A 230686-nucleotide genomic window follows, 5' to 3' on the forward strand; every position below is an offset into this window, starting at 1 on the left:
CGCTCGCCCCGCGCGGACGCCTCCTGGACGACGTTGCCCAGCACGTAGTTGCCGCCGTGGCCGTTGACCACGACCAGCGCCTCGACGCCCGAGCGGCGCAGCGAGTCGGCGATGTCCCGCACCACCGCGTGCAGGGTCACCGAGGAGATGCTGACGGTCCCCGGCCAGGCAGCGTGCTCGTGCGAGCAGGCGACCGTCACCGGCGGAAGGAGGTGCACCGGGAACGCGGCGGCGATCTCCCGGGCGACGGCACAGGCGACCAGGGTGTCCGTCGCGAGCGGAAGGTAGGGGCCGTGCTGTTCGAAGCTCCCGACGGGAAGGACGGCGACCTGTGTTGAAACGCCCGCCCCCCTGGTCCGTACCTCTTCCGTAGTGTCCGCCGGCAACAGACCGTATGCCGCCGTATGCGCGCCCGAACCACTCATCTTTTCACGGCCTTTCGTCTCTGCTTAGGAATCAGATCATGACAGAAAACATCGGCGTACTCGGCACGAAGTCCCCACGGCGTTCGGGCGTGGAACGCGTCGTCAATGCACCGCTGCCCACCGTGTACGGGAAATTCCAGGCGGTCGGCTACCTGGACCACGACCGCGGTGACGAGCAAGTGGCCCTCGTCTACGGGGACATCGACAGCGACCGGGTGCTGACCCGGCTGCACTCGGAGTGCCTGACCGGGGACGCCTTCGGCTCCCAGCACTGCGAGTGCGGCGACCAACTGGCCGCGGCCCTGCGCGCGGTCGTTGCCGAAGGCAGCGGCATCGTCGTCTACCTGCGCGGGCACGAGGGCCGCGGCATCGGACTGCTCGCCAAGCTGCGCGCGATGGCCCTGCAGGCGGAGGGCCTGGACACCGTCGAGGCGAACCTCGCGCTCGGACTGCCCGTCGACGCCCGCGACTACGGCGTCGCCGCGGGCATCCTGCGCGACCTCGGGGTGAGTTCGGTACGCCTGATGTCCAACAACCCGCGCAAGCGAGAGTCCCTGGTACGGCACGGCATAGAGGTTGCCGAAACGGTCCCGCTGCTGATCGAGCCGTGCGAGAACAACATCACCTACCTGCGCACCAAGCGCGAGCGGCTGGACCACATCCTGCCGCACCTGGACGCGGTGGCGCACTGGTCCTGATTCACCGGGCGGCCTCCCGGAAAGGATCAGGTATCGACCGACAGGAGGCACACAGGTGAATCTCCGAGCCAGTGCCGTGATCATCGGCGGCGGGGTGATGGGCACCAGCATCGCCTACCATCTCGCGAGCGCGGGCGTCCGCGACATCGTCCTCGTCGAACGCGACGAGCTGGCCGCCGGATCCACTTCGAAGGCCGCGGGCGGGGTGCGCGCCCAGTTCTCCGACGAGCTCAACATCCAGCTGGGCGCGCGCAGCTTAGAGGCCTTCGCCCGCTTCGGGCAGGAGATCGGGTACGACATCGGGCTGCGCCGCGTCGGCTACCTCTTCCTCCTCTCCACCCCCGAGGAGGTCGCCTCCTTCGAGGCGGGCGTCCGGCTCCAGAACCACCTCGGCGTGCCCAGCCGGATGCTCACCCCGAAAGAGGCGGCCCGGCTCTCCCCGCTGATCGCCACCGACGGACTGCTGGCCGCCGCGTACTCCCCGGACGACGGCCACTGCACCCCCGAGTCCGTCGTGCACGGCTACGCGGCCGTCGCGCGCGCCCACGGCGCCCGGGTGCTGCGCCGCACCGAGGTCACCGGCATCGAGCGGGACGGCGCCCATGTCACCGCCGTCCACACCACCCTCGGCCGGATCGCGACCGACACGGTGATCTGCGCGGCCGGTCCCTGGTCCCGGGCGGTCGGCGCGATGGCCGGCGTCGACCTGCCGGTGCAGCCGCTGCGCCGCCAGATCGCGGTGACGGAGCCGGTGCCGGGACTGCCGCCGACGCTCCCGATGACGATCGACTTCACCACCAGCCTGTACTTCCACGCCGAGGGCCCCGGTCTGCTGCTCGGCATGTCCGACCCCGACGAGCGGCCCGGGTTCGCCACCGACAGCCACGACCGCTGGATCCCACGGCTGTACGCGGCGATGGAGCGGCGCGCCCCGGCCCTGCTCGACCTGCGCCGCACCGGCGGCTGGGCCGGCCTGTACGAGAACACCCCGGACCACAACGCGCTGATCGGCGAGGCGACCTCGGTCTCCCGGTTCCTGTACGCCACCGGGTTCTCCGGCCACGGCTTCTTACAGGGCCCGGCCGTCGGCGAGGTGATCCGCGACCTGTACCTGGGCCGCGCCCCCTTCCTCGACGTCCGCCCGTTGAGCGCCGACCGGTTCGCGGCCGACGCCCCACGCCCGGAGTCCAACCTGGTCTGAGCCCGGGCGCTCAGTCCTGGATCGACTCGTGGACCAGCCGGCGCAGCTCCGGGAAGACCTTCAGGGTCTTCGGGCGGACCTGGGTGTGGAACTGCACGGTCAGGTCGTGGGTGGGGTCGACCCAGAACGCGGTGGTGGCCGCTCCGGTCCAGCCGTAGACCCCGGGGCTGCTCGGGGAGAGGGTGCGGGCGGGGTCGATCACCACGGAGACGCCCAGGCCGAAGCCGAGGCCGTCGTTGCCGGGCTCCTGGTGGACGGGGGCGCCGAAGGCACGCAGGTCGGTGCCGCCGGGCAGGTTGTTGCTGGAGAGCAGGCCGACCGAGGCGGGGGAGAGGAGCCGGACGCCGTCCAGCTCGCCGCCCCGCCGCAGCATCTCCGTGAACCGGTGGTAGTCGTACGCCGTCGCCGCGAGGCCGCCGCTGCCCGACAGGAAGCGCGGACGGCCGCGCAACGGCAGCCCGGGGACCGGCTCGATGGCGCCGCCCTCCGTCTCGCCGTACAGCTCCGAGAGCCGGTCGGCCTGTTCGGGCACGATGTGCAGGCCCGCGTCCGGCATGCCGAGCGGGCGGAAGATCCGGTCCGCGAAGAACTCGTCGAGGCCCTTTCCGGAGACCACCTCGATGACCCGGCTGAGCACGTTGAAGCCCACCGAGTAGTTCCACCGGGTGCCCGGCTCGAACTGGAGCGGCATCCGGGCGTACACCGCCATCGTCTCCGCGAGGTTCGCGCCCGCCGGTACCGAGAACTCCAGGCCCGCCTCGCGGTAGAGGGCGTCCACGGGGTGCGTGTGGTAGAAGGCGAAGGTCAACCCGGCGGTGTGGGTGAGGAGATGGCGGATCAGGATCGGTCCGTCGGCCGGCCGGGTCACCGTGTCGGCGCCCGAACCCGACACGTACACCCGGGGTTCGGCGAACTCGGGCAGGAAGCGGTCGACCGGATCGTCCAGCGACAGCAGGCCCTCCTCCACCAGCAGCAGTATCGCGACCGCCGTGACCGGCTTGGTCATGGAGTAGACCCGCCAGATGGTGTCCGGTTCGACCGGCAGTCCCGCCGCGCGGTCGCGGTGGCCCTGCGTGGTGAGGTGGGCGACCCGGCCGCCGCGCGCCACGGCCACCAGGTAGCCGGGCAGGCGCCCTTCGTCGACGTAGTGGGCGAAGTGCTGGTCGAGGCGGTCCAGCGCCTTCACGTCCAGCCCGACCTCACTGGGGTCGACTTCCTGTCGCAGCTGTGCCATCGCTCTCCTCCGGTCGTGTCGTCCGCGGTGCGGTCCGACCTCGGACCTCATCGTCGCGCAGGAAGAGGGGAACGGTCCCGCTCAACCGCGTCCGGTGTGACGGACGCTATAGAAGATGTGCCCGGGAGCGGACGTACGAGCGCCACGCCGAACGCGGCCGAGAACGCCAGGACGAGCAGCGGTTGCACGGTTCCCGAGCCCAGCAGCGCGCCCGCCACGGCCACCCCGAGCGTCGGCCCGACGTTGAGCGCGGTCTGCTGCAGCCCGCCCGCCACCCCGGCCGATCCGGGGTCCGCCTGCCGTACGACGACCTGGGTCGCCGCCACCATCACCGTCCCGAATCCGGCGCCCAGCAGCGCGAATCCGCCGTACAGCGCGGGCGCGGCCGAGGGCCGGGTCAGCAGCAGGACGCCGAGTGCGAGGAGCGTCATGGCCGCCGCGGTGGTGCGGCGCGGGCCCAGGCGGCGCAGGAGTACGGGGCATCCGGCGGCGGACGCCACCATCAGTACCGCCAGCGGCAGGCTGCGCAGGGCACTGGCGAACGGGTCGAGGCCGAGGGTGCGCTGGAGGACGTACACGCCGACGAACAAGGTGCCGAACAGGGCCGCCGACGCGGCGACCAGGATGCCCAGGGCCGCCCGGACCGCGGGGGCTCCGATCACCCCGGGCGGCAGCAACGGGCTCGCCGTCCGCCGCTCGTGCCGGACGAACGCGGCCCCGGCGACCACGGCCGCTGCCAGGGTCACCGGAGTACCCGTGACCAGTCCGTGCACCAGTCCGGCCAGGGTCACCGCGAGCAGCACGGCACCCGGCACGTCCAGGGGCGTCCGGACCGCCGGTGTCCGCTCCCGCCCGGTCAGCGCGAGCACCCCGAAGACCGCCGTCGGCAGGACGTGCAGGAAGAACACCGCCCGCCAGCCCAGTCCGGTCACCAGCGCCCCGCCGGTCAACGGTCCCGCGGCGGCCGCCAGCCCGATGGCCGCGGTCCGTGCGGCGAGGGGCCCCGCCAGCCGGTCCGGCGGGTACGCGGTCCGCAGCATGCCGAGCGTGGCCGGTTGCAGCAGCGCCCCGAACACCCCCTGCACCACCCGCAGTCCGATCACCCAGCCGATCCCGGGCGCGAGCCCGATGCCCGCGGCGGCGGCGCCGAAGCCGAGCATCCCGAGCCCGAACATCCGCCGCTGCCCGTACCGGTCGCCGAGCCGCCCGGCGAACACCAGCAGGCTCGCCACCGCGATGAGATAGGCGGTACTGGTCCACTGCACCTCGGCGAAGGAGGCGCCCAACTCCCTTTGCAGGGTGGGCTGCGCGACGGTGAGGACGGTGCCGTCCAGTGCGACGACCACGGCGCCCGCGACACTGCTCGCCAGTGTCAGCCGACGGTTCACCGGCCGGCCTCCGGCCCGAGGTGCGCGTCCAGCGCGGAGCGCAGCAGCGGTCCGAGGTCGTCGGCGCCGGTGGCGAGCCGGAGGCTGCCCCAGGTCCACAGCTGGGCGATGCCGTGCAGGTTCGCCCACAGGGCGCCCGCGACGAGCCGCGCGTCCGCGCCGGGCCGGGCCCGGCCGACCAGGTCGGCGAGCAGCCCGAACAGCGGCAGGCTGGTCTCCCGCAGCCGCAAGCGGCCGCTCTCCAGCAGGTCGTGACGGAACATCAGCTCGTACATGCCCGTGTTGTCCCGGGCGAACTCCAGGTACACCCGGGCCAGTGCGGCGACTTGTGCGCCCGGTGCCGCCGTACCGTCGCCCAGCGCCTCCCGCGAGCGCGCGGCCAGTTCGGTGAAGCCCCGGCGTGCGATGGCCGAGAGCAGTTCGAGATGCGTGGGGAAGTAGCGGCGCGGTGCCCCGTGCGAGACCCCCGCGCGGCGGGCGATCTCCCGCAGGGTCAGCGCCTGGGCACCCTCGGCGGCCACCAGCTCCACGCCGACGTCGACCAGCCGGTTCCGCAGACTCGTGTCGGACTCTGTCATAGACACTGTCTACCAGGGGTGGGTAGACAGTGTCTACTCGCTTGGTCGCCGGGAATGCCCGACGGGCGCGGCGGGGTTGCACCAGGCATGACCCAGGACGCTCTTCTGAAGCTGCTCGCCGAAGGCCACGCCGGGGTGCTGGTCACCCTCAAGAGCGACGGCCGCCCCCAGCTGTCCAATGTCACCCACGCGTACTACCCGGACGAACGGACCGTGCGCGTCTCGGTCACGGACGACCGCGCGAAGACCCGCAACCTGCGCCGCGACCCCCGCGCCTCCTACCACGTCACCAGCGCCGACCGCTGGGCCTACACGGTCGCCGAGGGCACCGCCGACCTGTCGCCGGTCGCCCGGGACCCGTACGACGAGACCGTCGAGGAACTGGTCCGCCTCTACCGCGACGTTCAGGGCGAGCACCCCGACTGGGACGACTACCGCGCCGCGATGGTCCGCGACCGCCGCCTGGTGCTGCGGCTGCGCGTGGAGCGGGCGTACGGCATTCCGCGCGCCTGAGGCGAGGGTGCTTGCCGCCGGACCCTCACGGGGCTAGCCTCCGCGCGTGATCAATGGGGCACATGTGGTGATCTACACGCGCGACGCCGAGGCGGACCGCGCCTTCCTCCGGGACGTGCTGGGCTGGCCGCACGTCGACGTCGGACACGGCTGGCTCATCTTCCGGCTGCCGCAGGCCGAGGTGGCCTGCCACCCGGCCGACGGCGAACCGTCGCACGAACTGATGCTGATGTGCGACGACCTGGACGCAACGGTCGCCGAACTCACCGACAAGGGAGTGCAGTTCAGCCGACCCGTCCAGGTCGCGGCCTGGGGCCGGGTGACGGGCTTCCGGTTGCCGGGCGGAGGCGAGGTCGCCTTGTACGAGCCGCGTCACGAGCGCGCCTAGCCCCGCTCTCCTCCTGCACCCAGGCCTCCAGGCAGTGCGTGAACTCGGCCGCCTTGTCGGGCCAGTTGAAGTGGGCGAGGGCGGCTTCGCGGCCGCGCTGGGCGGCGGTGTGGCGCAGGATCGCGTCGTTGCCCAGCCGCCGTACGGCCTCCGCCGCCGCGCGCGGATCCTCGTACGGGACGACGAGACCGCAGCCGTGCTGCTCGACCATGGCCGCCGCCAGCGGAGTGGGCGTGGTGATGACGGGGACGCCGTGGGCCATGTACTCGACGACCTTGGTGGGCCGCGAATGGCGGTAGTTGGGCTGGTCGTGGAGGAGGGAGAGCCCGGCCAGGGCGCCGGGGAGCAGGGCGAGGGCGCGGTCGTTGGGCAGGAAGCCGTGCCAGCGCAGGACGCCGTCCCGGTCGGCCGCCGCGAGGGCCTCCCGGACGTCGGGGTCGGCCGCGCCGGCCACGTCGACGCGCACGCCGGGCCCCAGGTGCCGGGCCGTCTCGATGAGGTCGAGGGCGCCGCGGGCCCGCGACAGGTGGCCGACGTAGACGACGTGTTCGGTGCCCGGCGGTTCGGGTGCCAGGGCGGGTGCCGTCGTGTAGTTCGGGACCACCGGGTGGGTGCGGCGGAACCGCTCCTGGTAGGCGTCCTCGGCGAGCAGCAGCCGCAGATGGCGTTCCGCCAGCCGCTCGGCCGCCCGTACGCCCAGCCTGAGCGGCGGCCGCAGTGCCCTCGGCACCCAGCGTTTCATGGCGAGGGCCGCCGCGGTGTCCTCGTGGACGTCCCACACCACCACCGGTGCCGTTCCGGACCGCCGCCAGCGGCGCAGGGTGCCGGGCAGGGCCAGGAGCAGTTCCGGGTCGTGCAGGAGGATCACGTCCGCCTCGTGGCCGCGCCGGGCCAGCAGGGCGCGGGCCGCGCCCACCGCGCCGCGGCGGCTGCGGCCGGCCGCCCGGGGCAGGTCGATGCCTTCGAGGTCCGGGCGGGGGCGTACCTCGCGGGCCGAGAACGGCGCCGCGTACACGACCCGGTGCCCGCGGTCCCGGAGCGCACCGATCTGCCGGTGCAGGATGCGCGCGTCCTCGGGGTGGTGGACGACGGTGACGACGAGTATCCGCATCTGAGCGCCTTTCGACTCCGCGGCCCGGAAGCCCTTCGACTCCGGTCCGCGGAAGGGGAGTTGCCGCAGAGGTTGCCTAGAGCACCTCGACACCGGGCCGGAAGATCCGCCCCCGGGTGTCGAAGAGCAGGCGGGCCTCGTCGCCGAGGGCCGGGAGGTCGTAGGCGGAGTGGTCCTGGAGCAGGATCGTGAGGTCGTGCGAGCGCACCGCGGCCATGACGTCGGTGACCCGCGGCACGGCCTGGCCGTCCACGAACCAGGCGGGCACGAACGGGTCGTGGAAGACGAGCTCGGCCTCCCGCTCCCGCAGCAGCCGGGCCACCGGCACCGCCGGCGCCTCCCGCTGGTCGGCGACGTCCGGCTTGTAGGTGACGCCGAGCAGCAGCACCCGGGAGCCGTGCAGGGCGCGGCCCTCGTGGTTGAGCAGGTCCTGGACGCGCCGGACGACGTACTCCGGCATGTGCGCGTTGATCTCCCGGGCGAGTTCCACGAACCGGAACTCGTAGCCGATCGAACGCACCTTGTAGGAAAGGTAGTTGGGGTCGATCGGGATGCAGTGCCCGCCCACCCCGGCGCTCGGCCTGAAGGCCTGGAAGCCGAAGGGTTTCGTCCCGGCGCAGCGGATCGCGTCCCACACGTCGACCCGCAACTCCCGGCACAGGATCGCCAGTTCGTTGACCAGGGCGATGTTGACGTGCCGGTAGGTGTTCTCCAGGAGCTTGGCCATCTCGGCTTCCCGGGTGCCCTTGGCCTGGACGACGGTGTCGACGAGCTTGCCGTAGAAGGCCGCCGCGCGTGCCGCGCACGCCGGGGTGCAGCCGCCGACCACCTTCGGTGTCTCGCGCAGCCCGTGGGTGGTGTTGCCCGGGTCGATGCGCTCGGGTGAGAAGGCCAGCGCGAAGTCCTCGCCGGCCCGCAGCCCCGACTGCTCCAGGAGCGGCTTGACGATTTCCTCGGTGGTGCCCGGGTAGGTCGTCGACTCCAGGACGACGAGCCGTCCGCGGCGCAGCCTGCCCGCCACCGCCGTCGCGGCGGAGGTCACCGCGCGCAGGTCGGGGCCGCCGTCCTCGCTGAGCGGGGTCGGCACACAGATCACGATGGTCTGGGCACGGGCGAGACAGGCGTCGTCCGTGTACGCGGTGAACCCGGCCGCCCGCATCCGCGCGACGTCCTCGTCGGACACGTCGTCGACATGGGAGTGCCCGGCGTTGAGGCCCTCGACGACCCGTGGGTCGAGGTCGAGCCCCGCCACTCGCAGACCGACCGCCGACGCCTCCCGCGCGAGCGGGAGCCCGACGTAACCGAGCCCGATGACGGCCAGTTCGAAGCCGTCGAGCTGTTCCTCATCCCCGAGCGATTCGCTCGATTCCCCGAGCGGTACGGCCTTTTCGACCTGCATAGGGATTCACTCCGCCCTCAACGGCAGCTGCCGTATGGATCCGAAGGGCCCGGACGGTGCCGGCTCCGGGCAAGGGGCCTCAGACACATCCAAGAGCGCGATACGCCTCTCGGGTCGTGGCAGCGGCCCTTTTCCAGGTGCGTTCACGCGCTACCAGCGCGCGGGCGGATGCTCCCCATTCATGCCGCCGTTTTCGACTGTAGAGCAATACTTCGAGAGCTTCTGCCCAAGCCTGCGGGGATTCAGGAGGGATTAGCCGGCCGTTAACCTCGGGTTCCACCAGTTCTCGTAGGGCTGTGAGATCACTGGCCGCCACGGGAAGACCGCTCGCCATCGCTTCGACCGGCTTGAGTGGGGTGACCAGATGGCAGACCCGTTCGTCGGTGCGCGGCACCGCGAAGACGTCCAGAACAGCGTGGTAGGAGCGCACTTGGTGGTGCGGTACCCGCCCCGTGAAGAGCGCGACGCCGTTGCCGAGCCCGAGCCGTTCGGCCAGCGCCTCGAGCGCCGCGCGCTCGGGTCCCTCGCCCACGATCAGCAGCCGCAGCGGAACCCCTCGGCGGCGCAGCTCGGCACCCGCATGGAGCAATGTGCCGATTCCCTCGTGTGGAGTAAGGCTGCTCACGGTGCCCACCACATAGTCGTCCGCCGCGATGCCGAGCCGGGCGCGCAGCTGCGCCCCGTCCGGCGGCGGGGCGAGGAAGGCGTCGTCCACCGCGTTGGGCACGATCAGCACCCGCTCCTCGGGCACCCCGCGGCCCACGATCTCGGCCTTCATCGCCGAACCCAGCGTCAGCACCAGATCGGCCCGGCGCATGCAGTACGTCTCCAGGGCGCGCCGGGCCCGATACGTCCCGTCGTCCGGGCTGCGGCCCGCCGCCTGGGTCAGCCAGGTCTCCTCCAGGAAGCCCCGCACCTCGTAGACCACGGGCAGCCCGTAGGTCTCGCGCAGCGCCAGCGCCACCCGCCCGTTGCCGTGGTCGGTGGCCGCGTGCAGCACCGCCGGCCGCAGCCGCTCCACCAGCCGCCCGGCCAGCTCGGCGTTGCGGGCGAGCACCGCACCCTGCCCGTACGGCAGCACGGCCGGCAGCAGCCGGTGCTGCGGCACCCCGTTCACGATCTGCACCGGGCGGGCGTCGAGCACGCCCTGCGCCACCGGGAACCCGATCCGGGTCACCACGTGCGGATCGAGCCCGGCCGCGCGCTGGGCCTCGGCGAGGGCCTGGGTGCGCACGGTGTAGCCGGCGTGTTTGAACGGCAGCGAGTTGGTGACCAGGTGGAGCACCCGGCCGGGTTCGGGCCGCACCGCCCGCCCGGCGGGTGCCGGGACCGGGGCGGCGGACGGCGTGGCGGCCGGTCCGGCCGCGCGGGCCCGTGCGGCGAGCCGCTTCTCGACGGGCTTCAGCCCGCGCCGCACCCGCCCCGGCAGCAGCCGTGCACCGAGCAGCGCGGCCCGGGCGGGATCGTGCCGCAACTCGCCCCATGCGACGGATGCGGCCAAGCTGATGGCAAGGGGAAGACGGAAAACGCGACCCGGCAGATGCCGGAACGGACGTCGGGCCATGTCGCCACCGTAGGCCGACAGAGCGGAGAACGTACGACATGAACGGCCGCGTACTCCATGTCGTAGGCACCAGGCCGAACTTCGTGAAGGCCGCGCCCGTCGTCGACGCCCTGCGCGCGACCGGGCACGACCAGGTCCTGGTGCACACGGGTCAGCACTACGACGAACGGATGTCGCACGTCTTCTTCCGGGAGCTGGGCCTGCCCGCCCCCGACACCGACCTCGGCGTCGGCTCCGGCAGCCACGCCAGGCAGACCGCCGACCTGCTGGTGGCCCTGGAGGGCGAACTGCTCGCCCGGGCTCCGGCCCTGGTCGTCGTGTACGGCGACGTGAACTCCACCCTGGCCGCGGCCCTGGTCGCCGCCAAGCTCGGTATCCCGGTGGCCCATGTCGAGGCCGGGCTGCGCAGCTTCGACATGGCGATGCCGGAGGAGGTCAACCGGCGGCTGGTCGACCAGCTGGCCGAGCTGCTCTTCGTCACCAGCCCGGAAGCCGTCGGCCACCTCGCCCGCGAGGGCGCCGACCCGGCCCGGGTGCATTTTGTCGGCAACCCCATGATCGACACCCTGCTCACCCATCTGGAGTATTTCGACCCGGACGCCGCCCGCACCGCCCGCGGACTGCCCGAGCGGTACGGCGTGGTCACCCTGCACCGCCCGGCCAACGTCGACGACCCCGAGGCGGCCGCGGCCGCCGCCCACGCCCTCACCGAGGCCGCGACCCACCTCGACCTCGCCGTCCCCCTGCACCCGCGCGGCCGGGACGCGCTGCGCAGGGCGGGCCTCGCCGACGCACCCGGCATCCACCTCCTCGAACCGCTCGGCTACGTCGAGTTCATGGGCCTGGTCCGCGGGGCCGCCGCCGTGATCACCGACTCGGGCGGGGTCCAGGAGGAGACCACCGTGCTCGGCGTCCCCTGCCTGACCCTGCGCACCACGACCGAACGCCCCGTCACCGTCACCCACGGCACCAACCGTCTGGTCCGGCACGGCGAACTCGTGCCCGCCCTGCGCAAGATCCTGGACGGCCAGGCACCCGCCCACCCGGAAGGGCCGCCGCTGTGGGACGGCAAGGCGGGCCCCCGGATCGCCCGTGTACTCACCGAGTGGCTGGAGCGCCATGACTGAGGCCACCCGCACCTACGACGCCCCCCGCACCTACTGGGACACCCGGCACCGCGAACGCGACGACCTCGCCTCCGGCGGCCACATCGGCCTGGACCGGCCCGGCAACGAGATCTTCTACGCCGTCCGGCTCGGCCAGCTCCTCACCCTGATCGGCGACCTGTCCAGCCCGGCGTCCCCGCTGTTCGTGCTCGACGCGGGCTGCGGCAAAGGGCACTTCGCCCGCTCCCTCGCCCGCTGCGGCCACCATGTCGACGCCTTCGACGCCAGCGAGGCGGCCGTCACGCACGCCCGCGCCGAGGGCGGCGGCCCCCGCTACTCCCTCTCCGCCCTCGACGAGTGGCGCAGCCCCTGGCTCTACGACGTCGTGCTCTGCGTGGACGTCCTCTTCCACGTCCTGGACGACGCGGAGTGGGCGGCGGGCCTGCGCAACCTCGCCTCCCTAGTCCGGATCACCGGCCGGCTGATCGTCACCGACGAGAACGCGCGGGAACCCGTCCCGCGCGGCGACTACATCCTGCACCGCCCCACCGCCGCCTACCGCGAGGAACTCGAGCCCCTGGGCCTGAGCCACACCCTCTTCCGGCCCTACGGCTTCCGCGAGAACCGGGTCGGCTTCCATGTCTTTACGAGGACCCGCTGATGCGTCTGACCGATCTGCTCCACCCGCACCTGGACGAGGTCACCTCCGTCGTGGACGCGACGAGCGGCAGCCTCCGTCTGGACCCGTATCTGCACCTCCCGCCGGGCGTCGCCCCCACCCGCCACGAACAGCCGGTCGGCGAAGGGGAGTTGATACTCCTCTGCTACGGTCCCGACCCCGCCCTGCACGGCGACGAGGCGGACTGTCTCGGCGCACTGGAACGCATGCGGCCCGGCGGCCGGGGACTGATCGTCTTCGGCCACCCCGGGACCGACCTGCCCTACCACCGCCTCCTCGACGCCCTGGTGGCCCACCGCTGCCAGGTGCTGCACGCCGCCGCGCTCGGCTACACGCATCTGCACGCCGGCGCGGTGTTCGCGTGCACCGAGGAACTCCTGCCGCCCCACGACTGGTTCGGCCGCCCGCTGCCCGCCGACGGCTTCGCCACCGCCCTCAGGATCGCCGACGAGTACGTCCTCGCGGACTTCGTCTCCCGCTCCCAGCGCGCCCGCCTGATCGACCTGGAGCGCGCCGCCGAGGAGAGTGCCCGCGCCCTGGAGAACGCCCGCGAGGACGGTCTCGCCGAGCGCCTGGCCGCCGCCGTACGCGACAAGGACCAGCTGGCGGCCGCCCTGCGCGGGGCCCGCGACCGGGTCGGCGTCCTCGAATCCCGGGTGGCCATGCTGGAGGGCTCCACCTCGCTGCGGGTGGGCAAGGCCCTGGTGTCGGCGGCCCGGTCGCCCAAGCGCCGCGCGGCGCGACTGCCCGGGGAGCTGTACGGGCTGTGGCGGCAGCGGAAGGACAAGGGCCGGGCGGCCGGCTCCCCGGGCCCCGTCCCGGCAGCGGAGGCACGGGCCGACGACCGCTTCCATCTCTCCCACCGCGCCCTGTCCGTGGCACCCCGGGACCGGCTGGTGATCACCGGCGTGCTGACCGACCGCACCGCCGCGGACTTCGCCGCGGACGCCGTGGTCAGCCGGGTCCTGCCGCACGACGGACGGCTGCTGGTCGAGCGCACCGACCCGGACGTCTTCCTCGTCCAGCTCACCGCGTGCACGGACGAGTACGGCCCCTGGTCGCTCACGGGCACCGCACTCGCCCCCGACCTGGACCGCGGACTCGCCGAACTGATCGGCCAGGCAAGGGCGTCGGGCCGCAAGGCCGTGCTGTGGCGGGACGGCCCGGCGTCGGCCGCCCCCGGGCTGTCCGCACTCCCGTGGGACGCCGTCCTCGACGGCGACACCGGCGTACGGCTCGCCCGCCTCGACCCCGTCACCGACGGCCGGGACCGGATCCGGGACGCCTTCCAGCAGGACAGCACCCGGGTACGGCTGGCCCGCCTCGCCGAACTGGCCGCCGCCCCCGACCCGTTGGACGCCCGCCGGATCGCCGTGCTCGCCGCGCCCCGGGACGCGACCGACGTGGCCCGGCTCGTCGCCCAGGCGCTCGGCCAGCTGCACCGGCCGGCCGAGGTGGTCGTCGCCGACCCCGCCGGGCTCGCCCTCGACGAACTCACCGCCGCCTCGGTCACCGTCCACTCCGGACCGCCCACCGCACCCTGGGTCGCCGACTGGACCGACCTCACCGAGGACCGCCCGGACACCCTGCTGCTCGACCTGCTCTGCGCCCAGGAGTTCTCCGGCGCCGACGCGGTGGGCCACACCCCCGCCGCCGACGACTACGCCTTCGTACCGGCCCTGACACCGCTGCTCGTCCGACGGTCCCTCGTCGGCTCCGGGACCCCGCCGGAGACCTGGTCGCGTGCCGGGCACCGCCTGTTCGCCGTGCGTGGAAAGGAGCCGTCATGACCCGCACCCTCCGGGCGCTCGTCTACGGCGACGTCGACCTCAACCTCATCGACGGCTCCGCCGTCTGGGCCCAGTCGACGGTGCAGGCCCTGTCCCGCGCGGGCTGCCGGACCCGCCTCGTCCTCAAGGCCCCCGTGGCGACGGGCCGGCTGACCGACCCGCTGGCCGGGCTGCCCGGGGTCACGGTGGTGCGCCCGTACGAGGAGCACCTCGTCCCCGGCCAGGGCGCGCACCCGCTCTCGCCCTTCCAGGCCTCGCAGCTGCTCACCCGCCTCGACGAGGAGGAGCCCTGCGACCTGCTGGTGCTGCGCGGCCTCCGGCTGGTCCGGCAGGTCGTCGCCGACGGCGCCTTCGAGGGCCGGATCTGGGCCTACCTCACCGACATCCCGCAGTCCCCGGCCGAGATGACCGAGGAGGCCCGCACCGACCTCGCCCGCATCGCCACCGCGTCACGGCAACTCCTCTGCCAGACCGAGGAGTTGCGCTGCTTCCTGGAGGCCTGGGTGCCGGAGGCCTGCGGCCGGTCCGTGCTCAGCCCGCCCGCGGTGCCCGAACCCGGCTTCCCGGTCCCCGAACGGAACGGCCCGCACGATCCCCTGCGCCTCGTCTACACCGGCAAGTTCGCGCCCCGCTGGAACACCCTGCCCATGACCCGGCTGCCCGCGCTGCTCGCCGAACGCGGGGTCCGGACCGAACTCCACGCCGTCGGCGACAAGATCCACAAGGATGCCGCCCACCCCGGCTTCGAGACCGCCATGGCCGAGGCGCTGCGCACCACCCCCGAGGTCGTCCACCACGGCGGTGTGCCGCGCGAGGAGGCCATGCGCATCGCCGCCGACTGCGACCTCGGCCTCGGCTGGCGCGCCGCCTCCCTCGACGCCAGTCTCGAACTCTCCACCAAGGTCCTGGAGTTCGGCTCCCTCGGCCTGCCCGTCGTACTCAACCGCACCCCGGCGCACGAGGCGCTGCTCGGCAGCGACTACCCGCTGTTCGTGCCGGGCGCCGCGACCCTCTCCGACGCGGCGGACGCCGTCTCCGTGGCCGTACACGACCCCGGGGCCAGGCAGCTCGCCGCCGACCGGTGCGCGGCGGCAGCCCGGCAGTACACCATGGAGGCCGCGGCGACCCGCTGGCGCGCCCACCTCGACCGCGCCTTCCCCTCCGCACCCGCCGCCGTCACCGGCCGCGCCCGTCCCCTGCGGATCGGGGTCGCGGGCCACGACCTGAAGTTCCTCACCCGGCTGCTCGACCACCTCCGCGCGCTGCCCGGCCTGGAGGTCCGGGTCGACGCCTGGCCCGCACTCGCCCGGCACGACCCGGCCGTCGGCCGGGAACTCGCCGGCTGGGCCGATGTGGTGGTCGTCGAGTGGTGCGGCCCGGCGGCCGTCTGGTACAGCCGCCACAAACGGCGCGGCAGCAGGCTCGTCGTGCGCCTGCACCGCTTCGAACTCGACGCCGGCTATCCCCGGCAGGTCGACATCGACGCCGTCGACCGGGTGGTGTGCGTCAGCCCCTACTACGCCCGCAGCACCCACGAGCGCACCGGCTGGCCCGCCTCGAAGATCACCACGATCGGGAACTGGGTCGACGTCGACCAGCTCGACCGCCCCAAGGCGCCCGGCGCCCGGCACCGCCTGGGCATGATCGGCATCGCGCCCAGCCGCAAGCGCCTCGACCTCGGCCTCGACGTCCTGGAAGCGCTGCGCGCCCACGACCGGCGCTGGCACCTCTCGGTCAAGTCCAAGCCGCCGTGGGAGTACTGGTGGATCTGGGACAAGCCCGAGGAGCGCGCGCACTACGAGGAGATCCTGCGCCGGATGCAGACCTCACCGCTGCTCGAAGGGGCCGTCGTCTTCGACCGGTTCGGACCCGACGTGCCCAACTGGCTGCGCCGCATCGGCCATGTCCTGTCCACCAGCGACGACGAGAGCTTCCACCTCGCCCCGGCCGAGGGCATGGCCTCCGGCGCCGTACCCGCGCTGCTGCCGTGGCCGGGCGCGGACGAGATCTACGACCGGCGGTGGATCCACGACACCCCGCAGGCGATGGCCGAGGCGATCGCCGGGCTCGCCGACCAGGAGGACTGGCAGGCCGCCGGCGAAGCCGCCCGCGACCAGGTGCGGGCGGGATTCTCACTGGAGCGGGTCGCGCGGGACTGGACGGAGCTGCTGGTGTCCGGCTGACGTGACCGGGTGAGGTGTCCGGGCGATGTGCCCGGCGGACGCACGGAGCCCCCGGAGCCAACGGACGGCTCCGGGGGATCTGCGTGCAGGGCTCAGGCCGTCACCGTCTCCGGCCGCGTCGCCTCCGACCCCGCCCGCTCGCCGAGCAGCTCGGTCGGTACGGCGTGGGTCTCGCGGGCCGACAGCGCGGCGATCACCGGCGGCACGCACAGCGCCGCCGTGAACAGGGCCACCGCCGACCAGTCGTCGCCGCCCGGACCCGCGATCTGCGCCGCGAAGGTCACCGCGAACCCGGCCACCGCGAAGCCGATCTGGGTGCCGATCGCCATGCCGGACAGCCGGACCCGGGTCGAGAACATCTCGCCGTAGAAGGACGGCCACACCCCGTTCGCCGCGCTGTAGACGACACCGAACGCGACGACGCCGAGGATCATGATCAGCGGGTAGGAGCCGGTGGAGATCGCCCACAGGTAGCCGAACATCGCCACCGCGCTGCCCACCGCGCCGATCAGGTACACCGGGCGCCGGCCGATCCGGTCCGACAGCGTCGCCCACGCGGGGATCGTACCCAGCGCCACCAGGTTCGCCAGCGCGCCCACCCACAGCATCGACGTCTTGGACATGCCGACCGCGTCGCTCGTCGCGTACGCCAGCGCCCACACCGTGAAGATCGTGCTCACCGAGGCGATCAGCGCACCGCCGATCACCCGCAGCACATCCGCCCAGTGGTGCCGCACCAGCGTCACCAGCGGCAGCCGTTCGACACCCTCGCCCGCCGCCTGCCGGGCGAAGGCCGGGGTCTCCTGGAGTTTGCGCCGGATCACCCAGCCGACCACCGCGACCACGACACTCAGCCAGAACGGCACCCGCCAGCCCCAGGACAGCAGCTGGTCCTCGGGCAGCTGGGCGACCGCGAGGAAGACGAGGGTCGCGATCAGCTGACCGCCCTGGGTGCCGCCGAGCGTGAAGCTGGTGAAGAAACCGCGCCGGTCCGGCGGCGCGTGCTCCAGACTCATCGAACTGGCGCTGGCCTGCTCACCGGCCGCCGAGATGCCCTGCAGTACCCGGCACAGCACCAGCAGCACCGGGGCGAGCCCGCCCACCTGGGCACGGGTCGGCAGACAGCCGATCAGGAACGTCGACAGGCCCATCAGCAGCAGCGTGAAGACCATGATCTTCTTACGGCCGACCCGGTCGCCGAAGTGCCCGAGGAACAGCGCGCCGACCGGCCGGGCCGCGTAGGCGACACCGAACGTGGCCAGGGACAGCAGGGTCGCGGTGGCCGGGTCCGAATCGTCGAAGAAGACCTTCGGGAAGATCAGCGCGGCCGCGCTGCCGTAGATGAAGAAGTCGTAGTACTCCAGGGCGCTGCCGATCCAGGCGGCCAGGGCGGCCTTCTTCGGCTGGCCGCCGGGTGGTACCTCGGTGGCGGCGGACTGGGCGGGGACGGACACGGCGGTGCTCCTTCGGGGGACTCCAACGTAAGCGGAGTGAGCGGCGGGGGAGAAGGCCGGAGCCCAGGGATGACGGGTCGGCGGGCCAGTGGGCGGGTGCTAATTAACCCACTGGGTAGTTAGTCGCGATGGGTACGGATGTTGCGCTCGCGTTTCCCCGGTGTCAAGAGGTCGTGCCGGTCCCGTCCGGTGGCGGTGGGTGCTTTCCCCGGTGGCGGTCAGTCCGCCGCGCGCTCCGCGGTGAGGTAGGCGATCACCATGTCGCCGAGCATGGTCCGGTAGTGCTCGCGCTGTGCCGGGGCCACCAGGTCGCGGCCGAAGAGGGCGCCGAAGGTGGCCCGGTTCGCCACCCGGAAGAAGCAGAAACTGCTGATCATCGCGTGCAGGTCGACAGCGTCGACATCGGCCGTGAACAGGCCGGACTCCTGCCCCTGGGTCAGGATCCGGCGGATCACCTCGAGGGCCGGGGAGCCGATCCTGCCGAGCTTCTCGGAGGCCGCGATGTGCTCGGCGCCGTGGATGTTCTCGATGCTGACCAGCCGGATGAAGTCCGGGTGCTGCTCGTGGTGGTCGAAGGTCAGTTCCGCGAGCCGGCGGATCGCCGCGACCGGGTCCAGATGCTCGACGTCCAGCTGCTGCTCGGCCTCGCGGATCACGCCGTACGCGCGCTCCAGGACCGCCGTGAACAGCTGCTCCTTGCCGCCGAAGTAGTAGTAGATCATCCGCTTCGTGGTGCGGGTGCGGGCCGCGATCTCGTCCACGCGCGCGCCGTCGTAGCCGGCCCGCGCGAATTCCTGTGTGGCCACGTCGAGGATCTCGGCCCGGGTGCGGGCGGCGTCACGGATCCGCCCGTTGGTCTGTGCCGGTTCGTCGACGCTGGTCATCGGGTTCCTCACGGGTGCCTGGGCGGGGGTGGCCGGTGCGGTGATTGTAGAAGCCCGGGCCGCAGGCGTTCCCGGAGAGGTCTTCCCTTGCCCTGGCCTCCGGTGTTATAGCTAACGTACTAGTTCGTACATTAGCGCTGCCGCTCAGGAGGGCCACGTGGCCAAGGACTCGTATCTCGTCGGACTGATCGGTTCCGGAATCGGTCCGTCGCTCAGCCCTGCCCTGCACGAGCGCGAGGCCCGCCGGCAGGGGCTGCGGTACCTGTACCGGCTGATCGACATCGACGTGCTCGGCGTGGCGCCGGAGGCCGTGGGCGATCTGGTGCGGTCGGCGCGCGACCTCGGCTTCGACGGGCTGAACATCACGCATCCGTGCAAGCAGCTGGTCATCGAGCACCTGGACGCGCTCGACCCGGGGGCCGAGGCGCTCGGCGCGGTCAACACGGTGGTCTTCGGGGCCGACGGGAGGGCGGTCGGCCACAACACGGACGTCACCGGGTTCGCGGCGTCGTTCGCACGCGGACTGCCGGAGGCCTCGCTGGAGAGGGTGGTGCAGCTGGGCGCCGGGGGCGCGGGGGCCGCGGTGGCGCACGCGACGCTGACGCTGGGCGCCGAGAAGGTCACCGTCGTGGACGCGCTCGCCGACCGGGCCGCGGATCTCGCGGGCTCGCTGAACCGGCACTTCGGCGCGGGGCGCGCGGAGGCCGGGACGCCGGACCGGTTGGCGGAGTTGCTGGCCGGCGCCGATGGGCTGGTGCACGCGACGCCGACCGGGATGGCCGCGCATCCGGGGCTGCCGTTGCCCGCGGAGCTGCTGCATGGCGGGTTGTGGGTGGCCGAGGTGGTGTACCGGCCGCTGGAGACGGAGTTGCTGCGTACCGCTCGGGCGGTCGGCTGCGCCGTGCTGGACGGGGGCGGGATGGCCGTGTTCCAGGCTGCGGATGCGTTTCGGTTGTTCACGGGGCGAGAGCCGGACGCTGCGCGGATGCTGGCCGACATCGGGGAGTTGGCCGAGAGCTCGGCGGGTCAGGTTGTGTGACGGGTGCGGGCCGGTTGTGGCTGGTCGCGCCCACGCGGCGGTAGCCGCAAATCGATACAGCCCCGCGCCCCTGAAGGGGCGCTGTAGTGGACGTCAGGAAAGAGGTCATGCGTACTTCCATTGCCACCGTTTCGCTCAGTGGGTCGCTCACCGAGAAGCTCACCGCTGCCTCTCGTGCCGGGTTCGATGGCGTCGAGATCTTCGAGAACGATCTGCTCGCCAGCCCGCTCTCGCCCCGCGAGATACGGGCCCGCTGTGCCGATCTCGGGCTCAGCGTCGATCTCTATCAGCCCATGCGGGACATCGAAGCCGTTCCCGTCGACGAGTTCGGCCGCAACCTTCGCCGTGCCCGGCACAAGTTCCAGCTGATGAGTGAACTCGGTGCCGACACCGTCCTCGTGTGCTCCTCCGTCTCTCCGCTCGCCCTCGACGACGACGATCTCGCCGCCGGGCAGCTGGCTCAACTGGCCGACCTGGCAGCGGAGTTCGGTGTTCGTGTCGCCTACGAGGCGCTCGCCTGGGGGCGGCACGTCAGTACGTACGACCACGCCTGGCGGATCGTCGAGGCGGCCGGGCATCCCGCGCTCGGGACCTGTCTGGACAGCTTTCACATCCTCTCCCGGGGGTCCGACCCCAAGGGCATCGAGGACATACCCGGCGAGAAGATCTTCTTCCTCCAGCTGGCCGACGCCCCGCTGCTCGCCATGGACGTGCTCCAGTGGAGCCGTCACTACCGGTGCTTCCCGGGGCAGGGCGGGTTCGATGTCGCCGGGCTGGTGCGGCATGTGCTGCGTACGGGGTACGACGGGCCGCTCTCCCTCGAAGTCTTCAACGACGTCTTCCGGCAGGCCGAGGCCGGGCCGACCGCCGTCGACGCGCACCGCTCGCTGCTCGTGCTGCAAGAGGCCGTCGGCGTGGGGGAGTTGCCCGCCCCGGCTGTGCCGACGGGAGTCGCGTTCGCCGAGCTCGTCACCCCGGACGCGGAACCCGTCTCGGCACTGCTCGGCGCCCTCGGCTTCGCCCGGACCGCACGGCACCGGAGCAAGCCCGTCGACCTGTGGGAGCGGGGCGCGGCCCGGATCCTGGTCAACACCGGTCCCGCCGCCCGCCGCGACGGCACCCAGATCGCGGCGATCGGCCTGGAGTCACCGGACCCGGCGGCCGCCGCCCGGCGCGCCGAGGCCCTGCTCGCCCCCGTGCTGCCCCGGCGCCGTACCCCGGACGACGCCCCGCTCGACGCGGTCGCCGCCCCCGACGGCACCGAACTCTTCTTCTGCGCCACCGGCCGAGGACCCGAACTCCCCGACTGGCGGGCCGACTTCACCGACGTGCCGCACGACCCCGCACCGGTCCCGGCCCGTATCGACCACCTCGCCCTCGTCCAGCCCTGGCACCAGTACGACGAGGCGACCCTCTTCCACCGCAGCGTCCTCGGCCTGCACGCCCAGGAGAGCGTCGACGTCGCCGACCCCTACGGGCTGCTGCGCTCCCGTGCCGTCACCAACGCCGACGGCAGCGTCCGGATCGCCCTCGGCGTCGGCGCCGCCCCGACCGACGACACCCTGCACGCCCAGCACATCGCCCTCGCCACCGACGACGTGATCGCCGCGGCCCGTGCCTTCCGCGCGGCCGGCGGCAGCCTGCTGCCCATCCCCGCCAACTACCACGACGACCTCGCCGCCCGGTACGAGTTCGCCGACGGCGAGCTGGAGACGTACCGCGACCTCGGCATCCTCTACGACCGCGACGCGGGCGGGGTCTTCCGGCACTGCTACACCCGGACGGTCGGCCGGGTGTTCTTCGAGCTGGTCGAGCGTGATCCCGGCTATCGCGGATACGGCGCCCAGAACGCGCCGGTGCGCCTCGCCGCCCAGCACGCCGGGCGGCCGGCCCGCTGAGCCGCCGGGTGAGTATGCGGTGAGAGGCCGGTGAGGCACAGCCCAGGTTCAGGATCCTTACAGCTTCCATGACTGGCACTCACGAAAATCCTGAATGTTCCTTGTCATTCCGGATGTGACGTTCGTCGAGTTCCCGCCGTCCTAGAGGCCGTAGAAGTCCAGGGCGTTCTGGAAGTCCTGGGCACCCGGGAGTCCTGGAGGCCGTCTGCGATGCCGAGCCCTGTCAGCGCCGAGCCGCTCGTCCGTGTCGAGGGCCCGCCGCCGCCGACCCCGGCGCGGACCCGCACCGAGCGCTACGAGCGCCCGCTCCTCGCCGGTATCGCCGCCGTCGCCGCGCTGCTCTTCTTCTGGGGCATCTGGCACAGCGCGTACCACGCCTTCTACGCGAGCGCGGTCCGCAGCATGACCGACAGCCCGGTGGCCTTCCTCTACGGCTCCTTCGACCCGGGCAACTCGATCACCCTGGACAAGCTGCCCGGCTTCCTGTGGCCGCAGGCCCTGTCGGCGCTGGTCTTCGGCTTCCACCCGTGGTCCCTGGTGATCCCGCAGGCCCTGGAGGGCGTGGCCTCGGTGGTCCTGCTGCACGTGGTGGTACGGCGCTGGGCCGGCGTCCCGGCCGGACTGCTGGCCGCCGCCTTCCTCACGCTCACCCCGGTGACCGTGGGCCTCGGCCGCTCGGTCACCGAGGACGCGCCGTTCGTGCTGCTGTTGCTGCTGGCCGCCGAGGCGACCCAACGGGCCACCGCCCGGGCCAGGTTGCGCACCCTGGTCCTGGCGGGAGTCTGGATCGGGCTGGCCTTCCAGTGCAAGATGCTGGAGGCCTGGGCGGTGCTGCCCGCGCTGGCCGTCACCTATCTGGTGGCCGCGCCCACCACCCTGCGCCGCAGGATCCGGGACCTCGCCGTGTCCGGGGCGGTCATGCTGACGGTGTCCCTGTCCTGGATGCTGGCCGCCGGTCTCACCCCGGCCTCGGCCCGCCCCTACCTCGACGGTACGACGAACAACTCGCCGTTCGCCCTGGTCGTCGGCTACAACTTCCTCACCCGCTTCCACTCGCTGGGCGTCGACGCGGCCGGCACCGGGAGCATCGTCACCGACCAGGCCGTGAAGCACGGGCACGGGCACGTCAGGGCGCCGGGCATGGGGGACAGCGTCTGGAAGATGTTCAGCCCCGGGCTCGCCACCCAGACGGGCTGGCTGTACCCGCTGGCGGCCCTGGGCCTGGCGGCGGGAGTGCTGATGGTGTGGCGCCGCCGGGTCCCGCGCACCGATCCGGTCCAGGCCGGGTTCCTGCTGTGGGGCGTCTGGCTGGTGACGTTCTTCCTGGTCTTCAGCTTCGGCAGCGTGACCGGGCACACCTACTACATGGGTGTCGTGGCGGTCGCCCTGTCGGCCCTGGCCGCGGTGGCCGTGACCCGGATCCGCCGCCGCGGTGTGCTGTGCGCGGTGCTCGCCGTCAACCTCGGCTGGTGCGCGGCCCTCACCCTGCACTACCCGCGCTTCTTCACCTGGTCGGTCGGCGTCGCCGCGGTCCTGGCCCTGCCCGCGCTGGTCGTGTTCGCCGTCGGCGGGTCGCGTCCGCGCAGGACCGCCCTGGCCGTCGCCCTCGCCGCCGTCCTGGTCGTCCCCACCGTCTGGTCCGCGTCCGCGATGTCCCTGCGCTACAACCAGCCCGGCGGCTTCGGCAAGATCGGGCCGACCAGCACCCCCACCCGCAACGCCGCCTCCGCCCTGGACCCGGCCCAGCGGCGCGTCCTCGCCTACCTCGACGCCCATCGCGACGGCGCCCGCTATCTGGCCGCCGTGCCCCGCTGGCAGATGGCGGCGCCGTACATCCTTGCGGACAACGCGTCGATCCTGCCGCTGGGGGGCTTCACCGCCCATGTGCCCTACCCCGCGGCCACGACGTTCCACCATCTGATCGACACCGGCCGGCTCCGCTACGTCCTGCTGACCTCCGCCGACCTCACCCACCGGGCCCGGGGCGCGAAGACACCGGGCAGGGCCCTGATCCGCTGGGCCATCGGCCACTGCTCGCCGCTCCATGTCGCGCGCTACACGCTGTACCGCTGCGGGACCGCCGCGCACGGCGGGTGAGCGGACCGAAGGCCCCGGACCACGCCTGGTCCGGGGCCTTCGTGCTCGTCAGGTTCAGCCGATGTCCGTGAACACGAAGCTGAACTCGGCCGGTTCGGCGTGGAGTTGGTACTGCGGGAGCACGCCCGGACCGCAGGACTGGGAGCCGATGCCGTGCTGGCCGTGGTCGAGGTTGACCCAGACCGTGTCGCCCGGGGTGAGGTCTGTCCGGTGGTTCGCCGCGTCCAACTGCTCGGTGGTCCAGCGGCGGGCCGTGAACCAGAACTCCGGGTCGCCCTCGATCCGCAGCCCGCCGATCTCCGCCCAACGGACGTCCGCACGGGCGCCGTTCTCCTGCGGACGGACGTACGGCGTCTGGAGGCCGTCGACCGTCGACTCCCAACGGCCGACCAGGGCCGCCGACCTGGTGTCCGGGTAGGCCTCCTCGGGCCCGCCGCCGAACCACCGCACCCGGTCGGCCGCCGGCAGGCCGAAACGGACGCCGAGCCGGGGCAGCGGCACCGTCCAGTCGCCGTCGGGGGTGACGGAGACGGTGAGCTTGAGCCGGTCGCCGTCGGAGGTCCAGCGGTAGACGGTCGCCAGCCCGAACTCCCAGGCGGCAGGGGCCACCCGGGTGCGCACGGTCAGCGCGTCCCCGTCCGGCTCCACCGCGTCCAGGCGGTGCCGCATCCGGTGCAGACCGAACGTGCGCCACAACTGGCCGTACCGGATGTCGCTCTGCCAGGCGGCGCCGTCGTCGTTGTCGGTCGTCGCCCGCCAGACGTCCAGGCGCAGTCCGGTCACATCCACGGAGCCGATGGTCCGCAGCGCGCCGCTGCGGGCGTCGAAGGCGGCCGGGCCGAGGGTGATCCGCCCCTCGCCGGACACCGGCCCGACGGTCGCGGCGAGCGCCGGCACCTGCCGTGCCGAGACCGGGATCTGACCCCAGGCCACGACATGACCCTTCGGCCCCCAGGCGGTGTCGGCCGCCAGCAGCGCCCGTACCGTCCACCGCGTCTCGCCGCCGCCCGTGGTCGCGGGCGGCTCCGGCAGCTTCACCTCCGCCGACTCGCCGGGCGCCAGCGCCGGGACGGCCAGACTGCCCGACTCGACCGCCTCGCCGTCGACCTGGTACGACCACTCGAAGGCCAGCGCGGAAAGGTCGGCGAAGTCCTGCTTGTTGGTGACCCTGACGGTGGCGCCGTCGCCGTCGACGGCGACCGGCTCGATCACCTTCTTGTACTCGACGAGACCGGGGGAGGGCCGCCGGTCGGGGAAGACCAGCCCGTCGCAGACGAAGTTCCCGTCGTGCAGTTCCTCGCCGAAGTCGCCGCCGTACGCGTAGTCGTAGCGGTCGTCCTTGATGCCGTGGTCGATCCACTCCCAGATGAAGCCGCCCTGGAGCCGGTCGTACGACTCGAAGATCCGCTGGTAGTCGGCGAGGCCGCCGGGGCCGTTGCCCATGGCGTGGCCGTACTCGCAGAGGATGAAGGGGAGTTGACGGCGTCTGTGGGTGCCGCCGTCCAGGCCCCGGCCGATCCGCTCGACCTCGGCGTGGTCGGCGTACATCCGTGAGTACACGTCGGTGTCACGGCAGTCGATGTCACCCTCGTAGTGGACCGGGCGGGAGGAGTCCCGGCCGTGGATCCACTCGGCCATCGCGGTCAGGCCCCGGCCGGTGCCGGCCTCGTTGCCCAGCGACCAGATCACCACCGACGGGTGGTTCTTGTCGCGCTCGACCATCCGGGCGGCCCGGTCGAGCAGCGCCGGGGTCCAGCGGTCGTCGTCGACCGGGTTGTCCCGCCAGGCCTGCTCGGTGAAGCCGTGGGTCTCCAGGTCGCACTCGTCGATCACCCACAGGCCGTACTCGTCGCACAGGTCGAGGAAGGCCGGGTGCGGCGGGTAGTGGGAGGTGCGGACGGCGTTGATGTTGTGCCGCTTCATCAGCAGCACGTCCTCGCGCATGGTCTCCAGGTCGAGGGCGCGGCCCTGCTCCGGGTGCCACTCGTGCCGGTTGACGCCCTTGAAGAGGACCGCCTTCCCGTTGACCTTGATCAGGCCGTCGGCCGACTCCACGGTCCGGAAGCCGATCCGCAGGGGCACCCGCTCGCCCTCGGTGGCCAGGACCCCGTCGTACAGCTTCGGGGTCTCGGCCGTCCACGCCTCGACCGGGACGGTCACCGGCTCGCCGGTGGCGACATCGATGTCCAGGGCGGGCACGGACACCCGCCCGTCGACGTCGGAGTCGACGCGCAGGGTGCCCAGGCCGGTGGTGTGGTCGTAGGAGGCGTGCACGAAGAAGTCGAGCGCGCTGCCCCGCGGGCGGTGCAGCAGGGTCACGTCACGGAAGATGCCGGGCAGCCACCACTGGTCCTGGTCCTCCAGATAGGAGCCCGCCGACCACTGGTGGACCCGGACGGCGAGGACGTTCCCGGCCGGCTTCAGCAGATGGCCGACCGCGAACTCGTGCGGCAGCCGGGAGCCCTTGAACTCGCCGATGTCCGTGCCGTTCAGCCAGACCCGGGCGCAGGACTCGACACCGCCGAAGCGGAGGACCGCCCCGCCGTCCGTGCCGTCCCAGCCCTCGGGCAGGTCGAAGGACCGCAGGTGGTCACCGGTGGGGTTCTCGGTCGGGACCCTCGGCGGGTCGACCGGGAACGGGTACAGGTGGTTCGTGTAGATCGGTGCGCCATGGCCCTGGAGCACCCAGTGCCCCGGGACCGACACCTCCGCCCAGCCACCGGCGTCGAACCCCGGCTCGGCGAACGAGTCGTCCTCGGCGTCCGCGGTGGGCGACAGCCGGAAGCGCCAACTGCCGTTCAGGGAGAGCGACCCGGCGTCCGAGGCCGGGTACCAGGCGCGCGGCGGCAGGGCGCCCGAGCCCGGTGAGACGTCCTCGACGTAGTCGGTGGCGGAGGTGCGGAAAGTCATCGGTCTCCAGGTCGTGAGTGTGCGGTGTCAGCCCTTGATGCCGGTCTGCGCGATCCCCTGCACCAGCCAGCGCTGGAGGAAGAGGAAGACGAACACCAGGGGCAGGATGGAGATGGCGGTGGCCATGAAGATCAGATGGAAGTTGACGGTCTGGTTGGTCATGAAGGAGGAGAGCGCGATCTGTACCGTCCAGGAGCTCGGGTCCTGGCCGATGACCAGCGGCCACAGGAAGGAGTTCCAGGCGCTGATGAACGTGATCGTGGCGATCGCTGCGAAGAAGTTCAGCGAGTTGGGGACGACGATCCGCCAGTACGCGCCCCAGTAGCCGAGCCCGTCCACGCGTGCCGCCTCCTCCAGCTCCTTCGGGAATCCGAGGAAGTACTGCCGGAAAAGGAAGCAGGTGAAACCACTGAACAGGCCCGGGATGATCAGACCGCGGTAGGTGTCCACCCAGCCGAGGGACGAGACCAGCACGAAGCTGGGCACGAAGGTGACGGCCGTGGGGACCATCAGGGTCGCCAGGACCGCGTAGAAGACCTTGTTGGCGTGCTTGTACGGGATCCGGGCCAGGCCGTAGCCGGCCAGGGAGCACACCAGGAGGGTGCCGAAGGTGGTCAGGACGGCGACGACCAGCGAGTTCACCATGGACTGGCCGAAGTCGACCGTGGGGTCGCTGAACAGCTCGCTGATGTTGCCCCACTGGAAGGAGGGCAGCACCTTCCAGTTCTCGCCCGTGATCTCCAGGTCCGTGGAGAGCGCGTTGCGGACGATCAGGTAGAAGGGGATGAGGAAGAGCAGGGCGGCGACGCCGACGGCGATGTACAGCCCCGTGTTGCCGAGGACGCCCCGGCCCTTCCTGCGCCGCTTGACGGCCTGAGGTGCGGTGGTGGTCACTTGGACTCCTCCCCCCTTCCGAAGCCCATGAACTTGCCCTGGACCAGGGTGACGAGGCAGATGAGCAGGGAGAGGATGACCGCTCCCGCGCTGCCTGCGCCGTAGTCCTGGCTGGTGCCGAGGGCCGACTTGTAGAGAATCATGAGCGGGGTCTGCGCCCAGGTCGCCTTCTGCCCGATGATGTTGAAGAACTCGTCGAACGCCTGGTAGGCGGCGATGAGCAGCAGCAGGATCACCGCGGTCGAGGTGGCCCGCAGCTGCGGCAGCGTGATGTGCCGGAAGGTCTGCCAGCCCGGCTTGGCGCCGTCGATGGCGGCGGCCTCGTAGAGCTCGGCGGGGATGTTCTGGAGCGCCGCCAGGAACAGGATCATGTAGAAGCCCGACTGGATCCACAGGCGCAGGCTCACGATGACCAGCCAGTACCAGGGCGGAGTGGGGTTGGACACCCAGGCGATGTTGTCGACGCCGAACCAGCCGATGACCGTGTTCGCGAGTCCGAAGCGGACACCGCTGAAGATGGACATCTTCCAGATGAGGGCGGCTGCCACGTACGAGACGGCGGTCGGCAGGAAGAACACCGACCGGAAGAACGCGCGCATGAACCGCAGCCGGTTGACCAGCAGCGCGAGCCCCAGCGACAGCGCCCAGGTGGTCGGCACGATGAACGCGGCGAACACCGAGAAGGTCACCAGCGAGTCGGGGAAATCGCTGTTGGTGAGGATCTGCTTGTAGTTGTCGAAGCCGATGAAATGGCTCGGCGTGACGGTGTAGCGGGCGTCGAAGAAGCTGAGCCAGACGCTCCAGACGATCGGCACGAAGACGAAGACCGCCAGGCCGATGAGGAAGGGCCCGGTGAAGAGCCAGAAGTTGACGGTCGGGTTGCCCCGCAGGCCCCGCCGCGGCCGGGCCTGGGAGGCCTTGGCCGGGGCGGGCTGGGCGACCCCGCGTGTGGTGGTGGTCGACATGTCGTGGTCTTCCCGGCTGCCTATCCGAAGAGCTTCTTGAGCTCGACGTTGACCTTCTTGTCGCAGGTGTCGAGCGCCGCCTCCGGGTCGCCGTTCTTACGGACGGAGGACGCGATCACCTCGGCGAACGCGGTCTGCATGGTCTGGTCGTAGGCGATGTTGTCGAAGTGGCCGTAGTCGGTGAAGAGCTTCACGCCCTCGGCCGCCAGACCCGACTTGAGCTTGGTGGCCGACTGGGCTATCGAGGTGCGCGGCGGGATGTGGAAGCCGTACGAGGTGGCCCAGTCCTCCTGGTACTGCTTCTGGTCGATCCACAGCCACTTGACGTATTCCTTGGCCGCGTCGACGTTCTTGCCCTTGGCGTTGACGAAGATCGACCAGCCGCCGTTGTAGACGGACTGCTTGCCGGCGCTGCCGATCTTCGGGAACGGGAAGATGCCGAGGTCGTCGCCGAGGGCCTGCTGCATCGCGGGCATGGACCACATGCCGCCCCACTGCATGGCGCACAGGCCCTGGTTGAGGGAGGACGGGTCCCAGAAGTCGGTCGGGGCGTCCAGGAGCACGTTGCCGCTGGTGAACAGCTTGCGAAGCTGCTTGAGGCCGCCGACGACGCCGTCCGTGTGGTAGGCGATCTCGTTCTTGTCGCTGATGGTGTCGGCGCCGGCGGACCAGATGATGACGTTCTGGATCGCGCTGAAGTCGTTGCCGAGGAAGATGCCCTTGACCTTGCTGGTGGTCAGCTTGGCGGCGGCCTCGATCAGTTCGTCGAGGGTGGTCGGAACGTCGACCTTCGCCTTCTCCAGCATCGACTTGCGGTAGTAGAAGAACTGCGGGTCGTCGATCATCCGGATCCCGTAGATCTTCCCGTCGACCGTGTGGGAGTTGATGTCGTTCGGGTTGAAGTCGTCCTTGACCGGGTCGATGATGTCGCTCAGGTCGGCCACCTGGCCGGACTTGACCAGCTGCAGCTGCGGGTGGAACTCGAAGACGTCGGGTGCCTTCTTGGTGAGCAGGGCGGCGAAGAGCGCGGACTCGAAGTTGTTGCCCGTGATCCAGTTGGTGCTCACGTCGGCCTTCTTGTACGCCGCCGCGTAGCGCTTGAGGGCCTGCTCGGTCCCCGCCTCGCCGTAGGCGTGGAAGTACTGGGTGAGCTGGGTGCCCGAACCGCTGCCCCCGCCTCTGCCGTTGTTGCCGCCGCACGCGGCCAGCGTGCCGGCGGCGGCCATGCCCGCCGCCGCCCGGAAGAGGGACCGGCGGGACCAGTTGTTGTTGCTCAGTGCCGACATGCTGACGTCCTTGTCTGTCGAGTGCGGCCGCGGCCCTGCGGCCGTGCGAGGCCCTGAAAACCTCGGAAATCCGATGGCTGAAATTGCGCTGCGGAGCGGGACGTTAACCTTCGGCTAATACTTCGGCAAGAGGTTGGACGAAGTCTGCGCGAAACGTTGTACCCGGTTCGGGATGACGAACAGAAGGGAATGCAGGGGAAGTTGAGGGCCGCCGGGTCAGGGAGGGGCCGGCGGCCCTCGGTCGGTGGGGTGCGGGGTTCGTTACTGCCTGGCCCAGGCCTCGTTGGCGCCGCCGTTGCAGCTGTAGAGGATCACCTTGCTGCCGTCGGCGGTGGCCTGGCCGCTCACGTCCAGGCACTTGCCGGACGCCTCGCTGAGGATCTGGCCGTTGGCGTTCAGCAGCCAGCGCTGGCTCGCGTCACCGGTGCGGTCGGCGACGGTCGTCAGGCCTGAACCCGACGCCGTCAGATAGCCGCCTGCGCCCTTCAGGGTGCCCTTCGCGTCGTAGGACCAGGACTGGCCGTCGGCGCCCGTGCAGGTGGCGAGGGCGGCCCCGGAGGCGTCGGCGGTCAGGCACTTGCCGGACTGCTTGCCCGCCAGCGCACCGGTCACGGCCGAACTGCCGTGTCCCTTCTGGTCGAAGACGTACGTCGTGATGGAGCGCGCGGCGAGGGTCGCGGAGACCGTCCCCGAACTCACCGTCGGTTTCGCGACCTTGGCCCAGTCCTCGGTGGCCGAGGTCCGGACCGCCTGGGCGGCCCGCACCGGTGTGCCGCTGTTGAAGTGCAGACTCAGCGGGGTGTCGGTGGTGTTGTGGTTGTTGACCACGACCACCCACTTGCCACCCCGGTCGTACGCCGACACCTCGACCCCGTCCGGCGCCCCGGTCACGTTGTGCGCGACCGAGCCCGGCGTGACGAACTTGCTGTACTGGCCGAGCGCGTAGTACCGCTTGGTGAAGTACAGCGTCTGGTTGCCGTTCGTCGCGTAGTCGGGGTCGTAGTAGATCAGGCCGTCGTTCCAGCCGACGTCGTTCTTGGCGTACGGGTCGGTGCCGTAGCCGCTGGCCAGGGCCACCCACCACTGGAACGCCGAGTCGTGGGCGCTCGCGAAGTCCTTGTAGATGATCCTCGACATCAGCAGGGCGTTGTCGATGGTCGGGTCGTACTCCTGGTTCCAGCCCGTCGAGCCCTTGCCGAAGCAGCAGATCTCCGAGGCCCAGGACTTCTTGCCGACCGACCTCGACGTCTCGTAGACGTTGCCCAGCTGGCCGTCGTTCGGGTTGTTGTACGTGTGGTGGGCGAGCGCGGACACGTACTGCGCGGTGTCGGGCTGCGAGATCCACTGCGGGAGCTCGGAGACGAACTGGGTGGTCTGGCTCGACTCGTCCGCGATGATGGACGTCTTCTGGTGCCGGGCCTGCTGCTCGGCGCCCAACGCCCGCACGATGTCGTCGCGTTGGTCGACCGTGACCTTCATGCCCTCCTGGCCGCACGAACCGAAGTCGTTGTCCGGCTCGTTGAAGGGGCTGATGTAGTCCAGTTTCACGCCCTGGCGGGCGAAGTGGTCGGTGACGTCGGCGACGTACTTCGCGTAGTCGGTCTCGTTCTCCGTCTTCAACTGGCCGCCACAGCTCTGCCCGTTGGTGGTCCACTGGGCGGGCGCGCTGTTGACGAAGCCGATCAGGTCCTGGACGCCGTACTTCGCGGCGTACCTGAGGAACGTCTGCCCGCCCTTGTCCCTGCTCCAGTCGTAGGAGCCGTCGGAGTTCAGGAAGTCCTCGGCGGCCCGGGCCGGGGTGGTGACCGCGACCCCGCCACCGCCGATGTTGTAGCGGTACGAGCTCAGGTTCAGGCCCTGCCTCGAGAACAGCAGCTTCGCCACCCGGGCCTGCACCTCGGGGGTGAAGTGCTGCAGGTCGTTGACCCACCAGGCGCCCGAGGCGCCGATGTCGTCGATGGTCTGCGCGGCATGCGGGGAGACCTCGGCGGCGGTGGCGGTGTCGGCGGCGTTCGCGGGCGGGGAGCTGATCAGGGCCCCGGTCACGGCCAGTGCGGCTGCGGCCGTGGCGAGGACCGATCTCTTGGTGCGCGACAAAACGGCATCCCTTCCGTCGTCATACGGGTCGTGCGGTACTACGGCTCCTTGCGGTGGTGACGGTGCGTCTCACCGTCCGCTGGCCCACCGACTGCAGGGCACCCTCCAGCGCGAACGTGGCCGCGCCCAGGCACACCGGGTCGGTGGGGATGGGGGAGAGGACGATCTCGGTGGCCGCGAACGGCCGTTTGAGCGCGTGCCGCCGGACGGCGTCGCGCACCTCGTCGAGCAGCGGTGCGCCCAGCTTCCTGGCGACCCAGCTGCTGAGCACGACCACCTCGGGGTTGTACAGGTTCACCAGGTCCGAGATGCCCGCGCCCAGGTAACGGGCCGTGTCCCGGACGACCTTGACCGCCACCGGATCGCCCGCCGCGACCCCGTGGGTCAGGGCGTCGATGGTGGCCGTCTGGTCCTCCGGGTGCAACAGCGTGCTGCGCGGGCTGAGTTCGCGCAGGTTGAGCATGATGCCGGGGGCGCCGACGTACGTCTCGACGCAGCCGTGGTTGCCGCAGTGGCACAGCCGCCCGTCCAGGACGAGAGTCGTATGGCCCCACTCCCCGGCGCTGTTGCTCACCCCCCGGTACAGCCCGCCGGCCAGCACCAGCCCGGCCCCCACCCCGGTCCCGAGGTTCACCACCACGGCGTCCTCGTGCCCGCGCGCGGCCCCGAACCACAGCTCGGCCACCGCGCTCGCCCGCAACGGGTTGTCCAGGTAGAGGGGGTAGGCGATGTGCTCGGCGAGCAGGTCCAGCAACGGCACGTCGTGCCAGTCCCAGTTGGGCGCGTACTCGGCGATCCCGGTGTCCCGGTCCACCTGCCCCGGCACGCTCACCCCGACGCCCAGCACCCGCGCACCCTCCACACCGGCCTGGGCGACCACCGAGCCGACGGCCGTGGCGACATGGGCGACCGCCTGCTCGGGGCGGTGCTCGCCGGGGCGCATGTCCTCCTCGGCCCGGGCCAGCACGTTCAGCCCCAGGTCGAACAGCTCCACCCGGACGTAGGTCTCGGCCATGTCGACGCCGATCAGCGCGCCGCCCGCCGTGTGGACGGCCACGAGCCCCCGGGGGCGGCCGCCCGCGGAGTCCTCGAAGCCGACCTCGGTGATCATCCGGAGGTCGAGCAACTCGCCGACCAGGGTGGCGACCGTGGCGACGCTCAGTCCGGTGGCGGCCGCCAGGGTCTGCCGGGAGGTGGGGGACTGGGCGATGATCTGGCGCAGCACCTCGTAGCGGTTCGCGGTGCGGATGTCACGCGATGTGCGCTTCACTCGGCTGCCCCTCCCATCCCGTCACGACCGGGCCGGGGCGTACGACGGCACCGGCGCGGCGCAAGGCTATGGGCTTCACAGGACTTTCGACAAGGGGTTAGGAAAGGGGCCGTAGAAACATCCGGGCAGCAGGCGGGTACCAGGCGGGTGGTACTGCTGTCGTTCGGCCACCTCCCCAAGACGCCGAAACGGCCCGCCAGTTGTCACTGGCGGGCCGTCGCGAGGCCGATCAGGGCATCCGGTTCCACTCGGTGATCACGGGCCAGCCGTGCTCCATGGACAGCCGGCTGACCGTCCCGGTCGCCAGCTGGAACAGCCGGCCCTCGGCGGGCGGCAGCCCCAGCCGGCGGGCGGTCAGGACGCGCAGGAAGTGGGCGTGGGCCACGAGCACCACATCGCCGTCGTCGCGGGCGAGCGCCGCGTCCAGCCCGGCGAGCACCCGGTCGGCCCGGGCCCCGATCCGCTCCGGCGACTCGCCGGGGTGGCCCTCCGGGCCGGGCGGGACGCCGTCGGTCCACAGGTACCAGTCGGGGCGGGAGCGGTGGATCTCCGCCGTGGTGATGCCCTCGTAGCCGCCGTAGTCCCATTCGTGCAGGTCGGGGTCGGTCACGATCCCGGTGAGGCCGGCCAGTTCGGCCGTGCGTATCGCGCGGCCCAGCGGGCTGGCCAGTACCAGTGCGTAGGTCCGGTCGGTGAGGAGCGGGGCGAGGGACTTGGCCTGTTCCTCACCGTGCTGGGTGAGGGGCAGGTCGGTCCAGCTGGTGTGCTGTCCCGACAGGCTCCACTCCGTCTCACCGTGGCGGACCAGGAGGAGGTCCCCCACGGCGCCCTACTCCTTCGACTCGACGGCGTGGCCGCCGAACTGGTTGCGCAGCGCCGCGATCATCTTCATCTGCGGCGAGTCGTCCTGGCGGGACGCGAACCGGGCGAACAGGGAGGCGGTGATCGCCGGGAGCGGCACCGCGTTGTCGATGGCCGCCTCGACGGTCCAGCGGCCCTCGCCGGAGTCCTGTGCGAACCCCTTCAGCTTGTCCAGGTGCTCGTCGTCGTCCAGGGCGTTGACCGCGAGGTCGAGCAGCCAGGAACGGATGACGGTGCCCTCCTGCCAGGAGCGGAAGACCTCGCGGACGTTGTCCACGGACTTGACCTTCTCCAGCAGCTCCCAGCCCTCGGCGTAGGCCTGCATCATGGCGTACTCGATGCCGTTGTGGACCATCTTGGAGAAGTGCCCGGCGCCGACCTTGCCGGCGTGGACATAGCCGTACGGGCCCTCCGGCTTGAGCGCCTCGAAGACCGGCTGGAGCCGCTCCACGTGCTGCTTGTCGCCGCCGACCATCAGGGCGTAGCCGTTCTGCAGGCCCCACACACCGCCGGAGACGCCGGCGTCGACGAAGCCGATGCCCTTGATGGCGAGTTCGGCCGCGTGCTTCTCGTCGTCGGTCCAGCGGGAGTTGCCGCCGTCGACCACGGTGTCGCCCTCGGACAGCAGGTCCTTGAGCTCGTCGACGACGGACTGGGTGGCGTGGCCCGCCGGGACCATCACCCACACCACGCGCGGGGCGTCGAGCTGCTCGACCAGTTCTTCCAGGGACTTGACGTCGGAGACGTCCGGGTTGCGGTCGTAGCCGATGACGGTGTGCCCAGCGCGGCGGATCCGCTCGCGCATGTTGCCGCCCATCTTGCCGAGACCGATCAGTCCGATCTGCATGTCAGTTCACTTCCTAAGCGTGCGGTACGCGGAGACGAGGGCGGTGGTGGACGGGTCGAGGCCGGGCACGTCGGCGCCCTCGGTCAGGGCGGGCTCGATGCGCCTGGCGAGCACCTTGCCCAGTTCCACGCCCCACTGGTCGAAGGAGTCGATGTTCCAGACGGCGCCCTGGACGAACACCTTGTGCTCGTAGAGGGCGATCAGCTGGCCGAGGACGGACGGGGTGAGCTCGCGGGCGAGGATCGTCGTCGTCGGGTGGTTGCCCCTGAAGGTGCGGTGCGCGACCTGCTCCTCCGGGACGCCCTCCGCGCGGACCTCCTCCGCCGTCTTGCCGAAGGCCAGCGCCTGGGTCTGGGCGAAGAAGTTCGCCATCAACAGGTCGTGCTGCGCCTTGAGTTCACCGCTCAGCTCGGCCACCGGCTCGGCGAAGCCGATGAAGTCCGCCGGGATCAGCTTCGTGCCCTGGTGGATCAACTGGTAGTACGCGTGCTGGCCGTTGGTGCCCGGCGTGCCCCACACCACGGGACCCGTCTGCCAGTCCACCGGATGCCCGTCCCGGTCCACCGACTTGCCGTTGGACTCCATGTCCAGCTGCTGGAGATACGCCGTGAACTTGGAGAGGTAGTGCGAGTACGGCAGCACCGCGTGCGACTGGGCGTCGAAGAAGTTGCCGTACCAGACGCCCAACAGGCCGAGCAGCAGAGGCGCGTTGGCCTCGGCCGGGGCGGTGCGGAAGTGGTCGTCGACCAGCCGGAACCCGTCGAGCATCTCGCGGAACCGGTCCGGGCCGATGGCGATCATCAGCGACAGCCCGATCGCGGAGTCGTACGAGTAGCGGCCGCCGACCCAGTCCCAGAACTCGAACATGTTGGCCGTGTCGATGCCGAAGTCCGACACCTTCTCGGAGTTGGTCGACAGCGCCACGAAGTGCTTGGCGACCGCCTTGTCCTCGCCGTCCAGCCCGTCGAGCAGCCACTGGCGCGCGGAGGTGGCGTTGGTGATCGTCTCGATCGTCGTGAACGTCTTCGACGCGACGATGAACAGGGTCTCCGCCGGGTCCAGGTCGCGGGTCGCCTCGTGCAGGTCGGCGCCGTCCACGTTGGACACGAAACGGAACGTCAACTCCCGTGCGGTGTAGGCGCGGAGGGCCTCGTACGCCATCGCGGGACCGAGGTCCGAGCCGCCGATGCCGATGTTGACGACATTCCTGATGCGCTTGCCGGTGTGACCGGTCCACTCGCCCGAGCGGACCCGCTCGGCGAAGTCGCCCATCCTGTCGAGTACGGCGTGCACGGCCGGGACGACATCGACGCCGTCGACCTCGACCACCGTGTCACGCGGGGCGCGCAGCGCGGTGTGCAGGACCGCCCGCCGCTCCGTGATGTTGATCCTCTCGCCCCGGAACATCGCGTCCCGCAGCCCGAACACGTCGGTGGCGGAGGCCAGTTCCTGGAGCAGGGCGAGGGTCTCGTCCGTGATCAGGTGCTTGCTGTAGTCGATGTACAGGTCGCCGACGCGGACGACGTACCGCTCGGCGCGCGCCGGGTCCGTCGCGAACAGCTCACGCAGGACCGGCCGGCCCTCGGCGCGGTGGTCCTCCAGGGCGGTCCACTCGGGCCGCCGGGTGAGCCGGGGAGTGTCAGGCATGGGAAGCGGTCTCCTTGGAGCCGGTGCCCTCGCCCCGCAGGGCGATGGCGTACATCTCGTCGGCGTCGAGGCGGCGGAGTTCCTCGGCGATGAGTTCGGAGGTGCCGCGGACCTTGAGGGCCAGGGTGCGCGACGGCTGGCCCGGCAGGGTCAGGGTGGCCAGCGGGCCCTCGGGGCGGTCGATGACGATCTCGCCGGCGGCGGTGCCCAGCCGTACCTTCGTGACGACCGGGCCGGGGGAGACCACGCGGTCCACCTTGACCTTCAGACGGGCCTCCAGCCAGCGGGCGAGGAGTTCGGCGCTGGGGTTGTCCGCCTCGGCCTCGACGGCCGCCGAGGTCACGTCGACCCGGGCCTGGTCGAGGGCGGCCGCCAGCATGGACCGCCACAGGGTCAGCCGGGTCCAGGCGAGGTCGGTGTCGCCGGGCGCGTAGTTGCGGGCGCGGGTCTCCAGGACCTGCATCGGCCGCTCGACCGCGTACAGGTCGGTGATCCGGCGCTGGGCCAGCGCGCCCAGCGGGTCCTCGGACGGGGTGTCGGGGGCCTCCACCGGCCACCACACGACCACCGGGGCGTCCGGCAGCAGCAGCGGCAGCACCACCGAGTCGGCGTGGTCGGAGACATCGCCGTAGGTCCGCAGCACGACCGTCTCGCCGGTGCCGGCCTCGGAGCCGACCCGGACCTCCGCGTCCAGGCGCGAGGAGGTGCGGTCGCGCAGGGTGCGGGCGTGCCGCTTGATGACGACCAGGGTGCGCGAGGGGTGCTCGTGCGAGGCCTCCTCGGCCGCCTTGATCGAGTCGTAGGCGTTCTCCTCGTCCGTGACGATCACCATCGTCAGGACCATGCCCACGGCAGGGGTGCCGATGGCGCGGCGACCCTGCACCAGCGCCTTGTTGATCTTGCTTGCCGTGGTGTCGGTCAGGTCGATCTTCATGGCCTGCGCCAGCTCCGTCCGTCTCGTGCGAGCATCTCGTCGGCTTCCTTCGGTCCCCAGCTGCCGGACTCGTACTGTGCGGGCTTACCATGCTTTGCCCAGTACGTCTCGATCGGGTCGAGGATCTTCCAGGACTCTTCCACTTCCTGGTGACGAGGGAACAAATTGGCGTCGCCGAGCAGCACGTCCAGGATGAGCCGCTCGTACGCCTCCGGGCTGGACTCCGTGAACGACTCGCCGTACGCGAAGTCCATCGTCACGTCCCGGATCTCCATCGAGGTGCCCGGCACCTTGGAGCCGAACCGGACGGTCATGCCCTCGTCGGGCTGGACCCGGATGACGATCGCGTTGGAGCCGAGCTCCTCGGTGGCCGTCGAGTCGAACGGGGAGTGCGGGGCCCGCTTGAAGACGACCGCGATCTCGGTGACCCGGCGGCCCAGCCGCTTGCCGGTGCGCAGGTAGAACGGGACGCCCGCCCAACGGCGGTTGTCGATGCCCAGCTTGACGGCCGCGTAGGTGTCGGTCTTCGACCTGCGGTCGATGCCGTCCTCTTCGAGGTAGCCGATGACCTTCTCGCCGCCCTGCCAGCCCTCGGCGTACTGCCCGCGCACGGTGTGCCCGCCCAGGTCCTCCGGCAGCCGCACCGACTTCAGCACCTTCAGCTTCTCGGTGAGCAGCGCGTCCGCGTCGAACGCGATCGGCTCCTCCATCGCGGTGAGCGCCATCAGCTGGAGCAGATGGTTCTGGATGACGTCACGGGCCGAGCCGATGCCGTCGTAGTACCCCGCCCGGCCGCCGATGCCGATGTCCTCGGCCATGGTGATCTGCACATGGTCGACGTACGACCGGTTCCAGATCGGCTCGTACATCTGGTTGGCGAAGCGCAGCGCCAGGATGTTCTGGACGGTCTCCTTGCCCAGGTAGTGGTCGATGCGGAACACCTGGTCCGGGTCGAACACGTCGTGCACGACCGCGTTGAGGTCCTGCGCCGACGCCAGGTCGTGGCCGAACGGCTTCTCGATGACCGCCCGTCGCCAGGAGCCCTCGGGCGGGGTTGCCAGACCGACCTTCTTCAGCTGCTGGACGACCTTCGGGAAGAACTTCGGCGGCACGGAGAGGTAGAACGCGAAGTTGCCGCCGGTGCCCCGGGACGAGTCCAGCTCGTCCACGGCCGTCTTGAGCTGCTTGAACGCGGTGTCGTCGTCGAAGTCGCCGGGGATGAACCGCATGCCCTCGGCGAGCTGCTGCCAGACCTCTTCCTGGAACGGGGTCCGGGAGTGCTCGCGCACCGCGTCATGGACGACCTGCGCGAAGTCCTGGTCCGCCCAGTCCCGGCGGGCGAAGCCGACGAGCGAGAAGCCCGGCGGCAGCAGGCCGCGGTTGGCCAGGTCGTAGATCGCCGGCATCAGCTTCTTGCGGGACAGGTCACCGGTCACCCCGAAGATGACCAGCCCCGACGGGCCCGCCACCCTCGGCAGGCGCCGGTCGCGCGCGTCCCGCAACGGGTTGTCCCAGTCGGCGGCGGGCACCACCGGCACCCGCACCTCCTTGGCGGTCTCGCTCATTACGCGTCAACTCCCTTGCTGTCCAGGGACTTCGTGACGGCGTCCAGCAGGTCCTGCCAGGCCACCTCGAACTTGGCGACGCCCTCGTCCTCCAGCTTCGCCACCACCTCGTCGTAGGAGATACCGAGCTTCTCGACGGCCGCCAGGTCGGCGCGGGCCTGCCCGTAGCCGCCGGTCACCGTGTCGCCGTGGATGTCGCCGTGGTCGGCGGTCGCGTTCAGCGTCGCCTCCGGCATGGTGTTGACGGTGCCGGGCGCGACCAGCTCGTCGACGTAGAGGGTGTCCTTGTACGCCGGGTCCTTCACACCGGTGGAGGCCCACAGGGGGCGCTGCGGGTTCGCGCCCGCGGACTCCAGGGACGTCCAGCGGTCGCCGGCGAAGACCTGCTCGTACGCCTCGTACGCGAGCCGCGCGTTCGCCAGCGCCGCCCTGCCCTTGAGCGCGAGGGCCTCGTCCGTGCCGAGGACCGTCAGCCGCTTGTCGATCTCGGCGTCGACGCGGGAGACGAAGAAGGAGGCCACGGAGTGGATGCGGGCGAGGTCCAGGCCCTTGGCGGCGGCCTGCTCCAGGCCGGCCAGGTAGGCGGCCATGACCTCGCGGTAGCGCTCCAGGGAGAAGATCAGCGTGACGTTGACGCTGATGCCCTGGGCGATGACCTCGGTGATCGCCGGGAGACCGGCCTTGGTCGCCGGGATCTTGATCATCACGTTGGGTCGGTCGACCAGCCAGGCCAGCTGCCTGGCCTCGGCGACCGTGGCCGCCGTGTGGTGGGCCAGGCGGGGGTCGACCTCGATGGAGACCCGGCCGTCCCGGCCGTCCGTGGTGTCGTGCACCGGGCGCAGCACGTCGGCGGCGGCCCGTACGTCCTGCGTGGTCATCATCCGCACGGCCTCGTCGACCGTGACGCCCCGCACGGCGAGGTCGGCGAGCTGCTCCTCGTACCCCTCACCCGAGCCGATCGCGGCCTGGAAGATCGACGGGTTGGTGGTGACGCCCACGACGTTCTTCGTCGCGACGAGCCCGGCGAGGTTGCCGGTGCTGATCCGCTTGCGCGACAGGTCGTCCAGCCAGATCGAGACGCCCTCGTCGGAGAGGCGCTTGAGTGCTCCCGCGGTGGCGGTTGCTTCGGTCACAGTGATCATCTTCCCTTACTGAACTGTTTCTGGCTGGTGGATCAGGCGGTGCGGACGGCGGCGAGGGACTCGCGGGCCGCGGCGGCCACGTTCTCGGGGGTGAAGCCGAACTCGGCGAACAGGGTCCCGGCGTCGGCGGAGGCACCGAAGTGCTCCAGGGAGACGATGCGTCCGGCGTCGCCGACGAAGCGGTACCAGGTCAGGCCGATCCCGGCCTCGACGGCGACCCGGGCCTTCACGGCCGGCGGCAGGACGCTGTCGCGGTACTCGCGGGGCTGCTCCTCGAACCACTCCACGGACGGCATCGACACCACCCGGGTGCCGGTCCCCTCGGCCTCCAGGAGGTCACGCGCCGCGACGGCGAGGTGCACCTCGGAACCGGTGGCGATCAGGACCACCTCCGGGGTCTCGGTCGACGACTCGCGCAGCACATAGCCGCCCTTGGCCGCGTCCGGGTTCGGCGCGTACGTCGGCACGCCCTGGCGGGTCAGCGCGAGCCCGTGCGGGGCGGGGTGCGTGGCGTGCCTCTTCAGGATCTCGGCCCAGGCCGCCGCGGTCTCGTTGGCGTCGGCCGGGCGGACGACGTTCAGGCCCGGGATGGCGCGCAGCGCGGCCAGGTGCTCGACCGGCTGGTGGGTGGGGCCGTCCTCACCGAGACCGATGGAGTCGTGCGTCCAGACGTAGGTCACGGGCAGCTGCATCAGGGCCGACATCCGGACGGCGTTGCGCATGTAGTCGGAGAACACCAGGAAGGTGCCGCCGTAGATGCGGGTGTTGCCGTGCAGGGCGATGCCGTTCATCTCGGCGGCCATCGAGAACTCGCGGATGCCGAAGTGGACGGTACGGCCGTACGGGTTCGCCTCGGGGAGCGGGTTGCCCTTCGGCAGGAAGGAGGACGTCTTGTCGATGGTGGTGTTGTTGGAGCCCGCGAGGTCGGCGGAGCCGCCCCACAGCTCCGGCAGCACCGGGCCGAGCGCCTGCAGGACCTTGCCGGAGGCGGCACGGGTGGCGACCGCCTTGCCCTCCTCGAACACGGGAAGCTCGGACTCCCAGCCCTCGGGGAGCTGGCCGGCCACGACCCGGTCGAAGAGCGCGGCGTGCTCGGGCCGCGCGGTGCGCCACTCGGCGATCCGCTTGTCCCAGGCCACGTGGTCCTCGGCACCCCGGTCCAGGGCGCGGCGGGTGTGGGCCAGTACCTCGTCGGCGACCTCGAAGCTCCGCTCCGGGTCGAAGCCGAGGACGCGCTTGGTGGCGGCGATCTCGTCCGCGCCGAGCGCGGAGCCGTGGGAGGCCTCGGTGTTCCGCGCGTTCGGGGCGGGCCAGGCGATGATCGTGCGCATCGCGATGATCGAGGGGCGCCCGGTCTCGGCCTGCGCGGCCTTCAATGCTGTGTACAAGGCGTGAACATCGACATCACCCTCGGCGGTCGGCTCGATGCGCTGGGTGTGCCAGCCGTAGGCCTCGTAGCGCTTCAGCACGTCCTCGGAGAAGGCGGTCGCGGTGTCGCCCTCGATGGAGATGTGGTTGTCGTCGTAGACGAAGACCAGGTTGCCGAGCCTCTGGTGGCCGGCCAGCGAGGAGGCCTCGGCGGAGACGCCCTCCTCCAGGTCGCCGTCGGAGACGATCGCCCAGACCGTGTGGTCGAAGGGGGAGGTGCCCTCGGGGGCCTCGGGGTCGAAGAGGCCGCGCTCGTAGCGGGCGGCCATCGCCATGCCGACGGCGTTGGCGACGCCCTGGCCGAGGGGTCCTGTGGTGGTCTCGACGCCGGCCGTGTGGCCGTACTCCGGGTGGCCCGGGGTCTTCGAGCCGTGCGTCCGGAAGGCCTTGAGGTCGTCCAGCTCCAGCTCGTACCCGGCGAGGAACAGCTGGGTGTAGAGGGTCAGCGAGGTGTGCCCGGGGGAGAGGACGAAACGGTCCCGGCCGGTCCACTCGGGGTCGGCGGGATCGTGCCGCAGCAGCTTCTGGAAGATCGTGTACGCGGCCGGGGCGAGGCTCATCGCCGTGCCGGGGTGCCCGTTGCCGACCCGCTGCACGGCGTCGGCCGCGAGGAGGCGCGCGGTGTCCACGGCACGCCGGTCCAGGTCGGTCCACTCGAAGCTGTCCGATGTCTGCGTGCTCATCTTCAAGAAGTCCTCTTTTGAAGCGTGCCGGCTGGCCTGACGCGTTCAAAAGTAAAAGTCTGACTTTTGAGAGGGAAGGTTGGAGTGTGTCAGCCTGTGGTGAAAGTGGGACACGGATCTTCGACAGGGACGGCACGAGAAGGACATGGCGGACAGAACGCCCGACCGGGCAGGCGACGGTGACGGAATCAGAACCTTCCCCTTCCCGGTGGATCTGAGCGTCGGCGGTGTCGGCATACAGGTCGGCCCGATGGGGACCGGGCGCCGCTGGCACGCCTCCGACGCCCCGCTGGAGCGCGTCCACCGCATCGACTTCCATGTGGTCATGCTCTTCACCGAGGGCCCGGTCCGCCACATGGTCGACTTCGCCGAGTACCAGGCGCAAGCCGGTGACCTGCTGTGGATCCGCCCCGGCCAGGTGCACCGTTTCTCGCCGACGTGCGTGTACCGGGGGACCGTCCTGTCCATGCAGCCCGGATTCCTGCCGCGGGCCATCGTGGAGGCGACCGGCCTCTACCGCTACGACCTGCCGCCCCTGCTCCGCCCCGACCCGGCCCAGCTCGCCGCGCTCCAGGCGTCCCTCGCCCACCTGCAACGCGAGTACGAGGACAACGCGACCCTCCCGCTGAGCCTGCACACCTCGGTCCTGCGGCACTCCCTCACCGCGTTCCTGCTGCGGCTCGCCCATCTCGCGGCCAGCTCGGCGGAGGCGGCCCGGCGCCAGGCCGATACGACATTCACCCTTTTCAGGGACGCGGTGGAGAAGGACTTCGCCACCAACCACAGCGTCAGCGCCTACGCGGACGCCCTCGGCTACTCCCGCCGCACCCTGGTCCGCGCGGTCCGCGCCGCGACCGGGGAGACCCCGAAGGGCTTCATCGACAAGCGGGTCGTCCTGGAGGCGAAGCGCCTGCTGGCCCACACGGACCTGCCGATCGGCCGGGTGGGCGCGGCGGTCGGCTTCCCGGACGCGGCGAACTTCTCGAAGTTCTTCCAGCTGCACACCGGACAGACACCGGTGGGGTTCCGGGCGGAGCTGCGCTAGGGCGGGGGTGCGGGGCTGTGGGGCCGCGGGGGGGAGAGAGAGGGCCGCGGGGGGGTGAGGGAGAGAGGACCGTGGGGATCGTGGGGGTGCGAGGACCGCGGGGGTGCGCCAGGTCGGTCGGCTGTGGCTTCCAGGGGGGTCCACCCCGGCGGACGGCCGGCTCTTGCCGGGGGCGGCGGGCGCGGTGCGTTGTCGCGTCGCCGGGCGGTCGGCGGGTAGGGGGGTGCGGCGGGGTGGGATAAGCCGCGCTGGATACGCCGCGCGGGCGGGCGCGCGGACCTGTGTCCGTGCGCCCGCCCGATGTGCCGGCTCCGGCTTCGCCCCTGTGGGGCGGCGGTGCGCCGGCGGCTGCCCGGAATCCGGGTCAGTACGCGGAGTTGACGTTGTCGATCGAGCCGTAGCGGTGGGCGGCGTAGTTGGCGGCCGCGGTGATGTTGGCCACCGGGTCGGTGACGCTGTGGGCGGTGCCGGTCACGTGGTAGGCGTTGAAGGTGGGGTCGATGACCTGCAGCAGGCCCTTGGAGGGGGTGCCGGCCTTGGCGTTGACGTCCCAGTTGTTCTGGGCGGTCGGGTTGCCGCCGGACTCGCGCATGATGTTGCGCTTGAGGCCCTCGTAGCTGCCCGGAATGCCCTTGGCCTTCATGATCTGCAGGGACTGCTTGATCCAGCCGTCGAGGTTGTTGCCGGAGCCGGACTTCTGCGCGGCGGTGTGGCTGTGGCCGGAGGCGGTGACCGCGGTGGACACGTGCGCCTGCGTCGCTTCGGCGGCCTGTGCGTTCGCCGGCATCAGGGTGAGGGCGGCGGCCGCGGCGCCGGTGGTGGCGAGACCGGTGAGGCCGATGGTGCGCAGGCGGGCGATGCGGGTGCGGGTGTTCGTGGTCATGGAAAAGCAATCCTCCGGTTGGGGGGCATCGTCGGTGTCGGCTGCGGCCGACGATCGCGTGGTGCGAGCCGCGGGCCGCGGTCGAGAGTGGGCGGACCTGGTGGGGGATCCCGTTCGGTCCATCGCCCGTCTCCCGGCGACGACAGCAATGGTTAGCGGCGGGCGGCCCGGGGCGCAATGATGTGACGTACTACCCAACTTAGGAGAGAATGCCCGAAATGCTACTTATATAGTCTTTAGTTCCTGTTCAGGGCGTTTCGCGGCTACGGTCGCGCATAGGATGTGATCTGGCTCCTATGGGTGGCGTCACGCGTTCCAGCCCTCCGGAGGGGCGGAATCCGGGGTGGAAGGCGCCCCGCGAGACCCTGCTCGCGGGGCGCCTGCCCGGCCGGTGTCAGTGGCCGAAGTCGAACCAGTTCACGTTCACGAAGTCCGCCGACTGTCCGCTGGAGAAGGTCAGGTAGACGTCGTGCGTGCCGGTCACCGAGCTGATGTTGGCCGGGACCGTCGTCCAGGTCTGCCAGCCGCCGGTATTGGCCACCGAGAAACTGCCGATGGGGGCGTTGGAGGGGCTGTCGAGCCGGACCTGGACCAGGCCGCTCACCCCGGAGGCCGCGCCGCTCGCCACCCGTGCGTAGAACTGGGTGGCCGCCGTGGATCCGAAGTCCACACCCTTGTAGAGCGCCCAGTCGCCGTTGGCGATGTAGCCGATGTCCTGGCCGCCGCCGGTGTCCGTGGTGGTCTCGGCGGTGACGCCGGACTGGCTGTCGTAGGACTCCGCCTGGATGGCGCTGTAGGCGTCCCGGCTGCCGGTGGGCGGGGTCGTGGTACCGCTCCCACTGGCCGACAGCACCTGGACGTAGTCCACGACCATCGGGTGGCCGGACTCGGTGGCGCTGGTCGGGCCGCCGCCGAAGGCGTCCGGGAAGCCGCCGCCCATCGCCACGTTCAGGATCACGAAGAAGCCGTGGTTCGTCGCGTTCGCCCACGTGGTGGCGTCGACCTGGCTGGAGGTGACCGTCTGGTAGTTGACGCCGTCGACGTAGAAGCGGATCGCCTCGGGGCTCACCGAGCGGTCCCACTCCATCGTGTAGGTGTGGAAGCCGGACTGGCAGGTGGTGTTGGGGCAGGCGGTCGAATTGCCCAGCCCCGTGGTCTCGTTGCAGGGGCCGCCGGGGCTGGTGCCGCAGTGCATGGTCGCCCAGACCTTGTTCAGGCCCTGGACGTTCTCCATGATGTCCAGCTCGCCGACGCCCGGCCAGTTCTGGTAGTTGCCCCGGTAGGGCGCGCCCAGCATCCAGAACGCCGGCCAGTAGCCGTAGGCGGCGGTGCCGGTCACGTTCGGCATCTGGATGCGGGCCTCGACGCGCAGCTTGCCGCCGGCCGGGGGCTGGAAGTCGGTGCGGGTGGTCTCGATCCGGCCCGACGTCCAGTTGCCGGACGAGTCGCGCACCGGGGTGATGTCCAGGTTGCCGTTGCCGTCCAGGGCGACGTTGGAGGTGCTGGAGGTCATCGTCTCGACCTCGCCGGTGCCCCAGTTGGCGGGGCCGCCGGAGTAGGAAGTCCCGGTGTCGTACTGCCAGTTGGAGGTGTTGACGCCGGTGCCGGCGCTGCCGTTGAAGTCGTCGAGGAAGACCTGGCTCCAGCCGGACGGCACGCTGGGCGCCGAGGCGCTGGCGGGGAGGGTCGCGGTGGTGGCGGCCGTGACCGCCAGGCCGACGGTGGCGAACGCGGCGATGAGCGCGCGGCGGACCGGGCGCCGCCGTCTGTGATCCGCAGGGGGTATACCGGAGGTTTCACTCATGGGGTGCCTCTCGGGTACGGAGTGGGGGTGTGCGGGGTGCCCCTGAGAGCGCCGGACCAGATTGAGAGCGCTCTCAAAGTGGGCCCAATGTGCTCTCCGTGCCTCCGGTCGTCAAGAGTTAAAACAAAGAATCTCCTTGCCTCCCCACGGAGTTCACGCACTGAAGGCGCGCCCGGGTGTCAGACCGCGCTGCCGGCCTTCCAGTCCGACCAGGACAGGTTCCAGCCGTTGAGGCCGTTGGAGGCCTCGACGGTCTTCTCCCCGGAGTTCTTGACGATCACCACGTCGCCGATCATCGAGCTCTCGTAGAACTTGTAGCCCGCGACCGAGGAGTCGCTCGCGCCCTTGGCGTCGTGCAGGCCGACACACCCGTGGCTGGTGTTCTCGCTGCCGAAGACCGAGGTGGACGCCCAGTAGTTGCCGTGCACGAAGGTGCCGGAGGTGGTCAGGCGCTGGGCGTGCGGGACGTCGGAGATGTCGTACTCGTCGCCGAGGCCGACCGTGGAGGACTCCATCCGGGTCTGCTTGAACCGCTCGCTGATCACCATGATCCCGGACCAGGTGGTGTGCTGGGCGTTGCCGCCGGAGACCGGGTAGCTGGCGTAGGTGGCGCCGTCCCGCTTCACGACCATCTGCTTGGTGGACAGGTCGACGGTGCTGATCTGCTCGCGGCCGATGTGGAAGGTGACGTCCTTGGACTGCACGCCGTAGACGCCGTCCTGGCCCTCGACGTCCTTCAGCCGGAGACTCAGCGTGATCTTGGTGCCCTTCGCCCAGTACGTCTCCGGACGGAAGTCGAGCCGGGTGTCGCTGAACCAGTGCCCGACGACCTCCACCGCCGGCTCGGCGGTCACGGTGATCGCCTTCTGGACGGCCGCGCGGTCCGTCACGGCATGCGTGAAGTTGATCGACACCGGCATGCCGACACCGGACGTGGAGTCCGCCTCGGGCGTGAAGTAGCCGACGAAGGTCTCGCCGGGGGACTTCGTGGTGAAGGTGGCCACCGTCTCGTCGGTCGCGCCCTGCGCCTTCGCGGTCACCGTGTACTTCGTGCCCGAGTACGGGTTCTTCGCCGACGTCCACTTGGTCTTCGCGTCGTTGAAGGTGCCGGACAGCGTCGAGCCGTCGTTGCCCGCGACCGTCACGGAGGCCAGCGTGCCGTCGGCCACCGTCACCTCGACCGGGCTGGCGAAGTCGGCCTTCCTGGTACCGGAGACGGGCGTGACCGTGATCGTCGCCTTCTTGGTCGCGGACTTCGCGGAGGCCGTCGCGCCCTTCCCGTCCGTCGAGGCCGAGGCGTCGGCGGAGGAACTGCATCCGGCCAGCGCCGCCCCCGCGGGCACCACGCCGAGAGCGGTGAGGATCCCGCGCCGGGACCACTTCCCCGACTGCCGTCCGGACCGGTTCGATATGTGCTGGACGCCCACGACACGCCTTCCTGACTTGTCCACCTGTGTCAGGGCATCCTGCGCCGGTTGTATGGGTGGTTCCTTTGAATCGCGGGGGTGGTCCCTGAGATTCCGATGAAGGAGCCCCGTGATCCCTCTTTCCCGCCCCGGGGCGAGTCGGCCGGAACCCGGGTTGTCCTCGCCTTCCTTCGTGAACAGAGTATGAACGCCCGACCGGCGGCCTGAGTTTCCGGTGAGATCCCCCTCCCGGAAAGGCTTCCCCATCTACCCGATCGGAATAGTAGAGAAGCAGTACGCCGACCCGCCGGAGGTATTCCGTGACCGACGTCCGCAAGCGGCACAGTGTGGCCATCGTGGGAGCAGGAGCGGCGGGTGCCCTCACCGCCGTCCAGCTCTGCGAGACGGCGCACCGCCGCCGGACTCCGCTCGACCTCGTCCTGATCGACCCGGCCCCGGAGGCGGGCCGGGGCGGCGCCTACGCCACCCGCGACCCCCGGCACCGCCTCAACGTGCCCGCGGGCAACATGAGCGCCTACCCGGACGACCCCGGGCACTTCGTCCGCTGGCTCTGCCGGCACGGCGAACCCGCCGTCACCGGCGCCGACTTCGCCACCCGCTACCGCTACGGCGCCTACCTCGCCGACACCCTCGGCCAGGCCCTCGTCCGCGCCCACGGCACGGTCGCCGTGCGCCGGCTGCGCACCCGCGCGGAGAGCTGTACCGGCACCCCCGACGGACGGGTGGAACTCCATCTGGCCGACGGGGGACGCCTGGTGGCGGACAGCGCGGTCCTCGCCACCGGACCGGCGGGCGCCACCGCCGGGTGGGCCCCGCCCGCCCTGCGCACCTCGCCCCGCTTCATCGCCACCCCCTGGTCCCCGGGCGCCCTGGACCCGGTGCGGGACAGCCCCGACGACATCCTCCTGGTCGGCACCGGACTGACCGCCGTGGACCTCGCCCTCACCCTCGACCGCCCCGGCCGCACCGTGCACGCCCTCTCCCGCAGCGGACTGCTGCCCCAGCCGCACGCCCTCGGCCCGTCCGGCGCGATGCCCGCCCCGGACGGCCTCGACGACACCTCGCTGGGCCGGCTGCGCCGCGCGGTCTACCGCCAGGTGAGCCGCTCCGTCCGCACCCACGGCGACTGGCGCCCCGGCCTGGACAGCCTCCGCCCGCACACCGCACGGCTGTGGCGCAGCCTCACCCCCGAGGAGCGCGAGGAGTTCCTGGCCCGCGAGGGCGCCCTGTGGAACAGCCACCGCCACCGGATGGCCCCCGCCACCGCCGAACACGTCTCCCGCGCCCGCACCGCCCGCCGGCTGCGGGTGCACACCGGTACGGTCGTCCGGGTCACCGGCGCCGAACACGGCCCCCTCACGGTCGAGTTGTCCAACGGGCAGGCGCTGCACACCGGTTGGGTGATCGACTGCACCGGACCGGGCCGGCGTCTCGACTCGCCCCTGTGGCAGGCCCTGTTCGGCTCCGGCCTGGCCGTCCCCGGCCCGCTCGGCATGGGCGCGGCCACCCGCGACGGACAGCTCCTCGACGCCCGGGGCCGGACCGCGCGCCCCCTGTTCACGCTCGGCGCGCCGCGCCGGGGCGAGCTGTGGGAGACCACCGCCATCCCCGAAATCCGCGTCCAGGCCGCCGAGTTGGCCCAGCGGCTGCTGCCCGTGCCGGGGCACGGGCGGGCTTCCCGGCGGCCCGTCGACGGCCATGGACTGCCCCTCTCCACCCACGCCGAGGCGGCCGCCGCCTACCGAGGCGGTCTCGACCGGGTGCTCAAGGTGCGCTCCGGCGCCGAGGGTGCCTTCGCCCGCGCGGTCGCCCTCGACCCCGGCTTCGCCCTCGGCCACGCGGCACTCGCCCTGCTGGGCCACGAGTGCGCCGCCGCCGTCGACGTGCCCCGCGCCCTCGCCGACGCCCAGCGCGCGGCCCGCGAGCGCTCCGACGAACGGGAGCGGTCCTTCGTGGCGGTGGTCACCCGCCGGGTGGCCGGCGACGACGGGGACGAGGCCCTCGTACGGCATCTGCGGGAGCACCCGGGGGACGCGCTGGCACTCGCGGCGGCCGTGCCGACCATCGCGTTCTCCGGAGTCGGTGATCTGCACGACGACGACGCCCTGGGGCTGCTCGAACTGACCTCGCCCGCGTACGACGGACACTGGTTCCACACCTCGCTGCTCGCCTTCCTGCGCCAGGAGGAGGGACGGCTGCACGAGGCGGGCGAACTGGCCCACCGCGCGCTCGCCGCCGAGCCCGCCTCCGGGCACGCGGTGCACGCCCTGGCACACGTCCACTACGAGTCCGGCGCGCACGAGGCGGGCCGGGACTGGCTCGACGGATGGGTGTCCGGGCGCGGGCGGGGCGCGGTGCACCGGGCGCACTTCTCCTGGCACATCGCCCTGCACGAACTCGCCCTGGACGACCCGGCCGCCGTACGCCGTCGCTGGTTCACCCAGCTGGCGCCGGGCCGGGTGCGCGGGATGCGGGCGCTGGTGGACTCGGGTTCGCTGCTGTGGCGGGCCCGGCTCAGCGACAGCTGGGACGGGGAGCTGCCGACGGCGGACGTGCTGGACTCGGTGGCCCGGGAGGTACTGGAGCGGCCCGCCACCGCGTTCACCGCGCTGCACGCGGCCGTCGCCCTCACCGCCGCCGGGGATCTGCCGGCGCTGCACCGGCTGCGCGACCACGCGGCCGGCGCCGATCCCGTGCAGCGGGAGGTGATCGCACCGCTGTGCGAGGCCCTCGCGGCGCTGGTCGAGGAGCGCTTCCACGAGGCGGCCCGGGGGCTCGACGCGCTGCTGCCGGTGCTGCGCCGGGTCGGCGGCAGCGCGGCCCAACGCGAGGTCGTGGAGGAGACGTTGCTGTACGCCCTCGTCGCGGCCGGCCGCTGCGACGCGGCCCGGCGGCTCCTGGACACCCGGCTGGACCGCAAACCGGCGCCTCGGGACCGCAGGTTGCGGGCGGCGCTGCCCTCCTGAGCGGTGCGCGGTGGCCGCCGGGGGCATACGGGTCCCCGGCGGCCGTCTGCGATCATTCTCATGTCGTGGAGAGGGAACCTCCGGGCCGGAAACGCCCTCTCCGGAGTCGAGACAGAGCTCGGCTCAGGACCACGCACCGCCGTCACTCCGGGGGACCCGTATGCCCAGCCGCCGCCGTTTCCTCACCGGGGCCGCCGCCGCGCCCGTCGCGCTCGCGGCGGTCACGGCGTGCGAGGACGGGGACCGGGCACAGCCCGCCCGGCAGGCCAAGCACACCGTCGAGCCCGCCGCGGCCGCATCCGCCGCGCCGGGCCCGTCGGACCGGCTCAACTTCGTGGTGATCCTCGCCGACGACCTCGGCTACGGCGAACTCGGCTCCTACGGCCAGCAGCTGATGCACACCCCGCGCCTGGACGCCCTCGCCGCCGAGGGCCTGCGCTTCACCCAGGCCTACGCGCCCGCCCCGGTGTGCGCGCCCTCACGCTGCTCGCTGCTCACCGGCCTGCACAGCGGGCACGCGACCGTGCGGAACAACCCGTTCGGACCGGGCGGCCAGGGCGCCCTCACCGAGAAGGACTTCACCTTCGCGGAGGCGCTCAAGGCGCTCGGCTACCGCACCGGCCTGATCGGCAAGTGGGGCTTCGGCCCCAACGCCCCGGACCAGCCGAGCCATCCCAACGCGCGTGGTTTCGAGGAGTTCTACGGCTACCTCACCCACCACCACGCCCATGACTACTTCCCCGAGTACCTGTGGCACAACGGCAGCCGCGAGGAGATCCCCGCCAACAAGGGCGGCGCGCAGAAGGTCTACGCCCCCGACCTCATGTCCGAACGTGCGCTCGGCTTCCTGCACGCCCACCGCGGCGAGCCGTTCCTGCTCTACCTCGCCCCGACCCTGCCGCACGCCCCGAGCAAGGACCCGCACACCGGCGAGTACGCCGACCGCCCCTGGACCGGCCCCAACGAGCGGCACGCGGCCCAGGTGACCTCCTTCGACACCATGGTCGGCGCCATCACCGACCGGCTCACCGAACTCGGCCTCGCGGACCGCACCATCGTCCTGGTCTCCAGCGACAACGGACCGCACGAGGAGGCCGGCACCGACCCCGATCTCTTCGACGGCAACGGTCCGTTGCGCGGCTACAAGCGGAACCTGTACGAGGGCGGCATCCGCGTCCCCTTCATCGCCTGGTCCCCGAAGCACGTCCCGACCGGCACCACGGACCGGCCCACCCCGCTCACCGACCTGCTGCCCACCCTCGCCGAGCTCGCGGGCGCGCCCGCCCCGACGGACGTCGACGGCCTCTCCATCGCCCCGCTGCTGCGCGGCTCCCCGCACACCGCCCACCACGACAGCCTGTACTTCTACCGCAACCACGCGGGCGTCACCGCACGCCAGAACGCCGTCGACCACGGCCGGGGCGACCGGCTCGCCGAGGCGCTGCGGCGCGGCGACCTCAAGGCGATCCGGTTCGCGCCGGGACGGAGCCTGAGCGCCCCGGACGACCAGTGGAACGTAGAGCTGTACGACCTCGCCCGCGACCCCGGCGAGGAGCACGACCTCGCCGCCGCACGGCCCGCCCAGGCGGACGCCCTGGTGAAGCTGATGCACGAGTCGTGGGCGCCGGTGTACCCGCGCAGACCCTTCGGGGTGACCCTCGAAGTCACCGGCCGGGGAGTGGAGTTCACGGTCACCGCCACGCTCGCGAACGGCTCCGCACGCCCCTGGCAGGCCGCCCGGCTCACCCTCGACGCCCCCAGCGGCTGGCTGGTCCACGCACGGGACGCGGCCACCGCGACCCGCCTGGACCCCGGCGAACACCTCACGGCCCACTGGCGGGTCACCCGCCCCCAGGTCTCCACCGCCACGACGCTCACCTGCCGGGGCACGGCCCACCACGCGGACGACGAGGTGACGTACACCGCCACGGCGGCGGTCGGCTGACGGAACGTCTCCGTCGGGGCCCCGAATCGATCACGTGTCGGAAACGGGTGCCGTCCGCCGTCGGGCCGGCGGGCAGCCTGGGGGCATGGGGGACGACGGACTGCGGGACCATCGGCAGGAGCGGACCGTACGGCGGGGCGAGCCGCGCCCGCTCGTACCGGAGGACCCGACGGCCCGGGGGAGTTCGCTCGGGAAGGGCGGGGCGGTGGGCTGTCTGTGGAACGGCTGCCTGGCCGTGCTGGTGACCGCCCTGCTGATGGTGGTCGGCGCCTGGGCATGGTTCGGTGCCATCGGCCCCGCCCACTACCGGAGCCAGGCCCGCGCCGACCTGCGGGCCTCCGTGGCCGGGTCCGTGTCCCGGCTGCGGAAGTCCGCGGCGGACGGCACCCTGCTCTACACGGAGATCGACCAGGACATGCTCGGCGCCCCGTACCGGCCGCACGCGTGGGTGCGCAGACAGGGCAGCACCGTCATCGTGACCGCCTGGGTCACGGGCGTCGCACCGGCTGTTTTTTTCGGCGACACCGAGGTCAGCGGCTGCTACGAGTTCCGGGTCAGGCCGCCGGCGGTGTCGGTCCGGCAGCTCTCCGACAAGGGCTGCGCCGGCGCGTCCGAGGAGACGTCCCGGCTGTCGGCCGAGGAGGCCGCCGACGTGGTCGCCGCACTGCGCTCCGCCTACGCGCACGGCGGACCGGAGGCGGCGTACGACGACCCGGTGTGGCGCAGCCGGGGCGTCGAACCCACGAGGAAGTACGCGGAGACAGGCCGGCTGGTGGTCGACGCCTGGCTGATGACGAACGAGTGGCCGCTGGGGCGGGACTGCTACGAGTTCCGGGCCCGGGCCGGGTCCGTGACCGCCAGGAAGCTCGCCTCCGGAACCTGTCTGGCACCCGACTGACCCCGGACGCCCGCCGGCACCGCCCACCACTGGTCCGGCCGGTCCACGACCACCGCGTCCGGACCGGTGTCCAGGTACCGGGCCAGACGCAGCAGGTACGCCGCGATGCCCGCCGCGCCCTGCATCCACGACGTGCCCGGCGGCAGCAGCGGGGACTCGATGCGGTACTCCACGAAGCGCCAGCGGGCGCCGGCCCCGTCCCTGACCGCCCGCTCCACCAGTGCGTCCCCCATGCGGAGGGCGGCGCCCACCAAGGTGTCCGCCCTGGGTGTCCCCGCGCCGTCCTGCGCCGCGTCGAGGAGGACGTCCCCGACACCCGCCGTCCCGCAGCAGCGGCCGTCGTTGTCCCAGAAACCGGGGCGCAGCCGCTGCGGAACTCCCGAGGTGAGGATCGAGGTCAGGCAGCGCTGCCGCAGTTCCCCGACGTCGTGCCCGGCCACCTCGGCCACGCCCGCGTGGGCGAGCGCCGCGAACAGGTGCGAGGTGCCCGCCGGACCGTGGCACCAGGTGTACGTGACCGGTTCCACCTCCCGCTTCGACGGCGGGATCGTGTGCGGGACGATGAAGCCGTCCTCCGCCAGCGAGCCCACGGACAGCACATGCCGGGCTCCTTCCACGGCGGCCGTGACGAAGTCCTCGCGGCGCAGCGCCGTGCCCGCCACGGCCAGGGCTGCGGCGACCCCGGCGGCACCGTGCGAGTAGTTCGGGCTCCGCGACTCCGAGTGCGGCGCGATCCCCCAGTCCAGGCCCGCCTCCGTGCGGTCCGCCATCCGCAGCAGCGCCTCGCCGCCGGTCGTCGCGATCTGCTCCGTGTACTCGCCGCCCGCCCAGACGGCCGTCATGACCACGCCCGCGACGCCCATGATGATGTCGGTCAGGGGTGCGTCGGAACCCGGTACGAAGGCTGTGGTGGTCCGCCAGCCGTCGGGGCCGGCCAGCTCGGCCAGCCGCCGCAGCACGGTCGTCTCGCTCCCCGGGGCGAGGAGCCGCAGTGCCGTGGCATGGCCCGCGAGGCCGATGTAGAGCGAGGGTTCCGTGGTGATGTGCGCCTGTGCCGAGAGGCGGTGCCCGATCCCGGTGGCCAGGGCCTGTTCCGGCTCGCTCAGCGGCCGGTACCGCGCGATCTCCGCCAGCACCGGGGCCAGGCCCGCGATCCCCGCGTACAGCGAGTCCCGGTCCTCGTCGGGGGCCGGGTCCGGGCCGTCCTGCGCCACCTCTTCCGGCAGCCAGGGGCCCTCGTCCTCCCGCACCTGGTCCAGCACCCACGACCAGGCGGCCTCGCCCAGCTCCCGGTACACCTCGCTCGTCGTCACCCGGCCACGCTACCCGGTCTGGTCCGTCCGCTCCGGCTGCCAGCCCAGTGCCCGGGAGATCCCCCGCGCGGCCAGCCGCACCGCCGGGACCAGCGTGGGTACCTGGGCGTCGGCCTGGGGTACCACCACCGAGACGGCCGCGGCCACCTGCCCCGTCGCCCCGCGCACCGGTGCCGCCACCGACAGCGCGTCGTCGGTGACCTGACGGCTGCTCACCGCCACGCCCGTGCGCCGCACTTCGGCCAGCGAACGGCGCAACCGGGCCGGATCCGTGATGGTGTACGGCGTGAAGGACGACAACGGCCCGGCACAGTAGTCCTGTTGGAAGACGGGCGTCTCGTGCGCCAGCAGCGCGAGTCCCACCCCCGTCGCATGCAGCGGCCAGCGGGCGCCCACCCGGATGTGCACGCCCACCGCCGAACGCCCCGACAGCCACTCGATGTAGACGACCTCGGATCCGTCGCGCACCGCCAACTGCACGTTTTCGTGCGTCGCTTCGTACAGATCCTCCAGGTACGGCAGCGCGACCTGGCGCAGGGCGAGACCGCGCGGTGCCAGCGCGGCCAGCTCCCAGAGCCGCAGCCCCACGTGGTAGAGGCCGTCCGTGTCCCGCTCCAGCGCGCCCCACGCGGTGAGCGCGCCGACCAGCCGGTGCGCGGTGCTCAGGGAGAGCCCGGCGCGGCGGCTGATGTCGGTGAGGCTCAGCGCCGGATGCCCGTGGTCGAACGCGGCCAGCACCGCGAGCAGCCGGTCGTGGGCGGACCGGGCGGCGGCGGTCATGGCTGGTCGGCGACGCGCAGCAGCAGGGCGTGCAGCGTCTGGCGCTCGGCGGGGTCGAGCGGGCCCAGCAGGTCGTTCGTCACCCGCTGGCCCGCCTCGTCGGTGTCCCGCAGGAACGCCCGGCCGGCCTCGGTCAGCACCACGATCCGGCTGCGGCGGTCGTCGGGGGAGGGGCGCCGCTCGGCGAAGCCCAGCTTCTCCAGGTCGTCGACCAGGCCGACGATCGCGCTCGGGTCGTAGCCGAGCCGGGTGCTCAGCTCCCGCTGGAGCGCGCCCTCCGAGCCGGCGAGGAAACGCAGCACCGCGTAGTGGCGCAGCCGCAGCCCGGACTCCTGCAGGAACGTGTTGAAGAACTGCCCGGAGCGCAGGCCCAGGCGGTACAGCAGGTAACCCGTGTCCGCGTGCAGCCCGCGCATCCACGGCTCGTCCGCGTCGATGGTCTTGGGGGTGGCGTGCTGGCGTGTGATGGCTGACTCCCTGGCTCGATGCGTCCTGGTGATTCCAGCATGACGCACCCATAGGTCACCAACAACTATTGACGTCAACAATTATTGCTCTTAGCTTCGATCTCGAAGCCGCACCCCATGCGAAAGGGACCCACCCGTGCCCAGCATCGATCTCACCGGCAAGGTCGCCGTCGTCACCGGCAGCGGCCGGGGTCTCGGCCTCGCCTATGCCCACGCCCTGGCCGCCCACGGCGCGTCCGTGGTCGTCAACGACGTGGACGAGGCGGTGGCCGAGGCGGCCGTGAAGTCCATCACCGAGGCCGGCGGCACGGCCGTCGCCGAGGTCGTCCCGGTCGGCACGAGCGAGGCCGCCGAGCGGCTCGTGAACCGCGCGGTGGAGGAGTTCGGCCGCCTCGACATCCTGGTCACCAACGCCGGCATCCTGCGCGACAAGGTGCTGTGGAAGATGACCGACGACGACTTCGACGCGGTCGTCACCACCCACCTCAAGGGCACCTTCACCTGCGCCCGCGCCGCCGCCGTACGGATGCGCGAGCAGGGCGAGGGAGGGACGCTCGTCCTGGTCGGCTCCCCGGCCGGCCAGCGCGGCAACTTCGGCCAGACCAACTACGCCGCCGCCAAGGCCGGCATCGCCGCCATGGCCCGCACCTGGTCGATGGAGCTGGGCCGGGCGGGCATCACGGTCAACGCGATCGTCCCGGTGGCCGCCACCGCGATGACCGAGACCATCCCCGCCTTCGCCCCCTACATCGAGGCGATGCGCAACGGCGACCCGCTCCCGGACTTCCTGCGCAAGGGCGAGGGCTTCGGCACCCCCGAGGACTGCGCGGCCGTCGTCCCCTTCCTCGCCTCCGAGGCCGCCCGGGGAATCACCGGCCAGGCCATCGGCATCGGCGGCGACAAGGTGGCACTCTGGTCGCACCCCCAGGAGATCCGGGCGGCCTACGCCGACGGCGGCTGGACCCCGGACACCCTGGCCGACGCCTTCCCCACCTCGGTCGGCGCCGAACTCCAGACCGTGGGCATCCCCGCGCCCAAGCTCCCGGAGGCATGATGGACATCGAGGCACTCACCGCGATCGACGTCCACACGCACGCCGAGGTCTCCTCCCAGGGCCACTCCTCCCTCGACGAGGACCTGCACGACGCGTCCTCCGCCTACTTCAAGATCGAGGGCAAGCGGAAGCCGACCATCGAGGAGACCGCCGCCTACTACCGCGAGCGGAACATGGCCGCCGTGATCTTCACGGTGGACGCCGAGTCCGCGACCGGCACCGCGCCCGTCCCCAACGAGGAGGTCGCCGAGGCCGCGGCCGCCAACTCCGACGTACTGATCCCCTTCGCCTCCATCGACCCCTTCCGCGGCAGGGCCGGTATCAGGCAGGCCCGCCGCCTGGTCGAGGAGTACGGGGTGAAGGGCTTCAAGTTCCACCCCAGCATCCAGGGCTTCTTCCCGAACGACCGCGCGGTGGCGTACGGCCTCTACGAGGTGATCGAGGAGACGGGCGCCATCGCCCTCTTCCACACCGGCCAGACGGGCATCGGCGCCGGGGTCCCGGGCGGGGGCGGTATCCGCCTCAAGTACTCGAACCCGCTGCACGTGGACGACGTGGCCGCCGACTTCCCCCAGCTGAAGATCATCCTGGCGCACCCCTCCTTCCCCTGGCAGGACGAGGCCCTCGCCGTCGCCACCCACAAGCCGGGCGTGCACATCGACCTGTCCGGCTGGTCGCCGAAGTACTTCCCGCCGCAGCTGGTGCAGTACGCCAACACGCTGCTGAAGGACAAGGTCCTGTTCGGCTCCGACTTCCCCGTCCTCACCCCCGACCGGTGGCTCGCCGACTTCGCGAACCTGCCGATCAAGGACGAGGTCCGGCCGAAGATCCTCAAGGAGAACGCCGCCCGTCTGCTCGGGCTGACCAAGCCATAAGGGGCCGCAGATGCGCAACGAGGGACTGGGCTCGTGGCCCGCACGCCGGGCCCGCAAGACCCCGCACCGAACGGCGCTGGTATTCGGTGACCGGTCGACCGACTACCGCACGTTGTACACCCGCACCACGCGCCTGGCCCACGCCCTGCGCGCCCGGGGCATCCGCCGTGGTGACCGCATCGCCTACCTCGGCCCCAACCACCCCGCCTACCTGGAGACCCTGTTCGCGGCCGGCACCCTGGGCGCGGTCTTCGTCCCGCTGAACACCCGCCTGGCGGGCCCCGAGATCGCCTACCAGCTCACCGACTCCGGCGCCAAGGCGCTCCTGTACGCCCCCGCGCACGCCGGTCTGGTCGCCGGGCTCCCCGGCACCAGCGACGTCCGGACCTATGTCGAAGTGGGCGCCGAGTACGAGGAGCTGCTGGCGGCAGCGGCGGACGACCCGATCGACGAACCCGTCGCCCCCGACGACACCTGCATCATCATGTACACCTCGGGGACGACCGGCCGCCCCAAGGGCGCGATGCTCACGCACGGCAACCTGACCTGGAACGCGCTCAACGTCCTCGTCGACACCGATCTGATCGCCGACGAACGCGCCCTGGTCTCCGCCCCGTTGTTCCACACGGCGGGCCTCAACATGCTCACCCTGCCGGTCCTGCTGAAGGGCGGCACCTGCGTCCTGGTGGAGGCCTTCGACCCGGAAGCGACCTTCGACCTGATCGAACGCCACCGGATCACCTTCATGTTCGGCGTACCGACGATGTTCGACCAGGTGGCCCGGCACCCCCGCTGGCCGGCCGCCGACCTCTCCTCCCTCCGCATCCTCACCTGCGGCGGCTCCCCGGTCCCCACCCCGCTGATCGCGGCCTACCAGGAACGGGGACTGACCTTCCTCCAGGGCTACGGCATGACCGAGGCCTCGCCCGGCACCCTCTTCCTCGACGCCGAGCACGCGACCGGCAAGGCGGGCTCGGCGGGCGTACCGCACTTCTTCAGCGACGTACGGGTGGTACGGCCCGACCTCACCCCGGTCGACGTCGGCGAGCCCGGCGAGGTGGTCGTCCGCGGACCCCATGTCATGCCCGGCTACTGGGGACTGCCCGAGGAGACCGCGGCCTCCTTCGCCGACGGCTGGTTCCGCAGCGGGGACGCGGCCCGGGTCGACGAGGACGGCTACGTCTTCATCGTCGACCGCCTCAAGGACATGATCATCTCCGGCGGCGAGAACATCTACCCCGCCGAGATCGAGGACCTGCTCCTCGCCCACCCCGACATCGTCGAGTGCGCGGTCATCGGCGTACCGGACGACAAGTGGGGCGAGGTGCCGCGCGCGGTGGTCGTCCCCCGCGAGGGCGCCGCGCTCGACCCCGACGAGGTGCTGGCCTCGCTGGCCGGGCGGCTCGCCAAGTACAAGCTCCCCAAGTCGGTGGTGCTCGCGGACGAACTCCCGCGCACCGCCTCCGGAAAACTCCTCAAGTCCCGTGTGCGCAAGCGCTACGGCTCCAACTCCTAGGCAGGAAAAGCGACATGAGCGTCACCGTCAACGGCCTCGACGAACTGAAGAAGCTCGCGGGCAGCGACCTGGGCACCAGCGACTGGATCGAGGTCACCCAGGACCGGATCAACACCTTCGCCGACGCGACCGGCGACCACCAGTGGATCCACGTCGATCCGGAGCGCGCGGCCGAGGGTCCCTTCGGCGCCCCGATCGCCCACGGCTACCTCACGCTGTCGCTGTTCATCCCGCTCTTCACCGAACTGCTGGACGTCCAGGGGGTCACCACGAAGGTCAACTACGGCCTGAACAAGGTCCGTTTCCCGTCCCCGGTGAAGGCCGGCTCCCGCATCCGGCTGTCCGGCCGGCTGGCGGAGGTCGAGGAGGTGCCCGGCGGGGTGCAGATCGCCGTCGACGGGACGATCGAGATCGAGGGCGCGACGAAGCCTGCGGCGGTTTTGCAGAGTCTGTCGCGGTTCTACGCCTGACCGGTGCGGTCAGGACGGGTGCGGTCAAGCCGCCGGTGGTCCCTCTTCACCCGCTCGGGCGCAGGCGCCTCACCTTTCACAGGCCGGGTGAGCTGCGAAAAGAAAAATGCGGGGGGCAACCGTCGCGCGGGACAGTCTGGCTGGCTGTACCTTTCTCACAGTGACCTTCGTCAGATTTCCATGTCAGCGAAGGCCAGTGCCCCACGCCCCACTTGATGCCCACTTAGGGAACGCCGTGACCATTCCAGCAAGAACCACTGCAGCAACGACTGTACAGTCGATGGTCGCCGCCGGGTCTCCCAAGGCCACGCTGCGTCTTGACACTCCGTCCGACCCGAAGAGCGTCCGAGGAGTGCGCCGAGCCCTTTCGTCCACCCAGGCAGCCAGAGGGGCAGGGGTGACCTTCCAGTCATCCATCTGAAGCCACATCCGCCGAAGTCGCCCGACACCCCGTGATGACCGGGCCCGTCGTCCCGCTGCGCCAGCTGGTGCTGAAGGTGCACAGCCGGTGCGATCTCGCATGCCGCCATTGCTATGTCTATGAGCATGCCGACCAGAGCTGGACGTCCAGGCCCCGGGTGATCTCCGAGGAGATCGTCTCCCGGACGGCGCTGCGACTGGCGGAGCACGCGAAGGCTCACGGACTCGCCTCCGTACAGGTCATCCTGCACGGAGGCGAGCCCTTGCTGGCTGGTCCGGCGCGCTTACGGTTCGTCTGCGAGCAGCTGCGCGACGCGCTGCACGGCATCGCCGACCTGGATCTGCGCATCCACACCAACGGCCTCCAGCTCACGGAGCGTTACCTCGACCTGTTCGCCGAGTACGACGTCCGGGTCGGGATCTCCCTCGACGGCGACCGCGCGGCCAACGACCGCTACCGCCTCCACCGCGACGGCCGCAGCAGCTACGACCAGGTGCTCGCGGCGATCGCCCGCCTCCAGCAGGACCGCTACCGGCACCTCTTCGCGGGCATCCTCTGCACGGTCGACGTGCGCAACGACCCCGTCGCCGTCTATGACACGCTCGCCGGGCTGCGGCCGCCGCGCATCGACTTCCTCCTCCCGCACGCCACCTGGGACACCCCGCCGCCACGTCCGCAGGGCACGGTCACCCCGTACGCCGACTGGCTGCTGGCGGTCCACGACCGGTGGACCGAGCAGGGCTGCCCGGTCCCGGTACGCCTCTTCGACTCGGTGATCAGCACCCTCGGCGGCGGCCCGGCCCGGACCGAGTCGATGGGCCTGGAGTCGGCCGACGTCGTCGTGGTCGAGACCGACGGCAGCTATGAGCAGGCTGACTCCCTCAAGACCGCGTACGACGGCGCGCCGGTCACCGGCCGGGACGTCTTCCGGCACTCCCTCGACGAGGTCTCCCGGCACCCCGGCATGACCGCACGCCAGCACGGACTCGACGACCTGTCCGCCCAGTGCCGAGGCTGCCCTGTGGTCCGCTCCTGCGGCGGCGGCCTCTTCGCGCACCGCTACCGCGGCGACGGCAGCGGATTCGACAACCCGTCGGTCTACTGTGCCGATCTGAAACGGCTCGTCGAGTCGCTGGGCACGCGCACCGGAGTCGACGCCGGCCGCCCGGTCGACGGCTTCGACGCCCTGGCCGACGGCACCGACGACGGCACCGCGGTACGGGCCCTGGCCGAGGTCCGGCAGCACGTCACCCTGGGCCTGCTGAAAGAGCTCAACACCGAATTCGCGCGTCCCGCGGGGAAGTTGTGGGAGCCGGCCTGGCAGCTCGCCCTCGACCTCCAGCTGCGCGACGAGCGTGTGCTCACCTCCTTCCTGTCGCACCCCTACACCCGCCCCTGGGCCGTGCGCTGTCTCGATGCCGCGGCCTCTCCCGACCACCTGGCCTCGCTGGTGGCCGCCGCGGCCCTGCCCGTCGGCGCGGTCGCCTCGGTCGAGGTACCGGTCGCCGACGGCTTCGCCCAGCTCCCCGGGGTGGGGCGCCTGCGCGTCGAGACCGCCGACCAGAGAGTCGAGTTGACCGCCGACGCCCTGCGGAGCGCCCGCTGGGAGCCGCTGCGCCGGCTGCCGTTCGGGGAGATCGACGTCGTCCTCGACGACATCGACCCGCACCGGGACACCTTCGCCGCCCCCGTCCTGCCGCGGCTGACGGACGACGAGGTCGCGCTCTGGCGTCAAGTGCTCGTACAGGCATGGGAGTTGATTGCCGGTGCGCTGCCGGGAACCGCTGCCGGAATGTCGGCCGGGCTGCGCGCGCTGACCCCGCTCGGCGCCCCGCCCGGACCCGGCACCACCTCCGCCGGAGGCGGCTTCGCCGCCCTCGGCCTGCACCTCGCACCCCGCGACCCCGAGCCCGTCCGCGCCGCCGCCGACCTGGTGCGTGGATTCCGGCTCGGCATCCTGGACGTCCTGCTCGACGAATGCGAACTGTACGACGAGGACGACGCGCCGACCGGAGCACTCCTCGCCGACACCTACGCCCGCGCCGCCACCGACGCCCTGTACGACGACCCCTCCTCGGCCGCCCGCACCCGGGCACAGTGGCGGGAGCTGTCGGACTCCGCCTCGCTGACCGCCCTCGGGCGGCGGTTCGTCGAGGGCATCGGGCGGTCACTGTGAAGGGCGGCGACGCCGGCACACTCGCCGAGGACCTCGCGGAACTCGGCGTCCGCCCCGGAGCGACCCTGCTCGTCCATGCCTCCCTGCGCCACCTGGGCGCCGGCCCCGAGACGGTCCTCGCCGCGCTGCTCGAAGTCCTCGGACCCGACGGTACGGTCGTCGTGCCGACCTTCACCGCCGGCAACTCCGACACCTCACCGTCGTACCTGAGCCGCACTCGCGACATGACGGAACGTCAACTGGCCTCCTACCGCTCGCAGATGCCGCCCTTCGAACGGGACCGGACCCCCTCCGAGGGCATGGGGCGGCTGGCCGAGGCCGTGCGGTGCGCCGCGGGGGCCGTGCGCAGCGCGCATCCGCAGACCTCGTTCGCGGCCCTCGGCGCCCGGGCACGGGACCTGACGGGCGGGCACGACGAGGAGTGCCACCTGGGGGAGCGGTCACCGCTCGCGCGGCTGGAGCGGGCGGGGGCGCAGGTGCTGCTGCTCGGAGTGGGCTACGAGGTGTGCAGCGCCTTCCATCTCGCCGAGTACCGGGTCGCCGAGCCGCCGAGCCGGGAGTACCGGTGCGTGGTGCTGCGGGACGGGAGACGCACCTGGATGTCGTACAAGGACGTCGGCCTCGACGACCGTGACTTCGCCGCCCTGGGAGCGGACTTCGAGCGGGAGGTGCCGGTCGTCGGGCGCGGGCGGGCGGGTGCCGGCGAGGCACGGCTGTTCCCGCTCGCGGCGGCCGTACGGTTCGCCGTCGGCTGGCTGTCCGAAAATCGCTTGTACGGGGTTTTCCGCTAGCCGTCACAAAACGCCGCACGGTTCTTACACTGAGTGTCCGCGCCCCGGACGACGGGGCGGGGGATCGGGGGATCCTGTGGAGCCGTTGGAACCGACGGGGGCGGACGCCACCGTGCCCTATTTCTTTCTCAGTTACGCGCATGTGCCGCGAGACGGCTCCGACGAGACCGACCCGGATCTCTGGGTGCACCGACTCTTCCGTGATCTGTGCGTGCACATCCGGAACATGACCACGGTGCCCGCCGGCTCGGCCGGTTTCATGGACCGGACCATGCGCGCGGGACAGATCTGGAGCCAGGAACTCGCCGATTCGCTCACGTCGTGCCGGGTGTTCGTCCCGCTGTACTCCCCGCGCTATTTCATCAGCCCCTGGTGTGGCAGGGAGTGGACCGTTTTCGGCCAGCGGCAGGCCCGGTACCTGAGACCGGACCAGCTCCGGGACCGCAGCCGGATATCCGACCTGCGCGGCCGGCCCACCGCTGTCGTACCCGCAGTGTGGGCTCCCGTCCCCGAGCACCGGATGCCCGAGTGCGTGCAGGACCTGCAGTACTACGGACCCGAACACACCGAACGCTACAAGCGGTTCGGGCTGTACGGACTGGCCAAGCTGAGCTCGTTCCGCAGCGACTACCAGAAGGCCGTACTGCTGCTGGCCCAGCGGATCGTCGAGGTGGGAGAGAACATCGTCGCCGAACGGGGCGATCCGGAGTCCCTGGACTCCGCGCACGACGCCTTCGCGCCCCGCACGGCGGTGCGTTCGGCGACCGGGCGCGGGCTGCGGATCAGTGTGGCGGCCGGTTCGCACGCGCGGCTGCCCGACGGCGCCGGCCCCGCCCACTACGGCCCCACCCCGCTGGACTGGCGGCCGTTCCACCCGGCCTACCCGTATCCGGTCGGCAAGCTGGCGTCCGAGATCGCGGCCCGCCTCGAATTCCGGCCCGACGTCATGGAGTTCGACCATGAGCGCGCTCCCGCCGAGGGGCCGGAGGTCCTGCTCCTCGACCGCCGGCTGCTGCGCGATCCCGAACACCGCACCAGACTGGGCGAGTTCGACGCCCGCGGCGCGGGGGCGACCGGCGTGGTCGTGCCGTGGAACGGGGCCGACCCCGACGCCGTCGCCGAACACGAGGTGGCCGCCGAGGTGGAGGCCGTCCTGCCGGAGCGCACCCGCCGCCAGCGGCAGGCCCGCCGCCCGGTCGTGATGGGCCCTGACCACCGGGCCCTGGGCGAACACCTGCCGCGCGTCATGCAGTGGGCCGCGACCGAGTACCTGAAGACGGCCACCCCCCGGACACCGCCCGGGGAGAGCCCGCCACGCTTCCGGCTGGGCGCCGGGGGCACGGCCATGACAGCCGACCAGCACACCGACCAGCACGGACACTGCCGGGACGCCGGGGAGGAAGACCGCGATGAGCCTTGAGGAGCAGGACGGCCGCGCAGGCCGCATCGTGACGTTCTACTCGTACAAGGGCGGCACCGGGCGCACGATGGCCCTCGCCAACGCCGCCTGGATCCTCGCCGCCAACGGCAAACGCGTCCTCGCCGTCGACTGGGACCTGGAGGCGCCCGGACTGCACCGCTTCTTCCATCCGTTCCTCGACCCGGCCACGGTCGGCGCCACCACCGGTGTCATCGACCTGCTCACCGAGTACGCCTGGGCGGCCACCGGCGACGACGGCGACGAAGATCGCCCCGAGGACTGGCACCGCGAGTACGCCCGCATCCAGCGCCACGCCGTGTCCGTGGAGTGGCCGTTCCCCGAGCCCGGCACCCTCGACCTGGTCACCGCGGGCCGGCAGAACCGCGACTACTCGGCGATCGTCTCCACCTTCGACTGGGACAACTTCTACGACCGGCTCGGCGGCGGCCTGTTCTTCGACGCGCTGCGCGAGGACATGCGGCGCAACTACGACTACGTCCTCGTCGACAGCCGTACCGGACTCTCCGACATCGCCGACATCTGCACCGCCCATCTGCCCGACCTGCTCGTCGACTGCTTCACCCTCAGCGACCAGAGCATCGACGGCGCCGCCGCGGTCGCCCGCGACATCCACGACCGGTTCCGCAGCCGCCGTATCCGCATCCTGCCCGTGCCGATGCGGATCGACGAGGGAGAGAAGGAGAAGGCCGACGCCGGCCGGTCCCTCGCGCGGGCCAAGTTCGACGGGTTCCCCTCCGGCATGGCCGAGGGCGAACTCGCCTCCTACTGGGGATCGGTGGAAGTGCCGTACCGGCCCTACTACGCCTACGAGGAGACGCTGGCCACCTTCGGCGACGAGGCCGGCAACCCCACCTCCCTGCTGTCCGCCTTCGAACGGCTCACCAGCGTGATCAGCGACCAGGCCGTCACCACGCTGCCGCGCATGGACGAGGACGTACGGCTCGGCATCAAGCGCCGCTTCACCCGCACCCGCTCCTCGCTCCCCGCCGACCTGCACCTGAGCTATGTCGCCGAGGACCGCATGTGGGCCGACTGGATCGGGGTGCTGCTGTCGCGGGCCGGGTTCCGGGTCATTCCCCGGTACGTCGGCTGCGAGGGCGACGGCGCCGAGCGGCCCGCGGACCGCACCGTCGTCGTGATCTCCCCGGCCTACCAGCGGTCCGCGCGCGCCCGCCAGGTGTGGGAGACGGCCACCGGCAACGACCCCACCGGACGCCGCCAGGTCGTGGCGGTCCGGGTCGGCGACTTCCGGCCGACGCCGGCGTTCGGCGAGTGGTCCTCCGTCGACCTGGTGCGCACCAACGAGAAGAACGCCGCCTCCGCCCTGCTGCGGGCCCTCGGCAAACCGCCGCTGCCGGTCGAGCTCTCCGACGACAGCATCACCCCCGACGCCCGCTTCCCGGACACCGTCCCCAGGATCTGGAACGCCTCCCCGCGCAACGCCACCTTCACCGGCCGCAGCGCCCTGCTGGAACACATCCGCGACGACCTCGGCAGCAGCGGCTCCGGCACCTCCTCCACGGCCTACGCGCTCTACGGCCTCGGCGGTGTCGGCAAGACCCAGATCGCGCTGGAGTACGTCCACCGGTTCGCCGCCGACTACGACCTGGTGTGGTGGATCCCCTCAGAACAGAGCGAACTCATCGTCTCCGCGCTGGCCGACCTCGCGCCCAAACTGGGGCTGCGGGTCGGCGACGACGCGGCGCAGGCCGCACAGGAGGTGCGGGACCATCTGCGTCAGTCCAGCCCGACCCTGCGCTGGCTGCTGGTCTTCGACAACGCCGACGAACCGCAGGAGGTCAGCCGGTACTTCCCCGGTGGCAACGGCCACGTCCTGGTGACCTCCCGCAACCAGACCTGGCTGCAGTACGGCGAGGCCCTGGAGATCGACCTGTTCCTGCGCGAGGAGAGCATCGAGCACCTGCTGCGCAGGGCCGCCGACCTCACCCCCGACGCCGCCGACCGGGTCGCCGAGGCCGTGGGCGACCTGCCCCTGGCCCTGGAACAGGCGGGGGCCTGGCTGGCCGAGACCGGCACGCCGGTCGACGAGTACCTGGCGGAACTCGGCGAACAGGCCGAGCGCGTCCTGTCGTTCAGCCAGCCCGCCAACTATCCCGAGCCGGTCGGCGCCACCTGGAACGTCTCCATCGAACGCCTCAAGGAACGCTCTCCGGCCGCCGTACGGCTGCTGCAGCTGTGCGCGTTCTTCGCCGCCGAACCCATCTCCATGAAACTCCTCTACGGCGACGAGATGATCCGCGTCCTGGCCGCCGAGGACCCCTCCCTCCAGGAGAAGATGGTCCTCGGCCGGATCATCCGGGAGATCGGCCGGTTCGCGCTCGCCAAGGTGGACCGCTCCCCGGGCTCGATCCAGGTGCACCGGCTCGTACAGGCCGTGATCCGGTCCCAGCTGACCCCCGTGGAACAGCTGGAGGCCCAGCACGTCGTGCACCGCATCCTCGCCGGCGCCCGGCCCACCGGCGAGGAACCCATCGACGACCCGGAGAACCAGCCCGTCTTCGCCGCCATCTGGCCGCACCTCGACGCCTCCGAGGCCAGCACCTGCGACGAACCCGAGACCCGCCAGCTCCTGCTCGACCGCGTCCGCTACCTGTGGAAGCGCGGCGACCTGAACGCCGCCCTCGCCTTCGCCGGAGGCCTGCGCACGCTCTGGGAAGGGCAGTTGAGGACCAGCCGCGAACGCGTCGCGGAACTCACGGAGGCCGGCGGCACGCAGGTGAGCCGGCCGGTGCCGGACGACGGCCGGCCACCGCGCACCCTTCCCGAGGAACGGCGCTACCTCACCAACCTCCAGATCCAGCTGCTGTACCTGCAGTTCCACATCGCCAACGTGCTGCGCTCCCTCGGCAAGTACGTGGAGGCGGCCGAACTGGGCTCCGACACCCTGGCCAGCCAGCGCTCGCTGCTGACCTCCGGACACCCGCACATCCTCATGACCGCCAGCGGCCTGGCCACGGACCTCGGCAGCATCGGGCGGTTCAACGACGCCCTGGACATGGCCACCGAGGCCTACCAGGGCTTCAACGAGAGCTTCGGCGAGGACCATCCGCGCACCCTCAGCGCCAACAACAACCGGGCCGTCTGCCTGCGCCTGCTCGGCCGCTTCAACGAGGCACGCGACGTCGACCAGGAGATCTACGACCGCCGCCGCAACGACCTGGGCGCCCAGCACCCGCACACCCTGATCAGCATCACCAACCTGGGCCGCGACCTGCGCGAGACCGGCGAGTACGACGCCTCGATCTCCCTGCTGCGCAGCAGCTACGAGTCGTACAAGGAACTCTTCGGCGAGGTGTACCCGGAGACCCTGCGCAACGCGAAGAGCCTCGCCGTCTCGCTGCGCAAGGCCGGGGTCGTGGAGGAGGCGCGGGCGCTGACCCTGCAGACCCGCGAGCACTACCGGCGCCGGGAGACCCCGCCGACCACCCCGGACGTGCTGGACTGCACCCTCAACTACGCGACGGACCTGTATGCGACCGGCGCCCGGGACGAGGCCCTCGCCCTGGCCCAGGACATCGTGCGGCAGTACCGCATAGCACCCGGCGAGCTGCATCCGGCGACGCTGGCGGCGGTGAACAACTGCGGGATCTTCCTGCGGGGTTCCGGCGAGGCGGACCAGGCCCGCATGCTGCTGGAGCGCAACCTCGGCGTGCTGCGCAAGGTGCTGGGCGACGGCCACCCCTACACGCTGGCCTGCGCGGTGAACCTGGCCAACACGCTCGCCGAACTGGACGAGCTGCGCCGGGCGGAGGAGCTGGAGCGGCTCGCCGTCGCCGGGTTCCAGGCGGCCCTCGGGTACAAGCATCCGGACACCGTCGTCTCGCGCGCCAATCTGGCGGTGACCCTGCGCGCCCTGCGCCGGATCCCGGAGGCGGACCAGCTGCAGGAGAGCGCGCAGGCGGACCTGGAGCGGCTGCTGGGGGAGGAGCATCCGCACACCGTGACGGTACGGGAGGGCAAGCGGATCCACCGGGACCTGGAGCCGCCCCTGGTGTGAGGGGCCGTCAGATACGGTCGGCGGCCAGCCGGCCGCGCCCGCCCAGCAGCCAGGTCACGACGTCCGGCAGCACCCGCAGCGACGCGAAGTGCGCAGCCCGCGGGTGCAGTACGGCCCTGCCGCCGGGAATGCGTTCGGCCAGCCATCGGGTGTGGCTGGCCGGTGCGAACACGTCCTGTTCGCCGTGCCAGAGGAGCACGGGCACGGAGATGTCGGCGAGCGAGAAGCCCCAGGGGGTGCAGAAGGACAGCGCGTCGTCGACCCAGCCGTCGGCGGACACGCTCAGCGCCTCACGGTAGTTGCGCAGCAGCATGGCCCGGATACCGGCGTCGGCGACCACCCGCAGGTCCGACTCGGTGAGCTCCCACCGCAGTTGGGTGAGCAGCTTGCGCGGGTCGGTGCGGATGGCGACGGACCGCTTGCGGAGGCTGGCGGCCAGCTGCTCGGGGCCGGCGAGCGCCTGGAGGTACTCGTGGACGTTGGAGGCGGCCATCCCGGCGAACCAGTCCAGCCCGTCGGCGTCGCGCGGAGCGAGGCTCACCAGCACCGCGACCCGGGTCACCCGGTCCGGCAGCAGCGCCGCGCAGGCCAGGGCGTGCGGGCCGCCGCCGGAGCGGCCCACCACGGCGAACCGCTCGATGCCGAGGGCGTCCGCGATGGCGGCGACGTCCGTGGACACATGGGCGACCTGACGGCCCGCCAGCCGGTCGGAACGGCCGTAGCCGGGACGGTCGTAGGTGATCAGGCGGACCCGCTGGTGGTACAGCAGCATCGGCCGGGGCGCGGGGCCGAGCCGGCTGCCGGGCGTGCCGTGCAGCAGGAAGACCGGCGATCCATGCGGATCGCCGGACACCTCCACCTCTAATCGCCGACCGTCACCGCTGTACACCTCGGTACGCATCCGCGGCCTCCTCGAAGCCCCCGTCAACTGCGGTATGCCCTGCCGTCGTGCAACGGCCATTCCCCATGGTGACCCAGATCATCCGGGTGTGCGGAGTTTTGGCGATATCGCAGAGGCCGGGGGCGGAGGAGCGACCCTCGTACGTGATGATCCGTCAGGAACCCACCACATCCACGAAGATCGGGTTGGAGTAGAACCACGTGTCCGCCCACGGGTCGCCGTTGCCCGGCTCGTGCGGGATCGGGCCGTGCGGGTCGATCGACGCGCCCAGGTAGCCCGTGCCGCCCCGGTTGCCGTCGCTGCCGCGCAGACGGACGTAGAAGGACTCGTCGCCCGCGGTGATCGGGACGCGCAGCGTGTAGGTGCCCTTGCGGCCGGACACGTCCGTCGTCCGGACGACCTTCGTGTCGGGCGCCTGCCAGGTGTCGCGGTCGGCGAGCGGGCCGCGCACCGCGCCCCGGATGACGTCGACGTGCGCCAACTGGGGCAGGATTCCCTGGGCGTTGGCCCGGGACGCGGTCGTCACCGTCACGTACAGGGTGATCCGCTCGCCCTTGCGGACCCGCAGCCGGCCGCCGAGGGTGACGCCGTCGCCGTGGTCGCAGTCCCGCTTCAGCCGGACGTCGAGACCGTCGAGCAGGTGGCCGTGGTCCAGCCAGACCCGGCCCGCGCGCAGGCCCGCCATCACCGCGCGGTAGCCGTAGCGGGTGACGCCGACGTGCGTGCGGCTGAACTCGCCGGGCCAGAAGTCGCTGCCGGGCTGCGTGGTGTCGGTGTTGACCGGGTCCGGCAGCCTGCCGGTGTTGTCGAAGTTCTGCCCCGCCGCCCAGTCGCCGTTCTTCCAGGTGTCGAAGACCGTGCGGTGGTTGTCGGAGTTGGTGGTGATCGTGAAGAGTCGGCCCTCCGACAGCATCGCGTCCCACAGGCCGCCGACCGTCGCCGTCGCCCAGTCGAAACCGCCGTACGTGAGGTACGCGTCCACCGGGTAGCCCGCCCAGGACTGGGCGGAGGGCTTGTTCTGGTACTCGCCGCGGATCGCCGTGGTGCCGCCCCAGCCGGGGATCGCGGCACCCTGGGCGCCGGGCGCGCCCTCCATACCGATCATGATCTCGGCGGCCGCGTCCCGCCAGTTGCGGATCTCGTGCGGGGAGTCGATGCCGAGGCGCAGCGGGTGGTTGGCGAGGACGAGGACGTCGTCGACATAGCCGGTGCGACGCTGCTCGGCCAGCCACTGGATGCCCTTGACGGCGTGGGCCTCGTTGCGGGCGGTGTCGGCCGCGCCGGCGGAGCCCTCGGTGTAGCCGAGCAGCTTGCCGTCGTAGGCCAGCTCGAACCGGGTGAGCAGGTCGGTCTCGTTGGGGCCGGGCGCGGCGAAGACCGTGCAGTGCTCGGCGGCCGGGATGTACCACTCCAGGCCCTGGAAGATCAGCTGGCGCGGGTTCTCGGCACGGGCCTTGAGGATCTCCGCGTGCTCCATCTTCGCGCCGTAGTAGGCGTGCCCGAAGTTGGAGTGCTCGTTGAACACCATCCAGTCCAGGCCGTACTTGGCGGCGGCCTGGGCCTGCTGGGAGAACGTGTACTTGGCGTCGTGGCTGTACACGGAGTGGACGTGGTGGTCGCCGACCAGGTAGGCGAGGCGCGGGTCCTCGCCGCCCAGGTCCCGGCCGCCGGCGGAGGCGGCGGCGGGCGCGGCGAGCGCGGGGACGGCCGCCCCGCCCAGCGCGAACGCGGCGCCGAACAGGCCCGCACGGCGCAGGAGTCCGCGTCTCGACACGCCCTGGGCGTCGAGTTCGGCGGCGGAGACGGAGGGATCGGCCCAGGTGGGCAGCTGCTGCTCGGTCATGAGAGTGGTGATCCTCGTAACGGGGGTCAGTGGGTCATGAAGGAGGAGACGGGCAGGGCCCGGGAGACGATCCGGACGTCGCCGAGGCGGCCGTGCAGGATCTGGTCGATCTTGTCCGCGTACTCGTAGCCGCCGAGCAGCCAGGGCTTGCCGGACGAGGCGATGCCGATCGCGGGGGCGTGCGGGTTGCGGGCCACCGGGCAGCCCTGGACGTACATGACCGTGTGCCGGCCGTCGTTGACCACGGCCACGTGCCACCAGATCTCGGGGTCGGTCTCGTCGCCCCAGTTGGTGGCCAGCTGCTGCTGGTTGAGCGGGTGCGCCGCCCACTGCGGGCCGGGGCCGTCGGAGAGGGAGAGCGTGGCGAGGGGCTCGTCGGGGTCGTCGGTCACCGTGCCCACCGAGCCGTTGCGGCCGGTGCGGCTGACCAGTCCGGACCAGGCGTTGTGCGAGGCGTTCCAGTCGGCGGGCAGCCGGTAGAACGCCTCGATGGTGTAACCGTCCTTGAACGTCGCCGAGTTGAGCGGGGCGCCGTCGATCGTCTTCAGGTACGCGCCCTTCAGCGGGGACTTGTAACCCGTGAACTCCAGGCTGCCGTGGCCCGGCTGGTCCGGGTGGTGGTCCGCCGACCAGCCGAGGGTGCCGCCGCCCACCGAGACCACGGTGAGGTCGTTGCCGTTGCCGGACAGGTCACGGACCGTACCGGAGACGGCCGAGTCGAACCGCCAGTAGGCGGCCGTGCCGCGGACCAGCAGCTGCGAGGCGGGCCGCGCCGGGCGGACCGGCACCGGGTCGAAGCCGGCGAAGCGGTCCGCGAAGTCGATGCCGACGGAGAAGCGGTCCTCGTCGCCGCTGAGCTCGATCTCCTGCCGCTCCAGCTCGTTGAGGCCCTTCTTGGCCCGGCCGAGGATCCACGGCGAGACCGTCTCCACGTCGATGACGTCGCGGTCCAGGTCGAAGTGGTAGAGGCGGATCATCGCCGCGCCGCCGAAGTAACGGTTCTGGTAGTTCGTCAGGTGCAGGTGCACCTCGTTGCCGGCCGCGTTCGTGCGGGTGGCGCGGCGCGCGGGCCAGTAGTGCCCGTTCAGGGTGAGGAAGATCTGGTCGTGCTCGTTGATCAGCTGGTCCCACAGCTGCTGCCCGTACGACGACAACGTGTCGTCGTCCACGACCAGTTCGTGGGTGGTGAGGATGACCGGCGTCTTCGGGTGCTGGGCGATGACGTCCTTCGCCCAGGCGTAGCCCTTCGCCGACAGCCGCCAGTCCAGCGCCAGGACGAGCCACTCCCGCCCGGCCGCCTGGAACAGGTGGTAGGTGTTGTAGCCGTCCGAGGAGGCGCCCCCGAACGTGGACTTGTCCTGGAAGCGCTGCGGGCCGAACGCGTCCAGGTACGGCGTGTCGCCGCGCTGGTCGTCCGTGGACGACCTGATGTCGTGGTTGCCCGCCAGCACGCTGTAGCCGACCCCGCGCCGGTCGAGGATCCCGAACGCGTCGCTGATCGCGGTGAATTCCTCGACGGCGCCGTTCTGGGTGAGGTCACCGAGGTGCGACAGGAAGACGATGTTGTCCTCCTTGGCCTGCTCCAGCAGATACCGCAGGGAGGCCTCGATCGGCGCCGGGTTGATGCTCGGACCGTCGAAGAGGTACTGGGTGTCGGGCATCACCGCGAGGGTGAAGCGCCGGCTCTCGGTGTCGGGCCGGAAGCCGGACCCCGAGGCCGCCTCGGCGACGGTCGGCAGCGCGACCCCGGCCGTGGCGGCGGCGCCGAGGAGCGCGGTGGCCCTGAGGAAGGTGCGTCTTCCGGCTCCGGCCTGCGCGGCCTCGCCCTGGGGGTGGTCATGCGAAGTACACACGAGTGCTCCGTGGGTAAGCAGAAGTGACGGCGAAGGGCGTGGGGGGATCTCAGAGGACGCGCAGGGTCCAGCTCCAGCGGTGGACGCCCGGTGCGACGAGGTAGGAGGGGAAGGTGTCGGGACCGCACGAGGCCGTACCGAGGCCCCGGTGTGCGGCGTCGATGTGGACCACACAGCCGGCCCGCGGCACGAGTTCGTCGTGGTGCGTGACGGCGGTGAGGTCCTCGGCGCGGTAGCGGGTGACGGAGACCTGGCGGGGCTCGTCGAGTTCGACGGCGAGTCCGGTGGCGTCGGACGCCGACAGCGTGAACCGCCGTACGCCGTGCCGGCCGCCGCTCTCCTGGGGCCGGAGGTAGGGGGTGAACAACTCGTCCACGGGGAGCGAGTGGTGGCCGACCGGGGCTCCGGCGGCGCGGTCCGGGTACGACTCCCAGGGACCCTGACCGAACCACTCCAGCAGATCGAGCCCGGCCACCGTCTCGAAGACCGAACCCACCCGGGCCACGTCGTCGAACTCCTCCGGGAGCTCGGCCGACTCGTCGACCCGGACACCGCCCTCGACCGGCGTGAACTCCTGCTGGTGCCGTACGACTCCCACGGTGCCGGCGTACTCCGCGAGCACGGTCACCCGGTCGCCGTTGTGGCGTACGGAGACCACCTTGCGCACCAGCTGGTCCAGGCCCCAGGTCCGCCAGCGCAGCGCCATGCCGCCCAGCTCGTCGTTGTCGGTGGGCGCCCGCCACAGCGACAGCGTCGGCGCGACCGTGAGCAGCGGGTGCAGCAGCAGCCCCTCGCCGTCCACCTCGACGGCCGGTCCCGCCGCCACCGGCTCGCCCACGGGGTCCGCGGCCCGGAGCCGGATCTGCGGCGCGCACACCTCCGTACCGGCCGGCGCCCACGCCTGGTCCTCGGCGACGGTGACCCGCAGCGTCAGCCACGCCTCCCCGCCGTCCGCGGGTACCTCGAACGGCAGCGGTACGGCCGCGGTCTCACCGGGCCGCAGCTCGGGCAGCTCGGCCGGGCCGGTCAGGGTACGGCCGTCGGCCAGCGCCAGCTCCCAGGTGCCGGTCAGCCAGTCCAGGCCGCGGAAGTGCTGGTGGTTGGCGAGGACCACGCCCTCGTGCTTGAAGCACCGGATGCGGACCGGCGAAGCGATCTCCCGGTGCTCGTACATCGCGGGCTTGGGGGTGCGGTCGGGGAAGACGATCCCGTCCGCGACGAACGCCCCGTCGTGCAGGGCCTCGCCGAAGTCGCCGCCGTACGCCCAGCGGTGGCCGGGCGCGGCGACACCGTTGTCATACAGTCCGGCGCCCGTGCGCCCGACCGGTCTTCCGTCGCTCACCCGCTGGAGAATTCCGTGGTCCCAGAACTCCCAGATGAACCCGCCCTGAAGACCCGGAGTGGACTCGATGGCGGCCCAGTGGTCGGCCAGCGTGCCGTTGCTGTTGCCCATGGCGTGCGAGTACTCGCACTGGATCAGGGGCTTGGTCTGCTCCCCGGACAGCGCGTGCGCCACGCAGTCCTCCAGGGACGCGTACATCGGGCAGGCGATGTCGGACGCCACGTCCGGGTCCGCCCAGCCGCGCTTGGCCGCCCCCTCGTACTGGACGGGCCGGGTCGGGTCGTGCCGCCGCACCCAGCCCGCGGCCGCGTCGTGGTTGGCGCCGTAGTCGGACTCGTTGCCCAGCGACCAGACGATGATGGAGGGGTGGTTCTTGTCGCGCAGCACCATGCGTGAGACGCGGTCCACGAAGGCGTTCAGATAGCGCGGGTCGTCGGCGATCTCGTGCGCGTGGTCGTGGGACTCGATGTCCGCCTCGTCGACGACGTAGAAGCCCAGTTCGTCGGCGAGGCCGTACAGGGCCGGGTCGTTCGGGTAGTGCGAGGTGCGGATCGCGTTGAACCCGAACCGCTTCAGCACCACCAGGTCCGCGCGCATGTCGTCGTACGACACCGTCCGCCCGGTGAGGGGGTGGAAGTCATGGCGGTTCACCCCGCGGATGAACACGCGCTCGCCGTTGACCAGCAGGTCCCGGCCGACGATCTCGACGTCCCGGAAGCCGATGCGCTGGTACGACGTGTCGGCGACCGTGCCGTCCGCGCGGTGCAACCGGACGGTCAGCCCGTACAGTTCGGGCTCCTCCGCGTTCCAGGTGCGCACCTCGGGCACGACCGCGTGGATTCGGGCCTCGCCGAGGAAGTCGGAGACCCGGTCGTCCTCGGTGTTGAGCCGGTCGAACTCGGCGTCCTGCGCGAGGAGTTCACCGTCCAGGTCGGCGGTGACGTACCAGCCCCCGGGCAGCGCCCGGTCGCCCGCCGCGTTCCGCACCAGACAGTCCACCCGCAGTTCGCCGTCCTGCCGCGCCCGCACGGTCACGTCCGCGAGATACAGCGGGTCGGTGGTGTACAGCAGCACGGAACGGGTGATCCCGCCGTGCCACCAGTGGTCCTGGTCCTCGATGTGCGTGGCGTCCGACCACTTGACGACGGTCAGCCGCAGCACCGACCGCTCCCCGGGGCGCACGACCCCGGTCAGGTCGAACTCGGCCGCCAGATGGGAGTCCTTGGAGACGCCGACGGGCCGCCCGTCGACCTGCACGAGCAGCACGCTCTCCGCCGCGCCCACCTGGAGCACGATCCGCCGTCCGGCCCACTCGGCGGGGACGTCCAGCTCACGCTCGTAGACCCCGGTGGGGTTGGCGGCGGGGGAGAGCGGGGGGAATGCCGGGAACGGCATCTGCACGTTCGTGTACTGCGGCAGGTCGTCCGTGCCCTGCACGGTCCAGGCACCGGGGACGTGTGCCGTCGACCACGCACCGCCGACCGGCGCGTCCGGAGCGGGCAGCAACTGGAAACGCCAGTCGCCGTCCAGGGGGAGTGCTCCGGAGCGCCGGTCGACGGCGTTCATGGGCAGCCGCCCCCAGGAGGTCACCTCGGGTGCCTCCCAGGGGCGGAGTGCCGTCAGGGGGTTCAGCTGCGGTTGTGCGTCGGTCATGACCATTCCGAAGTCGGTGCGGGCGGCGGTAGGACCCGGCCCGGCAGGTTCCAGGCGGGGTCGGCGGGGATGCCGAGACGGTCCAGGACGGTGGGGGCGATGTCGACGAGCCGGGGCGCGTCGAGCCGGGCGGCGGCGGGCCTGCCGGGGTCGGCGCCGCCCGGCTCGGCGAGGACGACGAAGACCTCCCGTTCGGCGCGGGTGTCGCCGCCGTGTCCGCCGGTGTCGAGGTGACCGTGGTCGGTGGTGACCAGCACGGTCCAGCGCTCGCCGGCACGGCGGGCCTCGATCGCGGCCAGCAGCCGTCCGAGGTGGCCGTCCTGGGCGAGCAGAGCCTCGTCGTAGGCGGCGGAGAAGGGGCCGGAGGCGTGTGCGGCCTCGTCGGTGGCGCCGAAGTACACGAACAGGACGTCCGGGGCGTCCTGTTCACTCAGCCAGTCAGCGGCGGTGCGCGCGACACGGCGGTCCGCGGATGCGTAGCCGTCGGTCTCGCCGTCGTGGTGCACACGCAGGCCGACGGCCGGGCCGAGGACACCGCGATGGACCAGCTCGGGCCAGGACACCGCGGCCGCGGTGCGCAGACCGGGGCGGGCGGTGGCCGCGCGGCTGAGGAAGTCGGGGTGGCGGGTGAGGTCGGCGCCGGCGAAGTCGTTGCCGGTCACCCCGTGCCGGTCGGGCCACACCCCGGTCAGCACGCTCGACCAGCCGGGCCCGGAGTCGGTGTAGGCCATGCTGGTCGACGGCCCGTCCGCGGCCTGGCCGTCCGCCTCGCCGTACGGCAGCAGGCTGGTGCCGTACGCGCCCGCGGCCATCAGGCCGTGCAGCACGGGCGCCGCCGCACGGCCGCGGGCCAGCCGGTCGAAGCGCAGCCCGTCCATCCCGACCACGAGCACCTTGCCGCGCCCCGGCCGCCCTGCCGCCCCGTCGTACGGCACCGCCCACCCCCTCTCTCGCGACACGGATCAGGTGCCCTGTACCGCGCCCTCGGTGGCCCCCGCGATGAACCCCCGGGCGAAGATCGCGAAGACGATGACCAGCGGCAGCGCCGCCATCAGCACACCGGCCATGACCATGCTGTAGTCGGTGGTGTGGCCGACGTTGAGCTGCGCGAGCTCCACCTGGAGGGTCACGTGGTCGGGGTTGGTGAGCACGATGAGCGGCCAGACGTAGTCGTTCCAGGCGCCCACGAAGGCGTAGATGGCGAGGAAGGACAGCGCGGGCCTGATCATCGGCAGCGCGATGTTCCAGTACTGGCGGAAGAACCCCGCGCCGTCGATGCGCGCGGCGTCGAGCAGTTCGTCGGGGACGCCGTTCTCTATGTACTGGCGCAGCCAGAAGATGCCGAAGGCGTTGGCGAGGGCGGGCGGGACCAGTGCCTGGAGCGTGCCGACCCAGCCGATCTTGGACATCAGGATGAACTGCGGCAGGACGGCCAGCTGCAGCGGCAGCATCATGAACAGCAGCAGCGTGCCGAAGAGGATCTTGCGGCCGGGGAAGTCGAACTTGGCGAAGGCGAAGGCCGCCAGGGAGTCGACGAACAGCACCAGGACGGTGGTGACGCACGCGACGATCACCGTGTTGAGCATCGACCCGAAGAAATCGATGGTGTTCAGCACGTGCCGGATGTTCTCCAGCAGGTGCGAGCCGAAGGTCAGCTTGGGCGGGCTCTTGTAGATGTCCTGGGTGGTGTTGGTCGCCATGACGATCGTCCACAGGAACGGGAAGACCGAGAGCGCGACGGCCAGCATCAGGAAGATGTGGGCGGTGAGGCCCTTGGGGCGGCGCAGCCGCCGCTTCCCGGTGGCCGGCCGGGTCGTGTCGGCTGTCGTCATGACTTCCTCCCTCGCTGCGTGATGCGCCAGTTGACGGCGACCAGCACGATGATCAGTACGAAGAAGGCCCACACGATGGCGGCGCCGTAGCCGTAGTCGTTGTTGAGGAACGCCGACTGGTAGAAGTACAGCAACGTGGTCAGACCGGCCTGGCCGGGGCCGCCGAGGTTCGCGTTGGCGGCGTTGCTGGCGAACAGGACCTGGGGTTCGCTGAAGCTCTGCAGGCCGTTGATGGTCGAGATGACGACGGTGAACAGGATGATCGGCCGCATGATCGGGACGGTGATCTGGAAGAAGGTGCGGATCGGGCCGGCGCCGTCCATCTTCGCGGCCTCGTAGATCGACGCCGGGATCGCCTGGAGACCGGCCAGGTAGATGATCATGTTGTAGCCGGTCCACATCCAGGTCATCAGCAGCGCGATGACCACCTTGATCAGCCACGGGTTGCTCAGCCACGGCACGGGCGAGATGCCGACCGTGCCCAGGATCGCGTTGACCAGACCGAAGTTGTTGCTGAACACCGCGCCGAAGAAGATCGCCACGGCCACGATCGAGGTGACGTTCGGAACGTAGAGGGCGATGCGGTAGAAGCCCTTGAAGCGGCGCACCGAGTGCAGCAGTGTCGCGAGCACCATCGCGCCGAAGAGGGTGGGCACGGTGGACAGCACCCAGATGACCAGGGTGTTGCGGATCGACAGCCAGAAGACCGGGTCCGACCACAGGAACTTGAACTGCTGCAGGCCCACGAACTGCATGTCGCCCAGGCCGTCCCAGCGCTGGAAGGCCAGATACAGCGAGTAGAAGACCGGGAAGAACGAGAACGCGATGAAGATCAGGTAGAACGGCGAGATCGCCAGGTACTGCCGCCAGTACGACAGCGGGCCGCGCCGCCGGGGCCGGGCCCCGCCCGCGGGCGGGGTGCGCCGCGGGCGGAACCGGGCCGGGCCCGGCCCGCCGCGGTGTTCGGGCACCGCGGCGGGACCGGTCACCGGAGGTGACGTCACCTCAGCTCACCCCCTGCCGCCGGGCGATCTGCTTGGCCTGGCTGACCGCGTCCTTCCAGGCGTCGTCGGGCTTCTTGCCCTTGGCCTCGATGTTGGTCAGCTCCGTCTTGTAGGGAGCCATGACGGCGGCGTCGGCCGGGGCCTCGTAGGCGGACGGGACGGCCTTGGCGGCCGGACCGAAGACCTCGATGATCTTCTGCCCGCCGAAGAAGGCGTCCGGGCCCGTCATGGCCGGCATGGCGTAGGCGGCCGGGGCGGCCGGGAAGATGGCGGCGTCGGTGAAACCGCGGGCGTCGTTGGCGGGGCTGAGGATCCAGCTGATGATCTTGAACGCCTCTTCGGGGTTCCGGCACTGCTTGGGCAGCGCCAGGTAGGAGCCGCCCTGGTTGGCCGGTCCGACGGGCATCGCGCACACCCGCCACTTGCCCTTGGTGCCCGGCGCCGCCTGCTCGATGTCCAGCGCGTGCCAGGCCGCGCCGAGCTCGGTGAGGAGGTTCTTGCCGACGGCGGCGTTCCAGGTGTTGTCGTTGATCTTGGCGTCGAGGCCGAGGGTGTACGGACGCACCGACGTGGTCCACGCGGCGCGGATGTGGTCCTGGTCGCCGATGAAGTGGTTGTTCTTGTCGATGAACCGCTGGGTGCCCTGGCCGACGGTCATGTCGAACATGGAGCTGATGTTGTTGACCAGGTAGGTGCCCGGGTTCTTCTTCTGCAGCTCGGTGCCGAGCGCGAAGTAGTCCTCCCAGGTCTTGACCAGGGCGGCGACCTTGTCGGGGTCCGTGTCCACGCCGGCCTTGGCGAACAGGTCCGCACGGTAGAAGAGCGCGGTGGGGCCGATGTCGATCGGGAAGCCGATCTGCTTGCCGTCGCTGGTCTGCGCGAGCTTGGTCTTCCAGTCCAGGTACTGGGACGAGAGCTTCTTGAAGCCCAGCTCGTTCAGGTCGAGGAAGCGGGAGGCGTTGGGCAGGAAGGACGCGATGTCCTCGCCCTTGATGCCGGTGATGTCGGGCACCGAGCTGCCGGCCGCGAGGGTGGTGGTGAGCTTCTGCTTGAAGTCGCCGCCGATGGAGGCGGTGGTCAGCTTGACCTGGCTGCTGAAGTGCGTCTTGGCCTCGGCCACCACCTTGTCGCTCAGGGCGCCACCCCAGTACCACAGGGTGAGGTCCTTGCCGTTCTTGGTGCCGCCCGATCCTGAGCCGCCGCATGCGACGGTGAGACCGGACGCGGCCGCGGTGAAGACGGCGGCCTGGAGGAAGCCTCTACGAGAAAGGTCCACGGGTCACTCCTGTTGTTCCTGTTCGACGTGCCAAGGGGGTACTAGAGCGGGCCAAGGGGGTTGGAGAGCGGGCCAGGGAGACGGGAAGGTCAGTGCCGCCGTTCGGAGGCGTGCGGTCCGACGAGCGTGCGAGGGGCGGGCGGGGTCACGGGGGCGTGGCGCACCGGCGGGCCGACGTCGGCCGGGATCCGGTCCGCCAGGAAGCCGTAGGAGCGCTTGAGGTCAGGGTCGGTCAGCGAGCGCCACCAGCGGTCGACGCCGTACCAGCCGGGGGCCGCGAGTGCTCCGCCGTGGTGCTGGACGGACAGTCCGGCGGCCAGGACGGCGAACCGCAGCCGGTCCGCCAGCGGCCAGCCGCCGAGCGAGGCGGTGACGAAGCTCGCCCCGAAGACGTCGCCGGCGCCCGTCGCGTCGAGGACGTCCACGGCGAGGGCGGGGACCTCCGCGTACTCGCCGGTGGTCTGGTCGACCGCCACCGCGCCGTCCCCTCCGCGGGTCACCACGGCCACCGGGACCAGTTCGGAGAGGGTACCCAGGGCCGCGACCGCGCTGTCGGTGCGGGTGTAGGCCATGGCCTCGGTCTCGTTCGGGAGGAAGGCGTGGCACAGGGCCAGCTGGTCGAGGAGGTCGGTGGACCACTGCTGGGTCGGGTCCCAGCCGACGTCGGCGTAGATGTGGGTGCCGTTCGCGGCCGCCTTGGCGATCCACTCGCGCGGTTCCGCCTCGATGTGCACCAGGGCGGTGCGTGCCTCGGGCGGGTCGCCCATCAGCACGTCCTGCGAGTACGGCGGCTCGGAGCCGTGGGTGACCAGGGCCCGGTCGTCACCGTGGGCGAGCGAGACGGTGACCGGGGTGGGCCAGTCGTCCGCGATGCGCGAGAGCGAGAGGTCGATGTGCTCCTGGTCACACAGGATGTCCCGGCCGTACTCGCCGTAGAAGTCGTCCCCGAAGACCGTGGCCAGCGAGGTGCGCAGGCCGAACCGGGCCGTGGCCACCGCGAGGTTCGCGATGCCGCCGGGGCCGCAGCCCATGCCGGCCGTCCAGATCTCCTCGCCCGGCGTCGGCGGCTTCCCGAGCCCCGTGAGGACGAGGTCGTAGAAGAGCAGCCCGGTCAGCAGCACATCGGGCCTGTCGTCGTCCACGCGCACAGCCTCTCGTCAAAACTCGTCATTTTGATGACGGGAATCGTGCGCCGCTCCGCGAGATTGGTCAATACCCGAGCAGAACTGAGCATGGATTTGATTGAAGATGACGAGTAGTGTTCGCCGCGTGCTGGCAGAACGACGACATCAACTCATCCTGCGGGCCCTGCGCTCCGGCGGCCCCGCTGCTGTGACCGACCTCTCCGAACAGCTGGGTGTGAGCCCCGCCACGATCAGGCGCGACCTGGTCAAGCTGGAGGACGACGGGCTTCTCACGCGTGTCCACGGCGGTGCCGTCGTCGAGGAGGGCGACCAGCCCTTCGCCGAGGTGGCCGAGGTACGGGTGGCCGAGAAGGACGCCATCGCCGCGCATGCCGCGGCGATGGTCGCCGACGGCCAGTCGGTCCTCCTGGACATCGGCACCACCGCCTACCGGCTGGCCCGCCAGCTGCACGGCCGCCGCCTCACCGTGATCACCAGCAACCTGGTGGTCTACGAGGAGCTCGCCGACGACGAGGGCATAGAACTGGTGCTGCTCGGCGGCATGCTCCGCCGTGAGTACCGCTCCCTGGTCGGCTTCCTCACCGAGGACAACCTGCGCCAGTTGCACGCCGACTGGCTGTTCCTCGGCACCAGCGGGGTGCGCCCGGGCGGACAGGTGATGGACACGACGGTCGTCGAGGTGCCGGTCAAGCGCGCCATGATCAAGGCGAGCGACAAAGTCGTCCTGCTCGCCGACGCGGCGAAGTTCCCGGGTACGGGCATGGCGAAGGTCTGCGGTCCCGAGGACCTGGACGTGGTGGTGACGAACGCGTCGGTCGACCCGGCGACCCGGTCCGCCCTGGAGGAGGCCGGTGTCGACGTGGTCCTGGCAGGAAAGGCTCAACCGTGAAACTGACGATTCTGGGCGGCGGCGGGTTCCGCGTGCCGCTCGTGTACGGCGCACTGATGGCGGACCGGGGCGAAGGCCGGGTCACCGAGGTCGTGCTGCACGATCTCGACGACAGCCGGCTGCACGCGGTCGCGCGGGTGCTGGCCGAGCAGGCGGCCGGCGTCCCCGACGCCCCCGCCGTGACCGCCACCACCGATCTGGACGAGGCCCTCACCGGCGCCGACTTCGTCTTCTCGGCGATCCGCGTCGGCGGCCTGGAGGGCCGCGCGAACGACGAACGGGTCGCCCTCGCCGAGGGCGTCCTCGGCCAGGAGACCGTCGGCGCGGGCGGGATCGCCTACGGTCTGCGGACCGTCCCCGTCGCCGTCGACATCGCCCGGCGGGTGGCCCGGCTCGCCCCCGACGCCTGGGTCATCAACTTCACCAACCCCGCCGGCCTCGTCACCGAGGCCATGTCACGGCACCTCGGCGACCGCGTCATCGGCATCTGCGACTCCCCGGTCGGCCTCGGCCGCCGTATCGCCCGGGTGCTCGGCGGGAACCCGAAGGAGGCCTGGATCGACTACGTCGGCCTCAACCACCTCGGCTGGGTACGCGGTCTGCACATCGCGGGCCGCGACGAACTCCCGCGGCTGCTCGCCGACCCCGATCTGCTCGGCTCCTTCGAGGAGGGCAAGCTCTTCGGCGTGGACTGGCTCCAGTCCCTGGGCGCGATCCCGAACGAGTACCTGCACTACTACTACTTCAACCGTGAGGCGGTCCGCGCCTACCAGCAGGCCGAGAAGACCCGCGGCGCCTTCCTGCGCGACCAGCAGGCGCACTTCTACGAGCAGGTCCGGAACCCGGGGGCGAAGGCCCTGGAGACCTGGGACCGCACCCGCGCCGAGCGCGAGGCCACCTACATGGCCGAGAACCGGGAGACGGCCGGCGCCGGCGAGCGCGACGCCGACGACCTGTCCGGCGGCTACGAGAAGGTCGCCCTCGCCCTGATGCGGGCCATCGCCCGCGACGAGCGCACCACCCTGATCCTCAACGTCCGCAACCGCGACACCCTCGCGGCCCTCGACGGCGACGCCGTCATCGAGGTGCCCTGCCTGGTCGACGCCAACGGCGCCCACCCGGTCGCCGTCGCCCCGCTGCCCGACCACGCCACCGGCCTGGTCTGCTCGGTCAAGGCGGTCGAGCGCGAGGTGCTCGCCGCGGCGGAGTCCGGCTCCCGTACGACGGCCGTGAAGGCGTTCGCCCTGCACCCGCTGGTCGACTCGGTGAACGTGGCCCGCCGGCTGGTCGAGGGGTACACCGAGGTCCACCCGGGCCTCGCGTATCTTAAGTAGCCAGCCGCCCGGAAAGCGCTTTCCATCCCTCTTCTGGAGACTTCCATGCACGACGAACGCCGCCGGATCGAGGAGCGCGTAGAGCGCCTCCAGAACCAGCGCATCAGGCCCGCGATCTACGCGGCCACCGTCCCCTTCGAGGTGGCGGCCTGGCAGGCCCCGGGAGAGCCGGTCTCCTTCGAGGAGGCCGCGGCCGCCCCGTACGAGCCGTTCGCCATGGACACCCCGTGGGGTCCGCCCTGGGGCACCACCTGGTTCCGGATGCACGGAGAGGTGCCCGCCGAGTTCGCGGGCCGCCGCGTCGAGGCCGTCATCGACCTCGGCTTCGTCGGCGACTGGCCCGGCAACCAGGCCGAGGCCCTGGTCCACCTCACCGACGGGACCCCGCTCAAGGCGGTCAACCCGCTCAACCAGTACGTGGCGATCGCGAACCCGGCGACCGGCGGCGAGGTGATCGACTACCTGGTCGAGGCCGCCTCCAACCCGGACATCCTCGCCAACGACTTCCGCGAGCCCACGCCCCTGGGCGACGTCCTGACCGCCGGCGACAAGCCGCTCTACACCTTCAAGCGCGCCGACATCGCCGTCCTCGACGAGGACGTCTGGCACCTCGACCTCGACATCCAGGTGCTGCGCGAGCTGATGCTGGAGCTCGGCGAGCACGACCCGCGCCGGCACGAGATCGCGCACGCCCTCGACCACGCGATGGACCTGCTGGACCTGGACGACATCTCCGGCTCGGCCGCCGCCGTCCGCGAGGCCCTGAAGCCGGTGCTCTCCAAGCCCGCGCACGCCAGCGCGCACATCGTCTCCGGCGTCGGCCACGCGCACATCGACTCGGCCTGGCTCTGGCCGATCCGCGAGACCAAGCGCAAGACCTCGCGCACCTTCTCCAACGTGACCTCGCTCGCGGACGAGTACGAGGAGTTCGTCTTCGCCTGCTCGCAGGCCCAGCAGTACGAGTGGGTGCGCGACAACTACCCGCAGGTCTGGGCCCGCATCCAGGAGTCCGTGAAGAAGGGCCAGTGGGCGCCGGTCGGCGGCATGTGGGTCGAGTCCGACGGCAACCTCCCCGGCGGCGAGGCGATCGCCCGCCAGCTCGTGCACGGCAAGCGGTTCTTCATCGAGCACTTCGGTATCGAGACCAAGGGCGTCTGGCTGCCGGACTCCTTCGGCTACAACGCGGCCTACCCGCAGCTCGCCAAGCTGGCCGGCAACGAGTGGTTCCTCACCCAGAAGATCTCCTGGAACCAGACCAACACGTTCCCCCACCACACCTTCTGGTGGGAGGGCATCGACGGCACCCGCATCTTCACGCACTTCCCGCCGGTCGACACCTACAACGCCCGCTTCAGCGGCGAGGAGATGTCCCGCGCGGTCCGCAACTACGCCGAGAAGGGCGCCGCCACCCGCTCGCTGGCCCCCTTCGGCTGGGGCGACGGCGGTGGCGGCCCCACCCGCGAGATCATGGAGCGCGCCCGCCGTCTGAAGGACCTGGAGGGCTCCGCGAAGGTCGAGGTCGAGCACCCGGACGCGTTCTTCGCCAAGGCCCGCGCCGAGTACGAGGACGCGCCCGTCTGGGTCGGCGAGCTCTACCTGGAGCTGCACCGCGCCACCTACACCTCGCAGGCCCGCACCAAGCAGGGCAACCGGCGCAGCGAGCACAAGCTGCGCGAGGCCGAGCTGTGGGCGACCACGGCCGCCCTGCACGCGCCCGGTTACAGCTACCCGCGGGAGAAGCTCGACCGGCTCTGGAAGACGGTCCTGCTCCACCAGTTCCACGACATCCTGCCCGGCTCCTCGATCGCCTGGGTGCACCGCGAGGCCGAGGCCGAGTACGCCCGCGTCGCCGCGGAGCTGGAGACGCTGACCACGGAGGCCGTGGCCGCGCTGGGCGGCGGCACCGCCCGCGTCTTCAACACCAGCCCCTACGACCGCGCCGAGGTCGTCCGCGACGCCGCCGGCACCCCGGTCTACGTCGAGGTCCCGGCGAGCGGCAGCGCCCCGCTGACGGCCGCCACCGAGGCTCCGCGGCCGGTGACCGTCGAGGGCCGGGTCCTCGACAACGGACTCGTCCGGGTGGAGATCGCCGAGGACGGCACCCTGTCGTCCGTGTACGACCACCGGGCCGGGCGCGAGGTCCTCGCGGGCCAGGGCAACCTGCTCCGCCTGCACACCGACCTCCCCAACTACTGGGATGCCTGGGACGTCGACAAGCACTACAAGAACCGCTACACGGACCTCCTGGACCCCTCGGAGATCACGGTCTCCGACGAGGACCCGCTGGTCGGCTCTATCCGGGTCACCCGCCCGTTCGGCAACGGCTCGACGATCGTCCAGACGATCACCGTGCGCGCCGGCAGCCCCCGGATCGACTTCGCGACGGACATCGACTGGCACGAGGCCGAGAAGTTCCTCAAGGCCGGCTTCCCGGTGGACATCCGCGCCCCGCACTCCTCCGCCGAGATCCAGTTCGGCCATGTCCAGCGGCCGACCCACACCAACACCAGCTGGGAGGCGGCCCGCTTCGAGGTCTCCGGCCACCGCTGGGTGCACGTGGGCGAGCCCGGTTACGGCGTCGCCGTCATCAACGACTCGACGTACGGCCACGACGTCTCCCGCACGGTCCGCGAGGACGGCGGTACGACCACCACGGTCCGCCTCTCCCTGGTGCGCGCCCCGCGCATCCCGGACCCGGGCGCCGACCAGGGCCGCCACCGCCTCACCTACGCCCTCCTGCCGGGCGCCACCATCGGGGACGCCGTCGCCGAGGGCTACGCCCTCAACCTGCCGCTCCGGGTGGCCGACGCGGCGGGCGAGCCGGAGCCGGTCGTCTCGGTGGACGGAGAGGGCGTGACCGTCGAGGCGGTCAAGCTCGCCGACGACGCCTCCGGCGATGTCGTGGTCCGGCTCTACGAGTCCCGGGGCGGCCGGGCCGAGGGTGTTCTGCGCACCGGCTTCCCGCTCGCGGGCGCCCAGGTCACCGACCTGCTGGAGCGCCCGCTGGAGACCGCGGACACCGACGGCGACACGGTCGCCGTGGCGCTGCGGCCCTTCCAGATCCTGACGCTCCGTCTGCAGCGCGCGGACGCGGGCCGGTAGCACCTGCCGAGCGGGCCCGGTGCTGTGCACCGGGCCCGCTCGCCCCCAACTGACCTTGTACGTAACGGAGTTCAGCCATGCCCATGCAGCAGTGGTTCACCGACGCCAAGTTGGGGATCTTCGTCCACTGGGGGATCTACGCCGTCGACGGCGTCCAGGAGTCCTGGTCGTTCTACGACGACATCGTGCCGCACGACCAGTACATGTCCCAGCTCGGCCGTTTCACCGGAGCGACGTACGACCCGCGCGTCTGGGCCGACCTGTTCGCCCGCGCCGGCGCGAAGTACGCGGTGCTGACGAGCCGTCACCATGACGGTGTGGCCCTGTGGGACACGGAGTACGGCGACCTCGACCTCGGCAAGGACTACCTCGGCCCCTACGCCGAGGCGCTGCGCGAGCAGGGGCTGAAGGTCGGCCTCTACTACTCGCACTCCGACTGGAACCACCCCGACTACGCCTCCACCCGCAAGCCGGGCCGCCCGCCGGAGCTGGAGGACAACCGCTACTCCGAGGTGGCCGCCGAGGACGAGGACCTGGACGCCTGGGAACGCTTCATCGCCTACCGGGACGGCCAGATCACGGAGCTGGCCTCCCGCTACCGGCCGGACCTGATGTGGTTCGACGGGGAGTGGGACCGCAGCGAGGAGCAGTGGCGGATCCCCGAACTCGCCGCGCTGATCCGCTCGTACTCGCCGCATGTCGTCTTCAACGCGCGCATGCTCAGCGAGGGGGACTACGCCACCCCCGAGCAGGGCGCCCCCATCGTGCCGCCGGACGGCCCCTGGGAGCTGTGCCTGACGATCAACGACTCGTGGGGCTACCAGCACCACGACCACAACCACAAGTCCCTCGCCCAGCTCATCCGCTACTTCACCGAGACCATCGGCGGTGGCGGCAACCTGCTGCTCGACGTCGGCCCCATGGAGGACGGCACCATCCCGCAGCCGCAGGTCGAGCGGCTCGAAGGGCTGGGGGAGTGGATCCGCAAGCACGCGGAGGCGGTGTACGGCACCGGGCGCGGCCTCCCGGCCGGGCACCACTACGGCCCCAGCACCCTCTCCGCGGACCGCCGTACCCTCTACCTCATCCTGTTCGACGTCCCGCGCGCCGAGATCGGCGTCCGCGGCCTCGCCACGAAGATCAGCAGGGTGACGGTGGTCGGCAGCGGCACCGAACTCGGTCACCGGGTGGTCGGCGGACTGCACGAGGCGGTCGGAGTGCTGTGGATCGACCCGCCGGCCGAGGCCGACCTCGACCCGTACGCCACCGTCCTCGCCGTCGAACTGGACGGCGAGCTGGAGCTGTACCGAGGATCCGGCCGGTTCTGAGGGACTTCGTCACCAAAAGCCGGAGATTCTCATATGAAGAATTAAGAGATCGGTAAATGCGCTGGTCACGGCGGCTTTTCGGGCCGCCGTGACCCTGGCGGTTCGCCTCTTGGACACCTTGAGTTCGCCTGGCACCCCTGGGATGCGTGACGGCAGGGACGAGAGAGAGGCATCACCGTGCGAGACCCGCGAATGTCAGCGATCGCCAAGGGGCTGAAGCGCCGCGGACGGCTCATGGCGCAGGCGGTGAGTCCGCCGCGCAAGACCCTCGACGCGATCCCGACCCAGCGCCCGGTCGAGCGGCAGCAGGCCCCCGGCGGCTATGTGGCCCCGCTCGCCCCGCGCCTGGTGGAGTCCCCGGTCTTCGTCCTCTCCTCGGTGCGCTCCGGCTCCACGCTGCTGCGCGTCCTGCTGAACAGCCACAGCGGCATCCGCGCCCCGCACGAGATGCATCTGCGCACGGTCCACGTCCGCATGTCCCGGGAGTTCACGGCGGACGCCATGAAGGAGCTCGCCCTCGACCGGGACGAGCTGGAGCACGTCCTGTGGGACCGGGTGCTGCACCTGGAACTCGCCCGCAGCGGCAAGGACGTCATCGTCGACAAGACCCCGCCCAACACCCTCATCTGGCCCCGGCTGCACCGATGTTGGCCCGAGGCCCGGTTCGTCCTGCTGCTGCGCCACCCCGGCGCCGTCATCCAGTCCCTGACCAGCCGCCGCACCGAACCCGACCACGAGGCGATCCGCACCGAGGTCCTGAGCTACGCCGAGAAGCTCGAAGAGGCCCGGCTGTCCCTGCCCGGCGCCCATGTGATCACCTACGAGGACCTCACCGCCGAGCCGGAGCGCGTCACCCGCGAGCTGTGCGCGTACCTCGGCGTCCCGTGGGAGAGCGGCATGCTCGACTACGGCAAGCAGGACCACGGCACCTTCAAGCCCAAGCTCGGCGACTGGTCCAGCGAGATCAGGTCCGGAAAGATCCAGGCCGCCCGCCAGGCCGACCCCACCGCCGAACTCCCGCCCCGGCTCGCCGAGATAGCCAAGGCGTGGGGGTACCCGGTCTAGACACCCCCACGCCGGTCGGCCTCCTCGCTCAGCCGGTGAAGCCGGCCGTGATCGAGGTGAACTGCCAGTTGTTCTGGCTGATCCCGGAGCAGTTGCTCACCACTCCGCCGCCCGCGCAGCCGCGGTCCCGGTTGACGGACCAGAACGCGAGCCGGGCGATGTGGTGCGAGTTCGCCCAGTCACGGATCTGCGTCCAGACCGCCGGGGTCGTGGTCTCCTGCTGGTCCGACAGGCCGTTCATGCCGGAGATCCCGATGTGCGCGTAGGCCGTCGCGTCGTCCCAGCCGAACGTGGACTTCAGCTTGGCCTTCAGCCCCTCGGCCGCGTTGACGGTGTTGCCGTACATGTCGGAGCCGCCGCCGAAGTCGAACGGCATGATGGTGAAGACGTCGATGCCGGCGCCGATCGACTGAGCCTGCTCGATCAGCCTGTTGCCGTAGTACGTCGGCTCGGTGGTGGACGTCCCGAAGGTGACGATCGTCCTCAGCCCGGGGTTGTTGGCCTTGACCGTCTTCAGCGCGGTCAGGATCCTGGCCTGCACGGCCTCGTTCTCGAACTCGTCGGTGTTCTCGATGTCCATGTCCACGGCCTTGAGACCGTAGGCGTCGATCACCTTCTGGATCGCCCCGGCCAGCGCGCTCGCGGACGAGCAGTTGGCGCCGAGCTTGCTGCCCTGCCAGCCGCCGAACGAGGGCACGATGTCACCGCCGGCCGCCCGGATCTGGTTGATCGCGGTCTGGTCGGCACCGCCGGTCAGCGCCCGGCTGCCGTCCCAGGCCGGGGTGCAGCCGCCCGAGTCGAGCACGAAGGCCATCGTGAACCACTTGACGCCGGTGGCACTCATCACGGTCGACGGGCTCGGGGGATCGCCCCAGCCCTCGTAGAGGTAGGGCGCGGCCTGCTTGAAGCCGGTCCCGCCACCGCTGCCCGCGTCCGTGGTGACACTCACGGAGTTGGAGGCGGCCGAGGTGTTCCCGGCCGCGTCCCGCGCCTTCACCGTGAAGGTGTAGGCCGTACTGGACGACAGCCCGCTCACCGTGGCGGAGGTCCCGGAGACGCTCAGCACCTGGCTCGACCCGCGGTAGATGTCGTACGCCGTCACCCCGACGTTGTCCGTCGCGGCCGACCAGGACAGCGACACGCTGGACGAGGTCTTCCCGGTGGAAGTGAGGTTCGTGGGCGCGGTGGGCGCCTGGGTGTCGGAACTGCCGCCCGGCCCGTCGAGGCTGATGTCGTCGGCGTAGTACGTCCCCTGCGCATACCACCCGTGCACATAGATCTCGGCACTGGTCTGCGAGGCACCGGTGGTGAAGGAGACGCTCAACTGGCTGTACTGGGACGGCGAGGTGGTCCAGGTGGAGGCCCCGCCGGTCACCCCGAGGTAGACGTACGACCCTCGGACCCAGCCGCTGAGCGAGTACGTGGTGTTCGGCTGGACCGCGACGGTCTGGGTGCACTGGGCGTCGTCACTGGAACTCGGGGCCCCCGCGAGGGCCTTGGAGCCGCCGTGCACCGGGGAGGACACGACCGAGCCGAGGTTCCCGGTGCACGACCAGGGCGAGAGACTCCCCGACTCGAAGCCGGGGTTGGAGAGGATGTTGGCCGCCTGCGCGGTACCGGGCAGCGCGATGGCCCCGGCGAGCGCGAGAGCGGCGGAGCCGAGCAGTGCGAATATCCGACGTCTGGAACGTCCGAGTGAGTTGCGCACGCGATCTCCCTGAAGGAATGGGGGTGTTCGGGAGTGCACGAAGGTGCGAGAGGGTGCGCAACAAAGTTGGTATGGACCAATCCGTCTGTCAAGAAGACAGGCGTGAATTGGTCCATACCGGTGAGATGAAGCGCCCCGCCAGGGGCGCGAGGAACTGCGCGATCAACCACAACGGACCCGCAGTCGGCGTCGAACCTAAAGGGGCAGCACCTCAGCCGCCGCCTCCACCGAACCCACGGCCACCGACGCAGCCACCGGCGCCGGCAACACCACCTCTTCGGTCTCATCCCGCCGCACAGGAACCGACGGCAACACGGGCCGCGGCCCCGACACCACCGCGTAGTCCTGCCCCAGGAACGGCGGCTCGATCACCCCGGGGTCCTCGCCCAGCGCCAACTGCACCGCGGCCCACGGCGCGTTGACCCCACAGAGTGACAGCTGGTGCAACCCGCCCGCGGGACGCGTGTTGACATCGAGCAGTACGGGCTGGTCGCCGTACATCCGGAACTGGATGTTGGACAGGTAGTGCAGCCCGAAGCCCTCGGCGATGACCCGCGCCGGCTCCAGCCACTGCTCGTCCAGCGTGAACCCGCGCCGACGGCCCTTCTTCGTGCGGCCGACCGCCAGCCGGACCCGGTTGTCGGGCCCGGTGAGGCAGTCCACGGACACCTCCGGCTCCTCCAGACGCGGCATCACCAGCCAGTCCACCGGCTCGTCGGCTCGCCGCAGCGCGTCCACGACCAGGTCGAGCTGGACATAGGGCCCGGGGAACCCGTTCAGGTGAAAGAGCGAGAAGGGAGCGCGTGTGATCACACGGAAGCCCACCCCGCCCGCACCGGCGGCCGGCTTGAAGCACGCCTTGTGCCCGTCGGCCTCCAACTTCTCGACCGCGGTGACCAGTTCGTCCGCCGTGCGGACCCGCCACCACGGGGGGACCGGCACACCCACCGAGGCGACCGCCTCGTACGCGGTGGCCTTGTCCTCGAAGACCGCGGTCCCCTCCGGGGTCGGTGCCAGCAGCGCCGTACCGACCGCCTCGAAGTCGGCCCGGTGGGCGACGATCGCCGACTGGTGCAGCCGGGGCACGAAGACATCGATGCCACGGCGCTGGCACTGGTCGAGCGCGTACTCGACGTAGCCGGCCGGGGACAGGCCCCGCGGCTCCAGGTCGGCGGTGTCGGCGGCGGCCAGTACGGGAGAGTCGGCGTCACCGTGCGTCGCATGGATCTCGACCGCCCGGTCGCTGGGATTTTTCCGCAGCTGATCCATGAAGAACACGTTCTCCGCGTACGTGCGGTTGAGCCAGACGCGTACGCGAGAGCGCATTAATGCCGCCTTTCGGGGTTTTTGGGCAGGGCTCAGCGGGCCCGTGCCCGGGCAGGGTGGTTGGAGGGACACCAAACCGCCCTGGGCGAAGGGAAGTTCGTGGCGGAGGTGTTGAGGGGGATCATACGGCTTTCAAGGGGCCCCGCGTGCAACGTGGGTGTTACGGATTTCCCCGGACTGTCCACGCGCGTTTTCCTGCGACGTCCACGCCGGTTTCCTTGACTGCCCGACTGCGGGCTCCCGCCATGTCGGCGGGGTCCCCTTGTTCCCCGGACCCGTAGTGTGCTGTGGTGGGTGACGACGACATGATCGGAAGGGGTACGGGGTGGAGTCCACGGCCGGTGCCGGGCGGTTGCTGGCCATCAGCGACCTGCACATCTCGTACCCGGAGAACCGCGAGCTCGTCGAGAAAATGCGTCCGGAAACGGACCAGGACTGGCTGATCGTCGCCGGTGATGTCGCGGAGACCGTCGCCGACATCCGCTGGACGCTGGAGACCCTCGCCGGCCGCTTCCGCAAGGTGCTGTGGGCGCCCGGCAACCACGACCTGTGGACCCACCCCAAGGACCCGGTCACCCTGCGCGGGGTCGCCCGCTACGAGCACCTCGTCGAGCTCTGCCGGGAGCTGGGCGTGGTCAGCCCTGAGGACCCCTACCCCGTCTGGGAGGGTCCGGGCGGCCCGGTCGTCGTGGCGCCGCTGTTCCTGCTGTACGACTACTCCTTCCTGCCGGCCGGCTGCGCCACCAAGGAGGAGGGCCTCGCCTACGCGCACGGCACCGGCGTCGTCTGCAACGACGAGTACCTGCTGCACCCCGACCCCTACCCGACCCGGGATGCCTGGTGCCGGGCCCGGGTGGAGGCCACCGAGTGGCGGCTCGCCGAGCTGCCCGAGGACCTGCCGACCGTGCTGGCGGGCCACTACCCGCTGGACCGGCACCCCACGGACGTGCTGTGGTACCCCGAGTTCGCCATGTGGTGCGGCACCACCCGCACCGCCGACTGGCACCGCAGGTTCCGCGTCGACACCATGGTCTACGGTCATCTCCACATCCCCCGGACCACCTGGCACGACGGCGTCCGCTTCGAAGAGGTCTCCGTGGGATATCCCCGCGAATGGCGCAAGCGCTCCCGGCCGCCGGGCGAGCTGCGCCGTATTCTGCCGATGGAGGTCGGAACCGGTGATCGAGGAGCTGCTCCCGGACTCGGTGGTGGTCGTGGAGATGCTCGGTGACGAGGCGATCCGCGAGGCCCCGCTCTACCCCGAGGAGGCGGCGATCGTCGCGCGTGCCGTGCCCAAGCGGCGCCGCGAGTTCTCCGCCGTGCGCGCCTGCGCCCGGCGCGCCATGGAGAAGCTCGGAGTGCCTCCGCAGCCGGTCGTGAGCGGCGAGCGGGGCGCACCGCGCTGGCCGGCCGGACTGATCGGCAGCATGACCCACTGCGAGGGCTACTGCGCCGCCGCCCTGGCCCGCGCCGGCGACCTGGCCTCCCTCGGCATCGACGCCGAACCGCAGGGCCCGCTGCCCGAGGGCGTCGGCGAGTCCGTGCTGCTGCCCTCGGAGCAGGAGCGGCTCGGCCGGCTCACGGCCGAGCGGCCCGATGTGCACTGGGACCGTCTGCTGTTCAGCGCCAAGGAATCCGTCTACAAGGCGTGGTTCCCCCTCACCGGGAAGTGGCTGGACTTCATGGAGGCGGACATCGAGCTGTTCCCGGAGCCCGGCGGGCGCCCGTACGGCACCCTGCGCGCCCGCCTCCTGGTCCCCGGCCCGACGGTCGGCGGGCAGCGGCTGGAGGTCTTCGAGGGCCGCTGGAGCGCGGGGCACGGCATGCTGGCCTCGGCCGTGGTGGTGCCGCACCCCTGACCGCCCCGCCGGCTCAGGTGGGTGGGCACCAGTCGTGCAGCAGCCGGAAGAACGCCTCCTCGTTGCCCATCAGCCCCGCGCGGGCCAGTGCCTCCTCGGCCTCGGCGAGCACGGCCGGTGGCACGAGCAGGGGCCGGCCCTCGTCCGGCGGTCCGTCGAAGGCCGCGCGCACCGTGTGCAGCAGCCGCAGATAGGCCTGGACGGCGGTGCGCTCATGGTCGGTCAGTACGGCGGTGGGCATGGGTCGGCTCTCCCCGTCGGTCGTCGCGGTCACACGCCCTGGCGGCGCGGGCCCACCGCGTGTGCGGTGCGCACCCTCCAGCTTGCCGTCCGCCACTGACAACGCCGTCCGGCCACACCTCGGTTCGCCCGCTCAGCCGACGCGGAACCGCACCGGCGAACCTCCCTGAGGGAACGTCTCTCCGCCCTCCTGGCAAGGGAATTCGGCCGTGCCGGCCTCACTTCCCCGGATAGCCCAGTGACGCCTCGATGCGCCCCGCCACGTCGTGCCGCCGCACCGGCCCGCGCAGGGCCGAACCGGCGAGCCAGGTCCGGCACTTGCTGGCGAGCAGCAGCCCGAAGGTCTCCGCGTCCCGCTCCTCGGCCCGGTCGCAGCGGGTGCGGGCGGCGACCCGCTGCACGGCGGCCTGGACCGCGGCCTGATCGGTGCTCATGCCCGTGCCCGTGCCCTTGCCTTTGGCCATGCCTTCGCCGAGGAGCCGCGCGGCCACCCCGACCCCCTCGACGTCATGGCCGTGGTGTCCGGCGTGCATGTGCCACAGTTCGTGACCGAGGATCACCAACTGGTGGTCGGGAGCGGTGCGTTCCTCGACGACGACCAGGTCGCGGTCGGTCAGGTCGAGCCAGAGTCCGCTGGCCGTGCCGGGCGGGAAGACGGCCGTACGGAACAGGACGGGACGGCCGCGGCGGCGGCCCATCGCGTCGCACAGTGCCCGGTACAGCTCCTGCGGCGGGGTGGGCGCGGGCAGGGTCAGCTCCCCGACCAGCCCGCCGCTCAGCCGGCGCATGTCCCTGCCGATGCCCACTGTTCTCCCTCAGCTCAGCTCACGATTCGGGCCGCTTGACGCTCTCCAGGAGCATGTCCAGCCATTCGGCGACCTTGTCCCGGTGCTGGTCGGTGGGCAGCTGGGCGGCCCGCCAGGCGATGCCGCGCACCCCGTGGTCCTGCAGCAGCCGCTGCAGCGGGTCCTCGGCGGCGTCGGCCGCGGCCCGCTCCCGGTCGGCCAGCTTCTGCAGCAGCTCCTGCTCGACCCGCTGGAGGGCGCCCGCCAGGGCCTCCGGGTCCTCCGCGGTGAGGAAGCCGGCGTGCACCCGGAAGAAGCGCTGGAGGGCGTCGCAGTGCTCCATGGTCGGCCGCCGGTCGCCGTTGAGCAGGGCGCCGGCCTGCTGCCGGGACATGCCCGCGCCGTCGGCGATCTCCTGCTGGGTGTGTTTCCGGCCGTTGGGCTTGAGACGGGTGCGGCGCAGCAGGTCGAGGCGTTGCAGGAAGCGCGCCTGGACGTCGGGCTCGCCCGCGGGCCGGCCGCTCAGCAAAACCCTGACCACGGACTCGGGGACACCGCAGGCGTAGGAGAGCCGTCCGACGTCGAAGACGTCGGCATGCCGTACGCCGAGCCGGTCGGCGAGCGCGGTGACGCGGGCGACGTCGGCCGGCAGCTGGGCGGTCGCCGTGGCGCCCGGATCCTGGTAGCCATCCGTCACCGACAGAACTCCTGTGTCTCTCAGGGGAAGCAGGGGCTTCTCACAAGCCGTGAACTCACGGGAGATTAGCGGGTCGTTCGAACTCACATCCAGGTCTCGCCACAACTGTGGCCAATTTCGGCCGCCAACAGGCATGAAATGCCACGATAGTTGACATGACTCTGGGTGGGGCAGCAGGATCACAACGCCGCGAGAAGGCCGCATAGGCAAGAGGGGTGACCTCCCGATGGCATATCAGGCAGGTGGGCGGCGGCCGGCGCCGCGGCCCGTCCCCGAGCGTCCCGAGGCCCAGGCCTATCTCCAGGACTACGCGTTGCTGCTGGACGCCGTCCCCTTCCCGTCCCTGGTCGTGGACCACCGCTGGGACGTGGTGCTGGCCAACGGCGCGTTCGAGACACTTTTCGGGGCGGTCGCCCCGCACCCCACCGCCATGCCCGGGGACAACTTCCTCCGTTTCGTCCTGTTCCACCCGGACGCCGGTTCGGTGCTCGGCGCGCACGAGGCCGGCTGGTGCCTGCCGATGCTCGCGCAGTTCAAGACCACCCTGGAGCGGTACGGCCACGACCACGAGCTCCAGTCGATCCGCCGTGAGATCGCCCAGGACCCCATCATGGAGGCCGCCTTCCGGCACGGACTGCCGCACTGGCTGCGTGCGGTCGGCGAGGACGGCGCACAGCTCGACGGTGCCGTCCGGTCGCTCCAGCATCCGGACCCGCAGCTGGGCGCCACCGAATGCCGGGTCGTCGGCGAGACGCCCAAGACCCTTCAGGACATGGGCTACGCGCGTTACACACTGGTTCTGCGCGCCGCCCCCCGCCCCACGGCCGCCCCGCGCCGCTCCCGCCGGCCCGGCGGCCTGGGCGCCCATCTGACGGTCGTACCCACTTCCGAAGCCTGACCCGGCACCGCCGGCGTTCAGGTCGCCGACGGCGCCGGGCCGGACGTCCGCGTCGCCCCTGTTCCGGTCAGCCCTTTCCGGTCAGCCCTGTTCCGCGGCCACGACCAGGACGAGCGGCACGCCCCGGCAGGGCACCAGCCGGGTCCCGCCGAACGTGCCCGGCCGCCCGCTCTCCAGGACGGCCGCGAAGTCCGGCCCCTTGGCCAGCGAACCGGCCAGCCGCGCCGGGTCCGCCGACGCCGCCACCCGGCCGCGGGCATTGACCAGCCGGGCCGGTCCGGGCAGCTCCCGCAGCAGGGGCAGCGCGGCCGCCTCGAAGTGCCGTAGGTACACATCGGCCGCGGCCACGCCCAGGAAGCGGCCGGCGAGCTCCACCGGCGCGGACAGCGTGAGGCTGTACTCGTCCGAGCAGAGGTAGTCGACGTACGGACCGGCCACCGCCCGCCGCCCGGTGTCCCGGGGCAGCGCGAACCAGTCCCAGTGGGTGTAGTCCGAGTAGGCCGAGGTCCGCGGATCGAGGTCGAGGAGCAGCGGCCGTACGTCCCCCTGGGCGTCGGTCTGCCACCACTCCAGCCAGGCCGGGACGTCGGCCAGCAGACCGGGCGCGGCCACGAAGCCCACGCCGGAGACCAACTCCTGCCGGGTCAGGCGCAGATGGAGCCCGGGGCGCAGCGCGGCGAGGTCGGCGGTCACGGGCCGGCGGCCCCCGGCGGCCACCCGGGCCAGCAGCGCCGCCGTGTCGGCGCGGGTCTGCGCGACGGCGTCGAACACCGCCTCCAGGGCGCGGCCGACCCGCGCGGCCACGTATTCCTCGGCGCCGGCGTCCAGCGTCGTGGTCGCCGGACCGGAGGGGGCGGTGCTGCGGCTCATGGTGCCCTCCAGCGGACGGGGGACCGGGCGCGGCGCGGCTACAGGGCCAGACGCAGGGCGATGAGCCGTGCCGTCGAGTCCCGTACGCACCGCTCGGCCAGTTCCCTGGCCGAGGCGTGGGCCCCATCCTGCACTGCCGAGATTACGGAGTGGTGACGGTCTGCCACCTCTTCACGATATTCGTCGTCGCCGAGCACAAGGCAGAGCAGCGCCCCGACCTCCGTCTGGAGCGCGACCTGTGCCCGGGTGAGCCGGGCGGACTGGGCGGCGGCGGCCAGCTCCACATGGAAGCGGCCGTACACCCGGCTGCGCGCCGCCGCGTCCGGTGCCTTGCGCAACTCCTCGGTGGTGCGCCGGAGCTGGTCGAGGTCGTGCTCCTCGGTGCGCTCGGCGGCGAGGTGCGCGGCGGTGCCGGACAGGGCCGCCCAGTGGTCGCCGAGGTCGCGCAGTTCCTCGGGGCTCCAGCCGCGCAGCCGCTCCCTGAGCCGCCGCTGGTCGGGCACCTCGGGGGAGGACACGAAGCTGCCGCCGCCGCGGCCCCGGCGCGTGACCACCAGACCCTGCTGGCGCAGTGCCATCAGCGCCTCCCGCAGGGTCACCGTCGACACCCCGAGCTGTCCGGCCAGCTCCGTCTCGCCGGGCAACTGCTCCCCGTCGGCGAGCAGGCCGAGCTCGATGGCGTCGCCGATCCGGCGCACGACGGCCTCGACCCGTGCCCCGCTGTCCACCGGGGCGAAGACGGCCTTTCGGGCGCCGCCGTCCGTCTGCTGCTGTCTCACGGCCCACCACCCTATGCGTTGACCCAACCTTTACCCCGGAAGGGTCTTGAGCTTTGAACTATGACTTCATATCTTTCCGGTCACCATGTGCAACGCAAGAGAGCTGCAGAAAGGTTCCCGCCCATGGAGGCCAGTGCGATCCGGTTGCGGGATCTGCGGAAGTCGTTCGGCGACACGAGCGCCGTGGCCGGGGTCGACCTGGAGATCCGCGACGGCGAGTTCTTCTCGATGCTCGGCCCGTCCGGCTCCGGCAAGACCACCGTCCTGCGGATGATCGCCGGCTTCGAGATCCCCACCTCGGGCGTGATCGAACTCGCCGGGCAGGACGTCACCCGCCGCGCCCCCTTCGAACGGGACGTGCACACCGTCTTCCAGGACTACGCCCTGTTCCCGCACATGACCGTCGAACAGAACGTCGCCTACTCCCTCAAGGTCCGCGGCATCCCCAAGGCCGAACGCCTGGTCCGCGCCCGCAAGGCCCTCGCCGAGGTCCGCCTCGACGGATTCGGCGCCCGCCGCCCCTCCCAGCTCTCCGGCGGCCAGCGGCAGCGCGTCGCCCTCGCCCGCGCCCTCGTCGGACGCCCCCGCGTCCTGCTGCTCGACGAACCCCTCGGCGCCCTCGACCTCAAACTGCGCGAGCAGATGCAGATCGAACTCAAGGCCCTGCAACGCGAGGTGGGCATCACCTTCGTCTTCGTCACCCACGACCAGGAGGAGGCCCTGACGATGAGCGACCGCGTCGCCGTCTTCCACCAGGGCCGCATCGAACAGGTCGGCACCCCCGCCGAGATCTACGAACGCCCGGCCACCCCGTTCGTCGCCTCCTTCGTCGGCACCTCCAACCTGCTCACCGGCGACACCGCCCGGCGCGTGCTCGGCGAGGACGGCACCCACAGCATCCGGCCCGAGAAGATCCGGGTCCTCCAGGAGACCGCCGACCCGGACGAGGAAGGGCACGCCGACGCCGTCGGCACCGTCGCCGAGGTGGTGTACCTCGGCGACGCCACCCGCTTCCTGGTCGACCTGGACGGCGGCGGCCGGCTCACCGCGCTCCAGCAGAACCTCGACACCTCCGCCGAGGACGTCGCCGCCTACCGCGGCACCCGCGTCCGGCTGCGCTGGCAGCGCCGCCACACCGTCCACGTCCCCGACTGATCCGCCGACCGTCGCGTCCGGATCCGCCGTCCCGCACGCCCGGATCCGCCGTCCCTCACGTATGGAGTACGTCGTGCGCCTCACCCGTCCCCTCGCCTCGGCCGCCACCGCCGCCCTGCTGCTGGCCGCCACCGCCTGCGGCTCCTCCGGCTCCGGCTCCTCGACCGGCTTCAACCCGCCCGACCTCAAGCCCCTCGCCAAGCTCGGCAAGACCGAGGGCGAGGTGAACCTGATCGCCTGGGCCGGCTACGTCGAGGACGGCTCCGACGACCCCAAGGTCGACTGGGTCACCGACTTCGAGAAGCAGACCGGCTGCCAGGTCCACTCCAAGGTCGCCGCCAGCTCCGACGAGATGGTCAAGCTGATGAAGACCGGCGAGTACGACGCCGTCTCCGCCTCCGGCGACGCCTCCCTGCGCCTGATCGCCTCCGGCGACGCCGCCCCCGTGAACACCAGCCTCGTACCGAACTACAAGGACGTCTTCAGCGGCCTGAAGAACGGCGCCTGGAACTCGGTCAAGGGCCAGATGTACGGCATCCCGCACGGCCGCGGCGCCAACCTGTTGATGTACAACACCCAGAAGGTCAGCCCGGCGCCCACCTCCTGGGCGGCCGTGTTCGACGACGCCGGCACGTACAAGGGCCATGTGACGGCCTACGACTCGCCGATCTACATCGCCGACGCGGCCCTGTATCTCAAGGCCACCAAGCCCGAGTTGAAGATCAAGGACCCCTACGCGCTCGACCAGAAGCAGTTCGACGCGGCCGTCGCCCTGCTGAAGAAGCAGAACGCGGACATCGGCGAGTACTGGAGCGACTACCTCAAGGAGATCTCCGCCTTCAAGAGCGGTGACTCGGTGGTGGGCACGACGTGGCAGGTCATCGCCAACCTGGCCGCCGGCGAGGGCGCCAAGGTCAAGGCCCTCGTGCCCAAGGAGGGTTCGACCGGCTGGTCCGACACCTGGATGGTCTCCGCCAAGGCCAAGCACCCCAACTGCGCCTACAAATGGCTCGACTGGATCGTCTCCCCGAAGGTCAACGCCGAGGTCGCGGAGTACTTCGGCGAGGCCCCGGCCAACGCCAAGGCCTGCGACCTGACCAGCGACAAGAACTTCTGCGCCACCTACCACGCGGCCGACGAGAGCTACTGGAAGCGGATCGCCTTCTGGAACACGCCCATCGAGCAGTGCCTGGACGGCCGTACGAACGTCACGTGCGTGCCGTACGCCAAGTGGGTGCAGGCCTGGACCGAGATCAAGGGCTGAGCCATGACCGTGCTCACCCGGACCGCGGGGGCGCTGTACCGGCGCCCCCGGCTCCGCCTCGCCCTGCTGCTCACCGCCCCGCTGCTGTGGCTGGCGGTGCTCTACCTCGGCTCCCTGGCCGTGCTGTTCGTCTCCGCGTTCTGGACGACGGACTCCTTCACCTCCGAGGTGGTGAAGGTCTGGTCCACCGACAACTTCCGCGAGCTGTTCACCACACCGGTGTTCCGGCAGGTGATCCTGCGCAGCGTGGGAGTGGCCCTGGCCGTCACCGCCGTGTGCGTGGTGATCGCCTTCCCGGTCGCCTTCTACACGGCCCGGGTGGCCAGGCCGAGCCGGCGCCCGCTCCTCGTGGTCGCCATCCTCACCCCGCTGTGGGCGAGTTACCTGGTCAAGGTGTACGCGTGGCGGCTGATCCTCTCCGAGGGCGGCCTCGCCGACTGGATGCTGAAGCCGTTCGGGCTCAGCGGCCCGGGCTTCGGCCTGCCGGCCACCGTGCTGACGCTGACCTACCTGTGGCTGCCGTACATGATCCTGCCGATCCACACCGCGCTGGAGCACCTGCCCGACAACCTGCTGGACGCGTCGGCGGACCTGGGCGCCCGCGCCTGGCGGACCTTCCGCTCGGTCGTGCTGCCGATGGTGCTGCCCTCGGTCGCCGCCGGGTCGGTGTTCACCTTCTCGCTGAGCCTCGGCGACTACATCACCGTGCAGATCGTCGGCGGCAAGACCCAGCTCATCGGCAACCTCGTCTACGCCAACATCGAGCTCAACCTGCCCATGGCCGCAGCCCTCGCCACCGTCCCGGTCGTCGTCATCGTGCTGTACCTGCTGGCGATGCGGCGCACGGGTGCGCTGAGCAGCCTGTAGAGGAGTCCGCCGTGCAACTCTCCCGTTCCGCGCGGATCGCCGTGCGTGTGGCCGCCGGTCTCGGCTTCGCCGTGATCTACGTGCCGTTGCTCCTGGTCCTCGTCAACTCCCTCAACCCGGACCGCAGCGCGAGCTGGCCGCCGCCCGGTCTGACCACCCGCTGGTGGTCGGCCGCCTGGCACAGCTCAGGGGCCCGCGAGGCGCTGTGGACCTCGGTCAGGGCCGGCCTCGGCGCCACCGCGATCGCCCTGGTCCTCGGCACCCTCGTCGCCTTCGCCGTCGCCCGCTACCGCTTCTTCGGCCGGGACGCCCTGTCCTTCGTGGTCGTCCTGCCGATCGCGCTGCCCGGCATCGTCACCGGCATCGCCCTCAACTCGGCGTTCAGCACGGTCCTGCAGCCGCTCGGCGTCGGACTCGGCCTGTTCACCGTGGTCGTCGGACACGCCACCTTCTGTGTCGTGATCGTCTTCAACAACGTGGTCGCCCGTCTGCGCCGCACCTCCGGCACGTACGAGGAGGCGGCGGCGGACCTGGGCGCCGACACCTTCCGCACCTTCGTGGACGTCACCTTCCCACTGGTGCGCTCCGCGCTGCTCGCGGGCGGACTGCTCGCCTTCGCGCTCTCCTTCGACGAGATCGTGGTGACGACGTTCACCGCGGGGCCGGGCGTCCAGACCCTGCCCCTGTGGATCTTCGACAACATGACCCGGCCCCAGCAGGCGCCGGTGGTCAACGTGGTGGCGGCCGTACTGGTCCTGCTGTCGGTGATCCCGATCTACGTCGCCCAACGCCTGTCCGCGGACACGGCCACGGCAAGCCGGGTCTGAGCAGAACCAGTCAACAAGCCGGATGTCGGGGCACCTCCCGAACCCGAACCCGAAGGAGTCCCCGTATGTCGACGAGCCCTCCCCCCGCCACCGCCGAACCCGGCGGGCAGGACGCGGCGGATGCTGCGCAACTGGCCGCTCTCGGCTACCGCCAGCAGCTGACCCGGGCACTCGGCCTGTGGCAGAACTTCTCGGTCGGCTTCACCTACCTCTCGCCCCTCGTCGGCGTGTACTCGCTGTTCGGCTACGGCCTGGCCACCGGCGGCCCCGTCTTCTTCTGGTCGATCCCCCTCGTCCTGATCGGCCAGGGGCTGGTCATGCTGACCTTCGCCGAGGCCTCCTCGCAGTACCCGATCGCCGGCGGCATCTACCAGTGGACCAAGCGGCTCGTCGGCCCGCGCTACGCGTGGCTGTCCGGCTGGATGTACACCTGGGCGCTGCTGGTCACCATCACCTCGGTCGCCTTCCCGATCGCGGGGTACGCCGGACCGCTCCTCGGCTACCCGGTGAACCACGCCACGACGGTCCTGACCGCGGTCGTCGTCATCGTGTTCTGCGGCGCCGTCAACCTCGCCGGGGTCCGACGGCTGGCCCTCGCCGCGACCGCGGGTGTGGCCGCCGAGGTCGTCGGAACCGTCGTCCTCGGTCTGTACCTGCTGTTCTTCCACCGCCACCAGGGCATCTCCGTCGTCGGCCACAGCCTCGGGGCGGGCGGCTCCGGCGGCCAGACCGGCGCCTTCCTGGCCGCGACACTGTTCAGCGTGTGGATCTTCTTCGGTTTCGAGGCGTGCGGCGACATCGCCGAAGAGGTCAAGGACCCGTCCAGGAAGATCCCCCGGGCGATGGGCATGACCCTCGCCGTGGGCGGCCTGGCCACCGTCGTCCTGACCCTCGGTCTGCTGCTGGCCGTCCCCGACATGGGCGCCGTGCTCAGCGGCAAGGACACCGACCCGATCGGCACGATCCTCGACGCCTCGCTCGGCACCGTGGGCGCCAAGTTCGCCCTCGCGCTGATCGTGCTCGGTTTCGTCTCCTGCGTCCTCGCCATCCAGGCGGCCGCGACCCGCCTCGTCTACTCCTTCGCCCGGGACGGCGTCATCGCCGGCTCGCGTGCGTTCTCCACGATCCACCCCACGTTCCACATGCCGCCCGGCGCGATCGCGGTCGCCACCGTCGTGCCGGCCGGGATCACCCTGCTGCCCTCCGCGTCCGTGGCCCGCATCATCACCTTCGCCGTCGTCGGCATCTATCTGGGCTTCCAGAGCGTCGTGCTCGCCTCCGCGATCGCCCGGGCGCGCGGCTGGCAGCCGTCGGGAGCCTTCCGGCTGGGCCGCTGGGGCTGGCCGGTCAACCTGCTGGGTCTGGTGTACGGCGTGACCGCGGTCATCGTGCTCAGCATCAAGACACCGGCCAACGGCACGGGATTCTTCGACCGCTGGCTCGTCCCCCTCTCGGTCGGCATCGTCCTCGCGGCGGGCATTCTCTACCTGCTGATCGCGCGCCCTCGCGAGCACATCCGCGACGACGCCCGCGTCCCCGCAGGGGCGGCGGACGCGATTCCCGCCGGCGCCGAGCCCACCGAGCCCTCGTAACGGCAGTCCCGACCCCGACCCGGACCCTTTACGCAAACAGCTTGCGTTACTTGCGCTATTCTTGCGCGCATGACACGACGACTTGCGGAAGTGGCCAAGAAGGTCGGGGTCAGCGAGGCCACGGTCAGCCGGGTGCTCAACGGCAAACCCGGGGTCTCCGAGGCCACCCGGCAGGCGGTGCTCTCCGCCCTGGACGTCCTCGGCTACGAGCGCCCGACCCAGCTGCGCGGTGAACGCGCCCGGCTCGTCGGTCTGGTCCTGCCCGAACTGCAGAACCCCATCTTCCCGGCGTTCGCCGAGGTCATCGGCGGCGCGCTGGCCCAGCTCGGCCTCACCCCGGTGCTGTGCACGCAGACCAAGGGCGGGGTCTCCGAAGCGGACTACGTGGAGCTGCTGCTGCAACAGCAGGTCTCGGGAGTCGTGTTCGCCGGCGGGCTGTACGCCCAGGCCGACGCGCCGCACGACCACTACCGGCTGCTCGCCGACCGCAACATCCCGGTGGTGCTGGTCAACGCGGCCATCGAGCACCTCGGCTTCCCGGGCGTGTCCTGCGACGACGCGGTGGCGGTGGAACAGGCCTGGCGCCACCTCGCCTCCCTCGGCCACGAGCGGATCGGCCTGGTCCTCGGCCCCGCCGACCACGTCCCCTCGGCCCGCAAACTGGCCGCCGCGCAGGCGTTCGGCAAGGTCCCCGACGAGTTCGTCGCCCGCGCCATCTTCTCCATCGAGGGCGGCCACGCGGCCGCGTCCCGTCTGATCGACCGCGGGGTCACCGGCATCATCTGCGCCAGCGACCCCCTCGCCCTGGGCGCCATCCGCGCCGCCCGCCGCAAGGGGTACGCGGTCCCCTCCCGTATCTCCGTCGTCGGCTACGACGACTCGGCGTTCATGAACTGCACCGAGCCCCCGCTGACCACGGTCCGCCAGCCCATCGAGGCCATGGGCCGTGCGGCCGTGGAACTGCTGAACGCCCGGATCGGCGGGACGGCCGTACCGGCGGAGGAGCTGTTGTTCGAGCCGGAACTCGTGGTCAGGGGGTCGACCGCGCAAGCGCCGAAGGTCTGATCTCCACCAGATCCAACCCGCTGTCGAATAATTACAGATTCTGCGCGACATCTTGCGGAGCCATGTCGCCGGTGCTTGAGTGTGCGGCGCCCACCGGTTCCGGTGCGGCGCCCACCGCTCCTGTCTGGGGGGTCCACCGATGTCCAGCACCGGGTTCCGCCGTGCTCTCGTCGCGATCGGCGTCTGCTCGTCCCTAGCCCTCTCCGCCTCGGCCTGCGGGTCGGGCGACGACGACACGGCGAGCGGCCGGACGCGGATCACCGTCAACTGCGAGCCGCCGAAGAGCGCCAAGGTCGACCGGTCGTTCTTCGAACAGGACATCGCCTCCTTCGAGAAGCGGAACCCGGACATCGACGTCGTCGCGCACGACGCGTTCCCCTGCCAGGACCCGAAGACCTTCGACGCCAAGCTCGCCGGCGGCCAGATGGAGGACGTCTTCTACACGTACTTCACCGACGCCAGGCACGTCGTGGACATCGGCCAGGCGGCCGACCTCACGCCGTACCTCAAGGAGCTGAAGAGCTACGGCACCATCCAGCAGCAGCTGCGGGACATCTACACCGTGGACGGCAAGGTCTACGGCATCCCGCGCACCGGCTACTCGATGGGCCTGATCTACAACCGCAAACTCTTCCGGCAGGCCGGCCTCGACCCCGACCGGCCGCCGACCACCTGGGACGAGGTCCGCGCCGACGCCAGGAAGATCGCCGCACTCGGCGACGGGACGGTCGGGTACGCCGACTACAGCGCGCAGAACCAGGGTGGCTGGCACTTCACCGCCGAGCTGTACTCGCAGGGCGGTGACGTGGTCTCGGCCGACGGCAAGTCGGCGACCGTCGACACCCCCGAGGGCCACGCGGTCCTGCAGAACCTGCACGACATGCGCTGGACCGACGACTCGATGGGCAGCAAGCAGCTCCTCGTCATCAACGACGTCCAGCAGCTGATGGGTTCGGGCAAGCTCGGCATGTACCTCTCCGCCCCGGACAACATCCCGATCCTGGTCAAGGAGAAGGGCGGCGACTACAAGGACCTCGCGCTCGGCCCGATGCCCGGCGGCAAGGGCACGCTCATCGGCGGCGACGGCTACATGTTCAACAAGAAGGACACCCCGGCCCAGATCCGCGCCGGACTGAAGTGGCTGGACTCGATGTTCCTCACCCCCGGCGACGGCTTCCTCGGCGACTACGCCCGCGCCAGGAAGAACAACGCGCCGGTCGGCCTGCCCGAGCCGCGCCTGTTCACCGGCGCCGCCGACGCCAAGGACCAGGCCGTCAAGAAGGCCAACGCCAATGTCCCGGTGGAGAACTACCAGGCGTTCCTGGACGGCAACCAGTCCCTGCAGATGAAGATCGAGCCGCCGGACGCCCAGCAGATCTACTCCGTCCTCGACGGCACCGTCTCCGCCGTCCTCACCAAGAAAGACGCCGACATCGGCCAGCTCCTCAAGGACGCCAACGACAAGATCGACGGCATCCTGGCCCGGGGCTGACCGCGATGACGAAGACGGCCGCACGACGACCCGCCCCCGCGCCGGTCGCCGTGCCCCATGCCCCGGCGCCGCCCCCAGTAGCGCCGAGGGCGGCCGCCGCATCGACAGGTGCGCACCCCGCAGATTCCTTTGCGGCGGCCAAGCTTCGCCCTGTTCTCCTGGTACCGATCCTCGCGTTGTCGGCCGTCGGGCGGCTGAACCACGCCTCCGGTGTTGCGCCGGAGTGCCCCGCGAACGGTCTTCGGGGTCGGAGGGCGCGCTGGTCTGCCTCGGCGATCCACGTCTTACGGCCAGGCGGCCCGCGTGAAGTCCTCAACAGGGCTGTCCGCCCCTGCGGTCCTCGGCTGCAAGCGCCCCGACGGGTAGCTCTCTCGGCACGATCCACTGGTCGTGCAAAGTCACACCTCGCCGATAACAGGCGCTCCGCTGTGACCGACAAACTCACTGTATCACTCATGGCGAGCGCACTGTTGCCCAACGTGATCGGGACCGGCCTCGCCAACGAGACCCTGCGCTTCCTGCACCTGCCCACCTCGAACTGGACCAACGGCGCCGACACCGCACTCGTCTCCCTTGTCGTCGTGGCAACGTGGGCCAACATGGGCGGCACCGTCCTCATCTACCTGGCCGCCCTCCAGTCCATCCCCGGCGAGCTGTACGAGGCCGCCGAACTCGACGGCGCGGGCCTCCTCCAGCGCATCCGGCATGTGACGGTCCCTCAGACCAGGTTCGTCATCCTGATGCTGATGCTCCTTCAGATCATCGCCACCATGCAGGTGTTCACCGAACCGTTCGTCATCACGGGGGGCGGCCCGGAGAACGCCACGGTCACCGTGCTCTACCTGATCTACAAGTACGCCTTCCTCTACAACGACTTCGGCGGCGCCTGCGCCCTCAGCGTGATGCTCCTGGTGCTGCTCGGCGTCTTCTCCGCCGGGTACCTGCGGCTGACCCGCTCCGGGGAGGACGGATGAGCGGCACCACCCGCACCCTGGTCTCACCGGCCACCCTGGCCCGCTCGCGCGGCAGGGCGATCTACTGGACCGTCTTCACCGGAGTCGTCCTGCTCTTCGCCCTCGCCTTCCTGTTCCCCGTGTACTGGATGGTCACCGGCGCGATGAAGTCCCCGGACGAGGTCGCCCGGACCCCGCCCACCCTGGTTCCGGCCCACTGGCAGCTGTCCGGCTACACCGATGCCTGGGACCTGATGCAGCTCCCGGAGCATCTGTGGAACACGGTGGTGCAGGCCGCCGGCGCCTGGGCCTTCCAGCTGGTGTTCTGCACGGCCGCCGCCTACGCCCTGTCGAAGCTCGGGCCGGCCTTCGGGAAGGTGATCCTCGGCGGCATCCTGGCCACCCTGATGGTCCCGGCCCAGGCCCTGGTCGTCCCCAGGTACCTGACCGCCGCCGATCTCCCCTTCCTCCACACCAGCCTGCTCAACGACCCGCTCGGCATCTGGCTGCCGGCCGTCGCCAACGCCTTCAACCTCTATCTGCTCAAGCGGTTCTTCGACCAACTGCCGCGTGACGTCCTGGAGGCCGCCGAGATCGACGGCGCCGGAAAGCTGCGCATCCTGTGGTCCGTCGTGCTGCCCATGTCCCGGCCGGTCCTCGGGGTCGTCTCGATCTTCGCCCTGGTCGCGGTGTGGCAGGACTTCCTGTGGCCGCTGATGGTCTTCTCCGACACCGACAAGCAGCCCATCAGCGTGGCCCTGGTCCAGCTGGCGCAGAACATCCAGCTCACCGTACTCATCGCCGCGATGGTGATCGCCAGCATCCCGATGGTCGCGCTGTTCCTCGTCTTCCAGCGGCACATCATCGCCGGGATCAGCGCGGGCGGCACCAAGGGCTGACGCCCTTCCTCCGACAGAAAGGCACGCACCGTGGGACAGACCGGCCATGCCCCGAAGGACCGCGAGGGCCACGAGGACCGCGAGGGCCACGACTGGTGGCGCTCGGCCGTCATCTACCAGGTGTACGTCCGCAGCTTCGCCGACGGTGACGGCGACGGCACCGGCGACCTCGCGGGCGTCCGCGCCCGGCTGCCGTACCTGGCCGAACTGGGCGTGGACGCACTGTGGTTCAGCCCCTGGTACCCGTCACCCATGAAGGACGGCGGGTACGACGTGGCCGACTACCGGGCCATCGACCCGGCCTTCGGGACCCTCGCCGAGGCCGAGAAACTCATCGCGGAGGCGGGGGAGCTGGGCATCCGGACGGTCGTCGACATCGTCCCCAACCACGTCTCCGACCAACACCCCTGGTTCCAGGCGGCGTTGACGGCAGGGCCGGGCAGCCCGGAGCGCGAGCTGTTCCACTTCCGCCCGGGGCGCGGGACGCACGGCGAACTCCCGCCCAACGACTGGCCGTCGCAGTTCGTCGGGTCCACCGAACCGGTGTGGACCCGGCTGCCGGACGGCGAGTGGTACCTCCACCTCTTCACCCCGGAACAGCCAGACCTCAACTGGGCCCACCCGGCCGTGCGCCAGGAGCACGAGGACATCCTGCGGTTCTGGTTCGAGCGGGGCGTCGCCGGTGTCCGTATCGACTCGGCCGCCCTGCTCGCCAAGGACCCCGTCCTGCCGGACCTCGCCGGGCACCCGGAGCCGCACCCCTTCGTCGACCGCGACGAACTCCATGACGTCTACCGCGCCTGGCGCGAGGTCGCCGACGCCTACGCCGGTGTCTTCGTCGGTGAGGTCTGGCTCCCGGACGCCGAACGCTTCGCCCGCTACCTCCGCCCGGACGAACTGCACACCGCCTTCAACTTCTCCTTCCTGTCCTGCCCCTGGGACGCGGCCCGGCTGCGTACGTCGATCGACACGACCCTCGCCGAGCACGCGCCGGTCGGGGCCCCCGCCACCTGGGTGCTGTGCAACCACGACGTGACCCGCACGGTCACCCGGTACGGCCGCGAGGACACCGCCTTCGACTTCGCGGCCAAGGCCTTCGGCACCCCGACGGACCTGGAACTGGGCACGCGCCGGGCCCGCGCGGCCGCCCTGCTGTCCCTCGCCCTGCCCGGCGCGGTGTACATCTACCAGGGGGAGGAACTGGGGCTGCCGGAGGCGGAGATACCGGTCGACCGCATCCAGGATCCGATGTACTTCCGGTCCGGCGGCACCGACCCCGGCCGGGACGGCTGCCGGGTGCCGCTGCCCTGGGCGGCCGAGGCGCCGTACGCGGGCTTCGGCTCCCGCGAGGAGCCGTGGCTGCCGCTGCCGGCCGGCTGGCCGGCGTATGCCGTCGACCGCCAGCAGGACGACCCCGGCTCGATGCTCGCCCTCTACCGGCGCGCCATCGCCCTCCGTCCGCTGTTCGGCGACGGTCCGCCGAGCTGGCTGCCCGCCCCCGAGGGCGTCCTCGCCTTCACCCGCGCCGGGGACGTCACCTGCGTGGTCAACCTCGCGGCCACCCCCGTCGAACTCCCCGGCCGCACCCAACCCCTGCTGACCAGCGGCCCGTTGGACGAAGAGGGGCGGCTGCCGCAGGACACGGCGGCCTGGCTCCGGAGCTGAGCCGCCCGCACGCATCCCGCTGTCCCCGCGCACCCCCACCACGAAGGGATCGGCACATGCACAGCACCACGGTCAGATCTGTCAGGAGCATGCCAGCATTGGCGGCGGCGGTGGCCCTCGCCGCCGGCATGCTCGTCGCCGTCGCCCCCGCCGCACAGGCGGCAGCGGGCGCCAGTCTTCCCTTCACCTCGGTAGAGGCGGAGTCGGCGACCACCACCGGCACCAGGATCGGCCCGGACTACACCCAGGGCACCCTCGCCTCCGAGGCCTCCGGGCGCCAGGCCGTCCGCCTCACCTCCGGACAGCGCGTCGAGTTCACCGCGCCCCAGGCGTCCAACGCCGTGAACCTGTCCTACAGCGTCCCCGACGGCCAGACCGGCACGCTCAACGTGTATGTCAACGGGGTCAAGCTGGCGCAGACCCTGACCGTCACCCCGAAGTACTCCTACATCGACACCGGCTGGATCCCCGGCGCCAGGCAGCACCACTTCTTCGACGACGCCCGGCTGCCGCTCGGCCAGAACATCCAGGCGGGCGACAAGGTCGCCTTCGAGTCCACCGGCACCCAGGTCACCGTGGACGTCGCCGACTTCGAGCAGGTGGCCGCGGCCGCCCCGCAGCCCGCCGGTTCGGTCTCCGTCACCTCCAAGGGCGCCGACCCCAGCGGCAACGGCGACTCCACCCAGGCCTTCCGGGACGCCATCGCCGCCGCCCAGGGCGGAGTGGTGTGGATCCCGCCGGGCGACTACAAGCTCACGTCCTCCCTCAGCGGCGTACAGAACGTGACCCTCCAGGGCGCCGGCAGTTGGTACTCGGTGGTGCACAGCTCCCGGTTCATCGACCAGTCCAGCTCCTCCGGGAACGTCCACATCAAGGACTTCGCGGTGTTCGGCGAGGTCACCGAGCGCGTCGACTCAAACCCGGACAACTTCGTCAACGGCTCGCTGGGGCCGGGCAGTTCGGTGTCGGGGATGTGGATCCAGCACCTGAAGTGCGGGTTCTGGCTGACGGGGAACAACAACGACCTGGTCGTCGAGAACAACCGCATCCTCGACACCACCGCCGACGGCCTCAACCTCAACGGCACCGCGAACGGCGTCCGGGTCAGCAACAACTTCCTGCGCAACCAGGGCGACGACTCCCTCGCCATGTGGTCGCTCTACGCGCCGGACACCGACTCCAGCTTCGAGAACAACACCGTCTCGCAGCCGAACCTCGCCAACGGCATCGCGATCTACGGCGGCACCGACATCACCGTGCGGAACAACCTGATCTCCGACACCAACGCCCTCGGCAGCGGTATCGCCATCTCCAACCAGAAGTTCCTCGACCCGTTCTCCCCGCTGGCCGGCACCATCACGGTCGACGGCAACACGCTCGTCCGCACCGGTGCGATGAACCCCAACTGGAACCATCCGATGGGCGCGCTGCGCGTCGACTCGTACGACAGCGCCGTCAACGCCACCGTGAACATCACCAACACGACGATCACGGACAGCCCGTACAGCGCCTTCGAGTTCGTGTCCGGGGGCGGCCAGGGCTACCCGGTCCGGAACGTCACCGTGGACGGGGCGACCGTGCGGAACACCGGGACGGTCGTGGTGCAGGCCGAGGCACAGGGTGCCGCCACCTTCCGCAACGTCACCGCCACCGGCGTCGGCGCGGCCGGCGTCTACAACTGCCCGTACCCGTCGAACTCCGGTTCCTTCGCGCTCACCGACGGCGGCGGCAACTCCGGCTGGTCGAGCACCTGGTCGGACTGCTCGACCTGGCCGACGCCGGGCCAGGGCAACCCCGACCCGGACCCGGGCCGTAACCTCGCCAAGGGCCGCACGGCCACCGCCACCGGCTCGCAGGACGTCTACACCCCCGGCAAGGCGGTCGACGGCGACGCGAGCAGTTACTGGGAGTCGGCCAACAACGCCTTCCCGCAGTCGCTGACCGTCGACCTCGGCTCCTCCTACGCGGTCCGCCGGCTGGTGCTGAAGCTGCCCCCGCTCTCCGTCTGGAACGCGCGCACCCAGACCGTCACCGTGCTGGGCAGCGCCGACGGCTCCGCCTACTCGACGGTCGTGGGCTCCACGGGCTACCGCTTCGACCCGGCCACCGGCAACACCGTCACCGTCGCCCTGCCCGGCTCCACCAGCCTGCGCTATCTGCGGCTGACCGTGAGCGCCAACGACGGCTGGCCGGCCGGGCAGTTCAGCGAGGTGGAGGCGTATCTGACGTCGTGACCTCCGCCTCCCGGGGAACCCCGCGCTTCGCCGCCTGGATCTGCTCGTACACATGGGTGCGCAGCTCGGCGAAGCGCGGGGCGACCCGGGTGTGCAACTGGTCGCGCCGGTCGGGCAGATCGACCTTCAGCTGCTCCCGTACGACGGTGGGGGAGGCGGACAGGACGATCACCCGCTGGCCCAGGTAGACCGCCTCGTCGATGTCGTGCGTGACGAACAGGATCGTGATCCCTCGCTCGTGCCACAGCCCCCGGACCAGGTCCTCCAGATCGGCCCGGGTCTGCGCGTCGACGGCGGCGAACGGCTCGTCCATGAGGAGGACCCGGGGCTCGTAGGCGAGGGCGCGGGCGATCGCGACGCGCTGCTGCATACCGCCCGAGAGCTGCCAGGGGTAGGCGCCGGCGGCGTCCGCGAGACCGACCGAGCGGAGTGCGTCCGCGACCAGTTCCTTTCGCCGCTCACGCGTCAAGCGCTTCTGTTTCAAAGGGAGTTCGATGTTCTCGGCGACGCGCATCCAGGGGAACAGGCTGCGGCCGTACTCCTGGAAGACGAAGGCCAGTCCGGGCGGCGGCCCGGCCACCTTCCGCCCTTCCAGGAGGACTTCGCCGCCGGTCGGGGTCAGCAGCCCGCCCATGCACTTGAGGAGGGTGGTCTTGCCGCAGCCCGACGGGCCGACGAGACAGACGAGTTCGCCCGCCTCCACGGTGAAGGTGAGGTCCCGCACCGCCTCGACCCGGCGGCCGGACCCCTCGTAGACCTTCTTCAGGCCGCGTACGTCGAGCATGGACCTCCCCCTCACGATGTTCACTCAGGACCGCCGGGTGGTGGCGCGCAGCCCGTGGTACCAGCCGAGCACCCGTCGCTCGACCACCTGGAAGACCACCGACAGCGCGAAGCCGAGCAGCCCGAGCAGCAGGATCCCGGTCCACATGTCGGGGATCGCGAAACCGCGCTGGAACTGCACGATGGTGAAACCGAGTCCGTTGCTGGCCGCGAACATCTCGCTGATGACCATCAGGATGATCCCGATCGACAGCGCCTGCCGCAGGCCCGCGAAGATCTGTGGACTCGCCGAACGCAGCACCAGCGTACGCAACCGGGTCGCGCCCGTGATGCCGTAGGAGCGGGCCGTCTCCGCCATCACCGGGTCCACCGCCCGTACGCCCTCGACGGTGTTGAGCAGGATCGGCCAGACGCAGCCGCTGGCGATCACCACGATCTTCATGCCGTCGCCGATGCCCGCGAACAGCATGATGACCGGGACGAGCACGGGCGGCGGCACCGCCCGCAGGAACTCAAGCACCGGCTCGCACACCGCCCGCACCCGCCGGTACGAGCCGATGACCGTGCCCAGGGCTATGCCTGCCACGGCCGCGATCGCGTATCCGGCGAGCAGCCGCAGCACGCTGCGCAGCAGGTCGTCGCGGAGCCGCTGACCGGTCCAGACGTCGGGAAAGGTCTTCAGGATCGTGCGCAGCGGCGGCCAGTAGACGTTCGTACTGCCGTCGGAGGCCAGCCACCACAGCGCGACCAGCACGGCGGGCAGGGCAACGACGTACAGGGCTTTGAGAAGGACGTTCTTCACAGCGCCACCTCCCCGCGCACCGACTGGTGCCAGGCCAGCGCCCGCCGTTCCACCGAGCGCGCGCCCACGTTGATGACCAGCCCCAGCAGTCCGGTCACCACGATCAGGGCGTACATGTCCGGCACCGCCTGCGAGGACTGGGCGACCGCGATCTGCTGCCCCAACCCCGGTGCGCCGATGACCAGTTCGGCGGTGATGGTGAGGATCAGGGCGACCGCGGCGGCCAGCCGGACGCCGGTCATGACGTACGGCAGCGCGGTCGGCCACAGCACATGGCGGACCCGGGCCCAGGTGCCGAGACCGTACGACCGCGCCGTCTCCTCGGCGACCGGGTCCACGTCCTGGACGCCGTACATCACCTGGATCAGCACCTGCCAGAAGGAGGCGTAGACGACGAGCAGGAGGACCGAGCGGAGTTCGGTGCCGTAGAGCAGGACGGCGAGGGGGATCAGGGCGACCGAGGGGATCGGGCGGAGGAACTCGATCGTGGAGGCGGTGGCCTGGCGCAGATGCGGGACGACGGAGAGGACGAGCCCGGCCACGATGCCGGCGCCGACCGCGATCGCGAGGCCCACGGCCCAGCCGGTGAGGGTGTCGCCGAGCGCCGACCAGAAGGCTCCGTCGGCGAGTTCGGTGCCGAGAGCGCGGGCGATGCGGCTGGTCGGCGGGAAGTAGTCCGCCTTGACCAGGCCGAGCCGCGGCACCGCCTCGCCGAGGGCGAGGAAAGCCGCGAGCCCGGCGGCACCGAGTGCGGTGTTCAGGCCCTTCACGTCAGATCCTTCACGTTCGGGCGCTTCACGGCAGCAGCTTGTCCAGGTCGGGCGCCGTCTTGAAGAGGCCGTCCTGCTCGCTCAGCTTCTCCAGCGCCTCGATCGACGAACGGTTGGGCTCGGCCGGCCACTTGGGCAGGGTCACCTCGGCCAGGACGTCCGCAGGGGTCTTGGTGTACGTGGTGACGATCTGGCGGACCTCGTCCGGGTGCCCGTCGGCGAAGGTCAGCGACTCGGCTATGGCCTCCTGGAACTTCTTCACGACGGCCGGGTTCTTCTGCGCGTACGACGTCGACGTGAAGTACATGGCGACGGTGAGGTTCTGTGCCACGTCGACCAGCGGTGAGGCGATCTCGGTGGCGCCCTGGAGCTTCATGGTCGCGAGGGCCGGCTCGACCGCCATCGCCGCGTCGATCTGGCCCTTGTCGAGCGCGGCCGGCATCTGGTCGAAGGCGAGCTCGACGAACTGCACCTTGTCCGGATCACCACCCGCCTTGCGCACCGACTCGCGTACGGCGGTCTCGTTGATGTTCTTCAGCGTGTTGACGGCGACCTTCTTGCCCTCCAGCTGCTTCGCCGACGTGATGCTGCTGCCCTTCTTCACGACGAGCCCGCCGAAGTCCTTGCCGGCGACGCCCGTCGAGGCCACGCCGTTGGCGATGCCCTTCACCGGCACGCCGTTGGACTGGGCGATCATCAGCGAGGTCACATTGGAGAATCCGAACTGGAACTGACCGCTCGTCACCCCCGGCACGATGGCCGCGCCGCCCTGCGCGAGCGTCATCGACAGCTTCAGGCCGCGCTTGCTGAAGAAGCCCTCCTTCTGGCCGAGATAGAGGGGGGCCACATCGACGATGGGGATGATCCCCACCTTGACGGTGGTGGTGCCGCCCGACGAGGGCGAGGTGGACGACGAGCCCCCGGAGGAGCCGCAGGCCGCCGTGGCGAGCAGGAAGGTGCCGGTCGCTAGACCGGCGAGCAGACGACGCATGGCTCCTCCTGTGCAGACAACGGTGTTCCGACAGGCTGTGCGCTGTGCGCACAATGGTGCTCGGTTGGTGCTCAGCGGGAAGGTAGAACCGGCCGGACGACCCGGTCAATGGGTTTAGCTGACAAAATTGTTGACAGTTATCGAACCGCGCTCTCACCGTGTTCCTCGGCCCGTGTCGGACCGGGGAGGCGCCGATGTCCAGTGATGCCCGCGCACCGCACTTCGTCAGGTCCTTCGAGCGTGGCCTGGCCGTCATCCGCGCCTTCGACGCCGAGCATCCGGCGCGCACGCTCAGCGAGGTGGCCCGTGCCTGCGACCTGACCCGTGCCGCCGCCCGCCGCCTGCTGCTCACCCTCGCCGACCTGGGTTACGTCCACTCCGACGGCCGCCGCTTCCGCCTCACCCCGCGCATCCTGGAACTGGGCTACGCCTATCTCTCCGGCCTCGACCTGCCGAGCCTCGCGCAGCCGCACCTGGAACAACTCGCGGTGCTGGCGGGGGAGTCGGCGTCGCTGTGCGTCCTGGACGGCGACGCCGTCGTGCAGGTGGCCGCCGCCCCGGCCCGGCGGGTGATGGCGGCGACGATCGCGGTGGGGGCCCGCTTCCCGGCGTACGACACGGCGGCGGGGCAGGTGTTACTCGCACTGGCACCCGAATCCTCCCTGTCCGACCCGGACTTGATACGACGTCAGGGATTCGCCCGGTGTGCGGACGACCCGGAGGACGGTGTCAGCACACTGGCCGCCCCGGTGCGGGACCGGAGCGGCCAGGCGGTGGCCGGAGTGAGCCTGGCGGTGCACTCCGGCCGGATGTCCGTCGCCAGGGTGCACCGCGTTCTGCTGCCGCAGCTGCGGGCGGCCGTGGCCGCGATCGAGGCGGACCTGCGGATCACAGATCGAGTACCAGGCGCTCCCCTCGGCACCGGGACACGCAGATGAGCATGGTCTCCCCGGCCGCCCGCTCCTCCTCGCTCAGCACCGAGTCCCGGTGGTCCGGGGTGCCTTCGAGAACATCGGTCTCACAGGTGCCGCAGGTGCCCTCGGTGCAGGAGTAGAGCACCTCGACCCCGGCGGCCCGGACGGTGTCGAGCACGGAGACACCGGGCGCGACGGCGAGGGTACGACCGCTCTGCGCGAGGACGACCTCGAACTCACGCTCCTCGCCCGCCCCTTGCTCCTTCGGCTGGAACCGTTCGACCCGCAGCACGCCCGCCTCGCACCGCTCCTCCACCGCGTCCAGCAACGGCCCCGGACCGCAGCAGTACACGAGGGTGCCCTCCGGCACGTCGTCCAGCACCGCGCCGAGGTCCAGCAGCCCGGTCTCGTCCTGCGGGGCGACGGTCACCCGGCCCCCGCCGTACCGTGCCAGCTCGTCGGTGAACGCCATGGACTGCCGGGTCCGCCCGCCGTACAGCAGGGTCCACCCGGCGCCCGCGGCCTCCGCCGCGGCGACCATGGGCAGGATCGGGGTGATGCCGATGCCGCCGGCGATGAACCGGTAGTGAGAGGCGGGTTCGAGGCGGAAGTGGTTGCGCGGCCCGCGCACCCGCACCTTGTCGCCGACGCCCACCTGCTCGTGGACATGGGCGGATCCGCCCCGCCCGTCGAGCTCCCGCAGTACCGCGATCCGGTAGCCGGTACGGTCCCCGGGGTCCCCGCAGAGCGAGTACTGCCGCTCCAGCGCCGGCCCGAGCAGCACATCGAGATGTGCTCCCGCCTCCCAGCCCGGAAGCTCTGCGCCCAGAGGGTGCCGAAGGGTGAGGGCGAGGACGCCGTCGGCCGCCGACACCCTGTCGCTGACGACCAGTTCGGCTTCGTATGTACTCATGCGGCGCTCTCCGGCGGCTGGTGTCCTTCGGGGTGGCCGAGCATCCACTCCCACATCTCGACCGGGTCCTGCGCGGTGTGCTCGGCTCCGCAGTGGCAGGTGCCGTGCAGCACGTCGGTGCCCGGCAGCCAGTCGATGCGGTAGATCTCACCGGTCGGTGTGCTCACAGGACCTTCTCCACGGGCTTGTCGCCCTCCTCGACCAGCCGGGCGAGGATACGGCGGGCGGCGAGGCCGCCGGTGTCGATGTTGATGCTGAGCTCCTGGTAGCCGGAGCGCTCCGAACCCAGCGTCCGCTGAAGGAGGTTGAGGGCGTCGACGTCCTGCATGACCACGGTGTGGTTGTTGCCGCGCAGGAACTCGGTGACCTCCTCGTCGTCCGTGGCCCAGTCCCGGGAGACCATCCAGAAGTCGTACACCTTGCCGTCCGAGGACGGGGTGATCGCGTAGGTGATCTCGGTGTGGAAGCCGTTCGGGTCACTGCCGTCGGCCTCCGGCACCACGCCGACCGGCGCGATCCGGCTGTGCAGCAGATACAGGCACGGCGCGTGGTACTCGATGTCCTGCCAGCGCGTGATCCGGCCCTCGATCCCGGTCGACCGGGCGTAGAACGGCGGGCACTCGGCGTCGTCCATGTGCCGGCTCACCCGCACGATCCCGGCGCCCTCGTCGACCTCCGTGGTGATGGGCGTCTCGGCGACCTCGGGGGTGCCGATGTAGCCGCCGTGCAGATAGGTCTCGTGGGAGAGGTCGAGGAGGTTGTCCACGAGCAGGCCGTAGTCGGCGTCGATCGGCTCCATGCCACGGACGGTCGTCCAGCCGGGGGCGTCGAGGTGACGCGCCCGCGGGACGGACTGCGGGTCGGCGAGCGCCGGGTCGCCGATCCACACCCACACCAGGGAGTCCTGCTCGACGACCGGGTAGGAGGCGACACGAGCGGTACGCGGGATGCGTTTCTGCCCCGGCACGTACACACACGCGCCGGTCCGGTCGTAGGTGAACCCGTGGTACCCGCACACGATCCGGTCCCCGTCGAGCCCGCTCTCCGACAGCGGGTAACGGCGGTGCACACAGCGGTCGCTGAGGGCGACCGGGGCGTTGTCCTCCTCGGCCCGGTAGAACACCAGCGGCTCCCCGAGAATCGTCCGCCCAAGCAACTCCCGCCCCACCTCGTGACTGTAGGCGGCGACGTACCACTGGTTCCTGGCGAAGGCGGTGATGTGCGGCATGGGTGCGGCTCCCGTCGTTGGGTCGTGGCGACATCGTCGGGAAGGGCGCCACGGCGCCGCAATACCTCTTCCGCCTTGTGGAAGGGGCTGGGAAAAATGCCTGTTCCCGGTGTGCGGGAAGGAAACCGAGGATGCTCCGGTGCCCGGCCGTCAGCAGATGCGAGGCGCCCCGATGAGCGCGACCGCGGTTCGATGCCAGTCCGCCCGGAAACGACGGCGTGCAGCCCCGCCTACCGCCGTCGTCCACGACGGCGACCGGGGCTATGCGGCCACCTGGATCACCTGCTTGCCCACTACGCCGCCCTGTTCGAACGCCTGGTGTGCCGCGGCCGTGTCCGCGAGCGGATGGACGCCGTCGACCACGGGGCGTAGCGCGCCCGAAGTGACATGGTCGGCCAGATCGCGGAGCAGGGCGGTGCCGGGATTGGCGCTGAAGGCGCGGATGCGGCGGGAGCCGTACACGCTCGACGCGGCGATTGCGGCCAGGGCCGAGGCGGACAGCCCGACGGTGGTCATGCGTCCTCCCTTGGCCAGCCGGTTCCGGTAGCAGTTCAGCTCCGAGCCGACGGTGTCGAGGATGACGTCGAAGGGCCCGACCTGCTCCGAGGCGGTGGAGCCGTAGTCGAGAACCTCGTCGGCGCCGAGGCCGGTGAGGAGCTGGGTGTGGCGGTCGCGGGCCAGCGCGGTGACGTGGGCGCCCATCGCGTGTGCCAGTTGCACCGCGGCGGTGCCGACACCGCCGGCCGCGCCCCGGACCAGAACCCGTTCCCCGGCGGCGAGGCGCACGCTGTCGCGCAGCGCGATCAGCGCGGTGGCACCTGCGACGACCAGGGAGGCAGCTTCCACCAGGGAGCTGCCCGCCGGCGCCGGCGCGATGCGGTCCGCGGACACCACGACGAATTCGGCCGCTCCGCCCGTGGTGTGCCGCTGCCGGGGATGCACCATGCCCCACACCCGGTCTCCGGCCCGGTAACTCTCGACATCAGCGCCGGTCGCGGCGACGACGCCCGCGAAGTCCAGCCCCACACCGATCGGGAACCGGCGTCCGGAGACCATTTTCAGCCCGCCCTCGCGGACGAGCACGTCGTGTCCGTTCACGCTGGACGCCTCGACCGACACCAGTACCTCGCCCGCACCGGGAACGGGACGAGCGACCTCGTTCATCCGCAGGACGTCCGCCGCACCGTAGCTCATGATCTGAACGGCCTTCATGTCGTTGTCCTTCCGTGGCCGACTGTGGATCCGATGCTGGAGCCTGCGCGCGGCATCTCGGTCGTTCCCCCTGTCCTGGGTCTGGCAGACCCACCCTCACGAGCCGCGGCCGGGGGATACTGACGCCGTGACCGACGATCACCTTGCCGCGAACGACGAACCCCGGCGTGAACTCGCCGAGTTCCTGCGAACCCGCCGGACTCGGCTGCTGCCGCAGGACGTCGGTCTGGTGCCCGGCCCGAGGCGGCGTGTCGCCGGGCTGCGCCGGGAGGAACTGGCCCTGCTGGCCGGGGTGAGCGCGGACTACTACCAGCGCATGGAGCAGGGACGCGACGTCCGGCCCTCGGAACAGGTCCTGGACGCTCTCGCGCGCGCCCTGAACTTCTCCGCCGAGGAGTCCCGCCACCTGCACAGCCTCGCCGCCGCCGCGCGCACGCCCGCCCGCAGTCCACGCCGGCGCGCGCCGGAGGTGGTACCTCCCACCACGCTGCGGCTGCTGCACACCATGACCACGCCCACGATGGTCGTCGGCCGTTTCCTGGACGTCCTGGCATGGAATCCGCTGGCAGGTGCCCTGCTGGGCGAGTTCACCCGGCTTCCCCAGGCCGAACGCAACCTCCTCATGCTGCTGTTGCACCCCGAAGCGGACCAGGCATGCCCGGACCGGGCGGCCACCGTCGCCGAGCTGACCGGGATGCTGCGGACCCAGGTCGCCGCCGACCCGGGCCATCCGCGGGGCGTGGAACTTGTCGGCGAACTCGCCGTACGCAGCGACGAGTTCGCAGTGCTCTGGGCCCGCCATGACGTCGAAGAGGTCACCCGCGGCCGGATGCGTGTCCATCACCCGATGGCCGGCGAGCTGAACCTGGACTGGGACGCCTACCCGATTCCCGGCGCTCCCGGCCCGGTGCTCATCACCTACACCGCCGAAGCGGGCAGCCCCGACGACGAGCGACTCCACCTGCTGGCCGCCTTGCTCGACGCACCAGGCACGACACCGGCGGTCACCCGACAACCGTGACATGACCGCTCGCTCGCGGCCGGCGCCGGACCTTCGCGCGGGCGACAGTCCGCGGGGGCGGGTGCGGGCCACCTCCGGAACGTGCAGGATGCGGCCGTCGGACGGCAGCGGCAGCCCCGGCACCTGCATGGGCAGGGCGGAGCAATCGAGGGTCGTGAGCAGGGGGAAGTACGGATCCGGGGCCTTTGACGGCAGAAACAGCGGGCCGCGAGTGCGCGATGCCCTTGCTGTTCCAGCACCGCTCCGGACTGCCCCCGCACGTACACCGATCTTCACCGCCCCACCATCGCCGCCGCATCCCTCAACGCCCCTCCCGAGGGGCGGGCGCGGCAAGGCTGAGAGGATGTTCGTCATGGCGACGAAGAGGTACGAAGGCGCGTTCGACATGGACTCCGCGAGCCCCGACCCGGAACGGTGGCCGGTCAAGCTCATCGTCCACTACACCGACGACACCTACAACGTGGAGTTCTTCGAGGACGCGCCGCACGACTACGCCGAGCACCTCACGCTCGTCAACACCGTGCACAGCGCGCGCATCGAAGTCATGGGCTCCCACCCCGCCGAGTGGTACGAGTACCGCGACGGCGTGCGAGTCGGCTAGGCGTCCTGTTCCGGGACGCTGGTGACAATGTGCTGCCTTCAGTCGCGCGTGGCCGAGCCGGATGCGCGGGGGAGGTCCTGTTCGGCCCAGACGACCTTGCCGTCCGGGGTCGAGCGGGAGCCCCACCTGCGGGACAGGTTGGCGACTAGGAAGAGGCCGCGGCCGCTTTCGTCCGTGACTCGTGCGCGGCGCGGACGCGGGGTCAGGGTGTCGGTGTCGGACACCTCGCAGGTCAGGACCTGGTGGCGGAGGAGCCGGAGCGTGATCGGTCCGGTGCTGTGGTGGAGGGCGTTGGTGACGAGTTCGCTCACGATCAGTTTCGTGGAGTCCTCGAGACCGTCCAGGCCCCACTCCGTCAGCTGACGAGCTGTCAGGTGCCGGGCGTGACGGACGGCGGAGCGGTCGTCGGGCAGGACCCAGGTGGCCACCCGGTCGGGACCGAGGGAGTGGGTCCGGACCAGGAGGAGGGTGACGTCGTCGCATGGAGCGCGGTCGGGAAGGGTCCGTGTCGCGATGTCACAGAGGTCGTCGAGGGATCGGCCCGGTTGGGCGAGGGCGGTGCCCAGCCGGTGCATCCCCTCGTCGATGTCGTGGTCGCGGGTCTCGATCAGGCCGTCGGTGTACAGGGCGAGGACGCTCCCCTCGGCCAGTTCCCACTCCACGGACTCGACGGGATCCCCCAGGCCGACACCGAGCGGGGCTCCGGTGGGGAGGTCCGGGTAGGAGACCCGCCCCTGCGGGTCGACGACCGCGGGCGGGGGATGCCCGGCCGATGCCATGGTGCAGCGGCGGGTGGCGGGGTCGTACACCGCGTACAGGCAGGTGGCACCCGCCAGCATCGGGGTCGGATCCGGGAGATCGCAGTCGTCGTCGCCCATCCGCTGGACGGTGTCGTCGAGGTGGGCCAGCAGTTCGTCGGGGGGAAGTTCCATGTCGGCGAGCGTGTGGACGGCGGAGCGGAGTCTCCCCATGGTCACGGCGGCGTGGAGGCCGTGACCGACCACGTCGCCGACGACGAGCGCGACCCGCGCGCCGGACAGCGGGATGACGTCGAACCAGTCGCCGCCGACCCCGCGGTCCACGTCCGCGGGCAGGTACCGCGACGCCACATCGACCGCCGTGCCACCCGTCAGACGGCGGGGCAGGAGATTGCGTTGCAGGGTGAGGGCGACGCTGTGTTCGCGAGCGTACTGACGGGCGTTGTCCAACGACTGGGCGGCACGGCCGACCAGCTCTTCGGCGAGGAGCAGATCGACCTCCTGGAACGGCACGGGATCCGTCGTGCGGACGAACAGCGCCACGCCCAGCAGGGTGCGCCCGGTACGGATGGGTATGGCCATGATCGAGTGCATGCCGCTCTCGTGGACCCCGTGCGCCTGTTCCGGCAGCTTGTCGACCCATGTGCCCGAAGCGGTGTCCAGGACGGGCTCGAAGTGGGACTTCCCGGCGAGCATCTTGGCGGGGAGGGGTGAGGTGGGAGGCAGGTTGACGGGCTCGCCGCGCACCCAGGGGGACTCCGGCACACCTTGGTGGACCGAGGCCAGACCCGCCCGCCGGAAAGCGGGGAGGGGCCCGCCCGTCGAGCCGACACGCACCGGCGGCCCCTCTCCGAACGAGATCGACTGCTCCAGATCCACGGCGACGTAGTCGGCGAGCAGGGGCACGGCGAGGTCGGCCAGCTCCTGGCTCGCCTGCATCACGTCCAGGGTGCTGCCCAGCCGCGCACCGGCCTCGCTGAGGACGGCGAGGGTCTGGCGCGACCGCCGGCTCTCGACGACGTCGACGCTGATGACACACACCCCCAGCGATGCGCCGTCGGCACCCTGGAGGCACTGGAACGAAGCCGCGAACTGGTGCTCCATGTCCTGGCTCGTCGGCATCCACGTCCGGTACTCGTGGACCTTGGTCGCACCGCTCTGCAGGACCTGCCGCATCACCGCCTCGATGGTCTCGCCCTCGGCACCGGGCACCACCTCGGTGAACCGGCGGCCGAGGCGTCGCTGACGGGGAACGCCGTCGTGGCGCTCGGCGACGTCGTTCACGTAGACGGATCGCAGGTGCCGGTCACGGATGCCGACACCGATCGGCGCGCGGGCGAGGAGGGATCCCCGCACCGCTCTGTCCATCGCGTCCCCGGACTGCGGCACGCCGTCGGTCACGGACGCGAGCCATCGCGTCGCCCCGCCCTGACCGCGCAACGTCGTGATCCGCACGTTGACGTCGAGCACCCGGCCGTCCCGGCCGCGCACCGCCGTCACCCCCGACCAGCCGTTCTCGGCGCGGCACCGCTCCACGAACGCCGGTGTGGTCGTCGCTTGCCCGAAGGACGGAAACACGAGCGCCGCGGACCGTCCCACGATGTCTCCGGCGGAGTATCCGACGAGCCGTTCGGCGGTGTGCGTCCATGCGGCGACCGTCCCCCGCTCGTCGAGCAGCGCCATCGCCGTGTCGGAGATATCGGATGCGTTCAACTGCTTGCCGAGTGTCACCGCGTCTGCCGCCGCATCTGTCACCGCGTCGAAGGTGGTCATGGTCATCGGTTGCCGTCCTCCAGGGTTGTGAAAGCCGACGGTAGGGAGGGTCTGAGCAATGAGCTCGTTTTGCATCGAATGACCGGATAGATGTTGATTCTGTGACGCGGGCCCGGCGGCCCGGTCGGCGGCTCTCGCTCAAGAGGCTTGTCCGTACGGGTCGTTGACATGCCCCTGTCTTGTGGCTAGCTTCACGGGGAGTCCCCCCTGTGCCCCCGGGCGTCCGCAGCCCCAGGGCCCCATCGGAGCGCTCGAATTCCAGGCATCTCATCTCCACGGTTAGACAACGTTGTCAGCCCTCGGTGATCCGGATCCACCCGTCTCGGCAAGCTCGCTCATCGCCCGGGGTCGCTTTCCCGGCACGAAGACAACGTTGTCGGCCTCGCTTCCGAGTAGAGGAGAAAACCCCGCGATGACACGACTGTTGAGACCCCCCGGAACCATGGCGATCGGTCTCCTCGCGGCCGCGGCGCTGGCCGCGGCCGGGCTGTGCACGCCTGCGTGGGCGGCCGGGAAGGCCGCGCTCGTCACCGCGCCGGCGACGCTGGTCAACCCGTTCATCGGCACGTCGAACCAGGCCGACGACTTCCCGGGCGCCGACGTCCCGTTCGGCATGGTGCAGTGGAGCCCGGACACCCCGTCGCGTCCCGACGGCGGGGGCTACGAGTACAACGACTCGTCGATCACCGGTTTCAGCCTGACCCACATCGCCGGGCCGGGCTGTGGGGCGGCCGGTGACATACCGGTGCTGCCCACGGTCGGGGCCGTGAACACCGGCGCGACGGACACGTTCTCGCACGCCGACGAGTCGGCGTCCGCAGGGTCGTACAAGGTCGCGCTCGACAACCAGGTGACCACCGAGCTGACCACCACGACGCGCAGCGGTATGGCGCGCTTCACCTTCCCCTCGACCAGCCAGGCCAATCTGGTCTTCAAGTTGACGGGCAGTCAGAACGGTGCCACGTCGACACAGTTCACCAAGGTGTCGAGCACCGAGGTGAGCGGGCAGGTGACCAGCGGCCACTTCTGCGGCGCCTCGAACACGTACACCGTCTACTTCGACATGGTCTTCGACCAGCCGTTCGCCTCGCAGGGCAGCTCGCTCGCCCAGGCGTCGACCGCGGCTTCCCCGGCGCCCGCCAAGGCGTCGAAGAACGCCGCCGAGAAGCCCAACAAGCCGGTGCTGCACGGCAAGAACCCCAGCGCTTCGAACTCGAAGTCGTCGAAGTCCTCGACGACCACGAAGTCCACGAAGTCCATGAAGTCCGCGGAGGCCGGCGCCGCACCCGATGTCGCCGCCTCGAACGGCTACGTCACCTTCGACACCACGTCCAACCCGGTCGTGCAGGCCAAGGTCGGCATCTCCTACGTGTCGGTGGCGAACGCGGTCGCCAACCGGACTGCGGAGAACGCCGGTTGGGACTTCGACGCGACCCGCACCGCGGCGCAGAACGCGTGGAACAGCACGCTCGGCAAGGTACAGATCGCCGGCGGGACGGCCGCGCAGCAGCAGACCTTCTACACCGCGCTCTACCACTCGCTGCTGCACCCGAACGTGATCAGCGACACCAACGGCCAGTACTACGGCTTCGACGGGAAGACGCACACCGTGGACGCCGGCCACAGCGCGGTGTACGCGAACTACTCCGGCTGGGACATCTACCGTTCGCAGGCCCAGCTCGAAGCCCTGGTCGCTCCCCAGGCCGCCTCCGACACCGCGCAGTCGATGGTCGACGACTACGCGCAGACCGGGATCTTCCCCAAGTGGTCGGAGAACAACGGCGAGTCGTACGTCATGGTCGGTGACCCGGCGGACGCCATCCTCGCCGACTACTACGCCTTCGGCGCCCGGAGCTTCGACGCGACGACCGCCCTGGCCGACATGGTCAAGCAGGCGAGCACGGCCAACAACGACCGGCCCGGCCTCGCCTACCTGAACTCGCCGGGATACATGCCGCACGACGGCAGCTACGGCTGCTGCAACTTCTACGGTCCGGTGGCCACCACCCTGGAGTACGACACCGCCGACTTCGCGCTCTCCGCGATGGCCGGGGCGCTCGGCGACACCGCGAACCAGAAGACGTACGCCAACCGCGCGCAGGACTGGCGCAACGTGCTCAACCCGGCCTCCGGTTTCGTGGAACCGCGTAACGCCAGTGGCTCGTGGACCGGTGGTTTCGACCCCACCAGCGGCACCGACATGGTCGAGGCCGACTCGTGGATCTACACCGGGATGGTCCCGTTCGACATCGGCGGCCTGACGCACGCCAAGGGCGGCAACACCGCGATGAACCACTACCTGGACACCGTGCTGCGCAGCTACACCGGCGCCGACGGCTACGCCTGGGTCGGCAACGAACCGAGCATCGAACTGCCGTGGGAGTACGACTACACGGGGCAGCCCTACAAGACGCAGGGCACGGTGCGGGCGATCCAGGACCAGATCTGGTCGAACACCCCGGGCGGCCTCGCCGACGGCAACGACGATCTCGGCGCGATGAGCGCCTGGTACGTCTGGTCGGCGCTCGGCATGTTCCCCGAGACGCCCGGAACCTCCGATCTGGCCCTGGGATCACCGCTGTTCACGCAGGCCGTGGTCACCCTTCCCTCGGGCAACACGCTGACGGTCAACGGCAACGGCGCCGCCGACAACGCCCCCTACGTCCAGTCCGCGGCGTGGAACGGAACGGCGTGGAACAACGCCTACGCTCCCACCACGGCGATCACGGCCGGCGGCACGCTGGACTTCACGCTGGGCACCGGCGCCAACACCTCGTGGGCGACCGCGGCCACCGCCGCCCCGCCCTCGTACGCGGGGGACACCACGGCGCCGGCCTCGCCGCGGATCGGCACCCTGGGCTCCTCGGTGGGCTCCGGCCTGTGCGCGGACGTCGCCTCCTCGGGCACCTCCGACGGCACCCATGTTCAGATCTGGGGCTGCGACGACACGTACGCCCAGGACTGGATCGTCGCCGGTGACGGAACGGTCCGCTCCCTCGGCAAGTGCCTGGACGCCGATCACAGCGGGACCACCAACGGCACCCTGATCCAGCTGTGGACCTGCAACGGCACCGGTGCCCAGCAGTGGACCGCCGGCGCCAACGGGTCCCTGGTCAACCCCGAGTCGAACCTGTGCCTGGACGACCCCAACTCCTCGACCGCGAACGGCACCCAGCTCCAGCTGTACACCTGTAACGGTACGGCGGCCCAGAACTGGAAACTGCCGAGCTGAGGCGACGGCGGGGCAGCCGACCGCCCCGCCCGACCGCCCCGCCCGGACGTCTCGCCGTAACAGCCGTCCCCGCGTCCGCCGCCGCCCGTCGCCGTCTCCGGCTCCTCGCCGGGGCCCCGGTCACCGGCCCGGATGCGGGGGCGGCGGGGCCAGAGCCTGGAGCGCGGAGAGCGCGCCGTCGGTGAGCGGGGACGGTGGGGCCGATTCGGGCGGGACCCTGCGGAAGGCGCTCGGGGACATCCCGTAGACGGCCCGGAACCGGCGGGAGAAGTGGTACGCGTCGGCGAAGCCGCACTGGACCGCTATGGCGCGGAGCGAGAGGTTGCTCAGCCACAGCAGCGGCTCGGCCCTCGCCAGCCTGAGCCGTTCCAGCGCTGCCACGGGGCCGACGCCGAGGTGCCGTCGGCAGATTCGGGACAGTGTGCTCTCCGAGACTCCGGCCGCGCGCGCCAGCCGTGGCAGGGCGAGCGGCCGGGCGACGCCGTCCGACCAGTGGGAGCGGACCGCGGCCATCATGGCGACCAGCGGCTCCGGGAGCGGCCGCGCGCCGGTCTCCGGGCCGGTGCCGTGCACGAAGGTGAAGAGCAGCAGCCGCAGGGTCTCCTCGGCGTGCCGCTCCCAGGCCGGGGGGCGGGTCGCGCCGAGAGTCAGCAGGTACTGGCAGAGCGCGGCCATCGGATCGCCCCGCCCCGTCAGGTCCCGGACGACCGGCCAGCCGGTGTCGTCGGGGACGTCGGGGCCCCGTACGGCGGGCGACAGCCGGAAGTGCGCGTAGGCATGCCGGGTGGGGCGGCGGGTGTCCCAGTGGAAGGTGTCGCGCATTCCGGGCCGCACGAGCAGCAGCGCACTGGGCGTCAGGGGTACGGTCAGGTCCCCGCAGACCCAGCGGGCGCTCCCGTGCAGCAGCCAGACGAACTCGTACGACCCCGCGTCCCTGGGGCCGAAGACCGACCCGGGCGGGTAGTCGGCGACCGCGGGACCGAGCCGGGCCAGGAGCATCGGGGCGAGGGCGAGCAGGGGCGGAACGGGTCCGGCGCGGCCCACCACGGGCTCGCCTGTCGCAGCCGCCGCTCCTGCGTCACCTGCCGGAGCCGCCGCTCCTGCGTCACCTTTCGCAGCTCCCGTCGCTGCGTCACCTGCCGGACCCGCCGTCGCTGCCTCGCCTGTCGCAGCCGCCGCCTCTGCGTGGCCTCTCCCAGCCCCCGTCGTCGCCTCACCTCCCGCAGCCCCCGTCACCGCGTCACCTGTCGCAGCCTCCGGACCGGTCGCGCCGTACCCGGGGTGTGCGGATGTCGGTGGTGCCTTTGTAGGCGTACGGGTCCCGGCCCGTGACCAGCACGATGTCCCTGAAGTCGGCCTGGGCCATGGGCACTTCGGCCTCGGGGGGTGCCCAGGGGAGCAGGGACGAGGCGCTCATGTAGTGGTTGACCAGGGCCCGCCGGAAGCCCCGCCGGCCGGTGTTGGGCAGCGACTTGTGCAGCAGGTAGCCGTTGAAGAGCAGCACCGATCCGGCGGCGATCTCGACGGGCACGGCGGCGGTCTCGTCGTAGGGAAAGCCGTAGGACTCGGCTGTGCAGTCGTAACGGGCGTCGTCGTGCTGCCGGTTGGGGTAGATGACGCCGGGCCGGTGCGAACCCGGCAGGACCCACAGGCAGCCGTTGTCGACGGTGGCGTCGTCGAGGGCGAGCCAGGCGGCGGTCAGGGACCGGTCCCGGGTGGGGATGAACATCTCGTCCTGGTGCCAGGCCTGACCCGGCCTGCCCTCGGACTTGACGAACAGCATCGACTGCATCGCCTTGATGTCGGGACCGATCACTTGGGCCAGGGGTCCGACGACGGCGGGATGGCGCATGGTGTCGAGCATGAGCGCCGACAGCTTGTGCGGATAGTGCACGCACAGGAACCGCCGTACGGTGTCGTCGTCGCTCTCGCCCGCGACCGGCGGCGGCGCACCCTCGACGAAGCCTCGCTCGCCCCGGCAGATCCGCACGGTCTCCGCACGCAGCTCAGCCACCTCCTCCGGCGCCAGGGCATCCGGCAGCACGGCGTAACCGTCCCGGTCGAAGCGGGACATGAGGTCGTCGTCGGCGGTGGCGGTGTGCTCCGCACCGGTGCGGACGGTCATCGGGTTCCCCTCCTCGCCGGGATGCGATCGCGCTTCCGATGGTCCTGAACTTCGCGTCCGCGTGCCATGGCTCGCCCGCGCACCGGGATGGCGAATCCGGTCACACCGCAGGATCGGATCATCTGTCAGAAACAGTGCTGACAAAGGCAGTTCACGACTCTTGACGCTTTTCGCCGCATCCGAGTAGCGTTTTTCGGCACTTGCTAATACGTATTAGGGAGTGCTCATGGTCCCTCCCGAACGGCGTAGACGCTCCACCCAGCGGGACATCGCCCGGCGCGCCGGCGTCTCCCAGGCGACGGTGTCGCTGGTGATCAGCGGAGGCGCGGCGAGTGCGCAGATCGCGGAACCGACCCGTCGGGCCGTGCTGGCGGCGGCCGAGGAACTGGGCTACGCGGCCAACGTCGCCGCACGCAGCCTGAAGGGCGGCCGGAACCGGCTGCTCGGGCTGTACACCTTCGAGTCGGTGTTCCCGACCGACCAGCGTGACTTCTACTACCCGTTCCTGCTCGGCGTGGAGGAGGAGACGGCACGGCAGGGCTACGACCTGCTGTTGTTCTGCTCCGGCGGGGGCGCGTCCGGTGCCGCGACGGCCGGGCGGTCGATCTACGCCGGCGGGACCAACCGGCTGAAGATCGCGGACGGTTGTGTCCTGCTCGGCAGGAACGTCCGCCGCGAGGAGCTGTCGGCGCTGGTCCGGGAGGACTTCCCCTTCGTCTTCGTCGGACGCCGTGAGGTGGACGACGGTGAACTCTCCTACGTGGCCGCCGACTACGTCTCGGCGACCGCCGCGCTCGTCGCGGAGCTGGCGCGACTCGGCCACCGGCGGCTCCTGTATCTGCGGGCCCTGGAGGACGGCGAACCCACCAGGGACCGCGAGGAGGGCTACCGGCGCGGGCTGGCCGAGGCCGGAATCGCCCCGGAGGAGGCGCCGATCCTGAGCCTGACCGATCCGGCGGACCTGACGGCCGAGCGGCTCGAAGGGTGGATCGGCGAGCTGGGGATCACCGCCCTGCTGGTCGAGCCGACCGAGGACAACCGGCTCACCGAGGCGCTGGCGACGCTGGCCGGCACGCGGCGGGTCCGGTTCCCGGAGGACTGCTCGCTGGCGCTGCTGGGCGATCCGCCGTCCTGGACCCCGGAGTCGCGGAACTGGACGCGGTTCTCGCTGCCCCGCGCCCAGATGGCGGGGGAAGCGGTACGGCTGCTGGTCGAGCTGCTCGACCAGGAGACCCCCGAGCCGCGCCAGTTGACGGTGCCCTGCGTCTTCGTACCCGGCGACTCGATCGGGCCGGCCGGTACCGGGGGCGGGAGGCCGGGGACATGATCCGGATGATCGTGCACCGGCTGCTCATCGGGGTCTTCGTGATGTGGGGCGCCGCCTCGCTGATCTTCCTCATCGTCCGGGCCGCGCCCGGCGACCCCGCGACGGTCCTGCTCGGGCCGAACGCCGACCGGAGCCAGATCGACAGCCTGCGCGCCCAGCTCGGACTCGACCGGCCGCTCGGCGCGCAGTACCTCAGCTACCTCGGCGACGTCTGCCGGCTCGACTTCGGCCAGTCGCACTGGCTCGGCAGGCCCGCCATGGGCGCGGTCCTCGACCGGCTGCCCGCCACGATCGACCTCACGCTGACCGCCACCGTGATCGCGGTGATCGTCGGACTGACGCTCGGCATGCTGGCCGGCGGCCGGCCGGGCGGGGTGCTGGACCGGGTGGTCTCGGCCTGCACCATCGCCCTCCAGTCGTTCCCCACGTTCTGGATCGGCATCATGCTGGTACTGGTCTTCGCGCTGAGTCTGCGCGTGCTGCCCAGCTCCGGCGTCGGCACGCCCCAGCATCTGGTGCTGCCCGCCGTCACCCTCTCGTTCCCGTTCGTCGCGATCATCGCCAGGCTGACCCGGACGAGCCTCGCGGAGACGATGCGCGAGGAGTACATCAGGACCGCCCGCTCCAAGGGACTGACCGAGCGTCAGGTACTGCTCGGGCACGCCCTGCGCAACTCGCTGATCCCGGTGGTGACCGTGGTCGGCGTCCAGGTCGGGGCCCTGGTGGGCGGCGCGGTGATCGTCGAGAACGTGTTCGCCTGGCCCGGTCTCGGATCGCTGGTGGTGGAGGCCGTGGCCAACCGGGACTACACGGTCGTGCAGGGCGCCACGCTCCTGATCGCCGGCATCGTCGTCGTACTGAACCTGATGGCCGATCTGCTCATCGCCCAGCTGGATCCGCGGATCCGGACGGGAGCCGTCTGATGGCCGGCCTCACCGTAGCCGCCGAGCGGTCGACGACGGCCGCGCGGCGGGCACGGCGCCGCCCCCTTCTCTCCCTCGTCCCCGCCCTGTTCGTGGGCTGCTACCTGCTGGTCGCCGCCGCCGGACCGCTGCTGATCCACTACGACCCGGTGCACACGTCACTGGAGGACCGGCTGCTCGCTCCCGGCTCCAGGACGTCCACCGGAGGCACCGCCTGGCTCGGCACCGACGGGCTCGGCCGCGACCTGCTGGCCCAGATCGTCTACGGGGCCAGGACGGCGGTGCTCATCGGTGTCTCCACGGTCGCGCTCTCCTGTGCCGTCGGCGTGCTCCTCGGCGCCGTCGCCGGCTACTTCCGCGGCGCCGCCGACGCCGTACTCGCCCGGATCTTCGACATCCTGCTGGCGTTTCCCGCGATCCTGCTCGCGATCGTGATCGCGGGCGCCTTCGAGCGCAGTGTCCTGCTGGTCGTCCTCGCGCTCTCGGCGACCGGCTGGATCGGCTTCGCCCGCGTCACCCGGGGCATCACGCTCTCCCTCCGGGAACGGCCCTGGGTCGACGCCGCCCGGGTACTGGGAGTCCCGGGCCGGACCATCCTCGCCCGGCACGTCCTCCCGTTCACGGCGGGACCGGTCGTCGCCCTCGCCACGCTGGAGTTCGCGCTGGTGGTGCTGGCGGAGGCAGGGCTCAGCTTCCTCGGTATCGGCCTGCCCCCGTCGACCGTGTCCTGGGGGCAGACCATCGCGAACGGCAAGGAGTACCTCGAAACACAGTGGTGGATCTCCACCCTGCCGGGGATCGCCCTGTCCCTCCTCATCGTCAACACAGGCATCCTCGGCGACCAGCTCACCGCCCGCTACGGGCGCGGCCGCTCCGACTGACCCCACGGACACACAGCGACTCGCCGCCATGAGCAGCCGTGCACAGCGCCCCACCCCCGGATGACTCCGACCGACCCTCGATCGACAGGAGCACCACCATGACCAGGACGCGTGAGCAAGGGCGCAGCCGGCTGATCCGGCTCGCCGTCACCGCCACGGCGGGCGCGGCACTCCTCGCCGCCTGTACGACGACGACCGGCGGCGACGGCGGAGGCGGTTCCGGCGCCGCGGGCGACGTCACGGTCGCCGGCACCTACCCGATCGAGAGCCTGGACCCGCACGGTGCCCAAGGCGCCTCCACGGGAACGCAGTTGGCGGCCCAGGAGATCTTCAGCAGACTCGTGAAACCCGACGCGGACGGCACGCTCCAAGGCGACCTGGCCACCTCCTGGAAGCCCAACAAGGACGTCACGGAATGGACGTTCACGCTGCGCCCCGGCGTGATGTTCTCCGACGGGTCCGCGCTCGACGCCGACGACGTGGTCGCCTCCTTCCAGCGGATGATCAGCCTCAACGGCCCCAACGCAGGCAACTTCCCGGGCGACACGATCACCAAGACCTCACCCACCGAAGTGGTCCTGCACAGCCCGGCCCCCGACGCGTCCGTCCCCGGCAAACTCGGCACCTTCTACGTCCTCCCGTCGGGCGTCGGCAAGGACGACACCGCCTTCTTCAACCACCCCGTCGGCTCGGGCCCGTTCACCGTGAGCGCGTTCACCCCGAGCGAGTCGCTGGTGCTGGTGCCCAACAAGAAGTACCGGGGCACCGAGCCCGCGCTCCGCAAGGTCACCGTGCGGAACATCCCCGAGCTCGCGGCCCGCCTGACCGCACTGCGCACGGGCGAGGTGGACGTCGCGTGGGGCATCCCGGACGACCAACTCGCCTCCCTGCAGGGCCAGAAGGGCCTGACGGTACGGACCGTGCCCAGCAGCGCCGAGTTCACCATGTGGTTCAACTCCTCGGTCCCCGCCCTCAAGGACGCGAAGGTGCGCAGGGCGATCTGGCAGGCGGTCGACTTCAGGACCATCATCGGCAAGCTCTACCCCGACACCGGCAAGGCGGCCGACGCGCCCGTGACCGGCGTCGTCCTCGGCCATGTGGCGCAGCCGCCCGTCGCCTACGACCCGGCCGCCGCCAAGGCGGCGCTCACCGCCGCCGGCTACGACTTCTCGAAGAAACTCCGCCTCCAGTTCGCCAACGCCGAGTTCCGGCCCTTCATCCAGGCCGTCGTCTCGGACCTCCAGAAGGTCGGGGTACAGGTGGACCCGCTGGAGAAGGAACAGGCCGCCTTCACGGAGGACCTGATCGCGCGCAAGTGGGACATCAACTTCCAGCAGCTGGCCACCCCCAGCTACGACGCGGCCAGCAACCTCGGCCGCCTCTACACCTGCGCGGCCAAACGGAACGGCTACTGCAACAAGCGGTTGGACACCCTGCTGGCGGCGGCGGGAGCGACCGCCGACAAGCAGAAGCGCACCGATCTCTACGGGCAGGCGAGCCGGATCATCTGGCAGGACGCGGTCGGGATGTACCCCATGTCGGTGAGCATCGCGTATGCCTGGAACAGCGACCTCAAGGGCTTCGTCCCCGACGCCAGCGGACTGCCGGACTTCGCCACCGTACGGACCGGCGGCTCGTGACCCCCGCCGGAACCGCACGCGAACACGGCGCCGGGAAAGCGGCGCCCGCGACCGACGGGCCGGTCCTGCGCATCGACGACCTGGTGGTGGAACTGCCCGGCCCGCACGGCACCCGGACCCGCGTCGTGGACGGCGTCTCCTTCGACGTGCCCCGTGCCACCACCGTGGGGCTGATCGGCGAGTCGGGCAGCGGAAAGACCATGACCGCGCACGCCGTCCTGGGCCTGCCACCCGAGGGCGCCACCCTGGCCGGCCGGCTGCTCTGGCACGGCGAGGACCTGATCACCGCCGACCCGGCCCGGCGCCGCGCGGTACGCGGCCGGGAGATCGCGATGATCTTCCAGGACCCGCTCGCCGCGCTGAACCCGACCCAGCGGATCGGCCGTCAGGTCGGTGAGGTGCCACGCCGCGACCGGCTGCCGCGAGCCGAGGTGAACCGCCGGGTCGTCGAACTCCTCGACCGGGCCGGTGTACCGGAGCCCGCGCGGCGGATGCGTGCCTACCCGCACGAACTCTCCGGAGGTCTGCGTCAACGCGCCGTGATCGCCATGGCGTTGGCCGGAAACCCCGAACTGCTGCTCGCCGACGAGCCGACCACCGCGCTCGACGTCACCGTGCAGTCCCGGATCCTGCGGCTGCTGGCCGGCATCCAGGCGGCGGACGGCCTGGCGATGCTGCTGGTCAGCCATGACCTGCGGGTCGTGTCGCACGTCGCCGAACAGGTCGTGGTGATGTACGCGGGACGGGTCTGCGAGCGCGGGCCCGCCCGTGACCTGCTGCGGCGGCCCGCCCATCCGTACACCGCCGCCCTGGTGCGCAGCGTGCCCGCCGTCAGAACCCGTACCGCACTGGCCGATCCGCTGCCGGGCGCCCCGGCGACCCCGGCGAACCGGCCGGCCGGCTGCGCGTTCCACCCGCGCTGCCCCCTGGCCCGCGCCCGGTGCCGCGACGAGGTGCCGCAGGTGCGGGAGGCGGCGCCGGGACGCTGGAGCGCCTGCCACTTCGCCGAGGAGGTGCTGGGGACGTGAGCACAAGTGAACGGGACCGCGCCCCTGCGCCCGCACTCCTCGACGTGCGGGATCTCCGGGTCACCTACGGAGGCCGGCGCGGCCGGGCCGCCGTGGCCGGGGTGAGTCTGTCGGTGGCACCAGAGGAGACACTCGGGCTGGTCGGCGAGTCGGGGTCCGGCAAGACCACCGTGGCCCGGTGCGTGGCCGGGCTGCTGCGGCCCGGCGCCGGGACGGTCACCTTCGAGGGACGGCCGCTCGGCCGCGCGGGGCGCCGGCCGCCCGAGCTGCAGCGCGCGGTGCAGATGGTGTTCCAGGACCCGCGGTCGTCGCTGAACCCGCGGATGACGGTCGCCGCGATCATCGCCGAGGTCTGGAGCACCCACCCGGTCACCGCACCCAAGGGCGACCGCACCGAGGCACTGCACCGGCTCCTCGCCGACATGGGGCTCGACCCCGAGGTGGCGGCACGGCGCGCCGGGGATCTGTCGGGCGGTCAGTGCCAGCGGGTCAGCATCGCCAGAGCACTGGCGGTACGACCCCGGCTGCTGGTGTGCGACGAGGCGGTGTCGGCGCTCGACGTGTCGGTGCAGGCCCAGATCCTGCGGCTGCTGGTCGACCTGCGTGGCAGGCACCGGCTCGCGATGCTGTTCATCTCGCACGACCTGGGGGTGGTGCACCAGATCGCCGACCGGGTGGCGGTGATGCGCCGGGGCGTGATCGTGGAGGAGGGCAGGACCGGCGAGGTGCTGACCGCACCGCGACACGAGTACACCCGGGCGCTGCTGGACGCGGCCCTGGACCTGGACGACGCGGTGCCGGGTGACGGCACCGCCGACGGCAAGGCGGTCGTATGAGCGTGCGCGGGACAGGACAGGGGCACCCCACCGTGACTCCGGCGCCGACCGGCTGGAACACCTGGGACGTCCGGACGCACACCGGTATGAGCCGGCTGCCGTCCGGGCCGCGGGTGCGGTTCGGTCTGCTCGGCCCCGAGGGCCCGGTGCTCGACGGGTTCACCTGGCGCGACGGACTCGAACGGCTCGGTCCGCACACCGTGGACGGCAGCTACGCCGAGGTGACGGTGCGGGCGGCGGGCCACCGGCTGCGGCTGGTCCTCGCGGGCGGACCGGAGGACGTCCTGCACGTCCGCGCCGAGACCACGGGACGGCTCGTGGTGTCGGTGGACGGAGCAGTCGAAGCGGACGGGACAGTCGAAGCGGACGGAGCAGAAACGGCGGAAGACCTGGCCGGAGCCGTCCTCGCGGGTGGCCTTCGCTGGACCGTCACCGCCTCGTCGCCCGCCCGCAGGATCGAGGGCCCGGCACACGCGCTGGTGCTGGCGTTCGACGGGCCCGATGCCGCTCCCGGCACGGTGGACCTACGGATCGCGCCGGCCGACGCACCCGGCACGGTGACCGGGACCGGTACCGTCCTCGCGGCCCGCCGTGCCGACGCCGACCGGACCCGGCTGCGTTCCGGCGGCTGGCTCGGCGCCGCCGCCGACGCCCTGACCAGGGCCGTCACCTGGAACACCGTCTACGCCCCCGACATCGGCCGCGTCCTCACCCCGACCTCAAGGGATTTCGTCTGCGCCGAACGCAAAGGCTTCTACGGCACCTGGGCCCTGCACGCCTGGGACACCTTCTTCACCGGCCTCGCCGCCTCGGCCGTCGACCGCGACTACGCGCGCGGCATCTTCCAGCAGATCCTCCCCTACGCGGACGAGTCCGGCATGATCCCGAACCGGGTCTCGGACGACAGGGGCCGCACCGACGACCGTTCGCAGCCGCCGGTCGGCGCGCTGACGGTCTATCAGGCCTATCTGGCCGGTGGTCTGTCGCACGCGACCCGCGACACGGCGCTCCTCGACGACACCTACCCGGCGCTGCTGGCCTGGCACGACTGGTGGCCCCGGGCCCGCCGTGGGCCGTACGGGCTGCTCGCCTGGGGGTCCGACCCGATCCCGGGCGACTCCGCCTCGGCGACCCTGGACCGGGCGAAACGGGAGTCGGGGCTGGACGATTCACCGATGTACGACGAGGCCCGGTACGACCCGGTGACCCACACCATGGACCTCGCCGACGTCGGCCTCAACGCCCTGCACATCGCCGACGCCGAGGCCCTGGCCGAGATCGCCGGCATCCTGGGGGAGCAGACGACGGCCGACCGGCTGAGCGCCGAGGCGGCCACGGCCCGGGCGGTCGCCGACCGGCTGCTGTGGGACGGTGAGCGCACCGGCTACCGCAACCTCACCTCGGCGGGCGCGCATGATCCGCACGTCTCCCCGACGATGCTGTACGCGCTGCTCGGCGGGTTGCCGGACGCCGATCGTGCGGCGGCCGTCGCCGCCGATCTGCTGCGGCCCGAAGTGCTCGGCGGTGTACGGCCGTTGCCCAGTGTGGCCCGCAACGACCCCGGCTTCGCCGCGACTTACTGGCGGGGCCGGATCTGGGCACCGATGGCGTACCTCGCCGTGCGCGGGCTGCGGCGGTACGGGCTGAACGAGTTGAGCCGGCCGGTGGTGAGGGCCCTGCTGCGGCTGTTTCTCGACGAGTGGCGGGAGTACGGCCACGTCAGGGAGAACTATCCGGCCGTCGAGGGAGAGAACCTGACGAGCTTTCAGAAACGTTCGGACGGGCTGATGGCCTGGGGAGGCCTGCTGGCGTACCTCGCCTTCGGCGAACTGGCCGACGCGCGCTCCGACGGCTGGCGGTTCGCCCACCCGGGCGAGCCGGCCGAGCTGTGCAACCTGCCGCTCGGCGAGGGCCGTCTCGACGTCCGGGCGGCCGCTCGGCTCACCGTCCACCTCGACGGACGGGTCCTGCTGGACATGGCGCCCGGTGTCGTCGTACGGGGCTACCGGCGGACCGTCGACCGGGTCAGTGGGATCGCCGAGGGGGACGGCGACCTGCTGGTCACCCCGCCGGGCGGCCCGCCCGTACCGGTGGACGTACGGGGCGGCGGACCTCGGAGGTTCACGTTCGGCCCGGACCGGGAGCCGGGCGACGGTGCGGACGGCGACGGCGCGGACAGTGCGGATGACGTACGGGAGGGGAGCGGCTCATGAGTGCGCCGACGTCGGCGGTCACGGACATCCTCGTCGTCGGCGGGGGCCTCGGCGGCGTGGCCGCGGCGCTGGCCGCCCTCGACCGGGGGCGGTCGGTCCTGCTCACCGAGGAGACCGACTGGATCGGCGGTCAGCTCACCAGCCAGGGCGTACCGCCCGACGAGCACGCCTGGATCGAGCAGTTCGGCGCCACCCGTACCTACCGCGCGCTGCGCGAGGCGATCCGGGACCACTACCGGACCTGGTACCCGCTCACCGACGAGGCCAGGCGGCGCCCGTATCTCAACCCGGGCGAGGGCCGCGTGAGCGCGCTCTGCCACGAACCGAGGGTGGGCGCCGCCGTGTTGGAGGCCATGGTCGCGCCGTACGTGGCCGCCGGCCGGCTGCGGATCCTGTACCGGCACCGCCCGGTGGCCGCTGCCGTGGACGGCGACCGGGTACGCTCCGTGGTCGTCGAAGGCCCGGACGGCACCCGGGTCGAGGTGTCGGCGCCATACGTCCTGGACGCGACGGAACTCGGCGACCTGCTGCCGCTGACCGGCACCGAACATGTGACGGGCTTCGAGTCGCGGCGGGACACGGGTGAGCCGAGCGCACCCGACGAGGCCCAGCCGGCCAACATGCAGGCGTTCTCCTGGGTGTTCGCCGTCGACCACCGGGCCGGCGAGGACCACACCGTCGACCGGCCGGCGGGCTACGACGGCTGGGCCGCCTACCACCCGCCGCAGTGGCCGAACCGGCTGCTGAGCCTCAGCGCGCCCGACCCCAGGACGCTGGAGACCGTACCGCGCGGCTTCACCCCGAACGCCGAGCACGCAGGCTCGGGGCCGGTCCTCGCCGACCAGAGCAAGGACGCGGGCGACAAGGAGCTGTGGGAGTTCCGCCGGGTGGTCTCCCGGAAGCTGTACCGGCCGGGCTTCGCCGCGAGCGATGTCACCATCGTCAACTGGCCCATGATCGACTACCTGCCAGGGCCGCTGATCGGGGTCGACGACAAGGAGCGGGACCGGCATCTGGCGGGAGCCCGTGAGCTGAGCATGAGCATGCTCTACTGGCTCCAGACCGAGGCCCCCCGTCCCGACGGCGGCACCGGCTGGCCCGGTCTGCGGCTGCGCGGCGATGTGCTGGGCACGGCCGACGGACTGGCCAAGGCGCCGTACATCCGTGAGTCGCGCCGGATCGTCGCCCGGCGCCGGATCGTCGAACAGGACCTGTCCCTCGCCGTACGGGGCGAGCGCGGCGCGGTGCGCTATCCGGACTCCGTCGGCATCGGGATGTACCGGATCGACCTGCATCCCTCCACGGGCGGCGACACCTACATTGACGTGGCCAGCAGCCCCTTCCGGATCCCGCTGGGCGCCCTGCTCCCCGTACGCGTGCGGAACCTGCTGCCGGTGTGCAAGAACATCGGCACCACCCACATCACGAACGGCTGCTACCGGCTGCACCCCGTCGAGTGGAACATCGGCGAGGCGGCCGGATCACTGGCGGCACACTGCCTCGACAACCGGCTGGAGCCCCACCAGGTGCACGAGGACAGCACCCTCCTGCGCACTTTCCAGGACGAACTCACCCGCGCCGGAGTCGAACTGGCCTGGCCTGAGATCAGGGGATACTGATGGACGGTACTGCAGCGCCCCGAAGGGGCGCGGGGAACTGCGCGACCAGCCACAACGGCGCCGCGGCCGAACGACGACACACCGACGGCCGCACCCTGCTGTCCGGAGTCATCGTCCCGTTGGTCACCCCCATGGACCACCCGGGCGAGCCCTCGGCCCCGGCCGCCGCCCCCCTGCTCGCCGCGCTGGCCGCCGCAGGCGCCCGCGGCCTCATGCTCTTCGGCAGCAACGGCGAGGGCCCCCTGCTCCCCACGGCACAACTCGGCGACTTCGCCGCCCGGGTGGCCGAACGCTGGCGGGAACTGACCGACGGCGGACCGGTGTTGGTCAACGTCACCGCCCCCGGAACCGCCGAGGCGCTGGAGCGCGCGGAGGCCGTCCGGCCCGCCGAGCCGGACGCGCTGGTGCTCAGCCCGCCCCTCTACTTCCACCACCGGCACGACGAGATCGTCGCGCACTACGCCGCCCTGGCCGGCGTCGGCGTTCCCGTCGTCGCCTACCACGCCCCCCGCTACGGCAACCCGCTGACCCCCGCCCTGCTCGACGAACTGACCGGCCTTCCACACCTGGTGGGCATCAAGGACAGCTCCGGCGACCTCGCCCTGTTCGGCCACGCCCTCGCCGCGGCCCGCCGGCGCGACGACTTCGGGGTCAGTCAGGGCGCGGAGCGGCAGGCGCTGGACGCGCTGCGGCTCGGGGCCGACGGCGTGGTGCCGGGGGTGGCCAATCTGGCGCCCGGGGCGGCCGTCGAACTGTTCCGGGCCCACCGCGACGGCCGGGACGGTGACGCGCGGCGCGCGCAGCAGCTGCTCGACGAGGTGCTGGCGCTGCACACCGTACGGCCCGGTGTCCCCGCGGTGAAGGCCGTCCTGGCCGAACGAGGCCTGTGCCCGCCGCATGTCGCCGCGCCCCTCGCACCGTGCTCCGACGCGGAGCGCACGGCACTGCTCGACCTGCTCGCTCCTCTCGACGCGCATCTCGTACGAGCCTGACCCGAAGCCTGATCCCGCCCAGGCACCCGATCCCGCCCAGGCACCCGATCCCGCCCAGGCACCCGCACCCGCCCCCGCACTCCCACCCGCGCTCCCTCGCCTCCGTACCGCCCGGAAGGGGTGGCCCACCATGTCCGACAGACCGGACCGCACCGCCATGAACCGCAGATCCTTCGCCCTGGGCGTCGTCGGCGCCTCGGCGACCGCCGCGTTCGGCCCCGCGGCCCTCGGAGCCACGGCACACGCCGCCGACCGGTCGTCCTCCGCCCCCGACCGGCAGGGCGCCTTCTTCGACGAGCAGACCCTCTGGGACTCCGGAGAGGGCCCGCTGGTGAGCTATCACGTCCACGCGCTCGCCGTGCTCCCCGACGACACCGTCCTCGCCGTGACCGAGGGCCGCCACGAGGTGTGCGACGCCGGGCCGCGTGATCTGCTGCTGCGCCGCAGCACCGACCGCGGCCGGACCTGGGAGGCGAGCCGCACCCTGGTCACCTCCGTCGACGGCGAGTCCTGGGGCAACCCGGCGCTGGTCGTGGACCGTCAGACGCGGGAGGTCTTCCTCTTCTACATGCTCTCGCTCCGCCTCCCGCAGAACACCTCCTGCTCGGGCGACTCGGGCGACCTCTATGTGATCTCCAGCCGGGACAGCGGCGAGACCTGGAGCGAGGTACGCAACCTGGCAGGCCTGTTCGACCGCTTTCCCTACGACTGGGCGCTGCACGGCCCCGGTCCGGGCCACGGCATCCAGCTGAGATCCGGCCGTCTGCTGCTCAACTGCGCGCACCGCAGGGTGATCGTCGGCAACACCGTGGCCCAGCGGTACTACGGCGTCGCGCCGATCTACAGCGACGACCACGGCGCCACCTGGCAGGCGACCGGCGAGGTCCCCGTACAGGTCGCGTACCCCATCAACGAGGCCCGGCTGGTGCAGCGTTCGGACGGCAGTGTGTTCGTGAACGGCCGGGCCGCGGCGGGCGGTGAAGGGCAGCGGATCGTCTCCGTCAGCTCGGACGACGGTCTGACCTGGTCGCAGCCGGCGTTCGACGGCGGCACCGGCTCGTTCAACGCGGTGGACGCCGGCCTGCTGCGGTACACCGGCGGCCCCGGCAGCCGTGACACCGGGCGGGTGCTGTTCAGCCGGCCCGACTCACCGGTCAGACGCAACATGACGGTGTCGGTCGGTTACGACGAGGGCTTCTCGTACCGGTATCAGCGGGTCGTCAACGAGAACCGCTCCTTCTACTCGGATCTCGCCCGGCTCTCCGACGGCACCATCGTGCTGTTCTACGGCTGCGACGGCGACATGGCCAGTGTGCCGCTCCGCGTCAACGTCTGCCGCTTCTCGCTCGACTGGCTGACCCGGGGGCGGGACAGCCTGCGCCACGGCCCGCACTACCGGGAGACCGTCGTCGCCCTGGCCGGGGCGGACCGCGAGGTCACCGGTGGCACCGTGGGGACCGTCGCCGATCCGCTCGCCCGTGGTGGCGAGCGACTGGTCCTCACCCCCGAACAGGTGGGCGACGCGGTGGAGTTCACCTTCCGGGTGCCGCGCACCGGAGAGTACGAGCTGCTGCTGCGCCACCACCGCCCGGCGGACGGCGCCCTGGCCACCGTCACGGTGCACCGCTCCGGACTGCCGGCCTACACGATCGACACCACCGCGCAGTCGGCGGACGGCTACGATCTGGCCCACCTCGGCACCACCCGGCTGCGTGCCGGGCGGCACACCCTGCGGTGCGAGGTGACGGGAACCGGCAGGGGCGGCGGCACCCGGCTGGGTCTCGACTCGCTGAGCCTGATCGAGGCGCCGGGCTCCGCCGACGTACGCGCGGAGGTGGTCGTGGACAACGACCGGCTGGGCTTCGGGATCCTCGCCGGCAGCTGGCCCACGGCGACCGCCGACCCCGGCTTCTGGTCGGGCAACTACCGTACGGCGCCATCCGGTTCGGGTGAGCGACGGGTGCGCTGGTGGCCGGCCGTGCCCCAGGACGGCGTGTACGAGGTCCAGGTGTCCTACCCCCCGTCCGCCACCCGGGCGAGCAACGCCCCGTACACCGTCGTCCACGCGGACGGCAGCACCACCGTGCGGATCGACCAGCGGGTCGCCGGAGCCGCCGATCCGCGCGGCGGTACCTGGGTCTCGCTCGGCGAGTTCGGTCTGCGGGCCGGTCTGGGCACGTCGGTCGGGCTGACCAACGACGCCGACGGCCCGGTGGCCGCCGACGCGATCCGCCTGCTGGGCCCGCGGCCCTGAGACCGGAGTCTGTCGCCAGGTGCTTCGGACGCGCCTCGCTCAGAGGCGGGTGGTGTCCAGGATCAGGTACGGGGCGAGGCCCGACCCGGCGGCGCGATCGGCGTCCGGTACGGCCGGGGTGTCGGCGGCCGGTACGGGGAATCCCGCCCCGGTGAGCAGGGCGCTGTACGTGGCCAGGGGGCGGTAGTAGCAGGCGGTCGTGACGGAGCTGCCGTCGAGCTGGCGCAGCACCGTGGGTACGGCGTCGCCCGCGGTGTACGACGCGCCCTCGTCGCCGAACCGCAGCGTGGCGAACCGCTCTCCCACGGCGTCCGGGTTGAGGTCGGCGATGACGTAGGGGGCGCCCGGCCGGAGCACCCGGTGGACCTCGGCGGTCAGATCGGCCAGGCGGGCGTCGTCGGGGTCGGTGCAGTAGACCAGGCAGCAGACGGCCGCGTCGATGCTGCGGTCCGGGATCCAGTCCAGCGAACGGCCGTCGAAGAGGCGGTAGTCGACGCGCGGATCGGCGCGGTCGGCGCGGGCGATGTCCAGCATGTGCGCCGAGGGGTCGACGCCCCGCACCGACCAGCCCCGGGCCTGGGCCAGTTCCAGGGCGAGGGCCCCGGTGCCGCAGCCGACGTCGAGGACGGTCGCGCCGGGGTCCCGGGGAGCGCCGACGCGGTCCAGCACGGCGGGGAAGATCAGCTGCCGGGCCAGCCTCATATCACGGTTGCGGTAGGCGGCCGCGGCAGCGGGGGTGTCCCAGGCGAGCGCCTGCGGCCGGTCGGAAGCGGTCATGGTCCCGAGTCTTGTGGCCGCGCCCGGCTCCCACCAGTCCCTCGGTCGGGCAGTCCCCCGATCGGGCGATCACGGGGGGCCGGGGGACGGCTTCCCGGCCCGCTCACTGCGCGGCGGCGGCCTCCTGGGCGATCCGCTCGAACTGGGCGCCCATCGCCTCGGACAGCGCCTGGGCGGCCGACAGCGGGCGCACCATCACCGTGAAGTCATCGATCTTCCCGTCCTCGTCGAAGTGCAGGAAGTCGCAGCCCTGGAGCTTCTTGCCGGCGACGGTGGCCGTGAAGACGAGGGCATGGTCGCGGCCGTCCGGGTTCGCGATCTCCCGGACGTAGGTGAAGTCCTCGAACACCCGGGACACCGCGCGCAGGATCGCGGCGGTGATCGCCTTGCCCGGGTACGGCTTGAACGCGACCGGGCTGGTGAAGACGACGTCATCGGCCAGCAGGGCGGCCACGGCGTCCATGTCGCCGCTCTCGACGGCCTTGCGGAAGGGGTGCATGGGGTCCACCTCACCTATTCAAAAAGTTGACTACTCTCGCATGCTAGCGTGTCCCCATGGCTCTGCGGAACGCGGTGATGGCCGCCCTCCTGGAGGGAGAGGCCTCCGGGTACGACCTCGCGAAGGGATTCGACGCGACGGTCGCCAACTTCTGGACGGCGACACCCCAGCAGCTCTACCGCGAACTGGACCGGATGGAGGCCGAGGGGCTGGTCGCCGCCCGTGTCGTCGAGCAGGAACGCAGGCCCAACAAGCGGCTGTTCTCGCTGACGGACGCCGGCCGCGCGGCGGTACGCGCCTATACGGCCGAGCCCCCCGGCCGGCCCGCGGTGGTCCGCGACGAGCTGCTGGTCAAGGTGCAGTGCGCGGACGCCGGTGACATCGGGGCGGTCCGCGCGGCCGTCGCCGAACGCATGGAGTGGGCCACCGCCAAACTGGCCCGCTACGAGCGGATCCGGCAGCGTCTCCTGGCCGGCCGCTCGGAGGAGGCGTACTTCGCCGAGACGGACCGCATCGGCCCCTACCTCACCCTGCTGCGCGGGATGTCCTTCGAGCGGGAGAACCTCCAGTGGGGGGACCTGGCACTGCGGCGACTGGAGCAGCGGGCGGCTGTGCATGGACAACAAAGTGAATAGGTGGGCCGACGGGGCGCCCCGGTCGTCGGGTGCCCCGTCGGCCGGGTGCGGATCAGCGGGTGCGGGGGCGGCTCAGCAGGTGGCCACCCCCGGCAGCCACGCCGGGCCCTTGATGTAGATGTTCGTCATCCACGCGCCGTTGGTCAGCTTGGACCAGGCGTCGTTGGTGTAGCCCTCGGCCGTGACCGTCTGGGCGTGGGTCTGGCAGACCACGTTGACCGTCGTCGGCTGGGCGAAGTAGTCGACCACGCCGGCGTTCACGTTCGGCTCGCTGTGCGTGCGCACACCCGTGCCCCAGGTCTGGAACGCCGTGCTGCCCCCGCTCGGCGGCGTTGGGGTGTCGCCGCCGCAGTCCGGGATGCCGGGCAGCTCGGCCGGGCCCTTGATGTAGATGTTGGTCATCCAGGAGCCGTCCGCCAGCTTGGCCCAGATGTCGTTGGTGTAGCCCTCGGCGGTCACCTCCTCCGCGTGCTCCTGGCACTGGACGGACACCTGGGTGGGACCGGCGAAGGTGTCGACGACCGAGGCGTGCACGCTCGGCGAGGAGTGCGTGTGCACCCCCGTTCCCCAGGTCTCGAACGTCGAACCGCCGTTGGCCGGCGGCGGCACCGGCGTGCCGGACGGGTTGATGCGGACCGCGCCCGCGTAGTCGCCGCCCGTGCGCACCGGCGTCACCCGGATGTGGGTGCCCGACTCGTACGCCTCCACCATCTGCCCCGCGCCCAGGTACATGGCGACGTGGTGGATGTACCCGCTGCCCCAGAACATCAGGTCGCCCGGGACCAGGGGAGCGGTGCCCTGGCCCGCCGAGAAGCGGGCCGCGGCCTGCGGGCTGTGGAACTGGTCGTCGGCCGTCCCGTTGAGCAGGTCCCGGCCGGTCGCCCGGTAGTACGCGTACCGCATCAGGCCCGAACAGTCGAAGCCCTTGCGCTCGTTGTCGTGCAGGCTGTCGGGGTCGGAGCCGTCGTAGTAGCCGTACGTGGCACCGGGCGTGGCGCCGTGGCCGCCGCCCCAGCTGTACCAGACGCCGATCTGGGAGCAGGCCGCGCTCACGGCCGCCTCCGCGGTGGCCGAGGCGCCGGAGGCCAGCACACCGCAGGCGGTGTCCTGCGCGGCGCGCGGGGCGGCCGCGTGCGCGGTCGCGGGGAGGAAGGCGATCAGCGCGATCGCGGCCGCCGTGGCGGTCGCCCGGCCCGGTGTGGTCAGTTCCCGGAGTCTCAAGGTGCACATCCTTCGTCGACATGAAGCCGTGTGTGAAGCCGTGTGGGAAGCCGTGCGCGGGGGTGGTCCCGACGATCTACCGGGTGCCGCGTCCCACCCCCGTGGGGACGCGGCACCCGGAACTCAGCCGGCCAGCGCCGCCCGCATCTTGGCCAGCGCCCGCATCCGGTTGCGCTGGACGGTGCCGCGATGGGCGCCGAGCCGTTCCCCGGCCGTGTCGTGGGTGAGCCCCTCCAGATCGACGAGGATCACCGCGGCCGCCTCCTTCGGCGAGAGCATGCTCAGCAGCGCGAGGGCGGTGGCCGAGGCCTCGTACGAGCCGAGTCCGCCGTCCCAGCCCGCCTCGGGCAGCCGGTCGGTGGTGCGCTCCCGGCGGGAAGGATGCAGCCAGGAGTCGCGCAGCAGGTTCAGCGCGACCGCGCAGGTGTAGGCGTACGGATGCTGCTGGTGCGTCAGATTCCGGGCGCGGGCCCGCCGGGAGAGCCGCAGATACGTCTCCTGCAGCAGGTCGTCCGCGTCGTGCGGATTGCCGGTCAGGGCGAGCAGCCGTCTGCGCAGTCTGGGCATGTCGGCGGTGAAGGCGGCGTCGAAGTCTCCCGGACTCATGTGTTCCCGGGCCGCCTCGCGCGGCTCCTGCGTACACGTGCCCCCGTGGGTTTCCATGGTGGTCGTCCCCCGTCGGTCGTTCGTGGTGTGAGAGCGCCCGGACCGCTGGTCAGACGGTCCGGACAGGTGCGGCGGCGGGCCCGTAGCGGGCGGCCGGTGCCCCGCTCAGCAGGGCCCAGTACCGGTCGCCGTAGGACCAGTGCCACCACTCGGTCGGGTAGTTGACGAAGCCGGCCGTGGTCAGCGCCCGGTCCATCAACGCCCGGTTGGCGCGTGCCTCGGCGCCGATGTTCGGTGCCCCGGTACGGCAGGCACCCTCGCTCTCCTCCGGGGTGGCGTTGACCTCCGTGCCCAGCGGCAGCTCCGTGCCGTCCGCGGTGCACAGGGTCAGGTCCACCGCCCCGCCGCTGACATGGGGAGCCACCTCCGGCGGGGAGATGTAGGCACTGGCCAGCTCCCGGATCCGGTCCGGCCCGGCGTCGGGGTGGGCCGCGCGCAGGGTCGCCGCGTACTCCTCGAAGTAGCGGCGCTGCAGAGCGGGCGGCCGGTACCCCTCGACCACCAGGAACCGGATCCCGTCGGGCAGCAGCGACTGCGCCTGAAGGAGCCGGCGCAGCACACCCGAACGCAGGTACGCGTAACTGCCGTCGGCGTCGGCCTGGCGCGGGTCGACCCGCAGCCCGGGTGTCCCGAGCAGATCGACCAGCGCCTCGCCGCACTCGTGCTCGGCGACCGCGGCGACCCGGGAGTCGGAGAGCGTGATGATGTCCGTCACGCAGACAACAGTGCCTACGACCCCTGCAATTGCTCTGCAGGTTCCCTGCAAGCGCCCCACCAGGACTTCTACAGCCCCGACCCGGCTACGACGACGCGTCCTCCGCCCGCTCCCGCGCCTCCCGCGCGCCCACCGACCGGAACACCTCCAGCGCCTCGGCCCGGGCCGCCCGCGCGGACTCCGCGTCACCGTCCGCCGTCCACACCGCGGCCAGGTCCCGCACCGTGCGGGCCCGCCACAGCGGCAGCCCCAACTCCGCCCAGAGGGACGCCGCGTGCTCCAGCGGCGCCCGGGCCCCGTCGGTGTCCCCGGCCGCCAGCCGCTGCTCCCCGAGCGTGCGCAGCACCAGCGCCTCCCCGAACCGGTCCTGCCGCTCCCGGGCCACATCCAGACAGCGCACCAGCCGCCGTCCCGCCCCCTCGGTACGGCCCGTGCGCAACTCCACCTTCGCCAGCGACTGTTCGGTGTACATCGCGCCGAAGGTGTCGTGCAGCCCGGTGAAGATCCGCAGTGCCTCGTGCAACTGCCGTTCGGCGTCGGCGTACCGGCCCTCGGCCCGGTCGCACAGGGCGAGCGAGCGCACGGTGAGCGCCTCGCCGTGCCGGTCGGCGGCGGCCCGGTACAGCTCCAGGCCCCGGGTCAGGGCCTCCCGGGCCGCGGCCCCGCGCCCCTGCTCGCGGCGCACGTACCCGATGCCGTACAGCACCCGCGCCCGGGCCCCGACCTCGCCCTCGTCGCCGTACCGCTCCAGCGCGGCCTCCAGCAGCTCCAACGCCTCGGTGTAGCGGGCCTGTTCGCGCCGGGCGGTTCCCATCCCCGCGAGCGCCACCGCGGCCCCTTGCGGCACCCTCTCCCCGAACAGCCGCAGGGCGTCGGCGAAGTAGGCGTACGACTCCTCGAACCGGTCCTGCTCGTAACGGAGTTGACCGAGGCCGTTGAGCAGCCAGGCCTCGCCCTCGACGTCCCCGCTGCGGCGCACCGCCGCCATGGCCGCCGTGTGCGAGCGGGACCAGGCGTCGAACTGGTTGTACAGCGCGGCCGAACTCGCTATCAGCGCCCCGGCGAGGTCCCGGGCGGCCCGTGCCATCCCGTGGTCGGCGCAGTGCGTCACGGCGGCCAGCAGCCCGGCCTGCTCGGCGGCGAACCAGGCCGCGGGCCGGGCGAGCAGCGCCTCCTCGGTCTCCGGGTCGAGCGGGCGTACGGCGGCCGGTTCCGGGAAGTGCCGGGCCGCGCCGCCGGGGCCCCGGGCGGCGGCCTTCCTGGCGAGGTCCAGCCAGCAGCCGACCAGGCGCAGCACCGCGGCCGCGCGGTCCTCGGCGCTCTCCTCGGAGAGGCAGCGCTCACGGGCGTGTTCGCGGGCCAGGTCCTGGATGCGGTAGCGGGCGAGACCGGTGCCGTCCACCCCGATCACGTCGATGAAGTGGCAGTCCACCAGCCGCTCGACGGCCTCCTCGGCCTCCTCGGTCCCTATGTCCAGCAGGGGAGCGGCGACCCAGGCCGCGAAGTCCGGCAGGTCCAGCAGGGCGAGGCGGCGCAGGGCCCGGCGCTCCTGCGGGTCGAGGTCGGCGTAGCCGAGCTCCAGGCTGGTGCGCAACTCCAGGTCCCCGGCGCTGAGTTCGTTCAGCCGGCGCCGTTCGTCGCGGAGCCGTCCGGCGAGCCGGCCGGGCGCCCAGTGCGGGCGGGCGGCGAGCCGGGCGCCCGCGATGCGCACCGCGAGCGGCAGCCGCCCGCACAGGGCGACGATCTCGGCGGCCCGCTCCGGCTCCGCCCCCGTCCGCCCCTCACCGGCCACCCGGCGCAGCAGGTCGAGGGCCTCTGCCTCGTCCGGTACGGCGAGGTCCAGATGCGCGGCGCCCTCCAGCGCCACCAGCCGCCGTCGGCTGGTGATCAGCACCGCCGAACCGGGGCCCGGCGGCAGCAGGGGCCGTACATGTGCCTCACCGGCCGCGTTGTCCAGGACGACCAGGACCCGCCGGTGCCCGATGTGCGTGCGGTACAGGCCGGTCAGCTCCTCGACCCCGGAGGGCAGCGTGTCCGGGTCGACGCCCATCGCGCGCAGCAGCCGGGACAGCGCGTCGGCGGGCTCCAGCGGGGTGGTGTCGGCGGCCCGCAGGTCCACGAACAGGCGTCCGTCCGGGAAGAGTTCGGCGGTGCGGTGGCCGACGTGCACGGCGAGGGCCGTCTTGCCCATGCCGGAGCGCCCGGAGATCACCCCGATCGGCGGCGCGGTCCGGCCGGGGTCGCCCACGCCCCGCAGCAGCCCGGTGGCCCACTTGACCTGTCCGGCGCGGCCGACGAAGTCGGCGATGTCCGGCGGCAGATGGGAGGGCGCGGGCTTCGCCTCCCGGCTCCTCGGGGCGGGCACCGGTACCGGCCGTGCGGGCTGCCCGGTTCCCAGCACACCCGTGTCATGGGTCAGTACGGCCTGGTGGACCGCCCGCAGCTCCGGCCCCGGGTCGATGCCCAGCTCGTCGCGGAGCACCGCGCGGCCCTCCTGGTAGACGCGCAGCGCGTCGGAGACCCGGCCGGTGCGGAACAGGGCGGTCATCAGCTGGCCGCGCGGCCGCTCCCGCAGCGGATGCGCGGCCACATGGGCGAGCAGCGGGGCGATCGTGTCGTCCGCGCGGCCCAGCTCCAGGGCCAGCCCGAAGGACTCCTCCTCGGCCACCAGCCGCAGTTCCGCGAGGCGGGCCGCCTCGATCCGCGCGAACGACTGGCCGAGCCCCTCCAGCGCCTCCCGGCCCCGCCACAGCCCGAGCGCCCCGGCCAGCACCTCCGCGGCCTCCTCCGGACGCCCCGCGGACCGCCCCGCGGCGAGGAGGTGCTCGAAGCGGCGGGCGTCGACCCGGTCGGGGGGAAGGTCCGCGACGTACCCCGGGGGCCGGGTGCGGATCAGCTCGGCCGTGCCGACCCGGGCCAGGGCCCGTCGTACGGCGGAGACATGGGTGGCGACCAGGGCGCCCGCGGTGGCCGGCGCCTCCTCGTCCCAGACGAGGTCCACCAGGCGCTCGGTGGAGACGACCTCGCCCAGGTGGACGACGAGCGAGGCGAGGACGGCGAGGGGCCTGGAGCCGCCGAGCGGGGCCCGCCGGTCCCCGTCCCAGACCTCCACCGGGCCGAGCAGACGCACTTCGAACATCGATCCCCGATCGCCCGAGCGGATGCCGACAACGATATCGGCGGGCGTCGTCCGGGCAGCGCGAAGGCCGGGCCGGCGTGACCGGATCCGGTCCGTCCGATCGGTCGGACGGACCCTCCGCGACGCCCGGTGCGCCGAACGGGGAAGGGCCCGCCGGGGCTCCGGGGACGTCTCTCCCGGCCGGCGCAGTTGGCTGGTTTCTGTGGGTGGGCACAGAGTCCCCTGTGCGGGGGACGGGTGGCCGGCGGCCCTCGTATGACCGCGCGTCCGGATCCGCCACGAAATCCCCGCCCCGGAAATCCCTCGCGCGCACATGTCATACGAACGCCCCGCCCGCGCCGTCAACGGCCCGTAAGCACCGAGCCGTTCGCCGTACGCCGAGGGAGTTGCCCGATGAAGCGCCCCGCCTTCCGCCGCAAGGCCGTGCATCTGAGCGCCGTCGCCGCCGTGGCCGCGCTCGCCCTCACCGGCTGCTCCCAGGCGTCCGGCGGCGGCTCGGCCCCCACCGCCGCCCACCGGGCCCGCGACCTCACCTACGCGGAGGACCTCCGGGTCTCGGACGCCGAACAGCGCCTGGTCGCCCGGTGCATGGCCCGCCACGGGTTCCGCTACTGGACGGACCGCCCGCTGAGCCTGGCCGAGAGCAGGCCGCTCGGCTACGTCCAGGACGACGTGCGCTGGGCCCGCACCTACGGATACGGCAGCAGGATCACGGCGAAGGAGGACCGCGCCCGCCTGCACAACCCCAACAGCGCCTACCGCAAGGGCCTCACCGCCGCCCGCGGGGCCGCGTACGACACCGCGCTCGACGGCGGCCGGCGGGCCGAACTGCTGCGCACCGACCTCCCCGGCGGGGGCAAGGTCAGCAAGCAGACCGGCGGCTGCGACGGCGAGGCGGAGCGGCAGCTGTACGGCGATCCGGGGACCTGGTTCCGGCTCGACACCACGGCGAGCAACCTGCGCCCGCTCTACGTCGGCAAGCTGCTGCACGACATGCGGTTCACCGCCGCCGTGCACGCGTGGTCGGCCTGCATGAAGCGGGCCGGCCACCCCTACCCGGACCCCGACGCGGCCCGGCAGGCCACCCGGGAGCACCCCGCGGTGCAGACCCGGGCCGAGGAGGCCAGGAGCTTCGCCGCCGAGACCCGGATCGCGGTCGCCGACGCCGGCTGCGCCCGCGAGGTCTCCCTCAGGTCCGTGGGCCAGGACCGCGAGGCCCACTATCTGGCCCAGCTGGACGGCGCGTACGGCGCCCGGCTGGACGCCTACCGGCAGCTGCGCCTGACGGCGCTGGAGCGCGCCGAGCGCATCGTGCCCGCCCGCACCTGACGGCTGCCGGCACCCCATGACTCCGCGGCGCCCGCCGCGGCCCACTCCCACACCGACCGCCTCCGACGAGGCAGAACGGAATCCATCATGCGCAAAATGACCCTCGCCCTCACCACGCTGGCCCTCGCGGCCGTCGGCTTCGCCCTGCCGGTGAACGCCCAGGCCTCCGCCGGCTGCAACGCGCAGTGGCCGGGCCGCGACGGCAATGTGCGGGCCTGGAAGGACTGGGACTGCGCGGGCGGCCTGCTCGGCGTCAGCGCGGGCAACGACGCCGACTGGGGCGACAGCTCCGGCGGCTTCCAGGGCGTCGGCAACGTCGCCTCCTCCGTGATGAACAGCGGTTACGTCGGCGGCAAGGACGTCGTGGCCTTCTACTACTACGCCAACTACTCGGGCGGCTACGGCTGCCTGAAGCCGGGCGAGCTCTACGTGGACGACCTCACCCGGGACCACTTCACCGACGGCCACTCCATGAACGACAACATCCTCTCCCACCAGTGGGTGACGGAGAGCGCCTGCGCGGCGGGCTCCTTCATCAGCTGAGTCCCGGGCCTGCCACGGCCGTTCCGCGGCCGTGGCAGGCCCTGTCTCCTTACCGACTCCCTACCTCACGTACCGCCGACTTTCACATCAGCGCCACCGGACCCTTCCCTGACGTTCGCTGCCCTTGGAACACTCGCACCCGCGCACCATCCGCCCTGTTCCGGCCATCCGTACGTCAGGATGAGAGGTCGTTCACCCATGACCGAAGTAAACCGGCGCCGCTTCCTTCAACTCGCGGGCGCCACCACGGCGTTCACGGCGCTGTCCAGCAGCATCCAGCGCGCCGCCGCGCTCCCCGCGAACCACCGCACCGGGTCGATCGAGGACGTCGAGCACATCGTCGTCCTGATGCAGGAGAACCGTTCGTTCGACCACTACTTCGGCACCCTCAGAGGCGTCCGCGGCTTCGGCGACCCGCGTTCGGTCACCCAGAACAACAAGTCCGTGTGGAGCCAGTCGAACGGCACGAAGGACATCCTGCCCTTCCACCCGGACGCCGACGACCTGGGCCTCGCCTTCCTCCAGGACCTCCCGCACGGCTGGAGCGACACGCACACCGCCGTCAACAACGGCAAGTACGACAAGTGGGTGCCGGCCAAGGGCTCCACGACCATGGCGTACCTGAACCGGGACGACATCCCGTTCCACTACGCGCTCGCCGACGCCTTCACCATCTGCGACGCCTACCACTGCTCGTTCATGGGCTCCACCGACCCCAACCGCTACTACATGTGGACGGGTTACACGGGCAACGACGGCCAGGGCGGCGGCCCGGTCCTCGGCAACGACGAGGCCGGCTACAGCTGGACGACCTACCCGGAGCGCCTGGAGAAGGCGGGCGTCTCCTGGAAGATCTACCAGGACGTCGGCGACGGCCTGGACGCGGCCGGCGGCTGGGGCTGGATCCAGGACGCCTACCGCGGCAACTACGGCGACAACTCGCTGCTCTACTTCAAGCAGTACCAGAACGCCCAGCCCGGCGACCCGCTGTACGACAAGGCCCGCACCGGCACCGACGCCACCAAGGGCGAGGGCTTCTTCGACCGGTTGAAGGCCGACGTCAAGGCCGGCAAGCTGCCGCAGATCTCCTGGGTGGTCGCCCCCGAGGCCTTCACCGAGCACCCCAACTGGCCCGCCAACTACGGCGCCTGGTACGTCTCCCAGGTCCTCGACGCGCTCACCGCCGACCCCGAGGTCTGGGCGAAGACGGCCGTGTTCGTCACGTACGACGAGAACGACGGCTTCTTCGACCACCTGATCCCGCCGTTCCCGGCCGCCTCCGCCGCGCAGGGCAAGTCCACGGTCGACCCGAGCCTCGACCTCTTCAAGGGCGACACCAGCCACGCCGCCGGCGCCTACGGCCTCGGCCAGCGCGTCCCCATGCTCGTCGTCTCCCCGTGGAGCAAGGGCGGTTACGTCTGCTCCGAGACGCTCGACCACACCTCCATCATCCGGTTCATGGAGGCCCGCTTCGGCGTCCACGAGCCCAACATCTCGCCCTGGCGGCGGACCGTAAGCGGCGACCTGACCGCCGCGTTCGACTTCTCCCGCAAGGACACCAAGCCGGTCGCGCTCCCGGCCACGGACGGCTACCGGCCGCCGGACGACAAGCGCCACCCCGACTACGTGCCCACCCCGCCCGCCAACCCGTCCCTGCCCAAGCAGGAGCGCGGCTCGCGGCCCACCCGGCCGCTCAGGTACGCCCCGCTGGTGGACGGTTCGCTGGACGCGGCGGCCGGCACGTTCACGCTGACCTTCGCCTCGGGCGCGCACGCGGGCGCCGCCTTCCTGGTCACCTCCAACAACCGCGCCGACGGCCCCTGGAGCTACACCACCGAGGCCGGCAAGTCCGTCTCCGACACCTGGAACTCGGCGTACTCGGGCGGCTCGTACGACCTGACCGTGCACGGCCCGAACGGCTTCCTGCGCGCCTTCCAGGGCCCGGGCAAGGTGGCGGGACCCGAGGTCACCGCGCGGCCGGCCGGCGACGACATCGAGCTCACCCTCACCAACAGGGGCTCCGGCACGGTGAAGCTGAAGCTCGCCAACGGGTACGGCGGCCCGTCCTGCACGATCACCGTGCGGGCCGGCGCGACCGTGAAGCACACCGTCGACCTCGGGCGCAGCCGCCGCTGGTACGACGTGACCGTCACCTCCGACGCCGACGGGACCTTCGTACGGCGGTTGGCGGGGCACGTGGAGAACGGCCGCCCGGGCGTCAGCGACCCGGCGATCATCACGGAGTGACGGAACGATGAGGGCCGCATCGTGCGGGCTGGTCAGGTACCGGTCACATCGGGATAGTGTGCCCCGGTGACGACGCAATCGAACACTCCTGAAGGCTGGTACCCCGATCCGCACGGTGCGCCCCAGACGCTCCGGTACTGGGACGGCGCCAAGTGGACCGACCACACGAATCAGCAGGGCGCGGTGCCGGGGCAGGCCCCGGCCGCCGACGCCCGTGTCCAGCGGCAGGTGCAGCAGCAGGCCGGGGTCGCGGCCGGCGGCGCCGGTGGCGGCACCCTGTTCACCGAGCCGGTGCTGGTGGTGAACCAGAAGGCCAAGCTGATCGAGCTGACCAACGAGTACAAGGTCATGGACCAGAACGGCCGCGAGCTCGGCTCGGTGGTCGAGGTCGGGCAGAGCGCGCTGAAGAAGGTCCTGCGGTTCGTCTCCAGCCTCGACCAGTTCATGACCCACCGGCTGGAGATCCGGGACGCCCACGGGCAGCCGCAGCTGGTGCTGACCCGGCCCGCGAAGGTCTTCAAGTCCCGGGTGGTCGTGACGCGTCCGGACGGGTCGCCGGTCGGTGAGATCGTCCAGCAGAACATGATCGGGAAGATCAACTTCGCGATGAACGCGGGCGGCCAGAAGGTCGGTGCGATCAAGGCGGAGAACTGGCGGGCGTGGAACTTCGCGGTCGTCGACCACACCGACAACGAGGTGGCCCGGATCACGAAGACGTGGGAGGGGCTCGCGAAGACGATGTTCACGACCGCCGACAACTACGTCCTGCAGATCCATTACCAGCTGCCGGAGCCGCTGCTGAGCCTGGTGGTGGCGACGGCGCTGACCGTGGACACGGCGCTGAAGCAGGACTCCCGGGGGCTGGGCTGAGGTAGCCGCGCGGCTGCGGGTGCGTGGGGGCTGGTCGCGCCCGCGCGGCGGCAGCCGCATATCGTTGCAGCCCCGCGCCCCTGACGGGGCGCTTTTCAGAGAGCCGTGAGGTGTCCGGTCTCCGGCTTCTGGCGGGGGAGCAGTGCCTGTTCTGCCGCCGCCTTCGCCTCCTCCAGGGCCAGTACCGCAGCCACTGGGTGCGGCTCGTCCGGGGTGAGTGCGGCGAGTGGGGGTGACGGTGTCACGCGGGTGAGGAGGACCACGCCCCAGGACGCCAGGCCCGCGCCCGCCAGGGCGAGCAGGATGCCTGCGGCGCCTCCCTGGAGGCCCTGGCCCAGGAGGGTGAGGCCGATGACGGCAGCTGCCACCGGGTTGGAGAGGGTGACCACCGCCAAGGGGGCGCCCAGGCCGCCTCGGTAGGCCGTCTGGGACAGGAGCAGGCCGCCCACCGCGAACGCGGCCACCAGGAGCGCGACCACGATGACCTCGGTGCTGAGGACCGGGGCCGAGCGGTCCGTCGCCGCCACCGTCACCGTCTGGGTGAGGGCGGACGCGACGCCCGAGGCGAAGCCGGACGCGGTGGCGTGGCGCAGGCCCGGGCGGGTGCCGGGGCGGGAGAGGGCGCCGATCAGGGCGGCCGTCGTACCGGCGACCACGAGGGCCTCGGTGAGGCTGAGGACCTTGTGGGGCGCCGGGCCCGAGGCCGTGATCAGGAGGGCGCCGAGGCCGAGCAGGGTGAGGGCCGTGCCGTGCCACTCCGTGGCGCTGACCCGGCGGCCCGCCACCCGCGCGCCCATCGGTACGGCCGCGACCAGGGTGAGTGCGCCCAGGGGCTGTACGAGGGTGAGCGGGCCGTACTTGAGGGCGACGACGTGGAGGAGCGCGGCGCCCGCGTTCAGGCCGACCGCCGACCACCAGGCGCCGGAGCCGAGGAGTCGTAGCAGACCCGCGTCGGAGGTCTTCGAGGCGAGGCGCTCCTGGGCGACCGCGGCGGCCGCGTAGGCGACGGCCGAGACCAGGGAGAGCAGGACGGCGACGAGGGCGGCGGCGCTCATCGGCCCGCCCCCACCAGCGCGGGCTCTTCCACGGTGAGCCCCCGGGCGCCGCGTCCGGCCGTGGTGGCCGTGCGGTGCGGCGAGCGAAGCGAGATGGGGGTCCCCCCGGACGAAGTCTGGGGGCGGATCAGGGCGAGGGCGGTGCCGAGCATCGCGGTGGCGATGATCGCGTCCAGCCAGTAGTGGTTGGCCGTGCCGACGATCACGAGGAGGGTGATCGCGGGGTGCAGCAGCCACAGCCAGCGCCAGCGGGAGCGGGTCGCGACGATCAGGCCGGTCGCCACCATCAGGGCCCAGCCGAAGTGCAGCGAGGGCATCGCCGCGAACTGGTTGGAGAGGTGGTCGCTGGACGGCGGGCCGTACACGGACGGGCCGTACACGTGGGCGGTGTCGATCAGGCCGGTCGCGGCCAGCATCCGGGGCGGTGCCAGCGGGAACGTGAAGGGCAGCACCAGGGCGGCGGCCGTGACCACGGCGAGGACCCGGCGGGCCCAGACGTAGTGCGCGGGCCGGCGCAGATAGAGCCAGACCAGGAAGGCCAGCGTGGCCGGGAAATGAACCGTGGCGTAGTAGGTGTTGGCCAGATGGACGAGCGTGTCGCCGTGCAGCAGTGCGGACTGCACGGAGACCTCCGAGGGCAGACGCAGCGTCCTTTCCAGGTCCCAGATCCGGTGGGCGTTGTGCATGGCCTCGGCCGTATGGCCGGTGGCCAGCTGCCGCCCGAACTTGTAGACGAGGAAGAGTCCCGCGACGAGCAGGAGCTCACGGACGAGCGGCGGCCGGGCTATGGCGCCCGGCTGTGCTGCTGCCGGCTCGGACTGGGATCTCATCCCAGGCCCCCTCACTGACGGTGGTGCTGTGCCGAGTCCGGGCGGTGGCCCGAACTCACCGATACTCATCGATACGACAGCGTACCGATACGCGACTGTACCGATACGCCACTGTACCGATACGGCTGAGTACCGGTACAGTGGCGTATCGATAGACGTAGGCCACACTGGTTGTAGGTTTCCGTCGCGGCCGAACGGCGGGCGGGGCGCAAGTGATCCGTAAGTGATGCGCGAGTGAGGAGAAGGGCACATGACGTCGCAGGCCGCGGACGGACCGGAGACGGTCAACGCCTCGCGCCGCTCCAAGATCACGCCGGAGCGTGAGCGGGAGTTCTTCGACGCCGTGCTCGAACAGATCAGAGAGTGCGGCTACGACTCCGTCACCATGGAGGGCGTCGCCGCCAGCACCCGGTGCAGCAAGTCCACGCTCTACCGGCAGTGGAAGACCAAGCCGCAGTTCGTGGCGGCCGCGCTGCGGGCCAGCCGCCGGGTGCGCTTCGTCGGCATCGACACCGGGTCGCTCGCCGGCGACCTGCGCCAGGTCGGGCGGACCGCGGGCGACTGGTCGGGCAAGGACACCAAGATGCTCCAGGCGCTGGGGCACGCGGTCACCTCGGACCGCGAACTGGCGATGGCCCTGCGCGAGGCGTTGGTCGAACCCGAGATGGCCGCGCTCCAGGAGATCCTGCGCCGCGGTGCCGAGCGCGGTGAGGTGGCCGCCGGCCACCCCGCGCTGGAGTACGTCCCGGCCATGATGTTCGGAGTCCTGCGGATCCGGCCCATCCTGACCGGCGAGTACGCCGACTCCGCCTATCTCGTCGGCTTCGTGGAGGCAGTCGTGCTGCCGGCGCTCGGACTCACCTAAGACCCAGGCCGCCGTCCACGGGATGACTGGACGGTGACCTGCTCGCGCCGCACCGTGGGGACGGGGGCGGCGCGCACCCCCCGGCCGGGTGGGGCTCCCCTTTGAGCGGAGGGGCGCCCCACCCGGCCGACTGTTGTCCCGGGACCGTTACCGGGGCAGGTCAGACGGTCGTGCCGCTCCCGCCGCCGGAGGACACCTTGATGCCGGCGGTGATCGTGTCGATGACGGACTCCTTCTGGCCGACGTCGACGCCGAACCGGACCACGACGATCTGCGAGGAGTCGGCGGGCGACGGGAACGCCAGCGACTCGACATAGCCGTCGGCGCCCTTGCTGGTCACGGCCTTCCAGCGGACCAGATAGCCCTTCTGCCCGGCCACGGTGACCGCCTTGGAGGCCAGCACCTCGTGCGAGGTGATCGCGCCGTAGGTCTTGCCGCCGTACGACTCCTTCGCGTTCGCCGCGATGTCCGCCTTGGCGACCTCCTCGGCCGTGCTGCCCGAGGTGCCCAGCGCGAGCGCGGGCGCCGAGTAGGCACCACCGGTGGTGCAGGTCTGCGAGGTGTCACCGGGGCACTTGTAGGAGGAGTCGGAGGTGACCTGGGCGCCGACGCTGATCGCCTGCCCGGTCCAGCCGTCCGGCACCGGCATGCTGATGGCGTTGACGGCGTCCGACACCGTGCCGCCGCCCTTGACCTTCGGCGCCTCGGACTGGCCCGGCGACGGCGAGGCGCCCCCGCCGGAGCCGCCCGAGCCAGAACTGCCACCGGAGCCGGAACTGCCGCCCGACCCGCCGAACGGGAAGCCCTGGCCGCCGTTCTGGCCGCCGCTCTGCCCCTCGGGACCGCCCTGGCCGAAACCGCCCTGGCCGCCCGAGCCCTGCTGAGAGGCCTGGCCGCCGTTGTCACTGCCGTTGCCGGTGAGCGCGAACACGCCCACCCCGATGGCGGCCAGCACCGCCACGGCCACGCCGACGGCTATGCCGGTGCGCAGCCCGCGCTTGCCGGCCGGCGGCGAGGCGAGATACTCCGGGTACCCCGGATAGGCCTGGTACGCCGGGTAGGCCCCGTCGGCCGGCGGCTGCGGCGGGGGACCCCAGTCGGCGGCCGACCCGGCGGGGCGGGTCTGCTCCGTCCAGGCCTTGCCGTCCCACCAGCGTTCGGTGGCCGGACCGTCACTTGTCTGCCCGGGGTCGGGGTACCACCCGGGAGGAGTCACCTGCGTCATGCCCCCACCGTATGAGGCATCGGTGAAAGTCGGATGAGAGGATCCGGCAAGTTTCGGATGGGGGTCCACTCGGTTCACTCGATCCGCAGCCGCACCGGCGCATTCGGTGCCGGCGGCGGCACGCGCAGGCCGTCCCTGCCCGGGGTCAGCGAGCCCAGCACGCTCGGGTGCCGGGCGCCGGTGGCGGCCGGGGCGGTTCCCGCGAGGCCGTGCGCGGTGAGGAAGCCGAGGACCGCGAAGGCGTACGCCTCCTTCGCCGCCGCGGGCAGTCCCAGTTCGTCGGACGCGCGGACCGGGATCTCCGGCAGCAGGCCGCGGACCATCGCCATCAGCACCGGGTTGCGGGTGCCGCCGCCCGAGGCGACCACCTCCGTGGCACCGAGGCCCCGCACCGCGTCCGCCACCGTCCGGGCGGTGAGCAGAGTGAGTGTCGCCAGCGCGTCCTCGGCGGGCAGACCCGCCACGCTCCGCCAGTAGTCGGCGTGGAACAACTCCTTGCCGGTCGTCTTCGGCGCGGGCAGCGCGTAGTACGGCTCCTCCAGCAACCGGTCCAGCAGCCGCCCGTCCGGACGGCCGCGCGCCGCCAGCGCCCCGTCCACGTCGTACGCGGCCCGCCCGCCCGTGAACTCCCGGGCCGCCGCGTCCATCAGGGCGCACCCCGGCCCGGTGTCGAAGGCCGTGCCGTCCGGCGCGGTGAGGTTGGCGATCCCGCCGATGTTCAGCGCCACCGGTGTGCCCGGCCGCCCGCGCAGCCACAGCAGGTCGACCAGGCTCACCAGAGGAGCGCCCTGGCCCCCGGCGGCCACGTCCCGGGGCCGGAAGTCGGCGACCACCGGCAGCCCGGTCGCCTCCGCGATCCACGCCGGCTGCCCGAGCTGCAGGGTGCCGTGCACCCGGCCGCCCTCCGCCCAGTGGAAGACCGTCTGCCCGTGCGAGGCCACCAACTCGGCCCGCCCGCCACACAGTTCACGGTCGGCCCGGACGGCCGCCGCCGCGAACGCCTGCCCGATCCGGGTGTCCAGCAGACACACCCGCGCCAGCGGTACGGCCGCCGGCGGCAGCGCCCCCGCGAGGGCCTCCCGCAGCTCGTCGTCGTACGGCGTGCTCACCATCCCCAGCGGCTTCAGCAGCAGGGTGTCGCCGGCCAGGCGCAGGTCGGCGGCCGCCGCGTCCACCGCGTCGTACGAAGTCCCGGACATCAGACCGATCACCAGCATGTCCTCAACCCGCCTTCCCGGGCGACGGCCTGACGAGCGCGAGCACACTGACCGCGCAGGTCGCCGCCGCGTAGTAGCCGGGAACGTCCAGATTCCCGGTGCGCCTCACCGCCTCCGTGATGATGAGGCCCGCACAGCCCGAGAACACGGCATTGGACAGGGCGTAGGCGAGTCCTAGGCCGGTGCAGCGCGCCCGCGCCGGGAACATCTCCGCCAGCATCGCCGGCCCCGGCCCGGCCAGCAGCCCCACCACCGCGCCCGCCCCGCACAGGGCCGCGCCCTTCGCCCCGGACGAGACCCCCTCGTCCTGAAGGAGGTGGAACAGCGGCAGGGCCAGCACCACCACCAGGCCGGCGCCCGTCAGCATCACCGGCCGGCGTCCGACCCGGTCGCTGAGCAGCCCCGCCGGGAGGATCGCCGCCGCGAAACCCAGGTTCGCCAGCACGGTCGCCAGCAGTGCCTCCCGGAAGCCGGTGTGCAGCGCGGTCTGGAGGTACGACGGCAGCACCACCAGGAAGGTGTACCCGGCCGCCGACCAGCCCATCACCCGTCCGGCGGCCAGCGCGACCGCCCCGGCCGGCACACGCACGGACCGTACCTCCCGCTCCTGGAACTCCGGCGTCTCGTCCAGCCCCATCCGCAGCCACAGCGCGAGCGCGCCCAGCGGCAGCGCCAGCAGGAACGGCAACCGCCAGCCCCAGTCACTGAACTGGCCGACCGTCAGAAAGGTGGACAACCCCACCGCCACCCCCGCCCCGCCCAGGAGCCCCAGCGCCACGGTGAACGACTGCCACGCCCCGTACAGCCCCCGTCGCCCCGGCGGCGCGAACTCCGTCAGCATCGCCACCGCCCCGCCGAACTCCCCGCCGGCCGACAGCCCCTGGACCGCCCTCAGCAGGGTCAGCAGCCAGGGCGCGAGTGCACCGGCCTGCGCATACGTCGGCAGCAGGCCGATCAGCGCGGTGGCGCCCGTCATCAGCGCGACCACCAGGATCAGCACCGGCCGCCGCCCGAGCCGGTCGGCCAGCCGGCCGAACAGGGCCGCGCCCAGCGGACGGAAGAAGAACGCCAGTCCGAACGAGGCGTAGGTGCGCACCAGCCCCTCGGCCGCGCTCCCGCCCGCCGGGGTGAAGAACCGCTCGGCGACGACCGTCGCGACATAGCCGTAGACGGCGAACTCGTACCACTCGATGAAATTGCCGACCGAGCCCGCCGCCAGCGCCCGGAGGGGCCGGTTCCGCTCGGTGGTCGCGCGATCTTCGGAAATCAGGTTCATGTGCCTGCCCGTTGACGGTCCGTTCGTTCCACAGCGGCAGGTCGGGGCCGTGCCGCGTCGCCCGGACGCACCCGCTTTCACCCGTCACGGCAACAGCTGCCGGGACCCGCCTCCGGACAGCCAACAGGACGGCTACGCTCGAGGTCTGTACGTCGTTCGGGCGACTTGGGGAGGTAACGGGATGACGGAGGAACAGCCCCCAGGGGGCGCCGCCGCTCCCCTCTGGGAGCGCGACGCGGAGATCGCCGCCATCACCGAGGCACTCGACGTCCTGTGCGCGGACCGGTCCACCTCCGGAAACCTGCTGGTCCTGCGCGGCGAGGCGGGACTCGGCAAGACCGCGCTGCTGGCCGAAACCCGCCGCATCGCCGAGCGCCGCGGCTGCACCGTCTGGTCCACCCGCGGTGGCGAGACCCTGCGCAGCGTCCCGTTCAACGTGGTACGGCAGCTGCTCCAGCCGGCTCTGGTCTCCCTGCTCCCCGAGGAGGCCCGGGAGTACCTCGGCGACTGGTACGACATCGCCGGGCCCGCCCTCGGCATAACCGACCCGGGCGACCGCCAGGCCGACCCGCAGGGCGTCTGCGACGGCCTGGTCGCCGCCGTGCGCCGGCTCGCCAAACGCGAGTGGCCGCTGGTGCTGCTCATCGACGACGCGCACTGGGCCGACCAGGAGACCCTCGCCTGTCTCGCCGCCTTCGTCGAACGCCTCGACGACCTGTCCGTCCTGGTCCTGGTCGCCCGTCGGCCCGGCGAGGTCAGCGGCGACAGCGCCCGCTACCTCGACGCCGTGGCCGCCGCGGCCGGCCACCCCGTCCACACCATCACCGCCCTCACCCCGGACGCCACCGCCGGACTCACCCGCGCCACCCTCGGCGCGCACGCCGACGCCCCGTTCTGCCGTGAGGTCTGGGCCGTCACCGGCGGCAACCCCTACGAGACCGTCGAACTCCTCGCCAAGGTCCAGGACAGCGAGGTCGAACCGGTCGAGGCCAGGGCCGGCGAACTGCGCGCCCTCAACCGGTCGGCCAGGGGCGGCGGACTCGTCACCCGCCTCGAAGGCCTCGGCATCGACGCCACCCGGTTCGCCTGGGCCGCCGCCATCCTCGGCACCGGCATCTCCGTCGACCTCGTCGCCCAGCTCGCCACCATGGCCGTCGACGACGCCGAGCGCTGCGCCGAACTGCTGCGCACCGCCCGCATCCTCACCGAGCCCGACCCGGCCGGCTCCCGCTCCCACGCCGGTGACCTGGAGTTCGTCCACCCGCTGATCGCCACCGCCGTCTACAACTCCATCCCGCCCGCGATGTGCACCGCCATGCACGGCATCGCCGCGCAGATCGTCATCGACGACGGCCGGGGCATCGCCGAGGCCTCCCGCCATCTGCTGAAGGTGCACCCGGACGACGACGAGGAACTCGTCCAGCAGCTGCGCGACGCGGCCAAGGAACACCTCGCCGTGGGCGCCCCGGACGCGGCCCGCCGCTGCCTCGAACGCGCCCTGCTGGAACCGCCCGTACCCGAGGTCCACGCGCGCGTGCTCTACGAACTGGGCTGCGCCACCCTGCTCACCAAGCCCGCCGTCACCATCGACCATCTGCAGAGCGCGCTCGGCATGCCCGGCCTCGGCGGTGCCGAACGCGTCGACGCCGTCTTCCGCCTCTCACAAGCGCTCCTCCACAACGACCAGCTGGAGGAAGCCGTCCGCACGGTCGAGGCGGAGGCCGCCCGGCACGAGGAAGGACCCGCGAAACTCCGGCTCCAGGCCGTCCAGTTCATGTGGGAGGGCATCGCCGGCGAGGCCGTCTCCCCGCGCCGCTCCGAACGCCTCGCCACGCTCGCGGCCATCTGCACCGGCCGCGACAACTCCGAGCGCGCCCTGCTGATGCTGCGCGGCTTCGACCTCCTCATCCAGGGCGAGAGCGCCGAGGAGGTCGTCGAACTGTGCGACCGCGCCCTCGTCAACGGCCGGCTCGCGCCCGGACTCGGCTGGACCGACACCGAGTGGGGCATGGAACTCCTGCTGATGCTCGCCAACTCCTACGTCTACACCGACCGCCTCGACCGCGCCGAAGCCCTCTACAACGAGGCCCTGCGCGCCTACGAGTCCTCCGGCTGGAGCGGTGGCCACCTCGCCCTCGCCCATGCCTACGTCGGCCTCGGCCACCGCAGGCGCGGGCGGCTGCGGGAGGCGGAGACCTCGCTGCGGGAGTCCCTGCGGATCGCCGAGCGGGTCGGGCGGCGGCTGCCCCTGTACTGGACCGCCACCTGCAACCTCATCGACACGCTGCTCGCCCGCGGCCATGTCGGGCAGGCCTGGGAGACCGCCGAGCAGTACGGCTTCGCACCGCCGTACCCCTCCACGATCGTGATGCCGGACCCGCGGTCCGTCCGCGGCCGGCTGCTCCTCGCCGTCGGCCGCACCAAGGAGGCCGTCAACGAACTGGAGGCGGCGGAGAAGGCGGCCGCCGCACGCGGTCACTTCAACCCCGTGGTCGTGCCCTGGGCACTCGACCTCGCGCGGGCCCTCGCGGGCGAGGACCCGGCGCGGGCGGCGCGACTCGCCGCGGATGCCCGGCGGCAGGCCGAGCGGTTCGGCACGGACACGGCGATCGGTGAGGCCCTGAGGTGTGCTGCCGCGCTGGAGACCGGGCAGCGGCAGGTGCGGCTCGCCTCGCAGGCGGTCGCCTATCTGGAGGCCTCGCCGTGCCAGTACGAGCACGCGGCGGCGCGGGTGGAGTACGGGATCGCCGCGCGCTCGGTGGCCGAGCTGAACCGGGGGGTGGCGTTGGCCCGGTCCTGTGGCGCGGACGGGTTGGTCGCTCAGGCTCGGGAGGTCTTGGACACGGGCCGGGGGCTGCGGTGACGGGCGGCGGCGCGAAGCTCCTCGGCCGGCCGCTCGGTACGGCCGGGGGCACGGCCGTACCCGCGACCGGCAGGGTCAGCCTTCTTCTTCCGCCAGCACCCGCTGGGCCGCCGCGAACGCCGAGTTCGCCGCCGGGACCCCGCAGTACACGGCCGTCTGCAGCAGCACCGCGCCGATCTCCTCCGGGGTGAGCCCGTTGCGCCGGGCCGCCCGGACGTGCATGGCCAGCTCCTCGTAGTGGCCGTGGGCGACCAGCGCGGTGAGGGTGATCATGCTGCGCTCGCGGCGGGAGAGCGTCGGGTCGGTCCAGATCTCGCCCCAGGCGTAGCGCGAGATGAAGTCCTGGAAACGGGCCGTGAAGGGCGTCTGGCGGGCCTGCGCCCGGTCGACGTGCGCATCGCCGAGCACCTCGCGGCGTACGGCCATGCCCCGCTTGGCACCCCCGTCGAGATGGGAGCGCAGGGCGGTGAGGACGGCCTCGGGGCACTGTGCCGGCGCCAGGTGGGAGGCGCCCGGCAGTTCGACCAGCGTGGACGCCGGCACCGCGTCCGCGATCTCCCGCAGATGCGGCGGCGGGGTCGCGGGGTCCTGACGGCCCGCGATCAGCAGGGTACGAACGGCGATCTCACCGAGCCGGTCGCGCAGGTCGAAGGCGGCCAGCGCGTCGCAGCACGCGGCGTACGCCTCCGGGTCCACCGTCCGCTGGTCCTCGACCAGCCGCGGCACGGTGAAGCCGGGCGTGAACCACCGGCTGCCCGCGTTCTCCGCCAGCCACTCCACGCCCTCCCGGCGCACCCGCTCGGCCCGCTCCTCCCAGGGCCTGGACCCGTTGAAGTGGGCCGAGGAGCAGATCACGGCCAGGCTGTCGAGCCGGTCCGGGTGGTGGACCGCCAGATACAGGCCCACGGCCCCGCCCAGCGAGACACCCGCGTACGAGAACCGGTCGATGCCGAGCGAGTCGGCCAGCGCGAGCACCAGGTCGGCGAGGTCACCGACCGTCGCGCCGGCCTTGATCAGGCCGGGTGCCGAACCGCCGTGCCCCGGCAGGTTCCAGCGCACCACCCGGTGGCCGATCGACAGTTCGGGCGCCACCGCGTCCCACAGCGCGTACGAGGTGCCCAGCGACGGCCCCAGCAGCAGTGGGGGAGCGGAAGTGGGGCCCTCGGCATGGTGATTGAGCAGCTCACTTGTCAACGTCGCTCCAGTGCACGGTCGGTGAGGGCACCGGCGGAGCCGGTGTAGCGGGCGGGGTCCGTCAGGTCGTCGAGGTCGACGTCCTTCAACTCGGGTTCCTCGGCGAGCAGTTCGCGCAGCGAGCGGTGCTCGGTGTGGGTACGGCGGGCGAGTTCGGTGAGCAGTGCCTTCGCGCGGGCCCGGCCCAGGACGGGGGCCAGTTCCGCGGACAGCCGTTCGGAGACGATCAGACCATGGGTGAGATCAAGGTGCCGGCGCATCGCCTCAGGGTGCACCCGCAGCCCCTCCGCCAGTTCCGCCGCGTCCCGGGCCGCGCCTCCGACGGTCCGCAGCAGGTCCCGCAACGGCTCCCACTCGGCATGCCAGGCCCCGGCCGGCCGCTCGTCCTCCGCGACCAGGGAGCCGTACAGGACGGCCGCGAGCTGCGGGGCCCGCCGGGCGGCGGCCGCGACGAGCGTGGAGCGCACCGGGTTCGCCTTGTGCGGCATCGCCGACGAGCCGCCCCCGCTGCCCTCGGCGACCTCACCGATCTCGGTGCGGGACAGGGTCAGCACGTCCACGGCGACCTTGCCGAGCGCTCCGGCCGTGAAGGCGAGACACCCGGCGAGATCGGCGATCGGCGTGCGCAGGGTGTGCCAGGGCAGGAGCGGGGCGGCGAGGGCGAGTTCGCGGGCGTAGGCCTCGGGCAGCGCTTCCGGGTTCGTGGCGCCGTACGCCCCGAAGGCCGCCAAGGTGCCTGCCGCGCCCGCGAGTTGCACGGGCAGCGACGCACGCACCCGGGCCGTGCGGTCCCGGGCGTCGAGGACCAGCGAACGCCAGCCGGCCGCCTTCAGCCCGAACGTCGTCGGTACCGCGTGCTGGGTGAGTGTCCGGCCCGGCATCGGCGTGTCACGGTGCCCGGCGGCCAACCCGGCCAGGGCCCGCTCGGTGCGCCCGAGGTCGGCGAGCACCAGGTCCAGGGTGCGGGTGGCGACCAGCATCGTCGCCGTGTCCATGATGTCCTGGCTGGTCGCACCCCGGTGGACATACGGCCCGTACTCCGCGCCGACCGCCTTCGTCAGATCGGCGACCAGCGGGATGACCGGGTTGCCGCCCGCGCGGGCGCGCTCCGCGAGGGCGCCCACGTCGAAGCGGCCGGGATCGGCGGCCTCGGTCACGGCCGCGGCGGCCTCGGCCGGGGCCAGCCCCAGGGTGGCCTGGGCGCGGGTGAGGGCCGCCTCCGCGTCCAGCAGCGCCCGCAGATAGGCGCCGTCGCCGGTCGCGGACGCGGCGGCGGAACCGGCCCATCCGGGGCCGAGCAGCCCGGCGTCACCGCCGTGGTGGGGGACTGATGTCACTGGAACTCCAGGAAGACCGTCTCGCCTTCGCCCTGAAGGCGGATGTCGAAACGGTAGGTCCCGTGGCCCTCATCGGTGGCGATCAGCGTGTCGCGCCGCTCGCCCACCCGGGTGAGCAGCGGGTCGGCGGCGAGCGCCGCGTCGTCGCCCGGCAGATAGATCCGGGTGAACAGGTGCACCAGGAGCCCGCGCGCGAACACGCACACGCTGAGGTAGGGCGCGCTCCCGCCGCGGGCGCCGGGGCGCAGCGTCCGCGCGTACCAGTGCCCGTTGGTGTCCGTCTGGATCCGGCCCCAGCCGGTGAACTCCACGCCGTTGCGGCCCAGGTAGTCGCCGGTCGCCGGGTCGCGCCGGATCGAACCGTCGGTCGTGGACACGTTCCCCTCGGGGTCCGCGCCCCACAGTTCCACGAACGCGTCGGGCAGCGGGTTGCCCTCGCCGTCCAGGATGTACCCGTGGACCGTGACCGTGTCCGGGTGCCCGAGGGGCGCGATCTCCTCGCCGCCGCGGAACGGCAGGGCGTACCCGTAGAAGGGGCCGACCGTGTGCGACGGGGTGGGCAGCACGTTCTCCGGGCTGCTCGTGTCGATCTTCGTCATGGCGGGTCAGCGTCCTTCTTCGATCCAGGTGGCGGTCGGGCCGTCCAGCACGATGTCCCAGTGGTAGCCCATCGAGAACTCGGGCACGGACAGGCTGTGGTCGTACGTCGCGACCAGCCGCTGCCGGGCCGCGTCGTCCGTCACCGACTGGATGATCGGGTCGTACGGGAACAGCGGGTCGCTCGGGAAGTACATCTGCGTCACCAGCCGCTGCGTGAACGCCGAACCGAACATCGAGAAGTGGATGTGGGCCGGGCGCCAGGCGTTGAGGTGGTTGCGCCAGGGGTAGGGGCCCGGCTGGATGGTGGTGAAGTGGTAGCCGCCGTCGGCGTCGGTGATCGTACGGCCGACACCCGTGAAGTTCGGGTCCAGCGGGGCGTCGTGCTGCTCGCGCTGGTGCGCGTAGCGGCCCGCGGAGTTGGCCTGCCAGATCTCGATGAGCTGCCCCCGGACCGGCCGGCCGTCCCGGTCGAGCAGCCGCCCGGAGACGGTGATCCGCTCACCGATGGGCTCACCGTTGTGCTGCCGGGTCAGATCGTTGTCTATCCCGGTGATGTCCCGCTCCCCGAAGGCGGGCGAGTGCAGCTCCACCAACTCGGGGTCCTTGCCGGTGTCGATGGCGACCAGGGGCTGCCGCGGGTGGCGGAGACCGGAGGACCGGTAGGGAGCGTAGTCCCGCCGGGGGTGGTTCTCGACGGGGGCACCTTCGGCAACGCGCTTCTCATAGGCGGCGTGCTCGGCGGCGATCTCAAGGTCGATGTCAGCTTGGGTGAGTGTCATAAGAAGTCCTAGGTGAAGCGCCCCCTCAGGGGCGCGGGGAACTGCGCGACCAGCCACAACGCACCCGCAGGTGCCCTACGACCTATCGCTCAAGAACCAACGCGAGCCCTTGCCCCACGCCGATGCACAGCGTGGCAACACCCGTACCGCTTCCACGCCGCGCCAGCTGATGCGCCACGGTCCCGGCGAGTCGCGCCCCCGACGCACCCAGCGGATGCCCCAACGCGATGGCCCCGCCTTGCGGGTTGAGAATCGCCGGGTCGAACTCGGGCCACTCGGCAACGCATCCGAGCACCTGCGCCGCGAACGCCTCGTTCAGTTCCAGCACTGAGAGGTCGGCGAAGGTCTTGCCGGCCTTGCCCAGCGCACGCGTCACCGCCTCGACGGGCGCGAGCCCGAAGTAGTCGGGGTCCAGCGCGTGCACACCGGTCGCGGAGACCCGGGCCAGCGGCTCCCGCCCGAGGGAGCGCAGCCCCTCCTCGTCGGCCAGCAGCAACGCCGCCGCACCGTCGTTGAGCGGGGAGGCGTTGCCCGCGGTCACCGTGCCGCCCTCCGCGCGGAAGGACGGCTTGAGCCTGGCCATCGCGGCGAGGGAGGCGTCCGGCCGTACGCATTCGTCCGCGGCGAAGACCACCGGCCCGCCCTTGCGCTGCGGGATGGACACCGGCGCCAACTCGACGTCGAACAGCCCCTGTTCCTGCGCGGCGGCGGCCTTCTGGTGGGAGGCGAGGGCGAACTCGTCCTGCTGCTCGCGGCTGATCTTGTGCTTGTCGGCGATACGTTCCGCCGACTCGCCCAGCGGGATGGTCCACTGCGGGTCCATCTTCGGGTTGACCATCCGCCAGCCCAGCGTGGTCGAGTACAGCTCGGCATGCCCGGCGGGGAACGGCTTGTCGTTCTTGGGCAGCACGTACGGCGCCCGCGTCATCGACTCCACACCGCCGGCCACGGCGATGGACGCGTCGCCGGCCGCGATCGCGCGGGCCGCCTGGATGACCGCCTCCAGCCCGGACGCGCACAGCCGGTTGACGGTGACACCTGGGACGGAGGTGGGCAGGCCGGCGAGCAGCGCGGCCATCCGGCCCACGTTGCGGTTCTCCTCGCCGGCGCCGTTGGCGTTGCCGAAGTAGACGTCCTCGATCCGCGCCGGGTCCAGGCCGGGGGTGCGGGCGAGGAGCTCACGGATGGCGTGCGCGGCCAGGTCGTCCGGACGTACGCCCGCCAGGGCGCCGTTGTAGCGGCCGACCGGCGTGCGGACCGCGTCGACGATGTACACCGTGTTCACAGCAGACCCTCCGGGACAGTGAGCTTCGCGTCGGTCTTGGCGACGATCTCCTCGACGCCGACCCCGGGCGCGGTCTCCACGAGCACGAGTCCGTCGTCCGTGACGTCCAGCACGGCGAGGTCGGTGATGATCCGGTCGACGCACCCCTTGCCGGTCAGTGGCAGCGCGCACTCCTCGAGGATCTTCGGAGCACCGTCCTTCGCGGTGTGCGTCATCACGACGATGACCGTGCGGGCGCCGTGGACGAGATCCATCGCCCCGCCGATCCCCGTGACCAGCTTCCCCGGGATCGCCCAGTTCGCCAGGTCACCCTTGGCGGAGACCTGCATGGCGCCGAGGACGGCGACGTCGATGTGCCCGCCGCGGATCATCGAGAAGGACAGCGCCGAGTCGAAGAAGGAGGCGCCCGGCAGGACCGTGACGGTCTCCTTGCCGGCGTTGATCAGGTCGGGGTCGACCTGGTCCTCGGTGGGGTAGGGGCCGGTGCCCAGGATGCCGTTCTCCGACTCCAGGATCACCTCCACCCCCGCGGGCAGGTAGTTCGGGATCAGCGTGGGCAGCCCGATCCCGAGGTTCACGTACTGCCCGTCCTGAAGCTCACGCGCCGCCCGCGCGGCCATCTCCTGGCGCGTCCAGGCCATCAGCTGCTCACCGTCCGCTGCTCGATCTTCTTGTCCGCCGCCTGCTCCGCCGTCAGTGCCACCACCCGCTGCACGAAGATCCCCGGCAGATGCACCGTGTCCGGGTCGATCTCTCCAGGTTCCACCAGTTCCTCGACCTCGGCGATCGTGACCTTGCCGGCCATCGCCGCGAGGGGGTTGAAGTTGCGGGTGGACTTGTTGAACACCAGGTTCCCGTGCCGGTCGCCCTTCGCAGCCCGCACCAGCGCGAAGTCCGTGCGGATGCCCCGCTCCAGCACGTACTCGGTGCCGTCGAAGTCCCGCACCTCCTTCGCCGGGGAGGCGAGAGCGACCCCGCCCTGGCCGTCGTAGCGCCAGGGCAGTCCGCCCTCGGCGACCTGTGTGCCCACACCCGCCGGGGTGTAGAACGCCGGGATCCCGGCGCCGCCCGCCCGCAGCCGCTCGGCCAGCGTGCCCTGCGGGATCAGCTCCAGCTCCAGCTCACCCGCCAGATACTGACGCGCGAACTCCTTGTTCCCGCCGATGTACGACCCCGTCACCCGGGTGATCCGGCCGGCCGCGAGCAGGACCGCGAGACCCGTCTCCATCGCCCCGCAGTTGTTCGAGACGACCGACAGCCCGGACACACCTCGCTCGTACAGCGCCTCGATCAGTACGTTCGGGACACCGCTCAGCCCGAAACCACCCACCGCCAGCGACGCGCCGTCCGGTACATCGGCCACCGCCTCCCCGGCTGTGGCGACCACCTTGTCCATCCGTGAAGCCCCATCTCTTCCTGGCGCCCGGTGACGCGCTCGGCGTCTGATTAATCAGGAAATTAATCAGGGCACTGAGTATTTCAGTGAGATGTCCTTCACGCTGCCACTGGCATCGCCACCCGTCAAGGCCTCGGACGATGGCAGACGGGTGTACAGACAGGATGGGTGGCGGCGGGTATCGTTCAGTGCACCAACGAATTCGGACCATGGGAGCGCATATGGCTGCGGTGGACCTCACCACCCACCCCGGGCACCTGGCCCGGCGGCTGCAGCAGGCCCACTACCTGCTGTGGAACACGATGGTCTCGGAGGAGATCACCTCGCCGCAGTTCGCCGTCCTGAACGCACTCGTCGCCGAGCCGGGGCTGGACCAGCGGACCGTGGGGGAGCGGGTGGGCCTGGACCGGTCGACCATCGCCGAGGTGATCAGCCGGCTCGGCCGGCGCGGACTGCTCGACAAGGTGCGCGACCCGCAGGACGGGCGCCGCTTCCTGCTGCGCCTCACCGACGACGGGCTGCGGACCCACCGCAAGCTCATGGTGCGGACCGCCCGGATGAACCAGGTCTTCCTGGCCCCGCTCTCGGCCGAGGAGCAGATCCAGTTCTTCGAGCTGATCCGCCGGGTCTCGGACGCGGCGGAGGGGCTGCGCAATCCGGCGGAACCCTTCGTCTCACAGGCCTAGGCCTTCGCGAACACCACCCACACCGGCCCGTCGGCGAAGTCCACCGGACCGCCGTCGGCCCCCGTGAACGTCGTACCGTCCGTGGCCGCCGGCCGTGCCCAGGTCGCCTCGAACGACCGCCCGTCCCGCAGTACTTCGGCCTTTCCCGAGCCCACCGTCTCGGTGAACGGCGTGTAGTTGCCCAACACGTCGTGATACTTCGACGTGCTGACCCGCACGTACTGCACCACGACGGTCGCGGCCGCCAACCGCGTCCCGGCGGTCGTCCGGGCCGGGGTGCCGTCCATCGACACCAGCCAGCGGTGCCGATCGGCTGACCAGGTGAAGGTGAAGCGGGCCATCGGGTAGCGCACGGTGCGGGAGGCCGTGGCCGTGCCGCCGGCCGGGGCCGGGCCGTAGCGGAAGCCGGTGGTGAGCGCCGCTCTGCCGGGGGCCTCGGGCAGGAGCGCGGCGGGCCGGAGATAGAGGTTGTGCGGCGCCGGTCGGTCCGTGCCCCGGTAGAAGGCGGCGGAGGCCCGGTCGGGTGTTTCGGGGACCAGCGGCGCCTCGTCGATCAGCGGCAGCAGCTTGCGCTGGGCCCCGGAGAACGCGAGCGTCGGCCGGTCGAACTGGCGCAGCAGCTCCAGATCGGACTCGCGGGCACTGCGCACCGGCCCGACGACCCCGGGGAGCCTGGTGGCGTACACCGCCATCAACCGGCTCAGCCCGCCCTCCACCTGCTCCGCGTACACCACGTCCGCCGCGTCCAGTCCGGTCTGGGGGCGGGCCGCGGCCACATTGTCGATCTTCACGGCGAGTACCGGGCCCGCGGCGCTCTGCCCGCCCGGTGCCGGGGTGGTGCCCTGCGGTGCCCGGCCGTCGTCCGCCGTGCCGTGCCGGGTGCAGCCCGCCGTGAGAGAGACCGTCAGTACGGCCGCGGCCAGTGCCGCCGTCAGCACGGTCCGGCGCGTCCGCGCCCTGTGTCGCATGCCCACCGTCGCCACCCCGTTCGCCCCCTCGATTGTGTGCTCATCGGTTCATCGGTGGCCATGCCCGGTCGAATCCGATCGCATCAAGGGGCGGGAGCGTGTGCGGAAGGCTACGACCCCAGGATCTGCGTGAGGTCGTAGCGCACCGGCTCCTCCAGCTGGGCGTAGGTACAGCTCTCCGGCGTGCGGTCGGGACGCCAGCGGCGGAAGCGGGCCGTGTGCCGGAACCGCACCCTGTTCTCCATGTGGTCGTACGCCACCTCGGCCACCCGCTCCGGCCGCAGCGGCACCCAGGACAGGTCCTTCTTGCCCGACCAGCGGCTCGGCGCCCCGGGGAGCCGGGCCGACTCGTGGGCGGTCTCCTCCGTCCAGGCCGCCCACGGATGCCCCGAGACGTCGTCCATCCGCAGCGGGGCCAGTTCCTCGATCAGCTCGGCCCGCCGCTTCATCGGGAACGCGGCCGACACGCCCACGTGCTGGAGGGCGCCCCGGTCGTCGTACAGGCCCAGCAGCAGCGAGCCGACCACCGGGCCGCTCTTGTGGAGGCGGTAGCCGGCCACCACGACGTCGGCGGTCCGCTCGTGCTTGACCTTGAACATGGCGCGCTCGTCCTGGAGATAGCGCAGGGTGAGCGGCTTGGCGATGACCCCGTCGAGGCCCGCCCCCTCGTACTGCTCGAACCACTGCCGGGCCACCTCGACCTCCGTGGTCGCCGGTGCCAGGTGCACGGGTGGCGTCACCCCGGTCAGGGCTCTGCTGAGCAGGGCGCGGCGGTCGGTCAGCGGGACGTCCAGGAGGGACTCGTCGGCCAGCGCGAGCATGTCGAAGGCGACGAAGGAGGCGGGCGTCCGCTCGGCCAGGGTGCGCACCCGGGAGGCCGCCGGATGGATCCGCTCGGTCAGGGCGTCGAAGTCCAGCCGGCCCTCCCGCGCGATCACGATCTCCCCGTCCAGCACGCACCGCTCCGGCACCCGCTCCTTCAGCGCCGCCACCAGCTCCGGGAAATACCTGGTCAACGGCTTCCCGGTGCGGCTGCCGAGCTCCACCTCGGCCCCGTCCCGGAACACGATCGCGCGGAAGCCGTCCCACTTCGCCTCGTACTGCATGTCCGGCGGGATCGTCGCCACCGCCTTGGCGAGCATCGGCTTCACGGGCGGCATCACCGGCAGATCCATGCTCCGACTCTACGAGCGGCCACCGGCGCCCGCTCGTCGCCGCCTCAACCGTCCCCGCAGCGGGCCGACCGATATGCGTGGTGGGGGCGGTGAGCCTACGGTGGCCGCATGGGCAACGCGGTGGAACTGGAGGTGGCCGGCCGGACCGTACGGCTGTCCAGTCCCGACAAGGTCTTCTTCCCGGAGCGCGGTTTCACCAAGCTGGACGTCGCCCGCTACTACGCGGCCGTCGCCCCCGGCATCCTGCGCGCCCTGCGCGACCGCCCGACCACCCTCCAGCGCTACCCGGACGGCGTCGACGGCGAGTGGTTCTACCAGAAGCGCGCGCCCAAGGGCATGCCCGACTGGATCCCGACCGCCCACATCACCTTCCCCAGCGGCCGCAGCGCCGACGAGATGTGCCCCACCGAGGAGGCCGCCGTGGTGTGGGCCGCCCAGTACGGCACCCTCACCTTCCACCCCTGGCCGGTGCGCCGGGCCGATGTCGACCGGCCCGACGAACTCCGTATCGACCTCGATCCGCAGCCCGGCACCGACTTCGGCGACGCGGTCCGCGCCGCCCACGAACTGCGCGCGGTCCTCGACGAGTTCGGCGGCCTGCGCGGCTGGCCCAAGACCTCCGGCGGGCGGGGGCTGCATGTCTTCGTGCCCATCGAGCCCCGCTGGACCTTCACCGAGGTCCGGCGCGCCGCGATCGCCGTGGGCCGCGAGCTGGAGCGCCGGATGCCGGACCAGGTGACGATCAAGTGGTGGAAGGAGGAGCGCGGCGAGCGCATCTTCGTCGACTACAACCAGACGGCGCGTGACCGCACCATCGCCTCCGCCTACTCCCTGCGGCCCCGCCCGAACGCCCCGGTCTCGGCGCCCCTGCGCTGGGAGGAGGTCGACGACGTGCAGCCCGGCGACTTCGACCTGGCCACGATGCCGGCCCGGTTCGCCGAAGCCGGCGATGTGCACGCCGACATGGACCACCACGCCTTCTCCCTCGACGCGCTCCTGGAACTCGCCCGCCGTGACGAGCAGGAACACGGTCTGGGGGACCTGCCGTACCCGCCCGAGTACCCGAAGATGCCGGGCGAACCGAAACGCGTCCAGCCGAGCCGGGCCAGACCCGAACAGTCCTCCTGACGACGGTACCCGGGCACCGGCGGGACCGTTCGGGCCTGGCCCGTCCGCGCGCGGCCGCGGCGTCGAGAGCGCTCCCATCACGTCGTTCGACCGGGGCTATCCTGATCGCCAGCCGCCGATGAGGAGGGCCGAGGTGTCCGAGGCAGTGTCACGCCCCACGCTGGAGGCCGTGGCCGCGCGGGCCGGGGTGTCCCGGGCCACCGTGTCACGCGTGGTCAACGGCGGGGACGGGGTGCGTGAGCCCCTCGTCGAGCGGGTCCGGCAGGCCGTCGAGGAACTCGGCTACGTCCCCAACCAGGCCGCCCGCAGCCTGGTGACCAAACGGCACGACGCCGTCGCCGTCGTCATCGCCGAGCCCGAGACCCGCGTCTTCACCGACCCCTTCTTCGCCCTCCAACTGCGCGGTATCAGCAAGGAGCTGACCGCCCGCGACAACCAGCTCGTGCTGCTGCTCACCGAGGGGCGGGACGACCACGCGCGCGTGGCCCGCTATCTCGCCGGCGGCCATGTCGACGGCGCGCTCGTCTTCTCGCTCCACCTCGACGACCCGCTGCCCGGCCTGATCGAGGGCGCCGGGGTCCCCACCGTGTTCGGCGGACGGCCCGGCTGGAGCGACGGCTCGAACAGCGTGGTCTACGTCGACTGCGACAACCGGGGCGGCGCCCAGGACGCGGTACGCCATCTCGCCGGCCTCGGCCGGAGGCGGATCGCGCACATCACCGGCCCCCTGGACCAGACGTCGGCGGCCGACCGACTCCAGGGGTACCGGGACGTCATGGACATCGCGGGGGAGACCGATCCACGGCTGATCGTCCCGAGCGACTTCACCCCGGGCGGCGGCGAGCGCGCGATGGGCGAACTCCTCGACCGCTGCCCGGACGTGGACGCCGTGTTCGCCGCCAACGACCTCACCGCGCTCGGCGCCCTGCGCGTCCTGCGCGAGCGTGGCCGCCGGGTGCCCGAGGACGTGGCCGTGATCGGCTTCGACGACATGCTGCCCGTCACCGAGCAGACCGAGCCTGCGCTGACGACGGTCCGTCAGGACATCGAGGAGATGGGCCGGCTGATGGCCCGGCTCCTGCTGCGCGCGCTGACCCGCGGCAACCCGGCGACGGGCGCCCCGTCCAGCGTCATCCTGCCCACGACACTGGTACGGCGCGCTTCCGCCTGAACCGTCCCCCGCTCAACTCTGCTGCGGCTCGCCCCTGATCACCGCGAAGCGGGCGCCGTACGGGTCGGCGAGCTTGGCCATGCGGCCCACGCCTTCCAGCGTCGTGGCCGGCATCCGCACCCTGCCGCCCGTCTGCTGGGCCTTCTCGACCACCGCGTCCGGGTCCTCGACCTCGAAGTACGGCAGCCAGTACGCCCCGGCCTGCGCCTCGGCCGGGTCCTCCGCCAGCGGGACGACCCCGCCGAACATCGAGTCGTCGCCCCCGCCCGCCGGATTGACACAGGTGTAGGTGCCACCGGGGAAGGGCACTCCGGAGGTCTCCAGGCCGATCGTCTTGTGGTAGAAAGCGGCGGCGGCCGCGATGTCCGGGGTGTACAACTCGACCCAGCACAGCGAACCCGGATCGCCCGCCACGTCAACGCCCTTGGTCAGCCCGGGCTGCCAGATGCCGAAGGGCACGCCCGCCTGGTCGGCGAGGATCGCCAGATGGCCCTGGCCCATCACGTCCATCGGCTGGGCGAGGACGCTGCCGTGCGCCTGCTCGGCGAGCTTGGCGGTGGCCTGCGCGTCCTCGCTCTGGAAGTACACGGTCCAGGACGGCGGGCCCTGTTCGGGAGTGGTCTGCATACCGCCGGCGACGGTCCTTCCCTCCAGCTGGAAGAACCCGTAACCGCCGGCGTCGGGCCCGGCCGACTGGAACTGCCAGCCGAAGAGACCCTTGTAGAAGGAGATGGCGCCGTCGATCTCGGGGGTGCCGAGGTCGACCCAGTTGGGCGCGCCGTTGACGAAACGGGTGGTGAGCATCTTCGCCCTCCTCGGAAGGGGGTCGCGTTCTCTGCTGTGCCGAGTCTTCCACCCCCCACTGACAACCGCTGCCGGACCACGCCCACCCCCACACGGTTACCGTGGGTCACTTGACGCACTCGCCGGGTTTTGATTTCATTCCGCGCGCCGCCGTGCGTGAGCGTGCCGGGGACCCGCATCATCGAGACTGCCGTGGTCTGCCGTAGCCGCGTTGAGCGGGCGTTGATCGAACGTTTTTCGCCGCACGGCACGATCCTGGCCATGCACTTCGACACCATGACCCCGCCCCGCACGCCCGTCCCGGCCTGGCAGGCGCAGGCGCTGTGCGCGCAGACCGGGGCGGACTTCTTCTTCCCCGAGCCCGGCAGCTCGGTGCGCGAGGCGAAGCGCATCTGCGGTATGTGCGAGATGCGTTCGGCCTGCCTGGAGTACGCGCTGGACAACGACGAGCGCTTCGGCGTCTGGGGCGGCCTGTCCGAGAAGGAACGCCTCGAACTCCGTCGCGCGTCCCGCTGAACCCACCGGCGCCGCGAAGCCCCGGCGTACCGCGCAAGGCATGCGGGCGGCCTGCTCGCGGGGCAGGCTGGAAGGAGAGCGACGTGGCGATGGGAGGAGCTCCCATGGGACACACGGATCAGCGGCCGGCCACCAGAACCCGGGCCGAGGTGCCCGTCGGCACCAGGGGCGTCTTCTTCTCCTTCGCCCCGTGGATCATCTTCGGCGTCGTCGCCGGCCCCAGTACCTGGAAGTACGCGGCACTGGCCGCGCTGATCGCCGCGGTCGTGCTCTCCGGCAAGGACATGCTCCGGGGCCGGTACTTCCTCCTCGACATGATCAGCATCGTGTTCTTCGCGGTGCTCTGCGTCCTCGCGCTCGCCCTGCACCGTCATGAGCTGATCTGGCTGGAGACGTACGCCCAGGTCATCTCCAACGGGGTGGTGGCCGTCGTGGCGCTCGGATCCCTGCTCTCCGACCCGTTCACGGCGCAGTACGCCCGCCAGACGGTGCCGCGCGAGCTCTGGGCCTCGCCCGTCTTCGTACACGTCAACAGGGTGCTGACGGTCGCCTGGGGCGTGGTCTTCGCGCTGATGGCCCTGTCCACCTGGCTGGCCATCAGGCTGCCGGGACAGAGCGACTGGTTCAACTGGGTCGTCCCCGTCGCCCTGCTGGTCTGGGCGGTGAAGTTCACCGAACGCTACCCGGAGCACTACAGACAGCGGGTCGCCTAGCGCGTACCCGGCCGGCCTCCCGGCGCGCCGCGGTGCGCCTCGGGCGGCGCGTCCAGGAGCGCCGCCCGTCTGCGATCGGTCACGCGCCGGCGCGCGCCGCCATCCGTGCCTTGCGCGCGGCCAGCTTCGCGTCGAACTTCAGGGCCTCCGCGTTCAGCCCGCCCATGAACAGGCCGAGTTCCTCCTGCGCCTGCAGGCCCTCCGGGCCGAGGCCGTCGATCTCCAGGACCTTCAGGTGGCGCAGCACCGGCTGGAGCACGTCGTCGTGGTGGATGCGCATGTTGTAGACCTCGCCGATCGCCATCTGCGCGGCGGCCCGCTCGAAGCCGGGGATGCCGTGACCGGGCATACGGAAGTTGACCACGACGTCCCGCACGGCCTGCATGGTCAGGTCGGGGGCGAGCTCGAAGGCCGCCTTGAGCAGGTTCCGGTAGAAGACCATGTGCAGGTTCTCGTCGGTCGCGATGCGGGACAGCATGCGGTCGCAGACCGGATCGCCGGACTGGTGGCCGGTGTTGCGGTGCGAGATCCGGGTCGCGAGCTCCTGGAAGGCGACGTAGGCGACCGAGTGCAGCATCGAGTGCCGGTTGTCGGACTCGAAGCCCTCGCTCATGTGCGACATCCGGAACGCCTCCAGCTTGTCCGGGTCGACCGCGCGCGAGGCGAGCAGGTAGTCGCGCATCACGATGCCGTGGCGGCCCTCCTCGGCGGTCCAGCGGTGCACCCAGGTGCCCCAGGCCCCGTCCCGGCCGAACAGCGAGGCGATCTCGTGGTGGTAGCTGGGCAGGTTGTCCTCGGTGAGGAGGTTCACCACGAGGGCGATCCGGCCGATCTCGGTGACCTTGGACTGCTCCTTCGCCCAGGCCTCGCCGTCCTCGAAGAGGCCGGGGAAGTTACGGGCGTCGCTCCACGGCACGTACTCGTGGGGCATCCAGTCCTTGGCGACCTTCAGATGGCGGTTCAGCTCCTTCTCGACCACTTCCTCCAGGGCGTACAGCAGCCGCGCGTCGGTCCAGGCGGACGAGCTGCCGAGGTGGGGAGAAGTGATCGTCACGAGAACTCCAGGGGGACGCCGAACACGGGCTGATGAACGGGAACGAACGGGAGGGGCCCGGCGAGCGGTTGCCGGAAACCTACGTGATCGTAGGCTACGAATCCGTAGGTTACGAAGCCGTAGGTTAAGTGCGCTGTAAAGCCTGCTGATCAGGCCGCGTTCCCCACACGAATCGGGACATGCCAAACAGTCCGGGACCCGCAGGTCCCGGGGCCGAAGGGATGAGTCGATCACCCGGTCAGACGTACAGCTCCCGCAGCCGCACCGAGAGGCACGTCACACATCCCTCGAGCTTCTCGAACTCGGAAATGTCCACCGTGACCACCTCGTGGCCGAGGTCGGTCAGCAACTCCGCGGTCATCGGGGCGCTCGCCGACATCAGCAGCTTGCCGCCGCCGAGCAGCACCACATGGGCACCGGCGTCCTCGGGCACCGACAGGAAGCCCGGGAACAGCGAGGGCCGGTCCACGTTCGGGATGTGCCCGAGAATCGTTCCGTCGGGCAGCGCGGTGACCGCCGACTTCAGATGCAGCACCTTGCTCACCGGGACGGCGACCACGCGCGCCCCCAGGGGCTCGAACGCGGCCCGCAGTTGCTGCACCCCGGCCGCGTTGGTACGCCCGCCCCGCCCGACGTAGACGGTGTCGCCGACCTTGAGGACGTCACCGCCGTCCAGGGTGCCGGGCTCCCAGATCCAGTTCACCGAGCAGCCGAGGCGGGCCACCGCCTCCTCGACCCCGGCGGTCTCCTCGCGCCGGGACTCGGCGCCGGGCCGGGTGATCAGCGCGACGTTCTTGTACATGACGACCGCGTCCTCGACGAACACCGAGTCCGGGCAGTCGTCCTCGGGATCGACCTCGATGGTCTCCCAGCCGTGCGTGCGCAGGGTCTCCGCGTACGCCTCCCACTGCTCCTGGGCGAGCTCGACGTCGACCTTCTCCCGCTCGATGTGCGTCACCAGGCCGTCGGCGAGGCGCGGGCTGGGGCGGCGGATGAGGGCCTTCTTGCTGGGCACGACGGGTCTCCGGGGTCGGGGGCGCGGTCCGGTGCCCAGTGTGGGGGCGCCGGACCGCCATCATGCAGGGCGGGCCGGTGTCGACAAAACCCCCGTTGTCAGGCTGTGCCCTCGCCGAGACGCTCCACCTCCTCCGGCGTGGTGCCCGTCAGCTCCCCGTCGGCCATCAGCAGCCAGCGCGTGATCCCGATCGACTCCAGGAACGGCAGGTCGTGACTGGCCACGACCAGAGCGCCCTCGTACGACTCCAGGGCCGTGGTCAGCTGCCGCACGCTGGCCATGTCGAGGTTGTTCGTCGGCTCGTCCAGCATCAGCAGCTGCGGGGCGGGCTCGGCCAGCATCAGCGCGGCGAGGGCCGCCCGGAAGCGTTCGCCGCCGGAGAGCGTGGCCGCCTTCTGGTCGGCGCGGGCGCCCCGGAACAGGAAGCGGGCCAGCCGCGCCCGCACCCGGTTGTTGGTGGCGCCCGGCGCGAACCGGGCCACGTTCTCGGCGACGGACAGCTCCCCGTCCAGAACGTCCAGCCGCTGCGGCAGGAAGCGCAGCGGCACGTGTGCGTGCGCCTCGCCCGCGACCGGCGCCAGCTCCCCGGCGATGGTCCGCAACAGCGTGGTCTTGCCCGAGCCGTTGCGCCCGATCAGCGCGATCCGCTCCGGCCCGCGCAGATCGAGGATGCCCTTCACCCGTGAGCCGTGGGCCAGTTCCAGGTTCTCCAGCGTCAGCACCTGGCGGCCCGGCGGCACGGCCGTGTACGGCAGCTCCACGCGGATCTCGTCGTCGTCCCGCACCGCCTCCACCGCCTCGTCCAGCCGCTCCTTCGCCTCGCTGAGGCGCTCCTCGTGCATGATGCGGTGCTTGCCCGCGGACTCCTGCGCCGCCCGCCTGCGCGCCCCCATGACGATCTTCGGCTCGCGCTTCTGCTCGAACATCTTCTGCCCGTACCGCTTGCGCCTGGCCAACTTGACCTGGGCGTCGGACAGTTCGCGTTTCTGCTTGCGGACATCGGCCTCGGCGACCCGCACCATGCGCTCAGCCGCGTCCTGTTCGACGGCGAGGGCCTCCTCGTAGGCCGAGAAGTTGCCGCCGTACCAGGTGACCTCCCCGTCGCGCAGGTCGGCGATCTGGTCCACCAGGTCGAGGAGTTCACGGTCGTGGCTCACCACGATCAGCACGCCCGGCCAGGACGCGACGGCCGCGTACAGGCGCCTGCGGGCGTACAGGTCGAGGTTGTTGGTGGGTTCGTCGAGCAGCAGCACGTCCGGCCGCCTCAGGAGCAGCGCGGCCAGCCGCAGCAGCACCGACTCGCCGCCGGAGAGCTCGCCGACGGTCCGGTCGAGGCCGATGTGGCCGAGCCCGAGTTCGCCGAGGGTGACCAGGGCGCGCTCCTCCACGTCCCAGTCGTCGCCGACGGTCTCGAAGTGCGCCTCGGACACGTCACCCGCCTCGATGGCGTGCAGCGCGGCCCGCCGGACGGCGATACCGAGCGCCTCGTCGACGCGCAGCGCGGTGTCCAGGGTGACGTTCTGCGGGAGGTGGCCGACCTCGCCGGCCACCTTCACGGTGCCGTCGGCGGGGGTGAGCTCACCGGCGATGAGCTTCAACAGGGTCGACTTCCCCGATCCGTTGACGCCGACCAGGCCGGTGCGGCCGGGGCCGAAGGCGATGTCCAGCCCGTCGAGCACGGGGGAGCCGTCGGGCCAGGCGAAGGACAGGGACGTACAGCTGACGGAAGAAGACATAAGGCGCCTCGCGGTTGCTTGCGGTGTCGGGGGCAAACGCGTGTCGAGACACCGCGAGGCTGAAGCCGGAAGGGCCAGGGAGAGATCCTGCGCCAAAGGACGGCTCGCACGCCGAGGTCGTACGCCACAGACACACCTCACGGGTGTGACGCGGTGTCTCAGAACCTCAGACGAGCAACGTCCTTCTCCAATCGACGACAACAGGACACCGAACACCGTACGAGCGGCCTCGACGAGGCGTCAACGCATTAAACGCGGGCCCGGGCGGGGCCCCACCCGCATGTCGGATTCCTGCCAGCGCCCACCCCCCGCCGGCTGGTTGAGTCGTGGCCATGACGAACCGCAGCACCCTTCGCGACCGTGCCCTCGCCTTCCGCGCCCTGCATGTCCCCGGCACCCCGCTCGTCCTGCCGAACGCCTGGGACGTCACCAGCGCCCGCATCGTCGAGGACGCGGGCGCCGCCGCCGTCGCGACCACCAGCGCGGGCCTCGCCTGGGCGCTCGGCGCGGCGGACGGGGACCGGCTGGACCGCGACCGGGCACTCGGCGCCGTCGCGCGCCTGGCCGCAGCGGTCGAGGTGCCGGTGAGCGCGGACGTCGAGACGGGCTACGGCAAGGACCCGGAGGCCGTCGCCGACACGGTGCGCGCGGTGATCGCGGCGGGCGCGGTCGGGGTGAACATCGAGGACGCGCTGTACGAGCCCGGAGCGGGACCGCTGCGCCCCGTCGCCGAGCAGGCCGACCGGATCGCCGCCGCCCGTGAGGCCGCCGACGCCACGGGGGTGCCGCTCTTCGTCAACGTCCGGATCGACACGTTCCTGAGGGGTGCTGGGGGAGTGGACCGCACACTGGAGCGGGCCGCCGCCTTCCTCGCCGCCGGTGCCGACGGGATCTTCGTCCCCGGGGCCGTCGACCCGAAGACGGTCGGACTCCTCGTCGAGGGGATCGACGCACCGCTGAACGTGATGGCAGGCCCTGGCGCACCGCCGGTCGCCGAGCTGGCCTCGCTGGGCGTGGCCCGGGTGAGCATCGGCTCGGCCATCGCCCAGGCCGCCCACGCCCTGACCCGCCGCGCCGCACGGGAGCTACTGGGCGCGGGCACGTACGCCACGCTGACGGACGGCTTCGACTACGGGCAACTGAACGATTTGATGGCGGTGCGATAGCGCCCTGAAGGGGCGCGGGGAACTGCGCGACCAGCCACGACGACGCCGCAGACGAGCGACGACATGACCCCGCCCATCCAGCGGAGCGCCTAGCACGCGTCGCGCATGAGCTCCGTCAGATCGTGATCCAGATCCAGCTGGAGGTGTTCGAGACCGGTGGGCACCAGATCACCGGTCGCCTCCAGGAACCGGCGGATCTCGCCGGTGAGCACATGGATGACGGCGGTGCCCTCGGGGGCGTGGAACTCCAGCACGGTCCGGTCGTAGCCGTACGGCCGCACCCGGACGTCGCCGTTGCCCTCCGGCGCGTGCAGGCCTGCCTCGAGCAGTTCACGGGAGAACGTCCAGCAGACGTCGACGCCCTCCAGGGTGGCCGGGGCCGGGAAGGTCATACGGACGGCGAACGGGTCCTCGCGGTCGTATCGCAGGGTGGCGGGAATGCTCGGCATGCGCGGCGACGCCGCGACCAGGCGGGCCTCTACGGGCTGCTCGATGACGGTGGACAACGCCTTGCTCCCTTGTGACGGTGGTACGAATTTCCGGGCGGGTGAGACCTGGCACTGGAAGAGACGACCGAAGTGGCCGATCCGTGCACATGATGCGCGGGTGACCTGTGTCACCGGGCGTATTCACACCATGGGCTTACCTCCGGCGGGGCTGCCGGGCCCTCTGGACGTCACCGGGGGAGTGGGCTAGCTTCGCGCGCCATGAGGCGCTTGGGGAGCACGCGACGGGCAGGACGAACGGGACGTACGAGCCGCGTGGTGGCCGTGGGGGTGGCGTGCGGGGCGGCGCTGGCCGAGCTGACCGTCGGCTCCGCGCAGGCCGCGACGCGGGCACCGCACTGGGCACTCAGGGACACCGGCACGCCGGACGTGCGCTTCCGCGGCCTGGCCGCCGTCGACCGCGACACCGCCTGGCTGGCCGGTACCGCCGGCACCGTGCTGCGCACCACGGACGGCGGGACGAGCTGGCGGAACGTCTCTCCGCCGGGCGCGGGCGACCTGCAGTTCCGGGACGTCGAGGCGTTCGACGCGCGCCGCGCGGTGGTGCTGGCGATCGGCGAGGGCGAGGCGTCCCGGGTCTACCGCACCGACGACGGCGGGGCGACCTGGACCGAGTCCTTCCGCAACACCGACCCCGCCGCGTTCTACGACTGCATGGCCTTCTTCGACCGCCGCCACGGCCTCGCCATGAGCGACCCGGTCGAGGGGAAGTTCCGCATCCTGTCCACCAGCGACGGCGGCCGCTCCTGGCGCGTGCTGCCGAACGCGGGCATGTCGGCCGCCCTGGACGGCGAGGCGGGCTTCGCGGCGAGCGGCCAGTGCCTGGTCACCTCCGGGCCGAAGGACGCGTGGCTGGCCACCGGCGGCGGCGCGCACGCGCGCGTGCTGCACTCGACCGACCGCGGCCGCACCTGGACCGCCGCCGACACGCCGATCCCGGCGGGCGACCCGGCCAAGGGTGTCTTCGCCCTCGCCTTCCGCGACCGCACCCACGGCCTCGCCGTCGGCGGCGACTACCGTGCCGACCAGCCCTCCCCGCGGGCGGCCGCGGTCACCCCCGACGGCGGCCACAGCTGGCAGCCCGCCACCACACCACCGCCCGCCTACCGCTCCGGCGCCGCCTGGCTCCCGCACAGCCGCACCACCGCCCTCGCCGTCGGCCCCACCGGCACCGACCTGACCACCGACGGCGGCCGCACCTGGCGGACCGTCGACACCGGCTCGTACGACACCGTGGCCTGCACACCGGACCTGAGCTGCTGGGCGGCCGGCGAGCAGGGGCGGGCGGCACGCCTGGAGAGCTGACGCGCGGGTACCCGGTGGCCGCGCACCCACGGAGGGAGCGGTGGCCATGCCACGCGGCATCAAGGGAAGAGCTGACCCGCACGGCACGCGCGCGTGGAGCGCCGTACGCTCGTGGCCACCATGACGACCGTATGCGTACCCGCGGGCTGGCCCGCGACCGAGGAACAGGCCCTGGCCGTGCAGGACGAGCTGCGGGGGCGGGTCGTGCTCGACGAGCCGGGTCCGGCGCCCGGCAGCGGGCATGTCACGGGCGTCGACGTGGCCTACGACGACGAGCGGGACCTGGTCGCGGCGGCGGCCGTCGTACTGGACGCGGCGACCCTGGAGGTCGTCGCCGAGGCGACCGCCGTCGGCCGGGTCTCCTTCCCGTACGTGCCGGGCCTGCTCGCCTTCCGCGAGATCCCGACCGTACGGGCCGCCCTGGACGCCCTGCCCTGCCCGCCGGGCCTGGTCGTCTGCGACGGCTACGGCCTCGCCCACCCGCGCCGCTTCGGCCTCGCCAGCCACCTGGGCGTCCTCACCGGCCTGCCCACCATCGGCGTCGCCAAGAACCCCTTCACCTTCGCGTACGACGACCCGGACGCCCCGCGCGGCAGCCACGCACCGCTGCTCGCCGGCACCGAGGAGGTCGGCCGCGCCCTGCGCACCCGGGACGCCGTCAAACCGGTCTTCGTCTCCGTCGGCCACCGGGTGAGCCTGGACAACGCCTGCGCCCACACGCTCGCGCTCACCCCGAAGTACCGCCTGCCGGAGACCACCCGCCGCGCGGACGCGCTGTGCCGCAGGGCACTGAGTGAAGCCTTGGCCTGAGTAGCGATTCTGAGTACGAGTACGGATGCCGCTGTTACAGTCCGGCGGCAGGCTGGCCGCATGACGACACACCGCGCCCCCGAGTCCGTTGCCGGCCCCGCCCAGCCCGTCGAGCGGGCCATGACCGCCGCGCTGGTCCTCGCCGTGCTGGCAGGTTCGGGCTGGGTGGCCGGGATGGTCTACACCGTGCTCCAGTGGCAGTCCTAGGGGACTTGGCAGCGCCCTGAATCGGTAGCGCCCCGAAGGGGGGCGCGGGGAACTGCGCGACCGGCCACGACGCCGCCGCAGACGATCGACGGCGTATCGCGGCACCACCGGCGGAGCGCTCAGCGCGTCGACGCCACCCGGAACCCGATCCCGGCCGCGCGCAGCCGCTCGGTCAGCGCGTCGCCCATCGCCTGCGCGGTGGTGACCTGGCCTGCCGTCGGCGGCAGGTCGTCGAAGGCCAGGGACAGGGCGGCCTCGGCGAACATCTTCGCCGTCTCGCCGTAGCCGGGATCGCCGCCCGAGACCTCCGTGAACACGCGGCGTCCGCCGCCCTCGCCGACGAACCGGACCGTGAACCAGCTGCGGGCCCGCTTCTCCGCGCTCGGCCCGTCCCCGGGCTTGAGCCGGTCCGACAGCCAGCGCCGGGCGGGCGGCACCTGGGCGGCCGCCGCGACCGCGCCGACGGCCGCGACCCCGCCGAGCACCACCGGCAGGTTCCTGACGGCCGCGTAGTGCCGGTAACGGAAGTCGGGGCCGTAGCGGTCCAGGGCCTTCGCGGACCGGCACACGATCTGCGCGTCGATGGTGGGCAGCGGCAGCGCCCAGGCGCCGACCTCCGGCGCGAAACGCGGGGCGCCGGCCGGTGCGCTCGCCCGGCGGCTCACCAGCCGGGGCTCGTGCCGGGCCCGGTCCCGGGCGGCGGCGAGCAGCTGCCGGGGGCGCGCGAACTGGTCCAGCGCCGAGGCGAAGGTGCCGCCGGAGAAGGTCGCGTCGGCGGTCACGAACCCGTCCACGGTCAGCGGCACGCCCTCCGGCAGCTGACGGACGGTGAAGTACGCGCCCAGGTCGTGCGGTACCGAGTCGAAGCCGCAGGCGTGCACCAGGCGGGCGCCCGTCTCACGCGCGCGTGCGTCGTGCCGGACGTACATCAGGTCCACGAACTCGGGCTCGCCGCACAGGTCCAGATAGTCCGCCCCGGTGTCCGCGCAGGCCGCGACCAGGTCGGCGCCGTAACGGCCGTAGGGGCCGACCGTGGTGGCCACCACGCGCGCGTGCTCGGCGAGGGCGCGGACCGTGGCGGGCTCCGCGACGTCGGCGCGCAGCAGGCCGACGTCCGTGCCGCCCGGCAGCCGCTCGCGCAGCGCCTCCAGCTTGCGCTCGTCCCGAGCCGCGACAGCCCAGCGCAGGCCCTCGGGGGCGTGCGCGGCCAGGTACTCGGCGGTGAGTTCGCCGACGAAGCCGGTGGCTCCGAAAAGCACGATGTCGTACGGACGGTCCGTCGTTTTCAGCCTGCTCATGACACCTCTCGGTGGTGCAACCCGCGCCGTTGTCGGTGGCCGAGGTTAGCGTGAGGAGTGCGGACGCACCCCCACCGGGTATCTTGACTAAGCGCTTGCTCGCCACTTGCCCACAGACCCTTGTGCCCAGTGGAACGTGTTCTTAGCATCATCGGTGTTACATCAGTTGTGTCACATGACTGGGGGCGGCATGACCACGGCAGGGACGCCAGGACACGGCCCGCTCTCCGGTGTGCGCGTGCTCGAACTGGCCGGCATCGGACCGGGCCCGTTCGCCGCCATGCTCCTCGCCGACCTGGGCGCCGACGTCGTCCGCGTCGACCGGCCCGGCGGCCAGGGACTCGCGATCGACCCGGCGTACGACGTCACCAACCGCAACAAGCGCTCGGTGCTCGTCGACCTCAAGTCCCCGGACGGCCCCGCCCGCGTCCTCGACCTCGCCGAGCGCGCCGACATCCTGATCGAGGGCTACCGCCCCGGCGTCGCCGAGCGCCTCGGTGTCGGTCCGCGGGACTGCGACGCCCGCAACCCCCGCCTGGTCTACGGCCGGATGACCGGCTGGGGCCAGGAGGGCCCGCTGGCCCACCGCGCGGGCCACGACATCGCCTACATCGCCCTCACCGGCACCCTCGGCATGATCGGCCGCCCCGACGAGCCCCCGGCGGTCCCCGCCAACCTGCTCGGCGACTACGCGGGCGGCTCCCTCTACCTCGTCGTCGGCGTCCTGGCCGCGCTGCACCACGCGCGCGAGACCGGCACCGGCCAGGTCGTGGACGCCGCCATCGTGGACGGCACCTCCCACCTCGCCGCGATGATCCACGGCATGGTGGCCGCGGGCGGCTGGCAGGACCGGCGCGCCGCCAACCTGCTGGACGGCGGCTGCCCGTACTACGGCACCTACGAGACCGCCGACGGCGGGCACATGGCGGTCGGCGCCCTGGAGCCGCAGTTCTACGCCGAGTTCCTCCGGCTGCTGGGCGGCCTGGACGACCTGGCGGACGCCCGCAAGGACTGGACCCGCTGGGGCGAGCTGCGGGAGCGGGTCGCCGCCCGCTTCAAGGCCCGCACCCGCGACGAGTGGACGGCCGTCTTCGAGGGCTCCGACGCCTGCGTGGCCCCCGTGCTGTCCCTCCGCGAGGCCCCGCACCACCCCCATCTGGCAGCCCGCGGCACCTTCACCGACCACGGCGGCATCACCCAGCCGGCCCCCGCCCCCCGCTTCTCCGCGACCCCCACCACGGTCCGCAGCGCCCCCGCCCGGCCGGGCGCCGACACCACCGGAGTGGCCCGCGACTGGGACGTACCGGCACTCCTCGACGACCACGACAAGGACGCCACCTGATGGAGCTCTCCACCTTCCTCGACTACGCCGGCGACCCGCGCACGGCCGCGGACCAGGCGGCCGCACTGGAGTCGGCGGGCCTCGACGCGGTCTGGGTCGCGGAGGCCTACGGCTTCGACTCGCCCACGATCATGGGCTACCTGGCCGCCCGCACCGAGCGCATGAAGATCGGCTCCGCGATCCTCAACGTCTACTCCCGCACCCCCGCCCTGATCGCCCAGACGGCCGCCGGCCTCGACGCGGTCTCCGGCGGCCGCGCGATCATCGGGCTGGGCGCCTCCGGCCCGCAGGTGGTCGAGGGCTGGCACGGGAAGGCGTACGACCGGCCCCTCGGCCGGACCCGCGAGACCGTCGAGCTCACCCGGCGCATCCTGCGCCGCGAGGTCATCGACCACCACGGCATCACCGACATGCCCCGCCCCGGTGGCCTCGGCAAGCCCCTGAAGATCCTCAGCAGGCCGGTGCGCCCCGCGGTCCCGCTCTACGTCGCCTCGCTGGGCCCGGCCAACGTCCGGATGACCGCCGAGATCGCCGACGGCTGGCTGCCCACCCTGTTCGTCCCCGAGAAGGCCCACCAGGTCTGGGGCACGCCCCTGGCGGAGGGCGCCGCCCGCCGCGACCCGGCCCTCGGACCGCTCCAGGTCGTCGCCGGCGGCCCGCTCGCCATCGGCCCGGACGCGGCCGCCGCCCGCGACCTGGTCCGCCCCAAGATCGCCCTGTACGTCGGCGGCATGGGGGCACCCGGCAAGAACTTCTACAACGACCTCGCCGTCGCCTACGGCTACGAGAAGGAGGCCCGGCTCATCCAGGAGCTGTACCTCGCCGGCCGCAAGAAGGAGGCCGAGGCGGCCGTACCGGACGAGTTCTGCGAGCTCATATCCCTGTGCGGCCCCGAGGGCTATGTCCGCGACCGCATCGAGGCCTATCGCGAGGCGGGCGTGACCATGCTCGACATCGCCCCCGTCGGCCCGGACCCGGCCCGTCTGGTCGAGACCGTCAAGAACTGGCTCTGAGCCGGCAGGAACCGGCTCTGCCCCCACCGCGCACAAAACCCTCGTTGAAAGGCTTGTCAGTGAGCACCGAAGCGTACGTGTACGACGCGATCCGCACCCCGCGCGGCCGCGGCAAGGCGAACGGCGCCCTGCACGGCACGAAGCCCATCGACCTCGTCGTCGGTCTCATCCACGAGATCCGCGACCGCTTCCCGGACCTCGACCCGGCCGCGATCGACGACGTCGTGCTCGGCGTCGTCGGCCCGGTCGGCGACCAGGGCTCCGACATCGCGCGGATCGCCGCGATCGCCGCCGGACTGCCCGACACGGTGGCCGGCGTCCAGGAGAACCGCTTCTGTGCGTCCGGCCTGGAAGCCGTCAACATGGCCGCGGCCAAGGTCCGTTCCGGCTTCGAGGACCTGGTCCTCGCCGGTGGCGTCGAGTCCATGTCCCGGGTGCCGATGGCCTCCGACGGCGGCGCCTGGTTCAACGACCCGATGACCAACCTCGCCGTCAACTTCGTGCCGCAGGGCATCGGCGCCGACCTGATCGCCACCATCGAGGGCTTCTCCCGCCGGGACGTCGACGAGTACGCGGCGCTCTCCCAGGAGCGCGCGGCGACCGCCTGGAAGGAGGGCCGCTTCGAGCGCTCCGTGGTCCCCGTGAAGGACCGCGCGGGCCTCGTCGTCCTCGACCACGACGAGCACCTGCGGCCCGGCACCACCGCCGACTCCCTCGCCAAGCTCAAGCCCTCCTTCGCCGACATCGGCGAACTGGGCGGTTTCGACGCGGTCGCCCTGCAGAAGTACCACTGGGTCGAGCAGATCGACCACGTCCACCACGCGGGCAACTCCTCCGGCATCGTCGACGGCGCCTCCCTGGTCGCCATCGGCACCAAGGAGATCGGCGAGCGCTACGGCCTCACCCCGCGCGCGCGGATCGTCTCGGCCGCCGTCTCCGGCTCCGAGCCGACCATCATGCTCACCGGCCCCGCGCCCGCCACCCGCAAGGCCCTCGCCAAGGCAGGCCTCAGCATCGACGACATCGACCTCGTCGAGATCAACGAGGCGTTCGCGGCGGTCGTGCTGCGCTTCGTGAAGGACATGGGCCTGTCCCTGGACAAGGTAAACGTCAACGGCGGCGCCATCGCGCTCGGCCACCCGCTCGGCGCCACCGGCGCGATGATCCTCGGCTCGCTCGTCGACGAACTGGAGCGCCAGGACAAGCGCTACGGCCTCGCCACCCTCTGCGTGGGCGGCGGCATGGGCATCGCCACCATCGTCGAGCGCGTCTGAAATCCCCGCGGAACCAAGAGACTTCACGGAGACACGAGCCATGACCGAGAGCACCACCATCCGCTGGGAACAGGACGACACCGGTGTCGTCACCCTCGTCCTCGACGACCCCGACCAGTCCGCCAACACCATGAACGCGGCCTTCGTCGCGTCGATCGCCGCGATCGCCGACCGCCTGGAAGCCGAGAAGGACTCGATCCGGGGCGTCGTCTTCACCTCCGCCAAGAAGACCTTCTTCGCCGGCGGCGACCTGCGCGACCTCATCCGGGTCACCCCCGAGACCGCCCAGGACCTCTTCGACGGCGGCCTCGCGATCAAGCGCAGCCTGCGCCGCATCGAGACCCTCGGCAAGCCGGTCGTCGCCGCCATCAACGGCGCGGCCCTCGGCGGCGGCTTCGAACTCGCCCTCGCCTGCCACCATCGCGTCGCCCTCGACACCCCCGGCACCAAGATCGGCTGCCCCGAGGTCACCCTCGGCCTGCTCCCGGGCGGCGGCGGAGTCGTCCGCACCGTACGCCTGCTCGGCATCGCCGACGCGCTGCTGAAGGTCCTCCTCCAGGGCACCCAGTACAACGCCACGCGCGCGCTGCAGAACGGCCTGATCCACGAGGTGGCCGAGTCGCCGGAGGACCTGCTGGCCAAGGCCCGCGCCTTCATCGACGCCAACCCCGAGTCCCAGCAGCCCTGGGACAAGCCCGGCTACCGGATCCCCGGCGGCACGCCCGCCAACCCCAAGTTCGCGGCCAACCTGCCCGCGTTCCCGGCGTCCCTGCGCAAGCAGACCAACAACGCCCCCTACCCGGCGCCGCGCCGTATCCTCGCCGCCGCCGTCGAGGGCAGCCAGGTCGACTTCGAGACCGCCCAGGTCATCGAGGCCCGCTACTTCGTCGAACTGGCCGCCGGGCAGATCTCCAAGAACATGATCCAGGCGTTCTTCTTCGACCTCCAGGCCGTCAACTCCGGCGCCAACCGCCCCCAGGGCGTCGAGCCCCGCAAGGTCACCAGGGTCGCCGTCCTCGGCGCGGGCATGATGGGCGCCGGCATCGCCTACTCGTGCGCCCGCGCGGGCATCGACGTCGTCCTCAAGGACGTCTCGGCCGAGGCCGCGCGGAAGGGCAAGGGCTACTCCGAGAAGCTGTGCGCCAAGGCCGTCGCGAAGGGCCGCACCAGCCAGGAGAAGGCGGACGCGCTGCTCGCCCGCATCACGCCCACCGGGGACCCGCAGGACCTCGCCGGCTGTGACGCGGTCATCGAGGCCGTCTTCGAGGACACCGCCCTCAAGCACAAGGTCTTCCAGGAGATCGAGTCCGTCGTCGCCCCCGACGCGCTGCTCTGCTCCAACACCTCCACCCTGCCCATCACGGCCCTCGCCGAGGGCGTCGAGCGGCAGAGCGACTTCATCGGCCTGCACTTCTTCTCGCCCGTCGACAAGATGCCGCTCGTCGAGATCATCAAGGGCGAGCGCACCGGCGACGACGCCCTCGCCCGCGCCTTCGACCTGGTCCGGCAGATCAACAAGACGCCGATCGTCGTCAACGACTCGCGCGGCTTCTTCACCTCCCGGGTGATCGGCCACTTCATCAACGAGGGCGTCGCCATGGTCGGCGAGGGCATCGAGCCCGCCTCCGTCGAGCAGGCGGCGGCCCAGGCCGGCTACCCGGCCAAGGTGCTCTCCCTGATGGACGAGCTGACCCTCACCCTGCCCCAGAAGATCCGCCGGGAGTCCCGGCTGGCCGTCGAGGAGGCCGGCGGCACCTGGACCGCGCACCCGGCCGAAGCGGTCATCGACCGCATGGTCGACGAGTTCGGGCGGCCCGGGCGCAGCGGCGGAGCGGGCTTCTACGACTACGCCGAGGACGGCAAGCGCGCCGGTCTGTGGCCGGGGCTGCGCGAGCACTTCACCGAGCCGGGCCGCCGGATTCCGTTCCGGGACATGCAGGAGCGCATGCTCTTCTCCGAGGCGCTCGACACCGTCCGCCTCCTGGAGGAGGGGGTCCTGACCTCGGTCGCCGACGCCAACATCGGATCGATCTTCGGCATCGGCTTCCCCGGCTGGACCGGCGGTGTGCTCCAGTACATCAACGGCTACGAGGGGGGCGTGCCGGGCTTCGTGGCACGCGCGCGTGAACTCGCGGAGACCTACGGCGAGCGGTTCACCCCGCCCGCGCTGCTGGTCGAGAAGGCGGAGAAGGGGGAGACCTTCACCGACGGCCGCTGACGCGTGTGTGTCGCTGAGCGACACGCCGGGCTTGCTCCCGGGGGAGGCGGAACCGGACGCTGACCGAGCCGGTCACCGGTCCCGCCTCCCCCTAGGAGCCCCCATGGGATACCGTCCCGCCCTCGCCCTGCTGGAGATCCTGCGCGGCGAGGGCGTGGACCGGGTCTTCGGCAACCCGGGCACGACCGAACTGCCGTTCCTGGCGGCCCTGTCGGAGGCCGCCGACGCCCCCGAGTACGTCCCCGGCGTGCACGAGGGCGCGGTCGTCTCGATGGCCGACGGCTACGCCCGCGGCACCGGCCGCCCCGCCTTCGTCAGCCTGCACATCGCCGCGGGCCTCGCCAACGGCCTGATCGGCCTCCTCAACGCCCGCCGCTCCCGCACCCCGCTGGTGGTCACGGCGGGCCAGCAGGACCGCCGCCACCTCCAGCAGGACCCCATGCTCTCCGGCGACCTGGTCGGCCTCGCCCGCCCCGCCGTCAAGGCGGCCCACGACATCCAGCACGCCCGCGACCTCCCGCTGGCCCTGCGCCGCGCCTTCGCCCTCGCCGTACGGCCGCCCGCGGGCCCGGTGTTCCTGTCCGTCCCGATGGACCTGCTGACGGAGGACACGGAGGTCGAGGTCCCGGCCCGCACGGTGCCGCCGGTCCTCGGCCCCGCAGCCGGGCTGGACCGCGCGGCCGCGCTGCTGGCCGCCGCGGCCCGGCCCGGAATCGTGGCCGGGGACGGAGTCGGCCGGGAGAACGCGCTCGCCGAACTGATCCGGGTGGCCGAGGCATGCGGCGCCCCGGTCCACCACCAGCCGATGGCCGACTGCCTGGACTTCCCGACCACCCACCCCCTGTACGCGGGGATGCTCCCGCCCCGCCACGACGTCATCCGGGAGACCCTCGCCCGCTACGACACCGTCCTCGTCGCGGGCGCCCACGCCTTCACCCCGCACCACTACAGCCCCGGCCCCGCCCTGCCACCCGGGCTCACGGTCCTCCAACTCGACTCCGACGCGGACGAGATCGGCCGCAACTTCCCTGCCGACGTGGGCCTGGTCGGCGCGCCGGCCCCGTCCCTCCACCGGCTGGCCGACCTCCTGCGCGACCGGGTGCCCCTCGCGGCGTCCCGGACCAGGGAGGCGGGCGAGCGGCACACCGCCGAACGGGCGGACGCCGAGTCCGCCGCCCGCGCCGCCTACTCCGCCGCACCTCTGGCCCCCTGGGCCGCCGCCCACGCGGTCGCCGACGGGCTGCCCCAGGGCGCCGTGGTGGTCGAGGAGGCCATCACCGTCGGCCTCCTGCTGCGCCGGCTCGTCCGCCTCGAACGCCCCGGCAGCTACACCCACGCCGTGGGCGGCGGCCTGGGCTGGGGCATCGGAGCAGCCGTCGGCCGCGCCCTCGCCGAGCCCGGCCGGCCCGTGGTGGCGGTCCTCGGCGACGGCTGCACCCTCTTCGGCCTCCAGGGGCTGTGGAGCGCGGCCCGCGAGTCGGTACCGGTGCTGTTCGTCGTCATAGGCAACGGGGTCTACCGCACGCTCCAGGACACCTACGCGTCGATGGGAGGCAAGGGCACCTGCCCGGGGACGGAGCTGGGCGAACTGGACTTCACCCGGGCGGCGGGATTCTTCGGGGTGGACGCGGTACGGGCCCGCAGCGCCGATCATCTGCGCGAACTGGTGGCCGGAGCGGGAGAGCTGCGCGCGCCGCTTCTGGTGGACGTGCCCCTGCGCCCATGAACTCCTTCTGCCGCACACCTTGTCGTGCCGCCCCCACCGAGACGACCATCGCTGCATGTCGGACCGCCAGCCTCCGAAGTCCGTACTCGCCCGCGGCGCCCTCCTCCTGCGCGCCTGCGGTGACGCCGGGACCGCGCTCCCGCTCGCCGAACTCGCCCAGCGCAGCGGCCTGCCCAAACCCACCGTGCACCGGATGGTCGGGGAGCTGGTGCGACTGGGCCTGGTCGAGCGGACCGCCGAGGGGAGTTACCGGCTCGCGCTCGCCCTGTTCGTGCTGGGGCAGTCGGCGCCGACCGTGCGGGAGCTGCGGGACGCGGCGCTGCCGTACCTGGGCGATCTGCACGAGGCGACCCGGGAGAACGTCCACCTGGCCGTGCCGGACGGGTCCGACACCCTCTTCCTGGAGAAGATCACCAGCCGGCGCGCCACCCCGATCGTCTCCCGCAGCGGCGGCCGGCTGCCCGCCCACTGCACCGCCACCGGCAAGGTCTTCCTCGCCCAGGACCCCAGCCCGCCGCACCGCACCCTGCCCCGGCTGACCCCGCGCACCCTGGTGCTGCCGGGACAGCTGGCCCGCGACCTCGCCCTCACCCGGGCCCGCGGCTACGGCGTCAACCTGGAGGAGGCGGAGGTGGGCATCTCGGCGGTCGCGGCACCCGTGTACGCGCTCGGCCGCGGCTCCCGCCCGGTCGCCGCGCTCTCCGTGACCGGCGGGACCCGGCGCCTCGACGTGGACCGGGTCGGCGCCTCGGTCTGCGCGGCGGCACGCGCACTCACCCGGAAACTGTCGGCCTGAGGAGGCCGCGCAGGCGGCGCAGGCGGCGCGGGTGCTCCCGCAGGTGCTCCCGGAATCCGTCAGCCCGAGCCCTGCTGCATCGCCACCGCCAGTCCCCGCTCCGTCAGCCCTTCCCCGGACAGCTCCCCGGCGATCCGCCCGCGCACGAACACCAGCACCCGGTCGCACACCTCCGTCAGCTCCGCGAGGTCGGTCGAGGCGAGCAGCACGGCCGCGCCGCCCGCCGCCAACTCGCCGACGATACGGTGCATCTCGGCCCGTACGCCGATGTCGACACCGCGCGTCGGATCGTCCAGGACGACGATCTTCGGGTCGGTGGCCAGCCACTTGGCGAAGACGACCTTCTGCTGGTTGCCGCCGGACAGCCGCGCCACCACGTCGTACGGCCCACCGCGCAGCCGCAGCCGCCCGGTCAGGTCGGCCGTACGGCGCACCAGTTCGGCGCGCGCCGGCAGCACCCCGTCCCGGCCCAGGGCCAGCCAGGTCACCGACGTCGTGTTCTCCCACACCGTCCGGTCCGTCATCAGCCCGTAGCGCTTGCGGTCGCTGGGCACGAAGGCGACCCCCGAGCGGACCGCCTCCCGCAGGGAGCGCGGCAGCCCCCGGCCGCCGATGTCGACCCGGCCCGCCGACACGGCGGTACGACCGCACACCACCTCCAACGCGTCCAGATGACCCGCCCCTTGCAGCCCCGCGACCCCGACGACCTCGCCCGCCCGCACCCGCAACGTCACATCCGCCAGCCGGCCCGGCACGCTCACCCCGGACAGCACCACCGGTGCCGGTCCCTCGGCCACCGCCCGGGCCCGGCGCACCGGCTGTCCCTGACCGCCGCCGCCCAGCATCGCCGCCACCAGCTCCGGCACGTCCACCTCGGCCCGGCGTACGCCCGCCAGCGCCACCCTGCCGTCCCGCAGTACCGTCACCCGCTGGGCGAACCGCATCACCTCGTCCAGGAAGTGGGTGACATAGAGGACCGCGATGCCCCGGGCGGTGAGCGTGCGCAGGACGCGTTCCAGGCGGTCCACCGCCTCCGCCGGCAGCGCGGACGTCGGTTCGTCCAGGACCAGGAGGCGGGGGCTGCGCAGCAGCGCCCGGGCGATCTCCGTCAACTGCCGGTCCGCGAGGGGGAGTCCGGCGAGGCGGGCGCCGAGGTCGACGTCCAGTCCCAGCTCGGCCAGGACCGGTCCGGCGGCCCGGTCCATCGCGCTCCGGTCGACGAGCCCGAACCGGCGCAGCTCGCCGTTCGGGAAGAGGTTCTCCCGCACGGTGAGATCGGGGAACAGGCTCAACTCCTGGGAGACGACGGCGATCCGGGTGCCGTCGGCCGACCGCACCGCTCCCGCGTCCGCCGCCAGCGTCCCCGACAGGATGCGTACCAGCGTCGACTTGCCGGCGCCGTTCTCGCCGACCAGGGCGTGCACCTCGCCGGTGCGCAGCGTGATCGACGCGCCGTCCAACGCCCTTACTCCGCCGTAGGACTTGACGAGATCCCCGGCCACCAGGACGTCGGTCATCTCAGCGCGCGTCCTTCAGCGGTTTGAGGTTGGCCTGTTCGTCGCCGAGCAGCTTGTCGATCGTCGGCTTGTACCAGTCGTACGCCGCCGTCGCCGACTTCTGCCGGGCGATGATCGCGTCGATGTCGGAGGAGTCGACCACCGCGCCGGGGGAGAGGAACCAACCCTGGGGCAGTTTCCCGCCCTTGTCGCGGACCGCCTCGATCAGCATCGCCGTGGAGAGGTAGCCCTTGAGGAAGTGCTGCGGGTCGATGGTGACGAAGTTCGAACCGTCCTTGACCGCCTCCAGCGTCTTCGGGTCGACGTCGAAGCCGGCCGTCAGCCACTTTCCGTGCTCCGCCTTCTTGATCTTGGCGAGGTTGTAGCTGTCGGCGTCCCCGACGCCCAGGAAGGCGAGCGCGTCCGGATGCGCGTTGACCTGCGCCGACCAGGAGCTGTAGTTCTGACCGGGATCGCTGTACGTCTGGAAGGGGCCGAGGACCTTGACGCCCGGCGCCTCCTTCGCGAAGGTGTCGGAGATCCCCTTGGCCCGGTTGTCCAGCACGGGCGTGCCCGGGTTCGGCACCCCGATGACGATCTCCCCCTTCGGGTCGGCGCCGAGCCGCTTCAGCGCCTCCTTCGCCATCAGCTCACCGAGGGCGTAATTGTCGTTGCCCACATAGAAGTTCACCTTGCTGCCGTCGGTGGGCGAGGTGTCCAGGGCGACCACCGGGATGCCCTGGTCGACGGCCCGGGCCGCGGGGCGGGTGAAGATCGGCGGGTCCAGGTTCTCCAGGACGATGCCGTCCTTGGCGCGGGTGGTCAGGTTCTGGAAGAGCTGGGCCTCGGCCGGACCGTCCGTGTTCGGCGGCCCCACCGCCTGGAAGTCGACCTTGCCCGCGTGGCTCGCGGCACTCTGCGCGCCGAGCACCATCTCGTGGGCGAAGTTGAGCGAGATGTTGGCGACCGCGATGCCCATGTTCAGCCTGTCGCCCTTGCCGGGGCCGCTGCTGCCGCAGCCGGCCGCGCCGAGCAGCAGCAGCGCGCCGAGCGCGGCGGACACCGTACGGAATCGGGGGTGCATCACGGCCTCCAATACGTCACTTGCGTCGGCGCCCCGTGCGGCGCAGCGCGCTGTCCGCCGCGACCGCGACGAGGATGACCCCGCCGGTCGCGAACGACGTCCAGTTGATGGGTACTTCGAAGAACACAAGGCCGGCCGCCACGACCGACAGGATCATCGCCCCGGCCACCGCGCCGACCACCGAACCCCGCCCGCCGGCCAGCGGGGTGCCGCCGATGATGCAGGCGGCGATGGCCTGGAGTTCGTAGCCCTGGCCGAGCGTCGGGTCGCCGGCGCCGTAGAAGGCGAGGGCCAGCGCGGCCGCGCACGCCGTGGTCAGGCCGGACAGCGCCAGGGCCTCGATCCGGGTGCGCACGACCGGGATACCGCTGAACTCGGCCGCGTCCGGGTTGGAGCCGATCGCCCGCACCCGCGCCCCGAACCGCGTCCGCGAGAGCACCACGGCGAGCACCACGGCCACCACCAGCAGCACCCACAGCGCGAACGGCACCCCGCCCGGATCGCCGCCCGCGAACGTGAAGAACGAGTCGTCCAGCGGCAGATCGGTGATCTGCTTGCCGTCCGCAAGCGCCAGCCCGACCCCCCGGTACAGCATCAGCGTGCCCAGCGTCACGATGAACGAAGGCAGCGCGAGCAGCGTGGTCACCAGCGCGTTGAACACCCCCAGCACCGCCCCGGTCACCAGCATCACCGGCACCGCGAGCCACGCCTCGACCCCGGCCCGCACCAGCAGCGCCCCGACCACCAGGACCATCGCGTACGTCCCGCCCACCGACAGGTCGACCTCGCGCATCGACAGCGCGAACACCATGCCGCACGCCATCAGCGAGATGTAGACCGAGTTGTGCGCGGTGGACAGCAGGTTCCCGCTGCTCAGGAAGTCCGGGTACGGGATGCCGATCGCGGCGACGAGCAACCCCAGCACGAGCAGCACGCCCAGCTCGTCCCGGACCAGCCGGCGCGGATGGGGGCACCCCCAGGCGTCAAGCACTGGGGGAGGACGTCGGCGCGGCCCGCCGCCCTGTCCACGGGCGCGCTCGGCGTCGTCCACGGCACGCTCGCTCTCGGTCATCGGGCACGGCTCCCGTACGGCTGGCGCTGGGGTCGCCCCGCAGCGTCGATCCCCCGGCCCCGCACGGCAACCGGCCCGTTCCGGCGAGTGGAACACGGTCTTGCCCTCCGCGCCGACGGGTCATCACACTCGCCCCATGCAGACGCGGACCGCACTGGTGACCGGAGCGGCACAGGGGCTCGGACAGGAGTTCGCCATCGCGCTCGCGGGGCGCGGCTACCGGGTCGCCGGCCTCGACCTGGTCCCGCAGACGGAGACCGCGGGGAAGGTCCTGGACTATCTGGAACTCGTCGCCGACGTCACCGACGAGGAGCAGGTACGGGCGGCACTGCGGCACGTGATCGACGCGTTCGGCACCCTGCACGTCGTCGTCAACAACGCGGGCGTCTACCCGGCCCGCCCCTTCGAGGAGACGACCGCCGAGGACTGGCGGCGGGTCATGCGCGTCAACCTGGAGGCGCCGTTCCTGGTCACCCGGGCCGCGCTGCCCCATCTCAAGGCGAGCGGGTGGGGCCGCATCGTCAACATCGCCTCGGCGGCCGTGTTCACCGCGCCGCCCGACATGGTCCCGTACGTCGCCTCGAAGACCGGCCTGATCGGCTTCACCCGTGCGCTGGCCGGGGCCCTCGGGCCGTACGACATCACGGTCAACGCGATCGCGCCCAGCATGGTGCGCACCGCGACCGCCGAGCGCACGGTCGGCGCGGACGGCGGGTTCGAGCACGTCCGCTCCCAGCAGGTCGTGCCGCGCACCCAGGAGACGTCCGACCTGGTCTCGACGCTCCTCTACGTGGTGGACGAGGGCAGCGGTTTCCTGACCGGGCAGACGCTCAACGTGTCAGGAGGGTCGGCCTTCCTCTGACTCCGGAAGCCACTGGTGGACCTCCGCCCTGAGCGACCGCTGGAAGGCCGTCAGCAGCGCCTGCACGATCAGGGGCTGCATGTGCGCGGACAGGGACTTCACGTCCTTCTCGGCCCGCTCCGCCACCTCGGCCCGGAACAGCTGCGACAGCTCGTGGGCGGCGGCGCGCGAGTGCTCGATCAGCACCGTGCGCGCGGCCAGGATCGCCTTCTCCGACAGCGGAACGTCCAGGAGCTCCACGGCGAGCCGCAGCAGCCCCGGATCGATGCGGTAGGTCTCGCCGTCGGGCCGTACGACATCCATGGCGACGAGCCGCTCGACGTCCTCCGCGGCCAGCGGCCGTCCGGCCCGTCGCCGCAGCTCCTCGGCCGTCACCGTCTCCTCGGTGTCCGGCGCCCAGGAGGCGACCACGGCCCGGTGGACGGCCAGGTCGTGGTGGCTGAGGCCGGGCGGCAACCGGTTCAGGTAGCGCTCGATCGCCGCCAGCGTCATGCCCTGGTGCTGGAGCTCCTCGATCAGCGCCAGCCGGGCCAGGTGCTCCCGCCCGTAGTGGCCCACCCGGCGCGCACCGATCACCGGCGGCGGGAGCAGCCCCTTGGTGCCGTAGAACCGGACCGTGCGGACCGTGGTGCCGGCCCGCGCGGCCAGCTCGTCGATCGTGAGCGCCGGCTCCCCGGGATCACTGTCGGTGTCGGTCGTCATGTGCAGCAGTATCGCTGTCACACCGGTGTTGTGACACCTGGGGCCCACGCGAGACGCGTGAGTATTTGTTCGGCTGATGTTCGCCCGAACGTCATGATCGTGACCTTGTGAGAAGTTCCGCTCTGTGATCTATGCCATCGCCTGCGCCCCGCTGTCCGGGGGAAGGTGGGGCCTTGGTCTGTGCCCACCACCGAGCGCGCCGACCGAGTACGTCCGGACACCCGAGCGCGACCCGCTCGGGCGCACCAGAGAGTGGAACCACCTGTGAGCAAGGACGCCGTCAACACGGCACAGGCCGTCGCCACCCGGACCGACGCGGCCCAGGCGCCCGCGGACGCGGGCGACGCCGGCTACAGCAAGGACCTCAAGGCCCGCCACGTCAACATGATCGCCATCGGCGGCGCGATCGGCACCGGACTCTTCCTGGGAGCCGGCGGACGCCTCCACAACGCCGGCCCGGCACTCGCCCTCACCTACCTGGTCTGCGGCGTCTTCGCCTTCTTCGTGGTCCGGGCCCTCGGCGAACTGGTCCTCTACCGCCCCTCCTCCGGTTCCTTCGTGTCGTACGCGCGCGAGTTCCTCGGCGAGAAGGGCGCGTACGTCGCGGGCTGGATGTACTTCCTCAACTGGTCGACCACCGGGATCGCCGACATCACCGCGATCGCGCTCTACACGCACTACTGGTCCATGTTCACCAGCGTCCCGCAGTGGACGCTCGCGCTGATCGCCCTGGCCGTGGTCCTCGCGGTGAACCTCATCTCGGTGAAGATCTTCGGCGAGATGGAGTTCTGGTTCGCGATCATCAAGGTCGCCACCCTGGTCGGCTTCATGCTGGTCGGCATCTTCCTGCTGGCCACCCAGCACAGGGTCGACGGCCACACCCCGGGCCTGAGCGCGATCACCGACCACGGCGGCGTCTTCCCGCACGGCCTGATGCCGGTCGTCCTCGTCATGCAGGGCGTGATCTTCGCGTACGCGGCCCTGGAACTGGTCGGCGTCGCGGCGGGCGAGACCGCCGAGCCCGCGAAGGTCGTCCCGCGCGCGGTGAACTCGATCATGTGGCGCGTCGGCATCTTCTACGTCGGCTCGGTCGTCCTGCTGGCCCTGCTCCTGCCCGGCTCGGTCTACTCGGCCGACGAGAGCCCCTTCGTCACGGTCCTCTCCAAGATCGGCGTCTCCGGTGCCGGCGACGTGATGAACCTGGTCGTCCTGACCGCCGCCATGTCCTCTCTCAACTCCGGCCTGTACTCCACGGGCCGCATCCTGCGCTCCATGGCCATGGCCGGCTCGGCCCCCAGGTTCACCGCCCGCATGAACCGCAGCCAGGTCCCCTACGGCGGCATCCTGCTGACCTGCGCGGTCTGTGTGCTCGGCGTCGGCCTGAACTACCTGGTGCCCAGCCAGGCCTTCGAGATCGTCCTGAACGTGGCCTCCCTCGGCATCATCAGCACCTGGGTGATCATCATGGTCTGCCACCTGGTCTTCGTCCGCCGCGCGAAGGCCGGCCTGGTCGAGCGCCCCGCGTTCCGCCTCCGCTTCAGCCCGTACACCGAGATCGCCACGGTCGCCTTCCTGCTGGTCTGCCTCGGCATGATGTGGAACGACCCGGAGGTCGGCCGCAAGACCCTGCTGCTCATCCCGGTGATCGCGGTGCTGCTCGTGGCCGGCTGGTTCGGCGTCCGCCGCCGGGTCTCCGCGACGGCCGACAAGGAACTGTCACAGCTCACGAAGTAGCAGGTCGGCGCCACTGTCAGTGGCATCGCCTACGGTGGCGTCATGTCGGAGATTTCGGAGATCACGTACATCCGGGGTGACGCCACCGCGCCGACGGGCAAGGGCGTCAAGGTGATCGCCCATGTCTGCAACGACCTGGGGGGCTGGGGAAAGGGCTTCGTCCTGGCGCTCTCCCGCCGCTGGCCGGAGCCGGAGAAGGCGTACCGCGCCTGGCACCGCGACCGCGCGAACAACGACTTCGCCCTGGGCGCGACACAGCTGGTGCGCGTGGAGCGCTACATATGGGTGGCCAACATGATCGGCCAGCGGGGTACGAAGACAGCCAGCAAGGGCGTCCCGGTCCGCTACGAGGCGATAGACACGGCCCTGGGCAAGCTGGCCGACGAGGCGATCGAACTCGGCGCGTCGGTGCACATGCCGCGCATAGGCTGCGGGTTGGCCGGGGGTAAATGGTCGCGAATCGAGCCGCTGATAAAGAACCGACTGGTGGCCAGGAAAATCCCGGTCACCGTCTACGACTACGGCACGGAAGCGCCCCTTTAGGGGCGCGGGGAACTGCGCGACCAGCCCCAACGGACCCGCAGCCCCCACACGACCGAACCCGGCAACCCCTTAGTGCACGTAGTTCGTAGCCTCGATCTGCTTCCAGGACTTCGGCTGGACCGGAGCCACCGCGGCCTTGAACGCCGGCCCCGCCGGTTTCGTCGGCTCAAACAGCCACGCATCGAACAACGACCCCAGCGACTTCCCCGACACCTTCTCCGCATACGCCTCGAAGTCACCCACCGAAGCGTTCCCATACGCGTGCTCCTTCGGCCACCCCTTCAGAATCGCGAAGAACGCCTCGTCGCCCACCGCGTTCCGCAGCGCCTGCACGGCCAGCGCCCCCCGGTCGTACACGGCGATGTCGAACTGGTCGTCCGGCCCCGGATCCCCCGGCTTCACCGTCCAGAACGCATCGTCGGCCGGATGCGACGCGTACACATAGTCGGCGAGCTCCTGCGTCGTGCCCTCGCCCTCGTGCTCGGACCACAGCCACTGCGTGTACCGCGCGAACCCCTCGTTGAGCCAGATGTCCTTCCAGCCCTTGAGGGAGACATCGTCGCCGTACCACTGGTGGGCCAGCTCGTGCACGACCACCGACGTGTTGGAGCCGTTCGCGAACTGCTTGGGGCTGTAGTACACGCGGGTCTGCGTCTCCAGCGCGTACCCGGTGGTGGTGTTGGGCACGTACCCGCCGGCCGAGCTGAAGGGGTAGGGGCCGAAGTAGCCGCTCAGCCAGTCGACGAGCTCTCCCGTCCGCTCCACGCTGGCCCGAGCCGCCCCGTCGTTGTCGCCGAGGTCCTTGCTGTAGGCGTTGACGACCGGCACTCCACCCTCCGACGTACTGGTGGTGATGTCGAACTTCCCGACCGCCAGTGTGGCCAGATAGGTCGCCTGGGGCTTGTTCTGCCGCCAGTTCCAGCGGGTCCAGCCGAGCTTCGAACTCGTCGACTGGAGCAGCCCGTTGGAGATGACCTGGGTGCCGTCGGGCACGGCCACCGAGACGTCGTACGTCGCCTTGTCCAGCGGGTGGTCGTTGCTCGGGAACCACCACCAGGCGGATTCGGGCTCGTCCGCCGCGACCGCCCCGTCGGGTGTGCGGTGCCATGTGTCGAAGCCGTACGCGCTCTTCGTCGACGGCACCCCGCTGTAGCGGACGACGACGGTGATCGGGGTGTCCTTCGCCAGTGGGGTCCTCGGCGTGATCACCAGTTCGTGCTGACCGGAGGTGGCGAAGTCGGCCTTCGTCCCGTTGACCCGTACCTCGCTGACGTCCAGCAGGAAGTCCAGGTCGAAGCTGGACAGGTCCTGCGTGGTCCGCGCCAGGATCGTCGCCGTACCCGCCAGCTCGTCGGTCGCGGGCTGGTACTGCAACCGGAGGTCGTAGTGGGAGACGTCGTAACCGCCGTTGCCGTAGTACGGGTAGTAGGGGTCGCCGATGCCGGGCGCGCCGGGGCTGTAGCTCGCGGCCGATGCCGGGATCGCCAGCAGGAGCGAGGCCGCCGCGAGGGCGCCCGGCGCGAGGATGCTGCGGTGCACGAGAACTCCAAATCGGTAGGGGGCCGAGGCGCGCCCCGCCGCAACGGGACGGGGAACGCCAAGTCGATGGAGCACGATCGATGGAGCACGAAACTGTTCGCAGCCTATTCAGTCCCTGTGACCCCTGGCCTGTCCACGGCACCTGCTGTCACACGATCGCCATTCGGCCGCAATCAGCCCTGTCGGTCCCTCAGATGCACTCTTCTGCACAGGAGTTGACCGGGGTAGCGTCCGCCGCATGCCGAAACGCACGCGCTTCACGACCTGGAGACCGTTCGCCCTCGCGGCCGTCGCAGCCCTGATCGCCGCCTTCCTCAGCCCGGCCGCGGCCCAGGCCGCCGGCGCCCCGCGCGAGAGCCGGCCCGTCTACTCCTACGCGCACGCCATCCGCGAGGCCGTATGGGTGGACACCGGACTCGACTCCGACGGCGACGGGAAGACCGACCGGGTCGCCGCCGACATCGTCCGGCCCGCCGAACCCGCCGCGCAGGGCCGCAAGGTGCCGGTCATCATGGACGCCAGCCCCTACTACTCCTGCTGCGGCCGCGGCAACGAGAGCCAGCTCAAGACCTATGACGCACACGGCGACATCGTCCAGATGCCGCTGTTCTACGACAACTACTTCGTGCCCCGCGGCTACGCCTTCGTCGGCGTCGACCTGGCCGGCACCAACCGCTCCGACGGCTGCGTCGACGTCGGCGGACGCTCCGACATCCAGTCCGCGAAGGCCGTGATCGACTGGCTGAACGGGCGGGCCAAGGCGTACAGCAGCCGCACCGGCACCACCACCGTCAAGGCGACCTGGACCAACGGCAGAACCGGCATGATCGGCAAGAGCTGGGACGGCACCATCGCCAACGGCGTAGCCGCCACCGGGGTGAAGGGCCTGAAGACGATCGTCCCGATCAGCGCGATCTCCTCCTGGTACGACTACTACTTCGCCAAGGGCGCCCCGCTGTACGACTCGGGACCGGACTGGCTGGCGGGCGCGGTGGAGAGCGACGCGGCCTCCGCCAAGTGCGGTGCCGTACAGCAGAAGCTGATCGACGGCGCGCCGCGCAGCGGCGACTGGACCGGCCTGTGGACCGAGCGGAACTACGTCAAGGACGCCGCCAAGGTGAGGGCCAGCGTGTTCCTCGTGCACGGCATGCAGGACCTCAATGTCCGCACCAAGAACTTCGGCCAGTGGTGGGACGCCCTCGCCAAGCACGGCGTCGAGCGCAAGATCTGGCTTTCCCAGACCGGCCATGTCGACCCCTTCGACTACCGGCGCGGCGCCTGGGTCGACACCCTGCACCGCTGGTTCGACCACGAACTCCTCGGCTACGACAACGGCATCGACCGCGAGCCGACGGCCGACATCGAACGCCACCCCGACCAGTGGGTGACCTCCTCCGTCTGGCCGCCGCGCGGCACGGGGACCACCACCTTGCGCCCGGCCACCGGTACCCGGCTCGGCGTCGGTACCCTCGGCCTGCGCACGGGCAACGGCACGGAGACCTTCACCGACGACCCCAAGCAGAGCGAGACCGACTGGGCCGCCGGGATCGCCACCCCGACATCGGCGAAGGCCGGCTTCCTCACCGCGCCGCTCACCCACGACCTGCGCCTGTCCGGCTCCTCCAAGGTCACCGGCACCGCCACCCCCACCACCTCGACGGCCCACCTGACCGCCGTCCTGGTCGACCTCGGCCCGGACACCATCCGTGACTACGCCGACGACGCCGAGGGCATCACCACCCTCACCGACCGCACCTGCTGGGGCGAGAGCACGGCGGGCGACAGCGCCTGCTTCAAGAAGACCCGGGCCAAGACCAAGGCGGTCGACTACACGGTGTTCAGCCGCGGCTGGGCCGACCTCGGCCACTACGCCGACTCCGGCAAGGGCGTCCCGCTCACCCCGGGCAAGGCCTACACGATCACCCTCGACCTGGCCGCCACCGACCACGTCGTGCCCAAGGGCCACCGCCTGGCACTGATCGTCGCGGGCACGGACAAGGACCTCATCGATCCGCCGTCCACCACCCCGACCCTCACCCTGGACCTGTCCGGTACGGCGGCCAGGGTCCCGCTGGTCGGCGGCGCGGCCGCGTTCGCCCGCGCCACCTCCGGCAGCGCCTGGACCGCCCCCGGGGCGAGCCCCCTGGCCGGTGTCCACGCCCCGCGCACCGTCCAGCGCGTCCCGGCGAGCTGACCCCGGGGGCCTGTCCGGCCGGACCCGGCGGACAGGCCCCCGGTCCGGGCCGCAGGCGGCCGGCCCTGAGCAGGCCGCCCGGTCCGGCCCGTCGGCGGCCGGCCCTGAGCAGGCCGGCGAATCCCCTGCGGTCCGCAAGCACCCTGACGGGGCGCGGGGCTGTATGTGATGTGCGGCTGTCCGGCGGAGCGCTCAGGCGGCCGGGCCCGGAGCCACCAGCCCGGCCGCCTCCCGGGCGCAGCCCCAGGCCACCGTGACCCCGGCCCCGCCGTGCCCGTAGTTGTGCACCAGCACCCCGCCGTCCGGCCGGAGTTCGCGCTCCAGCCGGACCGCACTCCGGTACGGCCGCAGCCCCACCCGGTGTGCCAGCACCCGCGCCCCGGCGATCTCGGGCCGTACCGCCGCACACCGCGCCACGATCCCCGCCGCGATGTCCGGATCCGGCTCCGGGGACCAGGCGTCCTCCTCCGCCGTACCCCCGAGCAGCAGCCCGCCGGGCTGCGGGAAGAAGTAGGCGGAGGCACCCCCCTCGCCCTCGTCGGCGGACGTGTACCAGGTGGCGATCCCGGGGTTCTCCACCACGACCAACTGGCCGCGCACCGGACGCACCGCCGGATCCGGAACGAGGGAACGAGCCCCGAGCCCGCTGCAGTTGACCACGACGGACGAGGGCACCTCGGCCAGCCCGCTCACCACCCGTTCCTCCACCGTGCCGCCCGCCTTGCCCAACCGCTCCCGCAGCCAGGCCAGATGGACCGGCATGTCGATCAACGGCAGCCGTGCCGCGAGACCTTGGCCCGTCTCGGCCAGCCCCGGTACCCGGGCCGCCCACGTACCCAGCTCGTCCAGCCGCAGCCCGTCGTGTACGCCCTCGACCAGGCGTACGCCCGTCTCCTCCGGCCGCGCCGCCAACTCCCCGTACACGTCAAGGGAGGTGAGCGCCCATTCCCCGACCAGCGCCTCCGGTTCGATGCGGTACGGCCACCACAGCGCGCCGGCGACCGCCGAGGTCGTACGCCCGCCGGTCTCCCGCGCCCACACCCGCACCCGCCGTCCGGCCTCGGCCAGCACCACCGCCGTGGTCAGCCCGACGACCCCGGCGCCGACCACGATCACCTCGTCACTCCGCTCACGGTCCATGCCGGGACGCTAGCCGAACATGTGCGGAATATGTCATGCAGCGCTCAGATCGTCCCGCTCTGGGGATACTCACAGCATGTCTGCCGCATACGCGACCTTCGGCCTGGCCCCGGCGATGCGCGCCGGCGGCGTTCTCGCCGACGGCGGCTACCGGATCCACCGGGACTTCGTGGACTTCATCGTCGACGGACGCCCGCTGCTGTTCCAGCTCTCCGACCTGGACGCCGTCTCCCCGCTCGCCTCCGACGTCCCGCCCGCCATCTTCACCGCCCAGGTCCGCAGCCTCTTGCTGGAGTCCGAGGCACCACTGCCCGAGGACCGTTACGTCATCTACGGCTGCCCCGAGTGCGAGGACCTGGCCTGCGGAGCGGTCACCGCGGTCATCGAGCACGACGGCGACGACTACATCTGGCGGGACTTCGCCTGGCAGACCGCCGCACACGCCGACCTGGAGCTCAACAGCTACCAGGGCATCGGCCCGTTCCGCTTCCACGGCGCCGAGTACCGCGAGGCCCTCGGCGCCCTCCTCACGGACTCCGGCCCGCCGCCCGGCCGCCGCGTCCTGCTCATCGGCGCCCGCGTCGCCCTCCTCGCCAAGCTGGCCGCCGCCCTGCGCACCATCGGCATCGGCGCCGACATCACCCGCGACGCCGACGGCGTCCCCGCGGACGAACTGCGCGGCTACGGCGCCGTCGCCTTCGGCCCCACCGTCGGCGAGGCCGAACGGGCCGCCGTACGCCGGGCGTTCGAGCAGGCGGGCCTGGAGATCGCGTACGTCGACGGCCTCGCCCCGATCGTCCCCCTCCTCGTCGCCCAGATCGAGCACGCGCTCGACCGCAGTCCGCTCCCGCAGCGCCGGCTGGCCCGGCTGGTCGCCGCCGACGGCACGGCCGGCATCGAGGTCACCTCGCCCTGCCGGGTCCGCGTCACCGCGTACCGCCTCGACCGCCTCTCCCGCCCCCGCACCCACGAGCTCTTCGACGGGGTCCTGGAACCCGGCCGCCACCACATCCCCCTCGACGGCAAGACGGCCAGGGGCGGGTCCTTCGTGGTGGCCCGGACCTCGGGCAGTGTGCTGGTGGAGGCGATGACGCGCTGACCTCCGTCCGCGCGGACATTAGGATCGGCGTTCTGATGACTGCCACCCTCGTCGCCAAGAACCTCGCCGCCGGACACGGCGACCGCTCGCTCTTCTCCGGGCTCGACCTCGTCGTCGCCCCCGGAGACGTGATCGGTCTCGTCGGTGCCAACGGCGCGGGCAAGTCCACGCTGCTCCGGCTGCTCGCCGGGCTCACCGCCCCCGAGCAGGGCGAACTGCGGCTCTCCCCGCCGACCGCGACCGTCGGCCACCTGCCCCAGGAGCCGGAGCGGCGCCAGGGGGAGACCGTCCGTGCCTTCCTCGCCCGGCGCACCGGCGTCGCCGAGGCCCAGCGTGTGATGGACGAGGCGACCCAGGCCCTGGTCGACGGGGCACCGGGCGCCGACGACGCGTACGCCACCGCCCTGGAGCGCTGGCTCGACCTCGGCGGCGCCGACCTGGAGGAGCGCGCGGAGGAAACCGCCGACTCCCTGGGCCTGGCCGTCGACCTGGACCAGCCGATGACCTCCCTCTCCGGCGGACAGGCAGCCCGCGCGGGCCTCGCGTCCCTGCTGCTGTCCCGCTACGACGTCTTCCTCCTCGACGAGCCGACCAACGACCTGGACCTGGACGGCCTGGAGCGACTCGAACGCTTTGTCACGGGCCTGCGGGCCGGCACGGTCGTCGTCAGCCACGACCGCGAGTTCCTCACCCGCACGGTCACCAAGGTCCTCGAACTCGACCTCGCCCAGCGGCAGATCAACCTCTACGGCGGCGGCTACGAGGCCTACCTGGAGGAACGCGACGTGGCCCGCCGGCACGCCCGCGAGGACTACGAGGAGTACGCCGACAAACGCGGCGCCCTCCAGGACCGCGCGCAGATGCAGCGCTCCTGGATGGACAAGGGCGTCAAGAACGCCCGGCGCAAGGCGTCCAACGACAACGACAAGATCGGCCGCAAGTTCCGCAGCGAGGCCAGCGAGAAGCAGGCCGCCAAGGCCCGCCAGACCCAGCGCATGATCGAACGCCTGGAGGTCGTCGAGGAGCCGCGCAAGGAGTGGGAACTGCGCATGGAGATCGCGGCCGCCCCGCGCTCCGGCGCCGTGGTCGCCACCCTGCGGGACGCCGAGGTGCGGCGCGGTGACTTCAGCTTCGGACCGGTGTCGCTGCAGATCGACTGGGCGGACCGGGTCGCGGTGACGGGCGCGAACGGCGCGGGCAAGTCGACGCTGCTCGCCGCGCTGCTGGGCCGGGTGCCGCTGGACTCGGGGCACGCCGCCCTCGGTCCGGGCGTGGTGGTCGGCGAGGTCGACCAGGCACGCAAGCTCTTCCACGGCACCGAGTCCCTGCTGGACGCCTTCTGCGCGGCCGTCCCGGACACCGAACCGGTGGAAGTCCGCACCCTGCTGGCCAAGTTCGGCCTCAAGCAGGACCACGTACTCCGCTCGGCGACCACACTCTCCCCGGGCGAACGCACCCGCGCCGCCCTGGCCCTCCTGCAGGGCCGCGGCGTCAACCTCCTCGTCCTGGACGAGCCCACGAACCACCTCGACCTGCCCGCGATCGAACAGCTTGAGTCCGCCCTCGACACCTACGAGGGCACTCTCCTCCTGGTGACCCACGACCGCCGCATGCTGGACGCGGTACGGGTGACCCGCCGCCTGGAGGTGGCGGCGGGAAAGGTGACGGAAGCGCCCCGATAGGGGCGCGGGGCTGTATTCGATATGCGGCTGCCGCCGCGCGGGCGCGAGCAACCACGACGCACCCGCAGCCGCTGCACGACCTCACCTCGGATCATCACGCAGGGAGAGCTTCATGGGCACACCGAAGCGGCCGGCCGTCCGCATCGCACGCGAACAGGACGTCCTCGCACAGGTCCGCGGGACCCAGGACCGGATCGCGGACGCCATCACCGTCTGGGCCGGAAGCATGGGGTTCGTGTACCTGCACGCCCTGTGGTTCACGGTCTGGATCGTCTGCAACATGGGCGTGTTCGGCGCCGGCGCGATCTGGGATCCGTTCCCCTTCGGACTGCTCACCATGATCGTCAGCCTGGAGGCGATCTTCCTGTCCACCTTCGTCATGGTGAGCCAGAACCGGCAGGCCGCCCGCGAGAACGTCCGCGCCGACCTGGACTTCGAGACCAACGTGCGCTCGGAGGTGTGGTCCATCCACATGGGCCGGGCCCTCGGTGTCGACCCCGTGGAGGTCGAGCGCCGCGTCCAGGAACTGCTCGCGGAGAACCGCGCCCGGATGGACGGCACCGCCCAGCCCCCACCAGGGAAGTGATCCGCCGGCCGTCGGCTTCGCTGCGGCTCACATCCAGTCGTCGGGGCCGGGATCGCCGCCCGCCGCCACCGTGGCGAGCCGGTCCGTGTAGTGCGTCCAGCCCTCCCGGTGCGCCGCACAGGCCTCCGGGGAGGGCAGGCCGCGGTGCACGAGCCGCAGCAGGGTGCCCTCGGCGACCGGCTCCAGGGTGATCTCGACCGTGGTGGAACCGGGCGGCACGGGCATCTCGTCGTTCACCCAGCCCCAGGTGAACACCAGCCGCTTGGGCGGGTCGATCTCGACGAAGCGGCCCTGCGCGATGTGCTCGCCGGTGACCCTGGTGCGATAGGCACCGCCCGGCTCGAAGCTGAACTCGCCGTCCGCGCCCATCCAGGAGAGCCACTTCTCCCGGTCGGTGAAGAAGGAGAACACCGTCTCGGGGCGGGCGGCGATGGTCCGCTCCACGGTGACCGCGTTGCCGTTCACGACTCCGTCCCTTCCGCGCGCTCCGCCGCCTCGGCCAGTTCGGCCAGCGTGTCCAGCTTGGTCTCCCACATGGACTGCAGATAGGCGGCCAGCGGTCCGAGCGCCTCCCGGTCGGCCCGGTAGAACCGCTTCTTGCCGTCCTGCCGCAGCGTAACCAGACCGGAGTCGCGCAGCACCCTGAGGTGTTGCGACACCGCGCCGAACGTGACGTCGAACCGCTCGGCGATCTCACCGGCGGACAGCTCGGCGTCCCACACCAGCCGCAGGATCTCGCGCCGCCGGGGCTCGGCGACCACCCGTACCGCATCCATGAAAGTCATTTTAGTGGCCACTTGAATTTGCCTGTCCACCTGAGTCATTTTAGTGTGGACTAAAACGAAGGGTCCGAGGCGGACCCGATCGACCTGCCCCAGGAGCACTCCATGCCCGAGATAGCGATGCAGCTGGCCATCGAGGCCGATCCGGAGACCGTGTACACGGCGATCTCCACCACCGAGGGGATCCGTAGCTGGTTCACCACGACGGCCACCGCCGATGCGGGCGGGCACGAACTGGGCTTCCCGGGGGTGCCCGAGCCCTGGCGGCTGAGGGTCGTCGAGGCCGAGCCCGGCAAGCGCCTGGTACTGGCCGGGGAGAACGGCCCCTGGACCGGCACCGAGCAGACGTACGAGATCCTCGCCCGCCCCGAGGGCGGAGTCACCCTGCGCTTCACCCACGCCGGCTTCCCGGCCGTCGACGACGCCTACCGGGACTTCACCTACGGCTGGGCCACCAAGTTCACGCAGCTCAAGAGCTACGCCGAGACCGGCGAGCCGGCCCCCTTCTTCAACTGACGACGACCTTCACCCGCTGACGGAGACAGACATGAACACCACCCAGTACGACGCCTTGCGGTCCGGCATCCGGGAGTGCGCCGACGCCGTCGCCGCCACGGCCGCCGGTGTGCGCGCCGAACAGCTCAGGGAACCGACCCCCTGCGCGAAGTTCACCGTCGCCGACCTCGTCGACCACCTCACCGGCACCCTGCTGACCGCCGAGCGGGCCGCCCGCAGGGAAGCCCCGTCCGACACGGCCCTGTCCGACGCTGCCCCGGCCGGGTCGCCGAGCGCCCTCGTCGACGCGGCGGGCCGGACCGCGACCGTCTGGTCGGACGCCGCCGCCTACGAGGGGACGACGATGTTCGGCGAGTGGGAGATGCCGGCCGTCCTCGTCGCCTCGATCACCCTCCAGGAACTCGCCGTGCACGGCTGGGACCTGGCCCGCGCGACCGGCCGGCCGTTCTCGCTCGGCGAGGACACCGCACAGCTCGTGCTCGGCGCGGTCGAGCAGATCGCCGACCAGGTCCGGGGCAACGGCGGCTACGGCCCGCCCGTCGCCGTACCGGCCGACGCCCCGGCCTTCCAGCGGGCGCTGGCCGCCAGCGGACGGGATCCTGAGTGGAACGGCTGACCGACCAGGAGTCCGGTATGGCGATCGACGAGACGGCGGAGCGGGTCATCGGGCTGCCGCCCGAGCGGGTGGCCGGGTACGCGATGGACTGGCGGCACGACCACGAGTGGACGCAGGGCATCCGCACCGCCGAACTGACCCGCGAGGCGGACACGGGCGGCTTCGGCCTCGGAGCCGAGGTCACCCGTACCGCCCACTTCCTGGGCAGACGCATCCACTACGTCCTGAAGGTCGCCGCGTACGACCCTCCCCGGCTGCTGGACATGGTGTCCGTCGCCGGGCCGATGCCCATGCACGTCACCTACTCCTTCGACGCCCACCCCGGGGGCACCCTCGCCCGGATCCGGGTGCGCGGCGACTCGGGACCCCTGTTCCGGCTGGCGGCGCCGCTCATGGCGCGGCAGGTCCGCTCGTCGATCGGCAAGGATCTGCGGGATTTGGAGCGCCGGCTGGCGGAGTGACGAGGGTGCGGCGGGTCAGGCGGTGACACCGAAGGGGGTGACGTCGAGCTTTTCGTCGCAGGGGGCAAGGCCCGGAGCCGGTACCAGGGTCAGCGGCCGGGAGTCGCCGGGCAGCCGGATGTCCACGCCGTAGGCGCCGCTCACCTGCATGCACCCGTCCTTCGAGTACAGCAGGAACGACGTGGTGCGACCCGGGGCGAGCGAGACGGCGGGCGGGGCCACGGCCTGGGACCGGGTGACCTTGAACGGGCGCGTGCCCGAGGTGCTCACCGGCCCGCTCGTGCAGCCCGGAGGGTCGGCCGTCGTGCAAACGTGGATGGTGTTGTCGCCGAAGAAGCTGAGGCCGGGCCAGCCGATCAGTCGGCACGTCGAGCCTGAGCGGTTGCGCAACACGATCTCCGCGGCGAACCCCCGGGTTCGGTCACCCACCTGCGGACTGGTCCGCCCGTCCGAGGCCGCGAGGTCGCGCGTGGTGCAGACGGGAGCAGCGGGCGCCGTGGTGGTGCGGGACCGGGTATTGGCGGGGGCGGCCGCCCGGCTCGAAGCCGATGCCCCGGTGGCGTCGGCCGCCTCGGTGGAACGCCGAGCGGGAGAGGCCGCCGGGGCGGCGGTGCTGGGCCGCGCCGTCGTCTCGTAAGTGGCCCGCGCATCGGGGACGGAATAGTGAACCCCCGAATCGCAGGCCACGGTTGCCGCCAGCAACAGCCCGGCCACCGCAACATGTCTCCCACCCCGTATGTGCATGACAGGAACGCTATGCACGATCACGGCGGACGCACAGATGCGACGGTGAGCCGACAGTCCCTTTTCGCCCCCCGTTCACCTGCCGCCCCGCCCGGCCTCCTCGGCCGCCCGCTCCACCCGGTCCCGGTGTTCCGCCCAGGCCTTCGCGTCACCGGGCGCCATGTTGATGCCGCCGGGCCGCTGACCCGTCACGCCGTCGACGAGCTCGCGGACGATGTCGGCATGACCGGCGTGCCGCTGGCTCTCGGCGACCATGTGTGTGAGGACGCGGTGGAGCGTGATCTCCTTCGGCGGGTCGACGGCCAGCCGACCGACCGCGTCGAGGGGCAGGGCCGCGATCGCCTCACGCGTTTCGTCGGCCCGCGCCCACAGGTCCCCGTTGGGTTCCGTGTCACCGGTGAACCACAACGCGGGCGCCCTGGCGAAGGGCCGCCCATCAGTTGCCCCCCTCCAGCTTCCACAGCAGGACGTCACGGGCGTCCTGGAGGTACGTCTGAAGATCGGCCTTGAAGTCGGATCCGGTCATGCGCCCAGTCTCCGGACCGACGGATCTTGCGTCCACGGAAATTCCGGGTGCGAGGCAGCACCGCGCCCGGCAGGCAACCCAGGGGCGCGGGGAACTGCGCGACCAGCCACAACGGACCCGCAGCTCCCCACGACCCGTGGAAGGTACCGTCAGCGCTTACCCTTCTTCGGATCGAGCAACCCGGCCCGGCGCAGAGCATCGGCCATCGCACTGTTGGCCGGTGCCGGCGCCGCCCCCTGGCGGGAGCCGCCGCCCTGGCGCTGCTGCTGCCGCTGCTGCGGCGGGCGCCCGCCGCCACCCCGCTGCGGTCGGCGCTCACCGCCGGAGGCCGCCGCCTCCGCCTCGTCGTCCAGCCGCAGCGTCAGCGAGATCCGCTTGCGCGGGATGTCCACGTCGAGGACCTTCACCTTGACGATGTCGCCGGGCTTCACCACATCCCGCGGATCCTTCACGAACGTCTTCGACAGCGCGGAGACATGGGCCAGACCGTCCTGGTGGACACCGACGTCGATGAACGCCCCGAACGCCGCCACATTCGTGACGACCCCCTCCAGGATCATCCCGGACGACAGGTCGGAGATCTTCTCGACGCCCTCCTTGAACGTGGCCGTCTTGAAGGCCGGACGCGGGTCGCGCCCCGGCTTCTCCAGTTCCTTGAGGATGTCGCTGACGGTCGGCAGACCGAACGTCTCGTCCACGAAGTCCGCGGGCCTCAGCGAACGCAGCACGCCCGTGTTGCCGACGAGCGCGGCCACCTCCTGCCCCGACGTCTTCACCATCCGCCGTACGACGGGGTACGCCTCCGGGTGGACACTCGACGCGTCCAGCGGGTCGTCGCCGCCGCGGATGCGGAGGAAGCCCGCGCACTGCTCGTACGCCTTCGGGCCGAGCCGGGCCACGTTCTTCAGCTGCCCGCGGGAGGAGAACGGGCCGTTGGCGTCCCGGTGGGCCACGATGTTCTCGGCGAGCCCGGAGGTGATGCCGGAGACCCGGGCGAGCAGCGGCGCGGACGCGGTGTTGACGTCGACCCCGACACCGTTCACACAGTCCTCGACCACCGCGTCCAGCGAGCGCGACAGCTTCACCTCGGACAGGTCGTGCTGGTACTGGCCGACGCCGATCGACTTGGGGTCGATCTTCACCAGCTCCGCCAGGGGGTCCTGGAGCCGGCGGGCGATCGACACGGCGCCGCGCAGCGACACGTCCATGTCGGGCAGTTCCTGGGAGGCGAACGCGGAGGCCGAGTACACGGAGGCGCCGGCCTCCGACACCATCACCTTGGTGAGCTTCAACTCCGGGTGCTTGGTGATGAGTTCACCGGCGAGCTTGTCGGTCTCGCGGGACGCCGTGCCGTTGCCGATCGCGACCAGGTCGACCGTGTGCTCCTTGGCGAGGCGGGCGAGCTTGGCGATCGCCTCGTCCCACTTGTTGGCCGGGACGTGCGGGTAGATGACGTCGGTGGCGACGACCTTGCCGGTCGCGTCGACCACGGCGACCTTCACGCCCGTACGGAAACCGGGGTCCAGGCCCAGCGTGGCACGGGTGCCGGCCGGGGCGGCCAGCAGCAGGTCGCGCAGGTTCGCCGCGAAGACGTTGACCGCCTCGTCCTCGGCGGCCGTGCGCAGCCGCAGCCGCAGGTCGATGCCGAGGTGGACGAGGAGCCGGGTGCGCCAGGCCCAGCGGACCGTGTCCGAGAGCCACTTGTCGGCGGGCCGGCCGCGGTCGGTGATCCCGAACTTGTGGGCGACGATGCCCTCGAACGAGGACGGGCCCTCCGTCGGCTCCTCCGGCTCCAGGACGAGGTCGAGGACGTCCTCCTTCTCGCCGCGCAGCATCGCCAGGATGCGGTGCGAGGGGAGGTCGGTGAAGGGCTCGGCGAAGTCGAAGTAGTCGGCGAACTTGGCGCCCGCCTCCTCCTTGCCGTCCCGCACCTTCGCGGCGAGCCGGCCGCGCACCCACATGCGCTCGCGCAGCTCGCCGATCAGGTCGGCGTCCTCGGAGAACCGCTCGGTGAGGATCGCGCGGGCACCCTCCAGGGCGGCCTGCGGATCGGCGACGCCCTTGTCGGCGTCCACGAACGCGGCGGCCGCGGCGAGCGGTTCGACCGTCGGGTCGCCGAGCAGCCCCTCGGCCAGCGGCTCCAGCCCGGCCTCCCGCGCGATCTGCGCCTTGGTGCGCCGCTTCGGCTTGTACGGCAGGTAGATGTCCTCGAGCCGCGCCTTGGTCTCGGCGCCCCGGATCTGCGCCTCCAGCTCGGCGGTGAGCTTGCCCTGCTCGCGCACCGACTCCAGGATCGCCGCCCGACGCTCCTCCAGTTCCCGCAGATAGCGCAGCCGCTCCTCGATCGTGCGCAGCTGCGCGTCGTCGAGCATCTCGGTCGCTTCCTTGCGGTAGCGGGCGATGAAGGGCACCGTCGAACCGCCGTCGAGCAGCTCCACGGCAGCCTTGACCTGCCGCTCCCGTACGCCGAGCTCCTCGGCGATCCTGCCTTCGATGGACCCTACTGAGGACCCGGGTGTCGTCACGATCCCGTACCGCCTTCTCCACTGAGGTTGCGCGGCAATTGTGGCAGGTGACACCGACAACCGGCCCCCAGGGCACGATTCCCGAGACACGACCACACCGGCGTCACCCCCGAACCCGCGTCACCCTCGAACCTGTGTCTCCACCGAATCCGCCTCGCCCTCGAATCCGCCGCAACGGCGCTCAGCCCCCACGGCGTCTTCCGGCGGTGCCGAACCGGCCTCGGACCCGGCCGCCCCGGTCGCCCTGCCCGGCCTCGGCCCCGGCCGGGCCCGTCGCCCTCCCGGCCCAGACCCCGGCAGGGCCCGTCACCCCTTCCCCATCAGGTCCGCGGGGAACGCCCCCGCCGCCACGGCAGCCCCCGCGAAACCCGCCGACAGCTCCGTCAGGCGTGCCACCCCGTCCGCCCCGAGGTGTTCGTACGGTGCCCGGTCCAGGCGGTCCGTCTCCGCCTCGATCTCCGCCCGCAGGGCCACCCCCGCCCCGGTCGGCTCGCCGGCCGCGTCGAGCAGCCCGCGCTCCCGCAGCCGTTCCACCGCCGCGTCCCAGTCGTCCTGGCTCCAGCCGCGGGTGGCGAACACCCACTTGGGGTTCATGCCCTTGCCGGTCGCGGTGTGCGTCACCACCGCCTCCAGCCCGTCGAGACCGGCCCCGGCCAGCACCGCGAGATGCCCGTCGCCACGGTGCTCGCGCAGCAGCGTGCCCGCGTACCAGTACGCGAGATGGGGTTCCTCGGGCACCGGCAGGTCCGCGTGGGCCGAGTAGAGCGGCCGCCCGGGACGGGAGCAGGCCTCGGCCCCGCGCAGCGCGAGCCGCGCGGCCTCGGCCATTGCGCCGGAGGCGACCACGTCCGCGCCGAGCAGCCGCCGCATCGACGCGTCGACGGCACGCGTGCGTGCGGCGAGCACGTCCTTCGGGGAGGCGATCTCCCAGACCGCCGGCACATGCCGGGCCACCAGCTCGTGCTTGTAGTTGTAGAACGTCGCCGTCACCGTGCCGGCCCCGACCGGCCCGAACGCCGCCGCCCGCACCGCGAAGTTGACGGCCCGCCGGTGCGTGACCCCGAGGGCACCCAGCTCCTCGCTCAGTTCGGGACTGAAGTAGTGGATCGCGTGCAGCGAGTTGAGCAGGGTGTTGCAGCGGCGGCCGGCACGCGGCTCAAGGGCGGCGGTAGTCATGACGAGCACGCTACTGACTGGTCGGTACGGACTCCAGCATCCTGCCGGTCATGGCAGAAAAGGTGGGGAACTCGTCATTGCGGCCATCGCGCCACCGGCCAAGAATCGAAGGCATGGCGCAGCGAACCGTCCTCGTCGTCCTCTTCGACGACGTCCAGAGCCTCGACGTCACCGGCCCCGTGGAGGTCTTCACGGGCGCCGAGCACCACACCCCGGGCAGCTACCGCATCCGTACGGCCTCCCTGGACGGCGCTCCGGTGCGCACCTCCAGCGGGCTCACCGTCGTACCGGACGCGGCCCTGACCGAGGAGGCGCCCGGCCCGCACACGCTCCTCGTCCCCGGCGGCGAGGGCACCCGGCGCCCCGACCCGGAGCTGGTGGAGTGGCTGCGGGCGCACGGACCGCACACCGGGCGGCTCGTGTCCGTGTGCACCGGAGCCATCCTGCTCGCCGCCGCCGGGCTGCTGGACGGCCACCGGGTCACCACCCACTGGGCGTACTGCGACAAACTGGCCCGCGACCACCCGGCCGTCGACGTCGACCCCGACCCGATCTACGTCAGGGACGGCCAGATCTCCACGTCGGCCGGCGTCACCTCCGGCATCGATCTCGCGCTCGCCCTCGTCGAGGAGGACCTGGGCCGGGATGTCGCGCTCACCGTCGCCCGGCACCTGGTGGTGTTCCTGCGCAGGCCCGGCAACCAGGCCCAGTTCAGCGCCCAGCTCGCCGCCCAGACCGCACAGCGCGAGCCGCTCCGCGAGGTCCAGCAGTGGATCACCGAGCACCCCGACGGCGACCTCGCCGTCGAGGCGCTGGCCGCCCGCGCCGCCCTCTCGCCCCGCCACTTCGCCCGCGCCTTCCAGGCCGAGACCGGGATGACGCCCGGCCGGTACGTCGACCGGGTCCGGCTCGAACACGCCCGCCGGCTCCTGGAGGACACCGGCGACGGCGTCGAGGAGGTCTCGCGTGCCAGCGGCTACGGCACGCCCGAAGCGATGCGCCGCGCCTTCCTCAAGGCCCTCGGCGCGACCCCCGCCGAGTACCGGCGCAGGTTCCGCACCACACCCGTCGGTCAGTCCGGTTAGGAGAGCCATGCAGATCGCGATCGTCCTCTACGACCGTTTCACCGCCCTCGACGCCGTGGGGCCGTACGAGACCCTGGGCCGACTCCCGGACTCCGAGGTCGTCTTCGTCGCCGAGCGGACCGGTCCCGTCCGCACCGACAGCGGGCACCTCGCCCTGGTCGCCGACCGGACCCTGGCCGAGGTGCCGGGCCCCGATGTCGTGGTCGTCCCGGGCGGCCCCGGGCAGACCCCGCAGATGGCGAACCGGGCGCTCCTCGACTGGATCCGCGCCGCCGACGCCACCAGCACCTGGACGACGTCCGTGTGCACCGGCTCCCTGCTGCTCGCCGCCGCCGGCCTGCTCGAAGGGCGCCGCGCCACCTCGCACTGGCTGGCCCTCGACGAACTGCGCGAGTACGGCGTCGAGGCGACGGGGGAGCGGGTGGTGACCGACGGCAAGTACGTCACCGCGGCCGGTGTCTCCTCCGGCATCGACATGGGGCTCGCCCTGCTCGGCCGGATCTCCGGAGACGTCGTCGCCCAGGCGGTACAGCTCGGGATCGAGTACGACCCGCAGCCGCCCTACGACGCGGGGTCCCCGCAGAAGGCGCCCGCCGAGGTCGTCGAACTGCTCCGCTCGAGGAGCCGGTTCATCCTCGGCCGGGAACGGACCATGTGAACCGCGGCCGGCGGCGCTCCAGGAACGCGGCGACGCCCTCGGCGGTGTCGCCGCTGCCGCGGGCCTGCTCGGTCCAGTGGTCGTCGCGGTCGGTGCGGCCGTTCGCGAACTCCTTCGCGGCGGCCTGCGTCAGCTGGGAGCGCTCGACCAGGATCCGGGTGAACTCGGCCACCCGCTTGTCCAGTTCGCCCTCGGGCAGCACCTCGTCGACCAGACCGGTCCGCAGGGCCCGCTCGGCGTCGATCAACTCGCCCGAGAAGAGCAGGTACTTGGTGGTGGCCGGGCCGACGAGGGAGACCAGGCGGCGGGTGGCGGAGGCCGGGTAGACGATGCCGAGCCTGGCCGGTGTCACCCCGAACAGCGCGCCCTCCTCGGCGAACCGCAGATCGCAGGCGGCGGCGAGCTGTGATCCGCCGCCGACGCAGTGACCGCGCACCGCCGCCAGGGTCGGCTTCGGGAACGCGGCGAGCGCCTCCTCGGCGGCGGCCGCGAGGCTCTGCGCGTCGGCGGGGGAGCCCTGGAGGGTGGAGATGTCGGCGCCGGCACAGAACGTGGCGCCTTCGCCGGTGAGGACCAGGGCCCGTACGGCGGGGTCGGCCGACAGACCGTCGAGGAGGGGCGGAAGGGCTCGCCACATCTCCGCGGTCATCGCGTTGCGTTTGGCCGGGTTGCCGATGACCACGGTGGCAACGGCGTCTTTGACCTGATGGTCGAGGCGGGGCTCCATGTGCGGGATGGTAGCGACGCCCGTACCGCGGGGTTCTCGTCGCGTCCCCCGGAAAGTTCTCATACCCGTACAACCCGAATAGTTCGCGAAGTCGGCTTTCGGCTGATCAGGAGCGGTCTCGCAACTGACGTTGTGATACGCCGGCGGTCAGATCCGTTCGATAGTTGCTGACTTCTGGTCAGTCATCCGGAGGGGAGCAGGTCGTTACCAACACTCGACGTGTGGTGACAATCGAGCGCGAGGGTGGCGACCGGACGATGGAGAACCACGGGCGTGGGCACGACCCGCGTCCAGAGGCGGGCGGCGCTCCGCCGCCGGATCCGCTGCCGTACGAAGGAGTCTGGCGGTTCACCGCCGCCGCCGTGGACGCCTCGGTCCCGCAGGCGCGCCGCGCCGTACGGGACCTGCTGCAGCGCCAGGGCGTCCCGGTCTCGGACGATCTGGTGCACGGGCTGTTGCTGATCGTCTCCGAACTGGTCACCAACGCGGTCAAGCACGCGGCGCTGCTGTCGCCGATGCTCGCCGTCGAGGTCGCCGTCGGCGCCGAGTGGGTGCGGGTGTCGGTGGAGGACAACCACCCCTACCGCCCGACCGCCCTGGAGGCCGACCACGGCCGGCTCGGCGGCCGGGGGCTGCTGCTGGTCCGGGAGGTGGCCCGGGAGGCGGGCGGAGTCGTGGACGTGGAGCACACGTCGAGCGGCGGCAAGGTGATCTGGGCCGCCCTGCCGCTCAAACCCGCGGCGCTGTCGTGAGGGGCCGCGCGAGGCCTCTCACCAGCCCGCGGACGGGCCCGTCAGCTCCCTGACCGCGGGGCGGGCCGCGTCCAGCACGGTCATGAACCAGGACGAGAAGGTGTCCCGGGCGTGTCGCTCGGCCAGCTCGGCGGCCGTCACGAAGGCGGTCGCCTCCACCTCGTCCGCGTCCGGTGCGACCGGCGCCTGCACCATGCCGACGAACAGGTGGTTGAACTCCTGCTCGACCAGTCCGGAGGCCGGGTCCGGGTGGTTGTAGCGGACCGTGCCCGCCTCGGCGAGCAGCGACGGGGAGACCCCCAGCTCCTCGAAGGTCCGGCGGGCCGCCGCCGCGAAGGGGGCCTCACCGGGGTAGGGGTGGCCGCAGCAGGTGTTGGACCACACACCGGGCGAATGGTACTTGCCCAGCGCCCGTTGCTGGAGCAGGAGTCTGCCGTGTTCGTCGAAGAGGAAGACGGAGAACGCGCGGTGCAGCTGCCCGGGGGGCTGATGCGCGGCCAGCTTCTCCGCGGTGCCGATGGTCACACCCTTCTCGTCGACGAGCTCGAGCAAAATCGCGTCTGCGGTGCCCTCCGACGTGCTGTTCGTCGCGGTGGCAGGTGTGATCGGCATACCCATCCTTCGCCTCGGTCTTCGCACCCCAAGTCTGCCGTACGAATCCGACACTCCCGGCACTTCCCGGCACGGGCACGCCGGAAGGGGGACCCGGTACTTGATCGTGCCCTACGGGTGTGACCGGGAACCGTCCGGGGGCCTCGAACACAAGGACGCCGGGGGAGTCCGGACCGCTGCGTTCCGGGGCACGGGCCCGGTGCGCTCAGTGGCAGAGCCGGGCCTCGTGCTCCGCGTGTCCGCTGGGCTCCAGCTGGAAGGTGCAGTGCTCCACGTCGAAGTGGTGCCCCAGGCAGCCCTGCAGCTCGTGCAGCATCTTCTCGTGGCCGATGGCGTTCAGCACGTCCGAGCGGACCACCACGTGCGCCGACAGCACCGGCATCCCCGAGGTGATCGTCCAGGCGTGCAGATCGTGGACGTCCTCGACGCCGTCCAGCGCCAGGATGTGGGTCCGCACCTCCGCCATGTCGACGTCCTTGGGCGCCGACTCCAGCAGCACGTCCAGGGTCTCCCGCAGCAGCTTCAGCGTCCTCGGCACGATCATCAGGCCGATGACCAGCGAGGCGATCGGGTCGGCCGCCTGCCAGCCGGTGGTCAGGATCACCACGGCCGAGATCAGCACGGCCAGTGAGCCCAGCGCGTCGGCCGCCACCTCCAGGAAGGCGCCGCGCACGTTCAGGCTCTCCGACTGGCCGCGCACCAGCAGCGTGAGCGAGATCATGTTGGCGACCAGGCCGATCAGACCGAACACGATCATCAGACCGCCCTCGGTGTCCGCGGGCGTGAGGAACCGCTGGACCGCCTCGTACAGCACATAGCCGCCGACACCGAGCAGCAGCAGGCAGTTGGCCATGGCGGCGAGGATCTCGGCGCGGGCGTAGCCGAAGGTGCGGTTGGTGCTGGGCGGGCGGTTGGCGAAGTGGATCGCCAGCAGGGCCATACCGAGGCCCAGCGCGTCCGTCGCCATGTGTGCCGCGTCCGCGATCAGCGCGAGCGAGTCGGCCAGCAGTCCGCCTGCGATCTCGACCACCATCACGCCGAGGGTGATGGCGAGCGCCACCCGCAGCCGGCCGCGGTACGCCGCCGCGGCCGTGCCGGTGGCCGGCGCGTGGGTGTGCGCATGGCCGTGGTCGTGCCCAGCCCCCATGGGAGCGCCTCCTTCTGTTCCGCCCGGGATCACAGTGAACTACGGGTGGGGGGTATCCGGCAACGCGGCACTGAACACCGTTGTCATGTGCCCTGACCTGCAGAAACGAATCCCAGGTCAGGCCACCCTCAGTTACCCCGCGTGAGTGGACGCGCATCCCGGGTGGTCGGTCGGCGGCCGTCGGGCCGTACCGTTCCGTGTCCCCAATGCCCGTTCTGTGAGCGCGGTTTGTGGGCCGGGGCCCGGATCGCGGATGATGATCTCGGCAAAGGCCAAGACAGAGCGGGTCGACCGTGCCGTGAACGGCCGGTGAACAAGGAATCCTCACCATCCGCTAACCTCTGCCGAATGCCGCCCGGGGGCCACCAGGCACACCGCGCCCCACCACGCAGGAGAAACCGGCGCCCCGTGCGCCGTACCCAGGGAGTGAGTTCGGTTGTCGACCGCCATCGTCACCGGTCAGCCGGTCCCCGGATCGTCACTGGAGAGCGATCTGCGGGCGCTCGGCTTCGAGGTGCTCACGGCACCCGACGCCGCGGGCACCGAGAACCTCCTCGCGGCCGTACCCGCCGACCGGCGCGTTGCCGTCGTCGACGCCCGCTTCGTCGGCCACCTCCACGCCCTGCGCCTCGGCCTGACCGACCCGCGCTTCCCGCTCGCCGCGATCCCCGGCGCCGTCACCGCCCAGCCGGCCGGCCGCCAGGCCCTGAGCCGGGCGCTGGCCCGGGAGGCCTCCACGGGCGGCGGCACCGACCTCGCGGTCGACGGCCTCGTCACCGCCCTGGACGCCGACGTCCACCGCCCCGAGCTGGGCAGTCTCGTCGCCGCCGTCCCCGCCGACCCGCAGGCCCGCAACGAGGCGCGGCAGGCGATCGCCGCCGTGGACGACGAGGCCGTACGCCTGAAGTCGGCCGTGAAGTCCCGCGACGGCTTCTTCACCACCTTCTTCATCAGCCCGTACTCGCGCTACCTCGCCCGCTGGTGCGCCCGGCGCGGACTGACCCCCAACCAGGTCACCACCGCCTCCCTGCTCACCGCCCTGATCGCGGCGGGCTGCGCGGCCACGGGCACCCGGATCGGCTTCGTCGCCGCGGGCGCCCTGCTGATCTGCTCGTTCGTCCTGGACTGCACCGACGGACAGCTCGCCCGCTACTCCCTGCAGTACTCCACGCTCGGCGCCTGGCTGGACGCCACCTTCGACCGGGCCAAGGAGTACGCCTACTACGCCGGCCTCGCCCTGGGTGCCGCCCGCGGCGGTGACGACGTCTGGGCGCTGGCCCTGGGCGCGATGATCCTGCAGACCTGCCGGCATGTGGTCGACTTCTCCTTCAACGAGGCCAACCACGACGCCACCGCCAACACCAGCCCCACCGCCGCGCTCTCCGACAGGCTCGACAGCGTCGGCTGGACGGTCTGGGTGCGCCGGATGATAGTCCTGCCCATCGGCGAACGGTGGGCGCTGATAGCCGTCCTGACGGCGGTCACGACCCCGCGGATCACCTTCTACGTGCTCCTGATCGGCTGCGCCCTCGCCGCGACGTACACCACGGCGGGGCGGGTCCTGCGGTCGCTGACCCGGAAGGCCAGGCGGACGGACCGGGCGGCGAAGGCGCTGGCGGACCTGGCCGACAACGGTCCTCTCGCCGGACTGGTGTCCCGCGCTCCCTTCGGCTCCCCCCTCCTGGTCGCAGCCGCCGGAGTGGCGGTTCTCACCGTCTCCCTCTTCTCCGGTGCGACCTGGGCGCCGGTCGTGGGTGCCCTCGTCTACGCCCTCGCCTCCGGCCAGGCCCTGGCCCGCCCCCTCAAGGGCGCCCTCGACTGGCTGGTCCCGCCGCTCTTCCGCGCCGCCGAATACGGCACCGTCCTCGTCCTAGCAAGCAAAGCCGGGGTAAACGGAGCCCTTCCAGCGGCTTTCGGTCTGGTGGCCGCCGTCGCCTACCATCACTACGACACGGTGTACCGCATCCGCGGCGACGCCGGGGCGCCGCCGGCCTGGCTGGTGCGCGCCATCGGGGGGCAGGAAGGGCGAACGCTGCTGGTCACCCTGCTGGCCGCGGTGCTCGCCGCCACGCAGTTCAAGGTCGCGCTCACGGTCCTCGCCGTGGCCGTGGCCGGGCTGGTGCTCGTCGAGAGCATCCGCTTCTGGGTGTCCGCAGGGGCGCCCGCCGTACACGATGAAGGAGAACCCGCATGATCGGCCTTGTGCTGGCGGCCGGCGCCGGACGGCGTCTGCGCCCCTACACCGACAGCCTGCCCAAGGCGCTGGTGCCGGTGGGGCCCGCGGGCATAGAGGACTCGATCACCGTTCTCGACCTGACCCTCGGCAACTTCGCCGAGATCGGCCTGACCGAGGTCGCGATCATCGTCGGCTACCGCAAGGAGGCCGTCTACGAACGCCAGGCGGCCCTGGAGGCCAAGTACGGCCTCAAGCTCACCCTCATCGACAACGACAAGGCCGAGGAGTGGAACAACGCCTACTCCCTGTGGTGCGGCCGTGACGCCCTCAAGGACGGCGTGATCCTCGCCAACGGCGACACCGTGCACCCGGTCTCCGTCGAGAAGACCCTGCTCGCCGCCCGCGGCGACGGCAAGAAGATCATCCTCGCGCTCGACACCGTGAAGTCCCTCGCGGACGAGGAGATGAAGGTCGTCGTCGGCGACGGCAAGGGCATGACGAAGATCACCAAGCTGATGGACCCCGCCGAGGCCACCGGCGAGTACATCGGCGTCACCCTCATCGAGGGCGACGCGGCCCCCGAGCTCGCCGACGCGCTGAAGACGGTCTGGGAGACCGACCCGCAGCAGTTCTACGAGCACGGCTACCAGGAGCTCGTCAACCGCGGCTTCCGGATCGACGTCGCGCCCATCGGCGACGTCCCGTGGGTCGAGATCGACAACCACGACGATCTCGCCAGGGGACGGGAGATCGCGTGCCAGTACTGACCCGGCTGATCCCCTCGCCGGTCGTCGTCGACATCCGCCCGGGTGCCCTCGACGACCTCGCGAGCGTGCTCGCCGACGAACGCATCTCGCACTCCGGCCGGCTCGCCGTCGCCGTCAGCGGCGGCTCCGGCTCCAGGCTGCGCGACCGCGTCTCGCCGAGTCTGCCCGGCGCCACCTGGTACGAGGTCGGCGGCGGCACCCTCGACGACGCGATCCGGCTGGCCGGCGACATCAAGGCCGGCCACTACGACGCGGTCGTCGGCCTCGGCGGCGGCAAGATCATCGACTGTGCCAAGTTCGCGGCGGCCCGGGTGGGCCTGCCGCTGGTCGCCGTGCCGACGAACCTCGCCCACGACGGCCTGTGCTCGCCGGTCGCCACCCTCGACAACGACGCGGGCCGCGGCTCCTACGGCGTACCGAACCCGATCGCGGTCGTCATCGACCTCGACGTCATCCGCGAGGCCCCGGCGCGCTTCGTGCGCTCGGGCATCGGCGACGCCGTCTCCAACATCTCGGCGATCGCGGACTGGGAGCTGTCCCACCGCGTCAACGGCGAGAAGATCGACGGTCTGGCGGCCGCCATGGCCCGGCAGGCCGGCGAGGCGGTGCTGCGCCACCCCGGCGGCATCGGGGACAACGACTTCCTCCAGGTGCTCGCCGAGGCGCTCGTGCTCAGCGGTATCGCCATGTCGGTGTCGGGCGACTCCCGCCCGTCCTCCGGCGCCTGTCACGAGATCAACCACGCCTTCGACCTGCTGTTCCCGAGGCGTGCCGCCAGCCATGGCGAGCAGTGCGGACTCGGCGCGGCCTTCGCGATGTACCTGCGCGGAGCCCACGAGGAGTCCGCGTTCATGGCCGATGTGCTGCGCCGGCACGGACTGCCGGTGCTGCCGGAGGAGATCGGCTTCACCGTGGACGAGTTCGTCCGGGTCGTCGAGTTCGCCCCGGAGACCCGGCCCGGCCGCTACACCATCCTCGAACACCTCGACCTCAAGACCCACCAGATCAAGGACTTCTACGTCGACTATGTCAAGGCCATCGGTAGCTGAACTCCGTCCGGTCGTGCACCCCGCAGGGGTCAAGGACCGGCGCAGCGGTGAGCACTGGATGGGACGCCTCTACATGCGTGAGGTGTCCCTGCGGGTAGACCGCTACCTGGTGAACACCAGGGTCACGCCCAACCAGCTCACGTACTTGATGACCGTATTCGGCGTGCTCGCCTGCCCGGCCCTGCTGGTGCCGGGCGTCTGGGGCGCTGTGCTCGGTGTGGTGTGCGTCCAGATGTACCTGCTCCTCGACTGCGTCGACGGCGAGGTCGCCCGCTGGAAGCAGCAGTACTCCCTCGGCGGGGTCTACCTCGACCGGGTCGGCGCGTACCTCACCGACGCGGCCGTCCTGGTCGGGCTCGGGCTGCGCGCCGCCGACCTGTTCGGCAGCGGCCGTATCGACTGGCTGTGGGCCTTCCTCGGCACCCTGGCCGCGCTCGGCGCGATCCTGATCAAGGCCGAGACCGACCTGGTCGGCGTGGCCCGCCACCAGGCCGGTCTGCCGGTGGTCAAGGAGGCCGCCGCCGAGATGCGTTCCTCCGGGATGGCGCTGGCCCGCCGGGCCGCCGCCCTGTTCCGGTTCCACCGGCTGATCCTCGGCATCGAGGCCTCGCTGCTGATCCTGCTGCTCGCCGTCGCCGACCACTTCCACGGCGACCTCTTCTGGACCCGCCTCGGCACCGCCGTGCTCGCCGGTATCGCGCTGCTGCAGACCCTGCTGCACCTCGTCTCCGTGCTCGCGTCGAGCAGGCTGCGGTGAGCGCCGGACTGAAGGTCGGCGCGGTCGTCATCACCATGGGCAACCGCCCCGACGAACTGCGTGCCCTCCTCGACTCGGTCGCCAAGCAGGACGGCGAGCGGGTCGAGGTGGTCGTCGTCGGCAACGGCTCGCCCGTCCCGGACGTCCCCGAGGGCGTCCGCACCCTGGAGCTGCCCGAGAACCTCGGCATCCCCGGCGGCCGCAACGTCGGCATAGAGGCCTTCGGCCCCAGCGGCCGCGATGTCGACATATTGCTCTTCCTCGACGACGACGGCCTGCTCCCCGAGCACGACACCGCCGAGCTGTGCCGCCAGGCCTTCGCCGCCGACCCGGAGCTCGGCATCATCAGCTTCCGCATCGCCGACCCGGACACCGGCGTCACCCAGCGCCGGCACGTGCCGCGGCTCCGCGCCTCCGACCCGATGCGCTCCTCCCGGGTGACCACCTTCCTCGGCGGCGCCAACGCCGTCCGCACCCAGGTCCTCGCCGAGGTCGGCGGCCTGCCGGACGAGTTCTTCTACGCCCATGAGGAGACCGACCTGGCCTGGCGCGCCCTGGACGCCGGCTGGATGATCGACTACCGCTCCGACATGGTGCTGTTCCACCCCACGACCGCCCCCTCCCGGCACGCGGTCTACCACCGGATGGTCGCGCGCAACCGGGTCTGGCTGGCCCGCCGCAACCTGCCCGCCCCGCTGGTCCCCGTCTACCTCGGGGTGTGGCTGCTGCTGACCCTGGTGCGCCGCCCCTCCCGCCCGGCCCTGCACGCCTGGTTCGCCGGCTTCCGCGAGGGCTGGACCACCCCGTGCGGAGCCCGCCGCCCCATGCGCTGGCGGACCGTGTGGAAGCTCACGCGACTGGGCCGTCCCCCGGTGATCTGACAAGCTCGAAGGCGTGTGGCCGCGCGCCGAGGCGCGCGGCGGACCCCCGAGAACGTATCCCGCGGCGGATACGTGTCACGCCCTGTAGCACAATTCCGTAAGACGATCGCAAGACGAACGTAAGACGAATCCGAAGACGGATCCGAAGACGAAGGCTTTCACCCTTGAGTGAGACAACGCATGACGGCAGGGTCGCGGTGAGCGCGGTGCCGTCACCCGACGAGGGACTCACGGCGCCGCAGCTGGCCGCCAAGTACGGGCTCGCGGTGAGCGGCGCCCGGCCCTCGCTCGTCGAGTACGTACGCCAGCTCTGGGGGCGGCGCCACTTCATCCTGGCCTTCTCCCAGGCCAAGCTCACGGCCCAGTACAGCCAGGCCAAGCTCGGCCAGCTGTGGCAGGTGGCCACACCGCTGCTGAATGCGGCCGTGTACTACTTCATCTTCGGTGTCATCCTGCACGCCAGCCGCGGCATGTCCCAGGACGTGTACATCCCGTTCCTGGTCACCGGCGTCTTCACCTTCACCTTCACGCAGAGCTCGATCATGACGGGCGTCCGCGCGATCGCCGGCAACCTCGGCCTGGTGCGCGCGCTGCACTTCCCGCGCGCCTCGCTGCCGATCTCCTTCGCGCTGCAGCAGCTCCAGCAGCTGCTGTTCTCGATGATCGTCATGGTCGCCGTGGTGGTCGGGTTCGGCAGCCGCCCGGGCCTGTCCTGGGCGCTGGTCGTGCCGATCCTGTTCCTGCTGTTCCTGTTCAACACCGGGCTGGCCCTGATCGTGG

General features: G+C 71.7%; 193 protein-coding genes and 1 pseudogene (1 of these 194 cut by a window edge). 98 read left to right on the plus strand and 96 right to left on the minus strand.

Annotated features, from left to right (window positions below):
* Positions 1–425 (minus strand): creatininase family protein (locus AB0D85_RS12920; RefSeq protein WP_362318042.1); only part of this gene is annotated, 425 nt, incomplete at its 3' end.
* 38 nt (positions 426–463) lie between these two features.
* Here AB0D85_RS12920 and ribA point away from each other — a divergent pair.
* Entirely contained in the window at positions 464–1123 is a 660-nt protein-coding gene (gene ribA / locus AB0D85_RS12925; protein WP_362318045.1) for a GTP cyclohydrolase II, read from the plus strand.
* Between the two features lie 55 nt (positions 1124–1178).
* Positions 1179–2324 (plus strand): FAD-binding oxidoreductase, encoded by a 1146-nt coding sequence (locus AB0D85_RS12930; RefSeq protein WP_362318048.1) that lies wholly within the window; start codon positions 1179–1181, stop codon positions 2322–2324.
* A gap of 10 nt (positions 2325–2334) precedes the next feature.
* Here AB0D85_RS12930 and AB0D85_RS12935 read toward each other — a convergent pair whose 3' ends face one another.
* The 3 genes from AB0D85_RS12935 to AB0D85_RS12945 are packed head-to-tail and all read right to left on the minus strand — an operon-like array spanning position 2335 to position 5524.
* A complete protein-coding gene (locus AB0D85_RS12935) occupies positions 2335–3558 on the minus strand; it encodes a serine hydrolase domain-containing protein (protein WP_362318051.1) in 1224 nt (407 codons plus the stop codon).
* Between the two features lie 47 nt (positions 3559–3605).
* Complete coding sequence (locus AB0D85_RS12940) at positions 3606–4946, minus strand: MFS transporter (protein WP_362318054.1); 1341 nt, start codon at positions 4944–4946, stop codon at positions 3606–3608.
* Positions 4943–5524, minus strand: a complete 582-nt coding sequence (locus AB0D85_RS12945; protein ID WP_362318057.1) for a TetR/AcrR family transcriptional regulator — start codon at positions 5522–5524, stop codon at positions 4943–4945. The genes AB0D85_RS12940 and AB0D85_RS12945 overlap by 4 nt, the downstream gene beginning before the upstream one ends.
* 87 nt (positions 5525–5611) lie before the next feature.
* On the opposite strand from AB0D85_RS12945, the gene AB0D85_RS12950 reads away from it, so the two are divergent.
* Together AB0D85_RS12950 and AB0D85_RS12955 are read left to right on the plus strand one after the other, a co-directional pair.
* Entirely contained in the window at positions 5612–6037 is a 426-nt protein-coding gene (locus AB0D85_RS12950) for a PPOX class F420-dependent oxidoreductase (RefSeq protein WP_362318060.1), read from the plus strand.
* 46 nt (positions 6038–6083) lie between these two features.
* Entirely contained in the window at positions 6084–6425 is a 342-nt protein-coding gene (locus AB0D85_RS12955) for a VOC family protein (protein WP_362318062.1), read from the plus strand.
* Here AB0D85_RS12955 and AB0D85_RS12960 read toward each other — a convergent pair.
* The 3 genes from AB0D85_RS12960 to AB0D85_RS12970 all read right to left on the minus strand — a co-directional run bounded on the left by AB0D85_RS12960 (position 6322) and on the right by AB0D85_RS12970 (position 10436).
* On the minus strand, positions 6322–7536 hold the full coding sequence (locus AB0D85_RS12960) for a glycosyltransferase (protein ID WP_362318065.1): 1215 nt from the start codon (positions 7534–7536) through the stop codon (positions 6322–6324). The genes AB0D85_RS12955 and AB0D85_RS12960 overlap by 104 nt on opposite strands.
* Before the next feature lie 76 nt (positions 7537–7612).
* On the minus strand, positions 7613–8935 hold the full coding sequence (locus AB0D85_RS12965; RefSeq protein WP_362318067.1) for a nucleotide sugar dehydrogenase: 1323 nt from the start codon (positions 8933–8935) through the stop codon (positions 7613–7615).
* Positions 8936–9014: 79 nt separating this feature from the next.
* Positions 9015–10436, minus strand: coding sequence for a glycosyltransferase family 4 protein (locus AB0D85_RS12970; protein ID WP_362318070.1), 1422 nt, complete (start codon positions 10434–10436; stop codon positions 9015–9017).
* 101 nt (positions 10437–10537) lie between these two features.
* Here AB0D85_RS12970 and wecB point away from each other — a divergent pair, with 101 nt between their 5' ends.
* Genes wecB through AB0D85_RS12990 form a run of 4 tightly spaced genes read left to right on the plus strand, consistent with a single transcriptional unit; the run spans position 10538 to position 16257 of the window.
* The gene (gene wecB, locus AB0D85_RS12975) at positions 10538–11626 is read left to right on the plus strand and encodes a UDP-N-acetylglucosamine 2-epimerase (non-hydrolyzing) (RefSeq protein WP_362318073.1); all 1089 of its coding nucleotides are present in this window, start codon (positions 10538–10540) and stop codon (positions 11624–11626) included.
* Positions 11619–12266: a methyltransferase domain-containing protein gene (locus AB0D85_RS12980; RefSeq protein WP_362318075.1), complete on the plus strand. Its 648-nt coding sequence runs from the start codon at positions 11619–11621 to the stop codon at positions 12264–12266. Before wecB ends, AB0D85_RS12980 begins: the two co-directional genes overlap by 8 nt.
* Entirely contained in the window at positions 12266–14074 is a 1809-nt protein-coding gene (locus AB0D85_RS12985) for a hypothetical protein (RefSeq protein WP_362318078.1), read from the plus strand. The genes AB0D85_RS12980 and AB0D85_RS12985 overlap by 1 nt, the downstream gene beginning before the upstream one ends.
* Positions 14071–16257: a glycosyltransferase gene (locus AB0D85_RS12990; protein ID WP_362318081.1), complete on the plus strand. Its 2187-nt coding sequence runs from the start codon at positions 14071–14073 to the stop codon at positions 16255–16257. The genes AB0D85_RS12985 and AB0D85_RS12990 overlap by 4 nt, the downstream gene beginning before the upstream one ends.
* Positions 16258–16349: 92 nt before the next feature.
* On the opposite strand, the gene AB0D85_RS12995 is transcribed toward AB0D85_RS12990, so the two are convergent.
* Positions 16350–17711, minus strand: coding sequence for an MFS transporter (locus tag AB0D85_RS12995; RefSeq protein WP_362318084.1), 1362 nt, complete (start codon positions 17709–17711; stop codon positions 16350–16352).
* A 218-nt stretch (positions 17712–17929) separates the two neighbouring features.
* On the minus strand, positions 17930–18595 hold the full coding sequence (locus AB0D85_RS13000; protein WP_362318087.1) for a TetR/AcrR family transcriptional regulator: 666 nt from the start codon (positions 18593–18595) through the stop codon (positions 17930–17932).
* A 157-nt stretch (positions 18596–18752) separates the two neighbouring features.
* Here AB0D85_RS13000 and AB0D85_RS13005 point away from each other — a divergent pair, with 157 nt between their 5' ends.
* The 3 genes from AB0D85_RS13005 to AB0D85_RS13015 all read left to right on the plus strand — a co-directional run bounded on the left by AB0D85_RS13005 (position 18753) and on the right by AB0D85_RS13015 (position 23629).
* A complete protein-coding gene (locus AB0D85_RS13005) occupies positions 18753–19634 on the plus strand; it encodes a shikimate dehydrogenase (RefSeq protein ID WP_362318090.1) in 882 nt (293 codons plus the stop codon).
* 107 nt (positions 19635–19741) lie between these two features.
* A complete protein-coding gene (locus AB0D85_RS13010) occupies positions 19742–21532 on the plus strand; it encodes a TIM barrel protein (protein WP_362318093.1) in 1791 nt (596 codons plus the stop codon).
* A 210-nt stretch (positions 21533–21742) separates the two neighbouring features.
* Positions 21743–23629 (plus strand): glycosyltransferase family 39 protein, encoded by a 1887-nt coding sequence (locus AB0D85_RS13015; protein ID WP_362318096.1) that lies wholly within the window; start codon positions 21743–21745, stop codon positions 23627–23629.
* Positions 23630–23683: 54 nt separating this feature from the next.
* Here the strand turns inward: AB0D85_RS13015 and AB0D85_RS13020 are convergent, their stop codons facing one another.
* The 13 genes from AB0D85_RS13020 to tkt form a co-directional block, all read right to left on the minus strand.
* Positions 23684–26539, minus strand: coding sequence for a glycoside hydrolase family 2 TIM barrel-domain containing protein (locus tag AB0D85_RS13020; RefSeq protein WP_362318098.1), 2856 nt, complete (start codon positions 26537–26539; stop codon positions 23684–23686).
* Positions 26540–26566: 27 nt separating this feature from the next.
* On the minus strand, positions 26567–27433 hold the full coding sequence (locus AB0D85_RS13025) for a carbohydrate ABC transporter permease (protein ID WP_362318101.1): 867 nt from the start codon (positions 27431–27433) through the stop codon (positions 26567–26569).
* Positions 27430–28398, minus strand: coding sequence for a sugar ABC transporter permease (locus AB0D85_RS13030; RefSeq protein ID WP_362318104.1), 969 nt, complete (start codon positions 28396–28398; stop codon positions 27430–27432). The genes AB0D85_RS13025 and AB0D85_RS13030 overlap by 4 nt, the downstream gene beginning before the upstream one ends.
* Positions 28399–28418: 20 nt before the next feature.
* Complete coding sequence (locus AB0D85_RS13035) at positions 28419–29684, minus strand: sugar ABC transporter substrate-binding protein (protein ID WP_362318107.1); 1266 nt, start codon at positions 29682–29684, stop codon at positions 28419–28421.
* A 261-nt stretch (positions 29685–29945) separates the two neighbouring features.
* Positions 29946–31781 (minus strand): glycoside hydrolase, encoded by a 1836-nt coding sequence (locus AB0D85_RS13040; protein ID WP_362318110.1) that lies wholly within the window; start codon positions 31779–31781, stop codon positions 29946–29948.
* A 19-nt stretch (positions 31782–31800) separates the two neighbouring features.
* Positions 31801–33051, minus strand: a complete 1251-nt coding sequence (locus AB0D85_RS13045) for an ROK family protein (protein WP_362318113.1) — start codon at positions 33049–33051, stop codon at positions 31801–31803.
* A gap of 229 nt (positions 33052–33280) precedes the next feature.
* Positions 33281–33874, minus strand: coding sequence for a histidine phosphatase family protein (locus AB0D85_RS13050; RefSeq protein ID WP_362318116.1), 594 nt, complete (start codon positions 33872–33874; stop codon positions 33281–33283).
* 6 nt (positions 33875–33880) lie between these two features.
* Entirely contained in the window at positions 33881–34759 is an 879-nt protein-coding gene (gnd, locus tag AB0D85_RS13055) for a phosphogluconate dehydrogenase (NAD(+)-dependent, decarboxylating) (RefSeq protein ID WP_362318119.1), read from the minus strand.
* 6 nt (positions 34760–34765) lie between these two features.
* On the minus strand, positions 34766–36406 hold the full coding sequence (gene pgi / locus AB0D85_RS13060) for a glucose-6-phosphate isomerase (protein WP_362318122.1): 1641 nt from the start codon (positions 36404–36406) through the stop codon (positions 34766–34768).
* Positions 36399–37340: a glucose-6-phosphate dehydrogenase assembly protein OpcA gene (gene opcA, locus AB0D85_RS13065; RefSeq protein WP_362318124.1), complete on the minus strand. Its 942-nt coding sequence runs from the start codon at positions 37338–37340 to the stop codon at positions 36399–36401. Before opcA ends, pgi begins: the two co-directional genes overlap by 8 nt.
* Positions 37337–38905, minus strand: coding sequence for a glucose-6-phosphate dehydrogenase (gene zwf / locus AB0D85_RS13070; RefSeq protein WP_362318127.1), 1569 nt, complete (start codon positions 38903–38905; stop codon positions 37337–37339). Before zwf ends, opcA begins: the two co-directional genes overlap by 4 nt.
* Complete coding sequence (gene tal / locus AB0D85_RS13075) at positions 38905–40047, minus strand: transaldolase (protein WP_362318130.1); 1143 nt, start codon at positions 40045–40047, stop codon at positions 38905–38907. Before tal ends, zwf begins: the two co-directional genes overlap by 1 nt.
* Before the next feature lie 32 nt (positions 40048–40079).
* Positions 40080–42158: a transketolase gene (gene tkt / locus AB0D85_RS13080; RefSeq protein WP_362318133.1), complete on the minus strand. Its 2079-nt coding sequence runs from the start codon at positions 42156–42158 to the stop codon at positions 40080–40082.
* 145 nt (positions 42159–42303) lie between these two features.
* On the opposite strand from tkt, the gene AB0D85_RS13085 reads away from it, so the two are divergent.
* The gene (locus tag AB0D85_RS13085) at positions 42304–43203 is read left to right on the plus strand and encodes an AraC family transcriptional regulator (RefSeq protein ID WP_362318136.1); all 900 of its coding nucleotides are present in this window, start codon (positions 42304–42306) and stop codon (positions 43201–43203) included.
* Positions 43204–43567: 364 nt separating this feature from the next.
* Here the strand turns inward: AB0D85_RS13085 and AB0D85_RS13090 are convergent, their stop codons facing one another.
* From AB0D85_RS13090 to AB0D85_RS13100, 3 genes are all read right to left on the minus strand, one after another.
* Positions 43568–44086, minus strand: a complete 519-nt coding sequence (locus tag AB0D85_RS13090) for a transglycosylase SLT domain-containing protein (protein ID WP_362318139.1) — start codon at positions 44084–44086, stop codon at positions 43568–43570.
* A 394-nt stretch (positions 44087–44480) separates the two neighbouring features.
* On the minus strand, positions 44481–45890 hold the full coding sequence (locus AB0D85_RS13095; RefSeq protein WP_362318142.1) for a glycoside hydrolase family 16 protein: 1410 nt from the start codon (positions 45888–45890) through the stop codon (positions 44481–44483).
* 179 nt (positions 45891–46069) lie between these two features.
* On the minus strand, positions 46070–47317 hold the full coding sequence (locus tag AB0D85_RS13100; RefSeq protein WP_362318145.1) for an Ig-like domain-containing protein: 1248 nt from the start codon (positions 47315–47317) through the stop codon (positions 46070–46072).
* A gap of 299 nt (positions 47318–47616) precedes the next feature.
* Here AB0D85_RS13100 and AB0D85_RS13105 point away from each other — a divergent pair, with 299 nt between their 5' ends.
* The 3 genes from AB0D85_RS13105 to AB0D85_RS13115 all read left to right on the plus strand — a co-directional run bounded on the left by AB0D85_RS13105 (position 47617) and on the right by AB0D85_RS13115 (position 53126).
* The gene (locus AB0D85_RS13105) at positions 47617–50283 is read left to right on the plus strand and encodes an FAD/NAD(P)-binding protein (RefSeq protein WP_362318148.1); all 2667 of its coding nucleotides are present in this window, start codon (positions 47617–47619) and stop codon (positions 50281–50283) included.
* A gap of 160 nt (positions 50284–50443) precedes the next feature.
* On the plus strand, positions 50444–52228 hold the full coding sequence (locus tag AB0D85_RS13110) for a sulfatase-like hydrolase/transferase (protein ID WP_362318151.1): 1785 nt from the start codon (positions 50444–50446) through the stop codon (positions 52226–52228).
* 85 nt (positions 52229–52313) lie between these two features.
* Positions 52314–53126 carry a hypothetical protein gene (locus AB0D85_RS13115; protein ID WP_362318154.1) on the plus strand — a complete coding sequence of 271 codons (813 nt, stop codon included), beginning with the start codon at positions 52314–52316 and terminating at the stop codon, positions 53124–53126.
* Here AB0D85_RS13115 and AB0D85_RS13120 read toward each other — a convergent pair.
* The 3 genes from AB0D85_RS13120 to AB0D85_RS13130 are packed head-to-tail and all read right to left on the minus strand — an operon-like array spanning position 53051 to position 55635.
* Complete coding sequence (locus AB0D85_RS13120; protein ID WP_362318157.1) at positions 53051–54439, minus strand: lanthionine synthetase LanC family protein; 1389 nt, start codon at positions 54437–54439, stop codon at positions 53051–53053. The genes AB0D85_RS13115 and AB0D85_RS13120 overlap by 76 nt on opposite strands.
* 9 nt (positions 54440–54448) lie before the next feature.
* Positions 54449–55219: an IclR family transcriptional regulator gene (locus AB0D85_RS13125; RefSeq protein WP_362318160.1), complete on the minus strand. Its 771-nt coding sequence runs from the start codon at positions 55217–55219 to the stop codon at positions 54449–54451.
* Positions 55216–55635, minus strand: coding sequence for a MarR family transcriptional regulator (locus AB0D85_RS13130; RefSeq protein WP_362319236.1), 420 nt, complete (start codon positions 55633–55635; stop codon positions 55216–55218). Before AB0D85_RS13130 ends, AB0D85_RS13125 begins: the two co-directional genes overlap by 4 nt.
* Before the next feature lie 187 nt (positions 55636–55822).
* On the opposite strand from AB0D85_RS13130, the gene AB0D85_RS13135 reads away from it, so the two are divergent.
* From AB0D85_RS13135 to fxsT, 8 genes are all read left to right on the plus strand, one after another.
* Entirely contained in the window at positions 55823–56740 is a 918-nt protein-coding gene (locus tag AB0D85_RS13135; RefSeq protein ID WP_362318163.1) for an SDR family oxidoreductase, read from the plus strand.
* Entirely contained in the window at positions 56740–57615 is an 876-nt protein-coding gene (locus AB0D85_RS13140; RefSeq protein WP_362319239.1) for an amidohydrolase family protein, read from the plus strand. Before AB0D85_RS13135 ends, AB0D85_RS13140 begins: the two co-directional genes overlap by 1 nt.
* A 10-nt stretch (positions 57616–57625) precedes the next feature.
* Positions 57626–59131: a long-chain fatty acid--CoA ligase gene (locus AB0D85_RS13145; protein ID WP_362318166.1), complete on the plus strand. Its 1506-nt coding sequence runs from the start codon at positions 57626–57628 to the stop codon at positions 59129–59131.
* A 14-nt stretch (positions 59132–59145) separates the two neighbouring features.
* Positions 59146–59601 (plus strand): MaoC family dehydratase, encoded by a 456-nt coding sequence (locus AB0D85_RS13150; RefSeq protein ID WP_362318169.1) that lies wholly within the window; start codon positions 59146–59148, stop codon positions 59599–59601.
* A gap of 455 nt (positions 59602–60056) precedes the next feature.
* On the plus strand, positions 60057–62198 hold the full coding sequence (locus AB0D85_RS13155) for an FxsB family cyclophane-forming radical SAM/SPASM peptide maturase (RefSeq protein WP_362318172.1): 2142 nt from the start codon (positions 60057–60059) through the stop codon (positions 62196–62198).
* A complete protein-coding gene (locus AB0D85_RS13160; RefSeq protein WP_362318175.1) occupies positions 62195–62989 on the plus strand; it encodes an AAC(3) family N-acetyltransferase in 795 nt (264 codons plus the stop codon). Before AB0D85_RS13155 ends, AB0D85_RS13160 begins: the two co-directional genes overlap by 4 nt.
* A gap of 112 nt (positions 62990–63101) precedes the next feature.
* Positions 63102–64409, plus strand: coding sequence for a TIR-like protein FxsC (locus tag AB0D85_RS13165; RefSeq protein WP_362318178.1), 1308 nt, complete (start codon positions 63102–63104; stop codon positions 64407–64409).
* Positions 64399–68448 (plus strand): FxSxx-COOH system tetratricopeptide repeat protein, encoded by a 4050-nt coding sequence (gene fxsT, locus AB0D85_RS13170; protein WP_362318181.1) that lies wholly within the window; start codon positions 64399–64401, stop codon positions 68446–68448. The genes AB0D85_RS13165 and fxsT overlap by 11 nt, the downstream gene beginning before the upstream one ends.
* 7 nt (positions 68449–68455) lie before the next feature.
* On the opposite strand, the gene AB0D85_RS13175 is transcribed toward fxsT, so the two are convergent.
* From AB0D85_RS13175 to AB0D85_RS13215, 9 genes are all read right to left on the minus strand, one after another.
* Complete coding sequence (locus AB0D85_RS13175) at positions 68456–69349, minus strand: alpha/beta hydrolase (protein ID WP_362318184.1); 894 nt, start codon at positions 69347–69349, stop codon at positions 68456–68458.
* 154 nt (positions 69350–69503) lie between these two features.
* The gene (locus tag AB0D85_RS13180; protein ID WP_362318187.1) at positions 69504–71192 is read right to left on the minus strand and encodes a PHP domain-containing protein; all 1689 of its coding nucleotides are present in this window, start codon (positions 71190–71192) and stop codon (positions 69504–69506) included.
* Positions 71193–71218: 26 nt separating this feature from the next.
* Positions 71219–73045: a LamG-like jellyroll fold domain-containing protein gene (locus tag AB0D85_RS13185; protein WP_362318189.1), complete on the minus strand. Its 1827-nt coding sequence runs from the start codon at positions 73043–73045 to the stop codon at positions 71219–71221.
* A gap of 49 nt (positions 73046–73094) precedes the next feature.
* Positions 73095–76040, minus strand: a complete 2946-nt coding sequence (locus AB0D85_RS13190; RefSeq protein WP_362318193.1) for a glycoside hydrolase family 2 TIM barrel-domain containing protein — start codon at positions 76038–76040, stop codon at positions 73095–73097.
* Positions 76037–76975, minus strand: coding sequence for an alkaline phosphatase family protein (locus AB0D85_RS13195; protein WP_362318196.1), 939 nt, complete (start codon positions 76973–76975; stop codon positions 76037–76039). Before AB0D85_RS13195 ends, AB0D85_RS13190 begins: the two co-directional genes overlap by 4 nt.
* 27 nt (positions 76976–77002) lie before the next feature.
* Positions 77003–77872 carry a carbohydrate ABC transporter permease gene (locus tag AB0D85_RS13200; protein ID WP_362318199.1) on the minus strand — a complete coding sequence of 290 codons (870 nt, stop codon included), beginning with the start codon at positions 77870–77872 and terminating at the stop codon, positions 77003–77005.
* Positions 77869–78843, minus strand: coding sequence for a sugar ABC transporter permease (locus tag AB0D85_RS13205; RefSeq protein ID WP_362319242.1), 975 nt, complete (start codon positions 78841–78843; stop codon positions 77869–77871). Before AB0D85_RS13205 ends, AB0D85_RS13200 begins: the two co-directional genes overlap by 4 nt.
* 34 nt (positions 78844–78877) lie before the next feature.
* Entirely contained in the window at positions 78878–80152 is a 1275-nt protein-coding gene (locus AB0D85_RS13210; protein ID WP_362318202.1) for an extracellular solute-binding protein, read from the minus strand.
* Positions 80153–80241: 89 nt separating this feature from the next.
* Positions 80242–81294: a carbohydrate kinase family protein gene (locus AB0D85_RS13215; RefSeq protein WP_362318205.1), complete on the minus strand. Its 1053-nt coding sequence runs from the start codon at positions 81292–81294 to the stop codon at positions 80242–80244.
* A 127-nt stretch (positions 81295–81421) separates the two neighbouring features.
* Between AB0D85_RS13215 and AB0D85_RS13220 the strand changes: the two genes are divergently transcribed.
* From AB0D85_RS13220 to AB0D85_RS13240, 5 genes are all read left to right on the plus strand, one after another.
* Complete coding sequence (locus AB0D85_RS13220; RefSeq protein ID WP_362318208.1) at positions 81422–82186, plus strand: DeoR/GlpR family DNA-binding transcription regulator; 765 nt, start codon at positions 81422–81424, stop codon at positions 82184–82186.
* Positions 82183–83520: a 6-phospho-beta-glucosidase gene (locus tag AB0D85_RS13225; RefSeq protein WP_362318211.1), complete on the plus strand. Its 1338-nt coding sequence runs from the start codon at positions 82183–82185 to the stop codon at positions 83518–83520. The genes AB0D85_RS13220 and AB0D85_RS13225 overlap by 4 nt, the downstream gene beginning before the upstream one ends.
* A 45-nt stretch (positions 83521–83565) precedes the next feature.
* Positions 83566–86622: a glycoside hydrolase family 38 C-terminal domain-containing protein gene (locus AB0D85_RS13230; RefSeq protein WP_362318214.1), complete on the plus strand. Its 3057-nt coding sequence runs from the start codon at positions 83566–83568 to the stop codon at positions 86620–86622.
* Positions 86623–86699: 77 nt separating this feature from the next.
* Complete coding sequence (locus AB0D85_RS13235; protein WP_362318216.1) at positions 86700–87950, plus strand: alpha-L-fucosidase; 1251 nt, start codon at positions 86700–86702, stop codon at positions 87948–87950.
* Positions 87951–88127: 177 nt separating this feature from the next.
* Entirely contained in the window at positions 88128–89015 is an 888-nt protein-coding gene (locus tag AB0D85_RS13240) for a sulfotransferase (RefSeq protein WP_362318219.1), read from the plus strand.
* Positions 89016–89043: 28 nt separating this feature from the next.
* Here the strand turns inward: AB0D85_RS13240 and AB0D85_RS13245 are convergent, their stop codons facing one another.
* Positions 89044–90723 carry a carbohydrate binding domain-containing protein gene (locus AB0D85_RS13245; protein WP_362318222.1) on the minus strand — a complete coding sequence of 560 codons (1680 nt, stop codon included), beginning with the start codon at positions 90721–90723 and terminating at the stop codon, positions 89044–89046.
* Between the two features lie 195 nt (positions 90724–90918).
* Entirely contained in the window at positions 90919–92049 is a 1131-nt protein-coding gene (locus AB0D85_RS13250) for an ATP-grasp domain-containing protein (RefSeq protein ID WP_362318225.1), read from the minus strand.
* A 325-nt stretch (positions 92050–92374) separates the two neighbouring features.
* On the opposite strand from AB0D85_RS13250, the gene AB0D85_RS13255 reads away from it, so the two are divergent.
* Both AB0D85_RS13255 and AB0D85_RS13260 read left to right on the plus strand, forming a co-directional pair.
* Positions 92375–93280 (plus strand): metallophosphoesterase, encoded by a 906-nt coding sequence (locus AB0D85_RS13255; protein WP_362318228.1) that lies wholly within the window; start codon positions 92375–92377, stop codon positions 93278–93280.
* Positions 93228–93908: a 4'-phosphopantetheinyl transferase superfamily protein gene (locus AB0D85_RS13260; RefSeq protein ID WP_362318231.1), complete on the plus strand. Its 681-nt coding sequence runs from the start codon at positions 93228–93230 to the stop codon at positions 93906–93908. Before AB0D85_RS13255 ends, AB0D85_RS13260 begins: the two co-directional genes overlap by 53 nt.
* A gap of 13 nt (positions 93909–93921) precedes the next feature.
* Here AB0D85_RS13260 and AB0D85_RS13265 read toward each other — a convergent pair whose 3' ends face one another.
* From AB0D85_RS13265 to AB0D85_RS13275, 3 genes are all read right to left on the minus strand, one after another.
* Positions 93922–94149: a hypothetical protein gene (locus tag AB0D85_RS13265; protein WP_362318234.1), complete on the minus strand. Its 228-nt coding sequence runs from the start codon at positions 94147–94149 to the stop codon at positions 93922–93924.
* Between the two features lie 217 nt (positions 94150–94366).
* Complete coding sequence (locus AB0D85_RS13270; protein ID WP_362319244.1) at positions 94367–94936, minus strand: toxin-antitoxin system, toxin component; 570 nt, start codon at positions 94934–94936, stop codon at positions 94367–94369.
* Between the two features lie 37 nt (positions 94937–94973).
* A complete protein-coding gene (locus tag AB0D85_RS13275) occupies positions 94974–95630 on the minus strand; it encodes a helix-turn-helix transcriptional regulator (protein WP_362318237.1) in 657 nt (218 codons plus the stop codon).
* A 226-nt stretch (positions 95631–95856) separates the two neighbouring features.
* Here AB0D85_RS13275 and AB0D85_RS13280 point away from each other — a divergent pair, with 226 nt between their 5' ends.
* Positions 95857–96528, plus strand: coding sequence for a hypothetical protein (locus AB0D85_RS13280; protein WP_362318240.1), 672 nt, complete (start codon positions 95857–95859; stop codon positions 96526–96528).
* An 81-nt stretch (positions 96529–96609) separates the two neighbouring features.
* Here the strand turns inward: AB0D85_RS13280 and AB0D85_RS13285 are convergent, their stop codons facing one another.
* A complete protein-coding gene (locus AB0D85_RS13285; RefSeq protein ID WP_362318243.1) occupies positions 96610–97398 on the minus strand; it encodes a cache domain-containing protein in 789 nt (262 codons plus the stop codon).
* A gap of 38 nt (positions 97399–97436) precedes the next feature.
* The gene (locus AB0D85_RS13290; RefSeq protein ID WP_362318246.1) at positions 97437–98177 is read right to left on the minus strand and encodes a GntR family transcriptional regulator; all 741 of its coding nucleotides are present in this window, start codon (positions 98175–98177) and stop codon (positions 97437–97439) included.
* Positions 98178–98300: 123 nt separating this feature from the next.
* Here AB0D85_RS13290 and AB0D85_RS13295 point away from each other — a divergent pair, with 123 nt between their 5' ends.
* The 11 genes from AB0D85_RS13295 (at position 98301) to AB0D85_RS13345 (ending at position 112190) form a co-directional block, all read left to right on the plus strand.
* Complete coding sequence (locus AB0D85_RS13295; RefSeq protein WP_362318249.1) at positions 98301–99332, plus strand: ABC transporter ATP-binding protein; 1032 nt, start codon at positions 98301–98303, stop codon at positions 99330–99332.
* Between the two features lie 73 nt (positions 99333–99405).
* The gene (locus tag AB0D85_RS13300) at positions 99406–100596 is read left to right on the plus strand and encodes an ABC transporter substrate-binding protein (protein ID WP_362318251.1); all 1191 of its coding nucleotides are present in this window, start codon (positions 99406–99408) and stop codon (positions 100594–100596) included.
* 3 nt (positions 100597–100599) lie between these two features.
* Positions 100600–101463, plus strand: coding sequence for an ABC transporter permease (locus AB0D85_RS13305; protein ID WP_362318254.1), 864 nt, complete (start codon positions 100600–100602; stop codon positions 101461–101463).
* A gap of 11 nt (positions 101464–101474) precedes the next feature.
* Positions 101475–102290 carry an ABC transporter permease gene (locus AB0D85_RS13310; RefSeq protein ID WP_362318257.1) on the plus strand — a complete coding sequence of 272 codons (816 nt, stop codon included), beginning with the start codon at positions 101475–101477 and terminating at the stop codon, positions 102288–102290.
* A gap of 65 nt (positions 102291–102355) precedes the next feature.
* Entirely contained in the window at positions 102356–103882 is a 1527-nt protein-coding gene (locus AB0D85_RS13315; protein ID WP_362318260.1) for an amino acid permease, read from the plus strand.
* A 69-nt stretch (positions 103883–103951) separates the two neighbouring features.
* Positions 103952–104947 (plus strand): LacI family DNA-binding transcriptional regulator, encoded by a 996-nt coding sequence (locus AB0D85_RS13320; protein WP_362318263.1) that lies wholly within the window; start codon positions 103952–103954, stop codon positions 104945–104947.
* Positions 104948–105086: 139 nt separating this feature from the next.
* The gene (locus tag AB0D85_RS13325) at positions 105087–106439 is read left to right on the plus strand and encodes a sugar ABC transporter substrate-binding protein (RefSeq protein ID WP_362318266.1); all 1353 of its coding nucleotides are present in this window, start codon (positions 105087–105089) and stop codon (positions 106437–106439) included.
* Positions 106440–106444: 5 nt separating this feature from the next.
* Positions 106445–107413, plus strand: a complete 969-nt coding sequence (locus AB0D85_RS13330; RefSeq protein WP_362318269.1) for a sugar ABC transporter permease — start codon at positions 106445–106447, stop codon at positions 107411–107413.
* Positions 107410–108291: a carbohydrate ABC transporter permease gene (locus tag AB0D85_RS13335; RefSeq protein WP_362318272.1), complete on the plus strand. Its 882-nt coding sequence runs from the start codon at positions 107410–107412 to the stop codon at positions 108289–108291. The genes AB0D85_RS13330 and AB0D85_RS13335 overlap by 4 nt, the downstream gene beginning before the upstream one ends.
* Before the next feature lie 30 nt (positions 108292–108321).
* Entirely contained in the window at positions 108322–109956 is a 1635-nt protein-coding gene (locus tag AB0D85_RS13340; protein WP_362318275.1) for a glycoside hydrolase family 13 protein, read from the plus strand.
* A gap of 56 nt (positions 109957–110012) precedes the next feature.
* Entirely contained in the window at positions 110013–112190 is a 2178-nt protein-coding gene (locus AB0D85_RS13345; RefSeq protein WP_362318277.1) for a discoidin domain-containing protein, read from the plus strand.
* Here AB0D85_RS13345 and AB0D85_RS13350 read toward each other — a convergent pair.
* From AB0D85_RS13350 to AB0D85_RS13365, 4 genes are read right to left on the minus strand one after another with little or no spacing between them, the layout of a single operon-like run.
* Complete coding sequence (locus AB0D85_RS13350) at positions 112159–112974, minus strand: ABC transporter ATP-binding protein (RefSeq protein WP_362318280.1); 816 nt, start codon at positions 112972–112974, stop codon at positions 112159–112161. The two genes, AB0D85_RS13345 and AB0D85_RS13350, sit on opposite strands and share 32 nt — an antisense overlap.
* 24 nt (positions 112975–112998) lie before the next feature.
* Positions 112999–113775 carry an ABC transporter permease subunit gene (locus AB0D85_RS13355; RefSeq protein WP_362318283.1) on the minus strand — a complete coding sequence of 259 codons (777 nt, stop codon included), beginning with the start codon at positions 113773–113775 and terminating at the stop codon, positions 112999–113001.
* Positions 113772–114545 (minus strand): ABC transporter permease, encoded by a 774-nt coding sequence (locus tag AB0D85_RS13360; RefSeq protein WP_362318285.1) that lies wholly within the window; start codon positions 114543–114545, stop codon positions 113772–113774. The genes AB0D85_RS13355 and AB0D85_RS13360 overlap by 4 nt, the downstream gene beginning before the upstream one ends.
* A 25-nt stretch (positions 114546–114570) precedes the next feature.
* Positions 114571–115536 (minus strand): ABC transporter substrate-binding protein, encoded by a 966-nt coding sequence (locus tag AB0D85_RS13365; RefSeq protein WP_362318288.1) that lies wholly within the window; start codon positions 115534–115536, stop codon positions 114571–114573.
* 194 nt (positions 115537–115730) lie between these two features.
* On the opposite strand from AB0D85_RS13365, the gene AB0D85_RS13370 reads away from it, so the two are divergent.
* Positions 115731–116474, plus strand: a complete 744-nt coding sequence (locus AB0D85_RS13370; protein WP_362318290.1) for an IclR family transcriptional regulator C-terminal domain-containing protein — start codon at positions 115731–115733, stop codon at positions 116472–116474.
* On the opposite strand, the gene AB0D85_RS13375 is transcribed toward AB0D85_RS13370, so the two are convergent.
* From AB0D85_RS13375 to AB0D85_RS13390, 4 genes are all read right to left on the minus strand, one after another.
* Positions 116425–117363, minus strand: a complete 939-nt coding sequence (locus AB0D85_RS13375; protein WP_362318293.1) for a PDR/VanB family oxidoreductase — start codon at positions 117361–117363, stop codon at positions 116425–116427. The genes AB0D85_RS13370 and AB0D85_RS13375 overlap by 50 nt on opposite strands.
* On the minus strand, positions 117360–117530 hold the full coding sequence (locus AB0D85_RS13380; protein WP_362318295.1) for a hypothetical protein: 171 nt from the start codon (positions 117528–117530) through the stop codon (positions 117360–117362). The genes AB0D85_RS13375 and AB0D85_RS13380 overlap by 4 nt, the downstream gene beginning before the upstream one ends.
* Positions 117527–118591, minus strand: coding sequence for an aromatic ring-hydroxylating dioxygenase subunit alpha (locus tag AB0D85_RS13385; protein WP_362318298.1), 1065 nt, complete (start codon positions 118589–118591; stop codon positions 117527–117529). The genes AB0D85_RS13380 and AB0D85_RS13385 overlap by 4 nt, the downstream gene beginning before the upstream one ends.
* A 261-nt stretch (positions 118592–118852) precedes the next feature.
* The gene (locus tag AB0D85_RS13390; RefSeq protein ID WP_362318301.1) at positions 118853–119803 is read right to left on the minus strand and encodes an NAD(P)-dependent alcohol dehydrogenase; all 951 of its coding nucleotides are present in this window, start codon (positions 119801–119803) and stop codon (positions 118853–118855) included.
* Between the two features lie 127 nt (positions 119804–119930).
* Between AB0D85_RS13390 and AB0D85_RS13395 the strand changes: the two genes are divergently transcribed.
* Both AB0D85_RS13395 and AB0D85_RS13400 read left to right on the plus strand, forming a co-directional pair.
* Positions 119931–120824, plus strand: coding sequence for a helix-turn-helix transcriptional regulator (locus AB0D85_RS13395; protein WP_362318304.1), 894 nt, complete (start codon positions 119931–119933; stop codon positions 120822–120824).
* Between the two features lie 352 nt (positions 120825–121176).
* A complete protein-coding gene (locus tag AB0D85_RS13400) occupies positions 121177–121425 on the plus strand; it encodes a hypothetical protein (protein ID WP_362318307.1) in 249 nt (82 codons plus the stop codon).
* 38 nt (positions 121426–121463) lie between these two features.
* On the opposite strand, the gene AB0D85_RS13405 is transcribed toward AB0D85_RS13400, so the two are convergent.
* A complete protein-coding gene (locus AB0D85_RS13405) occupies positions 121464–123962 on the minus strand; it encodes a SpoIIE family protein phosphatase (protein ID WP_362318310.1) in 2499 nt (832 codons plus the stop codon).
* 406 nt (positions 123963–124368) lie between these two features.
* On the opposite strand from AB0D85_RS13405, the gene AB0D85_RS13410 reads away from it, so the two are divergent.
* Positions 124369–127188, plus strand: coding sequence for a lectin (locus tag AB0D85_RS13410; RefSeq protein ID WP_362318313.1), 2820 nt, complete (start codon positions 124369–124371; stop codon positions 127186–127188).
* Between the two features lie 120 nt (positions 127189–127308).
* On the opposite strand, the gene AB0D85_RS13415 is transcribed toward AB0D85_RS13410, so the two are convergent.
* Together AB0D85_RS13415 and AB0D85_RS13420 are read right to left on the minus strand one after the other, a co-directional pair.
* Positions 127309–128235, minus strand: a complete 927-nt coding sequence (locus AB0D85_RS13415; protein ID WP_362318315.1) for a helix-turn-helix transcriptional regulator — start codon at positions 128233–128235, stop codon at positions 127309–127311.
* A 193-nt stretch (positions 128236–128428) separates the two neighbouring features.
* Positions 128429–129313 (minus strand): phytanoyl-CoA dioxygenase family protein, encoded by an 885-nt coding sequence (locus tag AB0D85_RS13420; RefSeq protein WP_362318318.1) that lies wholly within the window; start codon positions 129311–129313, stop codon positions 128429–128431.
* A gap of 226 nt (positions 129314–129539) precedes the next feature.
* On the opposite strand from AB0D85_RS13420, the gene AB0D85_RS13425 reads away from it, so the two are divergent.
* From AB0D85_RS13425 to AB0D85_RS13470, 10 genes are all read left to right on the plus strand, one after another.
* Positions 129540–130640 (plus strand): LacI family DNA-binding transcriptional regulator, encoded by a 1101-nt coding sequence (locus AB0D85_RS13425; protein WP_362318321.1) that lies wholly within the window; start codon positions 129540–129542, stop codon positions 130638–130640.
* Positions 130637–131563 (plus strand): ABC transporter permease, encoded by a 927-nt coding sequence (locus AB0D85_RS13430; RefSeq protein ID WP_362318325.1) that lies wholly within the window; start codon positions 130637–130639, stop codon positions 131561–131563. The genes AB0D85_RS13425 and AB0D85_RS13430 overlap by 4 nt, the downstream gene beginning before the upstream one ends.
* Positions 131563–132444 carry an ABC transporter permease gene (locus AB0D85_RS13435; protein ID WP_362318328.1) on the plus strand — a complete coding sequence of 294 codons (882 nt, stop codon included), beginning with the start codon at positions 131563–131565 and terminating at the stop codon, positions 132442–132444. The genes AB0D85_RS13430 and AB0D85_RS13435 overlap by 1 nt, the downstream gene beginning before the upstream one ends.
* A 98-nt stretch (positions 132445–132542) precedes the next feature.
* On the plus strand, positions 132543–134084 hold the full coding sequence (locus tag AB0D85_RS13440) for an ABC transporter substrate-binding protein (RefSeq protein WP_362318331.1): 1542 nt from the start codon (positions 132543–132545) through the stop codon (positions 134082–134084).
* Positions 134081–135112, plus strand: coding sequence for an ABC transporter ATP-binding protein (locus AB0D85_RS13445; protein ID WP_362318334.1), 1032 nt, complete (start codon positions 134081–134083; stop codon positions 135110–135112). Before AB0D85_RS13440 ends, AB0D85_RS13445 begins: the two co-directional genes overlap by 4 nt.
* On the plus strand, positions 135109–135948 hold the full coding sequence (locus AB0D85_RS13450; protein WP_362318337.1) for a dipeptide/oligopeptide/nickel ABC transporter ATP-binding protein: 840 nt from the start codon (positions 135109–135111) through the stop codon (positions 135946–135948). Before AB0D85_RS13445 ends, AB0D85_RS13450 begins: the two co-directional genes overlap by 4 nt.
* Positions 135945–138161: a trehalase family glycosidase gene (locus AB0D85_RS13455; RefSeq protein ID WP_362318340.1), complete on the plus strand. Its 2217-nt coding sequence runs from the start codon at positions 135945–135947 to the stop codon at positions 138159–138161. Before AB0D85_RS13450 ends, AB0D85_RS13455 begins: the two co-directional genes overlap by 4 nt.
* Positions 138158–139780, plus strand: coding sequence for an FAD-dependent oxidoreductase (locus AB0D85_RS13460; RefSeq protein ID WP_362318343.1), 1623 nt, complete (start codon positions 138158–138160; stop codon positions 139778–139780). The genes AB0D85_RS13455 and AB0D85_RS13460 overlap by 4 nt, the downstream gene beginning before the upstream one ends.
* Positions 139780–140772 carry a dihydrodipicolinate synthase family protein gene (locus AB0D85_RS13465; RefSeq protein ID WP_362318346.1) on the plus strand — a complete coding sequence of 331 codons (993 nt, stop codon included), beginning with the start codon at positions 139780–139782 and terminating at the stop codon, positions 140770–140772. The genes AB0D85_RS13460 and AB0D85_RS13465 overlap by 1 nt, the downstream gene beginning before the upstream one ends.
* 130 nt (positions 140773–140902) lie before the next feature.
* The gene (locus AB0D85_RS13470; RefSeq protein ID WP_362318349.1) at positions 140903–143026 is read left to right on the plus strand and encodes an exo-alpha-sialidase; all 2124 of its coding nucleotides are present in this window, start codon (positions 140903–140905) and stop codon (positions 143024–143026) included.
* Positions 143027–143065: 39 nt separating this feature from the next.
* Here AB0D85_RS13470 and AB0D85_RS13475 read toward each other — a convergent pair whose 3' ends face one another.
* Both AB0D85_RS13475 and AB0D85_RS13480 read right to left on the minus strand, forming a co-directional pair.
* Positions 143066–143803, minus strand: coding sequence for a class I SAM-dependent methyltransferase (locus AB0D85_RS13475; protein ID WP_362318352.1), 738 nt, complete (start codon positions 143801–143803; stop codon positions 143066–143068).
* 103 nt (positions 143804–143906) lie between these two features.
* Complete coding sequence (locus AB0D85_RS13480) at positions 143907–144302, minus strand: nuclear transport factor 2 family protein (RefSeq protein WP_362318355.1); 396 nt, start codon at positions 144300–144302, stop codon at positions 143907–143909.
* Between the two features lie 56 nt (positions 144303–144358).
* Between AB0D85_RS13480 and AB0D85_RS13485 the strand changes: the two genes are divergently transcribed.
* A complete protein-coding gene (locus AB0D85_RS13485) occupies positions 144359–144937 on the plus strand; it encodes a PadR family transcriptional regulator (RefSeq protein ID WP_362318357.1) in 579 nt (192 codons plus the stop codon).
* Positions 144938–145009: 72 nt separating this feature from the next.
* On the opposite strand, the gene AB0D85_RS13490 is transcribed toward AB0D85_RS13485, so the two are convergent.
* From AB0D85_RS13490 to AB0D85_RS13505, 4 genes are all read right to left on the minus strand, one after another.
* On the minus strand, positions 145010–146167 hold the full coding sequence (locus AB0D85_RS13490; protein ID WP_362318360.1) for an NlpC/P60 family protein: 1158 nt from the start codon (positions 146165–146167) through the stop codon (positions 145010–145012).
* A gap of 114 nt (positions 146168–146281) precedes the next feature.
* Complete coding sequence (locus AB0D85_RS13495; RefSeq protein ID WP_362318362.1) at positions 146282–146764, minus strand: RNA polymerase sigma factor; 483 nt, start codon at positions 146762–146764, stop codon at positions 146282–146284.
* A gap of 109 nt (positions 146765–146873) precedes the next feature.
* Positions 146874–147539 carry a M15 family metallopeptidase gene (locus tag AB0D85_RS13500; protein ID WP_362318364.1) on the minus strand — a complete coding sequence of 222 codons (666 nt, stop codon included), beginning with the start codon at positions 147537–147539 and terminating at the stop codon, positions 146874–146876.
* An 85-nt stretch (positions 147540–147624) separates the two neighbouring features.
* On the minus strand, positions 147625–150678 hold the full coding sequence (locus AB0D85_RS13505) for a BTAD domain-containing putative transcriptional regulator (protein WP_362318367.1): 3054 nt from the start codon (positions 150676–150678) through the stop codon (positions 147625–147627).
* Positions 150679–151071: 393 nt separating this feature from the next.
* On the opposite strand from AB0D85_RS13505, the gene AB0D85_RS13510 reads away from it, so the two are divergent.
* From AB0D85_RS13510 to AB0D85_RS13525, 4 genes are all read left to right on the plus strand, one after another.
* Positions 151072–152007 (plus strand): hypothetical protein, encoded by a 936-nt coding sequence (locus AB0D85_RS13510; protein WP_362318370.1) that lies wholly within the window; start codon positions 151072–151074, stop codon positions 152005–152007.
* An 87-nt stretch (positions 152008–152094) separates the two neighbouring features.
* Positions 152095–152550: a hypothetical protein gene (locus AB0D85_RS13515; RefSeq protein ID WP_362318373.1), complete on the plus strand. Its 456-nt coding sequence runs from the start codon at positions 152095–152097 to the stop codon at positions 152548–152550.
* Positions 152551–152748: 198 nt separating this feature from the next.
* Positions 152749–154797 carry a phosphocholine-specific phospholipase C gene (locus AB0D85_RS13520; RefSeq protein WP_362318376.1) on the plus strand — a complete coding sequence of 683 codons (2049 nt, stop codon included), beginning with the start codon at positions 152749–152751 and terminating at the stop codon, positions 154795–154797.
* A 66-nt stretch (positions 154798–154863) separates the two neighbouring features.
* On the plus strand, positions 154864–155667 hold the full coding sequence (locus AB0D85_RS13525; RefSeq protein WP_362318379.1) for a phospholipid scramblase-related protein: 804 nt from the start codon (positions 154864–154866) through the stop codon (positions 155665–155667).
* A 95-nt stretch (positions 155668–155762) separates the two neighbouring features.
* Here AB0D85_RS13525 and AB0D85_RS13530 read toward each other — a convergent pair whose 3' ends face one another.
* Both AB0D85_RS13530 and AB0D85_RS13535 read right to left on the minus strand, forming a co-directional pair.
* A complete protein-coding gene (locus AB0D85_RS13530) occupies positions 155763–156722 on the minus strand; it encodes a DMT family transporter (RefSeq protein WP_362318382.1) in 960 nt (319 codons plus the stop codon).
* Positions 156719–157552: a phosphatase PAP2 family protein gene (locus AB0D85_RS13535; RefSeq protein WP_362318385.1), complete on the minus strand. Its 834-nt coding sequence runs from the start codon at positions 157550–157552 to the stop codon at positions 156719–156721. The genes AB0D85_RS13530 and AB0D85_RS13535 overlap by 4 nt, the downstream gene beginning before the upstream one ends.
* Positions 157553–157802: 250 nt before the next feature.
* Between AB0D85_RS13535 and AB0D85_RS13540 the strand changes: the two genes are divergently transcribed.
* On the plus strand, positions 157803–158417 hold the full coding sequence (locus AB0D85_RS13540; RefSeq protein ID WP_362318388.1) for a TetR/AcrR family transcriptional regulator: 615 nt from the start codon (positions 157803–157805) through the stop codon (positions 158415–158417).
* A gap of 160 nt (positions 158418–158577) precedes the next feature.
* On the opposite strand, the gene AB0D85_RS13545 is transcribed toward AB0D85_RS13540, so the two are convergent.
* The 3 genes from AB0D85_RS13545 to AB0D85_RS13555 form a co-directional block, all read right to left on the minus strand.
* Positions 158578–159642, minus strand: a complete 1065-nt coding sequence (locus AB0D85_RS13545) for a DUF2510 domain-containing protein (protein WP_362318391.1) — start codon at positions 159640–159642, stop codon at positions 158578–158580.
* Between the two features lie 74 nt (positions 159643–159716).
* The gene (locus tag AB0D85_RS13550; protein WP_362318394.1) at positions 159717–160859 is read right to left on the minus strand and encodes an anhydro-N-acetylmuramic acid kinase; all 1143 of its coding nucleotides are present in this window, start codon (positions 160857–160859) and stop codon (positions 159717–159719) included.
* 4 nt (positions 160860–160863) lie between these two features.
* Positions 160864–162135 (minus strand): MFS transporter, encoded by a 1272-nt coding sequence (locus AB0D85_RS13555; protein WP_362318396.1) that lies wholly within the window; start codon positions 162133–162135, stop codon positions 160864–160866.
* A 181-nt stretch (positions 162136–162316) separates the two neighbouring features.
* Here AB0D85_RS13555 and AB0D85_RS13560 point away from each other — a divergent pair, with 181 nt between their 5' ends.
* Positions 162317–164998: an AAA family ATPase gene (locus AB0D85_RS13560; RefSeq protein WP_362318398.1), complete on the plus strand. Its 2682-nt coding sequence runs from the start codon at positions 162317–162319 to the stop codon at positions 164996–164998.
* A gap of 75 nt (positions 164999–165073) precedes the next feature.
* Here the strand turns inward: AB0D85_RS13560 and pcaD are convergent, their stop codons facing one another.
* The 7 genes from pcaD to AB0D85_RS13595 all read right to left on the minus strand — a co-directional run bounded on the left by pcaD (position 165074) and on the right by AB0D85_RS13595 (position 171589).
* Positions 165074–166192: a 3-oxoadipate enol-lactonase gene (pcaD, locus tag AB0D85_RS13565; protein WP_362318401.1), complete on the minus strand. Its 1119-nt coding sequence runs from the start codon at positions 166190–166192 to the stop codon at positions 165074–165076.
* Entirely contained in the window at positions 166189–167529 is a 1341-nt protein-coding gene (gene pcaB / locus AB0D85_RS13570; RefSeq protein WP_362318404.1) for a 3-carboxy-cis,cis-muconate cycloisomerase, read from the minus strand. Before pcaB ends, pcaD begins: the two co-directional genes overlap by 4 nt.
* Complete coding sequence (pcaG, locus tag AB0D85_RS13575) at positions 167526–168128, minus strand: protocatechuate 3,4-dioxygenase subunit alpha (RefSeq protein ID WP_362318407.1); 603 nt, start codon at positions 168126–168128, stop codon at positions 167526–167528. The genes pcaB and pcaG overlap by 4 nt, the downstream gene beginning before the upstream one ends.
* A 6-nt stretch (positions 168129–168134) precedes the next feature.
* Entirely contained in the window at positions 168135–168908 is a 774-nt protein-coding gene (gene pcaH / locus AB0D85_RS13580; protein ID WP_362318410.1) for a protocatechuate 3,4-dioxygenase subunit beta, read from the minus strand.
* Positions 168909–168990: 82 nt separating this feature from the next.
* Complete coding sequence (locus tag AB0D85_RS13585; protein WP_362318413.1) at positions 168991–170193, minus strand: thiolase family protein; 1203 nt, start codon at positions 170191–170193, stop codon at positions 168991–168993.
* Entirely contained in the window at positions 170190–170834 is a 645-nt protein-coding gene (locus AB0D85_RS13590; RefSeq protein WP_362318416.1) for a CoA transferase subunit B, read from the minus strand. The genes AB0D85_RS13585 and AB0D85_RS13590 overlap by 4 nt, the downstream gene beginning before the upstream one ends.
* Positions 170834–171589 (minus strand): CoA transferase subunit A, encoded by a 756-nt coding sequence (locus AB0D85_RS13595; RefSeq protein ID WP_362318418.1) that lies wholly within the window; start codon positions 171587–171589, stop codon positions 170834–170836. Before AB0D85_RS13595 ends, AB0D85_RS13590 begins: the two co-directional genes overlap by 1 nt.
* Positions 171590–171810: 221 nt before the next feature.
* On the opposite strand from AB0D85_RS13595, the gene AB0D85_RS13600 reads away from it, so the two are divergent.
* On the plus strand, positions 171811–172275 hold the full coding sequence (locus AB0D85_RS13600; protein WP_362318421.1) for a MarR family transcriptional regulator: 465 nt from the start codon (positions 171811–171813) through the stop codon (positions 172273–172275).
* On the opposite strand, the gene AB0D85_RS13605 is transcribed toward AB0D85_RS13600, so the two are convergent.
* Positions 172272–173243 (minus strand): DUF3048 domain-containing protein, encoded by a 972-nt coding sequence (locus AB0D85_RS13605; protein WP_362318424.1) that lies wholly within the window; start codon positions 173241–173243, stop codon positions 172272–172274. The genes AB0D85_RS13600 and AB0D85_RS13605 overlap by 4 nt on opposite strands.
* Before the next feature lie 110 nt (positions 173244–173353).
* A complete protein-coding gene (locus AB0D85_RS13610; RefSeq protein ID WP_362318426.1) occupies positions 173354–174418 on the minus strand; it encodes an ATP-dependent DNA ligase in 1065 nt (354 codons plus the stop codon).
* Positions 174419–174526: 108 nt separating this feature from the next.
* Between AB0D85_RS13610 and ligD the strand changes: the two genes are divergently transcribed.
* The gene (gene ligD, locus AB0D85_RS13615; protein ID WP_362318429.1) at positions 174527–175546 is read left to right on the plus strand and encodes a non-homologous end-joining DNA ligase; all 1020 of its coding nucleotides are present in this window, start codon (positions 174527–174529) and stop codon (positions 175544–175546) included.
* Positions 175547–175679: 133 nt separating this feature from the next.
* Complete coding sequence (locus AB0D85_RS13620) at positions 175680–176717, plus strand: LacI family DNA-binding transcriptional regulator (protein WP_362318432.1); 1038 nt, start codon at positions 175680–175682, stop codon at positions 176715–176717.
* Between the two features lie 12 nt (positions 176718–176729).
* Here the strand turns inward: AB0D85_RS13620 and AB0D85_RS13625 are convergent, their stop codons facing one another.
* Entirely contained in the window at positions 176730–177521 is a 792-nt protein-coding gene (locus AB0D85_RS13625; RefSeq protein WP_362318435.1) for a VOC family protein, read from the minus strand.
* 261 nt (positions 177522–177782) lie between these two features.
* Between AB0D85_RS13625 and AB0D85_RS13630 the strand changes: the two genes are divergently transcribed.
* Both AB0D85_RS13630 and AB0D85_RS13635 read left to right on the plus strand, forming a co-directional pair.
* Complete coding sequence (locus tag AB0D85_RS13630; protein WP_362318438.1) at positions 177783–178037, plus strand: WhiB family transcriptional regulator; 255 nt, start codon at positions 177783–177785, stop codon at positions 178035–178037.
* Between the two features lie 104 nt (positions 178038–178141).
* Positions 178142–178750, plus strand: a complete 609-nt coding sequence (locus AB0D85_RS13635; protein WP_362318440.1) for a hypothetical protein — start codon at positions 178142–178144, stop codon at positions 178748–178750.
* A 79-nt stretch (positions 178751–178829) separates the two neighbouring features.
* Here the strand turns inward: AB0D85_RS13635 and AB0D85_RS13640 are convergent, their stop codons facing one another.
* From AB0D85_RS13640 to AB0D85_RS13650, 3 genes are all read right to left on the minus strand, one after another.
* Positions 178830–179804: an acyl-ACP desaturase gene (locus tag AB0D85_RS13640; RefSeq protein WP_362318443.1), complete on the minus strand. Its 975-nt coding sequence runs from the start codon at positions 179802–179804 to the stop codon at positions 178830–178832.
* Positions 179805–180042: 238 nt separating this feature from the next.
* On the minus strand, positions 180043–180819 hold the full coding sequence (gene ddaH, locus AB0D85_RS13645; RefSeq protein WP_362318446.1) for a dimethylargininase: 777 nt from the start codon (positions 180817–180819) through the stop codon (positions 180043–180045).
* Between the two features lie 98 nt (positions 180820–180917).
* Complete coding sequence (locus AB0D85_RS13650; protein WP_362318449.1) at positions 180918–182555, minus strand: ABC-F family ATP-binding cassette domain-containing protein; 1638 nt, start codon at positions 182553–182555, stop codon at positions 180918–180920.
* Between the two features lie 332 nt (positions 182556–182887).
* On the opposite strand from AB0D85_RS13650, the gene AB0D85_RS13655 reads away from it, so the two are divergent.
* Positions 182888–183721, plus strand: coding sequence for an isocitrate lyase/phosphoenolpyruvate mutase family protein (locus AB0D85_RS13655; protein WP_362318452.1), 834 nt, complete (start codon positions 182888–182890; stop codon positions 183719–183721).
* Positions 183722–183810: 89 nt separating this feature from the next.
* Here the strand turns inward: AB0D85_RS13655 and AB0D85_RS13660 are convergent, their stop codons facing one another.
* Positions 183811–184227, minus strand: coding sequence for an SsgA family sporulation/cell division regulator (locus tag AB0D85_RS13660; RefSeq protein ID WP_362318455.1), 417 nt, complete (start codon positions 184225–184227; stop codon positions 183811–183813).
* Between the two features lie 258 nt (positions 184228–184485).
* Between AB0D85_RS13660 and AB0D85_RS13665 the strand changes: the two genes are divergently transcribed.
* The 3 genes from AB0D85_RS13665 to AB0D85_RS13675 all read left to right on the plus strand — a co-directional run bounded on the left by AB0D85_RS13665 (position 184486) and on the right by AB0D85_RS13675 (position 186549).
* On the plus strand, positions 184486–185532 hold the full coding sequence (locus AB0D85_RS13665) for an oxidoreductase (protein WP_362318457.1): 1047 nt from the start codon (positions 184486–184488) through the stop codon (positions 185530–185532).
* A gap of 120 nt (positions 185533–185652) precedes the next feature.
* Positions 185653–186342: an endonuclease V gene (locus AB0D85_RS13670; protein ID WP_362318460.1), complete on the plus strand. Its 690-nt coding sequence runs from the start codon at positions 185653–185655 to the stop codon at positions 186340–186342.
* Positions 186343–186402: 60 nt separating this feature from the next.
* Positions 186403–186549, plus strand: a complete 147-nt coding sequence (locus AB0D85_RS13675) for a hypothetical protein (RefSeq protein WP_362318463.1) — start codon at positions 186403–186405, stop codon at positions 186547–186549.
* A gap of 119 nt (positions 186550–186668) precedes the next feature.
* On the opposite strand, the gene AB0D85_RS13680 is transcribed toward AB0D85_RS13675, so the two are convergent.
* Positions 186669–187847, minus strand: coding sequence for a saccharopine dehydrogenase NADP-binding domain-containing protein (locus tag AB0D85_RS13680; protein ID WP_362318466.1), 1179 nt, complete (start codon positions 187845–187847; stop codon positions 186669–186671).
* A 190-nt stretch (positions 187848–188037) separates the two neighbouring features.
* Between AB0D85_RS13680 and AB0D85_RS13685 the strand changes: the two genes are divergently transcribed.
* The 6 genes from AB0D85_RS13685 (at position 188038) to AB0D85_RS13710 (ending at position 196216) form a co-directional block, all read left to right on the plus strand.
* Entirely contained in the window at positions 188038–189189 is a 1152-nt protein-coding gene (locus tag AB0D85_RS13685) for a CaiB/BaiF CoA-transferase family protein (protein ID WP_362318468.1), read from the plus strand.
* Positions 189189–190202, plus strand: a complete 1014-nt coding sequence (locus tag AB0D85_RS13690; RefSeq protein WP_362318471.1) for an LLM class F420-dependent oxidoreductase — start codon at positions 189189–189191, stop codon at positions 190200–190202. Before AB0D85_RS13685 ends, AB0D85_RS13690 begins: the two co-directional genes overlap by 1 nt.
* 59 nt (positions 190203–190261) lie before the next feature.
* On the plus strand, positions 190262–191476 hold the full coding sequence (locus AB0D85_RS13695; protein WP_362318473.1) for an acetyl-CoA C-acetyltransferase: 1215 nt from the start codon (positions 190262–190264) through the stop codon (positions 191474–191476).
* Positions 191477–191516: 40 nt separating this feature from the next.
* Complete coding sequence (locus AB0D85_RS13700; RefSeq protein ID WP_362318475.1) at positions 191517–193694, plus strand: 3-hydroxyacyl-CoA dehydrogenase NAD-binding domain-containing protein; 2178 nt, start codon at positions 191517–191519, stop codon at positions 193692–193694.
* 103 nt (positions 193695–193797) lie between these two features.
* A complete protein-coding gene (locus AB0D85_RS13705) occupies positions 193798–195420 on the plus strand; it encodes a thiamine pyrophosphate-binding protein (RefSeq protein WP_362318477.1) in 1623 nt (540 codons plus the stop codon).
* 55 nt (positions 195421–195475) lie between these two features.
* Positions 195476–196216, plus strand: coding sequence for an IclR family transcriptional regulator (locus AB0D85_RS13710; RefSeq protein WP_362318480.1), 741 nt, complete (start codon positions 195476–195478; stop codon positions 196214–196216).
* Positions 196217–196275: 59 nt separating this feature from the next.
* Here the strand turns inward: AB0D85_RS13710 and AB0D85_RS13715 are convergent, their stop codons facing one another.
* Genes AB0D85_RS13715 through AB0D85_RS13725 form a run of 3 tightly spaced genes read right to left on the minus strand, consistent with a single transcriptional unit; the run spans position 196276 to position 199868 of the window.
* Positions 196276–197733, minus strand: coding sequence for a sugar ABC transporter ATP-binding protein (locus tag AB0D85_RS13715; protein WP_362318482.1), 1458 nt, complete (start codon positions 197731–197733; stop codon positions 196276–196278).
* Position 197734: 1 nt separating this feature from the next.
* The gene (locus AB0D85_RS13720; RefSeq protein WP_362318485.1) at positions 197735–198796 is read right to left on the minus strand and encodes a sugar ABC transporter substrate-binding protein; all 1062 of its coding nucleotides are present in this window, start codon (positions 198794–198796) and stop codon (positions 197735–197737) included.
* A gap of 16 nt (positions 198797–198812) precedes the next feature.
* Positions 198813–199868 carry an ABC transporter permease gene (locus AB0D85_RS13725; protein ID WP_362318487.1) on the minus strand — a complete coding sequence of 352 codons (1056 nt, stop codon included), beginning with the start codon at positions 199866–199868 and terminating at the stop codon, positions 198813–198815.
* 136 nt (positions 199869–200004) lie between these two features.
* Here AB0D85_RS13725 and AB0D85_RS13730 point away from each other — a divergent pair, with 136 nt between their 5' ends.
* Positions 200005–200730 carry an SDR family NAD(P)-dependent oxidoreductase gene (locus AB0D85_RS13730; RefSeq protein WP_362318490.1) on the plus strand — a complete coding sequence of 242 codons (726 nt, stop codon included), beginning with the start codon at positions 200005–200007 and terminating at the stop codon, positions 200728–200730.
* Here AB0D85_RS13730 and AB0D85_RS13735 read toward each other — a convergent pair.
* A complete protein-coding gene (locus AB0D85_RS13735; protein WP_362318493.1) occupies positions 200707–201432 on the minus strand; it encodes a MerR family transcriptional regulator in 726 nt (241 codons plus the stop codon). The two genes, AB0D85_RS13730 and AB0D85_RS13735, sit on opposite strands and share 24 nt — an antisense overlap.
* A 264-nt stretch (positions 201433–201696) precedes the next feature.
* Here AB0D85_RS13735 and AB0D85_RS13740 point away from each other — a divergent pair, with 264 nt between their 5' ends.
* Positions 201697–203166 (plus strand): amino acid permease, encoded by a 1470-nt coding sequence (locus AB0D85_RS13740; RefSeq protein ID WP_362318495.1) that lies wholly within the window; start codon positions 201697–201699, stop codon positions 203164–203166.
* 51 nt (positions 203167–203217) lie between these two features.
* Positions 203218–203709, plus strand: a complete 492-nt coding sequence (locus AB0D85_RS13745; protein WP_362319247.1) for a macro domain-containing protein — start codon at positions 203218–203220, stop codon at positions 203707–203709.
* A 69-nt stretch (positions 203710–203778) separates the two neighbouring features.
* Here AB0D85_RS13745 and AB0D85_RS13750 read toward each other — a convergent pair whose 3' ends face one another.
* Positions 203779–205248 (minus strand): M1 family metallopeptidase, encoded by a 1470-nt coding sequence (locus tag AB0D85_RS13750; RefSeq protein WP_362318498.1) that lies wholly within the window; start codon positions 205246–205248, stop codon positions 203779–203781.
* Positions 205249–205486: 238 nt separating this feature from the next.
* Between AB0D85_RS13750 and AB0D85_RS13755 the strand changes: the two genes are divergently transcribed.
* Positions 205487–207442, plus strand: coding sequence for a Xaa-Pro dipeptidyl-peptidase (locus AB0D85_RS13755; RefSeq protein ID WP_362318501.1), 1956 nt, complete (start codon positions 205487–205489; stop codon positions 207440–207442).
* Positions 207443–207634: 192 nt separating this feature from the next.
* On the opposite strand, the gene AB0D85_RS13760 is transcribed toward AB0D85_RS13755, so the two are convergent.
* The gene (locus tag AB0D85_RS13760; protein ID WP_362318504.1) at positions 207635–208582 is read right to left on the minus strand and encodes an FAD-dependent oxidoreductase; all 948 of its coding nucleotides are present in this window, start codon (positions 208580–208582) and stop codon (positions 207635–207637) included.
* Positions 208583–208658: 76 nt separating this feature from the next.
* Between AB0D85_RS13760 and AB0D85_RS13765 the strand changes: the two genes are divergently transcribed.
* The 3 genes from AB0D85_RS13765 (at position 208659) to AB0D85_RS13775 (ending at position 211949) form a co-directional block, all read left to right on the plus strand.
* Entirely contained in the window at positions 208659–209681 is a 1023-nt protein-coding gene (locus tag AB0D85_RS13765) for an oxidoreductase (RefSeq protein ID WP_362318506.1), read from the plus strand.
* A gap of 35 nt (positions 209682–209716) precedes the next feature.
* Complete coding sequence (locus tag AB0D85_RS13770; RefSeq protein WP_362318509.1) at positions 209717–211363, plus strand: ABC-F family ATP-binding cassette domain-containing protein; 1647 nt, start codon at positions 209717–209719, stop codon at positions 211361–211363.
* 112 nt (positions 211364–211475) lie between these two features.
* Positions 211476–211949 carry a DUF1003 domain-containing protein gene (locus AB0D85_RS13775; RefSeq protein ID WP_362318512.1) on the plus strand — a complete coding sequence of 158 codons (474 nt, stop codon included), beginning with the start codon at positions 211476–211478 and terminating at the stop codon, positions 211947–211949.
* Positions 211950–211976: 27 nt separating this feature from the next.
* Here the strand turns inward: AB0D85_RS13775 and AB0D85_RS13780 are convergent, their stop codons facing one another.
* Positions 211977–212414 (minus strand): SRPBCC domain-containing protein, encoded by a 438-nt coding sequence (locus tag AB0D85_RS13780; RefSeq protein WP_362318515.1) that lies wholly within the window; start codon positions 212412–212414, stop codon positions 211977–211979.
* Entirely contained in the window at positions 212411–212725 is a 315-nt protein-coding gene (locus AB0D85_RS13785; protein WP_362318517.1) for a metalloregulator ArsR/SmtB family transcription factor, read from the minus strand. Before AB0D85_RS13785 ends, AB0D85_RS13780 begins: the two co-directional genes overlap by 4 nt.
* Positions 212726–212836: 111 nt before the next feature.
* Between AB0D85_RS13785 and AB0D85_RS13790 the strand changes: the two genes are divergently transcribed.
* Genes AB0D85_RS13790 through AB0D85_RS13800 form a run of 3 tightly spaced genes read left to right on the plus strand, consistent with a single transcriptional unit; the run spans position 212837 to position 214324 of the window.
* Positions 212837–213247: an SRPBCC domain-containing protein gene (locus AB0D85_RS13790; protein ID WP_362318520.1), complete on the plus strand. Its 411-nt coding sequence runs from the start codon at positions 212837–212839 to the stop codon at positions 213245–213247.
* A gap of 31 nt (positions 213248–213278) precedes the next feature.
* Positions 213279–213863, plus strand: coding sequence for a TIGR03086 family metal-binding protein (locus AB0D85_RS13795; protein ID WP_362318523.1), 585 nt, complete (start codon positions 213279–213281; stop codon positions 213861–213863).
* Between the two features lie 17 nt (positions 213864–213880).
* Positions 213881–214324: an SRPBCC family protein gene (locus tag AB0D85_RS13800; protein WP_362318526.1), complete on the plus strand. Its 444-nt coding sequence runs from the start codon at positions 213881–213883 to the stop codon at positions 214322–214324.
* Between the two features lie 15 nt (positions 214325–214339).
* On the opposite strand, the gene AB0D85_RS13805 is transcribed toward AB0D85_RS13800, so the two are convergent.
* Complete coding sequence (locus tag AB0D85_RS13805; protein ID WP_362318529.1) at positions 214340–214753, minus strand: DUF4232 domain-containing protein; 414 nt, start codon at positions 214751–214753, stop codon at positions 214340–214342.
* Positions 214754–214796: 43 nt separating this feature from the next.
* Between AB0D85_RS13805 and AB0D85_RS13810 the strand changes: the two genes are divergently transcribed.
* Positions 214797–214961 (plus strand): hypothetical protein, encoded by a 165-nt coding sequence (locus AB0D85_RS13810; protein ID WP_362318532.1) that lies wholly within the window; start codon positions 214797–214799, stop codon positions 214959–214961.
* Positions 214962–215143: 182 nt separating this feature from the next.
* Here AB0D85_RS13810 and AB0D85_RS13815 read toward each other — a convergent pair.
* From AB0D85_RS13815 to AB0D85_RS13825, 3 genes and pseudogenes are all read right to left on the minus strand, one after another.
* Positions 215144–215594: pseudogene (locus AB0D85_RS13815) on the minus strand (DUF664 domain-containing protein).
* Positions 215595–215743: 149 nt separating this feature from the next.
* A complete protein-coding gene (locus tag AB0D85_RS13820) occupies positions 215744–218119 on the minus strand; it encodes a Tex family protein (RefSeq protein ID WP_362318535.1) in 2376 nt (791 codons plus the stop codon).
* 306 nt (positions 218120–218425) lie between these two features.
* Positions 218426–219295 carry a hypothetical protein gene (locus AB0D85_RS13825; RefSeq protein WP_362318539.1) on the minus strand — a complete coding sequence of 290 codons (870 nt, stop codon included), beginning with the start codon at positions 219293–219295 and terminating at the stop codon, positions 218426–218428.
* Positions 219296–219408: 113 nt separating this feature from the next.
* Between AB0D85_RS13825 and AB0D85_RS13830 the strand changes: the two genes are divergently transcribed.
* Positions 219409–220380, plus strand: a complete 972-nt coding sequence (locus tag AB0D85_RS13830; protein ID WP_362318542.1) for a DJ-1/PfpI family protein — start codon at positions 219409–219411, stop codon at positions 220378–220380.
* Positions 220381–220387: 7 nt separating this feature from the next.
* A complete protein-coding gene (locus AB0D85_RS13835) occupies positions 220388–221038 on the plus strand; it encodes a DJ-1/PfpI family protein (RefSeq protein WP_362318544.1) in 651 nt (216 codons plus the stop codon).
* Here the strand turns inward: AB0D85_RS13835 and AB0D85_RS13840 are convergent.
* The gene (locus AB0D85_RS13840) at positions 221010–221765 is read right to left on the minus strand and encodes an enoyl-CoA hydratase/isomerase family protein (protein ID WP_362318548.1); all 756 of its coding nucleotides are present in this window, start codon (positions 221763–221765) and stop codon (positions 221010–221012) included. The two genes, AB0D85_RS13835 and AB0D85_RS13840, sit on opposite strands and share 29 nt — an antisense overlap.
* A 257-nt stretch (positions 221766–222022) precedes the next feature.
* On the opposite strand from AB0D85_RS13840, the gene AB0D85_RS13845 reads away from it, so the two are divergent.
* A complete protein-coding gene (locus AB0D85_RS13845) occupies positions 222023–222517 on the plus strand; it encodes an ATP-binding protein (RefSeq protein WP_362319250.1) in 495 nt (164 codons plus the stop codon).
* An 18-nt stretch (positions 222518–222535) separates the two neighbouring features.
* On the opposite strand, the gene idi is transcribed toward AB0D85_RS13845, so the two are convergent.
* Together idi and AB0D85_RS13855 are read right to left on the minus strand one after the other, a co-directional pair.
* A complete protein-coding gene (gene idi, locus AB0D85_RS13850) occupies positions 222536–223129 on the minus strand; it encodes an isopentenyl-diphosphate Delta-isomerase (RefSeq protein WP_362318551.1) in 594 nt (197 codons plus the stop codon).
* Between the two features lie 205 nt (positions 223130–223334).
* Positions 223335–224276, minus strand: coding sequence for a cation diffusion facilitator family transporter (locus AB0D85_RS13855; RefSeq protein ID WP_362318554.1), 942 nt, complete (start codon positions 224274–224276; stop codon positions 223335–223337).
* Between the two features lie 436 nt (positions 224277–224712).
* Between AB0D85_RS13855 and AB0D85_RS13860 the strand changes: the two genes are divergently transcribed.
* The 6 genes from AB0D85_RS13860 to AB0D85_RS13885 form a co-directional block, all read left to right on the plus strand.
* A complete protein-coding gene (locus tag AB0D85_RS13860) occupies positions 224713–226470 on the plus strand; it encodes a DUF5941 domain-containing protein (protein ID WP_362318557.1) in 1758 nt (585 codons plus the stop codon).
* A complete protein-coding gene (locus AB0D85_RS13865) occupies positions 226467–227219 on the plus strand; it encodes a phosphocholine cytidylyltransferase family protein (protein ID WP_362318560.1) in 753 nt (250 codons plus the stop codon). Before AB0D85_RS13860 ends, AB0D85_RS13865 begins: the two co-directional genes overlap by 4 nt.
* Positions 227207–228268 carry an iron-containing alcohol dehydrogenase family protein gene (locus AB0D85_RS13870; protein ID WP_362318563.1) on the plus strand — a complete coding sequence of 354 codons (1062 nt, stop codon included), beginning with the start codon at positions 227207–227209 and terminating at the stop codon, positions 228266–228268. Before AB0D85_RS13865 ends, AB0D85_RS13870 begins: the two co-directional genes overlap by 13 nt.
* A gap of 13 nt (positions 228269–228281) precedes the next feature.
* On the plus strand, positions 228282–229025 hold the full coding sequence (locus AB0D85_RS13875) for a CDP-alcohol phosphatidyltransferase family protein (protein ID WP_362318566.1): 744 nt from the start codon (positions 228282–228284) through the stop codon (positions 229023–229025).
* A complete protein-coding gene (locus AB0D85_RS13880; RefSeq protein WP_362318569.1) occupies positions 229022–229906 on the plus strand; it encodes a glycosyltransferase in 885 nt (294 codons plus the stop codon). Before AB0D85_RS13875 ends, AB0D85_RS13880 begins: the two co-directional genes overlap by 4 nt.
* Positions 229907–230070: 164 nt before the next feature.
* Positions 230071–230686, plus strand: partial view of an ABC transporter permease gene (locus tag AB0D85_RS13885; RefSeq protein WP_362318572.1) — the 5' portion only. 314 nt of this gene lie beyond the right edge of the window; 616 of the gene's 930 nt are visible here — the first part of the coding sequence; its start codon is at positions 230071–230073; the stop codon falls past the right edge of the window.

It is taken from the genome of Streptomyces sp. NPDC048277, from assembly GCF_040652235.1.
In the GTDB taxonomy this organism is placed as follows: Bacteria; Actinomycetota; Actinomycetes; order Streptomycetales; family Streptomycetaceae; genus Streptomyces.

Excerpts from the sequence above, each read along its gene's own strand:
- ribA (WP_362318045.1), top strand. The coding sequence starts at position 464 with ATGACAGAAAACATCGGCGTACTCGGCACGAAGTCCCCACGGCGTTCG.
- AB0D85_RS12935 (WP_362318051.1), bottom strand. The coding sequence starts at position 3,558 with ATGGCACAGCTGCGACAGGAAGTCGACCCCAGTGAGGTCGGGCTGGAC.
- AB0D85_RS12945 (WP_362318057.1), bottom strand. The coding sequence starts at position 5,524 with ATGACAGAGTCCGACACGAGTCTGCGGAACCGGCTGGTCGACGTCGGC.
- AB0D85_RS12950 (WP_362318060.1), top strand. The coding sequence starts at position 5,612 with ATGACCCAGGACGCTCTTCTGAAGCTGCTCGCCGAAGGCCACGCCGGG.
- AB0D85_RS12960 (WP_362318065.1), bottom strand. The coding sequence starts at position 7,536 with ATGCGGATACTCGTCGTCACCGTCGTCCACCACCCCGAGGACGCGCGC.
- AB0D85_RS12965 (WP_362318067.1), bottom strand. The coding sequence starts at position 8,935 with ATGCAGGTCGAAAAGGCCGTACCGCTCGGGGAATCGAGCGAATCGCTC.
- wecB (WP_362318073.1), top strand. The coding sequence starts at position 10,538 with ATGAACGGCCGCGTACTCCATGTCGTAGGCACCAGGCCGAACTTCGTG.
- AB0D85_RS12980 (WP_362318075.1), top strand. The coding sequence starts at position 11,619 with ATGACTGAGGCCACCCGCACCTACGACGCCCCCCGCACCTACTGGGAC.
- AB0D85_RS12985 (WP_362318078.1), top strand. The coding sequence starts at position 12,266 with ATGCGTCTGACCGATCTGCTCCACCCGCACCTGGACGAGGTCACCTCC.
- AB0D85_RS12990 (WP_362318081.1), top strand. The coding sequence starts at position 14,071 with ATGACCCGCACCCTCCGGGCGCTCGTCTACGGCGACGTCGACCTCAAC.
- AB0D85_RS13000 (WP_362318087.1), bottom strand. The coding sequence starts at position 18,595 with ATGACCAGCGTCGACGAACCGGCACAGACCAACGGGCGGATCCGTGAC.
- AB0D85_RS13010 (WP_362318093.1), top strand. The coding sequence starts at position 19,742 with ATGCGTACTTCCATTGCCACCGTTTCGCTCAGTGGGTCGCTCACCGAG.
- AB0D85_RS13015 (WP_362318096.1), top strand. The coding sequence starts at position 21,743 with ATGCCGAGCCCTGTCAGCGCCGAGCCGCTCGTCCGTGTCGAGGGCCCG.
- AB0D85_RS13020 (WP_362318098.1), bottom strand. The coding sequence starts at position 26,539 with ATGACTTTCCGCACCTCCGCCACCGACTACGTCGAGGACGTCTCACCG.
- AB0D85_RS13030 (WP_362318104.1), bottom strand. The coding sequence starts at position 28,398 with ATGTCGACCACCACCACACGCGGGGTCGCCCAGCCCGCCCCGGCCAAG.
- AB0D85_RS13035 (WP_362318107.1), bottom strand. The coding sequence starts at position 29,684 with ATGTCGGCACTGAGCAACAACAACTGGTCCCGCCGGTCCCTCTTCCGG.
- gnd (WP_362318119.1), bottom strand. The coding sequence starts at position 34,759 with ATGCAGATCGGACTGATCGGTCTCGGCAAGATGGGCGGCAACATGCGC.
- pgi (WP_362318122.1), bottom strand. The coding sequence starts at position 36,406 with ATGCCTGACACTCCCCGGCTCACCCGGCGGCCCGAGTGGACCGCCCTG.
- opcA (WP_362318124.1), bottom strand. The coding sequence starts at position 37,340 with ATGAAGATCGACCTGACCGACACCACGGCAAGCAAGATCAACAAGGCG.
- zwf (WP_362318127.1), bottom strand. The coding sequence starts at position 38,905 with ATGAGCGAGACCGCCAAGGAGGTGCGGGTGCCGGTGGTGCCCGCCGCC.
- tal (WP_362318130.1), bottom strand. The coding sequence starts at position 40,047 with ATGATCACTGTGACCGAAGCAACCGCCACCGCGGGAGCACTCAAGCGC.
- tkt (WP_362318133.1), bottom strand. The coding sequence starts at position 42,158 with ATGAGCACGCAGACATCGGACAGCTTCGAGTGGACCGACCTGGACCGG.
- AB0D85_RS13085 (WP_362318136.1), top strand. The coding sequence starts at position 42,304 with ATGGCGGACAGAACGCCCGACCGGGCAGGCGACGGTGACGGAATCAGA.
- AB0D85_RS13090 (WP_362318139.1), bottom strand. The coding sequence starts at position 44,086 with ATGACCACGAACACCCGCACCCGCATCGCCCGCCTGCGCACCATCGGC.
- AB0D85_RS13095 (WP_362318142.1), bottom strand. The coding sequence starts at position 45,890 with ATGAGTGAAACCTCCGGTATACCCCCTGCGGATCACAGACGGCGGCGC.
- AB0D85_RS13110 (WP_362318151.1), top strand. The coding sequence starts at position 50,444 with ATGCCCAGCCGCCGCCGTTTCCTCACCGGGGCCGCCGCCGCGCCCGTC.
- AB0D85_RS13115 (WP_362318154.1), top strand. The coding sequence starts at position 52,314 with ATGGGGGACGACGGACTGCGGGACCATCGGCAGGAGCGGACCGTACGG.
- AB0D85_RS13125 (WP_362318160.1), bottom strand. The coding sequence starts at position 55,219 with ATGACCGCCGCCGCCCGGTCCGCCCACGACCGGCTGCTCGCGGTGCTG.
- AB0D85_RS13130 (WP_362319236.1), bottom strand. The coding sequence starts at position 55,635 with ATGCGCGGGCTGCACGCGGACACGGGTTACCTGCTGTACCGCCTGGGC.
- AB0D85_RS13140 (WP_362319239.1), top strand. The coding sequence starts at position 56,740 with ATGGACATCGAGGCACTCACCGCGATCGACGTCCACACGCACGCCGAG.
- AB0D85_RS13145 (WP_362318166.1), top strand. The coding sequence starts at position 57,626 with ATGCGCAACGAGGGACTGGGCTCGTGGCCCGCACGCCGGGCCCGCAAG.
- AB0D85_RS13150 (WP_362318169.1), top strand. The coding sequence starts at position 59,146 with ATGAGCGTCACCGTCAACGGCCTCGACGAACTGAAGAAGCTCGCGGGC.
- AB0D85_RS13155 (WP_362318172.1), top strand. The coding sequence starts at position 60,057 with ATGACCGGGCCCGTCGTCCCGCTGCGCCAGCTGGTGCTGAAGGTGCAC.
- fxsT (WP_362318181.1), top strand. The coding sequence starts at position 64,399 with ATGAGCCTTGAGGAGCAGGACGGCCGCGCAGGCCGCATCGTGACGTTC.
- AB0D85_RS13175 (WP_362318184.1), bottom strand. The coding sequence starts at position 69,349 with ATGCGTACCGAGGTGTACAGCGGTGACGGTCGGCGATTAGAGGTGGAG.
- AB0D85_RS13180 (WP_362318187.1), bottom strand. The coding sequence starts at position 71,192 with ATGACCGAGCAGCAGCTGCCCACCTGGGCCGATCCCTCCGTCTCCGCC.
- AB0D85_RS13190 (WP_362318193.1), bottom strand. The coding sequence starts at position 76,040 with ATGACCGACGCACAACCGCAGCTGAACCCCCTGACGGCACTCCGCCCC.
- AB0D85_RS13200 (WP_362318199.1), bottom strand. The coding sequence starts at position 77,872 with ATGACGACAGCCGACACGACCCGGCCGGCCACCGGGAAGCGGCGGCTG.
- AB0D85_RS13230 (WP_362318214.1), top strand. The coding sequence starts at position 83,566 with ATGCACGACGAACGCCGCCGGATCGAGGAGCGCGTAGAGCGCCTCCAG.
- AB0D85_RS13235 (WP_362318216.1), top strand. The coding sequence starts at position 86,700 with ATGCCCATGCAGCAGTGGTTCACCGACGCCAAGTTGGGGATCTTCGTC.
- AB0D85_RS13250 (WP_362318225.1), bottom strand. The coding sequence starts at position 92,049 with ATGCGCTCTCGCGTACGCGTCTGGCTCAACCGCACGTACGCGGAGAAC.
- AB0D85_RS13265 (WP_362318234.1), bottom strand. The coding sequence starts at position 94,149 with ATGCCCACCGCCGTACTGACCGACCATGAGCGCACCGCCGTCCAGGCC.
- AB0D85_RS13270 (WP_362319244.1), bottom strand. The coding sequence starts at position 94,936 with ATGCGCCGGCTGAGCGGCGGGCTGGTCGGGGAGCTGACCCTGCCCGCG.
- AB0D85_RS13280 (WP_362318240.1), top strand. The coding sequence starts at position 95,857 with ATGGCATATCAGGCAGGTGGGCGGCGGCCGGCGCCGCGGCCCGTCCCC.
- AB0D85_RS13285 (WP_362318243.1), bottom strand. The coding sequence starts at position 97,398 with ATGAGCCGCAGCACCGCCCCCTCCGGTCCGGCGACCACGACGCTGGAC.
- AB0D85_RS13295 (WP_362318249.1), top strand. The coding sequence starts at position 98,301 with ATGGAGGCCAGTGCGATCCGGTTGCGGGATCTGCGGAAGTCGTTCGGC.
- AB0D85_RS13305 (WP_362318254.1), top strand. The coding sequence starts at position 100,600 with ATGACCGTGCTCACCCGGACCGCGGGGGCGCTGTACCGGCGCCCCCGG.
- AB0D85_RS13315 (WP_362318260.1), top strand. The coding sequence starts at position 102,356 with ATGTCGACGAGCCCTCCCCCCGCCACCGCCGAACCCGGCGGGCAGGAC.
- AB0D85_RS13320 (WP_362318263.1), top strand. The coding sequence starts at position 103,952 with ATGACACGACGACTTGCGGAAGTGGCCAAGAAGGTCGGGGTCAGCGAG.
- AB0D85_RS13325 (WP_362318266.1), top strand. The coding sequence starts at position 105,087 with ATGTCCAGCACCGGGTTCCGCCGTGCTCTCGTCGCGATCGGCGTCTGC.
- AB0D85_RS13330 (WP_362318269.1), top strand. The coding sequence starts at position 106,445 with ATGACGAAGACGGCCGCACGACGACCCGCCCCCGCGCCGGTCGCCGTG.
- AB0D85_RS13335 (WP_362318272.1), top strand. The coding sequence starts at position 107,410 with ATGAGCGGCACCACCCGCACCCTGGTCTCACCGGCCACCCTGGCCCGC.
- AB0D85_RS13345 (WP_362318277.1), top strand. The coding sequence starts at position 110,013 with ATGCACAGCACCACGGTCAGATCTGTCAGGAGCATGCCAGCATTGGCG.
- AB0D85_RS13350 (WP_362318280.1), bottom strand. The coding sequence starts at position 112,974 with ATGCTCGACGTACGCGGCCTGAAGAAGGTCTACGAGGGGTCCGGCCGC.
- AB0D85_RS13365 (WP_362318288.1), bottom strand. The coding sequence starts at position 115,536 with ATGCGTCGTCTGCTCGCCGGTCTAGCGACCGGCACCTTCCTGCTCGCC.
- AB0D85_RS13370 (WP_362318290.1), top strand. The coding sequence starts at position 115,731 with ATGTCCAGTGATGCCCGCGCACCGCACTTCGTCAGGTCCTTCGAGCGT.
- AB0D85_RS13375 (WP_362318293.1), bottom strand. The coding sequence starts at position 117,363 with ATGAGTACATACGAAGCCGAACTGGTCGTCAGCGACAGGGTGTCGGCG.
- AB0D85_RS13385 (WP_362318298.1), bottom strand. The coding sequence starts at position 118,591 with ATGCCGCACATCACCGCCTTCGCCAGGAACCAGTGGTACGTCGCCGCC.
- AB0D85_RS13390 (WP_362318301.1), bottom strand. The coding sequence starts at position 119,803 with ATGAAGGCCGTTCAGATCATGAGCTACGGTGCGGCGGACGTCCTGCGG.
- AB0D85_RS13400 (WP_362318307.1), top strand. The coding sequence starts at position 121,177 with ATGGCGACGAAGAGGTACGAAGGCGCGTTCGACATGGACTCCGCGAGC.
- AB0D85_RS13405 (WP_362318310.1), bottom strand. The coding sequence starts at position 123,962 with ATGACCATGACCACCTTCGACGCGGTGACAGATGCGGCGGCAGACGCG.
- AB0D85_RS13410 (WP_362318313.1), top strand. The coding sequence starts at position 124,369 with ATGACACGACTGTTGAGACCCCCCGGAACCATGGCGATCGGTCTCCTC.
- AB0D85_RS13420 (WP_362318318.1), bottom strand. The coding sequence starts at position 129,313 with ATGACCGTCCGCACCGGTGCGGAGCACACCGCCACCGCCGACGACGAC.
- AB0D85_RS13425 (WP_362318321.1), top strand. The coding sequence starts at position 129,540 with ATGGTCCCTCCCGAACGGCGTAGACGCTCCACCCAGCGGGACATCGCC.
- AB0D85_RS13430 (WP_362318325.1), top strand. The coding sequence starts at position 130,637 with ATGATCCGGATGATCGTGCACCGGCTGCTCATCGGGGTCTTCGTGATG.
- AB0D85_RS13435 (WP_362318328.1), top strand. The coding sequence starts at position 131,563 with ATGGCCGGCCTCACCGTAGCCGCCGAGCGGTCGACGACGGCCGCGCGG.
- AB0D85_RS13440 (WP_362318331.1), top strand. The coding sequence starts at position 132,543 with ATGACCAGGACGCGTGAGCAAGGGCGCAGCCGGCTGATCCGGCTCGCC.
- AB0D85_RS13455 (WP_362318340.1), top strand. The coding sequence starts at position 135,945 with ATGAGCGTGCGCGGGACAGGACAGGGGCACCCCACCGTGACTCCGGCG.
- AB0D85_RS13460 (WP_362318343.1), top strand. The coding sequence starts at position 138,158 with ATGAGTGCGCCGACGTCGGCGGTCACGGACATCCTCGTCGTCGGCGGG.
- AB0D85_RS13465 (WP_362318346.1), top strand. The coding sequence starts at position 139,780 with ATGGACGGTACTGCAGCGCCCCGAAGGGGCGCGGGGAACTGCGCGACC.
- AB0D85_RS13470 (WP_362318349.1), top strand. The coding sequence starts at position 140,903 with ATGTCCGACAGACCGGACCGCACCGCCATGAACCGCAGATCCTTCGCC.
- AB0D85_RS13475 (WP_362318352.1), bottom strand. The coding sequence starts at position 143,803 with ATGACCGCTTCCGACCGGCCGCAGGCGCTCGCCTGGGACACCCCCGCT.
- AB0D85_RS13480 (WP_362318355.1), bottom strand. The coding sequence starts at position 144,302 with ATGCACCCCTTCCGCAAGGCCGTCGAGAGCGGCGACATGGACGCCGTG.
- AB0D85_RS13485 (WP_362318357.1), top strand. The coding sequence starts at position 144,359 with ATGGCTCTGCGGAACGCGGTGATGGCCGCCCTCCTGGAGGGAGAGGCC.
- AB0D85_RS13490 (WP_362318360.1), bottom strand. The coding sequence starts at position 146,167 with ATGTGCACCTTGAGACTCCGGGAACTGACCACACCGGGCCGGGCGACC.
- AB0D85_RS13495 (WP_362318362.1), bottom strand. The coding sequence starts at position 146,764 with ATGAGTCCGGGAGACTTCGACGCCGCCTTCACCGCCGACATGCCCAGA.
- AB0D85_RS13505 (WP_362318367.1), bottom strand. The coding sequence starts at position 150,678 with ATGTTCGAAGTGCGTCTGCTCGGCCCGGTGGAGGTCTGGGACGGGGAC.
- AB0D85_RS13510 (WP_362318370.1), top strand. The coding sequence starts at position 151,072 with ATGAAGCGCCCCGCCTTCCGCCGCAAGGCCGTGCATCTGAGCGCCGTC.
- AB0D85_RS13515 (WP_362318373.1), top strand. The coding sequence starts at position 152,095 with ATGCGCAAAATGACCCTCGCCCTCACCACGCTGGCCCTCGCGGCCGTC.
- AB0D85_RS13520 (WP_362318376.1), top strand. The coding sequence starts at position 152,749 with ATGACCGAAGTAAACCGGCGCCGCTTCCTTCAACTCGCGGGCGCCACC.
- AB0D85_RS13530 (WP_362318382.1), bottom strand. The coding sequence starts at position 156,722 with ATGAGCGCCGCCGCCCTCGTCGCCGTCCTGCTCTCCCTGGTCTCGGCC.
- AB0D85_RS13535 (WP_362318385.1), bottom strand. The coding sequence starts at position 157,552 with ATGAGATCCCAGTCCGAGCCGGCAGCAGCACAGCCGGGCGCCATAGCC.
- AB0D85_RS13540 (WP_362318388.1), top strand. The coding sequence starts at position 157,803 with ATGACGTCGCAGGCCGCGGACGGACCGGAGACGGTCAACGCCTCGCGC.
- AB0D85_RS13545 (WP_362318391.1), bottom strand. The coding sequence starts at position 159,642 with ATGACGCAGGTGACTCCTCCCGGGTGGTACCCCGACCCCGGGCAGACA.
- AB0D85_RS13550 (WP_362318394.1), bottom strand. The coding sequence starts at position 160,859 with ATGCTGGTGATCGGTCTGATGTCCGGGACTTCGTACGACGCGGTGGAC.
- AB0D85_RS13555 (WP_362318396.1), bottom strand. The coding sequence starts at position 162,135 with ATGAACCTGATTTCCGAAGATCGCGCGACCACCGAGCGGAACCGGCCC.
- AB0D85_RS13560 (WP_362318398.1), top strand. The coding sequence starts at position 162,317 with ATGACGGAGGAACAGCCCCCAGGGGGCGCCGCCGCTCCCCTCTGGGAG.
- pcaG (WP_362318407.1), bottom strand. The coding sequence starts at position 168,128 with ATGACGAAGATCGACACGAGCAGCCCGGAGAACGTGCTGCCCACCCCG.
- pcaH (WP_362318410.1), bottom strand. The coding sequence starts at position 168,908 with ATGACACTCACCCAAGCTGACATCGACCTTGAGATCGCCGCCGAGCAC.
- AB0D85_RS13590 (WP_362318416.1), bottom strand. The coding sequence starts at position 170,834 with ATGGCCTGGACGCGCCAGGAGATGGCCGCGCGGGCGGCGCGTGAGCTT.
- AB0D85_RS13595 (WP_362318418.1), bottom strand. The coding sequence starts at position 171,589 with ATGGACAAGGTGGTCGCCACAGCCGGGGAGGCGGTGGCCGATGTACCG.
- AB0D85_RS13600 (WP_362318421.1), top strand. The coding sequence starts at position 171,811 with ATGGCTGCGGTGGACCTCACCACCCACCCCGGGCACCTGGCCCGGCGG.
- AB0D85_RS13605 (WP_362318424.1), bottom strand. The coding sequence starts at position 173,243 with ATGCGACACAGGGCGCGGACGCGCCGGACCGTGCTGACGGCGGCACTG.
- AB0D85_RS13610 (WP_362318426.1), bottom strand. The coding sequence starts at position 174,418 with ATGGATCTGCCGGTGATGCCGCCCGTGAAGCCGATGCTCGCCAAGGCG.
- ligD (WP_362318429.1), top strand. The coding sequence starts at position 174,527 with ATGGGCAACGCGGTGGAACTGGAGGTGGCCGGCCGGACCGTACGGCTG.
- AB0D85_RS13625 (WP_362318435.1), bottom strand. The coding sequence starts at position 177,521 with ATGCTCACCACCCGTTTCGTCAACGGCGCGCCCAACTGGGTCGACCTC.
- AB0D85_RS13630 (WP_362318438.1), top strand. The coding sequence starts at position 177,783 with ATGCACTTCGACACCATGACCCCGCCCCGCACGCCCGTCCCGGCCTGG.
- AB0D85_RS13635 (WP_362318440.1), top strand. The coding sequence starts at position 178,142 with ATGGGACACACGGATCAGCGGCCGGCCACCAGAACCCGGGCCGAGGTG.
- AB0D85_RS13650 (WP_362318449.1), bottom strand. The coding sequence starts at position 182,555 with ATGTCTTCTTCCGTCAGCTGTACGTCCCTGTCCTTCGCCTGGCCCGAC.
- AB0D85_RS13655 (WP_362318452.1), top strand. The coding sequence starts at position 182,888 with ATGACGAACCGCAGCACCCTTCGCGACCGTGCCCTCGCCTTCCGCGCC.
- AB0D85_RS13670 (WP_362318460.1), top strand. The coding sequence starts at position 185,653 with ATGACGACCGTATGCGTACCCGCGGGCTGGCCCGCGACCGAGGAACAG.
- AB0D85_RS13675 (WP_362318463.1), top strand. The coding sequence starts at position 186,403 with ATGACGACACACCGCGCCCCCGAGTCCGTTGCCGGCCCCGCCCAGCCC.
- AB0D85_RS13680 (WP_362318466.1), bottom strand. The coding sequence starts at position 187,847 with ATGAGCAGGCTGAAAACGACGGACCGTCCGTACGACATCGTGCTTTTC.
- AB0D85_RS13685 (WP_362318468.1), top strand. The coding sequence starts at position 188,038 with ATGACCACGGCAGGGACGCCAGGACACGGCCCGCTCTCCGGTGTGCGC.
- AB0D85_RS13690 (WP_362318471.1), top strand. The coding sequence starts at position 189,189 with ATGGAGCTCTCCACCTTCCTCGACTACGCCGGCGACCCGCGCACGGCC.
- AB0D85_RS13700 (WP_362318475.1), top strand. The coding sequence starts at position 191,517 with ATGACCGAGAGCACCACCATCCGCTGGGAACAGGACGACACCGGTGTC.
- AB0D85_RS13705 (WP_362318477.1), top strand. The coding sequence starts at position 193,798 with ATGGGATACCGTCCCGCCCTCGCCCTGCTGGAGATCCTGCGCGGCGAG.
- AB0D85_RS13710 (WP_362318480.1), top strand. The coding sequence starts at position 195,476 with ATGTCGGACCGCCAGCCTCCGAAGTCCGTACTCGCCCGCGGCGCCCTC.
- AB0D85_RS13715 (WP_362318482.1), bottom strand. The coding sequence starts at position 197,733 with ATGACCGACGTCCTGGTGGCCGGGGATCTCGTCAAGTCCTACGGCGGA.
- AB0D85_RS13720 (WP_362318485.1), bottom strand. The coding sequence starts at position 198,796 with ATGCACCCCCGATTCCGTACGGTGTCCGCCGCGCTCGGCGCGCTGCTG.
- AB0D85_RS13725 (WP_362318487.1), bottom strand. The coding sequence starts at position 199,868 with ATGACCGAGAGCGAGCGTGCCGTGGACGACGCCGAGCGCGCCCGTGGA.
- AB0D85_RS13730 (WP_362318490.1), top strand. The coding sequence starts at position 200,005 with ATGCAGACGCGGACCGCACTGGTGACCGGAGCGGCACAGGGGCTCGGA.
- AB0D85_RS13735 (WP_362318493.1), bottom strand. The coding sequence starts at position 201,432 with ATGACGACCGACACCGACAGTGATCCCGGGGAGCCGGCGCTCACGATC.
- AB0D85_RS13755 (WP_362318501.1), top strand. The coding sequence starts at position 205,487 with ATGCCGAAACGCACGCGCTTCACGACCTGGAGACCGTTCGCCCTCGCG.
- AB0D85_RS13760 (WP_362318504.1), bottom strand. The coding sequence starts at position 208,582 with ATGGACCGTGAGCGGAGTGACGAGGTGATCGTGGTCGGCGCCGGGGTC.
- AB0D85_RS13765 (WP_362318506.1), top strand. The coding sequence starts at position 208,659 with ATGTCTGCCGCATACGCGACCTTCGGCCTGGCCCCGGCGATGCGCGCC.
- AB0D85_RS13770 (WP_362318509.1), top strand. The coding sequence starts at position 209,717 with ATGACTGCCACCCTCGTCGCCAAGAACCTCGCCGCCGGACACGGCGAC.
- AB0D85_RS13775 (WP_362318512.1), top strand. The coding sequence starts at position 211,476 with ATGGGCACACCGAAGCGGCCGGCCGTCCGCATCGCACGCGAACAGGAC.
- AB0D85_RS13785 (WP_362318517.1), bottom strand. The coding sequence starts at position 212,725 with ATGGATGCGGTACGGGTGGTCGCCGAGCCCCGGCGGCGCGAGATCCTG.
- AB0D85_RS13790 (WP_362318520.1), top strand. The coding sequence starts at position 212,837 with ATGCCCGAGATAGCGATGCAGCTGGCCATCGAGGCCGATCCGGAGACC.
- AB0D85_RS13795 (WP_362318523.1), top strand. The coding sequence starts at position 213,279 with ATGAACACCACCCAGTACGACGCCTTGCGGTCCGGCATCCGGGAGTGC.
- AB0D85_RS13800 (WP_362318526.1), top strand. The coding sequence starts at position 213,881 with ATGGCGATCGACGAGACGGCGGAGCGGGTCATCGGGCTGCCGCCCGAG.
- AB0D85_RS13825 (WP_362318539.1), bottom strand. The coding sequence starts at position 219,295 with ATGACTACCGCCGCCCTTGAGCCGCGTGCCGGCCGCCGCTGCAACACC.
- AB0D85_RS13830 (WP_362318542.1), top strand. The coding sequence starts at position 219,409 with ATGGCGCAGCGAACCGTCCTCGTCGTCCTCTTCGACGACGTCCAGAGC.
- AB0D85_RS13835 (WP_362318544.1), top strand. The coding sequence starts at position 220,388 with ATGCAGATCGCGATCGTCCTCTACGACCGTTTCACCGCCCTCGACGCC.
- AB0D85_RS13840 (WP_362318548.1), bottom strand. The coding sequence starts at position 221,765 with ATGGAGCCCCGCCTCGACCATCAGGTCAAAGACGCCGTTGCCACCGTG.
- AB0D85_RS13845 (WP_362319250.1), top strand. The coding sequence starts at position 222,023 with ATGGAGAACCACGGGCGTGGGCACGACCCGCGTCCAGAGGCGGGCGGC.
- idi (WP_362318551.1), bottom strand. The coding sequence starts at position 223,129 with ATGCCGATCACACCTGCCACCGCGACGAACAGCACGTCGGAGGGCACC.
- AB0D85_RS13855 (WP_362318554.1), bottom strand. The coding sequence starts at position 224,276 with ATGGGGGCTGGGCACGACCACGGCCATGCGCACACCCACGCGCCGGCC.
- AB0D85_RS13865 (WP_362318560.1), top strand. The coding sequence starts at position 226,467 with ATGATCGGCCTTGTGCTGGCGGCCGGCGCCGGACGGCGTCTGCGCCCC.